167 protein-coding genes, 1 pseudogene and 2 riboswitches (2 of these 170 only partly in view) are annotated in these 230,686 nt (G+C 35.0%); of the genes and pseudogenes, 86 read left to right on the forward strand and 82 right to left on the reverse strand.

The window, feature by feature from the left end:
* The 5 genes from QLQ94_RS15070 to QLQ94_RS15090 all read right to left on the reverse strand — a co-directional run.
* Positions 1-422, reverse strand: the 5' end (the start) of a protein-coding gene (locus QLQ94_RS15070) for a RagB/SusD family nutrient uptake outer membrane protein (protein ID WP_271338466.1). The gene continues 898 nt to the left of window position 1, outside the view; 422 of the gene's 1,320 nt are visible here — the first part of the coding sequence; its start codon is at positions 420-422; its stop codon lies off the left edge, out of view.
* 11 nt (positions 423-433) lie between these two features.
* Positions 434-3,778 (reverse strand): SusC/RagA family TonB-linked outer membrane protein, encoded by a 3,345-nt coding sequence (locus tag QLQ94_RS15075; RefSeq protein WP_271338467.1) that lies wholly within the window; start codon positions 3,776-3,778, stop codon positions 434-436.
* A 25-nt stretch (positions 3,779-3,803) separates the two neighbouring features.
* Positions 3,804-6,404, reverse strand: a complete 2,601-nt coding sequence (locus QLQ94_RS15080; RefSeq protein WP_271338468.1) for a zinc-dependent metalloprotease — start codon at positions 6,402-6,404, stop codon at positions 3,804-3,806.
* A 105-nt stretch (positions 6,405-6,509) separates the two neighbouring features.
* Positions 6,510-8,072: a histidine kinase gene (locus QLQ94_RS15085; RefSeq protein WP_427402950.1), complete on the reverse strand. Its 1,563-nt coding sequence runs from the start codon at positions 8,070-8,072 to the stop codon at positions 6,510-6,512.
* 535 nt (positions 8,073-8,607) lie between these two features.
* Positions 8,608-9,162, reverse strand: a complete 555-nt coding sequence (locus QLQ94_RS15090; protein ID WP_427402951.1) for a GNAT family N-acetyltransferase — start codon at positions 9,160-9,162, stop codon at positions 8,608-8,610.
* Between the two features lie 599 nt (positions 9,163-9,761).
* On the opposite strand from QLQ94_RS15090, the gene QLQ94_RS15095 reads away from it, so the two are divergent.
* Together QLQ94_RS15095 and QLQ94_RS15100 are read left to right on the forward strand one after the other, a co-directional pair.
* Positions 9,762-10,736 (forward strand): ribonucleotide-diphosphate reductase subunit beta, encoded by a 975-nt coding sequence (locus tag QLQ94_RS15095; protein WP_271338471.1) that lies wholly within the window; start codon positions 9,762-9,764, stop codon positions 10,734-10,736.
* Between the two features lie 17 nt (positions 10,737-10,753).
* Positions 10,754-12,451, forward strand: a complete 1,698-nt coding sequence (locus QLQ94_RS15100) for a ribonucleoside-diphosphate reductase subunit alpha (protein ID WP_271338472.1) — start codon at positions 10,754-10,756, stop codon at positions 12,449-12,451.
* A gap of 734 nt (positions 12,452-13,185) precedes the next feature.
* Here QLQ94_RS15100 and QLQ94_RS15105 read toward each other — a convergent pair.
* From QLQ94_RS15105 to QLQ94_RS15120, 4 genes are all read right to left on the reverse strand, one after another.
* Positions 13,186-13,758, reverse strand: coding sequence for a Crp/Fnr family transcriptional regulator (locus QLQ94_RS15105; RefSeq protein WP_271338742.1), 573 nt, complete (start codon positions 13,756-13,758; stop codon positions 13,186-13,188).
* 3 nt (positions 13,759-13,761) lie between these two features.
* Entirely contained in the window at positions 13,762-14,424 is a 663-nt protein-coding gene (gene ribB / locus QLQ94_RS15110) for a 3,4-dihydroxy-2-butanone-4-phosphate synthase (protein ID WP_482497636.1), read from the reverse strand.
* Positions 14,425-14,832: 408 nt separating this feature from the next.
* Positions 14,833-15,399, reverse strand: coding sequence for a cysteine hydrolase family protein (locus tag QLQ94_RS15115; RefSeq protein ID WP_271338740.1), 567 nt, complete (start codon positions 15,397-15,399; stop codon positions 14,833-14,835).
* A gap of 75 nt (positions 15,400-15,474) precedes the next feature.
* On the reverse strand, positions 15,475-16,431 hold the full coding sequence (locus tag QLQ94_RS15120) for a GlxA family transcriptional regulator (protein WP_271338739.1): 957 nt from the start codon (positions 16,429-16,431) through the stop codon (positions 15,475-15,477).
* Between the two features lie 333 nt (positions 16,432-16,764).
* Between QLQ94_RS15120 and QLQ94_RS15125 the strand changes: the two genes are divergently transcribed.
* The 4 genes from QLQ94_RS15125 (at position 16,765) to QLQ94_RS15140 (ending at position 20,895) form a co-directional block, all read left to right on the forward strand.
* On the forward strand, positions 16,765-17,217 hold the full coding sequence (locus QLQ94_RS15125) for a response regulator (protein ID WP_271338738.1): 453 nt from the start codon (positions 16,765-16,767) through the stop codon (positions 17,215-17,217).
* Positions 17,218-17,453: 236 nt separating this feature from the next.
* A complete protein-coding gene (locus QLQ94_RS15130) occupies positions 17,454-18,065 on the forward strand; it encodes a biliverdin-producing heme oxygenase (protein WP_427403132.1) in 612 nt (203 codons plus the stop codon).
* On the forward strand, positions 18,055-20,325 hold the full coding sequence (locus QLQ94_RS15135; protein ID WP_271338736.1) for an ATP-binding protein: 2,271 nt from the start codon (positions 18,055-18,057) through the stop codon (positions 20,323-20,325). Before QLQ94_RS15130 ends, QLQ94_RS15135 begins: the two co-directional genes overlap by 11 nt.
* A gap of 336 nt (positions 20,326-20,661) precedes the next feature.
* Positions 20,662-20,895: a hypothetical protein gene (locus QLQ94_RS15140; RefSeq protein ID WP_482497638.1), complete on the forward strand. Its 234-nt coding sequence runs from the start codon at positions 20,662-20,664 to the stop codon at positions 20,893-20,895.
* A 209-nt stretch (positions 20,896-21,104) separates the two neighbouring features.
* Here QLQ94_RS15140 and QLQ94_RS15145 read toward each other — a convergent pair whose 3' ends face one another.
* The gene (locus QLQ94_RS15145; protein WP_271338716.1) at positions 21,105-21,335 is read right to left on the reverse strand and encodes a hypothetical protein; all 231 of its coding nucleotides are present in this window, start codon (positions 21,333-21,335) and stop codon (positions 21,105-21,107) included.
* 59 nt (positions 21,336-21,394) lie between these two features.
* Positions 21,395-21,853 (reverse strand): hypothetical protein, encoded by a 459-nt coding sequence (locus QLQ94_RS15150; protein WP_271338715.1) that lies wholly within the window; start codon positions 21,851-21,853, stop codon positions 21,395-21,397.
* 321 nt (positions 21,854-22,174) lie between these two features.
* Between QLQ94_RS15150 and QLQ94_RS15155 the strand changes: the two genes are divergently transcribed.
* A complete protein-coding gene (locus QLQ94_RS15155) occupies positions 22,175-22,951 on the forward strand; it encodes a methyltransferase domain-containing protein (protein ID WP_271338714.1) in 777 nt (258 codons plus the stop codon).
* Between the two features lie 357 nt (positions 22,952-23,308).
* Here QLQ94_RS15155 and QLQ94_RS15160 read toward each other — a convergent pair whose 3' ends face one another.
* From QLQ94_RS15160 to QLQ94_RS15185, 6 genes are all read right to left on the reverse strand, one after another.
* Entirely contained in the window at positions 23,309-24,163 is an 855-nt protein-coding gene (locus tag QLQ94_RS15160) for a fatty acid desaturase (RefSeq protein ID WP_271338713.1), read from the reverse strand.
* 1,084 nt (positions 24,164-25,247) lie between these two features.
* Positions 25,248-26,036, reverse strand: a complete 789-nt coding sequence (locus tag QLQ94_RS15165; protein ID WP_271338712.1) for a helix-turn-helix domain-containing protein — start codon at positions 26,034-26,036, stop codon at positions 25,248-25,250.
* Positions 26,037-26,059: 23 nt separating this feature from the next.
* Positions 26,060-27,205, reverse strand: a complete 1,146-nt coding sequence (locus QLQ94_RS15170; protein ID WP_271338711.1) for an MBL fold metallo-hydrolase — start codon at positions 27,203-27,205, stop codon at positions 26,060-26,062.
* A complete protein-coding gene (locus QLQ94_RS15175) occupies positions 27,202-27,855 on the reverse strand; it encodes a Rossmann-fold NAD(P)-binding domain-containing protein (RefSeq protein ID WP_271338710.1) in 654 nt (217 codons plus the stop codon). Before QLQ94_RS15175 ends, QLQ94_RS15170 begins: the two co-directional genes overlap by 4 nt.
* 2 nt (positions 27,856-27,857) lie before the next feature.
* Positions 27,858-28,898, reverse strand: a complete 1,041-nt coding sequence (locus QLQ94_RS15180; protein ID WP_271338709.1) for an SDR family oxidoreductase — start codon at positions 28,896-28,898, stop codon at positions 27,858-27,860.
* 141 nt (positions 28,899-29,039) lie between these two features.
* Complete coding sequence (locus QLQ94_RS15185; RefSeq protein WP_482497642.1) at positions 29,040-29,570, reverse strand: hypothetical protein; 531 nt, start codon at positions 29,568-29,570, stop codon at positions 29,040-29,042.
* Between the two features lie 142 nt (positions 29,571-29,712).
* On the opposite strand from QLQ94_RS15185, the gene QLQ94_RS15190 reads away from it, so the two are divergent.
* The 3 genes from QLQ94_RS15190 (at position 29,713) to ku (ending at position 33,744) form a co-directional block, all read left to right on the forward strand.
* A complete protein-coding gene (locus QLQ94_RS15190) occupies positions 29,713-32,121 on the forward strand; it encodes a TonB-dependent siderophore receptor (protein WP_482497643.1) in 2,409 nt (802 codons plus the stop codon).
* A 472-nt stretch (positions 32,122-32,593) separates the two neighbouring features.
* On the forward strand, positions 32,594-32,962 hold the full coding sequence (locus tag QLQ94_RS15195) for a SpoIIAA family protein (protein ID WP_271336055.1): 369 nt from the start codon (positions 32,594-32,596) through the stop codon (positions 32,960-32,962).
* Between the two features lie 11 nt (positions 32,963-32,973).
* Positions 32,974-33,744 carry a non-homologous end joining protein Ku gene (gene ku / locus QLQ94_RS15200; protein ID WP_482497645.1) on the forward strand — a complete coding sequence of 257 codons (771 nt, stop codon included), beginning with the start codon at positions 32,974-32,976 and terminating at the stop codon, positions 33,742-33,744.
* 671 nt (positions 33,745-34,415) lie between these two features.
* Here ku and ligD read toward each other — a convergent pair.
* The 5 genes from ligD to QLQ94_RS15225 all read right to left on the reverse strand — a co-directional run bounded on the left by ligD (position 34,416) and on the right by QLQ94_RS15225 (position 38,498).
* Entirely contained in the window at positions 34,416-36,959 is a 2,544-nt protein-coding gene (gene ligD, locus QLQ94_RS15205) for a DNA ligase D (RefSeq protein WP_482497647.1), read from the reverse strand.
* The gene (locus QLQ94_RS15210; RefSeq protein ID WP_271336058.1) at positions 36,946-37,428 is read right to left on the reverse strand and encodes a hypothetical protein; all 483 of its coding nucleotides are present in this window, start codon (positions 37,426-37,428) and stop codon (positions 36,946-36,948) included. The genes ligD and QLQ94_RS15210 overlap by 14 nt, the downstream gene beginning before the upstream one ends.
* Positions 37,429-37,525: 97 nt before the next feature.
* On the reverse strand, positions 37,526-37,801 hold the full coding sequence (locus tag QLQ94_RS15215; protein ID WP_482497649.1) for a hypothetical protein: 276 nt from the start codon (positions 37,799-37,801) through the stop codon (positions 37,526-37,528).
* 79 nt (positions 37,802-37,880) lie between these two features.
* Positions 37,881-38,351: a hypothetical protein gene (locus tag QLQ94_RS15220; RefSeq protein WP_482497651.1), complete on the reverse strand. Its 471-nt coding sequence runs from the start codon at positions 38,349-38,351 to the stop codon at positions 37,881-37,883.
* 21 nt (positions 38,352-38,372) lie between these two features.
* Positions 38,373-38,498, reverse strand: coding sequence for a hypothetical protein (locus tag QLQ94_RS15225; protein ID WP_271336061.1), 126 nt, complete (start codon positions 38,496-38,498; stop codon positions 38,373-38,375).
* A gap of 305 nt (positions 38,499-38,803) precedes the next feature.
* Here QLQ94_RS15225 and QLQ94_RS15230 point away from each other — a divergent pair, with 305 nt between their 5' ends.
* Positions 38,804-39,265 carry a response regulator gene (locus tag QLQ94_RS15230; RefSeq protein ID WP_427402223.1) on the forward strand — a complete coding sequence of 154 codons (462 nt, stop codon included), beginning with the start codon at positions 38,804-38,806 and terminating at the stop codon, positions 39,263-39,265.
* Between the two features lie 85 nt (positions 39,266-39,350).
* Here the strand turns inward: QLQ94_RS15230 and QLQ94_RS15235 are convergent, their stop codons facing one another.
* A complete protein-coding gene (locus tag QLQ94_RS15235; RefSeq protein ID WP_482497653.1) occupies positions 39,351-40,196 on the reverse strand; it encodes a porin family protein in 846 nt (281 codons plus the stop codon).
* Positions 40,197-40,244: 48 nt separating this feature from the next.
* On the reverse strand, positions 40,245-47,492 hold the full coding sequence (locus QLQ94_RS15240) for a T9SS type A sorting domain-containing protein (RefSeq protein ID WP_482497655.1): 7,248 nt from the start codon (positions 47,490-47,492) through the stop codon (positions 40,245-40,247).
* A 94-nt stretch (positions 47,493-47,586) separates the two neighbouring features.
* Between QLQ94_RS15240 and QLQ94_RS15245 the strand changes: the two genes are divergently transcribed.
* Entirely contained in the window at positions 47,587-48,603 is a 1,017-nt protein-coding gene (locus tag QLQ94_RS15245; RefSeq protein ID WP_482497656.1) for an SAM-dependent methyltransferase, read from the forward strand.
* On the opposite strand, the gene QLQ94_RS15250 is transcribed toward QLQ94_RS15245, so the two are convergent.
* From QLQ94_RS15250 to QLQ94_RS15270, 5 genes are all read right to left on the reverse strand, one after another.
* Positions 48,600-49,154, reverse strand: a complete 555-nt coding sequence (locus QLQ94_RS15250; RefSeq protein WP_482497657.1) for a phage tail protein — start codon at positions 49,152-49,154, stop codon at positions 48,600-48,602. The two genes, QLQ94_RS15245 and QLQ94_RS15250, sit on opposite strands and share 4 nt — an antisense overlap.
* Before the next feature lie 772 nt (positions 49,155-49,926).
* Positions 49,927-50,805, reverse strand: a complete 879-nt coding sequence (locus QLQ94_RS15255) for a cation diffusion facilitator family transporter (RefSeq protein ID WP_482497659.1) — start codon at positions 50,803-50,805, stop codon at positions 49,927-49,929.
* Positions 50,806-50,842: 37 nt separating this feature from the next.
* Positions 50,843-51,346 carry a DUF2231 domain-containing protein gene (locus tag QLQ94_RS15260; protein ID WP_482497661.1) on the reverse strand — a complete coding sequence of 168 codons (504 nt, stop codon included), beginning with the start codon at positions 51,344-51,346 and terminating at the stop codon, positions 50,843-50,845.
* A 4-nt stretch (positions 51,347-51,350) separates the two neighbouring features.
* On the reverse strand, positions 51,351-51,665 hold the full coding sequence (locus tag QLQ94_RS15265; protein WP_482497663.1) for a hypothetical protein: 315 nt from the start codon (positions 51,663-51,665) through the stop codon (positions 51,351-51,353).
* A 170-nt stretch (positions 51,666-51,835) separates the two neighbouring features.
* On the reverse strand, positions 51,836-52,225 hold the full coding sequence (locus QLQ94_RS15270) for a hypothetical protein (protein ID WP_482497665.1): 390 nt from the start codon (positions 52,223-52,225) through the stop codon (positions 51,836-51,838).
* Between the two features lie 408 nt (positions 52,226-52,633).
* Here QLQ94_RS15270 and QLQ94_RS15275 point away from each other — a divergent pair, with 408 nt between their 5' ends.
* The 3 genes from QLQ94_RS15275 (at position 52,634) to QLQ94_RS15285 (ending at position 58,537) form a co-directional block, all read left to right on the forward strand.
* The gene (locus QLQ94_RS15275; RefSeq protein WP_271336067.1) at positions 52,634-52,936 is read left to right on the forward strand and encodes a hypothetical protein; all 303 of its coding nucleotides are present in this window, start codon (positions 52,634-52,636) and stop codon (positions 52,934-52,936) included.
* Between the two features lie 86 nt (positions 52,937-53,022).
* Positions 53,023-57,402, forward strand: a complete 4,380-nt coding sequence (locus QLQ94_RS15280) for a CusA/CzcA family heavy metal efflux RND transporter (RefSeq protein ID WP_482499984.1) — start codon at positions 53,023-53,025, stop codon at positions 57,400-57,402.
* Between the two features lie 4 nt (positions 57,403-57,406).
* Complete coding sequence (locus QLQ94_RS15285; protein ID WP_482497667.1) at positions 57,407-58,537, forward strand: efflux RND transporter periplasmic adaptor subunit; 1,131 nt, start codon at positions 57,407-57,409, stop codon at positions 58,535-58,537.
* Positions 58,538-58,602: 65 nt separating this feature from the next.
* Here the strand turns inward: QLQ94_RS15285 and QLQ94_RS15290 are convergent, their stop codons facing one another.
* Together QLQ94_RS15290 and QLQ94_RS15295 are read right to left on the reverse strand one after the other, a co-directional pair.
* On the reverse strand, positions 58,603-59,406 hold the full coding sequence (locus QLQ94_RS15290; RefSeq protein WP_482497669.1) for a DNA alkylation repair protein: 804 nt from the start codon (positions 59,404-59,406) through the stop codon (positions 58,603-58,605).
* Complete coding sequence (locus QLQ94_RS15295) at positions 59,403-60,041, reverse strand: peroxiredoxin-like family protein (protein WP_427402228.1); 639 nt, start codon at positions 60,039-60,041, stop codon at positions 59,403-59,405. The genes QLQ94_RS15290 and QLQ94_RS15295 overlap by 4 nt, the downstream gene beginning before the upstream one ends.
* Positions 60,042-60,138: 97 nt before the next feature.
* On the opposite strand from QLQ94_RS15295, the gene QLQ94_RS15300 reads away from it, so the two are divergent.
* Both QLQ94_RS15300 and QLQ94_RS15305 read left to right on the forward strand, forming a co-directional pair.
* The gene (locus tag QLQ94_RS15300; RefSeq protein ID WP_427402229.1) at positions 60,139-60,477 is read left to right on the forward strand and encodes a winged helix-turn-helix transcriptional regulator; all 339 of its coding nucleotides are present in this window, start codon (positions 60,139-60,141) and stop codon (positions 60,475-60,477) included.
* A gap of 252 nt (positions 60,478-60,729) precedes the next feature.
* On the forward strand, positions 60,730-62,106 hold the full coding sequence (locus QLQ94_RS15305; protein WP_427402230.1) for a sensor histidine kinase: 1,377 nt from the start codon (positions 60,730-60,732) through the stop codon (positions 62,104-62,106).
* Positions 62,107-62,157: 51 nt separating this feature from the next.
* Here the strand turns inward: QLQ94_RS15305 and QLQ94_RS15310 are convergent, their stop codons facing one another.
* The 6 genes from QLQ94_RS15310 to QLQ94_RS15335 form a co-directional block, all read right to left on the reverse strand.
* On the reverse strand, positions 62,158-62,847 hold the full coding sequence (locus QLQ94_RS15310) for a VIT1/CCC1 transporter family protein (protein WP_271336074.1): 690 nt from the start codon (positions 62,845-62,847) through the stop codon (positions 62,158-62,160).
* Positions 62,848-63,107: 260 nt separating this feature from the next.
* Positions 63,108-66,323 (reverse strand): TonB-dependent receptor, encoded by a 3,216-nt coding sequence (locus QLQ94_RS15315; protein WP_482497672.1) that lies wholly within the window; start codon positions 66,321-66,323, stop codon positions 63,108-63,110.
* Between the two features lie 865 nt (positions 66,324-67,188).
* Positions 67,189-68,556, reverse strand: a complete 1,368-nt coding sequence (locus QLQ94_RS15320; protein WP_427402232.1) for a HAMP domain-containing sensor histidine kinase — start codon at positions 68,554-68,556, stop codon at positions 67,189-67,191.
* Positions 68,546-69,238, reverse strand: a complete 693-nt coding sequence (locus tag QLQ94_RS15325; protein WP_072953911.1) for a response regulator transcription factor — start codon at positions 69,236-69,238, stop codon at positions 68,546-68,548. The genes QLQ94_RS15320 and QLQ94_RS15325 overlap by 11 nt, the downstream gene beginning before the upstream one ends.
* A 34-nt stretch (positions 69,239-69,272) precedes the next feature.
* Complete coding sequence (locus QLQ94_RS15330; protein ID WP_482497675.1) at positions 69,273-70,190, reverse strand: bestrophin family protein; 918 nt, start codon at positions 70,188-70,190, stop codon at positions 69,273-69,275.
* 92 nt (positions 70,191-70,282) lie between these two features.
* Complete coding sequence (locus tag QLQ94_RS15335; protein ID WP_271336078.1) at positions 70,283-70,630, reverse strand: winged helix-turn-helix transcriptional regulator; 348 nt, start codon at positions 70,628-70,630, stop codon at positions 70,283-70,285.
* Positions 70,631-70,790: 160 nt separating this feature from the next.
* Here QLQ94_RS15335 and QLQ94_RS15340 point away from each other — a divergent pair, with 160 nt between their 5' ends.
* The 3 genes from QLQ94_RS15340 to QLQ94_RS15350 all read left to right on the forward strand — a co-directional run bounded on the left by QLQ94_RS15340 (position 70,791) and on the right by QLQ94_RS15350 (position 73,243).
* On the forward strand, positions 70,791-71,846 hold the full coding sequence (locus QLQ94_RS15340) for an alkene reductase (RefSeq protein WP_482497677.1): 1,056 nt from the start codon (positions 70,791-70,793) through the stop codon (positions 71,844-71,846).
* Positions 71,847-71,891: 45 nt separating this feature from the next.
* Positions 71,892-72,110, forward strand: coding sequence for a hypothetical protein (locus QLQ94_RS15345; RefSeq protein WP_271336080.1), 219 nt, complete (start codon positions 71,892-71,894; stop codon positions 72,108-72,110).
* 356 nt (positions 72,111-72,466) lie between these two features.
* Positions 72,467-73,243, forward strand: coding sequence for a polysaccharide deacetylase family protein (locus QLQ94_RS15350; RefSeq protein ID WP_427402235.1), 777 nt, complete (start codon positions 72,467-72,469; stop codon positions 73,241-73,243).
* A gap of 248 nt (positions 73,244-73,491) precedes the next feature.
* On the opposite strand, the gene QLQ94_RS15355 is transcribed toward QLQ94_RS15350, so the two are convergent.
* Positions 73,492-76,116: a phosphatidylglycerol lysyltransferase domain-containing protein gene (locus tag QLQ94_RS15355; RefSeq protein ID WP_482497679.1), complete on the reverse strand. Its 2,625-nt coding sequence runs from the start codon at positions 76,114-76,116 to the stop codon at positions 73,492-73,494.
* Between the two features lie 290 nt (positions 76,117-76,406).
* On the opposite strand from QLQ94_RS15355, the gene QLQ94_RS15360 reads away from it, so the two are divergent.
* Positions 76,407-79,799, forward strand: coding sequence for a trifunctional glycoside hydrolase family 18/polysaccharide deacetylase/glycosyltransferase family 2 protein (locus tag QLQ94_RS15360; protein WP_482497681.1), 3,393 nt, complete (start codon positions 76,407-76,409; stop codon positions 79,797-79,799).
* A 176-nt stretch (positions 79,800-79,975) separates the two neighbouring features.
* On the opposite strand, the gene QLQ94_RS15365 is transcribed toward QLQ94_RS15360, so the two are convergent.
* Positions 79,976-80,479 carry a GNAT family N-acetyltransferase gene (locus QLQ94_RS15365; RefSeq protein ID WP_271336085.1) on the reverse strand — a complete coding sequence of 168 codons (504 nt, stop codon included), beginning with the start codon at positions 80,477-80,479 and terminating at the stop codon, positions 79,976-79,978.
* Between the two features lie 704 nt (positions 80,480-81,183).
* Here QLQ94_RS15365 and QLQ94_RS15370 point away from each other — a divergent pair.
* The 5 genes from QLQ94_RS15370 to QLQ94_RS15390 all read left to right on the forward strand — a co-directional run bounded on the left by QLQ94_RS15370 (position 81,184) and on the right by QLQ94_RS15390 (position 86,856).
* Positions 81,184-82,935 (forward strand): ATP-binding protein, encoded by a 1,752-nt coding sequence (locus QLQ94_RS15370; protein ID WP_271336086.1) that lies wholly within the window; start codon positions 81,184-81,186, stop codon positions 82,933-82,935.
* A gap of 91 nt (positions 82,936-83,026) precedes the next feature.
* Complete coding sequence (locus QLQ94_RS15375) at positions 83,027-83,680, forward strand: response regulator transcription factor (protein ID WP_271336087.1); 654 nt, start codon at positions 83,027-83,029, stop codon at positions 83,678-83,680.
* Between the two features lie 556 nt (positions 83,681-84,236).
* Positions 84,237-85,751 carry a PAS domain-containing sensor histidine kinase gene (locus QLQ94_RS15380; protein ID WP_482497684.1) on the forward strand — a complete coding sequence of 505 codons (1,515 nt, stop codon included), beginning with the start codon at positions 84,237-84,239 and terminating at the stop codon, positions 85,749-85,751.
* A 60-nt stretch (positions 85,752-85,811) separates the two neighbouring features.
* A complete protein-coding gene (locus tag QLQ94_RS15385) occupies positions 85,812-86,195 on the forward strand; it encodes a YegP family protein (RefSeq protein ID WP_427402239.1) in 384 nt (127 codons plus the stop codon).
* A gap of 205 nt (positions 86,196-86,400) precedes the next feature.
* Positions 86,401-86,856 (forward strand): hypothetical protein, encoded by a 456-nt coding sequence (locus tag QLQ94_RS15390; protein ID WP_271336090.1) that lies wholly within the window; start codon positions 86,401-86,403, stop codon positions 86,854-86,856.
* A 92-nt stretch (positions 86,857-86,948) separates the two neighbouring features.
* Here QLQ94_RS15390 and QLQ94_RS15395 read toward each other — a convergent pair whose 3' ends face one another.
* Complete coding sequence (locus QLQ94_RS15395) at positions 86,949-87,890, reverse strand: proline dehydrogenase family protein (RefSeq protein WP_427402240.1); 942 nt, start codon at positions 87,888-87,890, stop codon at positions 86,949-86,951.
* A gap of 506 nt (positions 87,891-88,396) precedes the next feature.
* Between QLQ94_RS15395 and QLQ94_RS15400 the strand changes: the two genes are divergently transcribed.
* Both QLQ94_RS15400 and QLQ94_RS15405 read left to right on the forward strand, forming a co-directional pair.
* Positions 88,397-90,577, forward strand: a complete 2,181-nt coding sequence (locus tag QLQ94_RS15400) for an HAD-IIB family hydrolase (RefSeq protein WP_271336092.1) — start codon at positions 88,397-88,399, stop codon at positions 90,575-90,577.
* A gap of 128 nt (positions 90,578-90,705) precedes the next feature.
* The gene (locus tag QLQ94_RS15405; protein WP_271336093.1) at positions 90,706-92,220 is read left to right on the forward strand and encodes a glycoside hydrolase family protein; all 1,515 of its coding nucleotides are present in this window, start codon (positions 90,706-90,708) and stop codon (positions 92,218-92,220) included.
* A gap of 28 nt (positions 92,221-92,248) precedes the next feature.
* Here the strand turns inward: QLQ94_RS15405 and QLQ94_RS15410 are convergent, their stop codons facing one another.
* From QLQ94_RS15410 to QLQ94_RS15420, 3 genes are all read right to left on the reverse strand, one after another.
* Positions 92,249-92,494: a hypothetical protein gene (locus QLQ94_RS15410; RefSeq protein WP_271336094.1), complete on the reverse strand. Its 246-nt coding sequence runs from the start codon at positions 92,492-92,494 to the stop codon at positions 92,249-92,251.
* Between the two features lie 420 nt (positions 92,495-92,914).
* A complete protein-coding gene (locus QLQ94_RS15415; protein ID WP_427402260.1) occupies positions 92,915-93,304 on the reverse strand; it encodes a RidA family protein in 390 nt (129 codons plus the stop codon).
* A 173-nt stretch (positions 93,305-93,477) separates the two neighbouring features.
* A complete protein-coding gene (locus QLQ94_RS15420; RefSeq protein ID WP_427402241.1) occupies positions 93,478-94,041 on the reverse strand; it encodes a Crp/Fnr family transcriptional regulator in 564 nt (187 codons plus the stop codon).
* Between the two features lie 220 nt (positions 94,042-94,261).
* On the opposite strand from QLQ94_RS15420, the gene QLQ94_RS15425 reads away from it, so the two are divergent.
* Positions 94,262-94,510 carry a hypothetical protein gene (locus QLQ94_RS15425; RefSeq protein WP_271336096.1) on the forward strand — a complete coding sequence of 83 codons (249 nt, stop codon included), beginning with the start codon at positions 94,262-94,264 and terminating at the stop codon, positions 94,508-94,510.
* A 137-nt stretch (positions 94,511-94,647) separates the two neighbouring features.
* Here the strand turns inward: QLQ94_RS15425 and QLQ94_RS15430 are convergent, their stop codons facing one another.
* The gene (locus tag QLQ94_RS15430) at positions 94,648-99,273 is read right to left on the reverse strand and encodes a T9SS type B sorting domain-containing protein (protein ID WP_482497686.1); all 4,626 of its coding nucleotides are present in this window, start codon (positions 99,271-99,273) and stop codon (positions 94,648-94,650) included.
* Positions 99,274-99,558: 285 nt separating this feature from the next.
* Positions 99,559-99,762, forward strand: a riboswitch (cobalamin riboswitch).
* A 110-nt stretch (positions 99,763-99,872) separates the two neighbouring features.
* Here QLQ94_RS15430 and QLQ94_RS15435 point away from each other — a divergent pair.
* The 4 genes from QLQ94_RS15435 (at position 99,873) to QLQ94_RS15450 (ending at position 106,073) form a co-directional block, all read left to right on the forward strand.
* Positions 99,873-101,921 (forward strand): TonB-dependent receptor, encoded by a 2,049-nt coding sequence (locus tag QLQ94_RS15435; protein ID WP_427402243.1) that lies wholly within the window; start codon positions 99,873-99,875, stop codon positions 101,919-101,921.
* On the forward strand, positions 101,918-103,063 hold the full coding sequence (locus QLQ94_RS15440; protein ID WP_427402244.1) for a YncE family protein: 1,146 nt from the start codon (positions 101,918-101,920) through the stop codon (positions 103,061-103,063). Before QLQ94_RS15435 ends, QLQ94_RS15440 begins: the two co-directional genes overlap by 4 nt.
* Positions 103,064-103,141: 78 nt before the next feature.
* Positions 103,142-104,353, forward strand: coding sequence for a cell surface protein (locus QLQ94_RS15445; RefSeq protein WP_271336100.1), 1,212 nt, complete (start codon positions 103,142-103,144; stop codon positions 104,351-104,353).
* Between the two features lie 85 nt (positions 104,354-104,438).
* Entirely contained in the window at positions 104,439-106,073 is a 1,635-nt protein-coding gene (locus tag QLQ94_RS15450) for an IS1182 family transposase (RefSeq protein WP_072959494.1), read from the forward strand.
* 439 nt (positions 106,074-106,512) lie between these two features.
* On the opposite strand, the gene QLQ94_RS15455 is transcribed toward QLQ94_RS15450, so the two are convergent.
* Positions 106,513-107,043, reverse strand: a complete 531-nt coding sequence (locus tag QLQ94_RS15455) for an NAD(P)H-dependent oxidoreductase (protein WP_271336101.1) — start codon at positions 107,041-107,043, stop codon at positions 106,513-106,515.
* A 159-nt stretch (positions 107,044-107,202) separates the two neighbouring features.
* Here QLQ94_RS15455 and QLQ94_RS15460 point away from each other — a divergent pair, with 159 nt between their 5' ends.
* The 7 genes from QLQ94_RS15460 (at position 107,203) to QLQ94_RS15490 (ending at position 116,043) form a co-directional block, all read left to right on the forward strand.
* The gene (locus QLQ94_RS15460) at positions 107,203-107,556 is read left to right on the forward strand and encodes a winged helix-turn-helix transcriptional regulator (protein ID WP_271336102.1); all 354 of its coding nucleotides are present in this window, start codon (positions 107,203-107,205) and stop codon (positions 107,554-107,556) included.
* 93 nt (positions 107,557-107,649) lie between these two features.
* Complete coding sequence (gene mgtA / locus QLQ94_RS15465; protein WP_482497689.1) at positions 107,650-110,202, forward strand: magnesium-translocating P-type ATPase; 2,553 nt, start codon at positions 107,650-107,652, stop codon at positions 110,200-110,202.
* A gap of 455 nt (positions 110,203-110,657) precedes the next feature.
* On the forward strand, positions 110,658-111,998 hold the full coding sequence (locus tag QLQ94_RS15470) for a TolC family protein (protein WP_271336104.1): 1,341 nt from the start codon (positions 110,658-110,660) through the stop codon (positions 111,996-111,998).
* A 10-nt stretch (positions 111,999-112,008) separates the two neighbouring features.
* On the forward strand, positions 112,009-113,286 hold the full coding sequence (locus tag QLQ94_RS15475) for an efflux RND transporter periplasmic adaptor subunit (protein ID WP_482497691.1): 1,278 nt from the start codon (positions 112,009-112,011) through the stop codon (positions 113,284-113,286).
* A gap of 94 nt (positions 113,287-113,380) precedes the next feature.
* Positions 113,381-114,142, forward strand: a complete 762-nt coding sequence (locus QLQ94_RS15480) for an ABC transporter ATP-binding protein (protein WP_271336106.1) — start codon at positions 113,381-113,383, stop codon at positions 114,140-114,142.
* A complete protein-coding gene (locus QLQ94_RS15485) occupies positions 114,129-115,349 on the forward strand; it encodes an ABC transporter permease (protein WP_271336107.1) in 1,221 nt (406 codons plus the stop codon). Before QLQ94_RS15480 ends, QLQ94_RS15485 begins: the two co-directional genes overlap by 14 nt.
* A gap of 271 nt (positions 115,350-115,620) precedes the next feature.
* A complete protein-coding gene (locus QLQ94_RS15490; protein ID WP_271336108.1) occupies positions 115,621-116,043 on the forward strand; it encodes an MgtC/SapB family protein in 423 nt (140 codons plus the stop codon).
* Positions 116,044-116,323: 280 nt separating this feature from the next.
* On the opposite strand, the gene QLQ94_RS15495 is transcribed toward QLQ94_RS15490, so the two are convergent.
* Positions 116,324-117,400, reverse strand: a complete 1,077-nt coding sequence (locus QLQ94_RS15495) for a BamA/TamA family outer membrane protein (RefSeq protein WP_427402248.1) — start codon at positions 117,398-117,400, stop codon at positions 116,324-116,326.
* A 654-nt stretch (positions 117,401-118,054) separates the two neighbouring features.
* Positions 118,055-118,154, forward strand: a riboswitch (SAM riboswitch).
* A 256-nt stretch (positions 118,155-118,410) separates the two neighbouring features.
* Here QLQ94_RS15495 and QLQ94_RS15500 point away from each other — a divergent pair.
* The 8 genes from QLQ94_RS15500 (at position 118,411) to QLQ94_RS15535 (ending at position 132,855) form a co-directional block, all read left to right on the forward strand.
* Positions 118,411-121,581, forward strand: coding sequence for a SusC/RagA family TonB-linked outer membrane protein (locus QLQ94_RS15500; RefSeq protein WP_271336110.1), 3,171 nt, complete (start codon positions 118,411-118,413; stop codon positions 121,579-121,581).
* A gap of 18 nt (positions 121,582-121,599) precedes the next feature.
* Complete coding sequence (locus QLQ94_RS15505; protein WP_482497694.1) at positions 121,600-123,057, forward strand: RagB/SusD family nutrient uptake outer membrane protein; 1,458 nt, start codon at positions 121,600-121,602, stop codon at positions 123,055-123,057.
* A gap of 116 nt (positions 123,058-123,173) precedes the next feature.
* A complete protein-coding gene (locus tag QLQ94_RS15510; RefSeq protein ID WP_482497696.1) occupies positions 123,174-124,358 on the forward strand; it encodes an IS4 family transposase in 1,185 nt (394 codons plus the stop codon).
* 62 nt (positions 124,359-124,420) lie between these two features.
* Positions 124,421-125,410, forward strand: a complete 990-nt coding sequence (locus QLQ94_RS15515; RefSeq protein ID WP_427402250.1) for a redoxin domain-containing protein — start codon at positions 124,421-124,423, stop codon at positions 125,408-125,410.
* A 632-nt stretch (positions 125,411-126,042) separates the two neighbouring features.
* Positions 126,043-127,284: a M14 family metallopeptidase gene (locus tag QLQ94_RS15520; protein ID WP_482497698.1), complete on the forward strand. Its 1,242-nt coding sequence runs from the start codon at positions 126,043-126,045 to the stop codon at positions 127,282-127,284.
* An 18-nt stretch (positions 127,285-127,302) separates the two neighbouring features.
* Positions 127,303-129,468, forward strand: coding sequence for a S9 family peptidase (locus QLQ94_RS15525; protein ID WP_482497700.1), 2,166 nt, complete (start codon positions 127,303-127,305; stop codon positions 129,466-129,468).
* Between the two features lie 415 nt (positions 129,469-129,883).
* The gene (locus QLQ94_RS15530; RefSeq protein ID WP_482497701.1) at positions 129,884-131,344 is read left to right on the forward strand and encodes an amino acid permease; all 1,461 of its coding nucleotides are present in this window, start codon (positions 129,884-129,886) and stop codon (positions 131,342-131,344) included.
* Between the two features lie 14 nt (positions 131,345-131,358).
* Positions 131,359-132,855, forward strand: a complete 1,497-nt coding sequence (locus QLQ94_RS15535; RefSeq protein WP_482497703.1) for an aminotransferase class V-fold PLP-dependent enzyme — start codon at positions 131,359-131,361, stop codon at positions 132,853-132,855.
* A 168-nt stretch (positions 132,856-133,023) separates the two neighbouring features.
* Here the strand turns inward: QLQ94_RS15535 and QLQ94_RS15540 are convergent, their stop codons facing one another.
* Positions 133,024-133,353 carry a winged helix-turn-helix transcriptional regulator gene (locus tag QLQ94_RS15540; protein WP_271336117.1) on the reverse strand — a complete coding sequence of 110 codons (330 nt, stop codon included), beginning with the start codon at positions 133,351-133,353 and terminating at the stop codon, positions 133,024-133,026.
* Between the two features lie 71 nt (positions 133,354-133,424).
* On the opposite strand from QLQ94_RS15540, the gene QLQ94_RS15545 reads away from it, so the two are divergent.
* A complete protein-coding gene (locus QLQ94_RS15545; RefSeq protein WP_427402253.1) occupies positions 133,425-133,871 on the forward strand; it encodes a VOC family protein in 447 nt (148 codons plus the stop codon).
* A 127-nt stretch (positions 133,872-133,998) separates the two neighbouring features.
* Here the strand turns inward: QLQ94_RS15545 and QLQ94_RS15550 are convergent, their stop codons facing one another.
* From QLQ94_RS15550 to QLQ94_RS15570, 5 genes are all read right to left on the reverse strand, one after another.
* Positions 133,999-134,736, reverse strand: coding sequence for a hypothetical protein (locus QLQ94_RS15550; RefSeq protein ID WP_482497706.1), 738 nt, complete (start codon positions 134,734-134,736; stop codon positions 133,999-134,001).
* 60 nt (positions 134,737-134,796) lie between these two features.
* On the reverse strand, positions 134,797-137,181 hold the full coding sequence (locus tag QLQ94_RS15555) for a TonB-dependent receptor domain-containing protein (RefSeq protein ID WP_482497708.1): 2,385 nt from the start codon (positions 137,179-137,181) through the stop codon (positions 134,797-134,799).
* A 334-nt stretch (positions 137,182-137,515) separates the two neighbouring features.
* The gene (locus QLQ94_RS15560; protein ID WP_271336122.1) at positions 137,516-138,109 is read right to left on the reverse strand and encodes a hypothetical protein; all 594 of its coding nucleotides are present in this window, start codon (positions 138,107-138,109) and stop codon (positions 137,516-137,518) included.
* Positions 138,110-138,321: 212 nt separating this feature from the next.
* On the reverse strand, positions 138,322-141,000 hold the full coding sequence (locus tag QLQ94_RS15565) for a T9SS type A sorting domain-containing protein (RefSeq protein ID WP_482497710.1): 2,679 nt from the start codon (positions 140,998-141,000) through the stop codon (positions 138,322-138,324).
* A gap of 339 nt (positions 141,001-141,339) precedes the next feature.
* Positions 141,340-143,448, reverse strand: coding sequence for a M13 family metallopeptidase (locus QLQ94_RS15570; protein ID WP_482497712.1), 2,109 nt, complete (start codon positions 143,446-143,448; stop codon positions 141,340-141,342).
* Positions 143,449-143,733: 285 nt separating this feature from the next.
* On the opposite strand from QLQ94_RS15570, the gene QLQ94_RS15575 reads away from it, so the two are divergent.
* Positions 143,734-144,306 (forward strand): Crp/Fnr family transcriptional regulator, encoded by a 573-nt coding sequence (locus QLQ94_RS15575; protein WP_482497714.1) that lies wholly within the window; start codon positions 143,734-143,736, stop codon positions 144,304-144,306.
* Between the two features lie 95 nt (positions 144,307-144,401).
* Positions 144,402-145,499 (forward strand): SDR family oxidoreductase, encoded by a 1,098-nt coding sequence (locus tag QLQ94_RS15580; protein WP_482497715.1) that lies wholly within the window; start codon positions 144,402-144,404, stop codon positions 145,497-145,499.
* A gap of 67 nt (positions 145,500-145,566) precedes the next feature.
* Here QLQ94_RS15580 and QLQ94_RS15585 read toward each other — a convergent pair whose 3' ends face one another.
* Positions 145,567-146,955, reverse strand: coding sequence for a S41 family peptidase (locus QLQ94_RS15585; RefSeq protein WP_482497717.1), 1,389 nt, complete (start codon positions 146,953-146,955; stop codon positions 145,567-145,569).
* 661 nt (positions 146,956-147,616) lie between these two features.
* On the opposite strand from QLQ94_RS15585, the gene QLQ94_RS15590 reads away from it, so the two are divergent.
* From QLQ94_RS15590 to QLQ94_RS15600, 3 genes are all read left to right on the forward strand, one after another.
* Positions 147,617-148,858 (forward strand): DcaP family trimeric outer membrane transporter, encoded by a 1,242-nt coding sequence (locus QLQ94_RS15590; protein ID WP_482497719.1) that lies wholly within the window; start codon positions 147,617-147,619, stop codon positions 148,856-148,858.
* Between the two features lie 31 nt (positions 148,859-148,889).
* Positions 148,890-149,939: a type II asparaginase gene (locus QLQ94_RS15595; RefSeq protein ID WP_427402258.1), complete on the forward strand. Its 1,050-nt coding sequence runs from the start codon at positions 148,890-148,892 to the stop codon at positions 149,937-149,939.
* Between the two features lie 157 nt (positions 149,940-150,096).
* Positions 150,097-151,431, forward strand: coding sequence for an anaerobic C4-dicarboxylate transporter family protein (locus QLQ94_RS15600; RefSeq protein ID WP_271336130.1), 1,335 nt, complete (start codon positions 150,097-150,099; stop codon positions 151,429-151,431).
* Positions 151,432-151,506: 75 nt separating this feature from the next.
* Here the strand turns inward: QLQ94_RS15600 and QLQ94_RS15605 are convergent, their stop codons facing one another.
* The 3 genes from QLQ94_RS15605 to QLQ94_RS15615 form a co-directional block, all read right to left on the reverse strand.
* Positions 151,507-152,973, reverse strand: a complete 1,467-nt coding sequence (locus tag QLQ94_RS15605; RefSeq protein ID WP_482497721.1) for a glycoside hydrolase family 130 protein — start codon at positions 152,971-152,973, stop codon at positions 151,507-151,509.
* Positions 152,974-153,250: 277 nt separating this feature from the next.
* The gene (locus tag QLQ94_RS15610) at positions 153,251-154,018 is read right to left on the reverse strand and encodes a LytR/AlgR family response regulator transcription factor (RefSeq protein WP_482497723.1); all 768 of its coding nucleotides are present in this window, start codon (positions 154,016-154,018) and stop codon (positions 153,251-153,253) included.
* Positions 154,018-155,115 carry a sensor histidine kinase gene (locus QLQ94_RS15615; protein WP_482497725.1) on the reverse strand — a complete coding sequence of 366 codons (1,098 nt, stop codon included), beginning with the start codon at positions 155,113-155,115 and terminating at the stop codon, positions 154,018-154,020. Before QLQ94_RS15615 ends, QLQ94_RS15610 begins: the two co-directional genes overlap by 1 nt.
* Before the next feature lie 303 nt (positions 155,116-155,418).
* Between QLQ94_RS15615 and QLQ94_RS15620 the strand changes: the two genes are divergently transcribed.
* The gene (locus QLQ94_RS15620) at positions 155,419-156,174 is read left to right on the forward strand and encodes a hypothetical protein (protein ID WP_271336134.1); all 756 of its coding nucleotides are present in this window, start codon (positions 155,419-155,421) and stop codon (positions 156,172-156,174) included.
* Between the two features lie 88 nt (positions 156,175-156,262).
* On the forward strand, positions 156,263-156,829 hold the full coding sequence (locus QLQ94_RS15625; RefSeq protein ID WP_271336135.1) for a porin family protein: 567 nt from the start codon (positions 156,263-156,265) through the stop codon (positions 156,827-156,829).
* A gap of 282 nt (positions 156,830-157,111) precedes the next feature.
* Here QLQ94_RS15625 and map read toward each other — a convergent pair whose 3' ends face one another.
* On the reverse strand, positions 157,112-157,876 hold the full coding sequence (map, locus tag QLQ94_RS15630; protein WP_271336136.1) for a type I methionyl aminopeptidase: 765 nt from the start codon (positions 157,874-157,876) through the stop codon (positions 157,112-157,114).
* A 608-nt stretch (positions 157,877-158,484) separates the two neighbouring features.
* Here map and QLQ94_RS15635 point away from each other — a divergent pair.
* A complete protein-coding gene (locus QLQ94_RS15635; RefSeq protein ID WP_271336137.1) occupies positions 158,485-158,868 on the forward strand; it encodes a GreA/GreB family elongation factor in 384 nt (127 codons plus the stop codon).
* A gap of 78 nt (positions 158,869-158,946) precedes the next feature.
* Here QLQ94_RS15635 and QLQ94_RS15640 read toward each other — a convergent pair whose 3' ends face one another.
* Together QLQ94_RS15640 and QLQ94_RS15645 are read right to left on the reverse strand one after the other, a co-directional pair.
* Positions 158,947-160,488, reverse strand: coding sequence for a hypothetical protein (locus tag QLQ94_RS15640; protein WP_271336138.1), 1,542 nt, complete (start codon positions 160,486-160,488; stop codon positions 158,947-158,949).
* A 428-nt stretch (positions 160,489-160,916) separates the two neighbouring features.
* Positions 160,917-161,654, reverse strand: coding sequence for a hypothetical protein (locus QLQ94_RS15645; protein ID WP_271336139.1), 738 nt, complete (start codon positions 161,652-161,654; stop codon positions 160,917-160,919).
* A gap of 433 nt (positions 161,655-162,087) precedes the next feature.
* On the opposite strand from QLQ94_RS15645, the gene QLQ94_RS15650 reads away from it, so the two are divergent.
* Genes QLQ94_RS15650 through QLQ94_RS15660 form a run of 3 tightly spaced genes read left to right on the forward strand, consistent with a single transcriptional unit; the run spans position 162,088 to position 163,105 of the window.
* The gene (locus tag QLQ94_RS15650) at positions 162,088-162,282 is read left to right on the forward strand and encodes a hypothetical protein (protein WP_482497728.1); all 195 of its coding nucleotides are present in this window, start codon (positions 162,088-162,090) and stop codon (positions 162,280-162,282) included.
* 53 nt (positions 162,283-162,335) lie between these two features.
* Positions 162,336-162,722 carry a hypothetical protein gene (locus QLQ94_RS15655; RefSeq protein WP_482497729.1) on the forward strand — a complete coding sequence of 129 codons (387 nt, stop codon included), beginning with the start codon at positions 162,336-162,338 and terminating at the stop codon, positions 162,720-162,722.
* Positions 162,723-162,745: 23 nt separating this feature from the next.
* Entirely contained in the window at positions 162,746-163,105 is a 360-nt protein-coding gene (locus tag QLQ94_RS15660) for a transposase (RefSeq protein WP_482497731.1), read from the forward strand.
* A 231-nt stretch (positions 163,106-163,336) separates the two neighbouring features.
* On the opposite strand, the gene QLQ94_RS15665 is transcribed toward QLQ94_RS15660, so the two are convergent.
* The 4 genes from QLQ94_RS15665 to QLQ94_RS15680 form a co-directional block, all read right to left on the reverse strand.
* A complete protein-coding gene (locus tag QLQ94_RS15665) occupies positions 163,337-164,842 on the reverse strand; it encodes a TolC family protein (RefSeq protein WP_482497732.1) in 1,506 nt (501 codons plus the stop codon).
* Between the two features lie 9 nt (positions 164,843-164,851).
* Positions 164,852-167,965: an efflux RND transporter permease subunit gene (locus tag QLQ94_RS15670; RefSeq protein WP_271336820.1), complete on the reverse strand. Its 3,114-nt coding sequence runs from the start codon at positions 167,963-167,965 to the stop codon at positions 164,852-164,854.
* 25 nt (positions 167,966-167,990) lie between these two features.
* Positions 167,991-169,097, reverse strand: coding sequence for an efflux RND transporter periplasmic adaptor subunit (locus QLQ94_RS15675; RefSeq protein ID WP_427402642.1), 1,107 nt, complete (start codon positions 169,095-169,097; stop codon positions 167,991-167,993).
* 226 nt (positions 169,098-169,323) lie between these two features.
* Positions 169,324-169,686 carry a hypothetical protein gene (locus QLQ94_RS15680; RefSeq protein ID WP_427402643.1) on the reverse strand — a complete coding sequence of 121 codons (363 nt, stop codon included), beginning with the start codon at positions 169,684-169,686 and terminating at the stop codon, positions 169,324-169,326.
* Between the two features lie 423 nt (positions 169,687-170,109).
* On the opposite strand from QLQ94_RS15680, the gene QLQ94_RS15685 reads away from it, so the two are divergent.
* Entirely contained in the window at positions 170,110-171,138 is a 1,029-nt protein-coding gene (locus QLQ94_RS15685) for a rod shape-determining protein (protein WP_427402644.1), read from the forward strand.
* A gap of 147 nt (positions 171,139-171,285) precedes the next feature.
* Here the strand turns inward: QLQ94_RS15685 and QLQ94_RS15690 are convergent, their stop codons facing one another.
* The 6 genes from QLQ94_RS15690 to QLQ94_RS15715 all read right to left on the reverse strand — a co-directional run bounded on the left by QLQ94_RS15690 (position 171,286) and on the right by QLQ94_RS15715 (position 180,703).
* The gene (locus QLQ94_RS15690; protein WP_482497734.1) at positions 171,286-171,951 is read right to left on the reverse strand and encodes an outer membrane beta-barrel protein; all 666 of its coding nucleotides are present in this window, start codon (positions 171,949-171,951) and stop codon (positions 171,286-171,288) included.
* Positions 171,952-171,966: 15 nt separating this feature from the next.
* Positions 171,967-173,259 (reverse strand): TolC family protein, encoded by a 1,293-nt coding sequence (locus QLQ94_RS15695; RefSeq protein WP_482497736.1) that lies wholly within the window; start codon positions 173,257-173,259, stop codon positions 171,967-171,969.
* A complete protein-coding gene (locus QLQ94_RS15700; protein WP_482497738.1) occupies positions 173,256-176,384 on the reverse strand; it encodes an efflux RND transporter permease subunit in 3,129 nt (1,042 codons plus the stop codon). Before QLQ94_RS15700 ends, QLQ94_RS15695 begins: the two co-directional genes overlap by 4 nt.
* A gap of 114 nt (positions 176,385-176,498) precedes the next feature.
* Complete coding sequence (locus QLQ94_RS15705; RefSeq protein ID WP_427402646.1) at positions 176,499-177,671, reverse strand: efflux RND transporter periplasmic adaptor subunit; 1,173 nt, start codon at positions 177,669-177,671, stop codon at positions 176,499-176,501.
* 969 nt (positions 177,672-178,640) lie between these two features.
* Positions 178,641-180,026, reverse strand: coding sequence for a sensor histidine kinase (locus tag QLQ94_RS15710; RefSeq protein WP_271336829.1), 1,386 nt, complete (start codon positions 180,024-180,026; stop codon positions 178,641-178,643).
* Positions 180,023-180,703, reverse strand: coding sequence for a response regulator transcription factor (locus tag QLQ94_RS15715; RefSeq protein ID WP_271336830.1), 681 nt, complete (start codon positions 180,701-180,703; stop codon positions 180,023-180,025). The genes QLQ94_RS15710 and QLQ94_RS15715 overlap by 4 nt, the downstream gene beginning before the upstream one ends.
* 331 nt (positions 180,704-181,034) lie before the next feature.
* Between QLQ94_RS15715 and QLQ94_RS15720 the strand changes: the two genes are divergently transcribed.
* The 10 genes from QLQ94_RS15720 (at position 181,035) to QLQ94_RS15765 (ending at position 193,005) form a co-directional block, all read left to right on the forward strand.
* A complete protein-coding gene (locus QLQ94_RS15720; protein WP_271336831.1) occupies positions 181,035-181,868 on the forward strand; it encodes a universal stress protein in 834 nt (277 codons plus the stop codon).
* 75 nt (positions 181,869-181,943) lie between these two features.
* Positions 181,944-182,993, forward strand: a complete 1,050-nt coding sequence (locus tag QLQ94_RS15725; RefSeq protein WP_271336832.1) for a beta-ketoacyl-ACP synthase III — start codon at positions 181,944-181,946, stop codon at positions 182,991-182,993.
* A gap of 54 nt (positions 182,994-183,047) precedes the next feature.
* Positions 183,048-184,142, forward strand: a complete 1,095-nt coding sequence (locus tag QLQ94_RS15730; RefSeq protein ID WP_271336833.1) for a sensor histidine kinase — start codon at positions 183,048-183,050, stop codon at positions 184,140-184,142.
* A 4-nt stretch (positions 184,143-184,146) separates the two neighbouring features.
* Positions 184,147-184,902 carry a LytR/AlgR family response regulator transcription factor gene (locus QLQ94_RS15735; protein ID WP_482497742.1) on the forward strand — a complete coding sequence of 252 codons (756 nt, stop codon included), beginning with the start codon at positions 184,147-184,149 and terminating at the stop codon, positions 184,900-184,902.
* Between the two features lie 172 nt (positions 184,903-185,074).
* A complete protein-coding gene (locus tag QLQ94_RS15740; RefSeq protein WP_271336836.1) occupies positions 185,075-186,145 on the forward strand; it encodes a hypothetical protein in 1,071 nt (356 codons plus the stop codon).
* Positions 186,146-186,315: 170 nt separating this feature from the next.
* Positions 186,316-187,455: an efflux RND transporter periplasmic adaptor subunit gene (locus QLQ94_RS15745; RefSeq protein WP_271336837.1), complete on the forward strand. Its 1,140-nt coding sequence runs from the start codon at positions 186,316-186,318 to the stop codon at positions 187,453-187,455.
* Between the two features lie 32 nt (positions 187,456-187,487).
* Complete coding sequence (locus QLQ94_RS15750; protein ID WP_482497744.1) at positions 187,488-190,643, forward strand: efflux RND transporter permease subunit; 3,156 nt, start codon at positions 187,488-187,490, stop codon at positions 190,641-190,643.
* Entirely contained in the window at positions 190,643-192,052 is a 1,410-nt protein-coding gene (locus tag QLQ94_RS15755; RefSeq protein ID WP_482497746.1) for an efflux transporter outer membrane subunit, read from the forward strand. The genes QLQ94_RS15750 and QLQ94_RS15755 overlap by 1 nt, the downstream gene beginning before the upstream one ends.
* A gap of 249 nt (positions 192,053-192,301) precedes the next feature.
* On the forward strand, positions 192,302-192,832 hold the full coding sequence (locus QLQ94_RS15760; protein WP_482497748.1) for a carbonic anhydrase: 531 nt from the start codon (positions 192,302-192,304) through the stop codon (positions 192,830-192,832).
* 26 nt (positions 192,833-192,858) lie between these two features.
* Entirely contained in the window at positions 192,859-193,005 is a 147-nt protein-coding gene (locus QLQ94_RS15765) for a hypothetical protein (RefSeq protein ID WP_427402650.1), read from the forward strand.
* Positions 193,006-193,266: 261 nt separating this feature from the next.
* Here QLQ94_RS15765 and QLQ94_RS15770 read toward each other — a convergent pair.
* The 3 genes and pseudogenes from QLQ94_RS15770 to QLQ94_RS15780 form a co-directional block, all read right to left on the reverse strand.
* Positions 193,267-193,733, reverse strand: a pseudogene (locus tag QLQ94_RS15770) (glucosamine-6-phosphate deaminase); the annotation flags it as partial.
* Positions 193,734-193,858: 125 nt separating this feature from the next.
* Positions 193,859-194,653 (reverse strand): glycoside hydrolase family 88 protein, encoded by a 795-nt coding sequence (locus QLQ94_RS15775; RefSeq protein WP_271336841.1) that lies wholly within the window; start codon positions 194,651-194,653, stop codon positions 193,859-193,861.
* A 231-nt stretch (positions 194,654-194,884) separates the two neighbouring features.
* Positions 194,885-195,073 carry a hypothetical protein gene (locus QLQ94_RS15780; RefSeq protein ID WP_482497750.1) on the reverse strand — a complete coding sequence of 63 codons (189 nt, stop codon included), beginning with the start codon at positions 195,071-195,073 and terminating at the stop codon, positions 194,885-194,887.
* Between the two features lie 387 nt (positions 195,074-195,460).
* On the opposite strand from QLQ94_RS15780, the gene QLQ94_RS15785 reads away from it, so the two are divergent.
* A complete protein-coding gene (locus QLQ94_RS15785; protein ID WP_482497752.1) occupies positions 195,461-196,111 on the forward strand; it encodes a GNAT family N-acetyltransferase in 651 nt (216 codons plus the stop codon).
* A gap of 234 nt (positions 196,112-196,345) precedes the next feature.
* On the opposite strand, the gene QLQ94_RS15790 is transcribed toward QLQ94_RS15785, so the two are convergent.
* Positions 196,346-198,337, reverse strand: a complete 1,992-nt coding sequence (locus tag QLQ94_RS15790; RefSeq protein WP_482497753.1) for an ATP-binding protein — start codon at positions 198,335-198,337, stop codon at positions 196,346-196,348.
* 290 nt (positions 198,338-198,627) lie between these two features.
* Between QLQ94_RS15790 and QLQ94_RS15795 the strand changes: the two genes are divergently transcribed.
* From QLQ94_RS15795 to QLQ94_RS15805, 3 genes are all read left to right on the forward strand, one after another.
* The gene (locus QLQ94_RS15795; RefSeq protein ID WP_482497755.1) at positions 198,628-199,263 is read left to right on the forward strand and encodes a hypothetical protein; all 636 of its coding nucleotides are present in this window, start codon (positions 198,628-198,630) and stop codon (positions 199,261-199,263) included.
* A gap of 160 nt (positions 199,264-199,423) precedes the next feature.
* A complete protein-coding gene (locus tag QLQ94_RS15800; protein ID WP_271336846.1) occupies positions 199,424-199,876 on the forward strand; it encodes a hypothetical protein in 453 nt (150 codons plus the stop codon).
* Between the two features lie 389 nt (positions 199,877-200,265).
* Positions 200,266-201,084, forward strand: coding sequence for a 1-acyl-sn-glycerol-3-phosphate acyltransferase (locus QLQ94_RS15805; protein WP_271336847.1), 819 nt, complete (start codon positions 200,266-200,268; stop codon positions 201,082-201,084).
* Between the two features lie 136 nt (positions 201,085-201,220).
* Here QLQ94_RS15805 and QLQ94_RS15810 read toward each other — a convergent pair whose 3' ends face one another.
* The 4 genes from QLQ94_RS15810 to QLQ94_RS15825 form a co-directional block, all read right to left on the reverse strand.
* The gene (locus QLQ94_RS15810) at positions 201,221-202,441 is read right to left on the reverse strand and encodes a DUF763 domain-containing protein (RefSeq protein WP_482497758.1); all 1,221 of its coding nucleotides are present in this window, start codon (positions 202,439-202,441) and stop codon (positions 201,221-201,223) included.
* A 255-nt stretch (positions 202,442-202,696) separates the two neighbouring features.
* Positions 202,697-202,981 carry a hypothetical protein gene (locus QLQ94_RS15815; RefSeq protein ID WP_271336849.1) on the reverse strand — a complete coding sequence of 95 codons (285 nt, stop codon included), beginning with the start codon at positions 202,979-202,981 and terminating at the stop codon, positions 202,697-202,699.
* Positions 202,982-202,991: 10 nt separating this feature from the next.
* Positions 202,992-203,204, reverse strand: coding sequence for a hypothetical protein (locus QLQ94_RS15820; protein ID WP_482497760.1), 213 nt, complete (start codon positions 203,202-203,204; stop codon positions 202,992-202,994).
* A gap of 89 nt (positions 203,205-203,293) precedes the next feature.
* On the reverse strand, positions 203,294-203,944 hold the full coding sequence (locus tag QLQ94_RS15825; RefSeq protein ID WP_482497761.1) for a DUF1349 domain-containing protein: 651 nt from the start codon (positions 203,942-203,944) through the stop codon (positions 203,294-203,296).
* Between the two features lie 164 nt (positions 203,945-204,108).
* On the opposite strand from QLQ94_RS15825, the gene QLQ94_RS15830 reads away from it, so the two are divergent.
* Entirely contained in the window at positions 204,109-204,882 is a 774-nt protein-coding gene (locus QLQ94_RS15830; RefSeq protein WP_271336852.1) for a response regulator transcription factor, read from the forward strand.
* Here QLQ94_RS15830 and QLQ94_RS15835 read toward each other — a convergent pair.
* The 4 genes from QLQ94_RS15835 to QLQ94_RS15850 form a co-directional block, all read right to left on the reverse strand.
* On the reverse strand, positions 204,871-206,403 hold the full coding sequence (locus tag QLQ94_RS15835; protein WP_482497763.1) for an MFS transporter: 1,533 nt from the start codon (positions 206,401-206,403) through the stop codon (positions 204,871-204,873). The genes QLQ94_RS15830 and QLQ94_RS15835 overlap by 12 nt on opposite strands.
* Positions 206,404-206,512: 109 nt before the next feature.
* A complete protein-coding gene (locus QLQ94_RS15840) occupies positions 206,513-207,136 on the reverse strand; it encodes a carbonic anhydrase family protein (protein ID WP_271336854.1) in 624 nt (207 codons plus the stop codon).
* 124 nt (positions 207,137-207,260) lie between these two features.
* Entirely contained in the window at positions 207,261-207,989 is a 729-nt protein-coding gene (locus QLQ94_RS15845) for a metallophosphoesterase family protein (RefSeq protein ID WP_271336855.1), read from the reverse strand.
* 64 nt (positions 207,990-208,053) lie between these two features.
* Entirely contained in the window at positions 208,054-209,220 is a 1,167-nt protein-coding gene (locus QLQ94_RS15850; RefSeq protein WP_271336856.1) for an MFS transporter, read from the reverse strand.
* Between the two features lie 98 nt (positions 209,221-209,318).
* Between QLQ94_RS15850 and QLQ94_RS15855 the strand changes: the two genes are divergently transcribed.
* A complete protein-coding gene (locus tag QLQ94_RS15855; RefSeq protein WP_271336857.1) occupies positions 209,319-210,170 on the forward strand; it encodes an AraC family transcriptional regulator in 852 nt (283 codons plus the stop codon).
* A gap of 26 nt (positions 210,171-210,196) precedes the next feature.
* Here the strand turns inward: QLQ94_RS15855 and chrA are convergent, their stop codons facing one another.
* Complete coding sequence (chrA, locus tag QLQ94_RS15860; RefSeq protein ID WP_482497765.1) at positions 210,197-211,528, reverse strand: chromate efflux transporter; 1,332 nt, start codon at positions 211,526-211,528, stop codon at positions 210,197-210,199.
* 684 nt (positions 211,529-212,212) lie between these two features.
* On the opposite strand from chrA, the gene QLQ94_RS15865 reads away from it, so the two are divergent.
* The 9 genes from QLQ94_RS15865 to QLQ94_RS15905 all read left to right on the forward strand — a co-directional run.
* Positions 212,213-213,196, forward strand: coding sequence for a helix-turn-helix transcriptional regulator (locus QLQ94_RS15865; protein ID WP_271336860.1), 984 nt, complete (start codon positions 212,213-212,215; stop codon positions 213,194-213,196).
* Positions 213,196-214,191 (forward strand): helix-turn-helix domain-containing protein, encoded by a 996-nt coding sequence (locus QLQ94_RS15870; protein ID WP_271336861.1) that lies wholly within the window; start codon positions 213,196-213,198, stop codon positions 214,189-214,191. The genes QLQ94_RS15865 and QLQ94_RS15870 overlap by 1 nt, the downstream gene beginning before the upstream one ends.
* A gap of 500 nt (positions 214,192-214,691) precedes the next feature.
* The gene (locus tag QLQ94_RS15875; RefSeq protein WP_271336862.1) at positions 214,692-215,687 is read left to right on the forward strand and encodes a helix-turn-helix domain-containing protein; all 996 of its coding nucleotides are present in this window, start codon (positions 214,692-214,694) and stop codon (positions 215,685-215,687) included.
* 760 nt (positions 215,688-216,447) lie between these two features.
* Positions 216,448-220,533 (forward strand): tail fiber domain-containing protein, encoded by a 4,086-nt coding sequence (locus QLQ94_RS15880; protein WP_482497768.1) that lies wholly within the window; start codon positions 216,448-216,450, stop codon positions 220,531-220,533.
* 316 nt (positions 220,534-220,849) lie between these two features.
* Complete coding sequence (locus QLQ94_RS15885; RefSeq protein ID WP_482497770.1) at positions 220,850-222,112, forward strand: T9SS type B sorting domain-containing protein; 1,263 nt, start codon at positions 220,850-220,852, stop codon at positions 222,110-222,112.
* A gap of 72 nt (positions 222,113-222,184) precedes the next feature.
* Positions 222,185-223,123 (forward strand): PorP/SprF family type IX secretion system membrane protein, encoded by a 939-nt coding sequence (locus tag QLQ94_RS15890; protein WP_271336865.1) that lies wholly within the window; start codon positions 222,185-222,187, stop codon positions 223,121-223,123.
* A gap of 13 nt (positions 223,124-223,136) precedes the next feature.
* Entirely contained in the window at positions 223,137-225,074 is a 1,938-nt protein-coding gene (locus QLQ94_RS15895) for an OmpA family protein (protein ID WP_271336867.1), read from the forward strand.
* 111 nt (positions 225,075-225,185) lie between these two features.
* A complete protein-coding gene (locus tag QLQ94_RS15900; RefSeq protein ID WP_482497772.1) occupies positions 225,186-225,539 on the forward strand; it encodes a hypothetical protein in 354 nt (117 codons plus the stop codon).
* A 131-nt stretch (positions 225,540-225,670) separates the two neighbouring features.
* Positions 225,671-230,686: the 5' portion of an Ig-like domain-containing protein gene (locus QLQ94_RS15905; protein WP_271336869.1), read on the forward strand. It continues 1,854 nt past the right edge of the window; the window shows 5,016 of its 6,870 coding nt (coding positions 1-5,016); the start codon lies at positions 225,671-225,673; the stop codon falls past the right edge of the window.

Raw genomic sequence — 230,686 nt, forward strand, 5'->3', positions numbered from 1 at the left:
TCAAAATAAGTTAAGGCTCTTAGTGCATATGCTTCTCCAATTAGCTGATCTTTCTCTGCAGAAGGCGCTAATTTTACGCTCGCATCATTGATGATCACATTCGTATAGAAAATTCTGTTGTACAAAGCCGCATAAGGAAAACTGTTTGTAGTTTTATCAGGATTGGCATCTTTCCAGATATAATGGTCTCTGTAGAAAGTGGCATTATCATTAAATTCATCTAAAATTAATTCGTCTGCCCTGATAGCAGATAATGCTTTATGAATAGCAGTTATAGAATAGCCGGTTGTGATTACTGCTCTGTAATCAGTTAAGGTTTCCGGAATTACTTTACCTACAGGCTCAACATCAAGATAATGATCACAGCTTACAGTAGTAATGGCTACGCCGGCAAAGAATACGTATTTTAATATATTTTTCATTTTAAATCAGATTAAAAAGTTAGGTTACATCCTAAAGATATTGATCTTGGGATTGGTTGTGCATAGATATTTCCGTACGTTTCAGGGTCAAAGTAACCTTTGTAATCAGAGCTGATTACGAATAAGTTTCTACCTTCGATACTAAATCTAACGTTATCCATATACAACGTTTTTGTTGCTTTTTTAGGCAATGAATATCCCAAACGAACACTGCTCAAACGCATATAGCTCATTTCATGAACCCAGGTATCTAAATAATTGTAAACATTAAGTGGCGCTCCTCCTGGAGAAAACCATTGGTAAGCCATCCAGGAATCTCCTGTTCCTGAAGTTTCACCGTTGATTCCGGGTATATTTGAACCTGTATTAGTAGGCGACCAGGCATTAAGAACATCTGTAGTATAGTTTTGACCACGATCTAAAGCTGTACCATTAAAATTAGGTTTTTCTACAACAGTTTGCTTAAGATTGAAAGTAGTGGCAATAGTAAGATCAAAATTATGAATTTTGAAAGTATTGATAAAACCACCGGTAAATTTAGGATCTGCATCTCCTACATAACTAAACAAATCTCTTGTTTCTTCATCTGTAAGTTTCGACTGAGATAAAACTCCCGGGAAGAAATCTGCATAAGGGTCAAAAAGACCAAAAAGGGTTTGTGTGTTTACAGTTTCTCCTTTTTTATTTACAAATAGAGGGTAACCGTTTTCATCAATTCCTGCAGTTTTTAATGCAAATACTGCATTAACAGGTAATCCTTGTCTTGATGGTAAATAAGTGTTAGATCTTGTTTGGATACGATCGACATTGCTTTTATTATGAGCAAAATTAATTGTACTATTCCACTTAAAGTTCGGACGATCAATGTTTCGTGTAGACAAAGAAATCTCGTATCCTTTATTGGTTACCTGCGCCCAGTTAGCGTTTGTAAACTCAAATCCGTTTTCAACAGGAAGCGATTGTAAACCAATTAAATCGGTACTTTTTCTTCCGTAAACATCAGTTACAATGCTAATACGATTGTTGAATAAACCAAGATCCATCCCAAAGTTGGTATTCGCTGTCTTTTCCCATCTTAATTTATCATTTGGAGGAGAAGTTATAGTAATAACAGGTTCTGATTGTCCCGGTAAAATAACTGTTGTATTGTTGATTCCAACTACATACGGAGAAGTATTTTTGTCAATATTTCCTTGTAAACCGTAAGATGCACGTAATCTTAAATTAGAAATTACTTCACTGCCTTTTAAGAAATTTTCTTCAGATACTGCCCATGAACCGGAAACAGCCCATAATGGCAAGTATTTGTATTTAGGGTCTACACCAAATAAATCTGAACCGTCGTAACGAACACTTCCAAAGAAAGTATATTTTCTGTCATAGGTATAGGATGCTGTTGCAAAAAAGGATGCAAATGCATTTTCATTTTCATTTTTCAAATAAGTTCTCCAGTTTGCATTATTGGCATAATTTGCATTTGGGAAAATGATTTGTGTTGTAGTCAATGTTTTAGGATCGAAACCAAAACCTTTTGTATTGATAGCAGTACTTTTGTTTTTTCTTAATTCATTACCCACCATAACTTCTATCTCATGTTTTCCGCCAAGAGTAGTGCTGTAGTTTACCATCGTTTTCCAGTTGTACTGAAAAAAGTCTGTGTTTGAATTTTGAATAATTCCGCCAACAGGAAGGAAATAAGTATCAGCTCCGTTTACAAATACACTTGATTTTTCTCTTTCTTTTCTTGTAAAATAAGTGTCTTTACCGGCATATTTTTCAGAAGCATTGTTATCAAACTGTAAACCAATTTGCGTACTTGCTTTTAAGCCTTTCGTAATATTGTAATCAACATCAAGTAATGCTTTTATAGATCTTGTAGTTAATTCATAGTTGGTATTTTCTCTTTCTTCTAAGTAATTAAAAGGAATATACACACTTCCATTTCCATATCCAGTCATATCTTTATCATAATTATAACTTCCGTCAGCTTTTAACGGAGTTAGATATGGGTTTACGTTTCTGGAGTAATTAGCAGGATTTGTAAAAGTGTCTGAATCTGTAATGTAAGATGATTTCTTGCTTTGGGTACCAAAAATTCCAACGCCAACATGCAATTTATCCGTTACATCAAAATTGTTTTTTAAGGTAAGGTTGTATCGGTCAAAACCAGTTCCTATCGTAGCACCTTCTTCATTGTAAGCACCTAAAGAGAAATAGTAATCTGATTTTTCTCCACCACCGGATAAACTTAATGTATATTGTTTGTTGATCGCACTTCTATACAATAAATCACCCCAGTTGGTATTGTTGTTTCTTAAAGCATTAATAGAGTTTTGCGTTGTTGGACTTAGAGACGAAAAACCTCCCGATCTATAGGCTCCTAATTCATTAGCCTGATTAAGAATACGGGAAATTTCTCCATTACCGTCTCTGTAAGTCAAATCTTCTCTTGAAGCCAGTGAAAGTTCAAAATCTACTTTTTGAGAAGCATCCATAAGGTTTAATTTAGAAAAATCAGGTTTTTGAGTTACGAAAGTATTCACATTCAAATCTACTTTCATACTTCCTTTCTTTCCTTTTTTTGTTGTTACCACAATAACCCCGTTTGCAGCTCTTGCCCCATAAATGGCAGTTGCAGCAGCATCTTTTAGTATGGTAATATCTTTAATATCTTCAGGATTTAAGCCTGCAATAGAAAAATTGTTTAAAACATCGATATTATCTTTGTCGTAATTTTGAGGAACATCATTTCCTTCAAGAGGCAAACCATCTAAAACCCATAACGGATCCTGAGCACCAGAAAGTGATGCAGTACCACGAATTCTGATTTTTGAGATTGTTCCCGGAGCTCCCGTTTGTTGTGTTACGGCAACACCAGCAACCTGACCAATTAACATTTGATCTAAACTCGCCACACCCGCTTGTTTGATATCTGCCATTTCAACTTTTGCAACAGCTGATGTCAGTTTTCTTTTTTCGATTTTTTGGTAACCCGTTACTACGATTTCTTTTAGTTCGCTAACATCTGATTTTAAAGAAATATTGTATTGGTTTTTGTCTGTAATATCAATTGTATAAGGTTGGTATCCCATATAGGTTACTCTTAAACTCTTGATGTTACTGTTGATTTTAAGCTCAAATGCCCCGTCAAAATCACTTACGGTACCTAAGCTTGCACTTGTAATAATTCCTTTTTGTTCTGTGTTGTTTGATACGGAACTGTTTTCTACAGAAATAGTAACTCCCGGTATCGGCAGTCCGTCTTTGGCATCAAGTACCCTTCCTTTAATAGTCCTTTCCTGCGCAAACCCGGATAGGGTAAGTAGGAAACTCAGCATGTAAAATAAATTCTTCATTGGGTTGTTTTTGGATTGTGTTAATTTATAGTGTGTTGTTTAAAGCCTTTTCAATACGTTGAATCAAATCGAAATAATGGTTTTTGGTTTCCTGATTTCCAATATTTCTCTTTGTTTTCAATAATTGTAAAATTTGATTCAATTCTCCTTTTTTATCAGAGGTAACTTCAGAAACCCTTTTTAGAGAAGACTGATTGATGTTACGTGCCATTTTTGATTCATCTAAATAATCGCATAAATGTGGCATACTTAAAGTCTCTTCTAATTGAGTGATTTTCTTTGCATCTGTTTTCTCAAAAAGTTTATTGGTAGAAACAATCAGTACATCGACATAATTTTTCTGAGTCATACGCTCCATAATGTTAAGCGATTTATTTTGGATAGTAGGAGCAAAGATGCTTTGGTGAATTGTTTTGAATAATTGTGTTACCGTGAACACATTTTCTTTAGCTTCATTACGTTGAAACAATTCGTTTTCTGTAATTCTCAATAAACGATCATCGCTCAATAAATTATATAAAACTCCGTATTGTAATTCTCTTGCAAGAGTATACGGCGTGTATTCGTAAGGCCCAAGAGGAGAATCCTTCAGCGGATTTGTTTTATCCAAAATTGGATTGAAAAACAACCATTCCGGAAGTTTAATACTATTGTTTAATAAATAAGAAACGGCTCTTTTCTGGATTGCTGCAGGAACTGCAACATAACTTGGTTTGTTATCACCGTGAACTGTTGTATTCAGATAAATACCTCCAACATTCGTTAATACATGATAGTTGTACAGATTCCATTGGCCAATTGCACCAATATATAGTTTACCCGTTTCATAATAAGATTCGTCCTTGTCATACGTCCATTCCAGGATTTTGGCAACAACTCTTTTTAAGTTTTTAAGTCCGTATTCACTCGCTTTCATGGCATCATCACCCAAATCCTCAGATTGAGAACGCGGATCGATAGTAGCATTCCCATCTTGTTGTTCTCCGTAGAAATAAACAGGATCATCCTTGTGTTTTGCAATCAATGCGTTCAAAGCATTATGCTCTTCAGTTGGCTCAGCATACCATCTGTAACCCCATTCGATAGCATATTTATCATACTCACCAATTTTTGGCGTAATTGCTTCTACATGATCTTCTGGCTGCGCAATATAATTGTAACGGGCATAATCCATGATTGACGGAGCTGTTCCGCCCATTTTTGCTGTAAAAGATGGAGATCGCAGTGATTCTACCGGATAAGCAAATGAAGCTCCCATATTGTGTTTTAGACCAAAAGTGTGACCTACTTCGTGAGACGATACAAAACGAATTGCTTCTCCCATATGTTCGTCACTAAATTTGTTTCCTCTTGCTTTTGGGTCAATTGCACCTGTCTGAATACGCATCCAGCTGTGTAACGATGTCATAACATTGTGCCACCAGATAATATCAGATTCAATAATTTCACCACTTCTTGGGTCAACAACCGCAGGTCCCATAGCGTTCGATTTTTGCGATGCCACATACGTAATTACGGAGTAGCGAACATCATCGATATCAAAATCAGTATCTTCGGCAGTAGGTTCTTTTGCGATCACGGCATTTTTAAATCCTGCTCTTTCAAAAGCAACCTCCCAATCACGAACACCTTCTATAATATAAGGACGCCATTGTTTAGGTGTCGATGGATCGATATAATAAACGATAGGTTTTTTAGGTTCTACTAATTCACCTTTTTTATATTTTTCAATATCTTCTTTTTTAGGTTCCAATCTCCAGCGCGTGATCAGTTCTTTTTCCAGCACAGCATGTTGGCTGTCGCTAAAATACCAATGCTCTTCAGAAAAATAACCTATACGTTTGTCTGCAAAACGCGGTTTCATTGGTACTTTGTCTAATAAAATAATATTAGAAGTAACACCAATTGTAACGGAAAGGGCAGGACCGCCTTCGGCTACAGAAGTTGTCAGTTGCGATTTAACGACGATGTTTTTAGGAAATGTCTTCACACTTTCTATATACGAAAGTTCAGATTTTACAGATCCGCCAAAGCTAATATTACTCAAAACATCATTGAAACTTTTTTGCTTTCCGTCAAAAACTTTATTGGCTTTGATTACTACAGAAGTAGAATCACTATTTTTTGTCTCAATATCAAAAACTTCGATAATAGATTCTGAGAAATTACTATTTACAGAAGTTGTAATAGCATCTCCAACAGGCGATGAAACTTTTGGTACAGATGATTTTACCCAAACTTTTTTAGCAACAAGATCTTTATGAAAAGTGATGATCTTATTCTCATAATTCATTCCTTTATTTAAACCTGCATCATTAACCGGTAAAGGAACATTTGAAATTTTATTAACGACTAAAAATTCTCTTTGAAAAAGGGAGTCATTAATCTCCAGATAAAGATCTGTTTTTACCTGAATGGTATTGAATAATCCTTTTTTGAAAGTTCCCTGCTTGATCAGATCAGCATATTTTTTCGTTTTAGGATTTTTTAATGAATCTTTAACTTGTTCTGTTTTGTCTTCTTTGCTCTTTTTGTTCTTTTTTTGAGAAACTACAGTACTAGTACTTAATATCATTACTATTAAAGCGATACTTTTTAGATTTCTCAACAATGCCTTTTCTCTCATCGAAAGTTAAGTTTAGGTTAATTTTTGGCTAAAAATATTGCATGGATTACGTTAAAAAAAGCAAAATAGAGTGAGTGGCTTTTTTTTGGGAGTGAATGTTTTTTTTTATCCGATTAAAGGTAAAATGCAAGTAAAATCGCCGTCTTTTTTAAAGGCCTTAAAACCGTTTGTCGAGTAGTATTTATAGATACTTTCTAAGTATTTGTGACCAAATTTAGATTCTTTCTCGAAGTTTTGCTTTTCGTTTAAATTATTAGTAATAATTACAACGTTTTCGTTAATGTCAATTGTTATCCTTAACGGAGTTTCATCTGAAGCAATATTGTGTTTTATGGCATTTTCTACAGCAATCTGAAATGCTAAATAAGGAACCTTTTTTGCCAAGAAGTTTTCGTCTTGAATAGTAACAGTAAAGACAAATTCTTCTGTAAAACGGGTTTGCTGCAGAAATATATATTTTTCTATAAAAAGTAATTCTTCCTGAACCGTAACAATATTGTTAACCGGAGGATTAATAAGGTATCTGTAAATTTTAGAAAGATTTAAAGTAAACTTTCGTGCAACTCCCGTATTGCTTTCAATTAGCATATAAAGAGAATTCAATGAATTGAATAGAAAATGCGGATTAATTTGCTCTTTTAAATGATGCAGCTGGATCAATGCTTTTTCTTTATTGATCTTTTCGTTTTCTAAAAGCAGCTTGTTTTTTTCCTCAGCAAGCACTTCTTTCTCCTGGAAGGTTCTACGCGTAAAAATGGTAAATAGATAAAAGAACACAATTAGAATTGCAGTTGTAATGATGTAAATTAAAGAAGCATATTTTTTTACCTCGTTTACATCTTCATTCGAAATTTCTCTTGGAAAATTTACCGCTATATACCAATGCGTTCCCTTTACGTTCAGTCGTTTAGTATATCGTACAATATCTAATAATAAAAATTCTGATGGAGCGATTCTTTTGCTAAAACCTTCTTTTTTGGCAAAAGTAGTATCCTGTGGCGCTATATTGGTAATATTAAAAATGTTCTTTTTTAATAATTTTATTTCAGGATGATATAATATAGTTCCTTTTTTATCAAATACAAAAGCATAATTGGGTGCCTTTTGGTCAATAGTCGAAAAGTAAGATTGAAGACTTTGCAAATCTATATCATATCCGTATCGCACCACAGTACCATTTGCTGCGATATATTTATAGTAAATACGCCAAAAAAAGTTTTCCTGATCCTCAACAATAGTATTAGATTGTGTAAGGTCCTTGTTTTTAGCAGCAAAATTTTTTATAGAATTTTCAAGTTCAGGACTGATTTTAGAAGTACTAAATTCTATTTGCTGATCATTAATTCCAAACCAGTTATTTCTAACCAGACTATCATTAGCATGAATGTTACTTAAAACTTTTAAGTTATTAGATAAGTTTTTAGCATTACTAATGTCTACAATACGTTTTAGTTCATTTTTAGTTTCTAAAAAGCGTGATAATTCCTGCGCGATAACTTCCTGTTTTTTTACAAAACTTCGTTGCGAGCTTTCTGCATTCGATTTTTCGGTAATTTGAGTCATTAAACCACTCAAAATATAAACCGAAAGCAGTGTAAGGATAATAAAAATGATTCCTAAAATGAAGAAGTTCCTGCCGGAAAAGGTATTTTTTAATGTAAATTTCAAAAGTGTAATAAAAAAAAATAAGGAGTATTTAAGTCCTTATTGTAATAGGGTAATAATTTTTTTTCGTGTGCAAATATAAAACTTTTTGCCTGATACACTTTTAGTTATGAAATCTTAACACAATTTTCATGCAGTCGATTAGTAAAAATCTTGTTAAGGAGAAAATTTGGTTTTAAATTGTTTCAGGTTTCAGGTTTGGCTTGTGTAGATTTAACCGCAAAGAGCACAATTTTTTTTATTTTAGGTACGTTTATAAAAACGCAAAGTTCGCAAAGCTTTGAATTTAAACTTTGCGGACTTTTAGTAAATCTTTGCGATTTATAGTTGTGTTGATTTTTACCGCAAAGAGCGCTAAGATTTTTATTTTACAGTACGTTTAAAAAACACAAAGTTCGCAAAGTTGGTTCAATACAAAGCTTTGCGAACTTTGTGTTTTTATAAAACTTTGCTAATTAAAACCTTTGCGCTCTTTGCGGTAAAATGACACAGAAATTCTATGCTCATTTCAAACCTGAAACTTTAAACTTGAAACAAATCAGGAAATCTGTAAATGCTCCAGAGTTTTCCCCACTAAAGTTTTTACTCCAACCGGTTTAAAACCTAATTTAAGATACAATTTCTTCGCACCCGGATTTCCTTCTTCAACCAATAAACCCAAAGTCTGTTTATTTTTGGTTACATATTCTTCAATCAAAAACTGCAGTATTTTAGATCCAATTCCTTTTCCCTGATGATTTGGATTTACACCTAATGAATCAATATAATATTCGCCGCTTTGGGTTTCGTTTTCAGGACTAAAATCAGGATTAAAATTCAGGCGGACATAATCAACAATTGGTTTTCTAAGTTCCTGCAATTTGCCTCCGTCATAAACAGAAACTGCCCCAATAATTTCATTGTTTTCTTCGGCCACAAAACAATTCTCATAAGAGTATTGATTGTTTTCTGATTCGACAAAATGAAGCAGGAAATAGTAGGCTGTTTTAGGATCTTTTTCTGCGATGAATTTATAGATAATTTCTTCTATGGCCAACAGCAAATGTGCTGCAATACTTTCTGAATCTTCTATAGTTGCTTTTCTAATGATCATGACTTTTCTTTTTAAGAGTACAAAATTACGGTAACTTTTAAATATTAGTCCTTTTGATTGAGATAATGCTGTAAATAGTTCAGTTTTTTAGTTTTTTAATAAAATATTAAAATAGAATTAATTTTATTTTTATAAGTTAATCTATTTTAATTCAGTTAGTTATTGGTTTTATAAACTTTAAAAGTACGTTATAAAGAGTAAAATATTTTAAGTTTCGAAATTGTAAAATAGGGCTTTGTTATTTTTTGCAAACGAACATTTTTGTATTAAAAATATTACTTTTATGAATATGATTGTTGATAACTGTTTTTTGGGAGGGTAGTTTGCGAGGGCATTTTTATGTTGATAACTTTATTTAGATTCTGTATAAATAGCTGATGTTTCGAGGGTTATGAAATAGTATAATCCTGTTGATAAAACTAAATTTCCTGTCACTTTTCGTTGCTTCTGACCTGTTGATAATTGAGTGGTTTTTTAACATCAAAATTAGGTCAAAAGACGAACTGTGGGTTAATTTTGTAATTAGAGAAATGACGTTTAACCCCCAAATAAACAAATCATTTTATTCTGGTTACGTCACCAATTTAATACTTATATATATGTCTATTTTCGATAAAAGAATCAATTATAAACCTTTTGAATATCCAGAGGTCCTACAATTTACTGATGCCATAAATAAAGCATATTGGGTTCATAGCGAAGTCGATTTTACTGCAGATACACAGGATTTTCATTCCCATTTAAATCTGGCTGAAAAAACAGCAATCAAAAACAGTTTACTGGCAATTGCACAGATAGAAGTAGCTGTAAAAAGTTTTTGGGGGAATATTTATGAGCATTTCCCAAAACCGGAGTTTAACGGTTTAGGAAGTACTTTTGCTGAATGTGAATTCAGGCATTCTGAGGCATATTCTCGTCTTTTAGAAGTTTTAGGATATAATAATGAATTCGAAAAACTGATGGAGATTCCGGTAATCCGCAAACGTGTCGATTATTTATCGAATGTTTTAAAAGATACCAAGTCTCAGGACAATAAAAAATATGTGGTTTCGCTGATATTGTTCAGTATTCTGATCGAGAATGTATCACTTTTTAGTCAGTTTGCGATTTTATTGTCGTTTACGAGATTCAAAGGATATATGAAAAATGTAAGCAACATTATTGCGTGGACTTCTATCGACGAACAGATTCATGCAAATGGTGGCATTTATATCATCAATAAAATCAAAGAAGAATTTCCGGATTATTTAGATGAGGAAACTTTAGTGCTTATAAGAGAAACAGTTAAGGATTCGATTGGTGTAGAAGCAGATATATTAGACTGGATATTTGAAGAAGGTGAAATCGAAAGTATCAAAAAAGAAGATTTAGTGAATTTCATGAAATTTAGATTAGATGAAAGTCTGACCCAAATTGGCATCGAAACAATATTCAATGTTCCAGCCGATGATTATAAAGCGATGGCGTGGTTCGAAGAAGAAGTTTTTGCAAATAGTCTTGATGATTTCTTTGCGAAAAGACCTGTAGAATATACAAAACATGACAAAAGTATTACCGCAAACGACCTTTTCTAAAAAAGCAAATTACAATTATGAATACAATAGATACAATTTCAGGAAATAGTGCTCCGTTAAGCGAAGCAGACAATAAAATGTGGTGGAAAAACTCTGAAAGTGAGCAAATTTTAAATCGTGGCTATCTTTTAAAAGGTGAAACTGTAGAGGGGGCAATTGACAGAATTTGTACCGCTGCAGCAAAAAGATTGTACAAACCCGAGTTAAAAGAGTCTTTTGTTGAAATGATCGAACGTGGTTGGATGAGTATTAGTTCGCCTGTTTGGGCAAATATGGGAACAGAACGTGGTTTGCCAATTTCTTGTTTTAATGTTCACGTTCCTGACGAAATCGAAGGGATTACACATAAATTGGGTGAAGTAATCATGCAAACCAAAATTGGTGGCGGAACTTCAGGATATTTTGGCGAATTACGCGAAAGAGGAAGTGCCGTAACTGATAACGGAAAGAGTAGTGGAGCAGTGAGTTTCATGAAACTTTTTGATACTACAATGGATACGATTTCTCAAGGTGGTGTTCGTCGTGGTGCTTTTGCAGCATATCTAGATGTAGATCATCCGGATATCGAAGAATTTTTGAAGATAAAAAGCATCGGAAACCCAATTCAGAATTTGTTTACCGGAATTTGTGTACCTGATTACTGGATGCAGGAAATGATTGATGGCGATGCAGATAAAAGACAAATTTGGGCAAAAGTATTAGAAAGCCGTCAGCAAAAAGGATTGCCTTATATCTTTTTTAGTGACAACGTAAATAAAAACAAACCACAAGTTTATAAAGACAAAAACCTGCGCATTAATGCAAGTAATCTTTGTAGCGAAATCATGTTGCCGTCAAGCCTTGATGAATCATTTATTTGTTGTCTTTCGTCAATGAACCTGGAACTTTATGAGGAATGGAAAGATACTGAAGCAGTAAAACTGGCGATCTTTTTCCTGGATGCCGTTTTGCAGGAATTCATAGAAAAAACAGAAGGAAACTATTATCTGGCAGCAGCGAATCGTTTTGCAAAAAGACACCGCGCACTTGGACTTGGGGTTTTAGGATGGCATTCGTATCTGCAAAAAAATATGATTCCGTTTGAAGGACTTGAAGCCAAAATGAAAACGACAGAAATATTCAAACATATTAGTGACAAAGCTGATAAAGCAACTCAGGATCTGGCAAGAATATATGGAGAACCAGAATTGCTAAAAGGATACGGAAGACGTAACACGACAACAATGGCAATTGCGCCAACGACATCATCATCGGCTATTCTGGGACAAACTTCGCCGGGAATCGAACCTTTTAGCAGTAATTATTATAAAGCTGGTTTGAGCAAAGGTAATTTTATGCGTAAAAACAAATACCTTAAAACATTATTAGAAGAAAAAGGTCTTGATAATGAAGAGGTTTGGAGAGAAATTATGCTTAATGGCGGCAGCGTTCAGCACATGAGCCAATTGAGCCAAAATGAGAAAGATGTCTTTAAAACATTTAAGGAAATCAGTCAGTTAGAGATTGTACAGCAAGCATCAATCCGTCAGAAATATGTCGATCAGGGACAAAGTATCAACTTAAATATCCCATCGGATTTGCCAATCAAAGAAGTAAACCGTTTATTGATCGAAGCATGGCAATTAGGAATCAAAAGTTTGTATTACCAACGTAGTCAAAGTGTATCTAAAGAGCTTGTTACAAGTCTTGTTACTTGTAGCAGTTGTGAGTCATAATATAAACAGGCTGTCTTTTGGACAGCCTGTTTTTTTTGTTGTGTGCCCAGCATGGGCGATAACTCTAGGGTGTAAGTCCCGAACACGCCTTTACAGTGGGAAGTGTTAGCTGAATGCAAGGGTGTCCATCGCGAGGTGGAATCTGAAGGAAGCAGTAGGCAAACTCTTGACCTGACGAACAGAAACTATATAAAAGGCCAAAGATGTTGGATAAGGTTGCAACACAAACTGAAGTCCAAAACTGTACGGAAACATCATGGTAAATATAGCAGGTATATGAGAGGAAAGTTGTCGTTCTTACCTGGGGAGGTCTTATAGACATAGGGGGAGTTTTTTTTTTTAAGAAAAGCACTTATGGATAACAATTGCTATAAGAAGTCAGCAGAGGTCATAGTAGGTACTGTAAATGAGTACCGAAGGACTGAACTTAATTAAGTGAGTAGTAAATGAATGTTACCTATGAAGGCACGAATGCAGAAAATATCAAGTAATTTGATAACTACCTTGGAAAGGATAGGACGGAATCCGACAGCTACCAGGGAGTGCAGACCTTTATTGGGATAACTGAAAACAACCTCACGGAAGTACTTTAGGTTAGGTATCTATCTTAAAATGTATCGTAAATTAAGAACCGCCTTGGTACGGATCCGTATGCCGGGTGGTGTGGAAGGTCGCCTAGGGAATTAATCCCTAGGCTCCTATCCGATTTCTACCAACTGACTAGGCTTGATCTGTTAAAATTTAGATTTTAACCTGCTCAAAGTTTCCTGCGAAATATTTATGTACGAAGCGACTATTTTATTGGGTAATCGTTTTACGATCGCCGGATTTATTTTTAGTAATAACTGATATCTTTCTAAGGCATCCATGGTGGTAAACGACATCAGTCTATTGGTATTATTGACATAAGCTCTCTCTAAATAGCGACAATAAAATTGCATCCATTGTGGAATAGTTTTAATCAAATGATCAAAATCTTCGTGACTGATATACAATAATTCCGATTTTTCGATTACCTGAATATATTCCTCTGACGGCAATTTGGTTATAAAACTCACTAACGCCGTAGCAATCTGATTTTCGAAAGCAATATATCGCGTAACATCTTTTCCTTCTTCGTTGATGAAATAGATTCTCAAACATCCTTTGCCCACAAAATACGTATTCTGACTGGTTTGTCCTGCCGAAAGCAACAACTCATTTTTGCCTTGTTTTAAAGGTTTGAAATGCGACAAAATCGTATTGAGGTCCTCATCAGAAACCTCAATACGATTTTTTATATAATCACCAAGTTGCTCGTATACCATTGTTTATTTATAATCTCGCACAAATTTGCGGTAATAGATAATATCTTCTATAGATAAAACTATCAAATCGTGTTGTTCTGCAAAGCTAATGATTTTGTCAAGTTTTGCCATACTGCCATCTTCATTCATTAATTCGCATAAAACAGCTTCCGGTTTTAAGCCCGCCAATTTCATAAGATCAACGCTGCCTTCAGTGTGACCATTTCGTTCAAGAACCCCGTTGTTTCTGGTGCGTAAAGGAAAAACATGACCGGGTCTGGCTAAATCTGATGCCTTTGCGTTTACAGCACTTGCAGTTTTAATGGTTGTAACGCGATCAGCTGCCGAAACTCCAGTTGTAACACCTTTTTTTGCTTCGATCGTGATGGTAAAAGGAGTTTGAAAACTACTGGTATTTTCCTGAGCCATATAAGGCAATTCCAGTTGATCTGCTTTTTCATTGGTCAGGCAAAGACAAACAATTCCGCTGCATTCGCGAATCATCATAGCCATATCAGGTACGCTTATATGTTGTGCAGAAAAAATCAAATCACCTTCGTTTTCACGATTTTTATCATCAGTTAATAAAATTCCTTTTCCGTTTTGCAAATGGTTTAAAGCATTTTCTACACGTTTTATGCTGGTTGTACCAAACTTCTCTACCGGATATGTTAGTGTGCTGATCATTTGTTTTTGGTTTAAATTAATAAGCAGCAAATCTAGAATTGTTTAAGATGCAAAAGTTTGATGTAAGTCAATAAAATGATTTGTTTGCCACGAATTTCTTTTGAGAAAAGGAGGTAGCCACGAATTTCACGAATTTGCACTAATTATTATACAGAAAGTGGTTAACCACAAAGTACACAAATTTCCGCTAATTTCTTTTTGTATGCTTATGGTTTAAAAAGGTTGCCATGAATTTTACGAATTTTCGTAAATTATTTTTTCTACAATTGCGGATAAACATAAATTGAAATTAATGTATCTATCTGTAAACTATGATTTTTATCTTTTTTATGTTCAAAGATTGTAAAAGAAATTAGCGAAAATTCGTGAAATTCGTGGCAACTTTTAATTCGTAGCAAAAAAAAACTCTTAAACTAATTCTAAAAGTCTTTCAGTATCCATAACTTCTGCAAATTCCTTATGTAAACTCGCCAAAGATATTTGATGTACCAGTTCAGAATCATATTTTTCTCCATTAATGCCAATTCGGTCAAAAGTTGCTGTAGCATCAGAAACTAAATAGACATCAAAGCCAAAATTCCCTGCCATTCTTGTAGTGGTCGAAACGCAATGATTCGTCGTAAGACCTGTGATCACAAGAGTTTTGATCTTAAGATCGTCAAGTCTTTCTTTCAGATTAGTACCGATAAAAGCACTATTAACATTTTTTGTAATTACTGGTTCACCTGCAATTGGTTTTGCTGCATCTTTGATTTCGAATCCCGGATGTGATGCGTGTAATTTTGATTTAGGTTCTAATGAACTGTGAACGATATGAAAAACAGGAAGTTTCAGCGTTCTCCATTGTTCCAGAAGCTGAGCGATATTTGTTTCAGCACTTTTATTGTTTCGGTTTCCGCCCCAATATTCTTCATCATCAAAACCTTTTTGAACATCAATTATAATCAAGGCAGTATTTAAGTCTTTAAGCGTCATTATTTTATAAATTAGATTATTAGATACAAATGTATCCTTATCGTCAATATCAAAAAAGGACAAAGAATAGTCGTTTTAAGACCACTTATTTTTAATTTCCGTAGGCAATGCATCAAGATGGGTTTCGAGAACAATTCGTAATTGTTTAGAAGTTTTGTAACCGCATAAATTCGCGATGTATTGTATTTTATAATTAGAATTGGTAAGCAGGCTTTTGGCTTTTTCGATTCTTAATTTCGTACGATATTCGGCGATCGTGATGCCGGTTTGTTTCTTGAAAATACGGGTTAAGTTTCTGGGACCAATGTGAATCAATTCGGCTAAAAAATCGATTGTTGATGTTTTTTCCAAATTCGAGATAATCCAATCCTGAATGATATGAATTTTTTCATCATGATGGTTTCGGTTTTGCAAATAGACACTTTCCTGTTCGTCATTGCCGTTTCTTCTTTTGTAAACCACCAATTCTTTAGCAATTGCAGCAGCGGTTTCTTTGCCATTTCTTGCTTCGATAATGTGCAAAGCCAGATCAATTCCCGTTATGATTCCGGCGCTGGTGTAAAGCCTTCCGGATTGGGTAAACAAGGTATTCTTTTGAGTTTTTACAAGCGGAAAATCGTTTTGAAGTTTGTCAACCAATTTCCAATGCGTAGTACATTCTTTATGATCTAAAAGTCCGGCTTTCGCCAAAATAAAAGCACCCGAACAAATACTGCAAATCGTGGTTTGATTTTCATTTACTTTCAAAAGCCATTTAAAAAACAAAGCATCTTCAGCATTCAGATCAATTTGATTCGTGCTGCTTCCGGCAATAAAAACAAGATCATTTTCCTGAGGATTTGTTTTAGAAAAATGGGTGAGTGCCGACAATTCTAATCCCGAAGAAGAAATAATAGAAAATTGACTGCTAATATATTGAAGTTCATATTCAAGACCTAAGCCAATAGCTTCCTGAAAAACTTCGACAACGCCGCTTAAATCAAGAAGTGTAACTTGTTTAGGAATATAAAAATAGACTGTTGTTTTTGTCATTAGCAGAATGTGTTAAGCACTCATTTTGAATGATACAAAAGTATGTGATTAATTTTATTTCTAATGTTTGCAGTCGAAGAAGTAATATTCCTTTGGCATTTAATAAAAAAAAAGTTAGGACAAATCACTTATGTAGTCAAAAGACTACTTATTATTTCAGGACATTAAAATAAATTTAATAGAAGTAAAATAGGAGTTATCAATGGTATACCTGTTTTTTTTTTCGTTTTTAAGAGATAAATACAATCCTCATGATAAAAGAACAAGTAAATTATTTTCAATTCCCTATTCCCATTTATTTAAGTGTACATTTGAGATAAAACCAACTTCATAATGTATAAAATAAAGGATATAAGGATTTTGCTCACTGATGACGATGAAGACGACAGAGATTTTTTTGCCGAAGCTTTAGCTGATTTACAACTCAAAAATCCCATCGAATTTTGTAAAAATGGTGTAGAACTTCTGGACCGTCTTTATGATGCGAATTTAGTTATTCCCGATATCATTTTTTTAGATCTTAACATGCCTATATTATCAGGATTCGAAACCTTACAACAAATAAAAGAAGATATTAAATTCAAAAATATTCCATTGATCGCTATTTACTCAACTTCTGCAGCTGAAGATGGTGTAAAAAACACTTTTGAATTAGGTGCTAATGCTTACGTCGTAAAACCATTAGTTTTTAGTGATTTAAAAAAAGTACTAATAAAAGTTATTGAAACCGATTGGAAAGAAAAGCTGCAGGATCTAAGGATTGAATCTTTTGTTATTACGGTTTAATTTCAAACATCTATAATTGTACTATCATGTATATGCAGAAAATCATATTATTTTACCTGTGTAATCTATTTTAGGATATAAATTTACTTATTAATTTAGCTATGCTTAATAAGAAAACCTTCAAAATGATGTAGCCGAAATCCTAAAGTTACATTATCTCTTTTTTGATATTTACTGAATTTCAGTAACAGCAATTATAGCCCCTTAATAAAAATCATTACTTACATTTACTTGCCATGACAACAAATCCAGGTTTAAACACACTGATTGATTTTTTAGATAAACTAAAAAAACAAACTGCCGACGCACACAAAAATCTTGAAAAATTATCAGTTTCAGCTTCCATACTTTCTCCCAATCTGCAAATTGAAGACTATTGCCATTATCTGGCGCTGATGCATGCTGTGCATAAAAGCACCCAGGAACATATTTTCCCATTATTATCAGGTGTTTTTCCTGATTTGGAAGAAAGAAAAAAAACGCAATGGATTGAAAATGATCTTGCTTTTTTGAATTATAAAATTACAGAATCAAATTCGGTTTTTAGATATCACGATATCAGCATTCCGTTTGCAATAGGAATATTATATGTTGTAGAGGGATCCTCTCTGGGCGGAAGGTTTATTCTGAAAAATGTTGAAACCATTCCGGTTTTAAGTAACCAAAGCGGTACTTCTTATTTTGCAGGATATGGTAATAAAACAGGCAGTTATTGGAAACAGTTTTTAAGTGCACTTACAGAGTATCAACAGAAGTATAATTGCGAAGACGAAATTATCGAAGGTGCTGTTTATGCATTCGATTGCATTCACAATCATTTTATGAATACGGTCAAAAATGAAAATTAAAGATATTGTTAATCGTGATTTAGTTACATTGACTAATTGTGAGCACGAACCCATACATATTCCGGGAAGTATTCAGCCACATGGTTTTTTATTGGGCGTAACCTTAGATTGGAAAATTGATTTCTGTACAGCCAATATTTCAGATTTTGTAGCTTTGGTTTTTGATCAGATACTTGGACAAAAATTTGATGCAGTTTTTGGCGTAAAAGCTCAAAAAGAATTGCATGATTATATACATGACAGTAAAGTACCGCTTGTTTTTCCGCTTGAAATAACACTAATAAATGAAAATTTTCAGGTAACGATTCATAAAAGTAATTCCATTTATATTCTGGAGGCTGAACCACAATCTGCAGGAAAAGAACAGCTTGCTAATATATATGCACAAACGATTCAGTTTGTGTCTGATATGAACAATACGCGGACCCTGAAAGATTTATGTGCACTTGTTGCCGAAGGAACACGCGAAATAACCGGTTACGATCGTGTTATGATTTATAGATTTGATGCTGACTATAATGGCGAAATTTTTGCTGAAAGCAGGAGGGAAGATTTAGAACCTTTTTTGGGACTTCATTATCCTCACACAGATATTCCGGTACAGGCGAGAGAATTGTATATGAAAAATCAGCTGCGATTAATAGTTGATATAGGCTATAAACCGGTTCCTGTTTTTACGATTGATGATCAGGAAAATAAAAACCTCGATCTAAGTCTTTCTGTTCTTAGAAGTACATCGCCCATTCATGTCGAATATTTAAAAAATATGGGAGTTGGGGCTACCTTAACCATTTCGCTTATTCATCATAATCGTTTATGGGGGCTGATTGCCTGTCATCATTATTCGCCTAAAAATATCTCTCCTGAGATTAGGCTTGCAGCCAAACTGCAGGGACAGTTTATTACCTCTCAAATCGATTTGCGACAATCTAATGATGAATACGAAATTGCCCGTAAAACCAGCAGGGCACTCGAAAGGTTAACTGCCTTAAATCTTCCGTTATCACATGAATCGTTTAAAATCCTTTGTCAGCATCCGGAATTATTAAAGCTTTGTAACGCTGCCGGAGTTTCGATCTCTATTGGTAAAAAAATGTATAAAAGCGGGCTTACCCCATCAGACGAAAAAATAAAGAGGATTATTTCGGGCATACGTGCTTATGAGTATACCACAACATTCACCACTAATAAACTCAGTGATTTTGTTCCGGATTTAGACGGCTACGAAGATGTTTCGGGCATTATTTATCACTCATTGGGTAATGGAAATACTATTATTTGGTACAAGCCAGAAACTATTGCCGAAATAAGCTGGGCAGGAGATCCTGAGAAAGCCATAATTATCGACAGCAAAGGATTGCATCCTAGAAATTCGTTTCATTTATGGAAACAAATTATAAAAAATCAAAGCAGTATCTGGTTAGATCCCGAAATCAATGCCGCTGCAAGTTATGCACATGCGCTGCACAATCAGATCATAATGCTGTTGCTGAGCGAGGAAGAAGAGAAATACCGAAGTTTGAGTGAAGTATTAAAAGAAACCAATTCAGAGCTTGAAAACATCAACTGGATCAGTACGCACGACTTACAGGAACCTTTACGTAAAATTCAGTTTATCACTTCAAAAGTGTTGTCTGATACCAATGAGATTCCATCTGTAGCAGTTATAGATTCCTTGCAGCGCGTGACTAAATCTGCCAACAGAATGCAAAATTTGTTGATTGATATCCTGAAATACACCCGAATAAAACATACCAAAGAATCTGTTCGAAAGGTTAGCCTGAATTATATTCTGGAAGAAACCCTGCAGGAAATGAAGGAAATAATTATCGAGAATAAAGCAGTTTTTGAATGTGAAAGCCTGCCGGATGTGCATGCGATTCCGTTTTTGATGAAACAGCTGTTTTCTAATATCCTGCACAATTCACTAAAATACGCCTCAATAGACCGATTGCCAGTCATTAAGATAACAAGTTCAAAAGAACCGGAAATAAACGAATACTCCAATAAAGTATATTGCCATTGGGTTACTTTTTCAGACAACGGAATTGGTTTTGAACAAGAATATGCCGAGTCAATTTTTAAAATCTTTTCAAGACTGCATACTCTAGAAAAATACGACGGATCAGGCGTTGGACTGGCACTCTGCAAAAAAATAATGCAGACCTGCAATGGCAATATCCGCGCAGTAGGAAAGCTGAATAAAGGTACAGATATTACAATTTATTTTCCGTGTGATCCTTTAGATTCATTGGGTTGATATAATTTTATACGATTGAAACAAAAGACGATATGCTCGAAGTATATCGTCTTTTTTGTTTTTATGATGGTTTGTAAAAGGGGTATTTATACTTGGTGATTGGTTTTTATTTAGTGGTATACTTGTTTGAAATAAATTTTAGTGGATTATGGATTTCGGTAAAATGGGGAGTTAGTGAATGCTGATATTTGTATGCCTTAGATATAGAAAGAATATTTATTTTTTAAAAGTTATCTTTCATCTTTATTTATTATCTAATAGTCTAGTAAATTACGTACGAAAAATAAGCTCTAAATAAATTAAAAATTAAGATATATATAATTCGATTAAATAGATATGGAAAATAGAAAGTTAGAAGTTTATACCTTTATAGCACATCCTAATAGAAAACCAACCGAAAATTTAATTTTAGAAGATGTTTTTGGTAATGATTTGTATGTGAAATTAAAAAAAGGATTTCCCAATTTTGTTGATACATTTCCTCATTCACAAATAGATGGAAAAACTGCAAAAATTGAAAAAGGATTAATTGATAGCACAAGACGCACATCAAACTTCGGTTACAATTAAATATTCGCCTATTAATGTGGCTCTCATTTTAGAAATGGTTTTAGAGATGTTTCCTTTGGATGAATTTGAATTGATAACAGAAATTAATGAGATTCTTTTTGGTGATGCTAATGTTAATGAATAAATAAAAGTGTTTTTTCCTCATGCTACAAAGTCAGGAGACTTTTTAGCACGAGGAATATATCTAATTATTATATCAAGATTTGTCCTTACTTTTTTATGCACCAATTTTCGTGTGGGTTTCTATACAATACTATTTCAAATTTTCGACATTCCGGACATTCAATACATCTTTCGCCTCCCATATTGATTGCATTGGTATTAAAAGCAATATCTAGGACTGTAAGATTTTCCTTTTCACAATTGGGACATTTTACAATTGAATGTATATCTATTCTAAAACTTTCTGCAGCATCCAGCCATTTCTTTCGTTGTTTCATGTTTAGTTATGTACGTAAGATGATTTATATCAAACGAATAAAGTTTGAAAACGCGATCATTAAAATTCAAGTTTAGAATTTTTAAAGTATTTATAAATCCTTGATACAAGGAACAATAAAAATAAAATACCTAGAATCTTAAAAATTCCGGAGTACAAATAATTTATTGGGGTAAACTTAAAATCTTTAGTGGTTAGAAAAGACTGTTTTCCATCAGGTTTGTACAAAATAGGATAATAATCTTTAATTTTAACTTCGTTTTCTAATCCTAAATACACAGAGGTTTTAATATTCTCAACATAACCATTGGCGTATAAATGCGGACTTCCGTATGAATCTGCACCAATTCGTGTCACTTTCATTTTTCCGGATGTGTAGTTGTTCCTATTGTTGTATATTGAAAAATCAGAAATCACATCGATTGTAAGTGTTATCAAAAAAAAGAAGATCACCAAAGTCACTACGACTAAACTTAATCTAATAGTTATTTCCCGTATTATTTTTTTCTGGTTCTCCATGAATTTTATTTAATTCTAAATCAGATTTACATTTTAAATTAAATCTATTATACGGTTACAATAATAGGAATTTTTAGGTTATAATTTTGTAGTAATTTTTGTGCTGCTTCTTCTGCAAAAACAAATTACTAGCGCAGAAAAGAACGGCATCCTTTTATTTTTTTCTTTAGAAAAATAAAAGATAGAGTCCCAAAGCTTCGGGAGCTGGATAAAGCCTTGATAAAACCCATAAGAATTTTGTATCTTAGTTTGTAGTAACCAAATTTGAATTTTGATCGCGAATTTTTCCTAATCAAAGTTGAAATTGTAAAATAAGATAAAATGCCTTGGAATCCGGAAATATATAATAAGTTCAAAAATATTCGTTATCAGCCTTTTTATGATCTGATTGATTTTATCAAACCAGTAAAAGGTATGAAAGCCATTGATTTAGGTTGTGGCACGGGAGAACAAACAGCAATCCTGGCCGATAAATTCAAAGAAGCTGATTTTCTGGGTGTTGATTCTTCGGCAGAAATGCTGGAGCGATCAAAGGCTTTAGAAACGGATCATTTGAATTTTAGAAAAGCAACTACCGAAGAAACATTAGCCTCTGGCGAAAAATGGGATTTAATTTTTAGTAATGCGGCTTTACAATGGTCAAACGATCATGAAACTTTATTTCCAAGATTATTGGAACACCTTAATTCAAAAGGTCAATTTGCAGTACAAATGCCTGTTCAGCCTGAAAATAAACTCAATAAAATCTTGCTGGATTTGGTAAACGAAGAACCTTTTAAATCCTTCCTGAAAGGTTACAAAAGAGATTCCCCGGTTTTGAGTATCGACGATTATGCGCAAATACTTTTTGATGGCGGATTGGAAGATATTCAGATCCTGCAAAAAGTATATCCTATTATTGCAAACGATCATGAAACGCTTTATAATTTTATAGCAGGTTCGGCTTTGATTCCGTACATAGAACGTGTGGATGGCGAAGAAAAAGAGCTTTTTATTAAAACTTATAAAGAGAGAATTGCGGAGCATTTTCATAAACTTCCGGCGATATATTCGTTCAAGAGACTTTTGCTTTATGGTAGGAAAAGGGTAGCTGTCTAATCTTTGGTTTTTATTTAAACACATAGAGGCATAGCTTTTAGGATTGCTTAAAAAAGACGTTTCAGCTTGAATATTAAGACATAGCTTGGTTTTAGTGCTATGTGTTTAAAAAATTTTCACGCAGATTTTAGAAAGATTTTGGCAGATATGCGCGGATGATTATCAAAAAAAATCTTTGGTTTTATTTAAACACATAGAGACATAGCTTTTAGGATTGCTCAAAAAAGACGTTTCAGCTTGAATATTAAGACATAGCTTGGTTTTAATGCTATGTGTTTAAAAAATTTTCACGCAGATTTTGGAAAGATTTAAGCAGATATGCGCAGATGATTATCTTAAAGTAAATTTGCTATAATCTTATTTTGGTTTGTAAAAAGTAAATGCTTTATCGAATAAAATGCCTTTTAAACTTTTTAGAGGATTAGTGTTTTTCTGGCGTTTCATTAGGCCAATTTTTAGCGTAAGCCATGATAAACTGGGATGTTCATGATGAACATCATGATTACCAATACCAAAACCCATTGGAAACCAATAAGTATTAGTTTTGCGGTCTAATGAAGTTCCCATATGTTCGCACCAGTTTCTTACTACTGAAATAAGATTTAAAAGTAAAAGTGTAAACAAAATAAAATAAAATGGAGGTTGTAAAATAATAAACCAAATTATGCTAAGACCAATAGAGAGTATAAAGTAGATTTTATTAATCTGGAGGGCATTGGTTACTTTCTGTGCATTTTTGTTTTTATTAAAATCAAAGATGAGATAAGAAGAATATAAGACAGGAATAGATTCCATAAGAATGTATAAGTATCTGTTTTTATGGTATAAATTTTTTAATATAGGAGAAGCAAGCGGATCTAATTCTGTATTTGTATAGCCATGATGTATTAAATGATATTTTCTGTAATGCTCGCCATAGAATGGTATAAAGATTAAAGCAGCACTTACATTTACAATAAGACGGTCGTATTTTGTTTTTGTAATTGCTTTGTGCGAGCCATCATGAACTGTAACTATTAAGAAGGAGTGTGCGCAAAAACCTGCAGGAATAAAGGCCCAATAAAAGCCTTGCTGAAACAAATGCATGCAATAACCAATGCCAAGTAATAAAATTGATGCACAGAAGATTGTCGTGAATGGTATTAAGAAAGTTTTTTTTCTAAGCTTTTTTTCAATAGAAATTTCATTTATCGGTTGTGTGTTGTTCCTCATAATTAGTAAACTATTGCAATTGTTTCTGTAATTCTGTCCGCTTTTTTTAATTGACAGATTTGAAAATTATGCGCAAACGTAGTGAAAGTTAAAGAAGGAAACATCCTCCTAAAATTTAAAAATGAAAAAATAAGACATTTTTTATAATTACAATTTTAAATTAAACATATAGAGTATAATTTTAGAGCACTTAACAAAGGTGTTTTTGATTTTTTTGAGATTGTCTTAAATTGGAGATTATAATCTATGTTTCTATGTGTTTAAAAAATTTTTACGCAGATTTTAGAAAGATTTAAGCAGCTATGTACAGATTATTTGCTAAAAATAATCTTTGGCTATTATTTAAACAAATAGAGACATAGCTTTTAGGATTGCTTAAAAAAGACGTTTCACTTTGAATATTACCACATAGCTTGGTTTTAATGCTATGTGTTTGAAAATATTTCACGCAGATTTCAGAAAGATTTAGGCAGATATGCGCGGATTCTTGTCTAAAAAAATCTGCTAAATCTGCATGATCTGCGAGAGAAAAAAAATCTAATCTTTGGTTTTATTTAAACACATAGAGACATAGCTTTTAGGATTGCTCAAAAAAGGACGTTTCACTTTGAATAGTAACATATAGCTTGGTTTTAATGCTATGTGCGGAAATCTGGATTTTTTAAAACTTCCTTAAATTAGAGAGATTGTAATCTATGTTTCTATGTGTGTAAAAATATTTCACGCAGATTTTGGAAAGATTTAGGCAGATATGTGCGGATGATTATCTTCTGCGAGAGAAAAAAATCTAATCTTTGGTTTTATTTAAACACATAGAGACATAGCTTTTGGGATTGTTCAAAAAAGACGTTTCACTTTGAATATTAGCACATAGATTGGTTTTAATGCTATGTGCGGAAATCTGGATTTTTTAAAACTTCCTTAAATTAGAGATTGTAATCTATACTTCTATGTGTTGAAAAAAAAATTTACGCAGATTTTAGAAAGATTTAAGCAGATATGGGCAGATTATTATCTAAAAAATAAATCTGCTATAATGTTAAGATTACATGAAAAATTATTTTAATCAGTGGTTTTGATAAATCTATTTCTGCAGTATAGTCGATGGTGTAATTCCATATTTTTTCTTGAATGCAAACGAAAAATGAGAGAGATCCTCGAAACCAAGATCGAGATAAATATCCGATGGTTTTTTTCCTTTTTTCTCCAATAAAAAATAGCCTTCCTGAAGTCTTCTTTGTATGAGCCAGTGACTTGGCGTATCTGAAAAAATGACTGCAAAATCTCGTTTGAAAGCTGAAATACTTCTTCCTGTAAGATAGGCGAAACGCTCTATACTGATATTAAATTTATAATTGCGATTCATATAGGCTTCTAAATCGATCTTTTCAGGCGGTGCAAAATCAAAGAGAATATCTATTAGTTTTGAGTTTTCTTTGAGAAGAATCAAAAGCAGTTCCTCGCGTTTAATGTTAGAAAACGTATCATCGATCTCGCCGCCATCATTATAATATGGCATCAACGAAAGAACGAAATTAGGCACTAAATCACTTTTCTTTATTTGCACAAATGATGCCTCACTGGCATAATTTTGTGCAGTAATTTTGTGTTTTGCAGCAAATTTTTTAAGGAATTCAGTATCAAGAATTACAACGACTTTTTCAAATTCACCGTCTTGCTTTTGCTTGTTGTATCGTGCCAGGTGATTTTTGCGAACCAGACAATATTCACCTGCTTTAAGATGGTATTTGTTCACGCTGTCATAACCTTCTATTGTGCCTTTTGCGAGGTACAAAAAGAAATGTTCCACAATAAATTGTTCCGGTGATATTTCGGGACCAATGTAGCAGCTTTTAATATCGGTATATCTCATGGTATTATGCGTAATTGTTCCGTTTATTTATTGGGAGCGGCAGGATTTTCTTTCCACCATTGCTTAAAAACTTTGTGTTGATCAAAAATAACAATTTCTCCCATAACAGGTGTAATCAAAGGAATTTGATATTTTGCATTCAATCGGGTAAGTTCGTTCAATGGTTCATTCCAGGTATGTTTGGCGAGGGCAAATTTAGAATTATGTACAGGAACCATACTTTTGGCTTTCAGATCACGTGCTGCCTGCAAAGTTTCTTCAGGCAGCATATGAATATAATGCCAGGCTTTATCATATTGCCCGTTCTCCATAATTGCAACATCAATAGGACCAAATTGCTTCCCAATTTCTGCAAAATGCGTGTCGTAACCGCCATCGCCGCTATAATAAACCTTTAGCGTAGGCGAACTAATTAAGAAAGACGCCCATAACGATTGGTTTTGTTTTAAGCCACGTCCGGATTTATGTCTTGCCGGTAAAGTATAAATGGTAAAGTTATTTTCAACTACCACGTCATCGTTCCAGTCTTGCTCAATAATTTTTTCTTTTGGATATCCCCAACGTTCAAAATGGGCTCCAACTCCCAAACCACAAATCACAGTTTTTACTTTGTTCTTAAGTGCCAAAATTGTTTCGTAATCCAGGTGATCATAATGATCGTGCGAAATGAGTAAATAATCTATTTCAGGTAAATCCTGTACGTGATAGGTATTAGTTCCGTCAAAAACTTTTACAGTATTGGGTAAAGGAGAAGCATTGTCGCTGAAAATGGGATCTATTAAAATTTTCTTTCCGTCTATTTGCAATAAACAGGACGAATGCCCAAACCAAACCAATAAATTTTGATCTGAAGGTAAATGCTTTAGATCTGTTTTTACAGAAGGAATTCGGTTCGACGGTTCAGTAGGAACGGTTTTATCAAAAAACTGTTTTTTTATTTCGCCCCAAAAACTATAACCCGGAGCCAGTGTTGGTGTATAAAGTGTATTCTGAAATTCTCCATCTTTATAATGTGGCGATTTCTGAATTTGCACCATGTTTTTTCCTGACGGCAAACTGCCAAAAGTCGCCTTTTGCATATAAAGCCATGTACAAATACCAAGAACCAGTAGGATTGCAAGAAAGATGATTGTGATTCGTGTGATAATTTTCAGGATTCGCTTTTTCATTTTAAGTTGGCTGCTTTTTTAATATCAATGGCTTCTAGGATATTTTTAGAATACCCAATTTGTGTTACCGAAATCATTGCGCAACCAATTTCTCTGGTGGTGCAACCAGTAAAAAACAAGCCCATAATAGGGTAGAGCAACGTAATGTATTTATTGAATCCTTTTAAGTGAACTTGTGTTTGATCAGGTTTCATTAATCCCGGACGAAAATTGTATTGCGCCTTAAAAGGTAAGGCTTTCAATGCATTTTCGGTTTTTCCTTTTACGCGCGCCCACATTACTTTTCCGTTCTCAGAACTATCTGTATGCAATCCTGAAATAAAATTGAAGGTAAGATTTGGGTTTTGTGCTAAAAGTATTTTGGCAAAATGCAAGGTTGTATCATACGTAATATGCGTGTATTGCGCTTCATCCATGCCAACGCTGGTGATTCCGGCGCAATAAAAACAAGCATCGTAGCCAGTAAGTGTAAGATTATCTGATTTTAGTGAAAGAAAATCTGAAATTAGATATTCCGTCAATTTAGGATGCGATTTTCCGCTTGGTTTTCTTCCTATATACAAAATTTGTTCTACCTGACTATTATCCAGACATTCGATTAAAACTCCTTCGCCAACCATTCCGGTAGCACCTGTTACAATTACTTTCATATTTATATTTTAAGAGATTTCCATTTGATTAGACTAATTACGGTTGCCATAATCGCTTCTTCGTTAGTGCGGGGTTTCCAGCCTAATATGGTTTTGGCTTTTTGGTTGCTGGCTTTGCGATAAATACCAACCAATGGCAAGATGGCTTTTGCCTTATCGTTAAACAATGCTGTTAAGCGTATTATAAAGGTAGGCAAAGATTTTGTAGCTGCTTTTCTGGCTGCGTATGGCATTTTTACTTTTATAAGTTTAACAATTTCCAGTAATGACATTGTACCTCCGCCTAAAGCAAGAAAACGTTGTCCTTTGGCTTCGGGGTTTTCCATTGCGAGAATGTGTAATTCGGCAACATCCCTTACGTCGACGATTCCTAAACTAATATCAGGAATTGCTTTCATAGAACCGTCTAATAGTTTTTTTAGCATTTCGAAACCGCTTGATAAGTCCGCACTTAGCGCAGGACCAAAGATTCCCATTGGGTTAATGACCGAAAGTTCTAATGTTCCTCCTTGATTATTCATAAATTCCCAGGCGGCTTTTTCAGCAAGAACCTTGGATTTATTATATGTCGAAAGTCCCTTTTCGTCTGGATTTGTCCAACTTTCCTCCGTGATAAGGGTATTTTTGTCTTTATGACTGTATCCAACAGCACCAAAGTTCGAAGTCATTACCACACGTTTTACACCGGCTTCTCGTGCTGCTTTCAAGACTCGTAAAGTTCCGTCTACAGCGGGACGAATCATTTCATCTTCGTTTTTGGGTAATCTTAAAAATATAGGCGAGGCGATGTGCAATACATAGTCGCAATCAATCATAGCTTCATTCCAATTTTTATCAGAGGTAAGATCAGCTTCGATGAAATCTAATTTACTAAAGTCTGTAAGACCGCCATTTCTAAGCATTTCAAAAATCTTGTTCCGGCTTTTGAACGAACGAATGGTTGTTCTGACTTCATAACCACGATTTAATAATTGTAAAATACTATGTATGGCCAGAAAACCTGTTCCGCCAGTTACTAGTACTTTTTGATCTGTATGTATCATTGATTGCATTTTTACAGTACAAAGATCTAAAGAAAGGGCAGAAGTAACTTTGTTGAAAAGCCCAAAGTTGCTTTGTTGAGAGGTTCAGGAAAAATGAGATAATTTGGAAATGAGGTATGGCACGCTGATGAAACTGATTCGCTAATGCGAAAACACGGATTTTACGGATTTTTTATAATACATTTTGTTATTTGCGCATGTCAGATTGAGCGAAGTCGAAGTCCCGTAATGTGAGTATTCGTAATTATTGTTTTGATTGCTGTAAATATAGCGAACGGTTTCAACCGTTTGGTGTAATACAGGATTACAATATATACACAAGATACGATGCCAATATTTTATGATAATCTGAATCCCGGAGTTTAAACCTTTGTCAAAGTTGAAAACTTTGACAAAGGTTAGAAACCTGAAACCTGAAACCTGAAACCTGAAACCTGAAACCTGAAACCTGAAACCTGAAACCTGAAACCTGAAACCTGAAACCTGAAACCTGAAACCTGAAACCTGAAACCTGAAACCTGAAACCTGAAACCTGAAACCTGAAACCTGAAACCTGAAACCTGAAACCTGAAACCTGAAACCTGAAACCTGAAACCTGAAACCTGAAACCTGAAACCTGAAACCTGAAACCTCAATGTCTTTCTTACCAAAAAAATCCTTTAAGTAATACAATTCTTAATCACTTGTTTTAGTGTTATTTCGACATTTATTTTAATGAAATTTTCTAGAAAAAATTGCCTAGTTGCAGTTGATAGATAAGAAAAAATATTGTTCATTTGCGTCATAATTTAGAATTGGTTTAAATAACAATAACATGGCTACAAAAACAGCATCAACTTCCTGTGTAATAATAATTTCAGGTAAAAAGATACAAAATTTTATTTTCGTCTTAATGATGTTTTTACTGGAGGGCGGAGGGTTTCTTCAGGCTCAAACGGAATCAAACGGGCAAATAAGGGGTACAATTATAACTAATGACGGAAATGCAAGTCAGGGTGTTATCGTAAAATTAATTGAAATTAATAAGAGTGCTGTAACTAATGCATCGGGTAATTTTGAGTTTAAAAAAGTGCCTTTTGGAACCTATACTTTAGAAGTTACAATGTCAGGTTATGCTTCTTCTACAGAAACGGCTCAGATTACAGAACAAGCGCCATCTGCGACAGTAGATATCAGGGTAAATTCGTCTGTACAGAATCTTGAAGATGTTGTAATTCGTACAGGAGGAAATCGTTTTGCGAAAAAAGAGAGTATGGATGTGGCGAAAATGCCTTTAAAAAACATCGAAAATTCACAGGTTTACATTATCGTAAGCAAGGAATTAATGAAGGAACAAGTAATAACGGATTATAATAGTGCGTTTAAAAATGTTCCCGGAGCAGGTATTGCCGAGGTAAGAAATCAAGGTCGTACAACTTCTATCTCAAGAGGTTTTGCTACGCCGCAATTGGTTAGAAATGGTGTTGGTAGTTTTACTTATACAACAGTTGACCCTTCAAATTTAGAACGTATCGAGGTTATTAAAGGGCCATCGGCTACACTTTTTGGAAGTACATTATCATCTTTTGGCGGATTGTTTAATCGTGTTACCAAAAAACCTTTTGACAGTTTTAAAGGCGAAATATCCTATTCAGCAGCAAGTTGGGACCTTAATCGATTAACAGCTGATATCAATACACCAATAAATGAAGATAAAACGGCTTTGTTGAGAATTAATACGGCTTTTCATAGCGAAAGAAGTTTTCAGGATGCGGGATTTAATAGAAATTTTTCTTTTGCTCCAAGTTTTTCTTATGAAATAAATGATCGTTTAACGCTTTTGATCGATGCCGAATTTAGTACGTATAAGGCAACTTCTCCAACAAGACTTTTGCCATTTGCTGTAAAAAATACAGTAAGCAGTATCGAAGCACTTGATATTCCGTACAAATTATCTTTTGCGAATAATACTATCAATTATACAAGCCAACAGTATAATGTTTTTGTACAGTTAAAGTATAAAATGTCTGACGAATGGACGTCTCAAACTATCTTGTCCAGAACAAGATCATCATCTGATGGTTATGTGGTGTTATTACAAATGATGTCTCCAACTACATTGAGACAACAAGTTACGTATCAGGAATCTCCTTTTTACGGAACTGATATTCAGCAGAATTTTATTGGTGTTTTTAAAATAGGACAATTGAAAAATAGAGTTGTAGCCGGCTTAGATTTTTATAGTCTGCGTGCCACACGTAACGATGCTATTGTAAATATGCCCGCAATGGATTATAAAAAACCAGGTGACGCTTATAACAACTTTAACCTGGATAAAGTGGCTCCGCTGTTTCTTGATCCTAAGATAAAATTCAACAATTTTGTATCTAATAATGAAAACACCTATAGCGCATATGTTTCTGATGTTTTGAATGTTACGGACCAATTGTTGGTTATGGGAGGTATTCGTATGGATCGTTACGAAAATAAAGGAACGTATTATCCTAGTAAAGATTCTATTGCCGGAAACTACAATCAAACAGCATTTTCGCCAAAAGTAGGATTGGTATATCAAATTGTAAAGGATAAAGTTTCTGTTTTTGGTAATTATATGAATGGTTTCAGCAATGTTTCAGGTTCTGATTTTAACGGAAATACGTTCAAACCAAACCAGGCAAATCAATATGAAGGAGGTTTTAAATTTGATTTGAATAAAATATCAGCAACACTTAGTTATTATGATATTCAGGTTACAAATATCACGCGTGATGATCCTGATCATGCTAATTTTTCTATTCAGGACGGAACTCAGGTAAGTAAAGGTTTTGAAGCTGAGTTGATTGCGAATCCTATTTCAGGATTAAATATTGTGGCGGGTTATACTTATAATGACAGTAAATATGAAAAAAGTAATGCCAGTGTTCAGGGTTTGCGGCCAACAACGGCAGGATCACCAAGAACGGCAAATTTATGGGCGAGTTATAGGATCGTAAATGGTCCTGCGCAAGGTCTGGGATTTGGTTTTGGAGGTATTTATGGCAGCGAATATTACCAGACGAATACGACAAGTTTCAAATTTTCTATTCCGTCCTATACGGTTTTAGATGCTTCACTTTTTTATGATCAGCCCAAATACAGATTGGGTCTTAAAGTAGATAATTTGACAAATGAAAAATACTGGTCGTACAGGCTTGCGGCTCAAAACCCAACTCGTGTTACGGCAAATGTTACTTTTAAATTTTAAATTTTTAAGAGTTTTAAAATAATAAAAAGGGGAATATTTCAAAAATGAAATATTCCCCTTTTCTATTTTGAATTTAATATTTTACAGAGATGCGATTTTTTTTATATAGTTTAATTACTTAGTAAAGAATTACTTAAATGTAATATTGCATTTCGACGCAGGAGAAATCTCCGCGAGAAGCTCGACAATAATTTTGGTTATTATTGCGAAGAATGTATTAAAATCCACCCCTGTAATATGTTTTGTTTCTCCGGAACTCTTTCTAAAATTCCGGAGGAATGGGTTATTTTGCAGCAACCGATTTATTCGCCATAACATTATGGATTTTTCTTTTTTTCAATTAATCCAAAAAATCTTATTGAAGTTTTGTAATCTCCGCCCATAATCGTGTAAGATTTCTGATTCGTTCTTGAATTAATTTTAATCCTCTGTAAAAGAATTTATTAGAACAACAATTCAAACTATAATCATTATGATACATAAAATAGAAACTGCGAATAATTTAATTGCTTTTAGAGCACTTGGTCAGGTTACAACAGCTGATTTTAAACGTGTTGTACTATCTGAAATTGAGGGATTATCGAAACAATCCAATGAAATTAATTTTTTGTTTGCGTTGGATACAGATAATCAGAATTTTACTGAAAGTTCGTGGTTGAATGATGCTGTGCTTGGATTAAAACAATTTCAAAACTGGAATAGGGTGGCGATTGTTTCTGATTCTGAAGAAATGAATTTTAGCGACGGATTTACTTTTAATACTACCGGAGAATTTCGTGGTTTTAAAAAGCTAGCGTTTAATAAAGCCCTGAAATGGGTTGGGGGAAGTTCAAATTTATAAATTATTGAGTTATGAGAGCAATATGGACAGGATCAATTAGTTTTGGGTTAATTAATATTCCCATCAGAATATTTTCTGCCGTGCAGGAAAGCAGTATCGATATGGATATGCTGGATGAAAAGGATCATGCAAACATCAAGTTTAAAAGGGTAAACGAAAATACGGGAAAAGAGGTTGCGTATGCCAATATCGTGAAGGGATATAAAATTGATGATCAATATGTAATTCTGGAAGATGCTGATTTTGAAGCCGCAGATGCGGAGAAAACCAAAACGATTGACATTCAGAGTTTTGCTTTCGAGAAAGAAATAAACAGCATTTATTATGAGCAGCCTTATTATCTGGAACCTGATAAAGGGGTGATGAATGCTTATGCTTTGCTTCGTGATGCACTTGAAGCATCTGGAAAAGTAGGAGTAACGAGTTTTGTTTTGCGAAATAAAGAAAGTCTGGCGATTTTAAAACCGTATAAAAATGTTATTCTTTTAAACCGAATACGTTTTGAGCAGGAAATCAGGGATACTTCAGAATTGAAACTTCCGCCGGCTTCTAAAAAAGCGACAAAAGAAATGGATATGGCTGAAAAATTAATCGATCAGCTGACTGAAAAATTCGATATCAGCGCTTATAAAGATGAATATACGGCTAAGCTTTTGGAGATTATTAAAAATAAAGCCAAAGGCAAAAAACAAGCGGCGCCAAAATTAAAAGTCGTTCACAAACAAAGCGACGATTTAATGGCAATGTTAAAAGCAAGTCTGGATAAGAAGAAATCTTCTTAATCCGGACTTTTGTTGTGTGCCCAGCATGGGCGATAACTCTAGGGTGTAAGTCCCGAACACGCCTTTACAGTGGGAAGTGTTAGCTGAATGCAAGGGTGTCCATCGCGAGGTGGAATCTGAAGGAAGCAGTAGGCAAACTCTTGACCTGACGAACAGAAACTATATAAAAGGCCAAAGATGTTGGATAAGGTTGCAACACAAACTGAAGTCCAAAACTGTACGGAAACATCATGGTAAATATAGCAGGTATATGAGAGGAAAGTTGTCGTTCTTACCTGGGGAGGTCTTATAGACATAGGGGGAGTTTTTTTTTTAAGAAAAGCACTTATGGATAACAATTGCTATAAGAAGTCAGCAGAGGTCATAGTAGGTACTGTAAATGAGTACCGAAGGACTGAACTTAATTAAGTGAGTAGTAAATGAATGTTACCTATGAAGGCACGAATGCAGAAAATATCAAGTAATTTGATAACTACCTTGGAAAGGATAGGACGGAATCCGACAGCTACCAGGGAGTGCAGACCTTTATTGGGATAACTGAAAACAACCTCACGGAAGTACTTTAGGTTAGGTATCTATCTTAAAATGTATCGTAAATTAAGAACCGCCTTGGTACGGATCCGTATGCCGGGTGGTGTGGAAGGTCGCCTAGGGAATTAATCCCTAGGCTCCTATCCGATTTCCAGTTTATGCAATATCTTTTTGATATTTGCCCCTTTTCCTAATACAGGCTTCCACAAATCTCCTTTTTTCTCGAAACGGTTCAGAACATTTTTAATGGTAAATTGTGATGGACTTAGTTTCGAATTTACTTCGCTCCATTCTAATGGGGTCGAAACTGTTGCGCCCGGTTTAGGTCTTACGGAATATGGCGCTGCCAATGTTTGCCCGCGTCGGTTTTGCAAGTAATCGACATAAATTTTATGGTTTCTTTTCTTGATACTTCGTTCCAGCGAGGTTGTTTCAGGCGAACGTGAATGTATTTCCCTGGCCAGTAATTCGCTCAGGATTTTGATTGAATCATAATCGTATTGTGCTCCAAGCGGAATGTAAACATGTAATCCCGTAGCTCCTGATGTTTTGCAATAACAATCGGTTTCAAGTTCATCAAGAACCTCTTTTACTATTAAAGCTGTTTTTACAACTTCTTCAAAATTGTCTTTTTCAGGATCAATATCAATTACGAGCCAATCCGGATTTTCGATATGTTTTATGGTAGAATTCCACGGATTCATGTCAATGCAGCCTAAGTTTGCCATATATAGCAAAGTTGCCTTGTCGTTGCAAATCAGATAATTTAAATATTCCTCATTCGATTCTGAGAATACTTTTTTTGTTTTAAGCCAAGATGGAATTTTGTCCACATCGACATCTTTTTGATAAAATCCCGGCGCGTTAATTCCGTTAGGAAAACGATTCATAGATTGCGGACGATCTTTAAGATAAGGTAATATTAAGTCGGCAACTTCATTATAATACTGTACAATTTCGCCTTTTGTTATGCCATCATCAGGAAAATATATTTTGTTTTGGTTGGTAAGGTGCAAAGTCGTTTTGCCAATTTTTAAGTCATAATCATTTTCTGTGGTGTGAGTTGGTTTTTCTTTCATTGTATCTTCTTTTACTTTCGTTTTGGTTGTAGCATTCGATTTAATATTAGAGGGTACAAAAACTTCTGCTGGTTTCTTGTCAATTCTTAAACCCAGATAAACGGGATGTCTTAAGTGTTTGTCATTTGTCCATTCTGAGAATTTTACCTGGCAGACCAATTTTGGTTTTACCCATTGAATTTCATCTCTAATTCCAATTTTTTCGCTCAGTGGAGATTCATCAACAAAATAGGGTTCTAGCTTTGCATACAATTCCTTTAGCGAAGAGTCTGTAAAACCCGTTCCGCATTTGCCTATAAACTCCAGTCTTTTTCCATAATATTGACCAAGTAAAATGGCTCCAAAATATTTTCTCGATTTCTTTGGTTGCGTGATTCCAATAATAATTGCTTCTTCTTCATTTGAGATTTTAATTTTGAGCCAGTAATTGCTTCGTTTATCGGGAGTATAGGTACTATCGGCTTTTTTTGCAATAATACCTTCTCCTTTATTTTTTATCGAAAGGTTAAACTGGTCAAGACCTTTTTCTATGGTATGTTCTGAATAAAAAACATTGGTAAAATCGTACTTATTAAATAAAATCTTCAGCAGTTCTTTTCTTTCGAGCAAAGACAGTTCTGTGATGCTGTTTCCATCCAGATTAAGAAGATCAAAAACGTAATATTTTAAAGTGCCTAAACCGGTTTTAAGATAGTTTTGAAGGAGTTGAAAATTTGCCTTTCCATTTTCGTCTTCAACAACAATTTCACCATCTAAAACTGCAATATGATCTATTTTTTGTAATTCATTTGCGATGGGTTTAAAACTGGAATTAAAAGATAGTCTATTTCTGCTAAATAATTGTACATCAGAAGGATTAATTACAGAAATAGCTCTGTAACCGTCATATTTATTTTCAAAAACCCAGTCAGCATCATCAAAAGCTTTTTCTTTTGTATTGGCAAGCATTGGTTTGATAAAAACAGCAGGTGTTTGGGCTGAATGATTACTTTTTTTTGAACTTTTCTTTTGATTATTGACTTCAGCTGTTTTTTTTGAATTTTTTTCCAATTCTTCGAGGGCTCTCTGAGAAATCACTGATTTATTTTTATTCAGAATATCGCTTTCCGTAGCATACGGATCTTGTTTTTTTATCAGTAACCACGCATTTTCCTGTTTCCCTTTTAGTTTTATCAAGGAGAATTCCCCTTTTAGTTTTTTTCCTTTTAGAATAAAGCTTAAATGCCCTTTATGAAGATTTGCCAATAATGTCTTTTCGGGATTTGATGAAGGTTCATCAGGGGTGTAAGTACCATTATCCCAAACAATAACATTTCCTGCGCCATAATTTCCTTCAGGAATTGTTCCTTCAAAATCTTTATAGCTGTACGGATGATCTTCGACCATCATTGCCAGGCGTTTATCGTCAGGATTCATAGAGGGACCTTTAGGAACCGCCCAACTTTTTAGCACGCCATCCATTTCTAATCTAAAATCATAATGCAAGTGCGATGCAGCATGTTTTTGCACAACAAAAACCAATTCCTTAGCTGATTTTTCTCTTTTGCCTTTTGGTTCCTGAGTTTGTTTAAAATCTCTTTTTTGATTGTATTTAGACAGTGACATAAGCTTTTGTTAGGATTAAAAAAGTGGAGGAAAGGGAGTATGTAGCGGTTGCAACTAATCCGAAAATAATATGGGCAAGAAGGAGCTGAAAATAATATCCTTTAAAATCGATAGGAGGTTGATGATTGCTCATTTTAAACATAATCATCCAGCCCAGAATACCAATAATACCGCTAATAAAACCTAGTAGGAAGGCGCTCAAAAACGAAACAGGCAAAATATTTTTTATCCATAATAAATGATACGCCAGTACAAACAGAAAACCAATAAAATAGTGCAGCAACCAGGCTAGTGTAGCTTTTGATTTTGCTGGTAATTCAATATTTAACCTGGTTAACATAAATGTGAGTAAAACAGGTTCTTTGTACAGTTCGCGAAAGCTTGCAGATGCTGCATAACTAAATAATGTCATGGCTGATGTTGCTGCGATTGAAACTATTATTAATTGAAAAAAAATATAGATATCCATAATGCGTTTTTTAGTTGTTCGTCAGGAATTCAAATAAAAAAATCATGTACTTCAAATTGGTTTCTTTTTAAATCAACAATTTGAAGTACATGACTTGTTAGCTATTTCCTTTAAGATCATTTTCAGCATTCTCTTCTGTTTTTAGAGCATTAGAACCTGATAATTTTTTATAACCTCCTAAGGCCAAAAGCGGTAATGCCCATTTTCCTATTGAAGAAGCTGTTTTTCGTTTCCCCGCTATTTTTAGCGTTAAGCCCAGAAGTAAAGAACCTGCGGCTGCGTATAATATTTTATTGGCTGATATTCCATCAGGTTTTTCTTTTATGCCATAACCAATATTTTCACGGATTTTTGGATTAAAAATATTTTCCATGATTTCGATTTTATAATTAAACATTTTTATACGGATCACTTTTAGGATCAGGATATTTGTTTCTAAATAATGTATGAAACTAAAATTCTCGTGGACTATTTACTGGATCTTTTTCTTCAAGATCCTGATCAATGTCGTATTCCTGATCGAGTTCATCTTGTTTTAAATTATTTGTGGAAAAATTGTCTATTTCACGATCATTTTCGTCATAATCTTCTGTTAGATCATCGTCTAAATCGCTTTCGTCAAGATCTTCTTCTTCTTCTTCTTCTTCTTCAAAATAATCTTCGTCGTCATCGTCTCTGTCAAGTGCGTTAGAGAAATCGTCATCTAAATCTTCTTGATCTTCTTCCTGATTTAGGATGTGGTCCTGATCTGAAAATTCTTCGTCGTTGTTTTTTTGATATTCATCGACATAGCTTTCGTCATTGTTATGGCTAATAGCATAGAGATTATTTTCTATTTTTTCAGATTCGATACGCATATCGTCTTCCGGATGATAAAAATTACGGTCATCCCGACCGTAATTCTCGTTGTTTCCTGTTATCATATTGTCAGTGATTTTAAAGAGTTATTTTTTTGTCGTTGGAGACTTTTTTGAATCGGCAGATTTTGTTGTACTTTTTGAAGTGCCCATTTTTTTATCTGTTGATTTTGCACTCGTAGTGCTGCTGTTTTTGTGATTTGAAGTGTTCATGATATTTAATATTAAATTAATAGATAAATAAAAAACCTTTTTCATTTGATTGAATTCTAAAAGGTTAAGTCAAAATTAGGTGGAAGTGATTTTATATACTTATAAAATTTAAACTAGTAATTATATAATTTTCAGCACTTTATATTTCGTAAAAAATGTTCTTGGTTAAAAATGCTCTAAATGAAAATTATATAAGGAGAAATGAATATTTTGTAAGTTATTTATTCTTATTTTTAAAATATTTACATAGAATTTTGTGCATAAACAGGAGCACATTTCTAAATAAGAATCTAAAGGTTTTGATTATGAATAAAAAAGGACCCATTGTAGTAATAGAGAATAAACAGGAAGACCGTAAATTATTTATAGAGGTTTTTAGCGAACTTAACTACGCCAACCAAATTATATATTTTAATACTGCCGAAACGGCTTGCAATTATATGCTTCGTCATCAAATTAAACCTTTTATGGTTTTCTCTGATATTGTGTTACTGAATGTCATGAATTATAAGGTGATGGAAACAAATCCTGATAATAATGGGGTAGGGACTATATTTAATTGTCCGTATTTATTTTTTACGACTTTGTTTGAGCAGAGTTTCATCATTGATCCGTATTCTTTGCCTACACATAGTTATTTTGTTAAGCCTTATAATTACGAAAAATTTAAACAGGTTATAAAGACGATAATCGAATATTGGCGTAAATCAAAATCGATTGCCCAATACAATAAGAAGGAGACTAAAACAACGAGTCAGATTAAATAGTTATAAAAAAAAGATCCATTCGCCGCAGCAAATGGATCTTTTTGTGAATTTAAGAATGGTTTTTTAATTCCAGGATTAATAATGTTTACCGAATCGCATATCTTAGTTTTAATCCATAAGAAACCAATCTGATATTTGAATCTGAAGAATCAAGTATGCTGTTGTATTGCAGCTGTACAGGTAATTCAGGCGCATATTGTACCAGATTTTTGTTTTCTTTGTCCTTATAGATATTATTTAATCCGTAATCTAAATAAACGCCTATATAAATAGCGCTTCTGTCACCAAGATTTTGCTTTAATCCGGTTTCGAAAGTAGCAGAATAGGATACGTCTGTATTCAAATCCTGTTTACTTGTTTTTAGATTGTTTACATTTTCAAAACCTGCGAAAGCCGGATTAAATAACTCAACATTATAATGCGGATAATAACCACTTGTTGTAAGGTTTTGCATGGTGGTTTCGTACGTTCCACTGGTTGCAAAACCTATTTTGGCTCCTGCTGCAAGATATAATTTTGTTGTTCCGGGCGTTTCAAATTGGATACCTATTGGAATATTAACGTACCCTAATTTTTGTGTTTCTCTTAGACCAGTTGCTTTATATCTAAACTGGAAAGCTTCATTTTCAGCATCAACAGCATTATATTGTCCGCCAATAAACTGATATTTTGCATCAGATTTATAGGTTTGATATTCCGCACCAATGCCAATACTAAGACCTTCACTTAGATAATAAGAATATCGTATTTCTGCATTTATACCATTTCCAGGCACTATATCTCCGGTGTTGCTTTTGAGAAATGAAAATGGTCCTCCAAAGGCAATTGATAATTCCTGTTTTTTATCCTGTCCATAACTATTTAGACCGCAACCTAAAAGTAGAGTAACAATTGATATGGATGTTATATAGTTTCGTATATATTTTTTCATCTTATTTTTTTTTATGCCAGTGCTGTTTTTAAATAGCACTGGCAGATTTTATTTATTTACAATTACTTTTAGTGTTTTCTTGATATTGGCAGTTTCAATAACAACCACATACATATTACTTTCTGCATCTGGCAACTGAACTTCAGTTAATACTGATGAAGATTTCAGCGTTTTTATCAATTGTCCGGAAACAGAATAGAGGCTTATTTGCATGTTTGCCAGTTCCTCTTTAGGAAAATCAGCCTCAACAGTAATCACTTTTCCTGCCTGAATTGGGTTAGGATAAAGCTTAGCTGCTACTGATTTTTGTGTAGTGATTTTAGCGCTACATGTAGCAAGGACTTTTCCGTCTTTAGTCGTCATTTTCGCGCTATAATCAGCTGATGGATCTAATGTATTTCCCTCGGAATCTCCTGCTGTATAATATTGACCGGTTCCTATTTGTTGTCCATTTTTAAACCATTGGTAAGAAACAAATTCGTACCCACCGTTGGTTTGCGGATTGTTGTTGACAATAAGAACGTTATTGAATTTTTGACGAACGATGTCATAAAAACCAAATGGCTTTTCTACAGTTAAAGTATAATTGGCCGTTGCAGTACCATCCTGAGAAGTAACTACTACATTTTGAGTGTATATTCCCGGTTTTGGTGTAGTAATGGTGAAATTGGCAGAAGGCGTGATAATTGCACTTGTTTCGTTTAGAATGGCAACATTTACGTTGTTTTCATCACAACTCATAACATACGTGATTTCCTTGGCAGGATTTTGGTAATCCTTGTTTCCAATAATAATTTTCGCAATAGTTATATCGTTATTCTTGATAACAAGAAGCTGATCGACAGCCTGAGCAGCTAAAAAGTTATCATTACCATCCTGATGTGCTGTAATTAATAAGTCACCAGATCTTAACATATTAACTAACCCAATTGCTGAAACATTAGCAGGCGGCAGGGCAGAAGTGTATGTAAAAGAGTAACGAATTGGCAAACCTGAATTGGCCGTAGCTTCTAAATTGAAGTCTTTGATCGCTCCAAGAATTTTTGCAGGTATTGCGTCAAAAGTAATTTGTTGTGCAGCCTTATTGATCGTAAGTTGAGCAGTAAGTGTAACCGCAGAACAATTAGGCGTACTTGCTAGGGGAGATACGATTGCGGTAACAGTATAAACACCAGCATTAGTTGCTCCGTTTTCACTACTTGCAGTTGGTGTAACAGAATATGTTACGTTAGCTCCAACAGGAAAATTTGCGACTTTTAATTCATGAATATTTCCATCATAAGTAAAGGCTGAATCACTAAAAGTTACCTGGCTTAATGGAGATGCTATTACATTAATTGTTTGATTCTGAGTCGAAATGTTTCCCTGACCGTCATCATAACTCCATTTGATGATGTAGCTTCCTACATCATTGTAGTTTAAAGGGGCAGTGGTTGTACCATTTATAATTCCTGCACAGTTATCAGTAGCTGTTGGCACTGGAATCTGAGAAGATAAAATCGAACAAGTACTCGTAATGTCTGGTAGATTTGTTACATCAGGAACGGGTGCCGTAACATCCGGGGTTGTTATTATAGTAACAGAATTTGTTATTTGACATCCGTTAGCGTCAGTAATTGTTGCTGTATAATTTCCTGCAGCAAGTCCTGTCGCTGTAGCTGCAGTTCCTCCGGATGGTGACCATGCGTAAGAATAAGTACCAGTTCCGCCTGTTGCAGTAACAGTTGCAGATCCGTCAGCTGAGCCAATACAAGTTACATTTGTTTGCGTAACCGCAGCAGTTAATTGAGCTGGTTCAGTTATAGAAGCGTTTTCAGTTGTACTACAGTTATTTGCATCCGTAATTGTTACGGTATAATTACCGGGAGACAATCCTGTTGCTGTATCTGCAGATCCTCCTGAAGGCGACCATAAATAAGTATAAGCTCCGGTTCCTCCGGTTGCAGTTACGGTTGCAGCACCATTATTTGCTCCGTTACAATTTACGTTTGTTGTTGTTGTAGTAGCAGTAAGTGCAGCAGATTCTGTTATGGTAAAAGTTTGTGTCGTTTGACATAAGTTTTCATCTTTTACCGTTACAGTATAAGTTCCGGCACTTAGTCCTGTTGCAAAAGGAGCAGTACCTCCGGTTGGTGCCCATAAATAAGTATATGCACCAGTTCCTCCACTTACAGTTACAGAAGCTGATCCGTTTGTTCCGCCATTGCAAGTAACATTAATTTCACTTCCTATAGAAGCAATTAATTGATCTGGTTCAGCAATAGTAAAGTTTTGAGTTGTACTACAACCATTGGTATCCATTACAGTTACGGTATAATTTCCGGGACTAAGTCCTGAAGCTGTATCTGCACTTCCTCCTGATGGAGCCCATGCATATGTATAAGCACCAGTTCCTCCGGTAACGTTAACTGTTGCAGATCCGTTATTTGCTCCGTTGCAGGAAACATCAGTTTGAGATCCAACAGATGCTGTTAATTGAGCTGGTTCAGTTATAGAAACGTTTTCACTTGTACTACAGTTATTTGCATCTGTAATTGTTACGGTATAATTACCGGGAGACAATCCTGTTGTTGTATCTGCAGATCCTCCTGTAGGCGACCATAAATAAGTATAAGCTCCGGTTCCTCCGGTTGCAGTTACGGTTGCAGCACCATTATTTGCTCCGTTACAATTTACGTTTGTTGATATAACTGAAGCCGTAAGTGCAGCAGGTTCTGTAATAGTAATACTTTGCGTTGTCTGACATAAATTGGCATCTTTTATTGTTACCGTATAGGTTCCTGCACTTAGTCCTGTTGCAATAGAGGCAGTACCTCCGGTTGGTGCCCATAAATAAGTATAAGCTCCGGTTCCTCCGGTTACAATTACAGAAGCTGATCCGTTAGTTCCGCCATTGCAAATTAGATTGGTTTGAGCTGGAGTAACTACAAGTGGCGTTGGTTCAGTAATAGTAAAGTTTTTTACAATTGAACAACCATTAGCAGATGTTATCGTTACACTATAATTACCAGCAGTTAAATTGCTGGCTGTTGCTGCATTGCCTCCTGAAGGTGACCATACATAGGTAAAAGCACCCGGGGCACTTGACGGCACTACGGTAGCAGAGCCTGTATTTGCTCCGTTGCATAAAACATCAGTCTGTAATGTTGTAGCAACTAGCGTATTTGTTGTGTCGATTGTAATATTTTGAGCTGTTGTACAACCGTTACCATCTGTAATTGTAACTGTATAATCGCCTGCAGATAATCCTGTTGCGGTTGCTGCGGTACCTCCAGATGGTGCCCACAAATACTCATATGGTAATGTACCACCAGTAACACTTGCTGTTGCCCGACCTCCTAAGATACAAGTTGCATTTGTTTTGGTCGTTGTAGCAGATAAGACTGAAGGTTGAAAAATAGTAAAATTCTCAGTCACAGAACATCCATTAGCATCTGTAACTAGACAGCTATAGTTTCCCGCTGTTAATCCCGTTGCTTTTGCTGTATTACCTCCTGAAGGCGACCATGAATAGGTGTATCCTGCTGTTCCACCACTAATTGTTACGGTAGCAGTTCCGGTAGCTCCACCATTACATGAAACGTTTGTTTTAGAAGATATTGCTGCTAAAACTGCAGGCTCACCTATAGTAACAGTTGCTGTAGTCTGACATGTGTTACGATCTTTAACAGTTACGGTATACGTTCCGGCAGCAAGCCCTGTTGCAGTTGCTGCAGTTCCGCCACTTGGAGCCCATGAATATGTGTATCCTGATGTTCCTCCTAATGCGATAACTGTTGCTGTACCATTAGTTCCTCCATTACAGGAAACATTTGTTTTAGAAGTTGTTACAGATAATTGCGAAGGAGTCGAAATTGTTATGGTTTTAACCAATGTACATCCGTTAGCATCAGTAATCGTACAGGTGTAATCTCCTGCTGGTCTGCCTGAAATAGAAGCTGTGAAACCTCCCATTGGAAACCATGAATAGGTGTATGTTGGAGTTCCTCCCGAAACTGTTACGCTTGCAGTTCCGTTACTTCCTCCAAAACAACTAACTCCTGATGAAGCTGTGACTGCAGAAAGAGCTGCTGTCGGTTGTGTAATTGTAAAGCTTTGAGTCGTCGTACATAAGTTACCATCCGTAACGGTTACAGTATAAGTTCCTGCCGTTAGGCCTGAGGCTGTCGCCGCAGTACCTCCGGATGGAGCCCATGAGTAGGTGTATAAACCTGTTCCGCCTGTTACATTTACAGTAGCAGATCCTGTAGCACCACCATTGCAAAGTATATTAGTAGTTGATCCCGGCGTTGCGAGTAGTCGCGAAGGTTCTGATAAAGTAAAAGGTATGGCTACTGAGCATGTGTTCTGATCCGTAATTGTAACGATATAATTTCCTGCCGTTAGTCCTGAAGCCGTTGCAGCAGTGCCACCTGTAGGTGACCATGAGTAAGAGTAGTTGCCTGCTCCACCTGTTACATTTACAATTGCAACTCCCGTTGCAGCTCCATTACACGATATGTTTGTTTGTCCTGTTGTTACAACAAATCGTGCAGGTTCCGTAATAGTAAAACTTTGTGTAGTTTGGCACAGATTGGCATCTTTAACGGTTACTATATAAGTACCCTGTGTAAGACCACTTGCTGTAGCACCTGTACCTCCAGATGGCGCCCATGAATAAGTATAAAGCCCAGTTCCTCCGGAAACAGCAACACTCGCGGATCCATTAGATCCTCCATTACAACTTACATTATTAATAGTTCCTTGAGAAGCTGTTAATACAGTAGGTTGTGTTATGTTGAAATTTTGTGTAAGTGGACAAGAATTGGTATCTGTAATAGTAACACTATAATTTCCCTGAGTAAGACCAGTAACAAAACTTGTTGTAGCACCGTTTGACCAAAGATAAGTATAAGATCCTGCACCTCCTGTGGGTGCAACAGTTGCTGATCCGTTAGAACCTCCATTACAACTAACATTTGTTTGTGTAGCGTTAGGATTAATTACTGTTGGTTGTGTTACTGCAATGTTGCCTGTAATGTAAGAACAAGTTTTAGCATCAGTAATAGTAACACTATAATTTCCTGCTGTTAGTCCGGTTATAGTAGCTGTTGTAGCTCCATTAGACCATAAGTATGTATAGTTAGGTGTTCCTCCTGTAGGTGTAACAGTAGCAGTACCGTTAGACCCTCCGTTACAGCTAACAGGTGTTGTAGCAAAAGTACCGTTAAGAGTAGCTGAAGGCCCGCCTACAATAATGCTTCTAGTTGATGTACAAGAATTAGCATCTGTTATAGTTACATTATAAGTTCCTGCTGTAAGTCCTGATGCTGTTGCTCCTGTACCTCCGGATGGAGACCATGAGTACGTATATCCGGGTGTACCTCCTGTTGCTGTAACAGTAGCTGTACCATTAGACCCCCCAAAACAGGAAACCGGAGTAGAAGAAGTAGTTCCGTTAAGAACAATAGTAGGTCCTCCTACAATAATATTGTTTATAGTTCTTGTACAGGAATTCGCATCCGTAATAGTCACGCTGTAAGTTCCTGCTGTTAATCCTGATGCAGTAGCTAATGTAGACCCATTAGACCATAAATAAGAATAAGTAGGCGAACCTCCTGTGGCTGTTACTGTGGCTGTACCGTTCGATCCTCCAAAACAGGACACTGGTGTAGTAGTTCCTGTAGCGCTTAGTACTGCTAAAGGTTGCGTAATAGTAACAGTTTGTGTTTTAGTACATAAAATATTATCTGTAACGGTAACTGTATAGGTTCCCGCTGCTAATCCGGATGCTGTTGCTGCTGTACCTCCCGTAGGAGACCATGAATAAGTATAAGGAGCTATCCCTCCGGAAGCAGAAAGAGTAGCTGAACCATTGCTGCCCCCAAAACAGCTAACATTTATTTGTTGGGTGATGCTGGTAGTTACGTTAGAAATGGTCAATATTCCTCCATTTGATGTTGCACTTGGCGAACATGGTCCTGAGGCTACAAACCTATAGGTATAACCACTCATTCCGGCCGTAGCTCCCGTAATGGTTAAAGTAGTAGTAGTAGCGTTAGAATAAACTCCTCCGTTGGTTATATTAGTATAAGCACTTCCTGTATTAACCTGCCATTGATACGTAACAGCATTTACAGCAGTAGCACTAAATGTTGTATTAGATCCGGTACAAATGGTTCTGTTAGGCGGATTTCCGATAATGCTTATAATACTTCCTGAGGCCTGGTCAATTATAAAGCTTTTTGATATTGATGTTCCCTCATTATCCGTAATCAAAGCAGTATAAGTTCCTGCAGTAAGACCTGTAACAGAAGCTGTTGTTGCTCCTGTAGTCCATGAATAGGTATAAGGTGTTGCGCCTCCTGACGGCGTTACGGTTGCGGTTCCGTCACTCCCTTCAAGACAGGTTACATTTGTTTGAGACTGAGTAGCTGTAAGAGGTGCTCCGGTAGTAAAAGTCATGTTGGCACCATAAGAAGTACCCGCGGAGTTTATAGCGTAAGCCCTATAATTTATTGTTGTTCCTGATGGAAAAGAAGAAAGAGCGCTGAATACTCCACTGCCTGTCCCAATTTGTATTTTATTTCCTGATGTTGTCGGATTAGCAGTTAATCCCCAAACGATACCACGTTCAGTTACGGTCCCTCCACCGTCTGTAGTTACATTACCACCTACTGTAGCTTTTAATGCACCAACATTTGTAGCTGCAGTTGTTGTAACTGTTGGAGCTGTTGCCACAACATTAGTCCACCCAAAATTGTCAATAGCGAAATAATCGTAATTGCTGCTCAATTGAATTTCAAGCTGATCAATGCTGAAGTTAGTATTATCTACGCCTCCTTCAGTAGCAAAATTAATTAGGAAGAATCCATTGCCTGGCAGAGCTAATCCTGTATTAGTACCCGTTGTATTTTTTACAACAGTAAATTGTGTAGCGCCCGCAAGTTTACCTCTGAAAGTAATTGATCCTGCTCCTCCGCCATTGGTAACTCCAGGACTTGCACTAGCGTTTCCGGATACAAAAAACCATAAGTTGTTGAGTTTGAAATTACCGCTTGCCGCGTTAATAGTTCCAGTTTGGCCATAAGATCCTGCCGGATTTGCCACCTGTATAAATTTACTACTTTGGTTATATCCCAAGGCTGAAAAAGTAACGACTGTGAAGCCAAATGGTGAACTCAAATTAAAGGTTTTCCCACTACTTGTAAAAGTCGGCAGATTTGGAGTGAAACTCTCAAATGTTTCAAGTGTTTGTGCAGCTAGTTGCTGCATCGTAAAAAACAGAAGAATGAATAGTACGTAAAGTTTTTTCATAATGTACTGATATTAGATTTATCATTTTTGTATTCTTGCATTTATTTTTAGTTTATATTTCTAACTTCAAAAGCTATACTTAAAGTTGAATATTATGCATAAACAAGAACTTAAAATTATTGTTCAATCTATCATTGCATCAAATACTGTTGATGAACATGTAAAATGCGCCCAAAATCTTTCCGGCTTTTATAGCAAAATTGCTGTAATTAACCGTGATGAAAACAACGAAACTTTTATAAAAGGAGGCGTTGCTTTATCCAGTTCAGGTGCCGCAGACTGTGTAGACGACTATTTGCGTACTATATATTATATAAAGGGTATTTATAAAGCTTTAATAAAACTGAGTAACGATTTTCCTGAGAGAAGTATCAATGTTCTTTATGCAGGTTGTGGCCCTTATGCAACATTAATTCTTCCTTTACTTACCTTGTTTAATAAAGATAGAATTAATGCTATTTTATTAGATATCAATATTTCTTCAATAGCATCTGTACGTCAAATTTTATCAGTTACAGGCCTTAATGATTATTCATTACAATTAATAGAAGCTGATGCCGTCACTTATATCAAACCTCAGGAGTTTACAATAGATTTAGCAATTTCCGAAACGATGCATTACGGTCTTACCCGTGAACCACAAGTAGCGATCACACGAAACATTGTTTCGCAATTACCTGCTCATGGAATATTAATTCCGGAAGAGATAAGAATTGATTTCGCATATACTTTCTTTGATTATGAGCCATCGCTCAGTACTAAAAATAAGGTAAAGGGCTACAATCAAATGCAGCCCTATCCTCATAAGGTATTTGTTGATAGATTATTTACAATAAGCAAAGAACTTTTTGCTGACAGACAACATGATTTAAAATTGGAAAGCAACTTCTATAATCTGCCAGCTGACTTTAGCAATTATCCTGATGTTTGTATTTTTACTGAAATCAAGATATTTGAAGACATCGAATTAAAAACGGCTGAGTCCTATATAACAAACCCTTATTGCGTAGTTTCTATTTACAGTCTTGCGGAATATGCTGAAATTCAATTAATTTACGACTTTAGCGATATGCCAAAGTGGTCGTATGATGTAAAGATGGCTACCAATTAATTTCTTGTAGGAAAAACACCTTCTAAGCAAATTATATATGATAAAGCAACATATGGCTGCATTACTGATATAGGAATGTTGCTACCTGTTAAACCAGTGGTAATATTACTTGTTAAATCGACACTTGGAGTGGCAGTTGCATATCCTAATGTTGGAGTAAAAACTCTGGATATTATTGATCCGGGAACAGCTATTGATGCTCCGGTGACAGGTGTTGCATCTGTTGCATTCGATGCGCTCACAGAGATTTTACCAGGTCCCGCGTGAACGTGCGCAGGTAAGTTGCTCGTTAAAATAGAAACATTTGGTGTACCTGCAGCTTGTCCCAGAACGTAGGTTGCCCCACTACCAGTTCCAGCTCCAACAGCTGTTGCACCCTGAAGATTAGGCAATGCAAAAGTCGTTTGACCATTACCTCCATAAGTTGTTCCCAAAATAGCAAATAAAGCTTGATTTGTTGTAATAGACAATAATTGTCCGTTACAAAAAGCCCAGCCTCTAGGCGCAAAATTTCCTGCAAAAAGTTTTACAATTCCAATGAACTCGTCCATAATTTAAAGTGTTAAAGTAGTTAATGATTAGATTTGGTTTTTGTATTCAGCCTATTTGTATTACAAAACAGGTTATGACAGTTTTTAATATAATGCTAAGTTATTTTATATAAGATATTAGTGTATAGGTATTTATCTGTTTTTAATACCTGTGAAAAATTTTAAAATAAAAACTATCAAAAAACGAAAATCCCACAACATTAGATACTATGGTCAGACCACAATACTATCAGGTAACAACTCACTTTTTCATTTTTGGTTATTTAGTTTTTGCAATATGATTTAAAAGTATAGATCTATTGGCAAAGACAAGAAAGAGATGTTATGAAAGGGCTTTTTCTTGTCATGAAATCACTTTTTAGTGTCAGATTAATTTTAATTGATGATGTTTGAATAAGCTTCCCATTTTTCAATCAGATTGAGAACTTTATAGAGAATTTTAGTTTGAAGGATGTCTTTAAGGCTTGTAGTGAGATATGCTTTATTTATTTGACAGAATAAATTTACGTAAAAATATAATGCAACTATCTGTAAGACAGTGTTTTTGTTAAAGTTTATTCTTGTTTTTAACTGATTTGTAAAAAGAGAGTGAGCAAACAGGAACTCTTTAAGCCCGTATGCATTCGTTTTGCGACTATAATCTTAAATTTTGTACAGGACTAAAAGAATATAAAATGTATAGATAAAAGTATCACTAAAAAAAAGTGCCAAATCGTTTTAGATTTGACACTTTTCAAGAAATGACTTATTTGCTTTTCTTCATATAGAATTTCTACTCCCGATATACATCCGGTTCGATATGAATAAGGATATGACCTAACTCAGGTATGTTTTGATGTAAGGCATCCTGAAGTCGATGTGCAAGATCATGTCCTTCAGTTACTGAGATAGTACCATCTACAATGGCATGAAGATCAACGTGATATTTCATACCGGCTTTCCTAATAAAACATTTCTCAGTACCCAGAATCCCTTTTACTTTTAGAGATTCAACCCTAATTACTTCCACTAAATCATCATAGACATATTCATCCATGATTTCGCCCAGTGCGGGCCTGAAAATTTTGTAACTGTTGTATAAAATAAAACCGGCGGCAAATAAAGCTGCCCAGTCATCTGCAAATTCGTATCCTTTGCCCATAATTAAAGCAATTGAGATCCCTATAAATGCAGCAACTGATGTAATAGCGTCGCTTCTATGGTGCCAGGCATCTGCTTTTAGAGAAGAACTATTAGTTTCAATCGCTTTTTTCATCACCATTCTAAAAGAGATTTCTTTCCATACAATTAATGCAGCCAATAGAATCAGTGTCCACGATTTTGGTAATTCGTGTGGTGTACCAATATTGTCAATACTTTCGTAGGCTATAATGGTTGCCGATATAATCAAAAATCCCACTACCATAAAAGTAACTAAAGGTTCGGCTCTTCCGTGTCCGTACGGATGGTTTTTATCTGCGGGTCTGTTGGCATATTTTATTCCAAAAAGAACCAGACAAGAAGAAAATATATCGGCAGTAGATTCGATGGCATCTGCAATTAAGGCATAAGAATTACCCAAAACACCCGCTATTCCTTTTATTATAGCAAGTATAATATTGCTAATGATACTAAAATAAGTAGCCTTTACTGCTGTTTGTTCATTTGTCATTGTTTATTTTTTATAACATTTGTATTCTGGTGTTGTCTTACTTTTCAAATTCATGGCAATCAGCAGAAGGTTTATAAGTTCCAGCTCCTTGCTGATACACTATAGAAGCACCTAAGTGACCTGTATAGAGTAAAGCACAACCTCCCATTAAAAGCAGGATTGAGGTGATTACTCTTAAATAATTTATGAAAACTAAATTGAAGTACTTTTTAATAAGTAAGATTAATAATGCAAATGTAAAGATTATTATAGAAACATAACTCCACCATTGATGACTTTGAAGCGGTTGAGGATCACATATTTTCCTTACTTCAATATTATAGGCCAATTGCCCTGTGTAAATAGCAAGCCATCCGCCTAAGACGCCCAGTAGCAGCATTACAAAAGTGATTTGTTTTAAAAATAAGGCATGAACCGTCGATTTTATTATAAATAATTGTAATAACCCTGCCGCTGTTGCCAGCAGTAGGGTTACAATTGGTAAATGAACCATGAGCGGATGCCAAAGTTCAGTTCTCCAAAGTGATGGTAGCTCATTCATCTTATTACAGAATACTAACCGAAATTGGCTCTAGTTTGTTTCCTTTTTTCTCTACCGTAACTTCAACCTGACCACCTTGTTTTAATTCATCAAATTCGGCCGGAGCCCCTGCTTTTGTCAGTGTTGTTTTATCGGTAAAGTACAATTCAAGTAATTTATTGTCAGGAGTTCTAACGTAAATTTCCTTTTCGTCTTTGTCGACTTCTTCTGCAGTACCTTTATAAGTTCCGGATTCAACAATATCTGTTTTCTTGTTTTCGCCACAAGAGGTTAAAATAGCCGATGCCATAAATGCGAATAATACAATTGCTTTTTTCATAATGTAAAAATTTAGTAATTAATATATAGAAAATATCGCTCTTACAACTGCGGTAGTCGAGTTGTAAAAGTCTTGTAATAAATAATTTGATGTGTTCTTAAAATATAATGTATTAGAATAAACTACTTTACTTCATCTAATAAAAAAGAAGTAAGAAGCTATTATAATAATTAAGCAGTCACGGAAAGTGGTGGTCTGAATACCATTTTTAAATGAGCAACTGAATACAGATTTTTAATCTTCGAGCTCATTTTTTCGATATGAATATAAGGTACTGAAAATAATGCCGTAGTTTCTTGGGGAATAACGAATGTAAAGGCAATTGTGTGATGAAATTTTATAGATTTAAATGGAAGCTGACTATCTCTAAGGTCATCATTATCCTTGATATCCTTACCTAAATAGTGCATGGATAAAAAATCCAAGATTCCAATTTGCTCATCATTTTGTTTGTGTTCCGTGTAATGCTGAAATAAAACCGGAAGTTTGATAAGTTGCTGGAAAAAAAGATTATTTACATTAAGTAGCAGTATTAATATGTAAATTAAAAATTTGCTCATTTACAAATATAACTAAAATAGTACCGAATTATTACAGTATGAATTTATTAGAATTTATTTAATTACCATGTTTACGATTGCAGTAATCAAACAAAAATAAAGACTTACCAGCATTTCAATCACAACTGGATTAATACTTGTAAAATATAAAATCAGTCATAAATAAAAAAAGTACTGTTAAAAATAATTTCAAAATTAACAAGACTTCAGTATTTTATAATAATTAATGGGTTAAATTAAATTTCTATTTGTTTATTGCTGCAAAATGACAAAACTTCCTTAGATATTGCTTAGGATAAGGGATTATTTTATGACATCGACTAAATTTGTGAAGTGCGAAAAGGTATTATCTACATATTCATTTTTCTAATCGTATCCAATATTGGGTTCTTTCAGCAGTTTTATAAATTGCCAATATTAATTGAGCATTATAATGAACATCAGCAAAGGCAAAACGTGAGTTTTATCGATTTTCTGGAGATGCATTATTGGGGAGAAGATTTAAATGATAATGATACAGATCGCGATATGCAGCTTCCTTTTAAGCATATTTCAAGTGCCTCGTTTCAACTTGTTTTTGTACCTGCAGACAAACCTGCATTTTATATCCCTTTCAATATCGGATTTTCTGAGTTTAGGATTATTCCCTATACATCTAATTTGTATTCAAATCCCGCATTATTTTCGGTATTCAGACCTCCTATAGCATAATTTAATTTTCTAAAATTTTTATTGTGATCATGGCATTTGTATGTTTTGATCATGACATTATAATTTCAAAAAAATTAAATCATATTATGCTTAATAAGATCATTCAGTTCTCAGTTAAAAATAAACTGGTAATTGGCGTTTTCACCTTGCTTTGGATCATCTATGGCGTGTTTGAAGTTACCCGTTTACCAATTGATGCCGTTCCTGACATCACCAACAATCAGGTTCAGATTATTACAACGGCTCCGTCTCTGGGAGCAGAAGATGTAGAACGTTTAATCACTTTCCCGATAGAACAGGCGATTAGCAATATCCCACAACTTAAGGAAAGCCGCAGTATTTCTCGTTTTGGACTTTCGCTTGTCACTATTGTTTTTGCAGATGATACAGATGTGTATTGGGCACGTCAGCAAGTATCAGAACGTTTGCAAAAAGTAGAAATCGCAGAAAATGCCAGTATTCCTGAAATGGCGCCGGCAACTACAGGATTAGGCGAAATTTATCAATATGTGCTAAAACCACAGCCGGGCTATGAAACTAAATATTCTCTGGAAGATCTTCGTACGATTCAAGACTGGACGATTCGAAGACAGCTTTTGGGAACTCCCGGAATTGCTGATGTAGCCACTTTTGGCGGAAAGCTAAAACAATATGAAATTGCCGTAAATCCGTCACGATTAAAAGCGCAAAACCTTACCATAAAAGAGGTTTTTACAGCATTAAGCAGTAATAACGAAAATACCGGAGGTGCTTATATAGAAAAAGGACCAACCGTACTATATATCCGAAGTGTAGGATTGACCCGAAACATTAAGGACATCCAGAATATTATCGTAAAAAATACCCAGGCAGGAACACCAATCCTGATCAAAGATATCGCTGAGGTAAAAATGTCTTCGGCTATACGTTACGGAGCTTTAACGACGGATGATATTGGCGAATCTGTTGGTGGAATCGTAATGATGCTGAAGGGTGAAAATGCCAATAATGTTATTGTAAATGTCAAAAAACGTGTTGCCGAAATAGAAAAGATCTTACCAAAAGGTCTAAAAATAGAACCATTTCTGGATCGTACCAAAATGGTTGATAATGCCATTGGCACCGTACAGAAAAACCTGATCGAAGGTGCCTTGATTGTGGTTTTGGTATTAGTGCTTTTTCTTGGTAATTTAAGAGCCGGATTTATCGTGGCTTCTGTCATTCCGTTAGCGATGTTGTTTGCTATTATTATGATGAACACTTTTGGCGTAAGCGGAAACCTGATGAGTCTTGGAGCCCTTGATTTTGGGTTGATAGTCGATGGCGCCGTCATTATTGTCGAAGCCATATTGCACCATCTTCACAGTGCCAAAAAATACAAAGGAATTGATACTATTTCGCAAGACGAAATGGATAAAGAAGTTACAGGTTCAGCTGGCCGAATGATGAACGCTGCTGTTTTTGGACAAATCATTATCCTGATCGTGTATCTTCCGATATTATCATTAGAAGGAATCGAAGGTAAAATGTTCAAACCAATGGCGCAAACTGTTGCCTTTGCCATTTTAGGAGCTTTCATTTTATCGCTTACTTATGTGCCAATGGTAAGTTCTTTATTCATCAGTAAAAAAGTGAACCATAAGCCGAATATTTCGGACAGAATTATGGCCAAATTAGAATTCTATTATGAAATCTGGTTGTCTAAAGCATTAAAAGTCAGAAAAGGGATTGTTATTTCGGCATTTGTTTTATTCGGAATTGCCTCTTTATTATTCAGTCAAATGGGAGGTGAGTTTATTCCACAACTCGAAGAAGGAGATTTTGCAGTAGAAACCCGTTTGTTGTTAGGAACCAATCTTTCGACTACAACAGAAACAATTCAGAAAATTTCATCAGCCCTTAAGAGTAAATATCCTGAAGTCGAAAAAATAGTTTCGAGAATTGGTAGTGCCGAGATTCCTACTGATCCAATGCCTATTGAAGGCGGTGATATGATTATTGTTCTAAAGGATAAATCTGAATGGACAAGTGCTTCATCTTTTCCGGAACTGGCGGATAAAATGACTGAAACGGTAAAAGAAGTGGCTCCGGGAGTTACAACCGGTTTTCAGTTTCCGGTGCAAATGCGTTTTAATGAATTGATGACGGGAGCAAAACAGGATTTAGTTTGTAAAATTTACGGAGAAGATCTTGATAAATTAGCCCAATATGCAGAGCAATTAGGCGCAATAAGTAAAACCGTCGAAGGTGCAACCGATCTGTATGTAGAAAAAGTAACCGGAATGCCCCAAATCGTAATTGATTATGATTGGGCCGAAATGGCGAAATACGGTATTTATGTCTCTGATATCAACCAAACCGTAAATGCTGCTTTTGCCGGAGCCGTGGCAGGAAGTATTTACGAAGGAGAAAAACGCTTTGATATGGTGGTAAGGGTAGAAGCAAGTGGACGAAAAGATATTTCTGATGTTCGTAATCTCTTAATCTCAACCCGTTCCGGAATGCAGATTCCGCTTTATCAGGTTGCCTCTGTAAAAGAAATAGAAGGCCCCAACCAAATTCAGCGTGAAGATGCCAAACGAAGAATTATTGTTGGTTTTAATGTCAGAGGACGCGATGTAGAATCGATTGTCGAAGAATTACAGAAAAAGGTCAACAGTCAGATCAAGTTCGATCCGGGATATTATATTACTTATGGAGGTACTTTCGAAAATCTTCAACAAGCAAAAGCACGTCTTGGTGTTGCCGTTCCCGCAGCTTTACTCATGATTCTGGCATTATTGTACTTTGCTTTCAGGTCTCTTAAGGAAGGAATTATCATTTTTACCGCAATTCCGTTATCAGCAATTGGTGGTGTTTTTGGACTTGCCTTACGTGATATGCCTTTTAGTATTTCTGCCGGAGTTGGTTTTATTGCACTGTTTGGTGTAGCGGTTTTAAACGGAATTGTTTTAATATCTGAATTCAACCGAATACAGAAACACGGAGAAATTACAGATCCACTGCAAATTATTATTACAGGAACAAAAAACAGGCTTCGTCCTGTATTAATGACTGCTGCCGTAGCCTCGTTAGGATTTTTGCCAATGGCTTTGAGTAACGGAGCAGGAGCAGAGGTACAGCGCCCACTGGCAACAGTAGTGATTGGCGGATTGATAACAGCAACTTTGCTAACCTTATTTGTACTTCCGGCGATTTATTTAATGACGTACCATACTAAAGTATTTTCGAAACAAATTAAAAAACATAATATGGATAAACTGACTTTATTGCTTGTTGCTTTATTTATCACTGCTTCAGCCCAGGCACAACAAACGTCGATATCTCTTGATGAATCGTTATCGATAGCCATTCAGAATAATAAAAGGGTAAAATCTGCCCGACTGAACGAACAATCAAAAGAACAATTGCAAAAATCAGCTTATGACATTCCCAAATTAGCTATAGATGCTGATTATGGTCAGTTTAACAGCGGGGTCAATGATACCCGTTTTGGCGTGAGCCAGACTTTTGCTTTTCCAACTTTGTATAGCAATCAGAAGAAAGCTTTGCAGGAAAACTATAATGCCGCAAAAGCAGTATCGCAATTAACGGCACAACAGATCAAGTCAAATGTAAGAAACCTGTTTTATTATTATATCTGGCTCAACAGTAAAAAAGAATTGTTGGCTTACGCCGATTCTATCTACAGATTAATGGAGCAAAAATCAGATTTGCGTTACAAGGCAGGAGAAACAAATGTATTAGAGAAAAGCGCTTCGCAATCAGCAAGGCAATTTTATACCAATCAGCTTACAATGGTCAATAAAGACATTGCTATTACGCTGAAGTCCTTTAATACCATTCTTCAGGATAGTATAATTCACGTTCCGTCAGCGAGCAATATCAAGAACGATTTTACTCTTTCGTTAAACGAAAAGGCAAATACTGCTGAGCTTCCTCAGATACAACTTTCTAATCATGAAGCCGAAGCTGCCAAATGGAAGTGGAAAACTGAACAGGCCAAAATGATGCCGGACATTACTGTAGGATATAACAACCTGAGTATTATTGGAGCGCAAACCAGTTCGACCGGACAAGAAGTTTATTATGGCAGCAGCCACAGGTTTAGTTATGTAAATCTTGGAGTATCAGTTCCGTTGTTTTTTTCGAGTCAGTCATCCCGTAACAAAGCCGCCAAAATTGAATATGAGAATTATAAAATGATGACAGAAACGACGAAAATCGAAATGACAACAGAAATTGAAAATGCTGTAAGCGAAGTCGAAAAATATAAAGAAAGCCTGAATTATTATGAAAACGAGGGACTCAAAAACGCATCGGTTATTATCGATGCCGCCAACAGTCAATTAGAAAACGGAGATATAGATTATCTGCAATGGGTGTTGGTAGTCAATCAGGCCATTACCATCAAAAATGAATATCTGGACAGGGTTAATGATTACAACAAAGCAATCATAAGTCTGCAAACCCTTAATAATTTATAATATAATGAAAACATATATCATCACAATTTTAGGTCTTTTACTTCTGGTTTCCTGTAAAGCAGATAAAAAAGAACAAGAAAGTAAAACAGAAACAAAACAACAAGAAAGTATCCAGTTAAGCCCTGAGCAGGTCAGGAATGCAGGACTGATTGTGGGTAATCCCGAAGAACGAAATGTAAAAGGAATATTGCAGCTTCAGGGAACGGTAACGGTACCGCCAAAAAGCGTAGTTACAGTTAGTATTCCGCTTGGCGGCTATATCAGAAAAACTGATTTAATGGCTGGAATGCATGTTAAAAAAGGTCAGTTATTGGCTGTACTTGAGGACATGCAGTACATACAACTGCAACAGGATTATCTTACGGCGAAAGAGAAATTTCAATTGGCTAAAAGCGAATACGACAGGCAAAAAGAACTGAATGCAAAAAAAGCAAGCAGTGACAAATTGTTTGAGCAGACAGCAACAGAAATGCAGACTCAACGTATTTATATGTCATCATTGGCACAGAAATTAGCCTTACTGAATATTAATGTAAAAACGCTTACAGCTTCGAACATTAGTAAAACGGTTGCTATCGTTTCGCCTATAAATGGGTTGGTTTCTAAAGTAAATGTAAACGTTGGTAAATATATGGCACCAACAGATATGCTTTTTGAATTGATGGATATGAGCGACATTGTTCTTGTAATGAATGCTTTCGAGAAAGACATTCATTTGCTTTCGGTTGGACAAACTGTAACTGCTTTTTCTAATGCCAATCCCAAAAAGAGATATAGCGCAAAGATTTCTTATATCAACAAGAGCCTTAACGATGATCGTGCGGCAGAAGTTATTTGTAGGGTAAATAAATACGACAGCTCATTAATTCCGGGGCTTTTTATCAATGCTGAAGCAGAAATTGAAAATGAAAAAGCCATTACAGTTCCGGAAGATGCAGTGGTAAGATGGCAAGGCAAGTTTTTTGTTTTTGCTGCGACCGGGAATAATAATTATAAAATGGTGGCAGTAGAACCCGGAACGGCAAGCGAAGGGTACCGTCAGATAAAATCTTCATTGATAAATGCATCATCAAAAATTGTAACAAAAAATGCTTACACACTTTTGATGACTTTTATGAACGGTGGAGATCAATAAAAGTTTAGTTTAGTTAATTGTGAAAGGGGGAATAGTTTTAATGCTATTCCCTTTTTTGTATCTCTTTATTTTTGAATCGTTCTCAACGCTTTTTTTAGAATATAAGCGGTTTCCTTCGTAGGACTTTTTCCTTGCCATTCAGCACAAATATCCAAAACAAATTGAGGTTTGGTTTTGCTGGCATCATTAAGCCAGTTGGCTACACTGTTTTGTACATACTTTGAGCTGTCAGATTTTAAGGGTTCCAAAATAGGCAAACCTAATTCCGGATATTGTTTTAATTTCTCGATATGTTCACTCCAAACTCCTCTTGGGCGTGTTGCTTCACTTGCAAAACGTCTGATGTTTTCGTCTGAATGACTGGTCCACTTTGCTAGGATTACTAAGCTTTTATCCAGATTTTTGATTAAGGCAGATCGAATGGCGAGCCAGCATATTTCTCTCACCCCAAAATGTTTGTCGGCAGCAAAAGGCTGAATCTGAATCAGTATTTCTTCAATCGATAACTTGGTATTTCTGCCAATAGTATAAGTGGCCCAACAACGCACCAGATCTGATCGATGTGATTGTATTAAGATTAAAATTTCAGCATCATTTTCTTGTATTGCCAATTCCAGAAGACCGTTTCCTATAGTTTCATTTATGGTATTGACAGTTTGTTTTTTTAATGAGTCAATGCTTTCCAGAATAGGTTTTAAATAAACAGTTCGTTTACATTGCCGAAGCAGGTTTTCAAGCAATAATTTCTGATCAACAGATAACCATTCTGTTAGATTAGCAGTTTCAATTTCTCCTTTGTTCAATTGATTTAGAATGACTGCCGGAATATCCTTTGCAGAGCGCGATCCTTTACGTTTTGTTTCACTCATAATGATTGTAATAATTCATCAATATCAAGTCTGTTTCTATAATCTGCATCAGCATATTTATAGCATATCGACCCATCACAATCTATTACAAAAACGGCAGGAACGGGTAAGGTATTTTCTTTGTTTTTATTGAAATCTTCCAGGTTTATTCCCATTGCCTGATACGTTGGCAAAGCAAATTCCTGCAATTCAAAACTTATTCCCAGTTGTTTGGCCAGCATGTTATTTTTATCCGTTAGAACATCAAAAGTCAAAAGATGTTTTTCAATAATCTTCATACTTTCATCTGTACTTTGTGGTGAAACAGCTAAAAGAGTGACGTTTTTATTGGTGATTTTTGAAAGGTTTTCTTGCAGTGCCCTAAGTTCTAAATTGCAATACGGACACCAGCTTCCGCGATAAAAAGCAAGGATCATTTTGCCATTTTCAAGAATGTCTTTAGAATGAATCAAATGATTAGATGCGTTTGGCAACGAAAAAGGAATTATTTTATCGCCAATTTGCGCCATTTTATTTTTAATATTTTGAGTTTTTAAAGCTGCAATTGATCTTTCGAATATTTCTAATACCGCTACAGGTACCTGTTGGGCCAATTCATTATTAAGGCTTTCTATTTGCTTTGCCAGAGTATTCATGTCTTTTTAATTTGTTTATTTTTGTAAAGGTTTAAAATAGATTCAACATGAGCAATACCGCACAATTTTGTCTCATAGGGATAAAAAAGTCACTATTATGAAAACACAGGAGAAAGCAGCCGAAAATAAAGTTTGTCCATTAGAGATTGCAGTAAATTCTATCAGCGGAAAATGGAAAATTCCTATTGTCTGGCAAATAAACGAAGGAAAAAAACGCCCCAGCGAATTTTTGCGCGGTATTGGCAAAGTAGACAGGCGTGTTTTGAACCAACAACTGAAGGAAATGGAGCAAGACGGGATTTTGACTAAAGAATCTTTCAACGAACTTCCGCCAAGGGTAGAGTATTCTCTTACGGATATTGGAAAAAAATTAGTAAATGTTTTATGGTTGTTAAATGACTGGGGTAAATTATTGATTGACAATGAAAAGGTGTAGTTTTCCAGAACTAAAAGATTTATTTTTGTGCTTAGACCAACATCATATTAAAATTCGCATTCACGTAAATCTATGAAGTTCGTTATTTTAAGCATAGACGGCGTAATTATTGATCCTTAAAATATAAGTTTAGTCAATTATAAAATGGAAAGTTTTAAGAAGAAGAAGAATTGGATATTCCTTTTATTGCCTGAAAAGTATAAAAATCTAGAATCCCTAACTCAAGCTGAAATCAGTTATTAATACATTATAATGTTCAATTTTTTGCCACTGGATCCAAAAACAGTTTTCTTGCTTTATTTTTGGGGAAACCTGTTTATTTGTGTACTTATATTTAGTTATTCGTTTTCGTATGCTACGATTGAGAATAAAAAGAAGTTAAACATTTTTGGATATGGAAAAATAGCACTTACGATAGGTTGGGTACTAATTTTTTTAAGAAATATAATTCCTGATTTCATTTCTATCAGTCTTGCTAATTCTATTATTTTGTGCGGATGCTGCTATGAAACCATGGCGATGATATCGATGCTCAAAACGAGATCAAAGAGACGTACTCGTTTGCAAATAGGGTTAACAATTGCGGCTATTGCAGTTTTTAATATTGCAACATTCTTAGACAGCCCGATAAATACTCGCATCTTGATTATGTCGATGGGAATATTTACGATTTTTTTACCCCCAACAATCAGTTATTTTAGAGAAAAAGGAAATAATCTTTTCCGAATGTTTTATTTGCTTTGCTACGCCGCGTTCGAAGTTTTACTTTTTCTACGCGGAGTTTACACTTATATCAACCCACAGGAATATTTTTTTTCGTATCGCTTTTTTGATAGTTTGTATAGTATTGGCTTGTTCTTGCTTACATTAATAGGAACAGTAGGATTTTTATTGTTGGTAAAAGAAAAACAGGACCTTAAAATCAAAAAACTTTTAAACGATAAAAATTTATTCTTTTCTATTATTGCCCATGATCTTAAAGGTCCATTAGGATCATCAGTTGCATTGTCAGAAATATTGGCTGAAGAAATTGAAGTATACAGCCGTGAAGAAATCAAGGAAATTACCAGAATGCTCCATGAGTCGAACAAAAATATTTATAAGTTACTTGAAAATCTTTTAGACTGGTCACGCGTACAAACGGGAATGATTGAGTATAGCCCGGAAAAAGTGATATTGAATAAATTGATCGAAGAAAATGTGGCACTTAATAGAAACACGGCATTAAATAAAAATATAACTATTAAGTTCGACTGGAATGAAATAATTGAAGTTGAACTGGATAAATATATGATTGATACGGTGTTGCGAAATTTACTGACCAATGCAATTAAATTTACAGAACAACAAGGCGAAATTAGAGTAACGATACAAAAGAAAAATCAAAAAGTAGAGGTATCTATCACGGACAATGGAATTGGAATTCCGGATAACATAAAAGAAAAACTGTTTAAGATTAATGCAAAAGTGATTCAAAAAGGAACAGAAAATGAAAGCGGAAATGGATTGGGATTATTGCTTTGCAGTGAATTTATAAAAAAACATGAGGGCGAAATTTGGGCTGAAAGCGAATTTGGAAAAGGCAGTACTTTCAAGTTTATCTTGCCGTTGGCGCGTATAAAAAGATAAACTCGAATTAAACCTTAGTCTTATTCAGAACGAGAATTCTTATGGTCTTGTTTAAGCAGTCTGAACTCCAAAAATATAACCTACCAATGCTGATGTTGCCATTGCAAAAGTACCCCAGATACAAATACGCAATACCGCTTTTATCGTTTTTGATCCTCCTGCTTTAGCGGCCAAAATTCCGGATAGTGCCAGAAAAAGTATCGAAAAACCATATTGATAGAACACCATATCTTTGATAGGAGCAAAAAAGGCTACCAGAACCGGTAGCAATCCTCCGGTAATAAAAGACGTCGCCGATGCAAAAGCGGCCATTAGAGGATTAGCCTGTGTGATTTCGTTTATTCCCAGTTCATCTCTTGCATGAGCTTCAAGCGCATCGTGTGCCATTAGTGCTTCAGCAACCTGTTTTGCTAATACTGTATTTAATCCTCTTTGGATATAAATATCCCTTAGTTCCTCGAGCTCCTCTTTCGGCATAGTCTCCAGTGCTATTCTTTCTCTTTTTAAATCGGCTGTTTCAACATCAGATTGTGAACTTACGGATACATATTCGCCCGCAGCCATAGAAAGTGCACCTGCAACCAAACCGGCTACTGCTGCAAGTAAAATAGGTTCTCTGGAAGCACTGGCAGCGGCAACACCAATAACCAAACTGGTTGTCGATAAAATTCCGTCATTGGCACCCAGAACAGCTGCCCGTAGCCAACCACTTCTATTGATATAATGATTTTCTGCCTGCATAGTTTTATTTTTTAATGTTGTCGACTCTGAATTCTCCTAATGAAATTTACTTCAAAATAGCTTTGGTTATCAAAAGAAGAGCAATAGAATGATTCTAAATTTTGTAAAACGTTTTGAAGACTAATTTTAGTTAGCACTAAATCTCAGAATGTAAATCGAACGGGAAATATATCGAAATATAAAATACAGGTATAAAAAAAGTCCCCCAGTTTCATAAGGGTTGAAACTGGGGGACAATAAAAAAAATAAAACACAATCTTCTAGAACGAATATCTCAATCCAAGCTGCCCTTGGAATCTTGAGGCTAATTGATCTACAGTATAAGGTGTAGCCGTAGGTTTCTGGAAAGTATATGTTGGATCGCCAGTAGCAACTCCGCCTAAATTTCCTGATTTTGTTAATCCTAAGTTGGCTGTTGAATTGTAAGTGTTTGGAACGAAATAACTTCTTCCCCAGTCTTTATTGATAAGATTTCCAACATTAGCCATGCTAAATGAGATTTGGAATGTACCCACTTTTGAAACTTTTATTTCATCCATTAATTTCAAATCTGCCTGAATGTTCCAAGGCGTAGTATCACCATTTCTTTGAGTGAATGTTCCTCTTCTTGTTTTCAAATAATCATTTCCATTAATAAAAGCTTCGTAATCTGCTACTTGTTGCGCTGCTGTTGCAGATCGAACACCAGTAGAACTTACCCCAATATATTTAGCCGCTTCTGCTGCATCTTTAAAGATATAAGCCAATCCTGCTGCTTGTCCTGTTCCTGCAATGGTTGAGTTTACAAATCCCCATGAAAACGGATTTCCTGATTGCGCATTAAAATACACGTTTGCAGAGAAAGTATTGTTTTCAGCCAGTTTTACAGCATATCCTACATTAGAAACGATTCTGTGTTTGATATTAAAGTTAGAAGTTGCCAATTGAGGATCATTAGGAGTCAATGACTGATTCATCTGGAAGTTACTTTCCATAGAGTTACGAATTCCGTTTGTAACATCTCTTGAATCTCCGTACGTATAAGCCGCCATAAAGCTAAGACCAAAATCGTATGTTTTAGAAACCATCTCCGTAATACTATATCTGTATCCTTTGCTTGTATTTGACAATAAATAAGCATTAGAAAAAGCAGGATTGATATTAGCGGCGTAAATTGGCATTTGGTGATTCGTATCATAAGAAAAATAAGTAGGGTTATCAGTCTTATTTACTTGTTGAAATTCAAGATCACGAATCACTTTAGTATAAATACCTTCTGTTGTAAATTTATATCCGTTAATGATTTTATCAATTGCAAGAGAGTTTCTTAAAACAGCCGGCATTTTAAATTTATTGTCAACTAAATCTGCCTGTACCTTTGGTGTTGCATCATGATATCCGTTTAATCCGTTGTTGGCCAAAGGATCACCAGCTGCTGCAACCTGAGCAGGAGTAAGGTTGTTTTTATCGTAACTTCCGTAACCTACACCGTCATTATAATACGCATATCCTAACCATGCAAACGGAATTCTGCCTGTAAATACTCCTGAACCACCTCGTATAACAAGAGTTTTATCTTCGTCTACATTATAAGTAAATCCTATTCTTGGCGAAATTAGTGCTGTGCTAAAAAAGTTGTTACTAATCTGGCTTAATGGCGTATAACTATATGTTGTGCCATAATTAGGGTCAGCCGGCGAGTTTTGTACTTGTGGACTTAATTTTGGCTTATTTGGCAAATCAGTATAATCAACTCTCACACCAGGCGTAACTTTTAGTTTGTTGCCAATTCTAATCTCATCCTGTACATAAAAACTGTAAAGGTTTACTTTAAATTTAGCGTATGGATTATTAAAAATCTCATCTCTTGTAGAACCGTCAAAAGGATACGTTCCGCGAACACGAGTTGGAGTTTTGCTGTAGAAATCTGCCAGTGATTTGTATGAAACCCTTCCATTAAGAGCATTTACAAAACCGTAATTAATGTCGTAAAATTCGTTGTGAGTACCAAATAATAAAGTATGGTTTCCTGTTTTATAAGTAAGGTTGTCTGTGATTTCGGCTGTATTTTGTTTCATATTAAAAACAGTTGCTTCACGATCATTTCCTAAGAAAATTGTTCCTCCGTTATATCCAATTTCTGCCTGAGGAAACATAGCATTTCCTGATTTTGGATCACGATAATCTTTAATAGCTGAATAACTTGCAAGGAATGAGTTAGACCATTGACTGTTAAAATGACTTTTTAATTCTAAGACAGTACTGCTGGATTGGTTTTTTTGTGTAAAATCCATGCTTGAAAATCTAAAGTTTGCTGCGTCACGCTCTAAATTTGATGCCTGAGAAATTACAGTGTTGTTTCTTAACGAAAGAGAGTGTTTGTCATTAATTTTCCAATCTAATTTGTTGAAGAATTTTTGGCTTTTTGCAAAGTTGTTGTAGGCACCATAACTTCCAGGATCAAATCCGTAGTTTGACTTAACGAAATTCGAAATTTGTTCTGCTGTAGTATTATCAACCAATGAAGTTAATTTTCCGTCAGAGTTTGTTTGTCCGGCATTGTAAAATAAAGGATCCGTTCTCTCTGCATATTCCATATTAGTAAAGAAGAATAATTTATCCTTAATAATTGGCAGGCCTAATCTGAAACCAATTTGATAATCACCAAAAGATTTTGGCATTTTAGAACCGTCACCTGCATTATTAGGACCTGTCATAGCTGCATTTCTGCCATAGCTATATATAGATCCGGTCACTTCGTTTGTACCGCTGCGTGTAACGGCATTGACGCTTCCGCCTAAAAAGTTTCCTAATTTAATGTCATAAGGAGCAATATAAACCTGAATGTCCTGTATTGCATCAAGACTTATAGAATTTGATCGTGTACTGCTTCCAGGCATTCCTGATGTTCCTGACTGACCACCCAAAGACGGGCTAAAACCAATTGCATCATTGTTTATAGAACCATCGATCGTAACGTTGTTGTATCTAAAATTGGTTCCGGCAAAAGAGTTGTTAGAACTCTGAGGAACTAATTTTGTAACGTCCTGAATTCCTCTGTTGATTAACGGTAAACCATTAATTTTTTTCTCATTAATACTTGTCCCATTATTTTTTGAAGAAGGTTTTGAACCTGTAATAACCACTTCTTCTAATACATTATTATCTGTTTTACCAACCACAATAGCAGGTAAATCATTATCGCCTAATGCTAAATTTATTTGTGCATTAGAATAATCTTTGGTACCTGAACTTTTAATTTCTAATTCGTAAGGTCCGCCGGCATTTAAATTTTCGAAACTAAATCTACCTTGTTTATCCGTTACAGCTCTGTAAACTGCATTAGTAGGTAAATGTGTTAATGTAACCTCAGCACCAGTAAGTGGACTTGTACCATCGCTAACTTTTGCAGATAAGGATGAGGTTGTAATTTGGGCAAAAATGTTTCCCATAACGAGAAGCATTAAAGCCGAAAAAAAGAGTTTTAGTTTTGTCATTGTTTTTTAGTTTTTATTTGACAAAGAAACTCTGTTTGTTTCGATCTGATTTAAGCTTTTTGTTAACTTAAAATCATAAAACAATTCATTGTTAACTAAGGATTATGAACGTGTTATTTTTTTAAATTCGCTTTAACGCTTTAGAATCAACGCTTTGTGTAAAAATCTAAAAATAAGTAGATTAGATTTGAGTTTAAAGTAGATTAGAAAAAGATTAGAGTGTTAAGCAAATGTTAGCGATCGGTAAAATTGATAACTTTAGATATTACTATTCTAATGTAAAAATGTAAATATTTTGATATATTAAGACAATGATAATTTCAAATGAGCATAAAATTGAATAGCGTCCAGCTTTAGCGGGATGTCATTAAGTTCAGGGGAAATCTATAAAATTACTTTACAGTTTAATCAAGAAAGTAATTGGAAAAATCCGTTTTTATCAGCGTTTTCGCTTTAGCGAATCAGTAAAATCAGCGTCTAATTTTGACGCGGATATAATAGATTTACTTCGTAAATACGCGGATAAAAACGGATTTGGTTTGCAATAATTTTATTTTTAAAAGCTTAACTTAATGACATTGGGCTTCGGGATAGTGTGAACCCTCGTTTCTCGGGATGACAAGATTGTGCGTAATCAAAATTTACTATTAAAAATCCGCATCAATCCGTGCTTTCGCATTAGCGAATCCGTGTCATCCGCATGCCATTGCGCAAACTTATGGCAACGAGGGATCACACAAGCAGCTCGACAGAGATTAGCGATTTTGCTTGCGGAGTTTCTTGCGGAGATCCCTCGTTCCTCGGGATGACAATAATTATGGTTACTTTGGTTCTGCACAATCTGCGAGAAAAAAAAAATAATTCTTTAAGGAAATACCAACGAAAACGAAGTGCCTTTTCCGAGTTCAGAATCTACTGTCAAATTTATATTATGAAGTTTAAGAATTTGCATGGTAATGTAAAGACCCAAACCCTGACCCTGAATATGGCGTGTATTATCACTTCTGAAAAAAAGATCAAAAATAGATTGTTTATCCTCTTCTGAAATTCCCGGACCCTGATCTGTAATTTTTATCATAAGTTTTCCTTCGTTTAAAAGGGCAAACACTTCTACCGGAGCAGGAGAGGAGAATTTAACAGCATTATCCAATATATTGTATAAGGCAATAAAAAGCATGTGTTTATTGGCGTGAACAGAAAGTAAATGTTCATGATCAGCAATAGCATTTACATCTACAGAAACCTTAGATTCAGGATATTCAATGGCTTTCTTTTCCAGAACATTCCATAATATCTCGTCTATTCGTACCGTTTCCATTTGTTGAGGTTCAGACAATTCAAGTCCTGATAATACAAGAAGTCCCTCCAGAGTAGCTTTAAGGTGCAGAGTATCTTTTCTTAAAGATTTTAGTATTTCCTCATATTGCTTGTTAGTTCTGGGTTGTTGCAGTGAGACATCAATATCACCAATAATAATAGTAAGAGGAGTTTTTAATTCGTGTGAAGCATTTTTCAGGAAATTATTCTGAATCATTATGCCACTCTCCAGTCTTTCCAGAAGATAATTAAAAGTGGTAGCCAATTCTTTAATTTCATTTTTACCGTTAGTTTGTGGTATTTCTAATCTCGAATGAAGATTTTCTGTTGTTATCGTATTTACTTTGGCTATAACTTCCGTAAAGGGACGAAAAGTTTGTCTTGCCAGAAATGTTCCCAAAAGATAATTTAAAGGGATTCCCACCAGATAAAATAAAATAAACATTAAGCCCAGTATCTCTACTTGTTTATTACCTGCACGATCAATTCCTGAAACTACAATGATAAAATCTCCCTGATTGTCAGTATAAAAAAGAGCTACAAATTGTCTTTTACCTCTCGTAAAAGTAAACAGTTTTTCTTTTTTGATATTCTCTAAGTCCTTATCGCTTAATTGAAAGTCAATTGTATCTTTTATATAAATTTTGTTGGTCTTAGCATCGTAAATACGAATAGACTCATTGTTTATTCGTTTGTACTGAAGTTCAATTTGTTGATAACGGGCGCTGTTCATCTCTTTTATTTCATCTTTTTCAAAATAAAAAAGTGCGGCAGTCATCGCATGATCTTCAAGATTATCAAAATAAAGATCTTTCATATGACTTCTAAACAAGAGGAAAGATCCGGCCATAAGAAGCCCGACTATAAAAGCAAAAAGCAAAGTAGAATTGACCGCTAATTTATTTTTAAGATTCATGACTCTTTTGTTTGAGCATATATCCTGTTCCTTTTATAGTATGAATTAAAGGGGTAGGGAAGTTCTTGTCTATTTTATTGCGCAAATAATTAATATAAACATCGACAGTATTTGATGTAGTATCAAAATCAATATTCCAGACCGCTTGTGCAATTGCAATTCTGGACAATGCTTTCTCACGGTTTTTCATAAAAAAAATCAAAAGCTTCAATTCCCTCGAAGACAAATTCAGTTCTTTCCCGTCCCTGGAAGCACTTTGTTCTTTCATATTAATTTCAACTCCGGCATAGGACTGAAAATCTAAAATTCCGGTGCTGAATTCAGCACGGCGAAGCTGCGCATTTATTCTTGCCAGCAATTCCTCGAACAAAAAAGGTTTTGCCAGATAATCATCAGCTCCGGCTTGTAAACCTTTTACTTTTTCGTGTGGCGTATCAAGCGCACTTAAAATAAGTATTGGCACAATAATTTTTCGGCTTCTTAAAACTTCGCAAACTTCAAATCCCGTAATATCAGGCAACATAATGTCGAGAATAATAATATTATAAGTATTCTCCATTACCTCTTTTATGGCATCAAAACCTTTTGTAATTGTTTTTACCTCATAGAGATGTTCCTCAAGTCCTCTTGTTATAAAGGAGGCAACTCTTGGATCGTCTTCGACTAATAATACTTTATTCATAACTTGAAATAATTGGCGTGTGTAATAGTATAAATTAAGTAATACAATAGAGATTTTGATTTTGTATTGGTCTTACTTTTTTGTCGTTTAATTCTAACAGCGTGTTCTCTATCATTTGAGCCATTGTATCCAGTGCGAGATCGTTAGGCTGTAATCCAAACGGATTTTCTAATTCATCGGCAATTGCCTCAAGCGCAACAAAAGTATATGCAATAAAAACAATTATAAAAGGAGTAATCCAACCCATTGTTTCTACAAAACCAAATGATAATAAAAAACAATAAATATAAACTGTTCTATGCAGCAAGACACTATAGGTATAAGGAATTGGAGTGCTGGCAATTCTTTCGCATCCGCCTATAATATCGGAGAGTTTATTCAGGTTTTCTTCAAAAGCCAATTGCGTAACACTGTCTATTTTGTTTTCTGATTTAGCAGTTTTCACCCAAATTCCCAACTGCCTCAAAATAATAATTGGTTTATATTGTACCGTTTTGAGCTGTTCAATAAAATTTTTCGGCAGCAATCGGTTCAGGTCCTCCTCCGGATCAGTTTCCCTAAGCTGATGCTTCAGGCTATATACAAATGCAATTAATAAATTAGTAAAATTATCACGTTTAGCTTCATATGCGGGATCATTAATAAGAGTGATACTTTGTCTGGCAAGCGATCTGGTATCATTTAGTAATGCTCCCCAAAGTTTTCTCCCTTCCCAGAACCGGTCATAACTTACACTGTTTCTAAAACCAAGGAAAATAGCAAGAGCAATCCCAAAAAGCGTAAAAATAGCCGGATTAATATGCAGATTGTATTTTATTAAATAAGGTTTAAAATAAACTACCAAAAGAGAAAACAGCAATAATAACAAAAGCCTGGGAAGCAATTGTGGCAAAACAGACCCTTTCCATTCAAAAAGCATTTTAAACCAGGTATTCTTTTTCTTGATAATCATTGGCAGTGACTAGATTTGTTGCTATAAAAGTAATTAAAAAGTAGAACCTCCTGCAAAAAATCAGTAAAGAATAGAATGAAAAGAGATATTAATTATTTCGACCCGTCTATTGCCAGCCAATCTTCAGTCCATTGATGTAAATTCTTTATTGTAGTTTTTAAATCTTTTCCTTTTTCGGTTAATGAATATTCAACAGTGGGAGGAACTGTTGCAAAAGCTTCGCGAATAAGAATTTTATGTTCTTCGAGACTTTTTAGTTCCTTAACCAACATTCGGGTATTGATTCCTGTAACAGAACGTTCGAGTTCTTTAAAACGTTTTTTTCCGTCGAGTAAAGTATAAATGATCAAAAAAGTCCATTTTCCTCCCAAAATTGCAAGAGCAGTTTGTATATCGCAAATTTTTTCAATTTCTTTTTTCTTCGTCTCCCTTGTGTCCATCGTATTGCTTTATATTATGTCTATAGTGTACATAAAGTGTACCTACTTGCAAAAGTAAAGTAATGGAGGTAATTTAGCAAGATCTTTTTAATAAAAAGAGATTTTTCAGCATTTTAAAAAGCTGTTTTTAAATACGTACAATTAAATATTTATAAAAAAAATGAAACTTTTAGAACCAATTACATTAGGGGCAATATACTTAAAAAACCGTATGGTCATGGCTCCAATGACCAGAAGCAGGGCAGATAATGAGGGTAATGTTGTACCATTAATGTCGCTCTATTATCAACAAAGAGCTTCGGCAGGATTAATTATATCTGAAGGTCTGAATATTTCAAAACAGGCCATTGGGATGCCTTTTACACCGGGATTGTATACCAATGAACATATAAAAGGCTGGACAGAAATTACCAAAACGGTTCATGAAGCCGGCGGAAAAATAATCGCGCAATTATGGCATAACGGTCGTGCAGCACATTCTGCGAATAAGAATGGCGAAAGACCTGTAGCACCTTCTGCAATTCGTATAGAAAATCAGAAAGCTTATACCGGTTTTGGATGGTCAGAATTTGAAACGCCTGATGAATTAACACATGCAGAAGTAAAACAAGTTATAGCAGATTATAAACAATCAGCAATTAATGCACTCGAAGCCGGTTTTGATGGGGTAGAATTGCACGCAGCCTTTGGTTATCTCCCCAATCAGTTTTTATCAGAATCATCCAATAAAAGAACAGATGAGTATGGAGGAAGCATAGAAGACCGTAGTCGTTTTATACTTGAAGTAATGAAAGAATTAATTGCGATCACAGGACCAGATCGTGCAGGCATAAAATTATCGCCAAGTATTCTCTATCATGGTATGTTTGATGAAAATCCTGTAGAATTATATGCTTATTTGCTGAAAGAACTCAATAAATTACCAATAGCTTATGTGCATTTAATGCAGCCCATGTTTCCGATAGATGAATTTGCTCAATATCCTAAAGATGTCGTCGAAGCTTTTGGAGATTTAATTCATAAGCCACTGATCATAAATGCAGGTTATACGCGTGATACTGCAGAGCAAATAGTTAAAGATGGTAAAGCCCAACTGGTTTCGTTTGGGGCTTTGTTTTTGGCTAATCCTGATTTGCCGGAAAGATTTCGTGTAAACGCAGATTTGAATAAACCTGATCCTGAAAAAATGTACGCTGGCGGCGACGAAAAAGGCTAGACAGATTATCCTTTTTTAAAATAATAAACTTTACAATTAAACAAAATGAAATACAAAATACTGTTTTTGTTGATAGTACTGCTATCATTTAATATTACAAAAGCTCAAAAACCAAATAACAAAACGCATTATCAATCAAAAGATAAAGCTTCTAATAAAATTGCTACTGATACTTTATTCGCAGATCAGTATACGCAGGTAAACGGAATTAAATTGCATTATGTTACTTGCGGGTCTGGGCCTGCAGCAGACAAGGTGCAATGAAAGCAGGATTTATGTAATACGCAACGATTCTTGGAGACGGAAAAACAAATCGAGCTAATTTTAAAGGAAAATTAAATATTCCTGTTCTTGCTATTAATGGAGAAAAAGGCATACCCTACAAGCAAACATTTGATTGTATTAGAGAAGTAGCCAATAATGTAACAACTGATTTAGTTCCGGACAGCGGACACGCTTTGGGAGAGGATAATCCGAAATGGTTTACGAACAGATTAATTGAATTTTTTAGAAGTAAGTAAATATATTAGAATTAATTTACGATTTCATTCTTTGTAGTAATGAAGAAATATGTATCTTTCATTTTAATTTTTAAGAGAACATTTATTTTAATTACATTTATGAAGCTATTTTTTACTAAAGTACTATTACTTTTAATGTTCTTTACTATTTTTTCCTGTGAAACCAAAAAGCAAAAAGCTGATCCTAAACCATATAAAGCAGGTGTGATTTTATCTTTTGATGATGCTTATGTCGATGAATGGTATGAAGCTGATCAGGCTTTGAAAAAATACGGATGGAAAGCTACCTTTAATGTTTGCAGAATAGATTCTATTGGAGCGCCACAGATTAAAAAACTGCTCGAAATGCAAAAAGAAGGCCATGAAATTGCTGCACATGGATATCATCATTACAATGCTGTTAAGTTCGTTCAGAAAAATGGCATAGACGAATATATGAAGCAGGAAATTGATCCTATGATCATTTCAATGAAAAGGTTGGGATTTAATGTAAGTACTTTTGCATATCCTTACGGAGAAAGATCTGATGCCCTTGATAAAGCTTTATCTGATGATTATAAAATAATAAGAGGAAGAGCTTTTGGTGGTGAAGCTCCGGAGAAACAAGACAGTTTTTTTAATAATTCAAAAATTGTATTTGCCTTTGATATCGATAACAGCCACATTCATTTTAGTATTCCGTATGTTTTAGAATTATTGGATTACGCCAAAAAGCACAATAAAATTTTGCTTTTATGTGGACACAAACCCGTTAAAAACGTAACCGAAAATTATCAGACAAAAATAGAAACCTTAGAGTTCATCTGTAAATACATGAAACTTAATGATCTTAAATTCTATAAAACATCTGATTTAGATGATCTACTTCCGGAATAGTACAAAGGATGTCGCCAAAGTATATCACTAAAGATTGTCACAAAGGTTTACAACAAAGGTCTATAACAAAGTTTATCCGCAAAGTTTGTCATTTCGACCGAAGGGAGAAATCACACTCGATAATCGACAAAGATTAGCGACTTTTATGACGGAGTCTCTTGTGTGATTTCTCCTCTGTCGAAATTGACAAACCGGGTAAAACACTTTTGCTATTCGCTATAGGGTATAGGAGTAGCTAATTTTGTAACCTAAGGCTTTATCACTTTTGTCAAAATTCGCGGAATCTGGATTAGGTCATAATCATCAGTAAAAACAATATATTGATTGTGCCAGGAAGGAGAGAATTTATCCTTAAAATCCCGAAGACCCTTATAATGCGAAAATGATTTGACTTTTTCATATGCATATTTCATTGATTTTTCCTGTATGGTTTGCGGGTTTTCGATTCCGCTCATTGGTGCCAGACCAAGATCTGCATAAATAATATCTTTCGATTTAAGATAATCAAAAAGTGCCACCATCATAAAATCGATAATTCCATTAGGAGCATCATTTGTTTTGCGGATCAAATCATACGTGCCTTCATTTTTTGCATAATCCGGAATTATATTTAAGAAAGCAAGAATTTTACCTTCACTATTTTGAACAGTAATAATGGTTTGATTTTTTAGTTCTTCCCATAAAAAAATACCCTGAGAAAAAAGCAACTCTTTTCTCGAAGTTTCTTCAAGCCATTGGTCGCTTACAGCTTTAATTTGCTGCAGTAAACCATCCTTTATAGGGGGCTGGTTAATAATGGGCTGTAAACCAAGATCACTAATTTTTTTCAGGGAATTGCGGAGTGATTTTCTATTCTGACCCTCGAGATGAAATTCCCGCAGATCAACAACAGCTGCCTGCCCGAGGAAAAAATATTTTTTACCCAATTCAGTATACGTTTTTAAATTTGCTTCAGGTATACGATAATAAATGCTTCTTAATCCAAATTCATAGCAAAACTGGTCAAATTCTGTGATGCAAAGGGAGGTTTCCTGAGTATTACTGCCAACAGGATTTTCTAAAACAACTGCAAAATTTCCGGACAATCGATAAGAAATAAAGGCATTTTTACTTTTAGAAATAAAAATCAATTTATCGAAATACGTTTTAAAATAATCCAGGCTTGAGTTTCCGTAGCTGTTAACCAATTCAGTCGCAATTTCTTTTTCTTGCGGACTAACCGTATTCTTTATTATGGAAGGCTTTACCAGTGTATAAATTAGAAAACCGAAAGAAAGGAATCCGCTAATTTTGAGAGAGAGTAAAAAGTGCTCGGCAAAAGTTCCCGTTGGATGAAGATTGTCACTCCCAAACAGAAAATAATTCTGAAACGTATAACGGATAGATTCACTTAAACTAAAATCGATATTAAAGTGCTTTTTATCAAAGAAATAAAACCCTAATACACCATAAATCAAAACCGCCAGAATACTTAACAATGAGGTTTGCAAACCTATAATACCAAGCCTTGGATTGGTCTTGACGTAATATTCTTTTCTGGTTGCGATTAGAACACAAAGAACCAGAAAAGCAACGGTCGATTCTTCAAAATCTATGGCTTTGGTAAGATTACCTATTATAGAAATCACAGATAAAATCAGGGCAAACCACCAAGTCATTCGAAGTCCTTTTAGCATAAAAGCTGCTGTTACCAATAAAAATAATCCGGTGGTCAATACAAGATAATTTGATGCATGTATTGCTTCAAGAGGCAGGAAATCTTTAAGGAGAATAAGTCGGCTATTTATTGCAGGCGTCAAAACAGATATGATATTAATAATACCAAGAACCAGTAGAAGCAAAGCAGGCACAACACGAAGAAGCAGTTTTTGAATCTTTGAAATAAATAAAATAACGCCGGCAAACAGAGGAAGCCAAAATTCGAAAACACGATAAAAAAGTGTTAAGGCAACGGCTTCCATATTACTAAAACCATATTGTATTAACAGGTATCCCATAGAAACTTCGACAGCGCCTAAACCTCTCAAAAATGGAGAGATTATTAAAAAAATAACAGCAACAACATACGCCATTGCCGCAGCAAAAAGTGATGGTTCGAATTGAAGCGCTTTCATGGCAATATAAATATGTACAATACCAATAATATCAATAATCAAAGAGCATAATACGATCTTTAAAAATTTAGTTCTGTTTATTTTATGTTCTTGTAAATCAATTATAAAAGGTTCAATTTTAGGGAAACTTTTTAAGAGTAATCTATACAGTTTTCCTTTCTGAATTAAAGAATTAAACGAAAGTACCAGTAAAGGAATAATAACGATTACAAGACCCAAAACAATCCATTCATTGGCACTAACACTTCCTTCTAATAATGAAAAAAGAAAAAGTGGTATTGCCAGCAGGATTACCGATACGATACCCACAAAGCCGTAAATCGCTGATGCTAAATGAACATCTGTTTTTGTAGTTCCTTTTTTTAACAGCGTATCCGTAAAAAAGAACAGTGAGGTAATGCCGCCGGCAGGAATAAATACACTTATAAAATTGCGCTTTAAGAATAAGATATTTGCATCTTTCCAGGTGATTTTTGCACCAATAGCATCAAATGAAACGACGTACATTAATCCTTGAAGAAAAATATATATAAAGGTTACCAGAAAAGCGATAATGACCCATTGTGGCTGGGCTTCGGTAATACTGTTTTTTATTTGATAAAGCTCGTTATGTTCTTCTTTGATGAACCAAATACCGACAAAAATAAAAAAAAATGTCAAAATAACCTGGCCTGATAATTTTCCCTTTTTAGAGAAAAAAGTCAGCGCTTTTTTTTTGAGTAAACTTAAAGTGCTATTGGTGTTTTTTGTTTCTGTCATCGTAATATCACTTATTTGCTTTGATATAAAAATACTATATAAATTAATAGAGAAAGTAATTTTATTGATTAAAGATTAAAAAAAAGTAAGATATTTACCGGATTAATTGAAGCTTCAGACTTTTTTGAAGACGATCTTGTATTTCGTTTATACCTCAAATTATAAAAGATAATAACAATGAATTGAAAAAGGAGCGATTTTTCTACGATTAATAAACAGATCATTATAGAAGTCTAAATTGAATTAAATCAGATTTTTGACTTAAATTTATACAGTATTTAATTAAAATTATGGACAATAAAAAACAAGTATTTCAAACGCAAACTAAATTGCGTTGGAGAACTTTTCAATGGTCAACCAGATTGATTATTTTTCTCCTCTTAATGTTGATTCCGGTTTTTATTATTACGCTCCAGAGAGGATTAAAACCTTCATTGCCAATATTAGGGAACGATACTTCGACACAAAAACTGGTAAATCCAAGTACACCAGTAGAACTTACTGCGAAGGAACTGATAAAATACAAAGGTTTTAATAGTTTTTTGAGATCAAAATCAAAAATGGAAAAGCTAAAAAAGCAAAGCGTAGGAATTGATTTTCCGGAAATTCGTGCTGCTTTTTATGTTGATTGGGATCCGCAAAGTTTCTTTTCACTTCAAAAGAATATTGGTAAACTCAATATGGTAATTCCGGAATGGTTTTTTTTAGATCCAAAAACAGATTTACTGCGGGTAGAAATTGATACGGCAGCTTTGAAAGTCATGAAAAAAGCAGGAATAAAAATAGTTCCTCTTATAAATAATATCAATGAATCTAAAGGCGAAGGAGAGTTTGACGGCGATATGGTTCATAGAATATTGCATGACAACGTAAAGAAAGAAAGGCTGATTAACGATATCGTTAAAAATCTTAAAAAATATAATCTTCAGGGAATTAATATTGATTTTGAGGAATTTAAAGAAAATAGCGACGAGCCTATAATTGCTTTTCAAAAAGAACTTTATGAAAAATTGCATCCCATGGGATTTCTTGTTACCCAGGATATCATGGCCAATGATGATGATTTTAATATAAAGGCATTATCTCAATATAATGATTATATGTTTTTAATGGCATATGACGAACATTATAGCGGTAGTGTGCCGGGAGCAATAAGCAGTCAAAAATGGACAGAAAGAATTCTGGATCAGGTTGCAAAAGAGATTCCGTCTAATAAAATTATTCTCTGTTTTGCCGGTTATGGTTATGATTGGGAAAAAAATAAAGAAGCTGTAACCGTTACATACGACGAGGCATTATCGCTGGCCAAACAATATGGTGCGAAAATTACCTTTAATGATAACAGTTATAATAACTCGTTTAATTATACTGACGGAAGAGGGAATAAACATCAGGTTTATTTTACTGATGCCGCAACTAATTTTAATACCATCAGGTTTGCAGATGAATATGGTACTGCCGGAACCGCATTATGGCGATTAGGTAGTGAAGACAGCAGGTTATGGCATTATTATAACAGAAGCCTGACGAATAAAAGCATAGCCAAAACCCCATTTGATTTTAAAACATTAGAGAAAGTGCATATGAGTTTCTCGACGCCTGATTATATCGGTGAAGGAGAAATTCTGAATGTGCTTACGGATCCTCAGCCGGGAAAAATTAATCTGCAGACAGATCCAAATGAATCAATTATTACAGAACAAAAATATGTAGAACTGCCTACAAAATATGTTATAAGCAAATTTGGGAATGTACATAAAGAGGTTATTCTAACTTTTGATGATGGTCCTGATCCTACTTATACGCCACAAATTTTAGATATATTAAAGCGTGAAAAAATTCATGCCGCATTTTTTGTAGTCGGACTTCAGGGAGAAAACAATATCCCGCTTCTGCAGAGAATTTATACAGAAGGGCATGAGATAGGCAATCATACTTTTACACATCCTAATATTGCAGTGGTCAGTAAAGAAAGAGCTTCTGCCGAAATGGAAACGACCCGATTATTAATCGAAGCGGTTACGGGAAGAAGTACCGTGCTTTTTAGAGCGCCTTATAATGCTGATGCTGAACCAACAACAGAAGCAGAGCTGCGACCTGTTGCATTAAGTAAATTGCAAAACTATTATACTGTAGGAGAAAGTATCGACCCTAACGATTGGGAAAAAGGCGTTGTTGCTGACAGTATTTATAACAGGGTAATCAGAGGATATGAAGCTGATCCGACTAAAGGAATTATTCTGCTTCATGATGCCGGTGGCAACAGACAGGCAACTGTAGAAGCTTTGCCCAGAATCATAAAATATTTTAAAGACAAAGGAATTCAGTTTACAACCGTTTCTAAGTTATTAGGAAAGACTAAAGATGAAATTATGCCAAAGGCAAAAGGAAATTTGGTAACCCTTGATAACATCATTTTTGATCTTGGATATTGGTTTGGTAATTTTATTACAGCCCTTTTTTGGATCGCTATTTTTTTAGGATTCATCCGTATTTTATTAATGGCAATTATGGCTTTCCTGAAAAAATGGAAAGATTATAAATATCCGTTAAGTTATACTATAGCAGGAGAACGTTACCCAAAAGTAAGTATCATTGTACCTGCTTATAATGAAGAGGTAAATGCCGTAAAAACACTTCATAACTTGCTTCGACAGGATTATCCTAACTTTGATATTATTTTTGTCGATGATGGTTCAAAAGACACTACATTCAGTCAGGTAGATACAGCGTTTAAAAATCATGATATTGTAAAAGTACATACCAAAGTAAATGGTGGTAAAGCCTCAGCACTTAACCACGGAATTGCGATAACTCAGAATGATTTTGTAGTTTGTATTGATGCAGACACCCAATTAAAAACAGATGCACTTTCACAATTAATGAAGTGTTTTACCCTACAGTTTAAAAACAATCAGATAGTAGGTGCCGTTGCCGGAAATGTAAAAGTAGGAAACGAAAATACCATGCTTGCCAAATGGCAGAGCATCGAATATACTACTGCTCAAAATTTTGACAGAAGGGCTTTTGATTTGATTAACGGAATCACGGTGGTGCCGGGAGCTATTGGCGCTTTTAGGAAAGAAGCGATCGAAACAGCAGGAGGTTTTACAACTGATACTCTTGCCGAAGATTGTGATTTGACGATAAGAATTCTACGAAACAACTACCGAATCGTTAATTGTGTTCAAGCCGTTGCCGTTACAGAAGCACCTGAAACTTTGAATGAATTCATGAAACAGCGTTTCCGTTGGAGTTATGGTATTATGCAGGCATTCTGGAAAAATCGTGACGCCTGTTTTAATCCAAAGTATAAAGGACTCGGAATGGTGTCATTGCCTAACGTATTAATTTTTCAGATCGTGCTTCCCATTTTTGCTCCGTTGGCAGATTTAATTCTGATCGTCAGTCTGATCTGGAATCATAATAATCCCGACAGTCTTCATAAAATTGGAATTTATTATCTTGTATTTATGCTGGTAGATATGCTGGTAAGCGTAATTGCTTTTATTTTCGAAAAAGAAAAATTAAGCAAACTCATCTGGCTGATTCCGCAACGATTTGTCTACCGTCAGTTAATGTATGTGATATTATTCAGAGCAATCAGAAGAGCTATAAAAGGAGAAAGCCAGAGTTGGGGAGTACTAAAGAGAACCGGAAATGTGGGGTCTTTGGATGGGTAGAATTCCCAGTCCTGAAGAGTTATAATAAAAAATTGCGCAAATGTCTCTGACTTTGCGCAATTTTTTTTGTTTTACGGTAAGTTGTAAACTTGATAAAAGTCTCCTGACTTTTTATAAATTATCATAAATGGTTAATAGGAAAGATAAATCACTTAATTTTAAATTAAAAGAATAACCTACAACAATCTTTCTATCTTAAAATAAGCTATTTCTTCCTCATCTCTTATTAAATTATTCAATCGTTCAAATCCTGCTTTTTGCAATACATTTTGTGATCCACTATTGTTGAGATCAGTTATCGCTACGACTTCATTCGTATTTGTATGGGCAAAACTATATTGAGTTAGAGCTTTACAAACCTCTGTCGCAATACCTTTTCCCCAATATTGCCTGCTGAGTACATATCCAATTTCTATTTGGCTTGTATTGGGTACAAAAACACGGGCAACGCACATTCCTATAAAATTATTATTTGTAGTATCGAAAATCGCCCATCGACTAAGTTTTTTCTTTTCATAATTCTCCAGCAACTCATTAAACATCTCAGCATATCTTTCTGGCGAAGCCTCAGGAAGGTATTGTGTAACCTGATCATCTTTAAAAAGATTTAAAAATGTCTGTTGTTCGTGTGGTAAAAATTCTCGAATAATTATTCTTGGGCTTTGATATAAAGTAGACATTAACTATAATAGTATTAAGGTAAATGATTTGAGTTCTTTTTTAGTTTTTGCTGAAATGTAGAGCAGGATTTTCTTTTGTAAATACAGCCGAATTTAGAGAAAATAAATAATAGAGCAAAATTAATATGCTGCCCCGTTGTGCAGTATCATTATATTAAATTGTTATCTGGTTGTTTTGTAAAGGAACTTAGCTATTTTTGCACTTGAATTGTATTTATATTTTAGAAAATTTTAATCGTAAAAAGAGTATTTTATTTGTAGAACAAGTTCTACATGCGGTTTTATATTGTTCTACACAATGTTAATCCTGAGCAAGCTACTTTTGCAACTAATTAAAAGCATAAAAATAAATATATATTCAAAATATAATTGAAAATATGTAAATTGTTTATAGCATATTTAATGAATTAAAAGAATCCCCAAGTCTCTTTTAAATATTTGTTGCCGTTATAATTAGTGCTGATTTTGCTGCCGGATAAGCTTTGCTGTTTTTATTTAAGCCAGGTTTATTTTTAAGCGAACAACAACTTTTACCGGCATTAGATTTTAATCAGTAATACTGATTGAAATCCAATAAATAATATTTATTCAAAATGTAGTACATCATTCATGATAATACTTCAGATACCTAATTAAAACAATTGAATGAGTTATTGATTTTCTTCTTTACTCATTATTTTTTTATCATTTTAAAAATATAAATTTTGATTAGAAAGCATTTATTGAATGATACATTTAGTTTATTGAAACTAAAATTCAAACACAGAAAAATAATTCATTACTCGCTAATAGCTTTTGTTATTTTGTTGCAGTTAATAGTTGTAATTATTTGGTACAATGAAACATCAAATGAATCTGAAATGTCTAAGGCTTTGGATTCTATGACTTCTTTGAATAAAATATCGCAATATACGGGTAGAATAAATCATTCATTTATTGATTCTCAAAAGAATTTTAATGCTTATAAAAGTCAAAAAGATCAGGCTTCACTAGACAAATACAATGTTTCATTAAACGAAATAAGCCGTTTGGTAGACAGCCTGAGTTTGATTACTACAGATAATAAGGCATTTATGAAGATTCTGATGGAAAAGAATCGATCAGCATATACCATTGAATCCTTAAAAGCAGATATTGATTCTATTATCGAAACCCAGATTAATCCGTCTAAAAATAACACTTCGAAATCTTTCAAACTCAATAAATTTGAATATAAAAAGATTTTGGATAGTATTAAAACGGATTCTTATATACAAGTTGACAGTGTGTCAAAAAAAGGATTATTTACAAGATTAGGTAATGCTTTGGCCGGAAAAATGGATGTGCAAAAAGAACAGCTTAAGATTACGGTTACCATGAAATACAATGATAAAATGGTATCCGGAAGCATCGAAGATCAATTTGCAAATTTGTTTAAAACTACCAATAATTACTACGAAAATCAATTTCAGAATTTAAAAAAGTCATTTGCAAGTTTAAAGGATCAGGATTCAAAATTAACGGAGCTTAATAATAAACTGCTGAATTTAGAAGCAGAGATAATGCCTCATTATAATAAATCGTTAAACACGCTGCAAGACGACACCCAAAAACAGTTGCAGAATCAATACAATTCTAATAAAATAGTGAGAAGTTACACTATTGCAGTCCTGATAATATTGATGTTTATTATATCGATTGTACTTTTTAGTTTTACCAGAATGGCTTTTCAATATGAGAAAAGACTAACCATTGCACAAATTAAAATACGCGAAAGCTTAAATTTTAAAAATAGGATTATGGGAATGGTCAGTCATGAAATTAGATCGCCGCTTAGTATCATCTCTATTTACAGCAAAATGATAAGTTCATCGATAAAAGATCCTGAGATAAAAGATACTTTTAAATCGATTCAGTTTACCACAAACTCGTTGCTTCTTTTGGCAAATCAGATATTGGAATATTCTAAAGATGAAAATTATTTACCAAAATTAAACAACAAAAACTTCCATTTAAACGAAGAAATCAATCAGATCATTTACGCGATGACTTCATTGGTAGAAAGTAAAGGCAATAAAATTGAGTTTCGTTCTAATTTGGTTTCAGATCTTGAAGTTTATTCAGATCCTACAAAAATACACCAGCTTTTTTATAATATTATTGGTAATGCCAATAAGTTTACAAAAGACGGATTGATAGCAATTACGATTGATCCTGATAAGATTTCAGGTAAAAAAATTAATCTAAATGTTGAAATTCAGGACAACGGAATTGGTATTGCGGAAAATGATTTAAAGAATATATTCGAACTCTATTATCAAGGAACTGTTTCAGGAAAAGTGAATGATCTTGGAGTTGGTTTAGGACTTAATTTATGTAAAGAAATAGTCGAGTTATTTGGTGGAGAAATTAGTGTTCAAAGTCAGCAGGGTAAAGGCACAACGATTAAGTTCAATCTTATAATAAGTTTGGTTTAAAATTCAAAACAGAACGTTTATATTTTTGTACTTTACAATATCAAATAGTAATAAGAAGGGAAGAGCGCCGCAACAATTTTAATTTATGCAAATGAAAATGAAATCAACATCCAACAACTATAGTTTTTTAGTTGCTGATGACCACAGCGTGGTAAGACAAGGCGTTTCTCTGATCATAAAAGAGTTATTTTTGAATGCCACAATTTATAAAGCAGGAAATTTTAAAGAAACATTTGATATTCTAAAAGAGGTAAAAGTCAACTTATTAATTTTGGATGTGAATTTTCCTGATGGTAATAGCATAAATGTCATTTCAGAAATTAAAGCAATTCAGCCCGATGTCAAAATATTAATATTTTCGGCCTATGATGAAAATATTTATGCGATGCGCTATTTAAATGCTGGCGCTTCGGGATATTTGAACAAAGAAACGACAGAAGATGAAATGAAAAATGCAATCAATACCATGATTGCATCAGGAAAATATATTACCCAGAATATAAAAGACAAAATTTTAGATTCTTATATTTCAAAAAAGCCCACAAATCCGCTGGATCTTTTATCGAACAGAGAAATTGAAGTAGCACAGCTATTAATTAAAGGATATGGTAATCTGGAAATATTAGAACTTTTAAACATAAAAAAAACAACCGTTAGTACTTATAAAAACAGGATTTTCGAAAAGTTAGAGATTGACAATCTGGCTGATTTAATAAAGTTCTTTCAGCTCTATTATGACGAATAGTTCTCTCTGATTATCGCATTAACTGTTATCGCACAGTTTGTTATCGAATATTTATCAAAAACAGGAATCTGCCAGGTTCCTGTTTTTTTATGCCATAAATTTTTAGAATTGTAAGTTATTTTCTGTAGAAATAGTTCTACACAACTCCGTGCATTGTTCTATAAAGTATTGATTTTATTGAGAGTATTTTTGTAACGTCAGGAAGAATAAGCAATTAAGAATTTAAAGAAAGAGATATATTTAATTACCTGTTAATGCCAAATTTTCCTGATATAAGAATAATCTTTTTGTTGTCGCAGACGGCTTTTGTTTGTGTTTTTGGACTTTATACAATGCAGGTCAATTTTATTTTTTGAGGGTGGCCGTCTGATCAACAAATAATCATTTTTAGAGCTTAGAAAAAGATAGAATTATAAGAATGATTTAAAGGAGAGAGAATATATGCCAGATTGAGATTTTATTAAAAGTAGGTTTAATAAAAAAATAAAGAAATCTCTCCTTTACTTATTCTGTAATACTTAGAAATTAAGGAATGTTATTTTTAAAAGATGAGGATATGGAATTCGATTTTTATAAAACCAAAAAAAATAAGACAGTAGATAAATTGAAATCTATACTATTGGACGAAATTCAGGACGCTTTTTTTGTTTTAACGATTTCAGCGCACAATGATTACGATATGCCATTTATAAGCAATTCGGCTTATGATATGTTTGAAATCCAGCATGAGGATATGTTTACCAATACAATACTTTCTGCCTGCAATCAAATTCATCATGAAGATAAGACCTTAGTCAAGCAATCATTGATTGATTCGATTAAAAAAAGGAAAAGCTGGAATACTATTTTCAGGGTATTATTGCCTGAAAAAGGTTCTTGCTGGTTCAAAATTACATCAAAAAGAAAAGTAAATAATGATGGAAGTATTGAACTGTACGGAAGAGTAACTGATATTACAGAGTTAAAGGAACAGGAATTAAAGTTTCAAATTTCAGAAGAACGTTTTAAGTTCGTTATGGAAACTTCAGTGTCAGGTATTTGGGATTGGAATATGAAAACGAATACTATTTATTATTCACCACAATCTTTTAAAATATTAGAATCAGATACTGCCGAAGTTTTTAATTCTCCTGAACAATGGAAAGAAATTGTTCACCCTGATGATCTGAAAAAATACTGCGAGGCTCTTGATAATCATTTTGAAAATAAAACACCTTTCTACGAAAATTTTCATCGCATACTTACATCTGGTAATAAATACAAATGGATTTTAAACAGAGGGAAAGTAATAGAACGCGATATCGATGGCAAACCATCAAAGATAATAGGAACTCATACTGAGGTTTCATCTCAAAAAGAGAAAGAGTTGGAGCTAATGAAAAAAATGGAGTTTTACAGTGAAAAAAATAACAGGCTTTTGAATTTTTCTCACATTGTATCTCATAATTTAAACTCGCATGCTGGAAATTTTAAATTGCTTCTGGACATGATTGACCTCGAAGAAAATTTCGCTGATAAGCGCGAAACGATGAAATACCTGAGAACGGTTTCTAATGATCTTAACAAGACAATAGAAGATTTATCGCAAATAGTGAATATTCAGAATAATGATAAAATTATTGTTGAACCGCTGAACCTAAATGCTTATTTAGGCAGGGTTCTCAATATCGTTAGTGCTTATAGCCATAGAAATAATGCTACAATTATAAACAATATTCCTGCAGAAGCAACTATTAATTTTAATCCGGCTTATCTCGAAAGTGTCTTGCAAAATTTATGTACAAATGCAATAAAATATGCGCATCCGGAAAAATTTTTGATAATTGAATTCAATTTTTTTCTGGAAAATGAAAAGAAGGTATTGACCATAAAAGACAACGGACTGGGAATTGATCTCGAAAAATACGGGCATTTGCTATTTGGGATGTACAAGACATTTCATAATCATGAAAAATCGAACGGTATAGGTTTATACATTACAAAAAACCAGATTGAGTCCATGAACGGGAGCGTTACAGTAGAAAGCAAGGTTGGAAAAGGGACAACGTTTAAAATCATTTTTAATGATTAAGTGTTTTTACGATTTAGAATCGAAATTTAATATAAGGTTACACAAAAAATAATTTTTAAAATGGAAAAATTTGTAATTACTATAAATGCAAATGGAGAATATCAATTTGATTTTATAAACAATAATAACGAAGTTATTCTGAGTAGTGGAGAATACACCAGAAAATTTATGTGCATAAAAGGGATTGAATCTGTAAAAAACAATTCGCAGGACAATACAAAATTTAACAGAAAAACATCTCAAACCAATAAAAGATATTTCAATATAAAAGCATTCAACGGAAAAATTATTGCCATCAGTAAAATGTTCGATGACAAGAACTTATGCGATTTAGAAATGGAATCATTTAGAACAAAAGCGCCAAATACTTTAATAGAAGACAGATCAAATAGCAGAAAAGAGCCAAAAATTTACAGAAGGGCAGCAGTTGAAATGACGATTTAATAAATAAGTCCAAAACTTTAATTCAGCTGGAAAGAGTCCTGAATTTATACAATTTCATTTTTCTGGTCTTTAATAACTAAAGCATAAAAGTCTTATTATGGGGTTTTTATGTCCTATTATGACATTAATTGCGTTTATTTAAAAATACTTTTGTGCTTGTTTTTCAATAGCAGGTTTTTTGAAAAATAACATAAAGGAGTAAAATATGGCAATAGAAAAGATAAAAGTTTTAGTAGATGATGATAAAGGACATTTCTTAAAAATGTTCAGTAAAGAACTGACGGATGAATTTGAGTTTATGACAAACTCTTTTGCAGTTGACAGTCAAGTTGAGACTTTGTCTTTTGATCGTTTTATATCTGTTGTTTACAATAAATTGGAATTAATCGATTTTTTGGCATTAGAAAAAAAAGGATCAAATATTCTGGTATGTTTATTTAATAAACGCTTATATAGCAATACACCATTTATAGAAGAAATTAATGATTTGATTGTATTGGGCGGTTACAAAACGAAAAAAACAATTATTAAGGATTTAAAATCACATCTTAAAGAAAGTTATGATTCTAAAAACCAATCAAATAAAGTATTAACATCTGATTCGTATAAAAACCAGATACAATTTCATAGTTTTTTTAAAACGGTATTTTTTTTAATATAATCAGGGAGAAGAAATTCTCATTAAAACATAAAAAAACCAGTAAAGCCAACTTTACTGGTTTTTTTATATACAACTATTTCAGAAACAAAATATTAACTGACAATGTCATTCAAAGCCTGAAAAATATTCAAAGGATATTCGGCAATTCTATTGCACAAATACAAATACCATTCTTTACCATAAACAAAGTATAATTTTGTTGGATGACCTTGCTCTTTTAATTGGGCTAATTGCTCATTCTGAATGCCGTATAAACTTTCAAATTCATATAATTCTTTGCTCGGTTTGTATTTTTCAAGCATCGCAACTACTTCTTTCTGAATTAAATCATGATGCGTTGCTATGGCACATTTATAATTTCTTGACAATAATTGATCTACATAATATAAATAGCGTTCATCAAGTGCTGCTCCTCTTGGAATAGAAAAGCCCTCGGGAGTTTCAAAAGCCCCTTTGACCATTCTTATCCTTCCGTTTTGCTGGATTAAATCTTCAAAATCATCTTTTGATCGATGTAAATAAGCCTGAAGCGTAATGGAAACATTTTTATATTTTTGAGAAGCTGTTTTGTAGACATCAATTACAGCATCGGTTATTTCAATATTTTCTGCACTGATTGTTACTTCAATATTATCTTTTTCAGCCTCCTGGCATATTAAGTCTAAATTGTTTAAGCATAAATCTTTTGATAATGCTAAACCAATATGCGAAAGATCAAGAGAAAAAGTCGAGTTTAATTGTTGTTGTTTTATCTCTTGCGCTATCCTGATAAATTCATTAGATGCCTCGGTCGCTTCTTTTTCAGTTAGCGTATTTTCGCCCATGAACTCTATAGAAGTTTTAAAACCTTGCTTATTTTGTTCCTTGACCTTGACAATAGTTTCTTCTAATGTTTCGCCGCCAATATATCGATCAGCAGCTTTTTTAATTGTTTTGAATAAGATTTCATTTGAAAGAATATACTCTTTTGCTTTCTCATTTAGGGCGGCTTTTCGTAAAGCACTAGCACCCATTAGTAATAAATCCTGTTCCATGTTTATTTAGTTTGATATAATAAAAGTTAATAACAAAAGATGTTTGTTATGAGATAATTAATTGCAAATTTTCAGAGAGGATATTGTTGGTAATCATATAATACAATATCGTTAAATTGTGATTGTCGATTGCTATAAACAAATTTTACGCAGAACACATTCTCGTGATTGTCGCAAAGCAAAAAAAATATTTGATTTTGGGACATTTAAGCAGAAGAAAAAACATTAGATAAAGCTGCTTATTTTGATAATGTTCACGTCACAAATATAAAAACGTCCTATCAAAATACATCGCTTTTAGTTTTTTTATTTACATCCATTATTATTGATAAAGGATGAAAAAATCGATTTGTTTAAGAATGTAAATATAACAACATTTAGCGTTTTTGAGGACTATGTTTCTTACAATTTAGGATTTAAATGTTAAGAATCTTGTTATTTTTTTTGTGAGTTTGGGTCAGACTGCCCGATTTTTTGTATCTTAAAAATTCTAACAAATAAAAACAATGAAGACAAAATTACGAATTTCATTAATCAACATACACGGACTCTTAAAAGGTTCGGGTCTGGAGATTGGTAGAGATGCTGATAATGGAGGACAAACTAAATACGTTTATGAACTTGCCGAGTTTTTATCGCAACATGAAGATGTAGAGCATGTTCATATTTTTACAAGGTTAATCGATGACAAAAATCTATCGCCGGAATATGCAGTACCTATCGAAATCATTAATGAAAAATTAGACATAAGAAGAATTCCTTTTTTAGGAAAAAAATACAAACCAAAAGAGCAATTATGGGACGGTTTGGACACTTTTGTAAATGGAATTGTCCAGCATATTAAACTTCATGATATATTCCCAAATTGGATACATTCTCATTACGGAGACGCCGGATATGTCGCCAGTGAATTATCGACCATCTTAAATATCCCTTTTGCTCATACCGGGCATTCATTAGGTTTTCATAAAAAGAATAAACTACTTGAAAGCGGTTTGAGTGAAGAAGAAATCGAAAAGAAATTTAAGTTCACACAGAGAATTGCCGCAGAAGAAAAAACATTAGAATTATCTGAATTTATTGTCACTTCTACAGAGCAGGAAATTGAAACCTATAAACCCTACGTAAATTTTGAATTAGGAAAATACCATGCTATTTCTCCCGGAATTGATACCAGTAAATTTGTACCCTATTATCACAGAGAACAGGATTCTGATAAACAAATGGAAGAGGAGCAAAGGAAATACTGGGTTGCTGAAACGATTTCGAAGTTTTTAATAAATCCACACAAACCATTTATTTTAGCGCTGTCAAGACCTGATCGCCATAAAAATCTTCACACCTTAATCGAGGTTTACGGTAAGGATAAAGAACTGCAGAGTATTGCTAATTTGGTCATTTTTGCCGGAATTAGAAAAGACATTTCGCAAATGCCGGAATCTGAAAAAGATGTTTTGACAGATCTTTTGCTTTTGATGGATAAGTACGATTTGTACGGAAAAATGGCAATTCCAAAGAAACATGACGTAGAAAATGAGGTTTCGATTATTTATCGTTATGCTGCCGAAAAAAGAGGTGTTTTTGTGAATTTAGCTTTACATGAAAACTTCGGATTAACTGTAATTGAATCCGCTAGTTCCGGTCTTCCGGTTGTGGTAACTAAAAATGGTGGACCATCAGAAATTATTCCTACTTGCCAGAACGGAGAATTGGTAGATCCGTTGAATGAAAATGAAATCAAAAAAGCTTTACGAAATATCTTAACCAATGAAAGTCAATGGAAATATTACTCTAATAACGGAGCAATTAATATTCAAAAACATTATAGCTGGTTAAGTCATGTTAACCAATATGTTGAACTGGTCAATGAAAATTTATCACTGTCGTCCGGTTCAGGAATCAAAAAACAGCACTATCCTAACATAAATATCGAAAGACTTAAAAGAAAGGTAGAACATTTATTTGTTTCAGATATAGACGGAACACTTATTGAACCAAAATTAAATAATCCCGGTCTAAAAGAATTAAAGGAACATTTGATTAACCGGACTGAAAAGATGGCTTTTGCACTCGCCTCCGGAAGAAACCTGGCGCTGGTAAAAAAAGTAATGGAAGAAGAACAATTTCCTTTACCGGATTTTATTATTTGTTCTGTTGGGACCGAAATTTATTACACAAATGGTAAAGATTATATTCTGGACAAAGGATGGGCAAAATTTTTAGCCGGTCGCTGGAAAAGAGAAGATATTGTAAACCGTTTAAAAGAGATTCCGTGGTTGCGATTACAAGAACCAGAAGCCCAAAATCCATACAAAATCTCTTATTATTATGATAAAGAAAAATACAATCACGATCAACTAATCGAAGTTTTAGGCACAGGATGGTACAAAGTAAATATTATCCCAAGTCATGGCGAGTTTCTTGATTTTATTCCTAAAAGAGCTTCGAAAGGAAATGCGATTAAATTTTTATGTCGCAAATGGTCGATTCCACTCACAAATGTAATTGCTGCAGGAGATTCAGGAAACGATATTGACATGTTCAGAGGCGCTGTAAAAGGAATTATCGTGGGAAACAGAAGTTTAGAATTAGCCAAATATGAAACTACCAAAAGTATTTATGTGGCAAAAAGTTCCGCATCTGAAGGTATTTTGGAAGGATTAAAACATTACAAAATAATTAAATAAAATATGGTTGAGTTTGCGCCCTGTCCACATGATATTCAACAAAGATTGGAGATTTTTTTATGGTGATTCTTATTTCGTAAGAATGACAATGGCAGCTGCACTCGGCAAATTAAATAAAAGTATAGAATATGTATTCAGGTTCAGGTTTTAGTAATTGGGAAATAGGAGATGTCGATGTATTTATAGATGATAGCGGCGTGCATCATTTGTTTCATTTAATTATTCCTAATCACGATTATATTGCACATGCAGTATCAAAAGATGGTCTTTCGTGGAAAAGAGTAAAAAACGCTTTGTTCGTGGGAGATCCCGGAGAATGGGATGATGATATGCTTTGGACAATGCATGTTAGTAAAAACTCTGAAGGAGAAGGTTACGAAATGTATTATACAGGCTTAAAACGTCAGGACAAAGGAATTACGCAAAAGGTAGGGCGTGCAGTTTCTCCAGATCTAATTCACTGGACAAAAGATAATCAATATGGTTTGCCGCTTAGAAGTAATGCGCCTTATTATGAAAGCAGGGATAATAACCCGCGGGAATGGCTCAGCTTCAGAGATCCTTTTAAATACCAGTTTGAAGGAGAAGACTATTTATTAATTTGTGCCCGCAGCGCAGTAGGACCAACATACAGAAGAGGTTGCATTGGTGTGGCAAAACGAGGAGAGAAAGGTTTTGTTCTTCAAAAACCGCTGCATGTAGCATATGTTTATGATGATATTGAATGTCCTTGTGTGGTCGAAATAAAAGGAATGCACTATTTATTAGGTTCGATTCGCGAAGATATAAAAGTTCGTTATTGGTTCTCTCCGGATTTTAAAGGAGAATACCACGCTTTTCATAACAATGTATTAATGCCACAAGGCAATTATGCAGCACGAATTGTAAAAGAAGGAGATTATTATTTGATTTATAACTTTTACTTTGTTGGCGGGAATGTCAACACACTTCGCGTTATTCCGCCACCAAAACAATTAGATGTTGACAGTAACGGCAGATTATTATTAAAAACATATCACCATTGGAGAACGCTTTATCAAAGAACAATTTATCAGAGAAACTTACCAATTCCTGTTCCAATTTTGGGAAACCCATCGGCTAATTTTGTTGTGGAAAATGAAAATAAATGGCGAATTGGCTGCAGAAGTGGTTATGAAGTTTTTTGTTTTGAAAAACCTTCGGAAAACTTTGTTTGGGAAGGTACACTGGCTGTTGAAGGAATGGGAAAAACAGGTTTTGTTATCGAATGTGATGAGCAGGGAACAGCCTATTATATATCAATTGATTTTGTAAATGGCTTTGTGCAATTTAGGGCATGGGGATTTAATGAAAAGGATGTAAAGAATAATTTTGTTTTTGAAAACATTCAAACCAATCAATTTGAGATAGTAGAAAACAAAGAAATTTATTTTAAAATTATCCGCTACGGAAATTATTATGAGCTTTCTATCAACGAAATAGTCAAGTTAACGTTATTGGATTTTAAATATAGCGAAGGCAAAATAGGAGTATACGTTTGTTCTGCAATTGTATCTTTAAGTGATTCAAAAATTCATGTAATTCCGGAACCCGAAAACGAATATGCAACGGCAGATCCTAATAAATCTCTGGAAGAATTTAATAAAATAACGCAAAATGCATAATTTTAAAAAAAGTAATTCTCATTAATTTTTAATGAGAATTGCTATCTATAATGCTTTGCACACTTTGAATAAAAGTTTCGGTATTGTGTATTTCATTCTTAATGTAGATGTCATAATGCGATAGTTTAAATTGTTCGAGCATATCTTTTTTTAGAAATTTTATCATTGATTCAATAGTTCTGGTATCGTTTTCATGATTTCTTTTTAATTCGCGTTGTTTGCTTTCCAGATAAGCCAAAGTCTTTTTTAATCTTTGTACATTAATTTTGTCCACAGTTAAATCTTCTTAAATTTAATAAATAACGATAATCAGGAATAAGATAAAATTCAATATTTTTCCAAAAACGTAATAGTGAATTGAATTTATCTCATTACAAGACTATCGTTTCTGATAATTACGTTATAATTGACTTTTTAGTTTGAAATATAATTCAAAAAAGTTAAATATTTTCCTGTGAAACTTATTTTTTAATGACCTAACAGTTTGAATTTCTTTTGTTTAAGGGTAGAATAGAATAGCTTTTGTTTTCTATTTTATTTTGAAAAACAGCTGTAAAATAAGATCCTTCCGGATTTTTGAAGAACAATATTAGTAGTGTACTAATTAGAAAAGGAGATCAAAAATATTTTTTATACAAATAAGCCGTTTTTTCTTAAGTAAGAAAAAACGGCTTATCTTGTTAATTTGGATCAGTTATTTTACAACCGTAGCCTCCAGTTCAACCTTCAGTGTTTCAAAAAGGCTTTTTACCTCCAATAGAGTAGTGGCTTGCTTAATGCCGTGTTTGGCTACCCAATCCTGAACGATAGCAAAGTGCGGCCAAAGTTCAGATGTAGAAGTCGTGTAGATGTTTAGTCTCACAATTCCTTTACATTCATAACCGGCTTTGGTGATTACTTCTTCCAGATTTTTTAGAGCCAGAATTATTTGGGATTCCATGTTTTCATCACTTGAAATTCCATCCGCACTTATTGCCGTCTGACCGGAAACATACAATGTTCCTTCTGGATTTTTTACTTCAACAGCTTGCACGTAACTACGTTCATTCTGCCATTTCCACGGATTAATTACTCTCATTTCCATTTGTTTAGCTTTTTTTGTTTGCGCCAATACCGGCGTAATAGTTAATAATAGTAAGGCTAAAAATTTTGATGTTTTTTTCACGATTACAGTTTAAAATTGTACTGTAAAATTGTGAATAACATCAGGAATAGAGTCTTGATATTTCTCACGAATATGATGTGAGAAATGTCACATTAAGAAGATAATCTGCTCAGGGTTTCACGCGAAACTCCCAGATAAGATGCGATAAGACTTTTGGGAACGCGCTGAAATAGTGAAGGATATTGTTTTAAAAGCTGTTCGTAACGTTCTCTTGAGTTAGAAGTTTGCCACGATATTATGCGGCGTTGTGATCCGAGGAAACCAAAAGTAGATTTTTCGAGAAAAAAACGTTCCATTTTTTGCAATCCATCCCGTAGTTTTTTATAATCATCAAATGAACAGCAAAGAACCTCAGTATCTTCAAGACATTGTAGTGACATTGTAGCTTCTGTTTGTGTATAAAAAGCATAATAATCACTTTCCCACCAATCTTCCATAGCAAAAGAAACAATGTGTTCTTTTCCTGTCGCATCAGTATGAACTAATTTTAAAAGTCCCGAAATTACAAAGTAAGAATACTTTACAGGATCACCTTCCTGAATAAGGAATTGATGTTTTTTAAAATTTTTTGGGATAAAATGAGCAGAGACAAAGGAAAATTCCTCATCTGTAAGCGGTATTATTTTTTCAATATGTTCTCTAAGGTTTGCTCGCATAATCAGAGTTCAAAGTTATTGAAATTTTGGTTTATTAATCTAGTTAAAATTACTGAAAAATCAAATTGATATTTTAGTAAATTAATAACAATTTCTTAACCTAATGTTTATTAGTATGTTGATAAATAATATTTTATGGAGCAATTTCATGAATATTCGTAACTAATTAATATTTATATTTGAGAATGAAACTAAGTCAGTTAATTTAAAAATATGTACAATGGATAAAGCTATAAAACTAAAGGTTCGTAAGGAGTTGGATAGTCAACAACAGTTGAATATAATTAAATTAAAAGGTAGTTTAATTTCCAAAGGATATACCGAAATTATACACATCCTTGATCAGGATGATGAGTTTCATATTAATTCTTTTGCTACACCATCTGAAACTAATAATGAAGTTCAGGAATTCATTAAAGCATTTATCTGCAAAGAAAATCTAACAGATACCATCACAATTTTTAGATAGTATTTTACATGCTCATATGATCAATTTTTGAATAGAATCTTAATAAAACGGAAAAAAATAATAAGCTATTATAAAGTGTGTTTTTATTATATATTCAACTGATTTGTTGTGTTTTAAATTGGGAGAACTATAGTGAGTTAGTAACTTAAAAATACCCATCCCGCTTTTTGATCTCCATTTTCAGATGAAATAATATAATAATAGGTTCCGGTTGGCAACATATTTCCCTCTTTCCATTGTCCGTACCATTGTTTGTCATATTTGCCAACATAGTCATATACCTTTCTTCCCCATCGATTGTATATTTCAATGTTAGTTACATTAAAATCAGTAAGATCGAAAGTATCATTGACTCCATCACCATTAGGAGAAACTGCATTGGGAACACCGCATAAATTATTTGACACTTCGATTACTTCTTCAACCTCGCAAGATCCATCATTGACAGCAACTTTAAATTGCAACGGAAACTGTAATAATCCGTTATAATTTTCGCTGTATTCTGAAAAATCAAAAGTCGCATTATCTGATCCTACCGGATTCCCTTTGTCGTCAACCCAGGAATAACTATAATTAGTAGAAGAAGATGTGGTTTCGACCTTTATAAGATATCGATTGTTTACACATTCTTTTGTTATTGAATACGCGGGCGACGTAAAAGTTACTTCTACGGAAGCTGTTGTTGCGCATTGACCAGGAATAGGAGTAAAGGTATAATTACCACTATTGTTAGTAGTTGATGAACTCCAGGTTCCCCTAATTCCATTTGGAGATGTTGTCTGCACAATTGGAGTAGTTCCGTCGCAGAAATTAAGCTTAGCAGGAAAATCAGGCACGATTGCAGGTGTAATGGTAACGATCAAAGTTACAATAGAAGCACATTGCCCCAAATTTGAAGTAAAAATATAATTGCCACTTGTAGTTGTGTTAATTACCGCAGGATTCCATGTACCCGAAATTCCGTTAGGAGAAGTCAAAGCCAGAATTGGTGGAATATCACTACTACACAATGTCAAAGTTGTACCAAAATCAGGTATTATTTGCGGATTTATGGTAACGGCTAAACTAGCAAATGTCGCACATTGTCCTGCATTTGGAGTAAAAATATAATTGCCATCTGTTGTTGTGCTGACTACCGCAGGACTCCAGGTTCCCGTAATTCCGTTTGGGGAGGTTAGAGCTAAAGTTGGAGCAGTATCATTGCTACACAACGGTAAACTCGTAGCAAAATCAGGAGTTATTTGTTGATTTATGGCAACGGCTAAACTAGCAGTTGTAGCGCATTGTCCTGCATTAGGCGTAAAAATATAATTGCCACTTGTTGTAGTATTGATTACCGCAGGACTCCAGGTTCCCGTAATTCCGTTTGGAGAAGTTAAAGCCAAAGTTGCCGCAGTATCGCCATTACACAATGTCAAAGTTGTAGTAAAATCAGGAGTTATTTGTTGATTTATGGCAACGGCTAAACTAGCTGTTGTCGCACATTGTCCTGCATTAGGCGTAAAAATATAATTGCTACTTGTTGTAGTATTGATTACCGCAGGACTCCAGGTTCCCGTTATTCCGTTAGGAGAAGTCAAAGCCAAAGTTGGTGGAATATCACTACTACACAAAGTCAAAGTCGTAGCAAAATCAGGTATTATTTGTTGATTTATGGTAACGGCTAAACTAGCAGTTGTCGCACATTGTCCTGCATTAGGCGTAAAAATATAATTGCCACTTGTTGTAGTATTGATTACCGCAGGACTCCAGGTTCCCGTAATTCCGTTTGGGGAGGTTAAAGCCAAAGTTGGTGCAGTATCACTGCTACACAACGGTAAACTCGTAGTAAAATCAGGAGTTATTTGTTGATTTATGGTAACGGCTAAAGTAGCAGTTGTCGCACATTGTCCCGCATTAGGCGTAAAAATATAATTGCCACTTGTTGTAGTATTGATTACCGCAGGATTCCAGGTTCCCGTAATTCCGTTTGGAGAGGTGAGGGCTAAAGTTGGCGCAGTATCGCTATTACATAATGTCAAAGTTGTATCAAAATCAGGTATTATTTGTTGATTTATGGTAACGGCTAAAGTTGCAGTTGTCGCGCATTGTCCTGCATTTGGCGTAAAAATATAATTGCCACTTGTTGTAGTATTGATTACCGCAGGACTCCAGGTTCCCGTAATTCCGTTTGGGGAGGTTAGAGCCAAAGTTGGTGCAGTATCACTACTACACAACGGTAAACTCGTATCAAAATCAGGTATTATTTGTTGATTTATGGTAACGGCTAAAGTTGCAGTTGTTGCACACAATCCTGCATTAGGCGTAAAAGTATAGTTGCCACTTGTTGTTGTGCTGACTACCGCAGGATTCCAGGTTCCCGTAATTCCGTTTGGGGAGGTTAGAGCCAAAGTTGGCGCAGTATCGCTGTTACATAATGTCAAAGTTGTACCAAAATCAGGGATTGTTTGTTGATTTATGGTAACGGCTAAAGTAGCAGTTGTCGCACATTGTCCCGCATTTGGCGTAAAAATATAATTGCCACTTGTTGTAGTATTGATTACCGCAGGACTCCAGGTTCCCGTAATTCCGTTTGGGGAGGTTAGAGCCAAAGTTGGTGCAGTATCACTACTACACAACGGTAAACTCGTATCAAAATCAGGTATTATTTGTTGATTTATGGTAACGGCTAAACTAGCAGTTGTTGCGCATTGTCCTGCATTAGGCGTAAAAATATAATTGCCACTTGTAGTTGTGCTGACTACCGCAGGACTCCAGGTTCCCGTAATTCCGTTTGGGGAGGTTAAAGCCAAAGTTGGTGCAGTATCACTGCTACACAACGGTAAACTCGTAGTAAAATCAGGAGTTATTTGTTGATTTATGGTAACGGCTAAACTAGCAGTGGTCGAACATTGTCCCACATTTGGCGTAAAAATATAATTGCCACTTGTTGTAGTATTGATTACCGAAGGAGTCCAGGTTCCCGTAATTCCGTTTGGAGAGGTGAGGGCTAAAGTTGGCGCAGTATCGCTATTACATAATGTCAAAGTTGTATCAAAATCAGGTATTATTTGTTGATTTATGGTAACGGCTAAAGTTGCAGTTGTCGCACATTGTCCCGCAGTTGGAGTAAAAATATAATTGCCACTTGTTGTTGTACTGATTACCGCAGGACTCCAGGTTCCTGTGATTCCGTTTGGGGAGGTTAAAGCCAAAGTTGGCGCAGTATCGCTGCTACACAACGGTAAACTCGTAGCAAAATCAGGTATTATTTGTTGATTTATGGTAACGGCTAAACTAGCAGTTGTTGCGCATTGTCCCGCATTTGGCGTAAAAATATAATTGCCACTTGTTGTAGTATTGATTACCGAAGGACTCCAGGTTCCTGTGATTCCGTTTGGGGAGGTTAAAGCCAAAGTTGGCGCAGTATCGCTGCTACACAACGGTAAACTCGTAGCAAAATCAGGAGTTATTTGTTGATTTATGGTAACGGCTAAACTAGTAGTTGTCGCACACAATCCCGCAGTTGGAGTAAAAATATAATTGCCACTTGTTGTAGTATTGACTACTGCAGGATTCCAAGTTCCCGTAATTCCGTTTGGAGAAGTCAGAGCCAAAGTTGGTGCAGTATCGCCATTACACAATGTCAAAGTTGTAGCAAAATCAGGAATTGTTGGTGGAGTTATGGTCACTGCAAGAGTTGCGGTTGTGCCGCATTGTCCTGTATTTGGAGTAAAAGTATAGTTGCCACTTGTTGCAGTGTCAATAATGTTTGGACTCCATGTTCCTGTGATTCCGTTTGGAGAAGTCAGAGCCAAAGTTGGTGCAGTATCACTACTACACAAAGTCAAAGTTGTTGCAAAGTTTGGTGTTGTGTTGGACGTTACTAATAAATTAATAGTATCAGTAATATCTAGCCCACAACTATTAGTAGCTTTTAGCGTCAATACTATAGTTGTTCCACCCGCTGCAGTCGGAACTGTATAATCGGTTGTAGTTGTAGTTGATGGAGAAAAAGAACCCGACGACGCAGACCAGGCAACTGAAGTTTGCCCTACTGCAGTACCATTCAAAGTAATTGTTGCTCCTGCACAAGCCGTTAAGGTAGGAGGTCCGGCATCAACTGTAAAAGGTGGTACAGGTGCTTTACAACCGTTATTGGTGTAAGTGGCAAGTCCGGCTGGGGTAAAATTTACTGTAGCACCGTCAGCGGGAGTATTTGCCCCACTTGTATTAGTCAACATTGATTTGTCATAGGTAACAGTATCCAAACAACCACTAAAATTCATCACAAGCGTTCTCCCATTAGGAGGTGCGATAGATTGGTTGGCAAAGTGCCCAACAGTAGTTGTAGCATCTTGAAAAACCATATATATATTTTCGGATAAAGGACCAAATGAATTATCACTAGTAACCATCAGATAACTAGTAACTAATATAGCGGTTGCATTAGCAGGTAATATTCCTCCGGGAGGTTCTAGTATTTGTCCGCATCCGCCTGCAGCACTTATATCAGTATTTAATTGAGCGACAACAGCTGCCGTTGTCAAATCCTGAACAATGCCCTGCCAAGCATTATTGGGCCATGTTACTGTTAAGGTATTTATGTTTAATGGAGCACTACCAACTTTAAAGCGTACCATTTCGTTACGCCCTTCTTGGACCCCACAAGCATCAACCAAGATACTCTGGATTTCAAAACATTGAGAAAAAACGTTTGAATTACAGAAAAAAAACAATACAAATAAATAGAAATAAGGGGAGTGTAGAGATCTTAAATTCATATCAAAATTGGATTTAGTTGATAGTAATTTTAAAACAATAGTTAAATTTAATTTTTTTTAATTAATTATTAACAAGAATAAGTGTTAATTTATTGATTGTTAGTGGTTTTTGTGATTTTATGACATGAATTTAAGGTGTTGATCAATTATCTATATAATTTGTTAACGTCCGAAGTTTAGTACTGGTCAATTAACTTTTTAATGTGATATTGTATTTAATTCTTCATTTATTGCGATAAACATAAATTGCATTTGATAATACCTCTTCTTTATAAAGATAATTCTATCTTTGCACCAGATTTTGGTCTATTTTTTTAGTTTTTAAGAAAATAGTTAAAAGGGAATCAGGTGCAAATCCTGAACAGACCCGCTACTGTAAGTTCTACACAAGTCTTTAAACGTTACTAATGCCATTGTTCGCTGAGCCGGATGAGAAGGTTGTTTAAAGATGGAACAAGTCAGGAGACCTGCCACAAATCACATAGTTTAAGACTTTCGTGGAATAAAGTCAAACAACAAGAACTGACCTGTTATTTATAATGGGATTCTCTCTTATTGCTTTTGATTATTATTCTGGAGTTTATTTAATTAAATCAGTGATGTATAATACAAAAAAAATACTCTTTTTCATTTTTATATTGTTTGCTCCGTTTTTGCTTCATTCACAAGTATCAAATGATAGTTTGCGGGTTTTAAAAGAAGTAATATTAAAAGGAAAACCTTATCAGGAAGTAATTCCGGTACAGTCCCTTTCAGGAAAATTGCTCGAAAATTTGGCAAGTCACAACGTTGCAGATGCTCTTCGGTATTTTGCGGGAACTCAAATTAAGGATTATGGTGGTCTTGGCGGACTCAAAACAGTAGATGTCCGTAATATGGGAACACATCATGTAGGTGTTTTTTATGATGGGATACAATTAGGAAATGCTCAGAATGGCGTAACAGATTTGGGAAAATACTCCTTAGATGATATGGAATCACTGACGATGTATAACGGACAGAAAAGTGAAATTTTCCAATCTGCCAAAGATTTTGCCGCTGCTTCTACTATTTATTTAAGGACAAAACGTCCTGTTTTTGTTGGTACAAAAAAAACAAATTTATTAGTAAGATATAAAACAATGTCTATCAATTATATTGATCCTTCATTTAGGTGGGAGCAAAAATTGAGCGACAAAGTAAGTATGAGTGTAAGCTCTGAATACATTAAATCTAATGGTGAATACAAATACAGGTACAAAAGAAACAATCTAGACGGATCTGTTGCATATGATACGACTGCCACCAGACATAACAGCGATATAGAAGCACTACGATTTGAATCCGGGCTTTACGGAAAAATAAATAATGGTTCCTGGGATGCTAAAGTATATTATTACGATTCAGATCGAGGAGCACCGGGAGCGATTGTCGAGAATAAGTTTTCTGACGGCTTTAGACAGTACGATAAGAATTTTTTCGCACAAGGTACCCTAGTGAAAGATTTTACAGATAAATATAAATTTCAGGCAAAGGCAAAATATGCTTACGATTACACGCATTATGTGGCCAGAGACACTACCAATATATTAGGTGAAACGGTTACCGAAGGCGCACAATCAGACGACAGCTATTATCAACAGGAATATTATTTCTCAGCAGTAAATATGTACAGCATATTACCAACCTGGGATGTTTCGCTGTCTACAGATTTTCAGTACAACAAGTTAAACGCAACAAGAAGAGGGATACAAACCCAATTTTCATTTCCACAGCGATATACAGCGTTATTTTCTCTCGCAAGTTCTTACAGATTTGGAGGATTTAAAGTTTTGGGAAATGTTGTAGGCACTTATGTTCAGGAAGAAGTGCGATACAATGCAAAAGCTCCCGACAAACAAGAGTTTACGCCTGCATTATTTATAGGTTACACACCGTTTAAGCAATATGATTTTACTGTAAGAGCATTTGCAAAACGTATTTTCAGAATGCCCACTTTCAATGATTTGTATTATACAATGGTTGGTTCCAGTACTTTAAAACCGGAATACATGAATCAGTATGATGTTGGTTTTACTTATAATTTGCCAATAGAAAAAGGTTTTTTCGATAAATTATCTTTTCAGGTTGATGGTTATTATACCAATACCAAAGACAAAATAGTAGCAGCCCCAACCGGAAACTTATTCCGATGGATGATGACCAATATAGGGCAGGTAAAAGGACAAGGAATAGAATCTGTAGTGAATATGGGAATACATTTTGGTCAGGTAAATCTAGCCACAAATCTTACTTATACGTATTCACAAAGTAGGGATTATACAAAATTCGCAGGTTTAGAATTATCATCTTATGGAGATCAGATTCCATATACACCCTGGCACAGCGGATCCGGAATATTAAACGCTGATTATAAAACCTGGAATTTCAATTATAGTTTTATATATGTAGGAAAGCGATACAATGGTAATGTCAACAATATAAAAGTAAATGAAGTTCAGCCTTGGTACACCCACGATTTAGCGGTACAAAAATCTTTTGCATTTCAACAGTATAAAATGAAAGGATCAGTAGAACTTAATAATGTCCTCAATCAGCAATACGAGGTAATTTATAATTATCCAATGCCGGGCCGTACATTAAAATTTACAATCAGTATTGAGCTATGAAAAAGATAACAACAAAATTAGTCCTTAGTTTATTTATAGCCGTTGCTTTTGTTTCCTGCAGAGAAGAAGAAACAGTTTTTCCATCCTCAGATAAAAGCGTTGCTGCACCCAGAAGCGGTGGTAAAGTCGAAGGTTTTTATCTTCTTAACGAGGGTAATATGGGAATGAATCGTGCCAGTATTGATGTATTCAATTACAGAACCGGAAATTATACCACAGATATTTATTCAGAACGCAATCCTACAGTTGTCAAAGAACTGGGAGATGTGGGTAATGATATAAAAATATACGGCAATAAAGTGTATGCAGTAATCAATTGCTCAAACAAAGTTGAGGTTATAGACAAATGGACAGCAAAACGAATCAAGAAAATAGACATTCCCAATTGTAGATATGTAGCCTTTTATAAAGACAAAGCTTATATCAGTTCTTACGCAGGTCCTGTAGCCATTGATCCCAATGCTGAGATAGGTTTTGTTGCTGAAATTGATACAACATCATTAGAAATAAAACGAAAAGTAACAGTTGGATATCAACCTGAACAAATGGTAATACGTAACGGCAAACTTTATGTAGCAAATTCAGGAGGTTACAGAGTTCCTAATTACGACAGAACAGTTTCCGTTATTGATCTGGAAACCTTTACCGAAACTAAAAAAATAGATGTGGGAATCAATCTCTATGGTATGCAAATAGACAGCAGAGGAGATATTTATGTAAGTTCAAGAGGAGATTATTACAATACACCTTCTAATCTTTTTGTGATAGACAGCCAGACAGATGAGAAAAAAATGCAGCTTGATATTCCAGTTTCAGGAATGTGCCTTGTAGATGATCTGCTTTATTTTTATAGTGTTTCCTGGAGTTATCTCACCAATAGTAATAAAGTTACGTACGGAATTTTAGATACCAAAACAAAAAAAGTAATTAGTGATAAAGTAATCACAGACGGTACAGACAAAAAAATAATGATTCCGTATGGACTTCAGGTAAATCCCGAAACAAAAGAAATATACATTACCGATGCACAAAATTATGTAGTAACAGGTTATATCTATTGTTTTACTCCCGATGGAAAATTAAAATGGAAAACTACAGCAGGAAACATTCCGGCACATATCGCTTTTATAACCACAAATTAGAACAATAAAAACCACATTTTTTTAATCCTTTCCTATTACGTGCAATTGCATTTGTAATAAATACCCAATTTAAATACTATGAAAAAAAAACACTTTAAAATTTTAAAAGCCACATTGTCTTTAACTCTCTTACTGGGATTTATTGCATGTGGAACTGATAGAGAAGATGATCTGGGAATTATAGATCCCACCGTTATACTCAAAGAATCATATACAATTGATCGTTTTAAAGTACTAAATATTGTCCCGAAAGTTCCTGCCAACTCTCAATTGACATGGAGTGTAAATGATTCAGTAATTTCACAAAATGCCGAGTTGGATTTTATCACTCCTTATCTAAAGAATTATCCACTGACATTAAAGGTCACGACAAATGGAGCAGTAAAAACATATTCATCTTTAATAAATGTAACAAAAGAGCCGGGAAATTATAGCAAATACATATCAAATGTATTTGATTTTCGCCCTGCAATAGGTCAGTTTACTAATGGAATTCCGGAATATTTACCAGGAAATACCGAAGCAAATCTTATCAGCGCAGCAAAAAAAGCAATCGTTGGACCAAATAGCAGTATGATATCTTTAGGAGGTTTTGGCGGATATGTCGTATTTGGTTTTGACCATACGATCCCAAATTTGGATGGCAGGGATTTTAAGATTTTAGGTAATGCGTTTTTTGGAAGTGAAGCAAATGAGGAGCGTTTTGGATCTTGTGAACCCGGAATTATTCTGGTGGCTTATGATAAAAACAAAAACGGAAAACCCGATGAAGATGAATGGTATGAAATTGCAGGAAGTGAATATTTTAAAAATACAACAGTAAAGAATTACAGCATCACATACTTTAAACCCGATCCCAATAAACTACCCGTTGCAGGAGATGAGTTTTGGCAGACGAATATAGAATATATTAAATGGCAGGATAATCAGGGTGCTTCAGGATATAAAACACAAAATGCATTTCACGATCAAAGCTATTATCCATTATGGATTGCTGAAGCCTCGTACAGTTTAAAGGGAACAAAAATAAAAGACAATTTTTACGATCAGAGCGGTACAGGAAATTATTGGGTAGGTAAATCTTTTGATTTTGGATATGCTGATAACGCTCCAAATAATGATGAAGCATCTAATATCGATATTTCGTGGGCAGTAGATAAAAACGGAAAATACGTTAAACTTCCTGGAATAGATTTTATAAAAGTATATACCGGAATCAATCAGGAAGCCGGATGGTTAGGAGAAGTTTCTACAGAAGTTTCAGGAGCTTATGACCTATATTTTAAATAATCGAAGAGGCTGTCCGAAAAGTAATTTCGGGCAGTTTTTTTTTGTTTTACACATTGATTTTTCTTATATTTAAGTACTAAAATCAATGATTATGCAGCCAGTTTTTAAGCCTCATTCGGTTCACCAGCAAGATCTTTTTCCATTGAATTTAAATGATCTGATCCCAGAGAATCATTCTGCCCGATTAATAGACAGTGTTGTTGAACAGTTGGAAATTTCCGAGATTATATCACAGTTTAAAGGCGGTGGAAGATCCAGCTACCATCCTAAGATGTTATTGAAAATATTGTTTTACGGATATCTCAATAATACCTATTCCAGCCGAAAGCTGGCTAGAGCCGTGAAGGAGAATATATATTTTATGTGGCTCTCGGGAGGACTTCAGCCGGATTTTAGAACTATCAATGACTTTAGAGGAAAAAAATTAAAAGGGAATATCGAAAAACTTTTCAGCCAGGTCGTTCTGATGATGGTAGATTTAGAGCTCATTAGCCTGGAGAGACAATTTATTGATGGTACTAAAATAGAAGCCAACGCACATAAATACAGCTTTGTGTGGAAGAAAGCAGTTGAAAAACATAAAGACAGGCTTCAGGGAAAAATCGATGCTGTTCTGGCAGATATTGGTCAGGCTATCGAGTCAGACATTATGCATACTGATAACCAAACTGATACCAAGGTAGACAGTAAGAAATTAGAAGAAAAAATACACGAGATCAACCAAAGTGAAAAAAAGCAGAAGCTGAGTAAACAGCAGAACAAATCACTTCAAAAACTCGAGAAAGAACAGCTTGTAAAACTTAAAGAATATGAGAAACATCTCGAAATTCTGGGGGATAGAAACAGTTATTCGAAAACCGATACCGATGCTACTTTTATGCGCATGAAAGAAGATCATATGGGCAACGGACAATTAAAAGCGGGTTATAATATTCAGATTTCTACAGAAAATCAAATTATTACACATTACTCCACCCACCAGACTTCTACTGATTTTACCACATTAAAGACTCACTTAGAAGGATTCAAAAGCAACTACGGCAAACAATCTGCAAAAGTTATAGCCGATGCGGGCTATGGAAGTGAGGAAAATTATCAACTCCTTGAAGACAAAGAAATTGATTTTTTTGTTCCCTACAACATGTACCGTATCGAAGAGACCCGTAAGCATAAAAACAATTTATTCCACGCACAAAACCTGTTTCATAATAATGAGCAAGACTTTTTGGTTTGTCCAATGGGGCAGCAAATGCCTCGTATCTTTACTAAGAAATCAAAAACTACAACTGGTTTTGAACAGTATCATTCGGTATATGAGGCTTTAAATTGCGCAGGATGTCCTCTGCGGGGGCAATGCTTTAAAGCTAAGGGGAACAGACGGATAGAAATTAATCACAATCTTCAAAGACTGAAATTCAAGGCAAGAGAGAATTTAGAAAGTGAATTGGGCAGGGAAATTTATAGTAAAAGATGTATTGAACCAGAGCCGGTTTTTGGTAACATCAAGCAAAACAAAGGATTTAAAAGATTTACACTTACCAAAACAGCCAAAGTAAATACTGAATTTGGCCTGATTGCTATTGCTCACAACTTTTCTAAATGGATCGCTAAAATCCGTTTGGGCAATTTTAACCTCATTTTTGATCTCGTAGAAGCTTTAGAAAAGTTTATAGAAGACCATTTTAGCCCAAATTTACATTTTTCAAGAAACACTCTGTAAATCTACTAGTATAATAAAAGAAAGAGGTCGTCTTTTCAGACAACCTCTTTATATTAAAAGAAGGATCATTATAATTAATTAAAGTTGCTAATTTAACAATTCAGCAAATGAACTGACTTTAAAAGATATTTAAGTATAATCCCTGCAGGCAATGTCACTAAGTTAAGCTTTTTTGATCATAATTTTTACTTCAAAGTTGCAAAGTTTAAACACAATCTTATCATCTCGACGAAGGAGATCACACTAGTATTTCCGTTCAGATATTCGCCAATCTTTGTCGAGTTTCTTTTGCGACCTCTCCTTCGTCGAGATGACAATCTAGCGGATTCTGATAGAGTTATTGATATAGAAATAGTTAATCCGTATTCAGAAATCTTTTAACTTAATATTGTTGCCTGTAGGACTACACATGATTAACGAGCAACTTGAATTAATTATTTTATAGAGATTCAAGAAAAGAAAGATACTCTTGCGTGCTTTTTTCAATTCTTTGAGGAGAAGCATCATGCTCCGCACCATAAAAAGCAAACAAAGGTTTATAAGCCGCTTTGATATAATCAAAAGTAACTTCAAACGGAGTCGTAAGTTGTTCTAAAGTGTATTTGTATCTTCCGGTTTCGCTATAATCTTCCTTGTTAATACCGGCAGAAATGGCCAATGCAATTTTTTTTGCAGCAACCTTATAACCGCTTTTACTACCATAAGCCCATCCATGCGTTAGAACTTCATCCAGCCATTTTTTTAGTAAAGGCGGACTATTGAACCAGTAAAACGGAAACTGAAATACAATCGTATCATGGTTTTCTATTAATTGCTGTTCCTTTTCAATATCAATCTTTTCATCCCGATATAAGGCATATAAATCATGTATAGTGTATTGGTCAGGATATTGGTTCAATTCTTCGATCCATCTTTTGTTTATTAATGAGTTTTCAAGGTTTGGATGAATTATAATGATAAGAGTTTTCATTTTATAAGTATTAAAATTTAGAGATGCAAAGGTCGGGCTGATAAACAAATACAACAATAAGGGGCGAATTAATCATACAGTGATAAATTAATCACCATAATGAATCTACAGGAAAACTCTTTTTTGTCTTTACTTTTGTATTTCTAAAAGAGATAAAAGATGTATCAGCGAAAAATACCAATTGATTATAATTGCGGACTCAATGTAGCTATGGAAGTAGTAGGTTCTAAATGGAAATTTTGTTTACTGGATGAAATTTCAAAAGGGACAAAACGCCCCAAAGACCTTGTTAACGCTGTAAATGGAATTACAAAACGAGTATTGCAAAATCAATTAAAAGAACTGGAATTTCACGGACTTTTAGGAAAAACAATCTATACAGAAATTCCTTTGCGGGTAGAATATTTTCTAACAGCATCCGGAGAATCTCTTATGCCCTTGATTGTCGCTATTGATAAATGGGGATTAGAATTTGCACCTCAGTTAAAAAAGATTTTAGAAACAGAAGATTAAAAGATTAAATCCCTTCGAATAGCAGAGCTTATTATTTTTAAATAGTAGTAAGTTATTGATTACCTTTATATAAAACATATAATAAAACGTTTTATGGAAAGTAATTCTGACTCCGAAAATAGTTTTTGGAATTTAAGTATTGATGATGCTTATCGTAAGTTAGCAGCAAACTCAAAAGGACTGGATGATACAGAAGTTGCCCGAAGATTAAAGCAATACGGTCCCAATACCTTAAAAAATAATGCAAATACCTCCATGTTTATTCTGTTTCTTTCGCAGTTTAAAAGTCCAATTACCATTCTGCTTATTGTTGCAGCCATTTTATCAGCAGGTTTAGGAGATATTTCAGATACAGTAATTATTCTCTGTATCATAATATTAAGCAGTCTTCTTGGTTTTTGGCAGGAAAAAGGAGCAGCCAATGCAGTAAAAGAATTATTGAAAATGGTTACCTTAAAATGTCGGGTAATCAGAAACGGAACTTCAAAAGAAATTGCTGTCGAAGAAGTTGTTCCCGGAGACATTGTTACTTTATCAGCCGGAGATATTATTCCCGGTGATTGTCTTTTATTAGATTCCAAAGAATTATTTGTTGATGAAGCCGCTTTTACCGGAGAAACCTTTCCTGTAGAAAAGGAGAGTGGCGATCCGCTTCCGGCAAATACAGTACTTTCTAAAAGAAGCAATACCTTGTTTATGGGATCCAGTGTCATAAGCGGAAAAGCAACAGCACTTGTAATGGCAACCGGAAAACAAACAGAATTCGGTAAAATATCCACTACACTTCAGTCAAAAGCACCCGAAACAGATTTTGAACTCGGAATTCGCAAGTTTGGCTATTTGTTGATGGAAGTAACATTAGTTCTGGTCATTATTATTTTTGGTGTCAATGTATTTCTTAATAAACCTATTCTTGATTCCTTCTTATTTTCTCTCGCACTTGCTGTAGGTTTGACACCACAATTACTTCCCGCTATCATCAGTGTCAATCTTTCGACAGGAGCAAAAAGAATGGCAAAATTACAGGTTATTGTAAAACGTCTTTCTTCTATAGAAAACATTGGCAGCATGAACATTCTTTGTTCAGATAAAACAGGTACAATTACCGCAGGAAAAGTAAACTTAAAAGATACATTAGACATCAACGGAAACCATAATGATAAAGTATTAGAATATGCCTGGCTAAATGCTTCCCTTCAGCAAGGGTTTAAAAATCCTATAGACGAGGCCATAGTTTTGGCTTATAAAGAAACAGCGAAAACTTTTACGGTACAATCAGAGATCCCGTATGATTTTATCCGAAAACGTCTTACCATAGTAGTCAAAGGAGAAAAAGAAAATCTGGCGATTACCAAAGGCGCTTTGAACTCTATAGTATCAATTTGCAGTCAGGCTGAATTGGCCGAAGGAAAATTATCCAATATTGCAGATTCTAAAGCATCAATCCAGGCGCAATATGAAAAATTAAGCGAAGCCGGTTTTAGAACTTTAGGTGTCGCATACAAACCCGTTAAAGATGCAGGTGATTTTAATCGCGACGACGAAAAAGATATGATTTTCTTAGGATTCATCACATTATTTGATCCTCCAAAACCAAATGTCGAAGCGATAATCAACAAACTGAATACACTAGGCGTAAAGCTTAAAATTATTACAGGAGATAATGCCCTGGTAGCAAAAAGCCTGGCGTTGCAGGTAGGGATTAAAGATCCAAAAATAGTAACTGGTGCCGAATTGCAAAAAATGACCAAAGCCGCATTAATGCATCAGGCGATTCATACCGATATTTTTGCAGAAGTAGAACCCAACCAAAAAGAACGTATTATTTCGATCCTGAAAAGCGGAGGTAATGTAGTAGGTTTTATGGGGGACGGGATCAATGATGCTCCGGCGCTGCATACCGCAGATGTGGGTATATCTGTAGATACAGCAGTAGATGTGGCCAAAGAAGCCGCAGATATTGTATTGCTAAGCCAGGATCTTGATGTTTTGACAAATGGTATCGTCGAAGGCCGAAAAACGTTTACCAACACCATGAAATATATTTTTATGGCAACAAGCGCCAATTTCGGAAATATGTTCAGTATGGCAGGAGCTTCGTTATTTCTTCCTTTTTTACCATTATTACCCAAACAAATTCTATTGACAAATTTGTTGACTGATTTTCCTGAAATGGCAATCGCAACAGATCGTGTCGATGATCTTAATATACAAGAACCGCAACGTTGGGATATTTCTTTTATCAGAAAATTTATGGTTGTTTTTGGATTATTAAGTTCTGTATTTGATTTTCTGATGTTTGGTGTTTTATTGTTTATTTTTCATGCCAAAGAAAAAGAATTTCAGACCGCATGGTTTATAGAATCAGTAATTTCAGCAACCTTAATCGTACTTGTTGTTAGAACCAGATTACCATTTTTTAAGAGCTTGCCCGGTAAATATTTGTCAATCGCAACAGCAATAATTGTATTGTTTGTTCTGGCATTGCCTTTTACACCATTTGCAGGATGGTTTGATTTTGTAAAATTACCCTTTATGCTTTATGTGTGGATGTTCTTATTAATAGCAACCTATATCGTATCTGCCGAGCTTGTAAAGCATAAGTTCTATAAAGTAATGATGAAAAAACATCGAAAACATCGATAAAGATTTTTGTGTCCTGACAGGTTTCCAAAACCTGTTAGGTATCCCATATCAAATTAACCAAATTTTATTACATTAGATTATCCCAACAGGTTTCCAAAACCTGTTAGGTATTCGTATATCGCAGTCTCAACGTTTAACTGATATTAAGTAATTAATAAGGGCCAATTTTCTTAGTATTTTAAAAATCGATTCAATACCTGACAGGTTTTGGAAACCTGTTAGGATCACCGGGTTTTATGAAATAATTTATCTTTTATTTATGATTAAAATAAGGTTTGCTTCGGTAAAAGCGTTAAAATAATCGTTATATTTGATATACTTATTCGTTTTAGCTACCATTACTATGAATAACGTATCAAATCCCCTTTATACAAATCCACAATACGCATAAAGCATTTTTTGTTGTCTAATACTCACGTTACAATTTATTTTTTTAATTTAAATTAAATTCAGGTATGAGATCATTTATGATAAATACTTTAATGGTGGTTTTTATTGTTCATTCAGTTTATGTTTCTGCACAAACGATTGAACAAAATAAGCTGCCAACAGTATGGAGTCTTGAACAATGTATTGCCTATTCAAAAGAGCAAAACATTCAAATTAACACATTGCGTTTAACAACAAAATCTACAGAACAGGATTTATTGTTATCAAAAGCCGCTAAATTCCCTAATCTTCTTGGGAGTGCGTCGCAAACATTTACTAATGCCAAAAATGCAGATGTAGTTGTGGGTGGTTTTCAGACACAAGCAAGTTTTGCAGGTAATTATGCTTTAAATTCCTCGATGGTTTTATACAACGGAGGGTATCTGAATAATGACATAAAACAGAAAGAACTTTTTATTAAATCAGCACAATTTAATGCCGAAGCTGCTGAGAATGATGTTACGGTGTTGATCACACAATCGTACTTAACCATTCTTTTAGCCAAAGAAAACAGTGTTTATTTGAGTGAGATTTTAGAAACTTCTAAAGCACAGCTCAAATTAGGAGAATTAAAATACAACGCCGGAAGTATTGCCAAAAAAGATTTTGTTTTATTAAAAGCACAAGTCGCAACAGACAATTATAATCTGATTGCTTCTCAGAACACCGAGCGCCAGAATATTTTGACCTTAAAACAGTTACTACAGCTGCCGTCAGGATATAATTTGAATATTCAGAAACCGGGAACTTTAGAAACTACTTTACCGGTTGTAAATTTAGAAGATGCTCAAAAAATAGCTTTAGAACAAAGACCGGAAATAAAAAGCAGTCAATTAGAAAAAGAAGCTGCTGATCTGGAATTACGAAAAGCAAAAGCAGGTTTTTTACCTACACTTGCAGCAAGCGGAACTCTGGCATCAGGATATTCGGATAATCAGAACACGCCATATCCTACACAGATCGACAATAATTTTTACCAGCGTTTGGGGCTTTCACTGACCATTCCGGTATTTAATAACCGAATAGCCAAAACCGGTGTCGAAAAATCGAAGATCGCAATTGATCAGTCCAAACTCGATCTTACCAATACACAAACCATACTTTCTCAAAAAGTAGAGCAAGCGTATATAAATGTATTGAATGCGCAATCTCAGTTTACGGCTGCTGAAGAGCAACTCGATGCGAACACAGAAAATTACCGAATCGCAAACGAACAATTAAGGTTAGGCGGAATCAGTACTGTAGATTATCTGCTGGAAAAGAATCTGTACATTCAGGCATTTCAAAATTTTATACAATCGAAATACAATGCGATCGTGAGTTTAAAAATATACGATTTCTTTAAAGGAGATCCAATCAAACTATAAAAAGAGCAAAATGAAAAAAAATAAATTAATAATCATTATCATCATTGGGTTGTTAGTTATAGGAGGTATAGGATACTTTATTTTTCATAAAGAGGGTAATAAAGTAGAATTGGTTACCGAAAACCCTCATTATGGAGATATCGCGACCAGTGTAACAGCCACAGGAAAAATTCAGCCCGTAGATACTGTCGCAGTAGGAACACAAGTTTCAGGTACAATACAAAAGGTATTTGTAGATTTTAATTCCGTTGTAAAAAAAGGGCAATTATTAGCCCAGATAGATCAATCATTATTGATGGCACAAGTAGAGCAAATTGCAGCCAATTTACAATTATCAAAAAATAACCTGAGGTACCAGCAATCTAATTTCAACAGACAGAGTGAATTATACAAAGCAGGAGGAATCAGCAGAGCCGATTATGAAACAGCAAGAAACCTATATGAAGTGGCAAAAGACAATGTAAACAGCGTTGCCGCACAATTAAAATCAGTACAAAAAAGCCTTTCGTTTACCAATATTTTTTCGCCAATAGACGGTACTGTTTTATCGCGAAAAGTAAGCGAAGGACAAACTGTAGCAGCAAGTTTAAATACGCCAACATTATTTAGTATCGCCAAAGATTTAACCAAGATGCAGGTTCAGGCATCTGTAGATGAAGCTGACGTTGGAAACGTAAAGGTGGGAGAAAATGCAAGTTTTACCGTAGATGCCTTTCCGGATGATGTGTTTAAAGGGACCGTGATCGAAGTGCGTTTGCAACCCACGATTTCATCAAATGTTGTGACGTATACCACTATTATCAACGCTCCAAATGATGATTTAAAGCTCAAACCCGGAATGACGGCCAATATCATTATTTACACCAATGTAGTAAAAAACACCTTGCTGATTTCTGCAAAAGCAGTGGCATTTCAGCCTGATTCTACTTTAGGAAAGCAATTTAAAATCAGAAAATTGTCTTTAGGAAATGATAAAGGAAAACACAAAGGAAACCATAACGGTGGGAATGGAAATAAATATGGAAGTAACTCACAATCCAATAATAAAGCTCCGGATACTATCGATCATAAAAAGGCGATTGTCTGGAAAAGGGTAGGAGATTCTATAATTCCCAAACATATCAGAATAGGATTGGATGATGACATCAATGTGCAGGTTATTAAAGGAATAACAGCACAAGATGAAATTGTTACCGGAGTCAATTCCTTAAAACAATCCAAAAGCACCAAAGCAACAGAATCAAGTCCGTTTATGCCAAAACGTGGTGGAGGCGGCGGAAAAAGATAAATTATAATAGATTTTTATTTATAAAATCTATGTTTCTATGTGTTAAAATAATTATGCCCAAAGTATTAAATACATTGAGAAAAAATAAATTGTAATGGGAAAAAAGATTCTTGAAATACAAGACCTGAAAAGAGAATTCACGATGGGATCTGAAACCGTCAGAGCACTAAAAGGGATTTCTTTTGATGTTATGGAAGGCGAATTCCTGACCATTATGGGAAGTAGCGGTTCCGGAAAAACGACTTTGCTTAATATTTTAGGCTGTTTGGATAAACCATCAGACGGGAATTATTTATTAGACGGAGTCAACGTTAAATCATTATCTAAAAATGAATTGGCGGCACTACGTAATACCAAGATTGGTTTTATTTTTCAATCGTATAATCTTTTGGCGCGTACCTCTGCAATAGAAAATGTAGAACTGCCTTTACTGTATAATCCCAGTGTTTCTACAAAAGAAAGACGAGAAAAAGCCATTCATGCCTTAGAAGCCGTCAAGTTAGCAGATCGTCTGGATCACTTTCCCAATCAGCTTTCCGGAGGACAGCAACAGCGGGTAGCAATTGCGCGAGCATTAGTAAACGATCCGGTTATGATCCTTGCCGATGAAGCTACGGGAAACCTGGATACCAGAACTTCTTATGAAATCATGGCGTTGATCCAGGAATTGAATACACAGGGAAAAACAATCATTTTTGTAACCCATGAACCTGATATCGCTGCTTTTAGCAATAGAACTGTGACACTGAGAGACGGAAGAATAATGAAAGATTTTAATAACCAAAGCATAAAATCTGCCAAACAAATGCTCGCAGATTTTCATGTAGATGAAGATTATAAATATGAAAATAGCTAATCTTTTTCTCATCGCCTTAAAGGCTTTACGCCGTAATAAGCTTCGTGCATTACTAACCATGCTCGGAATCATTATTGGTGTAGCATCTGTAATTGCAATGGTTGCCATAGGTCAGGGTTCTAAAAAAAGCATTCAGGATCAACTATCAAGTATGGGATCTAATATGATCACCATTCGTCCAAACAGTAATGTTACTGCCGGAGCGCGTCTGGATATTTCGAGCGTACAAACGCTGACACTTAGTGATGTAGAAGCCCTGAAAAAAGAATCGGTACATCTTAATGCGATTTCTCCTGCCGTTTCCAGTAAAGGGCAAGCGATTAATGGTGCTTTGAACTGGCCAACAAGTATGCAGGGCGTAAGTGTTGATTACCTCAAAATTAGAGATTGGCCACTAAAAGAAGGGATCGCTTTTCGAGAATCAGATGTGCATACGGCAAATAAAGTGTGTTTGATTGGTCAGACCGTAGTCGATAATATTTTTCCGTATGGCGTAGATCCAATCGGGCAGATTATTAGGTTTAATAAAATTCCGTTTAGGATTATTGGGGTTTTAGAATCAAAAGGAGAAAATGCGTTTGGACAAGATCAGGATGATATCATTATTGCTCCTTACAGCACCGTACAAAAAAGGATAACCAACTCAATTTATCTTCAAAACATTTATGCCTCGACAGTCGATGAAAGTCAGACACAACTGGCAACAGATGAAATTGAGCAAATTATGCGCACAGCACATCGATTGAAAGCAAAAGATGAAGACGATTTCTCCGTACGAACACAAGCCGAATTAATCAATACTTTTAGTTCTACCAGTCAGTTATTGACCGTATTGTTAACCGCTATTTCAGGAATTTCGCTATTGATTGGCGGAATCGGCATTATGAATATTATGTATGTTTCGGTTACAGAACGAACCAAAGAAATAGGATTGCGTATGTCGATAGGCGCAAACGGAAGAGATATTTTATTGCAATTTTTAGTCGAAGCCATATTAATCAGCCTTACCGGAGGATTAATCGGGATTGTATTAGGAATAGTAGCTTCTGAGTTAATACAATTCTTTTTGCATTGGCCTACTTTGATTTCAGAATCTTCGGTGATACTATCTTTTCTGGTTTGTGCGATAACCGGTATTTTCTTTGGATATTATCCGGCATTAAAAGCATCCAAACTAGATCCAATTGAAGCTTTGCATTTTGAATAATGCTGAAAATTCTTATATTTGTTGTTTTGAATAAGCTCATTGAGAGTAAAGAAATAACACATAAAAACATAGATTTTTTTCTATTTTGAATAAAGATCAAAATAAGCAAATATTTGCTTCACATTGCTATGTGGTAATATTGAAAGTGAAACGGTCTTTTACAGGATTCTAAAAGCTATGTTTCTATGTGTTAAAATGATTACCAACAACAATTTGTATTTCTTTATTAAAAAAAGGGAATAAGAATATTTAATAATATAAAACAATAATTTTGAGTACAACAGAATTTTTTACCCGACTTATAATCGCTTTATTCGCAGGCTTAATTATAGGTTTTGAGAGACAATGGCATCATAAAGAAGCCGGATTAAAAACCAATATGCTGGTAGCAACAGGAGCAGCTACTTTTGTATTATTGTCTATAAAAGTTGCCGCAACAGAACCCAATATAGATGTTACACGTATTACGGCCCAAGTAGTTATGGGAGTTGGTTTTCTGGGAGCGGGAGTTATTTTTAGAGAAGGACCCAATGTACACGGCCTAAATTCTGCCGCCACAATATGGTGCAGTGCCGCAATTGGCTGTATTGCTGCATCAGGTTATTTTATTGAAGCTTTGATTTGTACTTTTTTAGTAACAACTGTGAATACTGTTTTAGAACCTGTAGATAAATGGTTGAGAAATAGGAAGTAGAGAATGGAGAATAGAATAAAGATTATAGAATAAAGATTATAGAATAAAGATTATAGAATAAAGATTATAGAATAAAGATTATAGAATAAAGAGGAAAGAATAAAGAGGAAAGAATAAAGAGGATAGAATAAAGATTATAGAATAAAGAGGATAGTTTTATCTGGTAGGTGTTTTGTTACCAATATGTAAATCCTGAGGGATTATCTCTTATTGGTAATGTTTACGGAAGCACTTTTTAAGACAAACAAGTATTTGGTAAAATTTTTAAAATTATTTCCCCTTAAAAAGCTTCTCCAATACGGAAATAAAGTCCCCAATCTCCTTTTCCTACTGCGGCATCTAATCCTATATTGAATTTTTCGGTTTTAAAAGCCCTGTAGCGATATCCTACACCAGCTCCGGGATATAAACCCCAGTTAAAACTTGATGTGTCAGAACCGTAAATTGTCGCTACTCCTGCAAATCCAACCAATCCCATTTTTTTATTAAAATTATATCGGTATTCGCCTTGTATCGCCATAAGTCCGTCGCCACGATATTTCCCTTCAGAATATCCCCTGATATCTTCATTACCAATCGTAACCTGTTGTTCGAAAGCAATATTTCCTAAGCCAAATTTACCTGAAAATCTTGCGGCCAGTACATCTGTTCCGTGTCGCATTGGGAAATACGTATTGTACTCAGAAAGAATTTTATTGGCATTCACATCATTGCCAAACCATTCCGGATACGTAAGCCATCGCAGCTTTATTTTATCACCTTTGGTAGGATAATAAACAGCATCACGGGTATCATACATCAAATTAAATTGCAGGCCATTTGTGTGAGTCACAGAAGAGGGTTTTATGTCATCTTCATATTTTGTGTCATAATGCGCATACGCATAACCAATACCGGCGTATAAGGATTTTATAACCTTACGCTGCAGGATAAAGTTTACCATCGACGCTTTAGTTCCATAATCGTAAAAATCAGGTACGTCGATATCATCTACATAAAATTGTGCGTTTTGATTGCCTGTTGCGAAAAAAAGTTGTGCCCTCCAGCTATCTTCCTTAATGTACCATTTATTAAAAGAGGCAATAAAATAAGATTTGTTGGTACTATAAACGGCAGAAATACCGGATAACGATTTAGGCGAAATTGTATCTGCTTTGTTCACCTTGTACATCATCATTGGGATCGCACCAAACATAAATTCCAGAGTTCTGTTGTAATTAAGGTAAGGCATTATATTGAAATCAATATTTTTGACCTTTGGTTTAGGTGTCGTTGCTGTGCTATCAGCCAATTTTGTTTGAGACCATGCCAGAGAACAGCATAAGAATAGAAATATAAAAAATGAATTTTTCTGCATTGTGGATTTATTTTTAAGTTATGCATTATAAACCGGTAAATGTATTCTCAGAATGTATGTCAAAAAATAATACTGCTATGGTAAATTTTTTTAATGTATTGCTTTTACGCGATGCATTTTTTTAGGGTATGCCTTAAAAAAGTAAATAAAAAACAGGATTTCTTTCGCTTTCTCTATTTGTATAATTACATTTTGTAGTACTTAAAGAAAAAAAAAAATTTGTTAATATGACAAAAGGGTAGAAGTGCATAACAAGAAAAGCAGTTTTTAATATCGTTTTATTTCTTCTTTAGACGACTTTTAGATATGGCTTTATTAAGAAATAACGTGGTATTACCGGATGAAATTATTAGCGAAAAGTAAATTTTTGTAATCTTTTTTTTGCTTTGAATTCAGCTTTTAAAAATTAAATAAAAAAATATATAAAGCTACAAAAGTATGTATCTGTAAAAAAAAATAACGTATTGTAGTGTTGTAATGTTTTGATTTTGTGTGTTTTATTTGTTTTTTAAGAGCATTTATTTTTAACTGTATAAAGGGAGATTGCAACTAATTTTACTGCTTATTAAGTTCTGTTTTCTAAAAAATAAATTTAAACTCTACTAATTATATAGAATTTATATATATATTTGCAGAGTAGAAAAAATCTACGTGAACTTATCCAGAAAGACTGAGGGATTAGGCCCGATGATGTCTTAGCAACCTGTTACTCAATAAGGTGCTAAATCCTTCCGCTGCGGTGGACAGATAAGAAAGATTTCTTTAGAAAATCTGAGTAAGATCATTATTATTAAAGTCATTTATTTTTTAGAATGAAAACGCAACTAATATTACACGCCCAATCAGAACAACCTGAATTTTCGAAAGAGGAGAACCATGTCCACGTTTTCCGAATGCAATACACTTAGCTTTTAATTAACCAATCTCCTGTTTTTTATCAATAAAATGATAGGCCATTCTAAGAGTGGTCCGGGAATTTCTATGTCCAATTTTTAATTAACCCAACCAAAATGAAAAAAATCTTACTCAGCTTAATTTTTTTGTTTAGCATACTTCCCAGTGTGTTACACGCACAGGACCGAACGATCAGTGGTACCGTCAGAGGTTCTGATACCGGAGAACCGTTACCCGGAGTTACAATCATTGCCACAGAAAGTGGTAAATCTACTATTAGTGACGGAAACGGAAAATTTTCTCTTTCGATAACGCCACAAGACAATACAGTTTCTATCAATTATGTTGGTTATGAAACACTCGAAAAAAGAGCCGGTTCATCCTTTAGCAACATTCGGCTTAATCCCTCTAATACTGCTTTAAAAGAAGTTTTAGTCGTAGGTTACGGAACTCAAAGTAAAAAAGAATTTACAGGATCAGCCGCAAGAATAACCTCGAAAACAATTAAGGACATTCCCGTGCAAAGTTTTGAGCAGGCACTTATTGGTAAAGCTTCCGGAGTAAATGTTTCTACGCCAAGTGGGGTATTAAACGATCCTCCGGTAATTAGAATTCGAGGGGTAAATTCAATTTCGTTAAGTACTTCTCCATTAATTGTTATTGACGGGATACCGGTTAATTCCGGTGATGTTTCTACAACAAATTCAGTAGCCAATAATCCGTTATCCGATATTAATCCATCAGATATTGAATCGATAGATATTTTGAAAGATGCAGCGTCTACCTCAATTTATGGCTCACGTGCAGCTGGTGGAGTAATCTTAGTAACTACTAAAAAAGGAAAAGCAGGAAAAGCTAAAGTAAATTATGATGCCTGGGTAGGGATTACAAGAGCCACCAGATTACCTGACCTTTTAAACAATACACAATACGAAGACATTAAAAATGAAGCCGTACTGAATAGCAAAATATTAAGCGGAAATGAAAATAATCCTGCTGTAGCCTCAGCACTTTTCTTTCCGTCTTTCAACGCAGATGGTACACGTGTCAATACAAAATGGAAGGATCAGGTATATCGCGACGCGGTTTCTCAAAATCATAACCTAAGTATTTCCGGCGGAACAGACAAAACAAGGTATTTTTTCTCTACCAATTATTCTAAACAGGAAGGAATTACAAAAGATAATGAGTTCGAAAGAAAAGGAGCAAGGTTTAATATCGATCACGATGTAAACAGCTGGTTGAAACTGGGAGGAAATCTATCGTATAACAATACTTTCAATCAGGCTCAAAATACAGGATCATTAAGCAGCAGCGGTTTGTTATTGATTGGTGCAGCACGTCTTGCATTGGTATTGCCTCCAAACGTTGCAGCTTATAATGCTGATGGTTCTTATAATTTAAGTTCGACAGGAACTGCAAGTTCGGGAAATAACTTATTTACCAATACATTATGGCATCCCGGCGCCTTGTTTGAAAACAGTAAATATACCAGTTCAAACGATCATATGGTAGGGAATATTCATGCTACGATTACCTTTTTCGACGGATTTAAATTCGACAGTAATTACGGAATCGACAGATTAAGAGCCGAGAATATTACCTATTTAAGTCCTAATCTTGGATCTTCTGCATTTTCTACAGGTGGTTCTGCAACTAATATTGCTGCACTAAGAAACAATTACAATTTTACCAACAGTTTTACTTTCGACAGGCGTTTTGGAGCCAAACATCACATTGCAGCATTGGCAGGATATGATGTTCAGAAATATGAAAACTCTTCGTGGGGAGCCAATCAAACCAACGTTTCTGATCCTTTCTTTGAATACTATCAGGGAACATGGGGAACAATCAGGTCTTCCGGAAACAGCTTGTCAGAAAGACTTTTTCTTTCCTCTTTTTTTAGATTATCGTATGATTATGGTGGAAAATATTTCATTACAGGAAATTTCAGAAAAGACGGAAATTCAGCTTTAGGTTTAAATAATAAATACGGAAATTTTGGAGGTATCTCTGCCGGATGGTCCATAAGTGAAGAATCTTTTTTTAAAGACAGTCAAATTACAGATTATGTAAGTTCACTTAAACTAAAAGGAAGCTGGGGAAGAGTAGGTAACGGAAACCTTTCATCAGCGTATGCTTCACAAAATCTTTACGGCGCATCCATTTATGGATCAGCATCGACCTGGGCAATTTCTCAGGCAGGAAATGAGAATCTGGGTTGGGAAACCAGCGATCAGACCAACATTGGACTTGAAGCAGGATTTTTTAAAGACAGATTGCAATTTACCGCTGATTATTTCAATAATAATGTAAACGGATTGATCTTAAGTACTCCTCAATCACCTTCAAAAGGAATTCCCGGAGACGCCATTCTTTCTAACGTTGGATCAATGTACAACAGAGGAATCGAACTTGGACTTACCGCGACAATTGCAAATACGGAAGATTTTCAATGGAAAGCGTCCTTCAATTACACACACGTAAAGAATGAAGTTACAGCACTTGCCGAAGGAAACACAGACATTATTGGTTACACGCAGGTAACTACAGAAGCCAATAATATTACCAGAGTAGGATATTCTGCCGGAAGTCTTTACGGAGCAGTAAGCGGAGGCGTAAATCCGGACAACGGGCGCAGAATTTTCATCAATAAAAATGGAGAAAAAGTACAATACAGTGCCGCAGTGCCATCAGGGCAAAGCAACTGGACGTATTTAGACGGAAGAACTGCGGCGGCCATTACAGTTGCAGATTATCAAGTTTTGGGTAATGCATTACCGGTTTGGTACGGAGGTTTAACAAATGTATTTCAATACAAAGCATTTGACTTTACGGTTGGTTTCACGTATTCAGGAGGTAATAAAGTAATGAATAATACCAGAGGAACACTTTTAGACCAGCGTTTTTACAACAACTCTACGGATGTTCTGAACCGTTGGACAACTCCGGGGCAGGTAACTGATATTCCTAAATTAGTTTATAACGACGTTATTTCGAATGGTTCAAGTGGTTTTGCAATTTCTGAGAATGCCGAAAAAGCAGATTTCTTAAGATTACAGCAATTGGCGGTTGGTTTTTCACTTCCCAAAAAAATCCTTGAAAAAGCACAATTATCTTCTATCAGGGTTTATGCGCAGGCAACCAATCTTTTCCTGATTACTTCTTATACGGGATCAGATCCGGAAACCTCCTCAAACGGAGCATCAACAACTTCTATGGGAGTCGAGAAAAATTCTGTAGGGCAGGGAAGAACGTTCACATTTGGTCTTAACGTCGGGTTTTAATCATTAATAAAAAACAAAATGAAAACATATTTTAAATTATATAAAAAACTAGTTGTTGCCTTATTACTGCTTTCAGGGATTGCTTTTACTTCTTGTGAAAATAACGAAGACCTGAACATAGCACCGGAAACAACCGTTTCTGATAAGGATATTTTTAAAACTCCGGCAAGAATTGAAGGTTTGGTAAACGGAATTTATAAAGCTTTTAAAGGCGCCAGTTTATACGGAGGACGTTTCCTTTTGTATCAGGATCAGCGCGGAGAAGATTTTATCAATATTACAGCCAACAACTTTACAGGATACGAAAGCTGGAATAACTCATACAGTTCAGGTTCAAATGATATTAATAACCTTTGGGGATCAGCTTATTCAGCAATTAATAATGCTAATATTTTGATTGAAGGACTGGCGATAAACCAAGGTGTAATTACAGAAGAAAAAGCAAAGCAATACATTGGCGAGGCCAAATTGGTTCGTGCGCTTTCTTATTACAGTCTGATCATCAGCTACGGACAGCCTTATAATAAAGATGCCGGAGCCTCAAAAGGAGTTCCGCTTCGTTTAAAAGCAGAAACAGGAGCAGCCAATAATAATCTCGCAAGAAGTTCTGTTGCAGAAATTTACAAGCAGATATTGAAAGACTTAGATGAAGCTGAAGCTGCATTGCCGCAAAGTTATGCAACGGCAGATCTTAATACCACCAGAGCACACGTAAGTACCGCAATTGCCCTAAAAACAAGAGTATATCTGACCATGAACAACTGGACAAAAGTAATTGAAGAAGCTGTAAAATTAGCCCCTCAGGCACAAGCACCATTTTCTACTACTGCAAGTGATGTAAAACACACTTTACAGCCGGATATTACGGTTTTATTTTCTTCGAATTATGCAACGGTCGAATCTATTTTCAGTATTCCGATGAGTTCTTTAGATTCCTATACAGGGCAATCTTCCATCGCTTACATCTACAATACCAATTTAGAGTATTATCTAAATCCAACAGGTATTTTGGGAGATGCGCAATGGAGAACAACTGATAAACGCCGCGACTTAACCAGAACAGTTTCAGGAAAACAATATTTTAAAAAGTACGCAAAACCATCGCCATTCCTGGATTATATTCCAGTAATTAGATATTCTGAAGTATTATTGAATTACGCCGAAGCTGCTGCAAAAACCGGAAACCTGGCCCTTTCGGCTAATCTCCTTAAAGGGGTTCACCAGCGTTCAGATGCTTCGTATGCTTTTGCTCCCACAGTACTTTCAGATCCAAACCAGTTAATTGATGCCATCTTGAAAGAACGAAGAATCGAATTATTGGGAGAAGGTTTCCGTGGACCGGATTTGCTAAGAAATCTGCAGACACTTCCTGCCAAAGGCGACAGTAAATTACAAACTCCCGCAGTAACACCTTCTGATGCTAATTATATATTTCCGCCGGCAAATACAGAGTTGGCAACCAATAAATTATATTAAAAAAATCATTCATAATAATCAACCGTGGGCTTTGTCAAAGTTCAAAACCAAGAGTGTAAGGAACTTTTGTAAAAAACTATTATTTTTATTTTCTGTATTTATAAATCTATCAGAAAATGCAAATCAGAACAGAAGTAAAAGAAATATTAAATTATATTTCAGAAGATCAACTTGATTTTTTTGCTCAGCAAACTATGGTTGACTGGAATGCTAAAAAACTAAAAGGCAAGGAATTATTTAAACTTTGTGTTTTTGGAGTCTTAAATGAAAATAGAGCCAGCTCTAGAGTATTTGAGAATTTTTATGAGAATCATTTTTTTTGTAAATATGCTCAAATTCCCAAAGATAAAAGTGTAAGTCACAGCAGTATTGCAGAGAGAATAGGAAAAATAAACGTTGAGTATTTCGAAAAACTTTATCAGCACACCGTTACTGTTTTTCAGGATAAACTCAATGATAAAGATAAGATCAAATTAAGTTTGTATGATTCCACAATTACAAGCTTATCTGCTTCTTTGTTAAGTTTCGGGATGCGAAATGGGCAGAAAAACAAAAAAGGAGAACAGGGCAAAAATAGTATAAAATTTACAATTGGTTTTAATGAATTGCCCTTTAATGTAAAGTTTCACAAGGATCAAAAAATGATTAGTGAAGATTTGGCTTTGGGCAATATTCTAGAAGAGCACATAGCCAACAAAAAAGATATTGCCGTTTTTGATCGTGGAATGAAGAATAGAAAAACAATGGTTGATCTCTCTACTGATGATAAATATTTTGTAACCCGAATTTATAAATCATCTAAATATGAAGTAGAGAAAGGCAGTAAGGTCACTCCATTGGATTTTGAAAATGATATTCTTAAATTAACAAAACATAGCAGGGTTTATCTTTACTCGAATCAAAAAAAGACTAAAATAGTTTTTAGATTAGTGGAAGGGATATTAAAATCTGATGGAGAGAAGATCTTGTTTTTAAGCAATTTGCCAGAAGAAGAATTTACGGCAGATCAAATAGCAGAAATTTATAAAAAGCGTTGGGACATTGAGCGTTTCTTTAGATTTATAAAGCAAGAAATGAATTTTAAGCACTATTTTTCAAGACAGTGGAATGGAATTCAGGTAATGATATATATTATTTTAATTGCATCAATCTTGCTCTTGAGTTATATAAAACTAAATGAATTAAAAGGATATAAGATCCCCAAAATTTCATTTTGTAATCAATTACAAAATGAAATCATTCAACAAATAGTAATACATTGTGGTGGGGATCCTGCTAAAATAGAGACATTCAATGCATAAAATAAAGTTCCTTACACTCTTGGTTCAAAACTTTGACAAAGTTTTACTTAAACTCAAATAAAATGAAAAAAATACTATTATTTCTTACGCTTTGCCTTGGAGCAACAGCGACTCAGGCGCAAGAAGCCAATGTGCAGCTAAAAGGAACAGTTGTAGATACTGTCGCCCAATATGTTTACTTGCAGAAATTCCATAACAAGATGTTTACCACTATAGACTCAGTAAAAGTGGTTAATGGAAATTTTAGTTTTAAAACAAAAGTAAAACTTCCTGAATTGTACGGATTAAGCGTTAATACAGCGAATACCCCACTTTATATATTCCTTGAAAAAGCACCGATCACCGTAAAATTGAGTCCTGCCAAATATTACAGCAATTCAGTTGTATCAGGCTCCGCATCTCAGGATTTGTTCGATGTGTACAAGAAAACACAAAATGTTGATATAAGTAAATTTATCACAGAACATCCCAGCTCTATAGTTTCAGCTTATGTATTATATAGAAACTGGTCGTACCGATTGACTCCGGAGCAAATTTTACAGAATATTGCACTATTAGATAAAAGTCAGCAAAATTCTACTTACGTAAAAGAATTAAAGGAATTGGTAACCGTGCTAAACGGATTACAAGTCGGAAAAAAAGCACCGGATTTTACGTCTAAAGATCCTGATGGAAAATCAGTTCGTTTTTCAGAAAATCTAAAAGGATATACGTTAGTTGATTTTTGGGCTTCGTGGTGTGCGCCATGCCGAAAAGAAAACCCGAATATCGTAGCAGCCTATAAAGAATATCACGATAAAGGATTTAACATCATCGGAATCTCTCTGGATAAAAAGAAAGAAAACTGGATCAAAGGGATTAAAGACGATCACTTAGACTGGTTACAAGTTTCAGAATTAATTTACTGGAATAGCGAAATCGCCAAATTATATGGCGTGAGAGCCATTCCTGCAAACTATTTAGTAGATTCTAAAGGAATAATCGTAGCCAGAAATCTTCGTGGAGAAGAATTACAATCGACTCTTAAATCACTTTTGAATCAGAATAATTAGTTTGGGAGAGTGGAAAGTGGAAAAGAATATAGAGTATAGAGCAAAGAGTATAGAGGGAAAGGATTGTTCATAAAGTAACCGTACAGTTTGTCATCCCGAGGAACGAGGGATCACACGAGAAACTCAGCAAAGGAAAGAACAAATCTTTGTTGATTAGAGAGTGTGATTTGCTTCGCCTGTTCGCTATCGCTTGAGTCTCCTCCGTCGAAATGACAAAAACACAATCTTGTCATCCCGAGGAACGAGGGATCACACTAGAAACTCCACAAAGAAAAGAACAAATCTTTGTCGATCAGCGAGTGTGATTTCTCCTCCGTCGAAATGACAAAAACACAATCTTGTCATCCCGAGGAACGAGGGATCACACGAGAAACTCCACAAAGAAAGGAACAAGTCTTTGTCGATCAGCGAGTGTGATTTGCTTCGCCTGTTCTCTATCGCTTGAGTCTCCTCCGTCGAAATGACAAACATAGCTTGGTAGTTTTTCACAAATAGCGATGTGGCTTTAAATAAAAGCCTTTACAAACAAAGAAAAGCTATGTTTCTATGTGTTAAAATAATTATGCGGAAAATATTAAAATACAAAACAGTCATAGTCTCTATTTCAAAATAAATACAAAACAACAAGAAAAATGAAAACGAAATTATTTTTTTCAGCTGCTGTGTTACTAGCTATTTCAGCGAATGCACAAGTCAAAGGCGGCTTTAAGGGGCAAGATCCTATTACGGCGGTTTCGACCGTAACATGTCCGGTTGAGAAACAATGGAAAGGAGTTTTTGATAAAACGGGTGATGAGGTTTTTTTCGGAAATGATTTTACCGGAGCGCGATTAAACGGAGTAGTCAAAATTGATGATACAACGTTCAGCGTTTTGATTACGCCTGAAAATACGCCCATTAACGGAAGTCCTTGGTATGCTTTTAAAGTTTGGTCTAAAACTAATAAGGAAATTAAAATAAGATTTGATTATCCGCCCAATGTAAAACATCGCTATAATGCGAAAATCAGCGGAGATGGAAAAAAATGGATCGCTTCTGAAAACGGAACTTTTGTAAAAACAGAAAAAGATTCTAATTATGTTTTAAAAGTTAATGTAAGCAAAGACACCACTTGGATCGCTGCGCAGGAACTTAAAACCTCTAAAGATATAAACGAATGGATTTCGACATTAAAAAATAAAAATAATACTGCAGAAACGTCTATCGGATTAACTGCTGAAGGTCGAAAAATACCTGTGTTTAGTATCGGAAATTCTTCTTCCAAAAATAAAATCCTGATTTCGGGACGCAATCATCCACCGGAAGTTACAGGACATTATGCGCTGGAAGCTTTTGTTGCATCGTTAACAGCAGATACTCCGCTGGCAAAAAAATTCAGGAGCAAATTTCAGGTATATGTTATTCCGTTATTAAATCCTGACGGAGTTGATGGAGGGTTTTGGAGGCATAATTCGGGAGGAATCGATTTAAACAGGGATTATAATGAATTCAATCAACCCGAAACCCGAGCAGTTCGTGATTTTTTGAAACGTGAAATCAAAGATTCAAATAAGCTATTGTTTTCAATTGATTTTCACTCTACTCATGATGATATTTATTATACAGTTGATCCAAATTTAAAAGGAAATATTCCCGGTTTTGTACCCAACTGGCTAAATAAAGTCAAAGATGGAATTCCGGGTTATACGCCTCACGTAAAACCTTTGTATTTCAAACCTCCAACTTTTACCTTGTTCAGTTATTTGTTTGAAACCTATAAAACAGAAGCATTGGTATTTGAAATTGGAGACAATACACCAAAGGATTTTATCAAAAAGAAAGGAGAAGTTTCCGGAGAAGAATTTATGAAACTAATATTGGCAACTGTCAAATAATTTTATAATTATATAGAGATGAACAAAATCAAAAATAGAATTTACATTGTTTTAGCGCTGATTGCTTCTGTCTGTTGTTTCAGTCAGCAAAAAAAAGAGTCCATTCAGGTTACTGATCTTCTAAAAATCAAAACAGTTGGAGATGTAGAATTAACGAAAGATGGAAAAACAGCCGTATTTACGGTAAAAAGCATCATCAAAAATGCTGAAAATTCATTGGATTATGATTACGATACGCAACTTTGGTTAGCAAAAACTTTAGATAAAAGTGCACCAAGACAACTAACTTTCGGAAAAGAAGGATCGGGTTCTCCTGTTTTTAGCCCTGACGGAAAACAGATTGCCTTTACGAGAAATGTAAAAGGAAAATCGCAAGTATTTCTTTTAAAGGTAGATGAAGGTGGAGAAGCCGTTCAGTTAACCGATTCAAAATACGGCGCATCAAACCCAAAATGGAGTCCGGATGGTAAGCAGCTTTTGTTTACTGCCTCAATTCTAATCAACGAATTAGTTAAGGATTCGGTTTTAAATCCTAAAAAAGAATTGCCAATCTGGAGTTTCGAAAAACCCGGTTTTGCTGCGAACGAAAACCTGAAAGTAAACAAAATAAAAGCAGATCCTAACGGAAACCTTGAAGCGATTAGGGCTTATCTTGAAATTAACGAAAAAGATAAAAAGGCAAAAGTAATAGATAAGTTACAGTTTCAAACTGAAACCGGACTTACCAGCGAACTGAGGTTTTCTTATGTCTTCATTATAGATGCCAAACCCGGAGTCAAAGAATACGCCATTTCAAAAGGGTTTTACTCGTACACAAATCCTTATTTCGTAAGCAATACCAAAATTGCTTTCAACGGAAATCTTAATGAAAAAAGACATCCCGACAGAATTTTAGAAACTAAAATTTACACGATTAATACTGACGGAACAAATGTAACGGAGTTGCTGGGCGCAGAAAATTTGGTGTTTCAGCTTTTAGCGGTTTCTCCTTCGGGAAAACAATTGGCGTATCAGGAAAGTACCATTAATAATTTGTCTGTTCCGGTACTAAAAATTTTCAACTTAGAAAATCTTTCAGCCAAAACTAAAGTAATTGATTACGATCGAAATAATACCAATGTAAGGTTTTCTAAAGACGAGAAACAGCTTTATTTCATCTCGTCAAGTAACGGAGGATATGTTCTCGTAAACGTTTCTCTAAACACACTTAAACCAGAAATATTGAGTTCTGTCGATCAGGGAATAACAGATTATGATGTTAATAATGGAGTAGTGGCTTTCGCTAAAACAGATGTCAAAAATCCATCTGAATTATATGTGTCTGATCTCAAGTTGAAAGCACCAAGATTAGTCTCTGATTTTAATACATTCTGGCTTAAAAATAAAGAAATCAGCTTTCCTGAAAAAGGCACTTTTATAAACGATAAAGGTCTTGAAGTAGAATACTGGATTATGAAACCCATCAATTTTGAACAAGGAAAAAAATATCCGTTACTAACTGAAATTCATGGTGGACCCGCTTCAATGTTTGGTCCTGGCGATGGTAGTATGTGGTTGGAATATCAGTTTTTCTGTGCTCAGGGATATGGTGTAGTCTATAGTAATCCGAGAGGATCATCAGGTTATGGCGAAAAATTCCTGAGATCTAACATCAACGATTGGGGTACAGGACCAGCCAGCGATGTATTGATAGCATTAGATAAAACGGTTGCACAGGGATGGGCAGATACCAGCAGATTGTTTATTACAGGAGGATCTTATGCCGGTTATTTAACCACATGGATTATCAGTCACGATCAACGATTTAAAGCTGCTTCAAGTCAGCGTGGTGTTTATGATTTTGGGACTTTCTTTGGAGAAGCCAATGTTTGGCGCATGATTCCAAGATATTTTGGAGGATATCCGTGGGAAGAAAAAACAAAAGCAATTCTGGAACGTGAATCCCCAATTAATTACGTAGAAAATATCAACATTCCGTTTTTAATCATTCATGGTGATAATGATAATCGTACAGGAGTTTCGCAAAGCCAGATGCTTTACAAAAGCCTGAAAGTGCTTGGTAAACCTGTCGAATATGTAAGACAACCCGGCGCAAGCCATGAAATTACCAGAAGTGGTGATAACCGACAAAGAATAGATCAACTGCTTCGAACTTTTGAATTCTTTGAAAGATTCAATTATTAGTAAAAATGAGTAAACAAGATACGCATTGAATGTATTTATTTTTTAAGTACCAGTCGGACAACATGTTTATAGAAAATTATTTAAGAAAACCCATCTGATGTCTTATTTAGTTATAAATAAAAAACGTTATGTCGCTCCGCTGGGGCTTTGCGTTGGTGTTTTAAGTTAATTGACTATAAATATGTCGTTTTGGCTATAAATATGTCGCCACGTTGGAGATTTATGTTGGTTTATTGGGTCAATTGGCTATAAATATGGCGCCCCTCCGTAACTTTGTTCTGATTTTCCGGCGCAATTGGCTATGTGAATTATAAAAAGTGAAATACCTTCTTAAGGTTCAAAAGCTATGTTTCTATGTGCCTGGAAAAAATGTTCTTATCAGTTAAATGAATCGTTTATATTCAAAAATAAAATTATGTTATTCAAAAAATCAATAGAAAGATTAGTCTCTGAGAATGAGCAAAGTGAAGGAGCTGGACTAAAACGTTCCCTTGGCCCAATAAATCTTGTCGCACTTGGAATAGGTGCAATAGTTGGAGCGGGAATATTTTCTCTTACAGGAATTGTAGCGGCAGAAAATGCTGGACCTGCGGTTATTCTGTCGTTTATTCTGGCCGCTGTTGCCTGCGCTTTTTGTGCTTTATGTTATGCCGAATATGCTTCGATGATTCCTGTTGCAGGCTCAGCTTATACGTATACTTACGCCACAATGGGAGAATTTATGGCCTGGATCATCGGTTGGGATTTAGTTCTTGAATATGCGCTTGCTTCTGCTACGGTTGCGGTAAGCTGGTCGAGTTATGCCACAAAATTACTGGCACAGCTTCATATCAATTTACCTCCGGAATTAACAAGTTCTCCATTTGATCCGGTAAAGCTCGCTGACGGATCAACTTTAGCGGGAGGTATCGTCAATTTGCCTGCAATAGTTATTGTGGCGTTGCTTTCGCTTGTGCTTGCAAAAGGAACAAAGGAATCTGCTACAATGAATAATTTATTGGTATTGCTAAAACTGAGCGTAATTGTTCTTTTTATTGTTTTAGGCTGGTCTTTTATTCAGGACGAAAACTATCATCCGTTTATACCTGAAAACACGGGAGAATTTGGATATTTTGGATGGTCAGGAATTGTTAGGGGAGCCGCAGTAGTTTTCTTTGGTTTTATAGGTTTTGATGCCGTTTCGACAGCAGCTCAGGAATCTAAGAATCCTCAGAAAGATATGCCAATCGGGATCATAGGATCACTTCTGGTTGCTACCGTTTTGTATGTTGCATTCTCTTACGTGATGACCGGAATGGTTTCGTATAAAACTTTTATAGGAGATGCCAGTCCCGCTGCAACAGCTTTTGCTGTAACAGGGTATCATTTTCTGAATAGTGCGCTGATTATTGCGATTTTGGCAGGTTATACTTCTGTAATTCTTGTGATGTTAATGGGGCAATCCAGAGTTTTTTACAGCATGTCTAAAGACGGACTTTTGCCTTCTTTTTTCAGCGATATACACAGCAAGTTTAAAACCCCATGGAAAAGCAACCTTTTCTTTATGGTATTTGTGAGTATTCTGGCCGGATTTGTACCCATTTCAGATTTAGGACATATGGTAAGTATCGGAACATTATTTGCTTTTTCGCTTGTTGCATTGGGGATCATTATTCTGAGAAAAACAAGTCCTGAGATAAAAAGGGGATTTAGAGTCCCGTTCGTGCCTTTTGTACCCATTTTAGGTATTGGAGTATGTGTATTCCTAATGACGGGACTTCCTCTTGAAAGTTGGGAACGATTGTTTATCTGGATGGCAATAGGTATCGTGTTCTATTTTTTATACGGAAAACGACATAGTAAATTAAGAAAAGAAAATGAGGAATTAAAGAAATAATTAAAGATAAGGAAATGAATGCAGTTGAAAAGAAAACGAAACCAAGTCAATTAGAATACTATTTTTCTAAGTTTAGAGGAAATACAATTGGAGTAAATCATACATTCGAATCGGCATACGGAGAACAAAAACTGTTATATGCTGATTGGGTCGCAAGCGGAAGATTATATCTGCCTATTGAGGATATTATGCTCAATAAAATAGGCCCAATGATTGCGAATACACATTCTTTTTCAAGCGAAACAGGCAAAGCATCGACTTATGCTTATAATCATGCCAGACAAGTGATTAAAAAACATGTCAATGCCAATGAATCAGATGTTTTAGTAACCACAGGAACAGGAATGACGGCTGCTTTATCAAAATTACAGCGTTATATAGGATTGCGTGCTGCTGATAATAAATCTAAAGCTCAGTTTGATAATATTGATAAACCGGTAGTTTTTATCACTCATATGGAGCATCACTCGAATCAGGTTTCCTGGTACGAAACCAATGCCGATGTGGTAGTTTTACCGCCTGATGAAAACAATTTAGTAAATCCGAAAAAGCTTTCTGAATTACTTGAAAAATACAAAGACAGAACATTGAAAATTGGTTCGTTTTCGGCTTGTTCAAATGTTACGGGAATTATTTCGCCTTATCATAAACTGGCTAAAATTATGCATCAGAACAATGGATTTTGCTTTGTTGATTTCGCTGCATCTGCACCATATGTACAAATCGATATGCATCCGGAAGATCCTGAAGAACGATTGGATGCTATTTTCTTTTCTCCGCATAAATTTTTAGGCGGACCCGGAAGTTGCGGTGTTTTGGTCTTTAATGAAAATTTGTACAAAAGCGATGTTCCGGACAATCCGGGTGGAGGAAATGTAAAATACACAAATCCTTGGGGTAGTTATTCTTATAGTGAATCAATTGAAGTAAAGGAAGATGGCGGAACTCCGGGTTTCTTGCAAGTAATAAGAACAGCTTTATCCCTGAAATTGAAAGATCAGATGGCAATTGAAAACATCAGAAAAAGAGAAAAAGAATTGCTGGACCTGTGTTATTCAGAGTTTAAAAAAATTCCGGGTTTATCTATTTTAGGAGATCTTGAAACAGATCGAATTGGTTGCGTTTCTTTTATAATTAAGGATATTCATTATAATTTAATTGTCCGACTTCTGAACGATCGTTTCGGAATTCAGGTTCGTGGTGGTTGGTCGTGTGCAAGTACATATGCCCATTATTTGTTTGATATTGACGAAGCGGAATCTAATGTTATAACAGAAGAGCTTTTGCAAAAAAATCAGAGTAATAAACCGGGATGGGTGCGTTTGTCGTTGCATCCTATCATGACTAATGAAGAACTTCTGTTTATTTGTGATGCGATACAACAAGTAGTTTTAAATTATAAAAACTGGCAGGGAGATTACGAGCACAATAGCGCTACAAACGAATACGAAAGTATTGTAACAGAATCAAGTATCGAGAGGGATGTAAAGGAATGGTTTTGGTTAGAATAGGTTTGGTTTATAATAAACACGAACCACTTCGTCTGTTCGGCTTCAGTTTAGATTCACGAATTTGCACTAATTTTTAATGATGTAGCCAAGTTTGTGTAATTAATTTCACAAACGAATTAGTTCAAATTCGTGAAATTCGTGTTTGCCCATTCTGTTTCCTTGATGCGATTAATTAATTTGCCATTGCGCCAGACCAGATAGAATATCTTCAAGCGATCTTCCTTTTTTAGTTAATGAATAACAGACTGATTCATGTTTTTTCTCTTTAATGATCAAAAAATCATTCGTTAATTGTTTGAGATGAAGTGCCAGCATTCGATCGCTTATAGACGGCAGAAGTTGTTTAAAATCAGAAAATGTTCTGGAATCATGTTCCAATAAGCAAAAAAGTAAAGAAAGCTTCCATCGCCCTGAAATAAGCAGTAGGGTTTTAGAAGCATTGCAGAAATCAGTAAGAGTTTGTTGATTTTCAAAGTTGGTTGAACTTTCTTTTCGCATCGCTAACAATTTTGTAAGGTGGCCATGTCACAGCCATTAGAAACTATATTTGTATCACAAAAGTAATCATAATGAATAATAACATAATAGGATTTCATCATTTTGCCATTAAGGCACAGGATTTTGAAAAAACAGTACAATTCTACGAAACACTTAATTTTGAAGCGGTGCATGGTTGGAGTTTACCGGAATTTAATTTAGAAAAGTGTGTAATGCTCAAGAATAAAGCATTTGACTGCCATATCGAAATATGCGACAGCAATGCTGATTTCCCTACACAGGGACGCAAAAGAAAACAAGGAGATCCTTATGTCGAAAATTCTCTTTTGCATATTTGTTTTACAGTTCGAGATGCCAAAAAAGCATACGATGAAGCGATAGAAAATGGTGCAAAACCTTTGTCTCCCAAAGAAACGTTAGAATTAAGAGATCAAATAAAAACGGTAACCGTTAGCAATAGTCTGGTTTATAGCCCGAATGGGGAAGTTATTGAATTTCTGGAATCTGTTGCTTTTTAGGAATCTTATAAACTTTGCCTAAATCTTGACACATTTTGCCGTAAAATCTTTTATAGTGCCACAAAATGCTAAAAAAAAGCCATTCCGAATAATTATCAGAATGGCTTTTTTGTATTATAAAGTACTTCTATTGTCCTAATAAATAGTAATTGCAGCGGTGGCGTTTACTATTAAATTTCACTTGTTTGTATTCACCTGAAACGGGTTCGATCCAATCTTGTCGAATGATATACAAACCTTTCATCGTAGTATAAAATACGGCTTCACCATTTTTATCAAGCACAATTTCTTTTTCCCAGTTTTCAGGATTAAAAACACGAAGTTTAGTTCCTGCTTTTGACGCTTTACCTTGAAAAAAAGCTTTAACCGTTACTTTTTTTTCCTCGACAATAGTTATGATATCAAGTGTCTGCAAAGAATTGTTGTTGGTTTCAATCAAAGTACCAACATTATAAACTGATGCTATATAATCAATAGGGAGAACATTTTCGCCTTTTGATGCAGAGCGATCAATTACAGGATGTTTGTCATTTATTCCTAGAATCCTGTACTGACCTTCGCTTTTAGGTGTGAAAACAGCCAGCCAATGATCCTTTTGCATAATAAGTTCAAGTAGTTGCTGGTTGCCTTTTGGATCAATAATCCTAATCTGAAAATCACCTGTTAGTTCAAGTTCTTTACCTGCATCTCTGCGTCTCACCCCAAATTCATCCATACTGCCATAACATAATTCGATGTTTACAGGCTCATTTATCTTGCCGGAACCTTTTACATTGATCCAGTAAGCGCTTGCCATTGCAGGAACAGAAGAAAGCAGGCACAAGCAAAATGTGATATAAAATTGGGTTAAAGATTTGTTTTTCATAAAGACATTCTCTTTTTATTATTTTTGATCTGATACCGTTTTGTTCTTAAATAAAAGGTTTTAAAATCTCAGTGCAAAACTACCTAAAAATTGAGCAGGCATTTGAGGAGTAAGTCTCACGTTCCAGGCTTTTTCACTAGTTAGGTTATTTACTTTCAAGCTTATTCTGTATTTAGGCTGATCATAGTATAAAGCAGCATCAAGCATCGTATATTCAGGAATAGTAACTTTAGTAGTTTGAGTATTGATAACATAGGACATAGTACCATAATTACCACCAAAACCAGCGCCTAAACCTTGATACTTACCTTCAGGAATACGATAACTCAACCAGAAATTTACTGTAGTTGCCGGACCAGAAAGAGCAGGGCGTAAGCCATTGACAGTTGGGTCAGCTTTTGTATACTTACTATCATTATAAGCATATCCCGCTACCACATTGAAACCTGAGAAAGGATTTGCGGTAAATTCAGCTTCAAAACCACGGCTTTGTTGCGTTCCGTCTTGTATCGAATAATTTGTATCTGTTGGATCCGGTCTTAATGAGTTAGCCACTTGTATGTCATAATAACTAAGTGTTCCCACAAGACGATGGTTAAATACGTCACCTTTTACACCAAATTCCAACTGATTGGCATGCTCCGGTTTAAACGCCGTACCATCAAGCGCTTGTCCGCTTTTGTTAAGAAAACCATTCATATAATTCGTAAACAATGACAAATGGTCTTTGCTTAATTCGTAAACAGCACCAAGTTTTTGCGATAGCGAAGTTTGGTTATAAGGTCCTGCTGATGTACCATTAGCGCCAATTCCGCCACCGGTTACACCTGTTGCAATATTATAAACACCAAGATATTCGTAACGATCTACACGTAAACTTACCATAGTCAATAAGCGATCTGTGATATTAAAAACATCAGATACATAAGCAGCATATGTATTGTCCCTGTTTTTCTCCTTGCGTAATACTCCTTTTCCTGCTTGTGCAAGAGAATTTACGGTTTGTAAGTTTGCGCCAGAGTTTGCGGGTGGATTTATGAAATCAAAAGCATCTGTAGTGATTGTAAGTCGGTCAAAATCATTATAATTGTTATAATAATCTAAGCCCACAACCATACGGTTTCTAAATCTTCCTATTTTAAAATCACCAATAAAATTCTGTTGAATATCAGTAGCAATAAAGTTTGTGTTTCCTGATATAACCTGAACACGGGCAGTGGTATCGCTCAAAGCGTTTATTGCGGTGATGTTACCATCGATCGTAGAACGTGCTCTTGAGAAAATAGTCTGAGACGTCCATTCTTCGGATATTTTATAATTAATTTGTCCAAATATATTCAACATCTGAGTGTTGTAAACCAGGTCATTACTCATAAAAGTCCTTTTGTAAGGAAAAGCGATATCTACAATAGATCTTGTTGTATTGCTTTTGTTATACGGATTAAAACGTACAACAGATGTTCCTTCTTCCTGACCAAATTCAACATCAAGCAAAAGTGATAACTTGTCAGTAATCTGATAAGAGAAACTTGGTGCTATACTGATGTTTTTTGAGAAGCCAAGATCCTGAAAGCTTTTTTGTTGCGTTGTGGCTCCGTTTAGTCGGAATAAAGCTGTTTTGTCTTCGTTTACAGGAGTATTAACATCTACTGTAAGACGATTAAAGTTGTAACTTCCGCCAACATAGGCTATTTCGCCGCCAAAATCGTTATAAGGTTTTTTGGTCACACGATTATAAACTCCGCCATAACTGCTTGCGACACTTGCTCCAAACAATGTTGCCGAGGGACCTTTGATAGCTTCAACACGCTCCAGATTAACAGGGTCGATAGAAGAAAAAGCTTGTCCGGCTACACCATTTCGTGCATTTGGTTCTGTCTCAAAACCGCGGGAACGAAAAGTTACACGTCCCTGATTGGCAATCATCGGGATACCGGCACCAGGTACATTCTTAGAGACGCTTCCAAGGTCAACAACAGATTGTTCTTGTATAAGTTCTTTTGATACAGTATTGTAGACCTGTGGGTTTTCCAGATTTTTAAGAGGTAAACGAGCGACATATTTACTTTCTTTTTTAGAAAACCTATTTACATTTCCTGAAACAGTAACTTCTTGCAATGCCATAACGTTTTCTTTAGGCAATTGGTAATCTGCTGTTGTAATTTGTCCTGAAACTACAGTGACTTCAATAATTTTTTCTGCAGAACCCAAAACCTGTATCATGATACGATAGTTTGCAGGTGGAATGTTTTTAAAACTATAATTTCCTTCTTCATCTGTAAGAGTAGATTTGTTTAGTTCTGTAATAGAAACCGAAGCAGAGGCAAATGGTTGTCCGTCAACAAGTTTTATCTGACCATAAATTGTACCCGTAGTTTGGGCGTAAGCAGTATTTAGGTTTGCCAGTACAATCATTACCAGAAAACAACGTAAAAAATGGTGCATAAATTTAAAATAAGGTGTTTATTTAATGGGCGCAAAAATAAACAATTATTTAGAATTAGTCTTGATAAAGGTTTCTAAATACTAATTCATCAAAAGATTTAACATTCATCTGTTGTTGAAAGTTAGAAGCAAAGGAGAGATTGTTAGAAAATATTCAAGTATAATAAAGAAGACAAAATAAAAATGAAAAGCAGTGACAATCGATTTGATTTTATCACAAAAAAAATGCCTTAAGTTCTTTCGATGAGAGAAAACTTAAGGCATTGGAAAAATTTCTAAAAGTGCTGCACAATAGATTGTGCAGGAGGGTACTGTATTTGAAACAGCTCCAAATTTATTCTTTATACAAGATAATTGTAGCTTTATATCCGGTTCCAACATTCCATTGACTGGATTTAATAACCGCTCCTTTATCATCAAAAACCTGAAATTCAGCTGTATTTGGTGAAGCGGAACCTTCGTTTAACGCTTCAAAATCAATTTTATTAATTCCTTTAACCAAATCTATTTTAAAACCCTGAAACGCACTTTCTAAAGTGACTTCTGTTTCAATAACTTTATCATTCAGGTAAACCCTGATTTTATCCCCGTCTACAAAAGCTGCATCACGATAACGCACTGTAGAAGTGGCTGTATTGGTTACATAACTTCCTAAGTATTCATTTCTTCTGTAAAAAATTCCCTCGACATTGGCCTCCGGTTTATACAGAATGTTATTTTTATAAAGATCATCCGGATTGATTTTTAAAACCGTCCCGTCTTTCAGAGGTGGCGTTTCCGGGTTTGGTGGCGTCTCTGGTGGCGGCAGACTTTCTTTGGTTTCAGAATTTTTGGATGGGATAGGCTTGTATTTATCCTTCAATTCTTTTTGTGCATATCCTTGCAGAGCAGTGCTCATTATAATAATCAGAAATAATATCCTTTTCATAAACTTTAAATGTTTTAATATATAAAAGCAATCAATCCTTAAATTTAAACAGATTAATTCTTACATACAAACATTTAATTCAATCATTTATTGTCTCGCCTAAAATTTATTTAAGAGTATTACGGAACTGTTGATTTTATCTGAAGTGTCAGTAATAAAAAACCTGATTTTCATTGTTCTTGAAAATCAGGTTCTTATGTCATTGTTGGAATTTATTGTTTAATGAACTTCAAATATTGTATCGTATTTCCGGTTTCGGAAACCTTTACCATATAGATTCCTTTAGGCAAGCTGTTTACAGGTACTTCTGAACTCGTCATGTCCTGAACTACAGTAATGGTTTTTAATACTTCTTTCCCGAAAATGTTATAAACCCCAATTGCGACAGATCCGTTTATAGGGTGATCAAATTTTATCCTGAAGGTTGATGATGCAGGATTCGGAAAAATATAATTGGTTGGTGTATTCCAGTTACAGAACGGAATATTGAATTTTGATCCTTGCGATATGGCATACAAAGCCGCATCAGCTTTAGGCAGTTGTACATTTAGCGTTCCTTGTGTTGAACTTGTAGTACCGGAATACAATTCTTTGACTGTATAATTTCCGGAACCTAATCCAAGCCGACTTAAACTGATCGTATTTGTACTTGCATTATCACTGTAGTTAAACACTGCTACATAGGTGACATTGTTATGCGTGGCGGAGAAAATGTTGGCTGCATTGTAACCCGTATTTCCATCAGCAGGAATAAAATGCATATCTGCACGGGCAACATTCATAACATCATTATTTTGTAAAAGGTTTTGTGATTTAGCTTTCCAGGCTCCTTCCACAGAAAAATCGTCACCGCTTGTGATAGTACCCGTTACGACGCTGCTTAGTAGTCGGGCACGATTTTCTCCTATAGAAGCGTTGCCAAAAACCACGTGATCAGCATCGAGATAATCATATATTTGGTTTTGCCACCAACCATAAGTTGTACTATTTAGTGTATAATCTGTTTCACTAATACTACTGTAAGCATCGCAGGCAACCCGACGTACATGTACAAACGGTCCTGTTGCCAGATTAGGCGATATGGCTGCCTGAACCAGCATTGTCCCATTAATCTCATCGATCAAAAACTTCATTCCTTCCTGATACGCTTCCATACCGGTATGCAGTTGATTGTTCGCAAAACCATCTGCTTCGATACTCGCATGAGTCAAAAAGTCGATTTTTACCATTTCGAATCCTGCCGCTTTAAAACGGTTTATAAAATATTTTATTCTGGACTTCGTTCCCGGACTTGTAGGATCCATGGCATAGGCGCCATCAAGTTCAAAAGGATTCCCGTTGACCTTTGTCCAACACTGATCATAATTGTAAGAGCTTCCTTCGACCTGGCGGTTGTATTTGCCCCAATCTACAAAAGGCGCCCAGTAAATACCCGCTTTAAATCCTTTGCTTTTTGCATAGTTAACGAACTGTGCCAGCTGGGCATCCGTCATATTATCCCAATACGAGTCGAGGTCAATAAATAGTGTGTTGTCTTCGGTTTTATACGCCGGGCAATCATCATGAAAGAAATCTACAACAGCATTGGCCTTAGACAGAGTAATATTAGACTGCATGGCGCCCCAGCTGTTCCATCCGATAGGTTTAGGAGCAGTCCAGTCAAAAATGTATTTAGGTTGCATGGCAGCGTTGGCTTGCGCGAATTCCTCGAAACCTGTTCGCCAGTCCTGAGTTGCATTTATCATTACTTTCGGCGAAGGACAGCTTGTTTGTCCAACATTTACCCAACCATGATCACGGGTATCTCGGGTAACATCTTTCTTTGTCCATCCTGCAACTACCGAAACGTAGGCTGATGATGTGCCGCCGCCACTTACTGTAACGCCGGTTTTCCATTTTGTATGTTCCAGCGAGCCAATAACCAGACCTTTACGATTGTTATTATTATAAATATTCGTCACCTCAGATGCCGTAAAATCGGCTGATTTAAGGGGAAAGGCATTGTAGCGAATCCAGGCATCATTGTCATAAGGTACAAAAAGAGCCCTGGTGTCTCCGCTGCCAAAGTTGGGTGTAACCTGGTAACTCGTCAATGGAGACATTTTATAGCAGTTAGCTCCGTTTCCTGTAAGGACAACCTGTATAGCCAGATAATTTTTATTGGTATAGGTATAAAAAATTTGCTGCATACCCAATGTGTAATTTCCACTTAAAGTAAAAATATGCTTAGTTCCACTGCCAATATTATCCGTAAAAGATTCTGAGGTGTAAGTTGCCGAGGCGAAGTTACCACTCGCATATTTTTGATCGCTATAAGCATATGCTGACGCATTGGTAATTACCGTACTGCCATTGAATTTTATGTTGTACGTTTTATTGCTAAAGTTATAGACAATAGCATTATTATTACCAAAAGGCACTGTTTTTAGATTGGAAGAACCCATTGGTGTTAAAACAAATTTGTCCAGATTTGGAGCCCATGAACTCGTATTGTCCCAGAGAAGGGTAGTGGTTCCGCTGTTAAGATAAACACTTATATTTTTTGAAGCAGCAGTACTCCATCCGCCACTTGGTTCACACGGAATAGCAATGGTTGTAGCTGATCCGGCTGTTAAGCGAATAGTTCTGGGGTCGCCCGTGCAATAGAATAATTGCAGATTGTGCCAGCCTTTCGCCGTAACATTCACGTTTACCGAAACACTGCTTGTACCGCCCAAATTGCCTACTATTTTGCCTGAACAGGAATCACAGTTTTGTATATCGGCACTATTAGTGCGGACACCATTTTCGAATTCATAAGTTTGAGCAGAGCCATATATTGCGAATAACAGCAATAATGTGGTAAGGAAGATTTTAAATGATAATTTTTCTTTTGTAATTTTTTCTTGCATAATAATTCATTTTAATTAGTTAAGATGCAGTACTATTCTATACTGTGCTACAATTATAAGAAAAATATTAATATAACGTTAAAAAATAATCGATTTAATTATTTTGAATCGGTTTGTTTGATTTTTGTGTTTATTATTTATGGAAATTTTGATGAAAATAAAATTATTGTTTTGTCATTTTAAATTGTGACAGGCTGTGAAATCAGTCAGAAGTAGCTTTCAAACTTTAAAACAAGACAATTTGTTGTAGCCTGACAGGTACAAGATTGTAATTTTTGATACATATTCTATCAGGTTATATCTTTAGAGTAAGGATTGTAGAGTTGAACTTTGTTATCATTACCAAATACGTACGCGTTCCTCCGGTGACAAATAAAGTTTGTCTTCCGGTTTTATATTAAAAGCCTTGTACCAGGCATCAACATTACGAACAACACCATTTACACGATAATCTGCAGGTGCGTGATAATCCTGCGATAACGTTATACGATATGCTTCCGGAGTATAAAGACTGCGATTGGTTTGGGCAAAAGATAAAAAGTAGCGTTGGTCATCTGTGTAGCCATTCAAAACTGAGGGAATATTTTGATGATCGGCACGATAAAGTTGGCAAGCCTCATAAGCAACGACTACTCCGGTCAGATCGCCAATGTTTTCTCCAAGCGTTTGTTTTCCGTTAATATGAATTCCATCAGACGAAAAAGCGTTATATTGATCAACAAGTTTCGTGGTACGTTCTTCAAATGATTTTCGGGTTTGTGGAGTCCACCAGTCACGCATTATACCATTACCATCAAACTTAGAGCCTTCGTCATCAAAACAATGCCCTAATTCATGTCCGATTATTGCACCTATCGCACCAAAGTTTACTGCAGGATCAGCAAACGGATCAAAGAATGGAGCCTGCAAAATACCAGCAGGAAATTCGATCGAATTGTATAGTTTACTGCTTGTCGCATCTACAGTTTGTGGAACCTGATACCAATTTTTACTAGTGTAAACCTTTTGCAGCATCGAGCGTTCATTCTCCCAGTTCGATTGTGCAATAAGCTGCTCATTACCAATAGGGTTTTTGATATCAAATTTTAATGAGGAGTAATCGCGCCAAACTTCAGGATATCCTATTCTTACCGTCACAGCGTCTAGTTTTGCTATTGCTTCTTTTCTGCTGCTGTCGTCCAGCCAGTCCAGTTTTTGCAGTCTGATAGAAAATGCCTTTCGGATGTAATCGACCAAATCCTTAATATTTTTCAGGTATTCAGAAGAAAAGTATTTTTCGACATAGAGCTTCCCAACGACTTGTCCCAGACGATTGTTTACGTATAAAATTGATTTTTTTTCTCTTGAAGCATCATTTGTAATTCCACTTAAAGTACCGGAATAAAAATCAAATTGATTTTTGCGGAATTGCTCGGGTAAAAGAGTAGAATGATTCACAATCCAGTGAAACGCAAGATAAGAGGACCAAATGTCTGTTGATGTATCTGCAAATAAGGCCGCCTTTGCCTTTATTGCGGAGTCGGCCTGCAAGATTATTTCACTTACGTGGTCTACCTGTCTGCTGGCCAAAAAAACTTTCCAGGGAAAACCCGGAGCATAAGTAGAGAGTTCTGATGTGGGCAACAAACGTGAATTAATCTTGCTGTCACGCATTTGTGCAGGTGTCCATTGTACTGCTGCCAACTTAGTTTCAATTTCAAGAATATCATTAGCGCGTTTTTCAGCATTAGAAATACCGGCAAGTTCAAAAGTACGTGCAATATATTCTTTATATGCCTTGCGATATCCTGGATAAAGACCATCTTGCTTTTCGTACCATTGCGGCGAGGGAAGTCCTATACCGCTATCACCCAATGCAACAAGAAATCGGCTTCTGTTATTAATATCAGGAGCTGTGTGAATAGAGATAATCGAAAAAGACTTTGGATTTGCCATCCACTTTGCAACGCCTTCGTAACTTTTTAAAGCAAGTATTTGTTCTAAATCCTGCTGAATTGGTTTAAGTCCAAGTTTTTCGATGTTGTCAGTATCGGTATAACCCAGATAAAGCGCTCCTACTTGTTTTATTGCACCTTTGCTCGTCTTGATTTTGGCTGCGCCGTCATGAATAATATAAGCTATTCTTTCGTCAATTCTATTTTTAGCTTCGCTATAATTACTAAATCCTGAAGCACCTGCCGGGATCGTTTTAGACTCCAGCCAGCCTTCGTTAACGTATTTATAAAAATCATTTCCCGGCAATACTTTCTTACTGATAAACTGAGTTTCGATTCCCCAATCTCCAAAAGTTGCTTTACCATTTGTATTATCTGTTGTTTGGGCTTTTATAGTATACGGATTAGAAAAAAGCAAGACAATGACACTAAATTTCCCTATCAGTTTTATAGCTGGAGTTTTTTGGAATTTAGATGCAGTAAACAATTTTAAAAATTTGGTCTTATATTTCATTTTACGATTTTTAACGCGCCAAAGCTAGCTTTCGATTTTGAATTATGATTGTATAAATGCGAATAGATTTTTTTTAATTAACTAATCTATTGTATTGAAAGCCTGAAATTGAACTTACGACTGATGTAAAAATATTATTTTAAAGTTAATAATGTTATAACTGATTGAAAATGATAGTGATTTCAAAAGTATGAGGCAAGGCGGTATAGGCTAATAATCACAAAAAGCTGAAAAATAAATATCTTACATTTGTTTATTATAGTAATCAATTAGACAATATCCCGTATGTACGATATACTTTTCAAACATCTTGAAGAAAAAGTGAGCTTAACTTCAGGCGAAAAAGAACTTGTAGCCAGCTTCTTTATGCCTAAAAAACTAAAAAGGAGACAATTTTTGGTTGTGGAAGGGCATGTTTGCAAATATTTAAGTTTTGTTACAAAAGGTCTTTTAAAAGCGTATAATACGGATGAAAAAGGCAATGAGCACATCAATCAGTTTACGCCTGAAGGTTGGTGGACATCAGATATGAATAGTTTTTTCAGGGGAGAAATTTCATTTTACAGTATTGATGCAATGGAGGATTCAGAAGTGCTGGTGATCACCAGTGAAGATTTTGAGAACCTAACGTTGCAGGTTCCTGTCATGGACCGGTATTTCCGCTTGCTTTTTCAAAACAGCTTAATTACAAAAGAAAGAAGGTTAATAAGTTCTCATACACATACTGCCGAAGAGAAATACAAGCATATGGCAGAAAAGAATCCCGATCTGATCAGGCGTGTACCACAAAATTTACTGGCTTCTTATCTGGGACTTTCTCCTGAAACCTTAAGCCGTTTAAAAAAGAATGTAATGTAGGGACAACAATAATTGATTTAGATCAATCGAATTTCTTGTTTTAGGTCATCTTTCCGAGCGTTGTTTTAGAAGTAATTTTGATAAAAATTTAAATTATGAATACTCAAAAATTAGCTACACCTTCTACAGATGACAACATAGCCCTGGTAGTTGGAGCAACCGGAATTGCAGGAAGTAATCTTGCCTCAAAATTGATAGAAAAAGGATGGAAAGTTTATGGTCTTGCCAGAAATCCAAAAAGTGATATTGAGGAATTATCCCCAATCGCCGCTGACCTATTGGATAGTAACTCATTATCTTCAGCATTAAAAGATGTTTTTCCTACACATATATTTTTTACTACGTGGATGCGAAATGATACTGAAGAAGAAAATATCAGGGTAAATAGTGCCATGATTCGTAACTTATTACAAGTTTTATCTGCTAAAAAATGTATTAAACATGTTTCGCTGGTAACGGGCTTAAAACATTATCTGGGACCTTTTGATTCTTATGCTAAAGGAACTTTGCCGGAAACACCGCTAAGAGAGGAAATGCCCCGATTGGACCTTGAAAATTTTTACTATGCTCAGGAAGACGAAGTTTATGAAGCCGCTGCATTGTACGGTTTTACCTGGAATGTACATCGCCCACATACTATTATTGGTAAAACTGTAGGGAATGCGATGAATATGGGGACTACACTCGCGGTGTATGCAAGTATTTGCAAGCGTGAAGGTTTACCCTTGATCTGGCCGGGATCTGCTGAACAATGGAACGGAATCTCAGATGTTACGGATGCTAAAATTTTGGCAGAACAGCTAATATGGGCAGCAACAACACCCGAAGCGCACAATGAGGCATTTAATATAACAAATGGAGATGTTTTTCGCTGGAAATGGTTGTGGCCACAAATAGCGCAATGGTTCGAAATTGATTTTGAAGGTTACAATGGAACCATAAGGCCGCTTGAAAGTGTATTGAATGATAAACAATCAATCTGGACAGAAATTGTGCAAGAGAATGAATTAACGGAAAAAAATCTGAATAAGTTAGCCTCTGCATGGCATACCGATCTTGATCTGGGACGTCCGTTAGAAGTTATGACAGATATGTCGAAAAGCCGAAAACTTGGATTTACAGCCTATAAAAGTACAAAAGATTCGTTTTTTGAGTTGTTTACACAATTAAGAAACGATAAAATCATACCGTAAATTTTAAATACAAAACGCTCCACAATATGGAGCGTTTCGTATTTAAAATTATAAAAAAACAAAAAAACTACTTTTCTAAAAGAAACACTTTTTCAAGCGCTTTGTCTGTAAAACCATTGCTTGAGTAAAAACTAGCATAAAGAGCTGTACGTTCTTTCGGGTAATTTATTTCATAGTTGGCAGGAATACCAATGCCTTCGTAGCTTTTGTTCTTACTATCTGAATAGACTTCATTAGACAAACTGAATTCCCAGCCGTTAGGAAGTTCTTTCCATAATAACTCTGAAAATATTCCTGCTGTCGGAGAGCCAATACGCAAGATTTCAGGATAACTTAAAGTACCCAGTGTAAAGATTTCTGCTGCGCTGGCCGTATTATGACTTGTTAATACATATACTTTTTTACGGTAAGGATTTTGCGCAGGAACTAAATTATAGTGCTGACTGGCGGAGAAACCCAGACGAGTTTTTGCTTTTACTGAAAGTATGGTTTTGTTGTCCAAAACAAAATGACCTAATAGTTTAAGCGCAACAGTTTCATATCCACCACCATTAAATCTAAGATCAATAACCACCGATTCTGTATTTTTTAAATCATCAAGAATAATGTTCATTATTTTTTCGACACCATTAAGTTCATCTTCAAACATTTTCAAGGGAACTTTAGTTGCGCTAATTGCTTCGTATTTTTTGATAAAGTCTTTAGAATTTTGTTCTGAAGCAGGAACATAATCTGCAAAATTATTCATGTCGTTAATGATTATATATCCTGTCTTACTACTCTTCAAAAATCCCCATTGTATAACTCCATCATTATAGGATTTCATATTCTCAGCATATTTTTGCTGTAAATCTGCAATGACTTCTTTCTTGGATTTTGAAGGTTTGGTAACGGTCTGGGTAACTTTTGGATTTAAGGCTTTCGGGATTTCAAGACGAATATGTCCGTCATTCATCTCCTGGACAATTTCACGAAGTATTGCAGCAAACTTCTGTTCTGTTTCAACTTTTTCAACTTTTGGTAAATAGTCTTTGTAAACCTCTTGCCATTTGATATTTCTCTCTTTAAAAAAGGCATAATTGTCATTGAAAGTAAGCCAGAAAATTTTAAAGTTTTTTTCGAACGAAGGGTCTTTTACTGCAGTTTCTGTACAAAGAGCAGGCAGTTTGCTAATACGTTTAAAACGATAATCTACAATGCCGCCCGGATTTAGCACCAACAAGCTGTCTGTTACAGAAACAACGGAAAATCTACCGGCAAAATTTCCTTCAACAAATGCTTTGCAGTTTGCATTGTCGATATTATAATAAGCATAATCGGCATCTTTTATGGTCAGGGTACGATCGTAACCTTCTTGCAGCCAGAAACTATTTTGTACAACATTGATTTGCTGTGAAAATCCGGAAACTCCGCATAATAAAGTAGAAATAGCTAAAATTCTTTTGAAATAGGACATAGATTCTTTTTTGATTATTAGATGATTACTATTTTATTAAAATCACAAGAAAAACGAAAGAGTAATATCATCGTGATTTGAAAAAAGTAATTGAATATTCTTTTTTAAAGAGACATAAAATAAAAGAAGATGTTACAGTAAAGAAAAATTTAGCTTCAATTATAGACAAGTTTCAAAAACAACTTTAAATGATTGGATTATTTAAATGTTTAATTTTAACTCAATTTTTTTAATAAAAATGAATTATTTTAAATTTAACTAGGAATAAATTATATAGTACGCAATTATTCGAGAATAAACAAATGATATTTTGTAAGATTTTGCGGTATTTTTTTTATATTTGTGTGATCAGTGATTTTATAAAATAAATTCTAATACTAGAAATTATATGAATAAGATATCATTTTATCGGCAGTTTTCATTAGTCTTCGCTAATCGTTTAGTAATGGAAATAAAATTCATTCCTTTTGAATGTATTAAATCTTCGGTCAGCATTCGTATTAGATTCTTCGTACCGCGTGACATCTACACTTCTACGATTCTAATAATTTAATCTTTATAAGCTTCATACTGCGTCATATTCTGAATTTGCAGTGACGTTATAATTACCATCAATTTCAGTAAGCTGTCATTTAATCTATTTCTTCAATTTTTATTGATTATGAAACAAAACAAAATTTTACTGTTGATCATTTTTTGTTCCTGCATCTTATTATCCAATACTGTTAATGCGCAATTAATGGCGGTTGAATCTAAAGATACGCTGAATGGAAAACCAAAAGTTACAGCAAGACTTATAGGCAGGCTTAAACTAAATGGTATTTACGATATTAAGGGAAGTCTGAATGGTAATAGTTCTTTTCTTATTCATAAAAACGATGTTTCCGGTCTTGATATACCTGCTTTTAGTATGGATATGAGACAATCGCAATTGCGTTTTGTAAGCACTATACAATTAAGTAACGGTAAAGAATTAAAATCAATGTTAGAAGCTGATTTTGAGGGTGCAAACAATACTTCTCAGTTTAGGCTTCGTCACGCCTGGATTCAGTACGATCATTGGATGATTGGTCAGAACTGGTCAAATTTTGGGGATTATTCATTATGGCCGGCATCATTATTAGACTGGGACGGACCTACGGGAATGGTACTTTCCAGAAGGATTCAGGTTCGATATACGGCAAATTTCAGGAAAAATGGTCATACTTCTTTTGAACTTTCGGCGGAGTACATGGAACCGCGACGTTTGTATGATTATACTTTGAGCCCAGGTTACGGGGTAGATTATGCACCTTCAAGGGCGCCTGATGCTGTAGCAGGGATACGATATACTTTTGATAATGGTGGATTTATGAAACTTGCGGGACTTTATCGCAGTGTAGCTTATGATTCGCAGAATATTGCCACAGGAGAAACTGATTTTGATTTTGCTTCTAAAAACGGTGGTGGGGTTACCGCTATTACGAGTATATTTTTTAGAAAAAAATCAGGTTTAGTAAATAATCTACAAGCACAATGGACGATTGGTAAGGGGATAAGTGACTACTTTCTAGCCGTAGGAGGTTCGGGTCTGGATGGTTTCGCAAAATCTGATTTTTCAGGAAAACTGAATCTTCTGCCGGTACATGCGGGATTTATTTCTTATCAGAAATATTGGAATACAAAGTTTCACTCAATGATAATGACATCTTATAATCATTTTTATGAAGGAGCAGGTACTCAGGCGGGTTGGGATCAAATGACCAACTACCAATTTACACTTAATGCCTCTTATGATTTCTTTGATTATCTCACGATAGGGCTGGAGCCGCAAATTGGCTACAAAGAACTGCAGTATGATAATGGCAGCACGCAGGGAGCGAATGCTGTCCGGATCAATTTTGGAATACTTTTTAATTTCTAATAACAGGATTAACTTTATAAATATTGAAAAAATGAAAAAATTACTACTTGTATTTTTGTTGTGTATTGCAACATCTCTGGTTTTTGCACAACAAAAGCCAAGAATTATAATTCTTGCAACGGGCGGAACTATTGCCGGCGAAGGAAAATCTTCGGATAGAGCGGGATACACAGCTGGTAAAATTCCTGTGTCAGATCTTATAGGCAGTATCCCAAGCGTAAATGCTATTGCAGATATTAGCGGGGAACAAATATCATCTGTAGGCAGTCAGGATATGAGTCTTGAAATTTGGAAAAAACTAGCTGTACGTATTAATGAAATATTTAGTAAAAATGAGGCCGATGGTGTTGTTATAACTCATGGTACAGATACTCAGGAAGAAAGTGCTTATTTTCTTGATTTGGTTTTACCGCATGAATTGCCTGTAGTAATTACAGGTTCTATGCGCCCTGCAACAGCTATTAGTGCAGATGGGCCTAAAAATCTTTTTGATGCCATTACGGTTGCTGCTGATCCTAAAAGTAAAGGACGTGGCGTATTAGTATCTTTTAATGAATCTATTTATGATTCGAGAGAAGTTACCAAAACGAGCACTACAAAAGTAAATGCTTTTAAGTCTCCGGATTCTGGCCCGCTTGGTGAGGTATATGACGGACGTGTGGTATATTATAAATCATCAGTGAGAGAAATTGCTAAAGAAGGACCTTTTGGGGTAAATGCAAGTACAAAATTGCCTAAAGTAGAAATCGTTTATATGTATGCTGATGCATCTCCTGCTTATATTGATTATCTGGTGAAACAAAAAGTTGACGGTATTGTAATTGCTGGTGTTGGCAACGGAAATTTTTCGAAAGCTTTTACTGAAGCTATAAAAAAAGCCACTAAAGCGAATATTGCAGTATGTCGTGCGAGTCGTTGTATCGAAGGCAGAGTGGTGCTGGATGGCGAAACGAATGACAATGAATTAGGAACTGTAGTTTCAGACAATCTAAGTCCGCAGAAAGCAAGAATATTACTGATGCTTGGGCTTACCAAAACAAAAAATCAAAAAGAGATACAAGATTATTTCTTCCGTTTTTAATCATTTAATAAATAACAATGGAGTAAATATTGTAAACAAAATGACTTTTCTGAATACAGGCCAAAGAGGTTTTAAGTACAATTGGCAGTAGTACAGCATCAGCAACTTTACTTATTTAGCCTATAAAAAAAGCGTATTAATCCTAAATTATCACTTCATGATACTATTACAGTTTGCAATACTTATGGCAATGATCCTTATTGGGTCGCGACTTAAAGGAATAGGTTTGGGGGTTATGGGAATGGTAGGGTTGCTTATTTTTGTTTTGTTTTTTCATATGCGTCCGGCAGAGCCGCCTATAGCAGTATTACTTATTATTTTAGCCATTGTTACCACAGCCGCTACATTGCAGGCTGCAGGCGGTTTGGATTATTTGGTGAGCATTGCCGAAAAAATTATTCGTCGCAATCCTAAGTATATCACATTTATAGCGCCTTTTACGGTTTATTTTTTATGTTTATTTGCGGGTACGGCACACATTGTATATTCGCTGCTTCCTATCATTGCCGAAGTATCTGCCAAGAAACGAATACGACCGGAACGACCGTTGAGCATATCTGTTATTGCATCTCATATGGCGCTTACAGGAAGTCCTATGAGCGCAGCAACAGCATCATTGGCTGCGATACTTGCTTATTCTACAGCTGTTGTAGATATAATGAAAATATGTATTCCTGCTTGTTTGATAGGAATAATTGCCGGTGTAATTTCTGTATGGAAGAAAGGCAGGGAGCTTGATGAAGATCCGGGATTTATCGAAAAAATGAAGGATCCTGAATTTGCAGAAAGTATAGACAAAACATCAGAATCAAACAGGGAATTAAAACCCGGGGCCAAAACGGCTGTTTTTATTTTTGCGGGCGCCATATTACTAATTATATTTTTTGGCGGTTTTCCGCAATTTCTTCCAAATGTTGGTCCAGGCGCAGCAGGATTTGCAGTAGGAGCAGATGGCGCAATTAATCTTACGGCATTAATAATAATTATTACACTTTCAGCTTCGGCATTGATAATGATTATAACAAAAACATCTGCTGTATTAGTATCAAAAATGAGCTTGTTTACCTCAATGGCTACCGCAATTGTATCCGTGCTTGGTGTCGTATGGATGAGTGCTACTTTTATGGGCGCGAATGAAGCTTTGATAGAAAGTACTTTCAGGGATATTACATCAGAGTATCCTTTTACTTTTACCTTTGCATTAGTTATTATGGGCGCATTGACTTTTAGTCAGGCCGCTACTACGAGGATCATGATGCCAATAGGATTGTCTTTGGGAATTGGACAGCCACATCTTATCGCAATGTTTCCTGCTGTTAATTCAGATTTTATTTTACCGGGTTATCCTACTTTGGTTGCTGCCATGGACTTTGATCGTACAGGTACAACCCGTATTGGCAAATATGTAGTGAATCATAGTTTCATGATTCCCGGTATTGTTACTGTTGCTGTTACAATTGCTTCAGGTTTTTTTCTAAGTATGTTTTTATAATATCAATTAATAATTTGTTTTCCTGAATTGAACTGTAAATTTCAGGAGAACAAATTATTATTGTTTGTGATTTAATTACTTGCTTTTTTTCAAAGCATCGATAAGATCCACCATATCGACTATAGCATAAGTAGAGGAATAATCAGATACGGCATAAGGTAATATCAAGCTGTTATTATGAATAATGGCACCACAGGAATAGACGACATTAGGCACATAACCTTCTCGTTCATCTTCCAGCGGTGAAAGCAACGGTTCTTCAAGTCTTCCAATTTCTTTAGACGGATCGTCAAGATCAAACAATGATGCACCAATACAATAACGTCTCATTGTACCCACACCATGAGTAATAACGAGCCATCCTTCTGTGGTCCAGAGTGGAGATCCGCAGTTTCCTATTTGTGTAAACTCCCAGGTATAACGTGGTTCTTGCAGAAGAATTGGCGTATTCCATTGGGTAACTCTGTCAGAGTACATAATATAATTGTTTACGCCATCGATTCTGGCAAGCATGGCATATTTGCCTTTTATTTTTCGGGGAAACAAAGCAAGATTTTTATTTTGTGCACCAATACCATGTAATGGCATGACTCTAAAGGTGTAAAAATCTTCGGTAGAAATAAGTTTGGGTAATATTGTATGACCATTATAAGCCGTATAGGTCGCCATAATACGAGACGAATTATCATCATCTGTAAAACGTACAAAACGGGCATCTTCGATACCACGGCTTTCAGAGTCTGATATCGGAAAAATAACACGTTCTGTAATATCAGAATCATGTTTGAATTGCAGGTCATAAAAAGAATCGGCTAACCAGATGATTTCTTCGAGCGCCGTTCTTCTTTCCTGACGAATCGATGGATCGCTTAGTGTTGTATTGACCATACTTTTTAATACTGCAAACTCAAATTCATCGGGAAGATCTTGCATGATTTGTGCGATGTATTTATCCTGAGTATGCATTTCAGACAATTTCAATAGAAATCGCTCTTTATTAAATAAGGTTTTATGCTCAATCTCGGCCTTATCAATGTTATGACCAATTTTCATTACCTGAAGGTTATTGTCTTTATCAAGAATCCCTCTTCTAAAAACAATTGATGAGATATGACCTTCTCCGGTTGCACGAAACGAAATTATAACGCGTTTTTCTCCCAATTCTAAACCAGACTGATCAAAATCTTCTATAATAGAAGGATTAAAAATTGCAGCAGATTCTATTGCATATTCCATTGTACAATAAGAACCAATCAGCATTTTTCGATCCAGAGAAATGGCTTCATAATCTATTTGCATTCCTTCTATTACAGGTCTTATTTTTTCGCAGTGTCTAAAAAATATAGCCGAAATATTTCGATGGCGTCTCGCAAACTCGCGTAGAGTTTGTTCCAGTGTTTCTAATACCTGCTTTTCATCAAGCATCATTATTCGGGCAACCATTTGTTGGGTTCGCTCATCACCATTTATAAAATATCGGGCAACAACTCTTTTGGAATCTGGGGTAAATTTTATATTTTTTCGGATGACCGGTACTCGCATAATAAGTATATTTTTTATGTGTTAGAAAAAGTTACTTCAGGAATTTTATGTTATGTTCTTTTTAGAAAAACGCACATTATTACCTGTTTAGTGTAGGATTAAGGTTGTATTTTAATTCTAATTCTATACAAGTTAGTGATTTTTGTTAACGAAAAAAAAACTTTTTATTTTTAGTCACTCAAATAATTACTTGCTTTAAATCACTAAATACCAACGATACCGGTCTTTTAATTGTATTTTGATGTAGACTATGACAAGAATTATAATACAATATTTGTCAGTAATCTAACCATAATTTAAAAGCTGGAGCTTTTGTTCTGCTCACAATAATATCTTCTTCTTTATTATGTTTTATTTTGAGTTTTAATTTTCCATTAAAAAAATTATGTACATTTTCTATCGAATTTACATGTATAATATACTGGCGATTTGCCCTGAAGAAATTTTTCGGGTCTAATTCCTGTTCCAGCGTTTCTAAGGTTTGTGACACGACAACTTCTTCATTGTTAAACAGTTTTGCATAATTAATATTCATATTCGAATAAAAATAAGCGACATCTTCTGTATTAATTTTTCTGTAACCATCGCGATAAGGAATCAAAAAGCGTTTTCGATATTCTTTTGGCTGTATATAAGCAAGAAGCTCTTCTATTTGTGGTTGCTGGCTTGCAGGTTTCTTTAAGGAATTTTCGAATTTGATTATAGCAGTTTCAAGTTCTTCTTTTTCAATAGGTTTAAGGAGATAATCTATGCTGTTGTACTTAAATGCTTTAATGGCATATTCATCATAAGCTGTAGTAAATATAACAGGACAAGTAACTTCAGCGAGATTAAAAATCTCAAAGCACAAACCATCTGCCAACTGTACATCCATCAGGATCAGGTCCGGACATTTGTTTTCAGACAACCAGGATACTGTCTTTTTGACGCTTGGCAAAACATCAAGAATTTCTGTATCAGGTCTTATTTTGAGAATCAAACGTTTTATTCTTTCTGAGTTTAATTTTTCGTCCTCAAGGATCAGTATTTTTTTTATTGTATTCATTATATGAGGGGTACCTTTACAGTGAAAGTTTGATCGTTCTCTTCTACTGAGACTTTCCTGTCACTTAATAAAGCATAGCGACTGATAATGTTTTTGAGTCCAATTCCTGTAGAAGGTGCTTTTTTTATACGTGGCAAAAGGTTATTAGAGACTACTAACTCATCATTCTCATTAGAAAAGACATGAACAATCAATGGATTTTCTTCTTCTGTGCGGTTATGTTTTAAAGCATTTTCGATAAAAAGCTGAAGCGTAATAGGAGGGATCGACATATTAAGTTTCGATTTATCAATATCAATCAGGAAAGTACATCCGTCACCAATTCGGTTTTTTATTAGAAAGAGATATGCATCCAGAAATTGAAGTTCTTCGTGTAGTTGTACCAGTTGCTTTTTTGAATTGACCAATAGATAACGATAAACTTTTGCGAAGTTTTCTGTAAAATCATATCCTAATTGTTGGTCTTTTAGGATCAATTCAGAAAGGACACTCAGATTATTGAAAACAAAATGAGGATCAAGCTGTAATTTAAGGGATTGCAATTCAATTTCGGCGGCTAACTGCTTATTTTCGGCAGCATTTACTTTGTATTCAGCAGCTTTTATGGTGGCATTTTTCCAGTTTCTTAATAAAAAATCACCTGTATTCAAGGCACTTATCATCAAGGACCAAAGGATGATCGAAATCATTGTATATAAGGCTTGTCGAAGCCCTACGTTCGCATGTGGTGTGACTGAAGGTTTTCCTAATAGATAATATATTACAGCCAGACTAATAATAATAAATAAGGCACCTAAGATTTGAAAAATTATTTGAATCAATAAACGTCTTAGAGGATGTATCATCCATGATATTTTTTTTTCCAGGATTCTGTCGATAAAAAGACTTAACATCAATATGGTGACACAAAAAAAGAGATTCGCCAATATATCTATAATGATATTTTGATGTGGCATATTTATGTAAGCATTCCAGTATGAAGAAGGATATATGATAAATATACTGGCATAAGAGCCTATAAAGACAAACGTAATTAATAATAGCGTTTTTAGTTTACTCTTTTTTACCTGAACAGTTATTTCTTCGGGACGATTCACAAGATTTGTTTTTTATTGGATACCAAGTATTGGTTCTATTTCTTTTTGAGGGTACAAATAAAAGAATTTTGAAGCAGTTTTAATTAAAATTGGGTAAGTTTTATAAAATCTAATTTTTATTTATTTCTATGTGAACGTGCTATTTATAAGGGGTTTTAGTAAAAACAGCCAATGCAAATTCAGTTCAATACCTCAAATTGACAATTCACCATACAGATTCGTCGCTTCACTGAATAATTTCTCTGCAAAAGAGATGTTAACAATAATTTTGCGCCATAATAATAACAAATACTATATCTAAAAATGGAAAAAACAAAAGTAATGGCACGGACAGATTTTAATAATTCGAAAACAAATAATGAAGCACAGAATAGAACAAATACATTGATTCTTTTCTTTTTGGTGCTATTTACAGCTACTGTTTCTGCACAGAAATCGAAGGTAATGGATGCTTTTTTTAAATACGGAATCGATTCTGGTATTCTTAATCCTGAAAAAACTAAAAGACCGGATAACTATGCATTCGATTTTAAGCAAACTATAATAACCAGCGCAAGTGAGGCGGTTACAATTGCTAAATTCGACCCTGCTAATTCAGGAGCAGAACGCTGGACGGTTGTTTCAGTAGACGGAAAAAATCCTTCTAAATCTGCCGTAAATACTTTTAGAAAGAACCAGAGTAAAGAGTCTCCAGCTTTGAAGGCAGAGGATGCAAGTTTTAGAATAGAAAAGGAGACTGCAGATCAACTTGTTATTAGTTACAAACTCGATCCTTCGTCACTTAATAAGGAAAATGGTTTTATAAAAGATTGCCGATTTTATATGACAATTAATGTTAAATCTAAAAAAATGGATCAAATACAAACGCTTAACGAGAAACCGGTAAAAGTGGCTATTCTTACCGCTGATAAGTTTGATCTTGTTGTAAAATACAAATGGGATGATCAGGCAAAACAATACCTTCCTGTGCATGAAAAACTTACAATGGAAGCTAAATTTATTGGGCAGGCTGCCAATGTAGAAACGATTACTGAATATTCTAATTATACTAAAAAATAATCACTGACTTCTTGCAAAGTAGTGGGTTACTAAAACCCGCTGTTTGCATAAAAAAAGAATATTTAGTTTAAAATTAAAAATTAAAAACATGAAAAAAATAATTGTTATAGCAGCGCTATGTATGTCTGTGTTTGGTTATAGTCAGGTACATATTGGGGCAAAAGCAGGGGTTAATATGAATAAACTTGATGGTGAAAATTTTAATAGTAATTTCGAATTGGGTTATCAGTTGGGTGGTTTCGCATATGTGAACTTTAGTGATTTTTTAGGTGTTCAGGGAGAAGTGTTGTTCAATCAGACTAATACTAAAATTGCTGACAGCTATAAAGATATTTTTGATAATGCTTTCAAAAAAAATAAAACCCTGAATTATGTAAGTGTGCCAGTATTGCTTCGTTTGAACAGTGAGGGATTGATTACAGTTGTTGCAGGGCCGCAGTTCAGTTTTTTAACCAGTGGAAACCAGAGTGTTCTTGAGAATGGTAAAAAATTGTTCAAAAAGACTGATTTTGCTTTTGTGGCTGGTACCGAAGTTAATTTAAGACCGGTGACACTTTATGCGAGATATGTTTGGGGATTCTCTGATGTGACTGATTTTGGATCGAAGGCTAACAGTCATCAAATTCAGGCAGGACTAGGTCTTCGTTTGTTTTAGTAGCGGTAATGAACAGCTGTAAAATAATAAAAGGATTGCTTATTACCCTGGTGATCCTGATTTTATCTCTTTGTATGCTGATTGGCAGAGGACTTCATTTTGTTCTGAAAATGAGAACGACATTAAACGAGAATATAACTTGTCTGGTTTTATACTAAGAATGATACTTTAATAGTGTAATGTTTTGGATTTTTTATAAGTTGCCAAAAAGCAAAACCTCCGGAATCTTTTGATACCGGAGGTTTTCTCATTCTTAAAAGTAAGCGTTTTTATATCATTTGCTTAATTCCATATTTCATTCATTTCTGTTAATATGATGGGTTTGCCATCAGTAACAACAATAGTATGCTCATGTTGCGCCATATAACCACCCTTGTTACCCACCATTGTCCAGCCGTCTTGCAAGGTTTCTGCAATTGTAGAAGTAGTTGAAATAAAGGTTTCAATCGCTACTACAGAGTTCTTTTTGAATCTTGTCTGATTGAATTTATCTCTGTAATTCGCTATTTCATGTGGTGCTTCGTGAAGACTTTTTCCAATACCGTGACCTGTTAAGTTTTTAATGACTTTGTAACCTCTTTTTTTAGCTTCGGTTTCAATTAGATAACCAATGTCAGAAATACGAACACCGCCTTTAATATTATGTATTGCTTTATGCAAAATTTGTTTCGAAGCCTCAATAAGTTTTTGGTGTTGGTTCACATCAGTTCCAATAACAAATGATCCGCCGTTGTCTGACCAAAATCCATCCAGCTCTGCCGAAACGTCAATATTAATTAAATCACCTTCTTTTAGTATTCTTTTGTCTGATGGTATGCCGTGACAAAATTCATTATTTACACTTATGCAAGTCCATCCCGGAAAACCATAAGTTAAATAAGGAGCCGATTTTGCGCCTAAATCATTCAGGATTTGTCCGCCAAAGTCGTCTAATTCCTTTGTGGTCATACCAGCCTTGGCAAAGTTTCTCATTTCTTTTAAAGTAAAGGCAACAGCTTCGCTAGCCTTTTTCATTCCAATTAATTCGGATTCAGTTGTGATAGACATTTTTCTTTTTTCTTTAAATTAAAGTTTTATATTTTTTAGTCTGACCGCTAACGAACTTCCCACAGCCTTATGAAGTTGCCGGAATTTGGCAACTAAGAAGTATTTAGAGTGACGGAACGAAGTTATGAAATATTTTTTTTATGGATAAACTGACTGGATATTTATTTATAAATCTTGAAAAAACGATACCGTGATTTGATAATCAGTACTAATAAAATACGTTCAGTGAACTCAATTAGTTCTAAATGTTTCACTTAAATTTTTTAGTGTTTTTTCTTTCAAATAAAAGGGTTAACTTGCAGAAAATTAAATGCATTTATAATAATGACTATTTCAAATTTTTATTTAACTAATAATCACTTGATGCGCCTTATAGGCACGTTGTTATATTTGCATGACGATACTTTCTTAAAAAGTTCGAAAGAGTTTATTAATTAAGCCCTGTCAAAACTCTGGACAGGGATTCTTTTTATTCAGGCAGCTCATTTATTTAATCTTCAATTTTCATTTAGGATTAGGATATCATTGAATTTACCATACACATGAGCTATAAAATGTTCAATGATGAGTTTATATCATACCTATGAAAACGGAGCAAACAGAAAGTTATGTCACAGTCACAAAATATTATTTTAACAACAGGAATATACGATTTAATTAAAGATCACGTAAGAAGAAAAAAAGTAACAGTTGAAGAAGAAGTATTATTGCTTCATGAACTTAAAAAAGCCACACAGGTACTAAGAAGAGATTTACCGGAAGATATCGTTTCTGTAAATAGAAGAGTAACTTATAAAGATTGTGCAACCAATGAAGAAAAAACAGTTGTGTTTGTAGGTCCTGAAAAAAACAAAGTAAGTAAAAACAGAATTTCTATACTTTCTGATGAAGGTATAGCGATGGTAGGATATAAAGAAGGTAATGTTGTAGAATGGCCTGCTAAAAAAGGAAATCTAAAACTGGAAATCTTAAAAGTAGAAGAAGTTGCATAACGAGCTTCTTTAAATGTAAAAACATCCCATAAAGAATTTTTCTTTATGGGATGTTTTTTTATAATTTAAGCGAAAGGATTAATTATCACAGAAAGATCCTATTTGTTTTAAATGTCTTTCGGTCTGGTATTTATTAAAGTTGTCCCATTGTGGAGGAGAACTTGTTTTTTGTCCGTACATAGCATCCAGACAAACATTGTTGTCTTTGTATTTGTCATGTAATACAGCTAATATTTTAAAGAAGAATTGATCTAACATTACGATAGCTTCAAATTCAGATTTAAGAGTACTGTAATTACTGTCTGATGGATTTAGTATTTGCAGTAACTCTAAAACTTCATTCTTTTCGTCTTCCTCTATTTCAGTTAGATAACCCATTTTTAAAGTTTTAAAAACAAGATTATTCCAGGCTTTGCTGTCATGTCCCCATTGAACATCAGGGAGATTTAAAGAGTGCTCACAGATTAAAATAATAGAAAAAAGAACATCATTCAGGTATTCTGCCGGAAACTCATCAAAGCTTCTGAATTCAAAACCGCTTTGGTACATTTTTTCCTGGTTAAAATCAAGACCTACTTCTGATAACATTTCATATTCCATGTCAGCTTCAATCTGATCGCGCCACCAAATGTTTTCCTCTTTTTCGAATTTCAGCAATTTTCTAAATTCATCTACATTATAGGTAAGGATCTTACCTTTTGGCATTGCTTTATTATAAGTTCCAACGCCTATGTAGCGGGACATGGCATTTCGCATTGAACCTAAAGTAAATTTTTTGTCTAAAGTGAATTTATCACTAATAACACCCATAATATCAGGGCTGCCAAGAGTAGCTATAAAAAAAGGCTCAAACCATTGCAATAAATAGATGGCATTGGCATGTGTTTTTTCAAAATCATTATAATCAACAATTCTGCTGTCTTCAGTTAGAGAAGGCAAAGTAATGTGAAAATGGTACGTTCCGTTGTTAAACAAAACCAGGTTTTCCTGATTGGTCATAAACATGTTAAGACCATTATTGTAATCCGGAAAATTTAATTTTTCGTTTAGAACTGAAGATTCATTGATTTTATCAAGGAATAATTTTTTGGTCGCTTTTAGTTCTTTACAAGAATCAGCTATTGTTCTGTTTTCAAAATATTTGGTTACAAATTCGATAGAATCCCCATCAAAATGTACAGAACCCATTGTTTTGTTTCTTTGGGTAATCATACTTTGAATGTTGTAGGGCTGATCCTCAAGGAAAAGTTCCATGATCGATTTTCCAAGATATTCAGGATTTTCAAGCGGTTGTGCAGTTACTTCACCATTTTCTGTATCAATCAATGGTTTTATTGGTGATAATGTCTTGTGCTGATAGTTGATGTCCAGTTTTTCAAGTGAGTGACTGTTCATCATTCGGCTTACTTTATAGTTTTCCGTCAAGCCAAAAGCTTTTTTCAAAACAGGCGCTAAGCTTTCTGGTTTGTAACATTTTCTATAGTCAATACTGTATTTTTCAAAACCAATCTTTTCTTGTATAAATTCACCAGAGACTATTAAGGGATCTTCAAATTGTAAGTAAGTTTCGTTTTCTAATCCTATTCCCCAATAATACTTTTTTGTCTGATTGTCTTTCATTTATACTAATTTTCTTTTTATGGTTTATTAAAATATTTAAAGCTTGTTTTTTATTCGGATGTAATTCCAGTGTGTTAAAATAGGAGACAGGAAGCCTCATAACGGATTAAGCATATTTTGCCTCCATTATAAAAGTTCTTGTTTACTTTTAAAAATATAGGAATTTATATTTTAGGAATTTTGCACTTGTATCGACTAGAAGACCAATTAAGTAGTAAAATTTTATAATGAAGTTATAAAATCACTATCGCTATTAATCGCTTTTGCATCAATAATTTAAGCAAGGGAATAGCTAAATCACAACTTTTGCTATTCTTGTTTTTTCCAAGTTGCAAAAGTAATTCTTTTTTATGTTATTTCCAAGTACTTAATGTATTGGAAATCAATAATAATTTTGAAGACTGAACAATCGGCGTTGTTGTTTTTATTTATTCGTGGTAATAGAGCACGTAGGAGGAATATAACTCATCATTCCACCAATCTTTTCTCACTTCTGCAAAGTAATTATAATTTAACTTTCCTGCTTGTGACTGTAGTGGATATACTACAATGTCATTTTCACGATACGCTTTATGTGTATCAGTTTCGGGAACAACAGGAACAATATGTCCGGAAAGCCCTTTTTCTTTTCTTTTGGCACAAATTATTCCAATTCCGCCATTAGCATTTACTTTATTCTGCATTTCGTCAACAGAAAACATTCTTTTCCATCCAAAACTTGCTCCCCATTCTAAAAACCAATCGTGTAGTGCGCTGGAATAAATGCGATCAACAGTTTGTTCGAAAATAACTTCTACTTCCTGTCCCTGCAAAACTTTTTCCAGAGATTCCGGTGTCCACCAAACTGTTGGCAGATATACTTTAGAGAAATAGCAATAATCATAAGAGTATACATTGCAGTAGGTATCTTCTACAGTTCTTTGGTATCTCAGATTATTTTCAACATCCAATTTATCAATAAGTCGCCCAATGCTTTCTTTTTTACTCGCAACATTTGTCAAATCCCTAAAAGGAATACTGGAATCCATAAGAGGTTTTTCTTTCATTTCCATAGAATCCAAACGGGATTCGGGATCCGGTAATAAATCTACTTTCGTTATTTGACTATTCGGTATTGGATTATCTTCCAGAGGTAACGATGCTACTGATAGGGTATGTTTTTCCATTTTGACTGCTTAAAATTAATTGGCCTAACGCTATAGTAACTGATTATTCGTACAACGTAATTCTATTAACCAAAACGTAAATATATTTTAAACTTTCGAAAGAGCTATAGAAAAAGAGAAAATTTAGAGAAAATTTACAATTAGTTGCGTTGTTAATTGATCATGTTTAGTCGTTGTAGGCAATGTTATTGAATTAAAAAATAACTAATAGGGAGAAAAAAAACACAAAGATTATCCTCTCGACGAAGAGATCTTCGTAAGAGAATTTAATCTTTGTTGAGTTTCGCGTGTGATCTCTCCCTCTGGTCGAGATGACAAGATTGCGGCGACTTATTGAAGCGTAAATCTTTGTCAAAGTTTTGAACCAAGAGTGTAAGGAACTTTTGTAAAAAACTATTATTTTTATTTTCTGTATGTCAATAAATATCAGAAAATGCAAATCAGAACAGAAGTAAAAGAAATATTAAATTATATTTCAGAAGATCAACTTGATTTTTTTGCTCAGCAAACAATGGTTGATTGGAATGCTAAAAAATTAAAAGGTAAGGAATTATTTAAACTTTGTATTTTTGGTATCTTAAATGAAAAAAGAGCCAGTTCCAGAGTGTTTGAGATAAAGCAAAATTAAGCTTATACGACTCAACAATTACAAGTTTATCTGCTTCTTTATTAAGTTTTGGAATGCAAAATGGACAGAAAAATAAAAAAGGAGAGCAAGGTAAAAACAGTATAAAATTCACAATTGGTTTTAGTGAATTGCCATTTAATGTAAATTTTCACAAAGATCAAAAAATGATTAGTGAAGATTTGGCTTTGGGTAATATTCTTCAAGAACACATAAGTAATAAAAAAGATATTGCGGTTTTTGATCGAGGAATGAAGGAAAGAAAAACAATGGTTGAGCTCTCCAATAAGGATAAATATTTTGTTACTCGAATTTACAAATCATCTAAGTATGAAATAGAAAAAGGCAGTAAAGTTATACCGTTGGATTTTGAAGATGAAACTATTAAGTTGATAAAACACAGTAAAGTTCATCTTTATGCCAATCAAAAAAGACTAAAATAGTTTTTAGATTAGTAGAAGGGATATTGAAATCTGATGGAGAAAAAATATTATTTTTAAGCAACTTGCCCGAAGAAGAATTTACAGCAGATCAAATAGCAAAAATTTACAAAAAGCGCTGGGATATTGAGCGTTTCTTTAGATTTATAAAACAAGAACTTAATTTTAAACACTATTTTTCAAGACAGTGGAATGGAATTCAGGTAATGATATATATTATTTTAATTGCATCAATCTTGCTCTTGAGTTACATAAAACTCAATGGCTTAAAAGGATATAAGATCCCCAAAATTTCATTTTGTAATGAATTACAAAATGAAATCATTCAACAAGTAGTAATACATTGTGGTGGGGATCCTAGTAAATTAGAAACATTCAATACATGAAAGAAAGTTCCTTACACTCTTGGTTTTGAACTTTGACAAAGATGATCATACTCTCAATTTTTGTCATTTCCGAAGAAGCGATTCCACTAGTATTTCCGTTTGGATATGCACCAATATTTTTCGGTTTTCCTGTAAAAAAACAAAAAGAGGAACTCTCAGGGTATTGAGAGTTCCTCTTTTATAACTTCAAATTTAATTAAAAAAAAGTGCTTTTGAAGCAATCTTAATCGTTTAATTTATTCCTCCTCCTAAAGCTTTGTACAGTAAAACCTGCGAGTCGGCATTCTTTAATTGTATCTCAACAAAATCAAGTTCAGCCTGAAGTTTGTTTTTCTGGGCACTAATTATTTCGAGATAATTGGCGTAACCGCTCAAATACAAATCATTTGAAACATTTACTGCTATTTCAAGATGTTCGATCTCTTTTGATTTATGCGCTAATACATTCTGAAATGCTTCTGTTCGATGCAACAAAGCACTTAGTTCATTATAAGCAATTGTGATCGTATTTTGATACTGAAGAAATGTAATCTGCTGTTTTTTGTTAGCGATAAAAAACTCTTGTTTGATTTGTCCTTTGTTAAAAATTGGTGCAGAAAGACCTCCAAGCATTTGCCAGGCGAGCGATTTGGGTTCAAAAAAGGTAGAAAAAGAAAAAGAGTTAAGTCCACCGTAAGCTCCAAGATTCAGACTTGGGAAAAAAGCAGCACGCGCCGCTTTGGCATCTGCATTTGTGGCCGATAATTCAAAATAAGCTTCAGACACATCAGGCCTGTTATGGATGATGGAATCTACACTAATTTTTTGATTTAATACTTCGAGATGTCCTGATAAAAAATCAGTACTTCTTTCGATATTACCGCCATATTCTCCCAGAAGGTTCAATAAAGCTTTTTCAGTCTGGTCTATGCTCAGGTACAATTGATCAGCTTCGGCAAGGATATTATTATTTTGCGCATTAAATTGCTGTACGGCTAATTCTGTTGCTTTACCAACTGATCTTTGGGCCGAAATAATATCAAGGGCGTGTTGCTGGGTGACTAGGTTTTTTTTATAAATAATCGCCTGCTTATCGAGCGCAACAAGTTTATAGTAAAGCTCTGCAATGTCTGTTAAGAGTTTGGTTTGCAATAACCTCATTCCTTCTTTTGATGCAAAATACCTCTGACGTGCTGCTTTTTTGCGGTTGCTTAATTTTCCCCATATATCCGCTTCCCAGGATACTTTTCCTGCCAGAAATAAGTTTGGGGTTACATCTGTGGCAATCCTTTGTTTATCGGTTATATTTTGCGAAAGATTGGTATCAAAATTTCCTACGCCATCCATTGTATATTTACCATAACGTGTTCCTGACAAATCTGCCTGAATGTCAAATGAAGGTAATAAAGCAAGTTTAGCCACTTTTAGATGTGAATTGGCAATTGCTATTCTTTCCTGCATGATGAGATAGTCAGGATTTTGAGCAACGGCTTTATCGAGTAATTTTTTTAATTTGGGATCTTTAAAATAGGTATCTGTTTTTAAAGGAATAAAGGCTTCAAGACTGTCTGCTCTTTTTTTATTTTTGGCATCAAAGTTTGCAGGCAGTGCTTTTGCCTTTTGCTGTTCTGCCACTTTAGGGGCAGAACAGGCTAATAAAAGCATGAAGGATGTTAGTATTAAAAAATAATTTAAGTTCTCTTTAGTACGTACCAAAGGTCTTATCATTGTGAGGGATCTATTGATTGAATTTTTCATTGTTTATGTTTATTTTTTCATAGCTTTTTCCATTTTAGCAAACAGGATATAAAGTCCCGGGATAATAATAAGCCCAAAAACAGTTCCTATGAACATTCCTCCGGCTGCGGCGGTACCAATAGAACGGTTACCAATTGCACCTGCTCCTGAAGCGATACACAAAGGAATAAGCCCGGAGATAAAAGCAAATGAAGTCATTAAAATAGGTCTGAAACGAAGTCTCGCGCCTTCTATTGCAGCCTCAGTAATGCCTTGACCTTCTTTGTTCTGAGCCATTGCAAACTCAACAATAAGAATTGCATTTTTGGCCAGCAGTCCTATAAGCATTACCAGTGCGACCTGAGCATAAATATTATTGTCTAATCCCACGATGACAAGGGCGAGATAAGAACCAAAAACACCCACAGGAAGAGATAAAAGTACAGGAAACGGAAGTAATAAACTTTCGTATTGGGCGGCAAGCAATAAGTAGACAAAAAGCAGACACAATGCAAAAATGTATATGGTCTGGTTTCCTGACAGAATTTCTTCGCGTGTCATACCGGACCATTCGAGTTCGAACTTATTTGGGAGTTTTTCTGCGGCAAGTTTCTCAACAGCTGCAATGGCATCTCCTGAGCTATAACCTGCAGCCGGTTCACCATTAATCATGGCAGACATGTACATATTATAACGAGTAAGCACTTCAGGACCATAAACGCGTTCGAGTTTTACGAAGGTCGAGAACGGAACCATTTCTCCGGAATCATTTTTAAGATACATGTCCAGGATACTTTCGGGATTTTTTCGAAACTGAGGACTCGCTTGCACCATTACTTTATACATTTGAGAAAAACGGATAAAGTTTGTCGCATAAAAGGAACCTAACATAGTTTGTAAAGTTGACATGGCATTGTCTACAGAAATTCCTTTTTTGGCGGCCTGATCATAATCAATATGTATGAGATATTGAGGAAAAGTGGCATCAAAACTTGTAAATGAGTTTTGTATTTCCGGAGACGCATTTAATTCTTTTATAAAGTTTCTCGTTACCTCATCTGTGTTACTGATTGGACCACCTGATTTATCAAGCAAACGCAATTCAAAACCACTGGTATTACCAAATCCGGGAACTGTAGGAGGGGCAAAAACCTCGATCTGCGCATCAGAAATTCCTTTTGTTTTCTGGGTTAGTTTGGTAATGAATTCATTTACAGATATATTTCTGTCACTCCAGTCTTTCAGGTTGATCATTCCCATACCATAAGAAGCTCCTGCAATTTCTGTTACAATGCTGTAACCGGCAAGTGTTGTGACATTATCTACACCTTCGATTTCTTTTGCAATACGTGTTACCTCATCAAGTACTTTTTCTGTACGTTCTACTGTTGCGCCTTGCGGAGTAGTAACATTCACATAGACCATTCCCTGATCTTCTGACGGGATAAATCCTGAAGGCAAAAATACAGATGTTCCCCAGGTAAGCGCGCAGAATAAAACCAAAAGACCTATGGTTATAGAACTGCGATCTGCAAATTTTGAAAGTACTCTGATGTATTGTGAAGTGATTTTGTCGAACCATTTATTAAATCGGGCAAAGAAACGATCCAATAGAGACGTTTTCGGTTTATTAGGATCATGCGGCCTAAGCATTATGGCACATAAAGCAGGGGTAAGAGTAAGGGCATTAATACCAGAAATTACAATACTAATCGCCATTGTCAGCGAAAATTGCCTATAGAAAACCCCAACTGGACCGCTCAGGAAAGCTACAGGTATAAATACGGCAGCCATAACAATGGTAATTGCAATAACAGCACCCGTGATTTCTTTCATGGCGCTTATGGTGGCCGGCAACGGATCCATATGTTCTTCGGTAATTTTAACGTGAACGGCTTCAACTACCACGATGGCATTGTCGACGACGATTCCTATCGATAGTACCAAGGCAAAAAGTGTCAAAAGGTTGATAGAAAATCCCATCATTGACATAAAAGTAAAAGAACCAATTAATGCCACAGGTACGGCCAATACAGGAATAAGCGTAGAACGCCAGTCTTGCAGGAATATAAAAACCACAAAGGCTACAAGAATAAAAGCTTCTATAAGTGTTTTTAAAACTTCGTCGATAGAAGCATCAAGAAAACGGGATACATCATAAGCAATATTATAATTCATTCCCGGAGGAAAAGAAGTTCCTTTTAGTTCTGCCATTTTCGCTTTTACGCTTGCAATTACTTCAGAGGCATTAGAGCCCGGGCGCTGTTTTAGCATGATCGAAGCAGAAGGTTTTCCGTCAGTTTTTGAAACCATTCCGTAACTCATAGATCCTAATTCGATCTTTGAGATATCTTTTAATTTTAAAACCGTACCATCTGAATTTGCTCTAAGTGGTATTTCTTCATACTGTTTTGGCTCATAGAATTTTCCGCCATATTTGATTACATATTGCAGCTGACTGTCCAATTGTCCTGATCCTTCACCCACTTTACCGGGAGCAGCAGAGATGTTTTGCTTTTGCAGTGAACTTATAACTTCATTTGCAGAGATATTATACGAAAGCATTTTTTGAGGATCAAGCCATACCCTCATCGAGTACTCTTTTTGTCCCATTATTTCGGCACGTCCTACACCATCAATACGCTTTAGTTCCTGAAGAATGTTGATATCTGTGAAATTAAAAATAAACTGTTCGTCCTGAATGTCATCCGTACTGGTAATATTCAGGTACATCAACATACTGTTTACTTCTTTTTCTGTAGTTACTCCGGCCCGAATCACTTCTTCGGGAAGTTCATCGAGTATGGTCGTTACCCTGTTTTGTACGTTTACCGCAGCCAGATCAGGATCAGTTCCTACTTCAAAAAACACCTGTATAAGGGTGAGACCATCATTTGATGTTACAGTAGACATATACGTCATTCCCGGCACACCGTTTATGGCGCGCTCTAGAGGTAATGCAACGGCATTGACGGATACTTCGGCATTGGCTCCGGTATATTTTGCTGTTACGGTTACTGACGGGGGAACAATATCCGGAAATTGTGTTATAGGCAATTGGAACAAGGCTAATATTCCGAGGAGAACTATCATAACCGAAATGATTAATGATAATATTTTTCTCCTGATAAATAACTCTATCATTTTATATCTTTTTAATTGTAATTAATTACAAGCTTACGCTTTGCATTTGTTTCATGTTTATTTTGTCGCCGTCTCTTAGTGATTGTGTTCCTTCCTGAACAATAAGGTCATCTTTTTTCAAACCTTTGTTTAGAATGTAGACATCATCAAGAGTGCTTGCAATGGTTATATTGGTCATCTTTACGATGCCTTCTTTGTTGACAACGAAGACAAATTGCTTGTCCTGAATAGAAAAAACAGCTTTGTGAGGTATTAAAACAACATTAGTTCTTGGTTCTGAAATAATTAAATTTCCGGATGTTCCGTGTTTTATAAATCCTTGTGGATTACTGAATTTAGCTTTGTATTGAATAGAACCGGTTTGTCTGTCAATATCTCCATCGGCAGTTTTCAGTTCTCCTTTATGATCGTATACTTTTCCGTTTGGCAATACCAGTTTGATATCTCCATTGGTATTAAGGCTTTTGTCTGCCATCATTTCGAAATAAGTATTTTCAGGGATAGAGAAATAGGCATATACGTCGTCTAGCTGCGAAAGTGTTGTAAGGAGCGAACCGTTTTCGACAAGACTTCCTTCCTTAAACGGAATACGGTCTATTGTTCCTTCGAAAGGAGCACGTATTGTAGTAAAACTTATTTGCTGATTGATCGATTTTTTTTCTGCGGCAGCATGAGCCACTTTAGCTGATGCGGCATCGTGTTTTGCTTTGGATAATTCTAATTCCTGACTCGCAATTACTTTTTTATTGTACAGCGTTTGTGCCTGTTCAAGTTCTACAGTTGCAATTCGAAGATCGGCCATTGTGTTTTTATACACTGCCTGAGCTTTTAGAAGCTGTATTTGGAGTTCTGCGTCGCTGATTTTAAAAAGAAGTTGCCCTTTTTTTACTTTTTGACCTTCGCTGATAAAAACTTTATCCAGCAATCCCGGTATGCGCACATGGATTTCGACATTGTTTTTTGCATGAACATCAGCAACAAACTTGTTTGAAACTATAGTGTCTGTTAAGGTAATTTTATATACTGGCAGTGTTTTTATATTGTCGGAATCTTTTTTTGTTTTATCCCCGCAAGAGATTAGAACTAAGAATGATAAACTGTACAAGAGACTTTGATTTTTACTAATGATCATAATTGATTTTTAAAATTTTATATAAATATATCGCCTCCCTTATAATGATTTACAGGGAGTCGTAGTGAACTGAATTTTGAAAATGGAAAGCGCGCCGGATGCTGCCTTTACAGGCAGTACGGTTCTTGAAAACTATTTTTAGAGCTTACATATTCTTTAAAAATAAAGAACATAAAATGCCATTACAGAAAGGATTCTATAGCTAAAAACAGGAAATAATAAAATTCTAGAAAAGTTGATACAGATGGAGGTGGGTGTGTTGCTGACACTGGTATATTGAGGTAATACCGTAGATCAGACCATTTTTTAAGATCTTAAAGTGAACTAACTTGTTGTTGTAAAAGTTTTTTAAGATGCAGCTTACTGAGCTTCCATTACGATTTTTAAGGTTTTTCTTTACTACAAAATGAATGTCCAGATCGCTGGATAATGAGATTGTAGAAGATTCTACCTGAGGAATATCAGAAGCCATAAAAAGATCCTGTGACTGATTGTAATGCAGTTCAGAAGGATATTGATAATATTCTATGCAGCCAACAAATGTAAGCACGAATACTAAAATAAGAGATATGAACTTAAGATGTTTCATAGTTGAACGGGCATTCTTTGCTTTTGGATATCTAAATAGATGTGCTTATAGGTAATATGGCGCCAAATATAGTAATTTGGGAATTGAATGTTTATTAAATTTTCTTTAAAAAATCACAATTAGAAAGATGATAATATTAAATTAACTTATTTATAGCATCTTAACGTTTTCTTTAATTTTGATAGTTTTCTCTTTTTGTAGTCCAATTTTTTAGTTCATAGGATAATTTTTTATTTTTTATTGGTTCTCTATATTTTAGGCTTCAAATTTTATGCAGTACAATTTTGTTTGGCAGGCAAGTATATGTAGGAATTTTAATTTTCTAATATGTTAAAGAATATCTTAAATATAATATTGTGTGCCTGTATTTTATAATACAGAGAATAAAACAGTTATAATGACGTTCTTAAACAAAACGATATTATGGGTTTATTTGATTTTATGATGGCGGAGATAGCGATGGATTTGGGTACTGCTAACACTTTAATAATATATGACGGAAAGATAGTAGTAGACAGCCCTTCGATCGTCGCAAGAGATATTAGAAACGGAAAAATTATTGCGGTAGGCAAAGAGGCAAGTTTAATGCAGGGAAAAACGCATGAAAATATAAAAACAATCCGACCGCTTAAAGATGGGGTTATTGCAGATTTTGATGCTTCGGAGAAAATGATCAGCTGGTTTATAAAAAACATACCTGAATTAAAGAAGAACTTTTTTACTCCCGCATTGCGAATGGTAGTCTGTATTCCAAGTGGTATTACTGAGGTAGAAATGAGAGCCGTAAAGGAATCTTGCGAACGGGTAAACGGGAAAGAAGTCTTTTTAATTCATGAACCTATGGCGGCTGCGATTGGGATTGGTCTGGATGTAATGCTGCCTAAAGGAAATCTTATTGTTGATATTGGCGGGGGAACTACAGAAATTGCAGTGATTGCGCTTGGCGGAATAATTTGCGATAAGTCGATAAAAATTGCAGGTGATGTTTTTACTAATGATATTTTGTATTACATGAGAACGCAGCACAATTTGTATATTGGAGATGCTTCTGCAGAGATGATAAAGATTCAGGTTGGTTCTGCAATGGAAGAACTGGAACACGCCCCTGATGACATGACGGTTCGCGGAAGGGATTTGCTTACCGGAAAACCTAAAGAGATTAAGGTTACTTACAGAGAAATTGCAAGAGCGCTGGATAAGTCAATACAAAGAATTGAAGATGCTATTATGGTAACGCTTTCTTTGACGCCACCGGAATTATCAGCGGATATTTATAATACGGGATTGTATCTCGCAGGCGGAGGAGCAATGTTACGAGGCCTTGACAAAAGATTATCACAAAAAACAGATTTACCGGTTTATATTGCCGAAGATCCTTTAAGGGCTGTAGTTGTTGGTACTGGAATTGTCCTGAAAAATATAGCGAAGTATAAAAGTGTACTGATAAAATAAATGCAAGTGTATGAGTTTTAAAAAAAACACTGCCTGCATATAAATTGAACACGAATTTCAAGAATTTTCACAAACTGGGTTAATCCACAGTAAATTAGTGATAATTAGTGAAATTCGTGTTTAATTTATACTCATTGGCAAAAGCAATCAATTATCCTTAAACCTGTATCCGAGTGTAACAGAGAAGCTTTCATTATAAATTTTCCATTGTTGTTGGGTATCGGCATTTTCTAGTATGGGGACAAAGCCGCGAATAAATCTTCCTCCAATAGTGATTCCGTTTGATAATTCATAATTAATACCAGTTACAAATCCGGCATCCATTTTCTGGCTGTAATTTTCTGAAGCTGTGCCATTGCCATAAATAGATTTATCGGTATAGGTATTTCCATCGGCATCTTTATACTGTACCGACGCATTTAATAACAATCCTAGATAAGGTCCTGCATAAATTTGTAACCCTCTGTAATAAAAAGTGGGGCTAACGGGAAAGATATCAATATACTGACGTTTAAATTTGCTTGAAAACTCAGGATTTATCCCATCATCAATTTTGATTGTCATCAATTGCCGACTATAGAATAGTTCATGTTTTAAACCAAAATATTTGGATGTTTTATTATCGATTGTAATTCCTATAATCTGTCCTGTTATACTTTTTTGAGAACCATTACTGGATAAATTATCTATATTTTTCCCCGTCAAAGAAGTTCGGTTAATACCGCCACTTATTCCAAAAGTTAACCCTTCTTGTTGCGCGCTGATTTTTAGTATAAAAAAGAGCATAAAGCAGATTGTATATGTGTTTTTCATTATTTCTATATTTTTCTAAAAATTAATATCCCAAATTCCAGCTGTTTTTTCGAGTTCAACCAGTGCAGCAGCATAATTGTAGAGAGTTTCATAATAATTAAGTTGTGTTTCATTATAAGTTCGTTGGGCATTTAAAACTTCGAGTAAACTGGTTTCTCCACGTTTGTAACTGTATATTTTTCCATCAAGGAGGCGTTGCGCATCGGCCAGTAAGCCGGTATTAAATTGTCGGACTTGTTTTTGTGTAGTGAGATAATTTAACCATGCCTTTCGAACTTCTGTCTGAATCTGCAATTCAGTTTGTTGGTACAAAATCTCGGCTTGTTGTACCGTATATTCGGCTGCTTTTAATTCTCCTTTATTCCGATTAGAAAATTTAAGAGGAATAGAAATACCGGCAGAAACTGCATTCGTAGATGGAGTAGGAGCTACAACATTAGTAACTACAGAAGTACTTTCAACACCCATATTTACGCCGAGGTCCAGCATTCTGTTTGCTTTAGTTAGTTTTAAAACATCCTGCGATACGTTTTTGTTTTTAAGTGCTGCCAATAGATCAGTTCGATTGTTTTTGGCAGAAATAATAAGCTCGTTCAAATTAAATAAGCGATCAAAATTTGTTAAATCCCCAATGGGAGAATACAGCGTGTCTGCTTTTTGATTCCCCGTCAAAGTAGCAAGTTCGAGTAAAGCAGTTTTCCAATCCGCTTCACTTTGGTACACATCATTAAGCATAGTATGGGCTTCGAGTTTACTTTGGCGCGCATCTATTTCGGCTATACTTCCCAACTTAAATCGAATACTATCTGCTACAGCAATGTTTTTAAGAATAGTATAGGAGTTTAATTGCACCTTGAATATTTCTATTTGTTTTAAGCTGGTTAAGTATTCTAAAGTAGCATCGGCACGCAGGTTACGAAAATAATCTTCCAGTAAAGCTTTGGTCAGTTCGTTGGTACTTTTTGCAACGTTTATTCGGGCTTTGCGTTTTCCGCCCAGTTCTAATGTCCAAGTTATTTCAGTGGAAAAGCCATAACCCATTTGCATTCTTCGCTGCCCGTTATCACTAGCGCCTATGGCCAGTTCAGGATCAGGGAATACTTTTGAGGCCTCGATATTCGCTTCGGCAATATTGACATTAAATTTTTCGGCAGCATATCCTAAATTATTTTTATTTACTAAGGATAAGAACTCGGGATAATTCATTTTTACTCGTATAAATGTGGTGTCAATCTGAGCATTTGACACAGTCGAAATAGTGAGTAATACCGAAAGTATCACCCATTTGGTTTTTATATTTTTAATCATAATATATTATTTTTCTGATTGTCGATTTTATTTTCTAATACTTCGTTTTCCTGACCAAATTTCTTCTCGATGAGGTAATAAAGAGCGGGTAAAACAAATAGTGTCAGGATTGTAGAGAATAATAATCCGTATACAATTACGGTTGCCAAAGGTCTTTGTACATCACTGCCGATGCCTGTTGCTAATGATGCAGGTAATAATCCTAATACGGCAACAGTTGCTGTCATCAATACGGGACGAAAGCGTTGTTTTGCTCCATTTGTTACGGCGATGAGTAAAGCCATTCCGTTTTTTCGAAGCTGATTGATGTGTGAAATCATAATAACCCCATTTTGGATTGCAACGCCAAACAAAGCAATAAAACCAACTGCCGATGATACATTAAGGGTCATACCTCGAATATTAAGTGCTAACATTCCGCCAAATAATGCCAAAGGAACAATACTCATTAGCAATCCTGCCTGACGAAATTTCCCAAAAGCCCCATACAATAACACAAACATTAAGGCAAGTGCCAGCGGTACAATAACTGCCAGATGACTGTAAGCCCGTTCCTGATTTTCAAATTGTCCGCCCCATTTTATTTTATAGTGTTCGTGATCATATTTTACATTCTTTTCGATTTTATCTTGTGCTTCGCTGAGGAAAGAACTTAAATCGGCACCTCTTAAGTTCAACCGAACCGTAAGATGACGTTTGTTCATTTCTCTGGCAATAGTACTTTCTCCTGTATTGAGTTTGATATCGCATACCTGAGATAACGGAATTTTAATACCCTCGGAATTCGTCAACATCAGGTTTCCAATTTTTTCAGGAGTGTTCCGGCTTTCTTCATTGTAGCGTGTGATGATATCGTAGACTTTATTGCCTACAAAAATCTGAGAAACCGCTTTTCCGCCCATTGCTACTTCTATTAATTCTGATACATCGTCTACATTCAATCCGTATTGTGCGATTTTCTGGCGATCGGCAATAACTTGTATTTGCGGTAAAGGAGGTTCCTGATCGATAGCAAGGTCAACGGCCCCTTTTACACTTTCCAGCGTTTTGATGACATCTTCGGCAATTCGACGGGTTTCTTTATAATCTTCCCCGTATATTTTTACCACCAATTCGCTGTGTGCTCCGGAGATTTTATCCATTACACCATCAATCATAGGTTGCGAGAAACCAACATTGTATCCTGGCATAGCCGCATATTCAGCAGCAAGCTCTTTGATTAAATCTGCTTTGGTTTTACCTGATTTCCATTCCCTATAAGGTTTTAATCCAATACTGCATTCGAAATGAGAAGGTGTCCAGGCATCAGTTCCATCATCATTGCGTCCTGATTGTACCATCATATAAGTCACTTCTTCATGTTTTAAAGTCCTATGACGAAGTGTATCACTCATTTCTTTTGATTTCTCTAAAGTTATCCCCGGCGGCAACGAAACCTGTAACCAGACGGAACCTTCATCGAGTGGCGGTAAAAAATCTTTTCCTACCATTACGGTAAGAATAAAGGCAAGAGTCAGTACTGCAATCAAAGGAGCAAAAACTTTTTTTGGAGCCTGCATTATTTTTAAAATTCCGTTGTGATAAGAAACGGTAAGTTTATCCAGCCATTTATTATGATACATTTTTTGTGGCTTACGATAGATAAAATAAGCCAGTCCCGGAATTAGTAGTAATGCAGCCAATAAAGCACCAAAAAGGGCGTAGCCAACGGTAAATGCCATGGGTGTAAATAACTTTTTCTCTACCCGCTCAAAAGCAAACAATGGCAGGTAAGCTGTTATGATAATCAAGGTGGCAAAAAAGATAGGCCGCGCAACGCTTTTTACACTAAAGGCTACGCTTTTTTCGGTGAGTTCTTCCTTTTCATTGTCTTCCCGTTTTTTCAGGATGGTTTCCATCATTACAATAGCTCCATCTACAATAATTCCAAAGTCAATAGCTCCAAGTGAAAGCAAGTTGGCGGGAATATTGGTAAGTTTCATAAGGATAAAAGCAATTAAAAGCGAAATAGGGATTGTAATTGCAACTAATAATGCACCTCTCCAGCTGCCTAGAAAAATAATTAATACGATGATTACCAAAGCCATTCCTTCTAATAAAGTATGAGAAACGGTGGTAAGTGTAGTATCTACTAAATCAGTTCTGTCTAAAAAGGCATGAATCTGAACCCCTTCAGGAAGATAATTTTTGTTTAAATCATCAACAGCTTCGTTTACACCTTTCAGCACTACTGATGGATTTTGGTTTTTTAGCAAAAGCACAATCCCTTCGATATTATCCGAATAATCTGCACCGCGTTTGTCTGTATATCCCAAGGCGCCTTTACGCTCCAGATTGCCGTATTTTAATTTCCCCAGATCATTTAAATAAACAGGAACACCATTTACTGATTTTACTACAATACGACCGATATCGTCCAGATTTTTTACTAAACCAATTCCGCGTACTACATACGACTGATCACCACGATCGATGACACTTCCGCCAACATTGGCATTGTTTTTTTCGATAGTTTCCGTTATTTCACTTAGCGATAAACCGTATTGTTCTATTTTTCGAGGATCCAATTCAATTTGATATTGAGTTGTGATCCCTCCAAAATTAGTAACATCGGCAATGCCTGAAACCTGTTTTATTCTTGGAATAATAGTATATTCTTGTAACTCGCTTAATTTACGTAAGTCATGGCTTTTACTTTCAATGATGTAACGATATATTTCTCCTGTAGGAGAGGTAAGCGGGTCTAAACCAGGCTTTGCTCCATAAGGTAATTCGACATCGTTCAAACGTTCCTGAATTCTGGTTCGGGCGAAGTAATCCTCGATTCCATCATCAAAAACGATAGTTACCATAGATAGGCCAAAAGTGCTTTTGCTTCGCATCACATGCATGCCCGGTAAACCATTTATAGCGCGTTCTATTGGAATCGTGATTTGTTGTTCTATCTCTTCCGCAGCTAAACCCGGGACCTGTGTGACTACTTGCGAGGTTACATCGCCAATATCCGGGTAAGCTTCTACAGAGAGCTTTGTCCAGGAATAGTAGCCAAATAGGGATAGAAGTAAAAACAAAGCCAGAATGAGCCAGCGTTTTGCTATTGTTGTTTCAAATATATTTTTTTTCATACGAGTGTTTGTTAAGTTGCTAAGGTTCTAAGTTGTTGATTTGCTGAGTTGCTAAGTTTTTGAGACTGTGACTGAGCACTGAACACTGAGCACTGCGACTGAATACTTTTTAGTCTATTTCGCTTCCAGCAGATAAAAAGCACCTTCGCTTATGATGGTTTCATTTGGTTGTAATCCGGATAAGATTGCTATTTTTCCTTTGTCAGAAATTCCTGTTTCGACATAACGTCTCATATATTTTCCTTTTGCAATCTGAACAAAAACAAAGCTTTTGTCATTAAACTGTAATACAGCTTTAGCAGGAACAAAGAGCGTATTCACGGGTGTGTCGATAAATTTTACGGTTACATACATTCCCGGTTTCAGGGTGTGATCATTATTAATACATTCGATTAAAACCTGTACGCTTCGGGTAGCTTCGTCCACAATTTCTTCTACATGGTATACCTTTCCTGTAATTTTTTTATTAGGGTAAGAAGCGACCTGAATTTCTGCACCATCTAATTCGTGAATAAAACGGATGTCTTTTTCTTTAACCTGACCCACAACCCAAACTTTTTTTAAATTGGCGACTTTAGCTTTCGGGGCATCATCATCTTTTATGTATTGTCCCATTACGACTTCATTTGTTATAATTTCTCCGGCAATAGGAGAGGTGATTACAAGTGATTGACCAAAAACAAGTTTATCGATATTGACTCCAAATATTTTTAAGCTTGCTATCGCATTTTGATATTCTTTTTCACTCACCTCAAAATTTGTTTCTGCTTCTTCAAGATCTTTTTGAGAACCAACACCATTGGTCTTTAAATCCTGTTGGCGTTTTAATGAAAGTTTAGCAATTTGATAAGCAGATTTTGACTGAAAAAAGTTTTTTTGAGCATCAATAAAATCGGGGGAAACCATCTCAAAAAGAGGCGTTCCGGGTTGTGTTTTCATTCCCAGTTTTAAATAAATTTTTGTAACCCTGCCGGAAAATGGAGGCGCGATTTCGGCATAAGAATTTGGAATTGCTTTTACTGTTCCGGCTGTTATTAATTCTAATTGAAAGGGTTCGTTTTTAACAGTTTCTAGTTTTATTTTAGGAGCAATTATCGAGGTTACAGGAATAGTAATGGTATCTTTTTGTAAAGAAAAATTTTCAGTTCCTTTTGTTTCCGTTTTGTTGCCACAAGCTGTAAAAGCGGTTGCAGTAATTAAGATTAATAAAATTTTTTGGTATCCAAATTTTAGATTTTGGATTTTTGTTCTCTGTATTCTACAGCTGGTTTTTCTTTTATTTGTCATAATAGTATTGATTTAAATAATATGTTCTGCGATTGTTGTTATTAGGCAATAACAAGACTATATCTTATAAAATGCTGAGGTACAAGTCTCATTAAGGATTGAATTTTGTGGTTTTTTCTGCTAATATTTAATCAGCATTTCGTTTGTGGAGGAATTTAAAAAAAGGATTTCGACATGATTTTTTTTGGTTTTAATTCGCTGCTGCGAAAAAGTCAATGACATGTCTGCAGAAGTGAAATTTATATTTTTTGTTTACCGGGAAGAGGAGGGATATCCATTTTTTTAATTTTTTGTTTCGTAAAATATTTTCCGTTTATGATGGTGCAAAAATAGAACAAGCCCCGAAGAGGAGCCATTAGAGATGTTTTAGAAAAAAATTAGAATTTTATTAGAGACCGATATAATCCATTCAGAAATTTCCGATACGTTTAAAGTAAATTGGAATAATAGTAATGTTTATGTTTTTAAGTTATTGATTCCAAAGTCCCGGCGGGACAATATGTTTATAGCATTTTTTTGCCCATTTAAAGTGTTAGGGAATATATATATATGATAATGTGCGGAATTTGTGGTAAAAAAAATGGCAACAATTCTTTTGATCAATGGAGAAAAAAATATCTAACAGGTTTTAGAAACCTGTTAGCATAGCGTAATAAATATTACAGAATAAATTCGTGAAAATTCGAGGAATTTGTGGCTAAAAAAATGAAAACAATTCTTTTGACCAATGGAGAAAAAAATACCTAACAGGTTTTAGAAACCAGTTAGGATATTGTAATAATATAACAGAATAAATTAGTGAAAATTCGAGGAATTCGTGGCTAAAAAAATGAGAAATAATTCTTTTGATTAATGCAGAAAAAATACCTAACAGGTTTCTAAAACCTGTTAGGATAGCGTAATAAATACCACAGAATAATTAGTGAAAATTCGAGGAATTCGTGGCTAAAAAAACAAAAAAAAAGAGTTTTATACGATGGTATTATTGATACCATGATAAAGTTCAACCGTAAATATGGTTCCTAATTTTTTATCTGATGCAACAGAAATGTTTCCATGATGCAGAAAGATGATTTTTTGGGTCAGTGATAATCCAATGCCATTTCCGTCAGCATAGATTCTATTTAATCCTCTGTAGAATGGCCTGAAAATATGTTTTAAATCCTCTTCCAGTATACCAATACCATTATCGATAAATTGCAAAATAATTTTCTCTTTTTTTAATGATACTATAACTTTACTCTGTTTGTTTTCTGAGAATTTACAGCCATTTTCAAACAAGTTGACAAAAGCGACTTTTAGCAGATATTCATTCCCATTAATTGTAATTTGATCATCGTCTTCAAAATCCTCTTCAAAATGTATTGTGATGGTATAATTTGCATTTGACTTTTGAACTTGTTGTCTGGCATCTAACAAAATTTCGTCGACACGAACTTGTTTGAATGCAATCTCCGAAGGATCATAATTAGCTTTGGCAAAATCAAGTAAACCATTCGACAATTTTGCGAGTTTTTTAGCATCTTGCAAAGTGTTAAGAATAGCAACTTTATATTCTTCATTATTGCGTTCCTTGTTAGTCGATAGTTCCAGTTCTGTAATAATTGCAGAAAGCGGCGTGCGCAATTCGTGAGAAATATTAGAAACAAATTGTTTTTGCGAATCAAAAGAGTTTTCTAATCGATTCAGCATTTTATTAAAAGTAGTTGCCAGTTCAGAAATCTCGTCTTTGCTTTCGTTGGTATACAATCGTAAATCAAGATTTGTAGCCGAAATAGTTTTTGCTTTATCCGTCATTCTCACAATAGGTTCAAATGTTTTTTTAGAAAAAAACCAACCTGCAATATAGAGAAATAAAATAGAGATAATAAAAACAATAATACAGGTTTTGAGCAAGTTATGTAGTTTTATGTATCCAAAACCATCGTAAGCTGCTGCTGTTACCACATATTCTTTGCCCTGAAATTTATATTTCATGCCTATAACCTGCCAATCATCCTGATAAAATTTGATTTCATTTTTCTGCTCGATTTCATCAATCATTGATTTTGTTTCCTTTACAACGTCAATATCAACAGCATCGTGGTATAATAACTGAAAAGAACTGGTATAAATTGCGACTTCAACTTCATTTAAGGTAGCGCGATTGTTTCTGTATATGTTTTGTAAAGTTTTGCTGTCTACTTTGGCATTAAAAAACAGATTCGCTTTAGTAATGGCTTCTTTTTTGAGTAAGGTGTAGAACTCTTTTTCTCTGTTTTTGTTAGCAGAAATCAGGATAATAGCAGCAAATATTAGTAAAATAGTAGCTGTTGTAAGTGTAAACAATATGGTTAATCGTGTTCTTATTTTCATTCCGCTTTCAAAATAAATCCCATTCCAGATCGGGTATGAATAAGTTTTTTGTCAAAATCTTTGTCGACTTTTTTTCTTAGGTAATTAATATATACGTCGATAAAATTTGTACCAGTATCAAAATGAGTGTCCCATACTTTTTCTGCAATTTCGGTTCGTGATAAAACACGATCAGAGTTTTGAAGCATATACTCTAAAAGTTTAAATTCTTTAGGAGTAAGATTTATTTCAGTATCGTTTCTCTTTACATTTTTGGTTTGCATATTCATTTCAAGATCGTCATATTTTAAAATGAATCCGGTATTGTTTACAGCACCATTCGTTCGTTTCAATAAAGCCCTGATGCGAACCAAAAGTTCACGCATTTCAAAAGGTTTGGTAAGATAATCATCTGCACCGGCATCAAAACCTTCTACTTTATCATCTGTAGTGCCTAGCGCAGTCAACATTATAATGGGTAAGTCCGGTTTTACCTGGCGTATTTCCCTGCACAAATCAAGACCATCAAGCTTTGGTAAAATAATATCAGTAATAACCAGATCATACGGATTATTAAGAATCAATTTTTTTCCGGAGACTCCGTCATAGGCCATCGTTGGAATAAAACCGTGCTCATTTAGTCCCCGTTGTATTAATTCAGCTACCCTTTGGTCGTCTTCTATTATTAAAATTTTCATCGATACAAAGTTATAATATTGAAAGTAGATTAGGGGAAAATTAATAAATAATAATATTTACCATCATAAAACATTATAAAATCAAATTTAATGGAATGCGTTGATTTTTATAATTTGACAACATTAAGACCTGTTTTTAAGATTTTTCAACTCAAATGAAGATTATAAAACACTATTCTCTTTTTTCAGACTTAGAAAGGATGTTCGGTATTATTTTCGGTAGCTTAAAACTACGGTTGAGCATTAAAAAATGATCTTACAGTACTTTTTATAAGAGACCGAAATTATTAATTAATCAATTTTACGAGAATAATTGCTTAATTGATACTTTATGACTTTAACTCCTACCATTATAGCAGCAACTAATTTTTCTGCTATTGCAAATAATGCGGTGAATTATGCTGCCGGACTTGCAAAAAGCGCAAATGCTAAACTTATACTTTTCAATTCCTTTTCGTTAAGTGTTCACAGTGCCAATTCGCAAATTACAGCCCACGGTCTGCAAAAGCAGCTGGATCAGGCTACAGAGAAGCTCAATGCTTTAGGAAAAGATCTTTCTGCACTTTTTAATATCGAAGTAAGCTGTGTTTGCAGTTATTCTTTTTTAGAAGATGAGCTTGCTGTTTTAATTGATACTACCAAAGCTGAACTTATTGTTATGGGTATGGCAGAACGCTCTTTTGAACAGGAGTTGCTGGGTAATTCAACTACGTCTGTGATAAAGAATTTGCATACACCGGTATTGGCTGTTCCTTTGAATGCCCGTTTTCAAAATATCAAAAAAATACTATATGCCTGCGACACTTTAAGCTTTTCTTCTATTAAAAGATTTAGCTGGTTAAGAGACATGGTTGGGAACATTGGAGCGGAGGTAGAATTTTTTAGTGTAAATGAAAAAATAGACGATCTAAAGCAGGAACAAGAGCGTTTATTATTGAATTCTACACTCGAAGAAGAGTTTCAAGAGGTCAAATACCTGTATAAGACGGTAAAATCGAATTCAGTCATTAATGAGATAAAGAAAGAAATTAACAATTATGATGCGGATATCTTAGTAATGGTGCCACAAAAATATGGTTTTTGGGATTCTTTGGTGCATAAAAGTAAAACTAGAATTATGGCTGCAGGTTTAAGCGTTCCATTGTTGTCTTTTCCAAATTTCTGACGTTATTTTGCAGTATCTTTTTTATTATATAAAAAACAGCAAAAAAAGAAAATCAAAATAACAAAAACAAAAACAATGAAGGCAACAATTACAGCTATAGGTGGCTTCGTACCAAGTTCTATACTTAGTAATGAGATGATTTCAAGAATGGTTGATACAACCGGAGAATGGATTGAAAAAAGAACCGGAATAAAGGAACGAAGAATAGCTACTGATGAAAATCTGTCGACTTCGGATCTTGCAAGTGCAGCAATTGAAAACTTATTAGATACATATGAAGTTGATCGTTTAGAAATAGATGGCTTAGTATTAGCTACTGCAACGCCTGATCATCTTCTTACCCCAACAGCCAGTAAAGTATGTGAAAAGAACGGATTTGCAAATGCATTTGGTTTCGACTTAAACGGTGCCTGCAGCGGATTTTTATATGCGTTGGAAATGGCGACTACAATGATCGAAAGCGGACGCTACAAAAAGGTTATCGTTGTGGGAGCAGATACAATGAGTTCTATCGTAGATTATGAAGATAGAAATACTTGTATTCTTTTTGGTGACGGAGCAGGAGCAGTTCTTTTAGAAAAAACAGAATCTGAATACGGGGTAATGAAAAGCATCCTGAGAACTGACGGTAGTGGTACATCATCACTATTAGTGCCTGCAGGCGGTTCTAAAGTACCATCCAGTATGCAAAGTATTTTGCATAGAGAGCATTTTATCAAACAAGAAGGTTCATTTGTATTTAAAAAAGCAGTTGAATCTATGACAAGCGTTTCACAAGATGCTTTGTTAAGTAATGGTTTAAGTGTAGAAGATGTTGACTGGGTTGTGCCACATCAGGCTAATCTTAGAATTATCAAGTCTGTAAGCGAGCATTTGAATATTAGTATTGAAAAGGTAAAAGTAAATATCGAAAAATACGGGAATACAACATCAGCAACTATTCCGTTATGTTTATGGGATTTTGCAGCTGATTTTAAGGAAGGTCAAAACGTATTGATTACTACTTTTGGAGCTGGATTTTCATGGGGAGCAACTTGTGTAAAATGGGGAGTTATGCGTGAACTTAAAGCTGTAAAAGAATCTAAAAATGACAACTTACTAGAGCACGATTTGATGTATCAATAGAAAAGCATTTTTGCCTTGATCATCTTAATTTACCAACTGTCATTATAGTAGCCTATGAATTCAAATACGCCAAATAAAACTGCTGGTAAGAATTTTTTCTATAAGTATTATAGAATTATAGTGATACCGGTTGTCTTTTTGCTCTATCTCTCCTCGTATTATTTTTTGAATCCTTATCAGGATTTTGAACAGAATACTTTGTTAGTTTTAGATTGGACAGTCGATATTTTTATAATTTTAATGTATTGCGCGGTACTTACGGAATTAAGTCTTTTTGTTGGCCGTAGTTTGAATCATTGGATAAGTTGGGATCAAAAGCCTATTTTCAGGGCCTTTGCACAATTTGTATGTCTTATTGTAGGGAATATTCTTTTAAATTATTTCTTTTCATGGTTGTGGCATTTTTTCTATTCCTGGACACCACTAAAAGAGAGTGAACTTGTACAAATATGGCAGTCAAATTTAATGGCTGCTATATTGTCTCTTTTTATAAGCTTTATCCACACCAGTATATTTTTACTTAATCGTTGGCGCGTTACTTCTGAAGAAGCCGCTGAATTAAAAATTCAGGCCTCTCAATTACAGCAAGCTGTAATGCGCTCAGAATTAGATTCTTTGAAGTTGCAGCTTGATCCGCATTTTGTATTTAATAATTTCAGCACCCTGACAGAATTAATTCATGAAGACCAGCAATCAGCAGCTTCATTTCTCGAGAATATTACACGGGTTTACCGTTACATGATTTCAAATCTTGATAAGGATACCATTACTGTAAGGGAAGAAATAGAATTTTTGAATGCTTATTTTTATCTTCTAAAAAAGCGTCTTGGCGAAAAGGTAGAATTGAAACTACAAGTAGATATGGGATGTTTAGATTTTCATTTGCCGCCTTTAACATTGCAATTGCTGGTAGAAAATGCTGTAAAACACAATAGTGCAACATTGTCAAATCCACTTATTATTGCGATTTATTCAGATGTTGGAGATCTTGTTGTTCGTAATAATTTGCAATCAACATCCGGCAAAAGCTTTGTGTCTACTGGAGTTGGTAATAAAAATATCGAGTTTAGATATAAGATTTTGTTTGACAGAATGCCTGTTTTTTCTGAGTCCAATGGTTTTTATTGTGTACGTCTGCCCTTAATATAATACTATGAAAATTTTAATTGTAGAAGATGAAAGTATCAACGCCAACCGTCTTAAAAGACTGTTGGAAGAACTAGAGCCTGAGTGCGAGATCTTAGGAATAATAGATACTGTTCACGAAACTGTAAAATGGCTGAATAGCAATGAAATGCCGGATTTAATCACAATGGATATCAGGCTGGCAGATGGTATAAGCTTTTCGATTTTTGAAGAAGCAAAGATCAGCTGTCCTGTAATATTTACTACAGCGTATGACGAGTATGCGGTAAGGGCTTTTAAGGTAAACAGTATTGATTATTTGATGAAACCAATCGAGAAAAATGAACTCGAACAGGCACTTACCAAATTTAAATCTTTAGCAAAAGTTAAAAATGATACTGATGATATTGCCGGAATATTAAAAGGTTTCATGAATAAACCTTCTTTTAGATTGCGTTTTTTAGTAACCTATCGTGATGGTTATAAAAGCGTTGATGTTGCAGATATTGATTTTGTATATTCAGAATTTAAAACCTCGCACCTTTTTCTGAAAAATGAAACCATAATACCAATTCCTCAAACCATGGAGGAACTTGAAGAAGAACTTGATCCCGATGTTTTTTTTCGAGCCAACAGACAATTTTTTATTCGCGCCGAAAGCATAAAATCAATTGCCAATTATTTTAATGCCAAACTTAAAATTCAGCTTCAGGCAGATCCCGAGCGCGAGGTTATTATAAGCAGAGAAAAAGCCCCTTTTTTTAAGCAATGGATGGATCGCTAAAACAGTGATTAAAATTCATTTTAGAAGACGTAACCTACTATTGGGTTCATATAATCGCTGTTTGGGTAAGACTTACCTGAATTTACAGATACACTCGTTTTAATTTTGTTGTTATATCATTTTCTGACCTAATGTTTATTGTTCAGGATTGATTGCATCAAAATTATTAATAATGAAATACTCCGTCAGGACATTTTTAAGACTTAAACAGTGCTTGCAATTTATTGCGCTTTGGGTCACTGCTTTTTTTTTCTATGTCTTTATCAGCTATAGCATAATCGATGATTCTTATTTTCTAAATCAACAGCTTACTACGGCAGATTTTTTAGTATCAGAACTTTCCAGAGCTTTATCGACAGGAGTATTCATGGGGTTTGTTTTTTATCTTTTACAAGAATATATCTATCCTCGTTTTTTTCATGGTTACGGTATTCTGATGGCCAGTTTACTCCAAAGTCTCTTGTTTATAATGGTCTGTTATATTGTATTTATAATTGTTCTTCAGCTTAGTAAAGTGCATTATATCAGAATCAATAATTTAATTGCATTACGGTTTAATGCAAAGTGGCTCACATGTTTTACCATTTATTGTTTGATAGTTCACCTCTTCATTACACTGGTACAGGCTTTTCGCCAAAGGTTAGGCGGTAATTACTGTAAAAGTCTGCTGCACGGCAATTATATGAGTCCGGTTATAGAATATCGGATTTTTATGTTCCTCGATATGTATCCTTCAAGAACAATAGCAGAAGTTGAACATTATCAATACAGTCACTTATTGCAGGAATGTTTTATTGATTTATCCGAAATAGTGACAGAACAGAATGCAGAAGTATATCAATATGTTAATGATGGAGTAATCCTGACATGGAAAGTCAAACAAGGATTTGAAAGAAAGCAATGCATAGCCCTCTATACTATTTTTTCTTCCAGACTATTAGAAAAGAAAGATTTATATCAAAAGAAATTTGGTTTAGTTCCCAAATTCAAAGCTTCAATTAATGAGGGGCTTGTAACTGTTGCCGAAATAGGCCAGATAAAAACAGAAATTGCTTATCATGGTGATGTATTAAGTACGACAGCAAGTGTTCGTGATTTGTGCCGCGATCAGGGAAATCTTCTCATTACGCAGGCATTTTTTAAACAATTATCATTTTTGGAGCAGGATAACTTCACGGAGATTGAAACAACTGTTTTACGCGGCAAAAAAAGACCCGTTGTTATCTATAAATCCAACGGATAAAAAATATAATTCTACTTCTTAAATAGAGGCAAGTGTGCTGTTTTTCTCAGTTGTGCTATTGTTCGTTTCAGTATCAAAATAATACGTTTGGGTAAAGTTCCAAAAATTAAAAAGGCATTTGAGTTGTTATTTTGCCGTCAAATTCGATGTATTCATTAAAATGAAATAAAATGACAAAACAGTTTTTCCAGAATAATAAGACACTTAGCAATATGGTAGTTTTATTAATTATAATTAGCTTTTCTTCATGTGGCAAAAGCGGACCAGGCGCAGAAGCTTTTGCACCTCCAAAACCAGAAGTAGATTTTTTTCAGGCTGCAATCATTACAGGTGAAGTAGAAAAAAAATATCCGGGAATTATTGAAGGTTCAGTAAACGTTGACATCAAACCTCAGGTGTCAGGATATCTTGAAGCAATTTATGTAAAAGAGGGCGATTATGTCAACAAAGGGCAATCGTTGTTTAAAATCAAGGCAGATGTTTTTAAAGAGCAAGTAAACAACAGTCAGGCAGCTTATAAAAATGCCCTGGCAAATCTTGCAAATGCCAAGTTAGAAATCGAAAAGATCAAACCGCTTGTTGATGCAAAAGTATATTCTGACATGCAGCTAAAAACGGCACAGGCAAATTATGAAGCAGCATCTGCACAGGCAGCACAAGCAAAAGCAGCACTGGGATCATCACAGATCAATGCCGATTTTTCTTTGATAAAAGCTCCCGTAAGCGGTTATATCAGCAGAATTCCTAATCGCGTAGGTAATCTTGTTACGCCAACAGATCCTGTTCCGTTGACTATTCTTTCTGAGATTAATACTGTATTTGTTTATTTCTCATTAAGTGAAGCCGATTATCTGTCTTTCTTAAAAGACTCAAAATCAAACCAAACAGTTAGTCTGATTCTGGCTGACGATAGTGTATACGAGCATCAGGGAAAATTAGAAGTTGCGAGTGGTAATATTGATCGTACGACAGGAACCATAGCTTTAAAAGCCATTTTTCCAAACCCTAAAAAACAATTGCGTTCAGGAGGTTCAGCGCGAGTAGTATTAAACAATAGTCTGAACTCAGTAATTACAGTTCCAATGGCAAGTGTAAAGGATATTCAGGACAAATTTTTTGTTTACGTTCTAAAAACGGGCAACAAAGTAGGGATGGTTCCTATTGAAATTGCCGGTAGCACCGGAACGGATTATTTTGTAAAAAGTGGTGTAAAATCAGGTGACAAGATCGCATTGAACAGTATTGATTTGCTGTACGATAATGTCGAAGTAGTTCCTAAAATTGCTGCGAAAGCACTCAGCAATAAATAATTTTTTGGTTTTAATATTAAATAACATTTTCCATGTTAAAAAAAATAATAGACAGGCCTGTATTGGCTACGGTTATCTCCATTGTTTTGGTGATATTAGGTATCATAGGTCTTACAAGATTATCGGTAACGAGGTTTCCTGATATTTCGCCGCCAACCGTAATGGTAAGTGGTTCTTATCCCGGAGGAAATAGTGAGACCGTTATTCGTTCTGTGGTAACACCTCTCGAGGAGCAGATTAATGGTGTTGAAAACATGCAGTATATAAAATCTACAGCCAGTAATGACGGATCTTTTTCGATCAGTGTCATTTTTAAACAAGGTGTAGATCCGGATCAGGCTGCGGTAAACGTTCAGAACAGAGTACAGCAAGCGACGCCAAAACTACCTCAGGAAGTTGTAAGAATGGGACTTACAACTTCGAAGCAGCAAAATAGTATGATTGTTGTTTTTAATCTTTATACAGATGACAACAATAAATACGATGAGTTGTTTTTGCAAAATTATGCCAACATCAATCTTGTTCCCCAAATTAAGCGTGTTCCCGGTGTAGGACAGGTACAAATTTTTGGACAGAAAGATTATGCAATGCGAGTATGGCTTGATCCTCGAAAAATGGCCAATGCCGGACTTGTACCTTTAGATGTAACGCAGGCAATTGCCAGTCAAAGTTTAGAGTCAGCTCCGGGAAAACTGGGCGAAGAATCAAAAGCAGCATTAGAGTACGTTATCCGATATAAAGGAAAGAAAAACAAACCGGAACAATATGAAAACATTGTTGTTAAAAACGATGGTAATAATATCTTAAGGCTTAAAGATGTTGCAAGAGTAGAGTTTGGTTCTATTTCATACAGTGGAGATAATAAATCCAGCGGTAAAAATGCCGTAACAATGGCAATCTTACAAACTTCAGGTTCGAATGCAAATGATATCGAGATAGGTATTAATCAGGAAGTAGAAAGATTGTCTAAATCTTTTCCTCCCGGTATCAAGTACGTTAACGTAATGAGTACCAAAGAGCGGCTTGATGAAGCCACGGGACAGGTAAAATCTACTTTGATGGAAGCATTCGTTCTGGTTTTTATAGTAGTTTTTATTTTCCTTCAGGACATTCGATCTACAATTATTCCGGCAATTGCAGTTCCTGTTGCTATTATAGGAACATTTTTCTTCCTGCTCGTATTTGGATTTACCATAAATATCCTAACGCTTTTTGCCTTGGTACTTGCCATTGGGATTGTCGTCGATGATGCTATTGTGGTCGTCGAAGCTGTGCACAGTAAAATGGAAGAAGATTCCGGTCTTACTGCTAAAGAGGCGACTCATAGCGCGATGACAGAAATTACGGGAGCAGTTATCTCGATAACCTTAGTAATGTCAGCTGTATTTATTCCAATTGGTTTTATGACAGGATCATCAGGTATTTTCTATAAGCAATTTGCCTATACACTTGCGATTGCAATTATTATTTCGGCAGTAAATGCACTTACCCTTACGCCGGCATTATGTGCGCTTTTGCTAAAGAACAATCATAATGGAGAACATAAAGACAATAGTCATAAAACAGGATTTAAAGAACGTTTTTTTATAGGTTTTAATACAAGCTTCAATAACTTAACAGGAAAGTATATCAAAGGAGTTCGTTTTCTAATTGGCAGAAAATGGCTTGCAGGAGGATTAGTTGTAGGAATCAGTGCGATTGCTATCATGATGATGATATCTACTCCTAAAAGTTTTGTACCTCTTGAAGATGATGGTTTTATGATTTACAGTTTATCGATGCCACCTGGTACAGCATTAGATCGTACTACAGAAGTGGTAAAGAAAATGGAGAAAGAACTTTCTACAGTAGAAGCAATTGCGAACAATACCAGTATTACAGGTTTTAACATTTTGAGTAATAGTGCCAGTACTGCCTACGGATTAGGATTTATAAAATTAAAACCTAAAAAAGAAAGAGGAGAAGTAAAGGATATCGAAACGATCCTGAATAACGTAAGCGGTAAATTATCGAAGATAAAAGAAGGTTCTATAATGGTGCTTAGAATGCCTCCCGTTGAAGGATTTGGTGTTACAAGTGGAGCAGAAATAGTGCTTCAGGATAGAACAGCACGTGATCCGGCAACATTAAAAGCGATGGCTGATAAAGTAATAGGGCAAATAATGCAACAGCCCGGAGTGCAATATGCTTATACGACTTTCAGGGCAGATTATCCGCAGTTTGAACTTGAAGTAGATGAGGAAAAAGCGAGCCAAATGGGAATCAATGTTCGAGATCTCCTGAATAATATTCAGACTTATTTTGCCGGAGACCAGTCAGCAGATTTTTCAAGATTTGGAAAATTTTACAGAGTAAATGTTAAGGCCGATGGTGTTTTTAGAACTGATCAGGATGCCTTTAACGAAATCTTTGTTCGTAATGCCAAAATGGAAATGGTTCCTGTAAAATCCCTGGTAAAACTTCGTAAAGTTTACGGACCGGAATCTGTTAATCGTTATAATCTTTATAATTCGGTTAATATTACGGCGGTAGCATTACCGGGATTTAGTAACGGACAAATTATGGGAAATCTTGAAACGGTTCTGGATAAACTTCCATCTGATTACAGCTACGAATGGACAGGATTGAGTCTTGAAGAAAAAGCAGGAGGAAACCAGACTATTGCCATTTTTGGATTATGTCTTCTTTTTGTGTTCTTTTTACTGGCAGCCCAGTACGAAAGTTATTTATTGCCGCTTGCAGTTTTACTTTCTATCCCAACCGGAATATTAGGTGCTTTTGCAGGAGTCAAAGCGGTGGGACTTGACAATAATATTTATGTTCAGGTAGGATTAATCATGCTTGTAGGTCTTCTGGCAAAGAACGCCATTCTTATTGTAGAGTTTGCCCTTCAGAGGCGTAACGCCGGTTTGTCAATAACCGAAGCCGCCATAGAAGGAGCAAAGTCAAGATTAAGACCTATTATAATGACATCCCTGGCATTTATTGCAGGTATGATTCCTTTGATGTTTGCCTCTGGAGGTACAGCAATTGGAAACAGATCTATTAGTGTAAGTGCTGCTATTGGAATGTTTAGCGGAGTAGTTTTGGGAGTTTTTGTAATTCCGTTACTTTTTATACTCTTCCAATATCTACAAGAAAAAGTATCCGGTAAAAAGAGTGTAATTCAACCTATAAAAGAAGAATAATGAGAGTACTATTTAAAATTGGAGTTTCTTTATTTACGGGTGTTTTGCTAACATCATGTGTGGTAGGGAAAAAATATGCTCGCACAGATTTAAATGCACCTGAAAAATATCGTGAAGAAGTCGCATTAACCGGAGATACAGTTTTGCATCCCTGGAAAAGTTATTATAAAGATCCGCTACTGGTTGATTTGATCGAAAAAGCCCTCGTTAAAAACAACGAGGTGCTTATCGCCATGAAAAGTATGGAACAGCTTGATCTTACTTACAAACAGGCAAAATTATCGTTATTGCCAACGCTTGATTTTGATGCAGGTGCGAGCCGTAGTTATCAGTCTAAAAATTCGCTTAATGGTTCTTTGAGTGCACAATTTATTGGCAAGGATTATATGGACGATTACAGTGCAAATCTTAGATTATCCTGGGAAGCTGATATATGGGGAAAAGCGGCCATGCAAAAAAGAGATGCCAAAGCAGGTTATTTTGCTCAGAAAGAAAATCTTTCGGCCCTAAAAACAAGAATTATAGTGCAGGTTGCCCAATCTTATTATAACCTTTTAGGATTAGACGAACAGCTTAAAATAGCGCAGAAAAATATTGATTTGAGTAATAATACTTTAAGTATGATGCAAATGCAATATAAATCCGGTATGATAAGTTCATTGGCAGTTTACCAAACGGAGGCACAAAAGAAAACAGCGGAATTGTTGGTTCCTTTAGCAAAGGCAAATATAGCGGTTCAGGAAAATGCATTGCAAATTTTATGTGGTGAATATCCTAACAGTATTACACGAACAGGAAATCTTGATGTAGCAGAATTTGCTGTTGCTTTGCCGTCAGGAATTCCCGTATCACTTTTAAGCCGAAGACCAGATGTCAAGGCTGCTGAGTATGCCGTTATGTCTGCCAATGCTAAAACAGGTTTGGCAAAAGCAACCATGTATCCAACGTTGAGTCTTAGTCCATCTATTGGAGTGAATTCTTTTGAATTTGATACCTGGTTTAATTTCCCGGGTTCAGTTACAAAAACCATTGCGGCAAATTTGGTACAGCCTATCTTTAAAAAACGTGCTTTAAGAACAGCTTATGAAATTGCTGTTTTAGAACAAGAGAAAGCCGTTGTTCAGTTCAAACAATCATTTATTGTAGCTGTAGGAGAAGTTTCAGACGCGATGTCAAGATTAAAAAATGCTGATGAACGTATAGGACTTGCTACAGAAAAATCAGTTTCATTAGATAAGGCAACCAGCGATGCCAATTTACTTTATAAGAGCGGAATGGTAACTTATCTGGATGTTATTGTAGCACAAAATGGTGCTTTGCAAAATGATCTTGATGTTGTGACCATCAAATTAGAAAAATTGAATGCAGCAATAAATTTATATCGTGCTTTAGGCGGCGGGGTAGAGTAAGCTTACTATTTTAGAAAAAAATCCATCATCTGTTTTTTATAGGTGATGGATTTTTTATGAGTTGTAATTAATGAAAAAGCGGTTGACAGGGATACTTTTCACTATTTAAAAGTGAATTTATTTTATTATAATTTAAATGTTTGTTTTTACATTTAAAGAATAAATAGCAATAATGTTGTGGTGATTTTTTTTAAGAATCTAAAAAGTGAATTAATACCAAGACCATTATTTAATTTTAATGATTATCTCATGAAAAAAAGTGTAGTTATCTTTTCTTTATTTTTTGTTATTGGCTGCCAAAACTATCATTCTGCAGTAGTAAGTCAGGAAAAGACAAATGAAATCATGTCGATTGATAAGAAAGATATTATTTCTTCAGATATCTTAACGTCTGAACAACAGGCAAAACTTACTCCCATTGAAGTATTGGAACGATTAAAAAGCGGTAACAAAGCTTTTGTCGAAGATAATCTTACGATTCTTAATACTACAGAAAGAGTCAGGAAAGCATCTTTAGGGCAGTATCCAAAAGCAGTAATTCTTTCTTGGCTGGATTCTCGTGTTCCTGTCGAAGATGTTTTTCATAGCGGTATCGGAAATCTATTTGTTGCGAGAGTAGCAGGAAATATCGTAAACGATGATATTTTAGGAAGTTTGGAATATGCGTGCAAAGTTTCAGGAGCAAAAGTAGTTTTAGTTTTAGGCCATGAATATTGCGGTGCTATCAACTCTGCTATAAGTGATTTGAAATTAGGTAATATAACTACTTTGCGTTTGTAGAAGCGGTATGTGATGCAAATGTTTTATTGGATATCGATCAAATTCGTGAGAGAAGCAGTATTCTAAAGGAAATGGAACAAAAAGGCGAAATATTAATAGTTGGCGCTGTTTACAATATGCAAACAGGAGAAGTACAGTTTTTTGATGCTGATAAAACTGTTCATAGAAGGTAAAGCTATAAACGAATGATTATTTTTATGAATGTCAAGCCATTATAAATTTAAAAAGAGTTTTGAAAAACCAGTTTGTGAATACTAGTATAAAAGAAACACGAATTTCACTAATTAGCACAAATTGTAAGTGGTTAATTTAGTTTGTGAAATTTGGGTTCAAAATTGTTCTCTAATATTTGTGCACACAGACTGGGTTTTCAAAGCTCTTTTTTTAATTATGCGAAGGGATTTCATTGATTAATCCCGGGAAAATCATTCTAATTAAAACTCCCATCTCACAAAAGCTTCCATAGCAGCATAACGGGATAACCCCAATTGATTGTAGAGTTCAGCAGTTTCGCTGTTTCTGTCTTCGGCTCTTTGCCAAAATTCCCTTGCATCTGTTCCCTGAAAAACAACACCATCTTTTTGCGATTGATGTTTGAAAATTTCGTGACGTTTTGCCAGAACCTGATCCGGACTCATTGGTACCGCCATTTCAACCTCGCCAATTCCCCATTCCTGCCAGGCACCTCGATACAACCAAACCCAGCAATCGTTCATAAATGGTTTTGGTTTTAATGTTTTTACAGTTTCAAAAATTGCATCCAGACAAACTTTGTGAGTTCCGTGCGGATCTGCCAAATCTCCGGCTGCATAGATTTGGTGTGGTTTTATTTTTTCGATTAAATCCATCGTCAATTGAATGTCTTCCTGACCTAAAGATTTTTCTCAATAGTTCCGGTTTCTAAGTTAATAGCGGCAAAACTTGATTATCGATTTTTGCTTCCTGCGCAAAAGTGTTTTGAGCAAGAAGTATGATAAATACAAAAATAAATGTGGTTTTTTATAATTTTCATCTCAGTTGGCTAAATTACGATTTCTGCGAGAAATCAATTTTTTTGATTGTAGCGTATCTTTTTAAAGCTTCCAGATAGTAATAATCAGCGTAACCAAGTGGTGTATCAATCTCTGAATTGTATAAAAAAGCACCTACGCTATGTTTTAATAAAAAGAAGCTATTCTCACCCGGTTTTGCTAAATAAGCATCTGATGATAGCGATTTTAATATATCCTCGGCATAGTTTGCGTACTTTTTTCCGTCTTTTGCCTGAGTACTCAAATCTAATAAAGCGGATGCTATTACAGCAGCAGCAGACGCATCTCTTGGCGCACGTTCAGCAATATCTAAGGCATTGTGTACATCAAAATCCCAAACGGGAACTTTATCTTTTGGCATTCGCGGATGGTTCATAATAAAAGAGGCAATATGTTCTGCTTGTTCCAGAAACTTTGGATTTTTAGTATTGGCATAACACAAGGTATACCCATATAATCCCCAAGCCTGACCACGCGCCCAAGCCGATTCGTCTGTAACACCCTGATGTGTTGCTTTGCGCAATACTTTGCCTGTTTTGGGATCATAATCAACCAAATGATAAGAACTGTAATCTTTTCTAAAATGGTTTTTCATAGTGGTTAAAGCGTGCGTAGTAGCGGCATCAGTATATTCGGGTTTGTTAAACTGATTGGCACTCCAATATAAATATTCGAGGTTCATCATATTATCGATAATTACAGGATAATGCCACCATGCAAAGTCCCAGGAACGAATTTTACCCACTGTTGGACTAAAACGGGCATAAAGTTTTGCAGCGCCATCTGCCAAAACGGGAAGTTAAATTTTGTCTCCCATAATTCTGTATGCATTTCCGTAAGAACAAAAAAGCATGAAACCCACATCATGGGTATTTTTTATATTTCGAATAGAATCCAATGCGAGCGTAAACTTTTTTGCTTCGTTTTCTAATGTTTTGTCTCCTGTAAGTTCATATCCGTACCAAAGACTTCCGGGAAAGAAACCCGTTGTCCAATCGGTTAAGCCGGCTAATCTTACCGTTCAGTCGGGATTTACAGAACGCGGATTTTTTCCCGGTTTATAAGTTTGTGCCGCTTTGTTTAATTGAAACTGAATTACCCCAGTTGTTTTTTTAAACCAAGCCAAAGAAGGATCATCAGGACTGGGCTGGGCAAAAGCACTTAAGGTAACGGTGAAAATGGCAAGAAATAGGTTAAAGGTTTTTTTCATAGTTGAATCGTTTATATCTGTACTCTTTTTGTTTGAATATTTTATAAAGCGAAGTTAAACGGGAGGTTGAAAAAGGACTTTCAGTTTTTATTATAAATGTTTTGAATTTGTGTAAATCTTGTCTCCGGAGGATTTTAAGAGACGAAATCCCAGTTATTGAGCAAAAATTGTTTTGTTATCAAAATGAGAAGATTTTATCATTTTGATAGCTGCATTAATCGTCTATAAAACATTGTTTATTTTTTAAGTGCTTGATATTCAGTAGCTAATTTGTGTGATTTGTTTAGGATGTTGTATTTGGTATCTAATTTGAATATAAGATGCTGTATTTCTAATAAATTCAATACTTAACATTATTAATAAAACGGGAAATACGTTAAGCCAAATATGAAAACCCAACAGAATATTATAGATTTTGCAGGCAAGGATTTCCTGCTATCAGAGCCATTTTTAAATAAAACAACTTTACTAAGCAACAATCAGATCGCTGAAAAGCTACTCGATTTTACGATTGAAGCAACGAATGCGAGTCACGTTTTGTGGATCAAAGAAATAAGCGATATGACATTAGCATCTGCTTTAGCTCGCGGAACTGGTATCTCCGGCCGTTCTGCGGAATTGCTTCAGGAAAAAATTAAAAAAGGCGAAGCAATTATCGCTTTTGCAACAGATGGGCGATGGGCAGGTTTTTCTTTTATCTCTTCCTGGGATAATGGTCAGTTTGTTTCTAATTCCGGATTGATTGTAGCGCCTGAATTTAGACACACAGGTCTGGCAAAAAAGATTAAAAGAAAGATTTTTGAGTTAAGCCGCCAGAAATATCCTGACGCAAGGATATTTAGTCTGACTACCGGGCTGGCAGTTATGAAAATGAACCATGAACTGGGTTTTGAACCCGCTACTTATTCAGAGTTAACTACTGATGATGTTTTTTGGGAAGGATGTAAGTCTTGTATCAATTGCCCGATATTAATGAGTAAAGAGAGAAAAAACTGTTTGTGTACAGCGATGGTTTATAATCCTAAACATACTATCTAAGACGAAAGAAACAAATTGCAGGCACAAATATTCAGGATTGCTGCTCTTTGATTTGCTGGTTATTCATTGAATTTTGTGTCGGAGTGAGAGAATAAAATTCAGAAGGCATAAAAAAGTCCGTTTTTTTACGAAATCCTGATTGGGAAATTTGTGAAAAGACGGACTTTTTAGAATTTGAATTCTATTCTGGTAAATTAAAATCCTGAACAGATGATTTCTATTGGTATATTTATTTTATCGAAGTTTTTTTAGAATTGTAGTGACTTCAATGATTTCATTATGCAAAATATTGATCTTATCAAGGGTTTCAGAACTAAATTGCCCGCGGAATGCTTCTTTCTCAATAATAGATACATAATTACTTAAATCCTTAAGCAGGAATATATCAAGACTTGACTTCATGTTATGCGAAAGCCTTTTAACGGTATCTATATCATTATTATTAATTGCCAATCCTAAAAGGGTTATTTCATTGGGGATTTTTTCTAAAAAAAGGTCAATCATTTCTTGTCTAAAGCCTAAATCACCAAAGGATACTTCTTCTAAGAAAGAAAGATCTATTTTTCTTTTCAATACAAGGGTAACATCTTTGCTCAACGCCATTTTTATAGCCTCTAAAAGCGCTTCCTGTTTAAAAGGTTTTGGCACATAAGCATTCATTCCTTCATTATAACAGCGTTCCTGTTCGCCAACAAGAGAGTGCGCGGTCATGGCAATAATAGGAATGTTTAATTTCATTGTATTCCTGATGTACTGTGTAGTTTGATAACCATCTTTGACAGGCATCTGAAGATCCATTAGAATTAGATCATATTTATTTTTTGATAAAAATTCTAATCCTATTTCTCCATTTCCTGCAATATCCAATTCAAAACCAAAATTACGGATAACGTTTTTTACCAGTTTTTGATTTAAAAAATTGTCTTCGCAAAGAAGTATTTTTAGTTTTCCTAAATTATAATCTGATAACGGCAGGTTTACTGTCTCAATATAATTTGCTTTTTTATAGTTAAGCACAAAGAAAAATTCAGAACCGCGTCCAGGTTTGCTTTTTACCTGAATTTCGCCATTTTGCAATTCAATTAATTGTTTTACAATATTAAGGCCAAGTCCTGTACCGCCAAATCTTCTGGTAGTACTTTCTTCTGCCTGGGTAAATCGTTCAAAAATATGCTCAAGCTTTTGCTCCGGTATTCCAATACCGGTATCTTTTATAGAGAATTTAAGCGAATAATATTCGGCAGTTTCTTCGATATTTTTTACGGAAACAGTTACTTCGCCTTCTTCAGTAAATTTAAGGGCATTGCCGGTTAGGTTTACTAAAATCTGGTTAAGTCTTCCCTGATCACCAATAACGATTTCAGGCATATCAGCATCAAGAAAGAGATTAAATTCGACCGCTGCAGGCACTTTTACTTTTAGTAAATTATAGATATGTTTAAGCGAGTTTTTTAGATTGAAGGGTTGTTCATCAATCGTTAAATTACCAGATTCGATTTTCGAAAGATCAAGAATATCATTTACTATTAAGAGTAAGTTTTCCTGTGCAATTTGCATACTTTCAATATAATCGCGCTGAACAGCATTTAGATTTGTTTGGTCTAAAAGATCTGTAAAACCCATTATTGCATTAAGTGGCGTCCTGATCTCGTGACTCATATTAGCTAAAAAACTATCTTTTGCCAATACAGCACGTTGGACAATTTTTTTCTGAGCAGCTAATTCAAGGTTCTTAGTTCTTAGTTCCAGTTGGTTGATCACATGCTTTGCAACAATAGAGAGCGCATTGAGCTGGTTTTCGCTCAGCTCTTTAGAAACATGGTCAATAGCACAAATAGTTCCAATGTTATAGCCATCAGGCGTGGTAAGCGGAATACCTGCATAAAATCTGACTTTGAGCCCGTCAACAACATTTGGATCATTTTTAAAACGTTCGTTTAAATACGTATCACGAATTTCAACCGTTTTTGATTCCATAATTGTATATCGGCAGAAAGTAATTTCGCGTGGTACCTCTGATGCACCAAGTCCAATTTCAGATTTAAACCATTGTCTGTTTTTATCTATAAAAGAAATATGCGCAATAGGAACATTACAGATGTAGGCAACCAGTTTAGTTGCATCATCAAAAGCATATTCAGGAAGCGTATCAAGGATATTGTATCGCTTTAATGCTGCCAGACGTTCTGACTCATTATGCGGTAGGGGACTTTCAGGATTATTCATTATTTGGGGCGGTAAAATACAAAAATAGAAATAATATTGATATTTTCTTTAAATCTCGCATGAAATGGCTTGTAAAGGAAAAACTTAACATGTATTTATCTTTCAAAAAACAGTAAGGCTTTATTTTTACCAGCCGGATCAGCCGCTGCTTTTTAATATTATTGTGCTGATTTGCTATTTTTGAAAAAAGTTAAGAACTGAAAAAACAATTATCGGTTGATTTTTATAGATTTGTAAAATCTGTACATTCCCAAAAACCGATTGGGAAACAATTATAAAATTTAAAGACAATGAAATCTGTTACTTCAATTTTTTTATTTTTAATGTTTGTCCATTCAAATTCATATGCACAACTGAGTTCAGATAAAATATTCGAAAGCTTTAAACAAGGAGAACGCACAAACTGTTCGTCGATTGCTTTTATCAAGGCTGCTCTAAATGTTTACGGATTAAACGATCTTTTTATAGTTGAAAAGATAAACGACAGTTTAAATAAAATAACACTAAAGAATGACGCATCATTTAATTTGAAAAATGATGAAATCAATAGAGCTAAAATTTCTGCCGGTTTTGTATTTATAAAGGACAATTGCGAGAGTGAAAAAATAACAGATTATGCAATATTGACTTATGCTGTGATGGCAAAATATAAGCAAATTATCGACAAGGAGGCTACTTTTAATAAGGCATTAGAGGATCTTGAGGATGGTGCAGTATATACACCGACTATTTATAAATATTTAGGATTTAAAATAGGCAAACAAATAGAAAAACTAAAACGACAATCAGGCAGTGAGTTTTGCGGCGTTGTTGCCTGGTCTACAGCACACGCAGTTTTTGTTTGTGAAGAGTTTATGGATTATTATGGAAACAAAAAAAGTATATGGATAAAATATCCTGGACGTTTTAGAATAATCAAGTCCTAGTAATCATTTTTTAAACCTGTAGATCGTATCTTATTTACGCAGGCTGACGGAATAGGGCAATAGCAATTCTTTAAATTTAAAAAAAAAGAATTTAATACAGTTGTATTTTAAGTTAATTTATATATTTTTGTTTTTATCAACAACCAATTACACAAAAAAAATGAAGAGTAAGATTATTTTACTAGGTGTCCTTTTCTTCCTGACAACTGGCGCTATTTCAGCACAAGCAAAAAATGCTCCAAGAAGTATTATCAGTACAACAGCTCTAATTCGCAAATATCATGATCAAAAAGAATTGAGTGGTATGCAAAAAGGAGAACTTTTAGAATTATACATTGAGCGTATTAAAGTTTTAGTAAAAACCCTGCCTTATATTGCTTTGGTTACTAAACCGGGTGTTACAATGGCAGACTTAGGTATTCCGGACGATGGTGTACACAAAAAGATATTAGAATCTCAGGCAGCCGGAACTACGACTTTCTTAGATACTACAGTAGAATTTCAGAGAAAGATGATGCCATATTCTGATAAAGGAAATCTTATCGCAGCCATCTTATTTTATGAAAATACATTAAAATCTTTGCACGAGTTCAATGAATTGAATGAAATGTAATTAAGCTATAGAAATAAAAGAAAAACAAAAATCCCATTTCGTTTGAAATGGGATTTTTGCTTTTATATAATAAATAAACCCTGAATCCGTTATTCCTTTTGTTAGTTCATAATTAATAAGATACAATTGTGTATTTAAGCCTGACAGCCATTTTTTCTGATATTTGTTTTATTTTTATATTCAGATGTTTGCATATAAAATCCGAGTATCTTTGGGCATGATTAAAATAAGAATATTACCGGCTCTTCTTTTTATAATTCAGAATTTTCATTTTGATTCAACACATTATCATAAACAAAATTTAATGAATTAATAATCTTCATTATTAGTTCAAACCCCTTATTAGGCTTTAATTAGTTCCACACTCAACCTTAACAACTGTACACTATATGACATTGATATCCAAAGAAAAATTTTCTGAAATTGCTGGTCTCTCTAAAATTCCTATTCCGGGATTACCTTCTTATTTAATGAAAGTAATGAAAATAAACAATCTCAATACGATTGTAAAAGAGGCAGGAAATCTTGAAGGTGCAGATTTTGCTAATCATGTCTTAGAGAAAATTGGTGTAGAAGTGCAGTTAGATGCCACCGAATTATTAAATATTCCCACCGAAGGAGCTTTTATAGTAGTTGCAAACCATCCTTACGGAGGTATAGAATCATTGGCATTATTAAGTACTCTTGCAAAAATACGTCCTGACACAATGTACATGGGGAATTTCTTATTGAAGAAAATTCCAAATCTTGAAAAATGTATTATTGCAGTAAATCCGTTTGAAAACGTGCAAAATTCTGCAAGTATTACAGGACTTAAAATGACACTGAAAGCTCTTGGAGAAGGAACTCCGGTTGCCATATTTCCTGCAGGAGAAGTTTCTTCGTATAATTTTAAAACGAGTCAGATTACAGATCCGGAATGGCATCCTGTAGTTGGCAAAATTATAAGTAAAGCCAATGTGCCTATTTTACCTATATATTTTCATGGTAACAATGGCTTTTTCTTTAGTATGCTAAAGTCAATTCATCCTATGCTGCAGACTTCAAAATTAATCTCTGAACTTTTTAATAAGCAAGGGCATATTTTGAAAATTACAATAGGCGAAAAGATTTTTTTAAATGAAGGAAAAGGTAAAGCGTTTGATCCTTTATTATTAAATAATCTTAGAAGCAAGCTGTACGCACTTAAAAATCAATTGCACAATTAATTGATTCTGGATTTTTATGCCGGTATTTATAAATAACGGCAAGGAAAATTGAGATCGATTTAGAAGATAAAAACATCAAAATAAACAAATCTCCAAAGTCATTTGATTAGGAGGTTTTTTTTGTTTTAAAGAATACCTAGAATAATTCCAGTTGATTACTAGGGTTAGCAGGTTTCTTTTTGGGAGGTTTAGCATCTCCAAAAATAGTTCTTCCGCCATATTTGTGCGATTCATCGCGTTCTCTCTGAATCAATGCATCAAAGTTAGTGTTGGGCGTAAAGCTTTCTTCCGCTTTTCTTGATATTTCAGATAGTTTCTGAATGGCTTGTATTTTGTCACTGTTTCCTATTTTAGCACGATTAATTGCTCTTTGTAAAGTGTCTATTGTTTCATCATAGATTTTTACAGGAACAGGAAACGGATGTCCGTCTTTTCCTCCGTGCGCAAATGAAAAACGAGCAGGATCATCAAATCGGGTAGGAGTACCGTAAATTATTTCACTAACCAATGCTAATGACTGCAAGGCTCTTGGTCCCATTCCTTTTAAAAGTAATAGTTCTTCAAAATCCTCCGGTTTATTTTCATGTGTTGCCCAAAGCATGGCACCAAGTCTTTTCATATTTACATCTTCCATCCTGACATCGTGATGCGCCGGCATAGAAAGATATTGCATCTCCTTGATAATTTTTGTTGGAGATTCTTTTGATAATTCTAAGATACCTTCTCTGGATTTTGTGGCAGCATGAGCAGTAAGATTTAAAATAGTGCCTTGATTTTCGCCATAAATAAAGGTATGTGGTTCATTTATAAAAGATTTTAAATCTTGCGAATGCCAATGGTATCTCCTGGCTGTTTGTGAGTTGGGATTCATTCCTTGCTGAATAACGGCCCATTGCCCTTTATTGTCGACAATAAAATTATGCTGGTACAATTGAAATCCGTCCTGAATGGCTGTATTATCAACTTTGGCAGTTAACCTGCTGCAATTTGCGAGATTATTACCATCAAGTCCGGTTTTTTCGCCTACAAATAAAAGTTCCTGAGGTGTTAGCAGAGAATTTTTGCCTTTGCCCCCGCAAATGTATATTCCAAGTTCTTTTGAATGTGGATTTACTGATTTTTTTAGTGCTCCAAGTACAGATGTTGTAATCCCGGACGAATGCCAGTCCATGCCCATTACAGCACCAAAACTCTGAAACCAGAAGGGATTACTTAGTTTGCTGATTACCTCAGAAGTAGAAAATTCCATAGCAATTGTTTCTACAATAGCCAAACCAAGTTTAGACATACGCTCAGCAAGCCATAACGGAACGTGTCCATAATGTAAGGGAAGATCTGCTGTACCGGAACGTTTCATCTGATGGGATTTGTATTGGTACAAAAATAAGCAAAAATATTGCTAAATAATTAATGCATTGTACATTGATTATTTAGCAATAGCTGTAGCAATTCTTTTTTGTCACTTGAAAAGCAGCAATTAAGAATCTTATTTTTAGCAATAGATAGAAATAAAAAGTGATGCGGATATTTTCTAAAAAGCATACAAATAGTTAATAAAAAATACTTGGTCTTATATCAGTTTTATAACTGTATAATTACCAATTCAGGTCACTTACTTTCCAGACCCTTTCATTCGGTTTTGACTTCTCATTAAGCTGTAATCACAAACCCCGTTTACAGTATATTCTATTTTGTATTCGGACAGAAGTTGCGTAATTATTTCCATTGTAGCATTTTCATCCAGACCAATTTGTATACCAAGATCAATAACATTATGATGTCCGTTACTTTTTATTAAAGCTTCCAGAAATTTATCCTTATCTCTCATCCGTTTTATTTTTTTTTGAAATGCAGTTGTTATTTTTACAAAACTATACATTAAATGTTTACCGTTCATGGTTGATATTTTATGAATTGCCATTTACAGGAAAAATATTTTCGTATGCTAATTCCGGATTGTGATGCTCATCTCTCCTAATATCAACAAACTTGCTCCACATGCTATTTGTTTCCTCTTTTACAGATTCACGAATTACGCTGCCTTGTGTTTGTTGGCAAAAAGCTTTTTGACAAATGGCAAGGATTATTAATAAAAGGTATAATAAAAATTTTGTGATCATAATTAGAGTTTATTAAATGCTTAGTTAAGAATCATTATTATGAATACTGAAGGAGAGACTGTATATCGTTGTAAATATTGCCCGAATAATTATTGATTATTCTTTAACCATTCTAAACGTCTTTGGTCCGGAAGATGGGTAATTTTAAAATCTTCAAAAATAGCAGTAAAACCTTTTCCGTCAGGGCTTGCCGCCATCATACCAACTTGTACGGTTTTATATTCCGGAAAATATACTGTGTTTGTCATCGTATAGTTGATTCCGTCGATTGAATAAAAAATTTCAACCGCATCAAGTCGGCGTACCGCTTTCATCCATACGTTTTTAGGTTTTTCTTTTAATCCCATTACACTCCAGGAACTTTTATCGATCGTATGAACGGTACTGATATTATAAACACCGTCTACATATTCGACCCCTGTTTTGATATAATTGTTTTCATCTATTCGTAACATCAGGCAAACCTGGTCGAATCTGGTTTTATAAACGCCGCTCATTTTTACAACTACTTCAAATTCGCCGCTTCTTTCTGTATAACGAAATGGTCCGTCGTAAACTGTGAATCCGTAATGGCTTTTGTTCCAGTAATCAGATTGCGGCGTAACCTGCATGGTAAGCTTATTGTCTTTTATTTCCCACTCAGCCGGCTCATTGAGCCAGTTCATTGATTTTAATTTTTGAGCATTTACTTTTACAGCCATAATGCCTATAAAGATTAAAACTAAGTGCATTCTGTTCATGATTTCTTAAATTTGAATTTTATTAATAATTTACAAAGTAGGGGATTCGTTATTTTTCTAACAATAGTTATTTATAACCATTTTACGTCAGAACGAAATATTTTTCTATTTTTAACGATCTTTATAGTAATTCGATACTATTAGAAAATAAATGAATTACTATTATGAATCCCATCTCGAAATTAGAAGATAATTTTTCTTTTGAATTTATTGACAGCCCGGATACGCGAAGAGAAGCGCTGGAAGAAGCTATTAATACAATGAAGGAATATGTAAAAATAGATCATTCAGTAGCTGTACTATCTGATTTGGCAGATAACAAAAGTTACATTTTTACGGGTGATTTTGGAAGTTTTTTTGAAATGGATACTTCGGGATTTTTAACTATTGATTCTATTTGGGAAGAGGATATTTATCAGCGCATTCATCCTGAAGATCTTTTTGAGAGACATCTTTTAGAATTGGAGTTTTTTAATTTCTTAAAAACGGTAGCGCCTGAAGAGAGATTGGCTTATGCTACTAAATGTAAAATCAGGACTTTGAATGCAAAAAAGGAATACCAGCGTATTTTGCATCGTAGTTTTTATCTAAAAAACAGTTCAGAAGGCGGTTTGTGGCTTGCGGTTTGTCTCTACAATTATTTATTTGAAAAAAATGGATCTGCAACCGGCATTGACGGGAAGATCGTGAATACCAAAACAGGGGAAAGTTTTCATGTTGACACGTATATAAACTGTATTAATTTGCTGACACTGCGTGAAAAAGAAATTTTATCATTGATTAGTAAAGGCGAAATCAGCAAGGAAATTGCGGCTCAGTTGAATATAAGTATCAATACTGTAAACAGGCACAGACAGAATATATTAGAAAAACTTCAGGTAAATAATTCTATTGAAGCGGTACGAACTGCAGATGCTTTGAATTTGTTACAGATTTAGTTTTGTTGTCTTCTTTGATCCGGAGAATATAATTGCAAGTGCTAATATTCCTAAAATTGATCCTGCTACAATTAATACTATATTGTGCGCGCCCTGGAAAGCGATCATTGCCGCATTTTTCATTTCCTGTTGTTTGGCAGCGTCAAGGTTATTGGCTATAATAAGTACATCGCTAATTGAATTATATGACTTATTACCAATCTCTGATAATAAATCTTTGCTTATAGAGAATTTTCTAATAAAAACCTGTGATAGTACGATTCCAAAAAAGGCAATTCCTAAACCTGTACCCAGCTCATATGCAATTGATTCCATAGAACCTGCAGTTCCGGCTTTGTCTATTGGTGCAGTCGCCATGATTGAATTTGTAGCGGCCATTAAAATCATTCCCAGACTAAAACCTAAAACAACCAGCCAGCCAAATACGGGAATGGTCAAAGAGCTGAAATTTAGAGTACTCAGCATAAAAAACGAAAATGAGGATATGAAAAGCACCGTAATAATTAGTTTTCGAAAACCTATTTTACCAATTAAATAACCGGTTAAGGGTCCTGCCAAAGCTGAAGAAAAAGCAAAAGGAATCATGAATAATCCTGCGTTTATGGGGCTAAACTTATGTACAAACTGCAATTCTTGTGCTAATAAAAATTCGAATCCAACAATAACAGCCATCGGTACAAAACACAATAACATAGCAAACAAAATCTGCTTGTTTTGCAGTAAGGATATATTGATCATTGCGGTATCTGTATTCTTTTGTTTTTTGAAGAACCATCTTAATAATAAAAAACCAAATAATCCGGCTATCGCAGAAACATATAAAGACTGATTTTCTTTAAAAATACTTTTTAGTGCGTACACGAAAACAATCACGCCAATTAATAACAAACAGGCATCTTTAAAAATCCAGGGTTTTTTAGGATCTGAAATGCCATTGGGAACACCAAACCAAATTAACGGAATAACGATTAACAATAACGGAATATTAATAAGAAATACGGCTTCCCATGAATAATACTCTACAAGTATCCCGCCAATTAACGGTCCTATTGCGGCTCCCATAGTTCCTACAGCAGCCCAAATTCCTAAAGCACGGCCACATTTTTCCTGGTCCGGAAAAGTCTGACGGATAATAGCGAGTGTTACGGGCATAATCATTGAACCTCCCAATGCTAGTAATGCGCGGGATAAAATTAAATAGAGAGGCTGGGTAGATAAGCCGGCAAATAAAGAGGCTAAAGCAAATATACTGACTCCAAAAATCAAGATTTTTTTATGACCAATTTTATCTCCCAATACACCCATTGGCAAAAGTAAACCTGCCATTATTAAGGGATATGTATCTATAATCCAGATTACTTCATTGCCTGTTGCGCCTAAAGAAAGCGTAAGTGAAGGAATCGCTATATGCAAAATAGTTGCATCTATGGTTACGGGAATAAGCGCAAGAATAATAATTGCAAGTATCAGCCATTCGTTTATTTTAGCTTTTTGCTTTGGCGATCCAATTAATTTATTCATAATCCTGCTCTCTTTATATTATAAATACAAAGTAAGGTTAAAATAAAGGGAACAGGTTATTAAAAACACCAAAATCACTAGCTCCAAAAGAGATTTGGTTCTTTTTGAACTATTCGTAAAACTTCACTTTTCCTGTTTCTACGTCATAAAGTGCCCCAATTATTTTAATTTTTTCCTGTTGCTCTAATTCAGCAATAATAGGACTTTCTTTTCTTACTCTTTCGATAGTAAGATGTACGTTGATTTCAGTAACATTTTTTACAAAATCTGCATTCGAACCATCTCTGTTTTCTTTTGTAGTTTTTTCGTTTAAAATGGCTGGTTGTATCTTATGGAGTAAAGTCGTTAAATTTCCCATTTCAACATGATTACAAGCGCCGGTAATAGCACCACAATTAGTATGGCCCAGTATTATTAAAACCTTAGTACCTGCCATTTTTGTGGCAAATTCCATACTGCCCAAAATGTCTTCGTTGAGGATGTTTCCTGCGATACGAATGCTGAAAATATCCCCTAATCCCTGATCAAAAATAAGTTCGGCAGAAGTCCTGCTGTCGATACAGCTTAAAATAGTGGCAAAAGGAAATTGCCCGTTAGAAGTTTCATTTACCTGCTGTAATAAATTACGGTTTGCTTTTAGATTGTTTACAAATCTTTCGTTACCCAGTTTTAAAAAATCGAGGGCGGCTGTTGGGGTTAAGTTGCTTTGAGTTTCTTTGGAATGTGTATACATAATTTTAATTATCTTATTTTTATATAAGTGTAGATTTTAATTAAAGTACAAATTTATAAATTATCCAGCCATTTTTAATTGAATACAGAAATTGAATGGAAAATAAACTCAGGCAATGCTAAAATTACTTGTTTAATAAAAAATCACCATAGAAATCAGGGATATCACTTTTGTAAATCTGTTGGGCCACTTCGTTTATATTGTAGTCTACTTTTACTATTTCTGCTTCAATTCCTTTTTCGGTAATAGTCAATATACAATAGGTGGCTTTTCTGTCGGTTTCTCTGCTTCGTCCTACAGAACCTGAATTAACAAATAATACATTCGAATGGTTTTGTATGTAAGAAAGATGTGTGTGCCCCATTATAACTGCATCTATACCTTTATCCTTTAATTCTTTTGCAGTATCATTTTTTAAATCTGATTCATAAATATAAGTATCATTACTGAGCAGACCTGCATGTACGAGAAGTATTTTTTTTGTTACCTCATTGATCCTGTATGTCAGTTCTAAATTATAAGGCAATGAAGCCAGCCAATTTTTATTTGCTGCAGCAATTTCGGTTTTACTGTGATTAATAGCGATGAGTCTGTTGGCGGTTTCTTTTTGGTCGTGATGAACTAACGGCACGATAGGAATATCAAAAGCGATTCTTTCGTCGTGATTCCCTAATAAACAGGGGATTCCTTTATTTTTAATTTTTTCAATAACTTCATTTCCCCATGGGGCAAAATCAACCAGGTCGCCAAGGCAATAAGTCTGGTGTATTGACCTGTTTTTAATATCATTTAATACCTCGTTCAGCGCGATAAGATTGGCGTGAATATCACTTATTATTGCAATTTGTATCATTTGTTTTAAGTTTTTAATAAGAGATCAAAACAGCATCTAATGTTGATTTTAGATCTGTTTATTTTTAAAGTTTATTTTTACTGGAAAGCCATACAATTGCAGCTGCGATTATACTCCATAATAACATTTGCAGCAATGCAAAGTGCCAGCCGCCTAAAGTCCAGCTAATTAATCCGAAAAATGTTCCTATTCCTGCACCAATAAAGTAGGTGGTCATATATACAGTATTCAAACGACTATGTGCTTCTTCGTCTAAGGCATAAATTCTTGTAAAGTTTGTGATTTGTGTTGCCTGAACACCAATATCCAAAAAGAAGATTGCGCCAATTAATACCGCAACAGATTCAGGAAACAGGATCATGGCAATAATGCTGCCCATAATAAGGCCAATAGTAAGGGCGAGATTTTTGAAAATTTGTCCTTTGTCCGCTAATTTTCCAAAATAAGGAGCAACTAAAGCGCCGCCAATTGCGATGACTCCAAAAAGCCCAATAGTTGACGATGAATACTTAAACGGAGTACCGCTTAAATGAAATGTCAAGGTGGTCCAGAACGAGCAGAATATTCCAAAAGAAAAAGCACCCAATAATGCTGCTTGTCTTAATATTTTATACCGCTTTACCAATTGCATGGTTGAGCGTAAGAGGTTGAGATAACTTCCTTTAAATTTAACGGGTACTTCGGGCAGGAATAACCATAACAATACAATACTGATTGTGACTAGCAAAGCAGAGAACCAATAAACACTTTGCCACCCCCAAATATCAGTAAGCCAACCGCTTATTAAACGTGATCCAAGGATACCACATAAAATACCGCTAAACACAACGCCTACGTTTTTCCCACGGTTTTCTTTATTTAAAGAGGCTGCCATTGGAAGAATAATTTGTGCGGGAGTAGAAAAAATACCGGCAAAGAAACTAAGGACCAATAGGGATTCAAGGTGAGAGGTATTGGCGATGAGTATTAATGTAAGTACTAATAAAAAACAGATTCCGATAATTAATCGTTTTCTGTTCATTTTATCTCCTAACGGCAACAAAAAAAACATTCCTACACCATAACCAATCTGAGCAAGCATGGCAATCTTGCCAACAGCATTTTCTGACTTGTGCAATGCTCCTGCGATATTTTGGAGAATGGGCTGACTGTAATAAACATTTGCGACAATTGTGCCGGCTGAAAAAGCCATAACCGGAATGGCGTATTTACTTTTATCTTTGATTAACATATTTATTCTTGTATTAATAATGCAAACTTAGGTAGTTGAAAATGTACAAAATGGTATAATGCGATAAACAATTTGTATATTTTGCCGATATTTGCAAAATGAAATTAGTTCAGTTTGAGCCGCTCTTTATAAGGTATTTCAGCACATCAGTATGGCCTTTTCCTTTGCACAATCACAATCATTATGAGTTTATGTTTGTAGCAGGAGGAAGCGGTACGCATGAACTGAATAAAATAAGCACTGAATATAAGGGAGATACAATGTTTTTTCTGGCTCCTGAAGATCATCACGATTTTTATATTGCAGAAGAATGCCAATTTAGCGTGATCAAATTCCTGCCCGGTGTATTAAAAGCAGGTATTAATTCGAGTACTACAGATTATTGGGATAATCTCTTAACCAGTTTAACGAGAAAGTGGCATTTATATGCCGTGGAGATCAATAATGACGTACAGTTTTTAAACAAGATCAGTACTATTATGCAACTTATGATTTCTGAATGGCAGGATAACAATCAGCAAGTGACAGAAATTCACACTAACCTTTTGAGAAGTTTGTTGTTGCTGATTGATAAAAGAATGAAAAATGCCAACGATACGACGGCTCAATATGGCATGACGCAGATCGAGAGAATCCAAAATTATATTCATTCACATATTCATTTTCCAGAAAAATTAACGGTGAAAAATTTAAGCAATACTTTTAGACTTTCTGAATCAGGTTTAAGGGGCATTTTTAAAAAGAATATGGAGATGTCTCTTGGTACCTATATCAGTTCTCTGAAGATTGAAATGATCAAAAACAGAATCAGGAACAGTGAGTGTTCATTATCTGAAATTGCATTGGAATTTGGTTTTACGGATTCAAGTCATTTTAATAAATTTTTTCAAAAACATACAGCTATAAATCCGTTAGGTTATCGAAAAGAAACTAAAGTAAACCCATTATAGGATTGTATATTTTATGAAAAGTAATGCTAAATACTTATAAGAAAATAGCGCAGCAAACCATATAGAAGACTGATTAGTATGAGGTATACCATGTTTAATTTATATCTTATAAGTAAAAACAAAGAGAACAAAACCCATCCCAGTGCCAGCCAATTTATATTGGGTAATGAAATCATTTTACCCAAAAATAAAATGCTTTCTCCTAGGTAAAATGCAAGATTAACAATAACCCCAACAACAGAGGCGGTAACGAGTGATAGAATAGCCTGAACTGTTTGATTTTTTTGAGATTTTTCAATTAAAGGAGCTCCTGTAAAAATCATAATAAAATTAGGAAGAAATGTAAAATAACTGGCTGTCAAAAGTCCCAGAGTTCCCATTAAAAGTGAACCGTTAAAATGGTTTAATCCCGCCATAAAGCCAACATACGATAAAACAATGACAAGTGGCCCCGGAGTAGTTTCAGCCAGGGCAAAACCGTCTACCATCTGGGTTTTTGAGAGCCAGGCCAATTTGCTTGTGACCAAACCGGCAACGTATGGAATTACAGTATACGATCCGCCAATTGTTAAAAATGCAGATTTTGTAAAAAGCAGGGAGAGTTTTTGCCAAAATAAGCTATCTGCAAGAAAATAGGTAACTCCTAAAAAAGGAATAAGCCAAAGGAGCGCAAAAACTGAGAGCTGTTTTATTATTGTTTTTGCAGGTGTTTTATGGGGAGCCGTATTACTATTAACGTAGTATGAATTTTCGTGATTGTCGATTTCATTTTTTCTCTTTTTTAAGATCATAAGACCAGGAGATACAAGGCTAATTATAATAGAAAAAAAGATTACGCTGATAATGATCCATGGTGTTGGAACGTTTAGAAACCACGAACAGATAAACGAGGAAAAAGCGACAAAATAATGTAAAAAACTCAGGAGTGATTTTTGGCTTACTTTCCAGGTAGCAAATATGATAATAGCCAAAACTGCAGGCTTTAATCCATCAAATACTGAAGTTAGTATTGGAGTGTTCCCATAAAGAGCATAAATAATGCTAAGGCATAAGAGGATAAAAATAGAAGGCAAAATAAAGAACAAACCAGATATAATACCACCTTTTATTCCGTGAAGTTTCCATCCCAGATAAATGGCCAGCTGATGCGCTTCAGGTCCCGGCAGGATCATACAGGCATTAAGCGCAGAGAAAAATTTACTGTTGCTTACCCATTTCTTTTTTTCGACAAGAAAATCGTGCATAATTGTTACGTGTCCTGTTGTACCTCCAAAACTAATCCAGCCTAATATAAACCAAAAACGAAATGCCTCTGAAAATTTAGGTTGCTGAATTTTATTCTCTTTAATTGTATGCATGAATGATTGTCTCTTCTAATTGGGCTTCTTAAGTGACTCTATTATCAGAAGTTGTTTTGTTTTATTAAGTTGGATTATAACTGATTCAGAGTAGGGATTTCTTAGTTGCTAAATTAAAAAATAGTAGGGGTAAAACCTAAAATGAAACTTATAAAATTTGATTTTTTAATTAAAAAGAAGGAGTGTATTACAGGATTGTTTCTAAGTTTTTATGTTAGGGTATTAGATGTGTTACACAAAAAAAAAAAGATATAAAAAGATGTAATTGGATATTAAAGCAAATTTGAAAATTCTGCTTTTCCTTGTCTCTATGTTTGTTCCCATTTTTCTTATTGGGCAATAGTATAGCTGTTTTAATATTTTTGTAGTCCAATTCTTTAGTTGCCAAAAAGTGCTCAAAAGCATAAAAAAATCCCATTTATTGAGAGGTGGCATTTTTATTACTTATTGGTTAGTCGTATGAATAAGTTTTAAGGTTAGACATGATGCTAATCTGGTAAAAATAAAAGAAAAAAAGGGTGTGAATTCTAATTAATTATTTCGATTATATAATCCCATTTTTATTTTTATTCTAAATCTAAATTTTATTTAATTGGCGATAATAACAGATGTATAGAAGAAGTGTATAAAAAAACATTTATTTTTGTTAGTAAGAATTATACCAAAAAACATTTTAATTTAAGAATGAAAAAAATTACGCATCATTACGGAGTAGAATTGGATTGGGTTGAACCATTAACTTTAGAACTTGAAGGAAAGGTTGAAGGCAATTTTATTGTAGTGCCGGATCATATTCATACCGGAGACAGATATTTTTTAGGTCTGGGTTCAAGTATCTCGGTTATGTATATAGACGTTGTGTACAATTCAGAAATTCATTTAAGGCAAGAAAACAAAACAGATGATTTTATTGGGCTTTATTACAATCTTACAGAAGGAGAAGCTGTTTTATTATCTGATGATGTAGCGAATCCGATTGGGAGATGGAATTACAATTTGGCAATTTTAGACAGTACTTTATCTTCAGATTATATTGTTAAAGCAGGCAGTAAAACTTTTGCTCTTTGCATTTTTATAAAAAAGGATCTGATAAAAGAATATTTTCAGGATAATCCCTCTCTAAAAGAACATGCTGACGAAATTCTTAACCCTGAACTAAATACTATCGTTAAGTTTACGAGAATGAGTAACGACAGTTATAATCTTTTAACGAATTTGAGAAGTCATGAAGTTGGAGGAACAGTTTTTGACTTATATTTAAGAGGAACGGTTCAAAATTTATTAGCGGAGTACATCGAAAAAATGACTTTTGAAGAAATTGTAATTGATAAGATCAATGAAAATGATTTATCGGTTATTATAAAGTCTCAATCTTATTTAGTAGAAAATCTGAATCAACTATTTCCCAGTATCGAATTTCTGTCGCAACAGGCGAATATGTCTGAGTCTAAATATAAAAGTCTGTTTAAAAAAATTACCGGAATGACGCCAAATTCATTCTTCTTAAACAATAAACTTGTTGAAGCAAAACGGCTTTTGCAAGAGAGACAACTAAATATTGCAGAGGTTTCTGATAGCTTAAGTTTTACGAATAGTTCCTACTTTGCTGTAAAGTTCAGAGAATTTTTCGGAATGTCACCAAAGGATTTTGTCAAACAACTTGAATAATGAAAGAGGTTCGTCATATATATTCTCTCACTTCTGAATGGCTCTACGATAATGTAGAACAGCTAGGAGAAGGAGCGGAGGTAATTGACGGAAGATTAACAATAATGCCAGAACTGGCTGAAGGTGGCTTTTTCTTTACACAAGTTTCACCCGGTCTTTCGGCTGTGCTTTTAGATTTAACTTTTAAGGAACCTATTCAAATCAGAAGACTTCGATCAGATAATGATTTATATATCATACATTATGATTTTAGCGATGAAATAAATCTAATTCATATCGATGGCGTAAAACACAAAATAGGATATAAGGCTAATCTGGGATTAGGAGTTGTAGATAATGCTATCGAAAATATTTTTCAGCCCGTTGTTGGTGAGCGCGTTTTTGCGTTACGTTTATTGGTGACTAAAGAGTTATTAAGTGTTTCGATCAACAATAAAAACAAAAAAAGCGATAATAAACGTAAAATTAAAAGTGATAAAAATACACTGTTTTTTTATGATCATATCGATAGTAAAAGCAAGCTCATAATGCACGCTATAAAAAACAAATCTTTTTTAGATCCTGCGTTCGAAATTTATTTACAGGGAGTTAGTTTGAGATTGTTGGCGAAGTTTATTGATCGATATTCTAATCTTGCTCAAATGCTGCATCATATACCTGAAAAAGAAGTTACAGCTTTAGACCTGACAAAGAATTTTATGCTGGGCAATTTGCTTCACGGATTTCCCGGAGTAGATATGTTGGCAGAGATGTCAGGAATGTCAGTTACAAAATATAAGTATTTATTTAGAAAAATTTTTACCACCACACCCAACCATTTTTTTACAAGACAAAAAATGATTTTGGCCAATGAGTTTCTTAAAAGCGAAAATTTTAATGATATATCAGAGATTGCCCATAAATTAAATTATGTCAAAGTAAGCAAGTTCTCTTTTACATATTCCCGGCAATTTGGGAGAAAACCTGCGGATGATTTTTTAAAATCAGAATTTTAATATTGCATATAAGTTTTTATTTGTATCAAGTCCTTTTCAATTCATTAAAGGATATTTCGGCTGTTAATCTAAACAGCAAACACTTCACATTTATTTTTACAGTAGTCTTAAAAATGTCTTATTATGATATTTATATGACGTATTCAGGCTAAAAGTTTACTTCTATTTGCATCATAATTATTTAGTAAGATTAAGGTCGAAAATACCTTCTGAAAATTTATTTACAATTGAGTTATAGAATGTTTTTATTGAAATTATTATGTTCCGGTAATTTTGGTAAGATTTTAAATTTGAATATGATTTTATGTTATTTCCATCAATAGCAAATCATTTTCATACCTCAATTTTCCTTTTTTTCTTCTGGATAATTTACCCATTAAAGCTGTACAATAAACTATTGTCCCGCTTTCTCATACTTTAATTTATTAGCAATAGTCCTGTTTTTTTATGGGCTGTAAGATTCTTTAAATGTCTTGAGAAATCTTTATTAAACATTTAAAATGATGATTGAAATTAACCACAGATACTCTTTATCCTCAGAATGGCTAAGGGAACTTGCAGGGCAATTTGGAGTAGAATTAATTGATGAAAAATTACTGATTATACCAAAAGAATTTGCCGATGGCGGATTTTTTTTCACAACAATAACGCCCGGACTTTCGGTTGTGCTTTTAGATATAACATTTAATCAAAATATTCATTTAAGAAGACTTAAATCAGATAATAATTTATTCATTATACATTATGATTTTAGCGATGAGATGAATCTGATCTATATTGATGGTGTCAAACACAGTATTGGATATAAAGCCAATCTGGGACTTGGGGTTTTTGATAATGCGATCGAAAATGTTTTTCAGCCCGTAATTGGTGAGCGTGTTTTTGCAATGAGGCTAATGGTTACCAAAGATTTATTAAGTACATCGATTGCTAATGCAGATGAAGAAAACAGTGTTAAACGAAAAATAAAAAGTGACAAAAATACGCTGTTTTTTTACGATCATATCGATAGTAAAAGCAAGTTGATTATGCATGCGATAAAAAACAAATCATTCTTAGATCCTGCATTCGAAATTTATTTAAAAGGAGTAAGTTTAAGATTGCTTGCAAAGTTTATTGATCGATATTCTAACCTTACTCCAATGCTTCATCACATTTCCGAAAAAGAAGTTGAGGCTTTAAATCTGGCTAAGGAATATTTATTGAATAATTTATTTAGTGCATTTCCCGGAGTTGTGTTTTTGGCCGAAATTGCTGGAATGTCAGTTACAAAGTTTAAATTTTTATTTAAAAAGATGTTTGTTAGTACTCCTAAACACTTTTTTTTGAGAGAAAAAATGATTTTAGCCAACGAGCTCCTTAAAAGCGAAAATTTTGAAAAAATATCAGATATAGCAAGGGAATTAGGGTATACAAAGACAAGTTTACTTACTATGGTGTACTTTCAACAGTTTAAAAGAAAACCGTGTGAAGATTTTATAAGCTCAAATTATTGAAAATTGAGAAAAACCAATTAAAATCTGAATAATAATGTGTCTTAATATGGTATTTATATGACCTCGATGGATAAAAAAATCACCTTACTTTGTTATCTGTTTAATCGAAATTATAACCTAAACAAGTATTCCTTATTATGAATTAAAAAGTGTTGCTATTATTGTTCTTGAGATTTTTGGAGAAATCAACAAAACCTAATAACTAAATAAATTTAGCTATTAGGTTTTTTCTGTTAAGGTAAAATGATAGAAGTTTAGAGATAAGAATAATACTTTAATTTTTTTGTCAGGTGATTGAAACGACAAGTTTTTTGTTTTTTTGTCTTGTATGTCAATGATTTGTATAAGTAGCCTATGGTGGTTTTACTGATTTTCTACTGCTAATTGTATTTTTTAGAAAAAAGAAATAGCAAAATATAAAGCCTTCTAATGTGCTTTTCTTTTTCTGCTAGACATACTATAGGTAATACTTGTTTATAATGTTAAAATGGTAAATAATTCACATTTTACAAATGCTGCTTTTCTTTTCGGTTAGCAATTATCTATCATAAACTGTAATTATGTCTTAATGTGTTATTTTTTTGACGTTTAGTGGATAGCGGATTAATTTCCTTTGTACCATAAATTATTTATGTTATGCATTAAAGCTAAGTATGTTATAAATATCTATCATTTCTTTAACGATTTTGAAGGTATTAAGTGCTTTAACATATTGGTTTTGAGAATTAATATTTCATTTTAATAATTAATGGCTAATACTATGCAAATAAGAAATCCTGGAGTTGATGGTACAAATGGTCTTGATGGAAAAGATTTTAAGTATGAAGATTTTACACCAGAACAATTAGTTGGTTTAACAGGACCACAAGGTCTAACCGGAACTGACGGATCAAATGGAACAAACGGTCTTGATGGAAAAGATTTTAAATATGAAGATTTTACACCAGAACAATTAGTTGGATTAACGGGACCACAAGGAATCTCGGGAACAAATGGTCTTGATGGAGCTGTAGGACCTCAAGGAATTGCAGGAACAAATGGTATTGATGGAGCTACAGGATCTCAGGGATTACCCGGAGTTGACGGAACAAATGGTATTGATGGAGCTGCAGGACCACAAGGAATCGCAGGAACAGATGGAGCAGTTGGACCGCAAGGTCTAGCCGGAGTTGACGGATCAAGTGGAACAAACGGTATTGATGGAAAAGATTTTAAGTATGAGGATTTTACACCAGAACAATTAGTTGGATTAACTGGACCGCAGGGAATTGCAGGAACAAATGGAGTTGATGGAGCTACAGGACCACAAGGAATTGCAGGAACAAATGGAGTTGATGGAGCTACAGGATCTCAGGGATTACCCGGAGTTGACGGAACAAATGGTATTGATGGAGCTGCAGGACCTCAGGGAATTGCAGGAACTGACGGATCAAATGGCGCAAATGGTCTTGATGGAAAAGATTTTAAATATGAAGATTTTACACCAGAACAATTAGTTGGATTAACGGGACCTCAAGGAATTGCAGGAACAAATGGTATTGATGGAGCTGCAGGACCACAAGGAATCGCAGGAACAGATGGAGCAGTTGGACCGCAAGGTCTAGCCGGAGTTGACGGATCAAGTGGAACAAACGGTCTTGATGGAAAAGATTTTAAGTATGAAGATTTTACACCAGAACAATTAGTTGGTTTAACGGGACCACAAGGAATTGCAGGAACAAATGGTATTGATGGAGCAGTTGGACCTCAGGGAATTGCAGGAACAAATGGTATTGATGGAGCGAGAGGATCTCAGGGATTACCTGGAGTTGACGGAACAAATGGAGTTGATGGAGTTGCAGGACCACAAGGAATCGCAGGAACAGATGGAGCACAAGGTGTAGCTGGATCAAATGGAACAAACGGTCTTGATGGAAAAGATTTCAAATATGAAGATTTTACACCAGAACAATTAGTTGGTTTAACAGGACCACAAGGAATTGCAGGAACAAATGGTATTGATGGAGCGAGAGGATCTCAAGGATTAGCAGGAGTTGACGGAACAAATGGTATTGATGGAGTTGCAGGACCACAAGGAATCGCAGGAACAGATGGGGCAGTTGGACCACAAGGTCTAGCCGGAGTTGACGGATCAAATGGAACAAACGGTATTGATGGAAAAGATTTTAAGTATGAAGATTTTACACCAGAACAATTAGTTGGATTAACTGGACCGCAGGGAATTGCAGGAACAAATGGAGTTGATGGAGCTACAGGATCTCAGGGATTACCTGGAGTTGACGGAACAAATGGTATTGATGGGGCAGTTGGACCTCAAGGAATTGCTGGAACAGATGGAGCAGTTGGACCGCAAGGAATTGCAGGAACAAATGGTATTGATGGAGCTGCAGGACCTCAAGGAATTGCAGGAACAGATGGAGCAGTTGGACCACAAGGTCTAGCCGGAACTGACGGATCAAATGGTATTGATGGAAAAGATTTTAAATATGAAGATTTTACACCAGAACAATTAGTTGGATTAACTGGACCACAAGGAATTGCAGGAACAAATGGTATTGATGGGGCAGTTGGACCGCAGGGAATTGCAGGAACAAATGGAGTTGATGGAGCTACAGGATCTCAGGGATTACCTGGAGTTGACGGAACAAATGGTATTGATGGGGCAGTTGGACCTCAAGGAATTGCTGGAACAGATGGAGCAGTTGGACCACAAGGTCTAGCCGGAACTGACGGAGTTGCAGGCCCAAAAGGTGATGTTGGAGCTACCGGAACTCAAGGTCCAATAGGATTGACAGGAGCCGCTGGTCCCAAAGGAGATGTTGGCGCGACAGGATTAGCTGGAACTGCAGGAGCACAAGGTCCCAAAGGAGATGTTGGCGCGACAGGATTAGCTGGAACTGCAGGAGCTCAAGGTCCCAAAGGAGATGTTGGTGCAACAGGATTACCTGGAACTGCAGGAGCTCAAGGTCCAATAGGAGATGTTGGCGCAACAGGATTACCTGGAACTACCGGAACTCAAGGTCCAATAGGATTGACAGGAGCCGCTGGTCCCAAAGGAGATGTTGGTGCGACAGGATTAGCCGGAACTACTGGAACTCAAGGTCCCAAAGGAGATGTTGGTGCAACAGGATTACCTGGAACTACCGGAACTCAAGGTCCAATAGGATTGACAGGAGCCGCTGGTCCCAAAGGAGATGTTGGTGCGACAGGATTAGCCGGAACTACTGGAACTCAAGGTCCCAAAGGAGATGTTGGTGCTATAGGATTAACTGGTCCGGCAGGAGCAAAAGGAGACGCTGGTAATTCTGCGCCGGTTTATACAGCCGGAACAGGTATAGTCGTTGACAATACAAATCATGTAATATCAGCTCAAAACACAACAAATCTATGGAATGCGAATCAATTACAAGGCAGACCAATAAATACAGCCGCTCCAACTTCTAATCAGGTTTTAGCGTGGAATGGTACAAATTGGTCGCCTGCAACTATAGCACTTAACGAACCATGGAGGGTAGCCGGAACTATAAATGAAGCCAACGCAAATACTCAAAGTATATATCAAATGGGGAATATCGGTATCGGAACTACTGCTGCATCGACCTATAGATTAAATGTTTCTGGTGGTAATCAATTAATCGGAGGATCAGTTACACCAACATTGAATTTTCTTAGCAATGGTACAGGTAATACAAATGCTAATGCGCAAGGAGCAATCAGTTTTTGGGAAGCTGGAGCAGAAAATACCTGGGGAGGCGGATTGGAATTTAATAGCCCCGCAGCATCAGGTAATAACAGATTAGATATATATGGAGTAACTGCCGGCGTAAAAAGTACTATTGCAACTTTTGACGTGCAAAGTGGCAGATTAGGAATTGGGACAACCACTCCAGGAAAAGAATTATCTGTAGTAGGAAGTGGTTTGTTTTCGAATACGTTACAAATTGATGGTACAGCCACAGGAGACGGAACCGTAAGAACAGGATTGTTTTTTGGACCTGGTACCTCCGGAGAAGGTATAACTTCTAACAGAACAACTTCTGCTAATGGTAATGTAAGCGGATTAGATTTCTGGGCTGGAAATAATAAACGTGTGTCTGTACTTAATAATGGTAATGTAGGTATTGGCAGGCTCGATGCAGGTCAAAAATTAGACGTTGCAGGAGTAATTAGAGGAACTGTTATGCATATTAATAGTGGAAGCATATCAGGAAATTACGGTGGAACAACTGAATTAAACTTTATTCGAAGTGCAGCAAATGACAGATGGGTTATGGGATCATCACTTAATGGAAGAGGCAATGATTTTTTCGAACTGGCTCACATAAGTGGTGGAGGTATTTTTACCAATAGAGTCCTTGTTTATAACAGGACTAATAATAGTATGGCAATTAATCAGGCAGATACAAATGATTCATATAGATTTTATGTAAACGGCGCTGCGGGCGGAACATCTGCCTGGAATTCCACTTCTGACAGAAGATATAAAAAAGATATAACGCCAATTGTAAATGCGTTAGATAAAATCATGAAAATAAATGGAGTTGGTTATAACTGGAGAGCTGATGAATTTAAAGATATGACTTTTGATAACAAACACCAATTGGGTGTTATTGCTCAGGATATTGAAACAGTTTTACCAGAGGCAGTAACAGTCGATGATAAAGGATATTACTCAGTTTCGTATACAACTCTTATCCCTGTACTTGTTGAAGCTGTTAAAGAACAGCAGAATGAAATCTTGCTAAAAGATAAAAAAATGCAGGAATTAGAACAAGTACAAAAGAATCAGCAAATAGAATTAGAAAATTTAAAAAATGCTGTAAAACAATTATTATCTAAAAAATAAAAGGATTTAAGTACAGTCTTTATTAAAAGGCTGTGCTTAATTTTTGCGTGTCATTAATAGTGTAAAGTGTTGTTAATCTTGTTTTTAATTTCTGTTTACTTGGTTAATACCAATATCTTTTTTTTTATTTAGATAATAAGCACGTGGCAAAAAAATGTCTTAATCTGATGTTTTTTTGACTTATTAAGGACAATGCTTTTTGTCTCTTTGCAATGTAAATAATGCTATCCAATTAAATCTTTCAATGTATTACAATCTTAGATATGCAGACGATGCTATTTATTTAACCTGTATCGATACAGTAAACTGATTTTATATGAAAAAAAAATACCACATTATAAAAACAACAACAATTTTTTGCTTTCTTTTTTATTGCTCTTTAGCTAATCTACAGGCTCAATTGTTGAATCCGGATCAAATTAAAGTAGCACCCGGAACTATAGTTTCGGTATATTTTGATTTTAAAAACACTTCTGGCGGAGAATTTATAAACGACGGTCAGGTACATATTTTTAACCACTGGACTAACGACGGAAAAGTTTATTTTACGCCTTCTCAACAAGGAACTACTTATTTTACAGGAAACGAAGAACAAATTATTGACGGCGATTTACCTTCACCTGCCGTATATACCCGTTTAAAAAATGTTGTTTTCAATAATAACTCTGGGGCATCACCTTTTTTATTGGCTACAGATATTTCTGTTTCCGGTAATTCAAATTTTCAAAAAGGAATTATTGATGCTGACAGTTATAACGGAAAAGTAATTTTCGAAAGTAATGCTGTACATTCTAATACAAGTAATAATAGCTTTGTTGATGGCAGAGTTACAAAACTTGGAACAGCAGCTTTTGAATATCCTGTTGGAGATGCCAATTATTATCGTCCTTCTATACATGCAAATTCGGCAGATAATTTAGACAGCTATACTTCACATTATTTTTTACAAAATTCAGATCCTGCTTATCCGCATAATAGTAAGCAAGATAATATTCGATTAATAGATGATAAAGAATATTGGGAAATTACTAAAGATAGCGGACTTACTAAAATTGTTCTTTCTCTTACTTTAAATCCGGAGACTACGCCATCATACATCTACGGAGAAAGTAATGACACACAAATACAAATTGTAAGATGGGATCCTGCCACAGCAAAATGGATATCAGAAGGTGGTGTTGCAGATGTGGCACAAACAATGGTTACTGCACAGGTTTCAGGTTATGGCATTTTTACAGTAGCCAGAGTAGTTAAAATTCCAGAGGAAAAAGATGATTTGATTGTTTATAATGCTGTCTCACCAAACGGAGATGATAAAAATGATTTCTTCATTATAAAAGGCATTGATAAATACCCTGATAATACTGTTGAAATTTATAATCGATGGGGCGTTTTAGTTTATCAAACCAATGGTTATAACGAAAGTGATCGTGTTTTTAGAGGATTCTCAGACGGACGTGCAACCGTAAACAGAGGCGCTGGTCTGCCAACAGGAACTTACTTCTATATTCTAAAATATAAAACAGTAACTAACGTCAAAGAGAGAACAGGCTATCTGCACCTAAATCAAGATAATTAAAAAACGAATTTATAAGTAGTGTTTTAACAGCTATTAATAAGCACTGCAATTATTCTTCCAAAAAAAAATAAAATGAATATAAAGAACATAAGATTATTGATCATAATTGTGCTCACCAGTAATTATATGAGCGCACAACAAGACGCACAATATACACAGTATATGTACAATCCAACTGTTGTAAATCCCGCATATGCCGGTTCTCGTGATGTCATGAGTATTTTTGGGCTCTATCGGACCCAATGGGTTGGATTAGAGGGAGCGCCAAAAACAGGAACACTTTCCATGCATACCCCAATAGAAAATTCGAGATTAGGCCTTGGTTTCTCGCTGGTTAATGATCGCATAGGCCCATCAGACGAAACAAATTTATCGCTGGATATATCCTATACAATTGATGTTTCTTACCAATACAAATTAGCATTTGGAGTAAAAGGAAGTGCGAATCTAATAAACGTTGATTATACGAAACTAGATATTTATGATCCCTCAGATGCAAGATTTCAGCAGAATATAGATAATAAATTCTCGCCCAATGTAGGGGCAGGAATTTACCTGTATTCAGACAATACTTATATAGGACTTTCGGCTCCGGCATTATTGCAGACAAAACATTTTGACGGATCCGTGAACTACAATGATTCCGCTACATTTTTTGCAGGAGAACAAGTTCATTATTACCTAATGGCAGGACATGTTTTTGATTTAGATTATAATTTAAAATTTAAACCATCGGCATTGGTTAAAATGACCGAAGGAGCTCCGCTGCAGGTTGACTTATCTGCTAATTTTTTATTTAACGAAAAATTTACTGCCGGCGTAGCTTATCGCTGGAGTGCGGCATTAAGCGCATTAGTAGGCTTTCAGGTAAGCGACGGATTATTTATAGGATATGCCTATGATGCCGAAACAACAAAATTAGCCAATTATAATTCAGGCTCACATGAAATTTTCCTGCGCTTTGAAATGTTCAAAAAATACAACAAGATTGTTTCTCCAAGATTCTTCTAAACAGATATTTAATATGAAATCAAAAATACTATTGAGTGCCTTAATTTTAGTCGTTGGATTAGAAAGTTATGCTCAAAATAACAAAATTAAGAAAGCAGAAAAGCAATATGAACAACTCGCTTATATTGATGCTATAAAAATTTACGAAAACGTAGCGGATAAAGGATATAAATCAGTTGATTTGTTCCGGAAATTAGGAAATGCCTATTATTTTAATGGCCAGTTACAACAGGCAAACAAATGGTATACAGAACTTTTTTTGCTCGATCAAACCCTTGATCCCGAGTATTATTACCGTTATTCGCAAACCCTTAAATCAGTAGGCGATTATAATAATGCCAACAAAATACTGGATGCCTTTAATACATTAAATGGCAATGATTCAAGAGCGAAATTGTATGAATCAAACAAAGATTATTATGCTGAAATCAAAGAAAATTCAGGACGTTATGTCATAGAAAATATCGATATAAATTCTGAATTATCAGATTACGGAACTTCGTTTTTAGGAGATAACATTGTATTCGCAAGTACCCGCGAACAAAGGGGAATTTCAAAAAACATACAAAAATGGACCAATCAGGCTTTTTCTACTTTGTATACAGCAAGAGTAAATGAAAATGGCACTTTAGATAAAGTACAGAATTTTAAGAATATTGTTGATTCTAAATTTAATGAAGCTACTCCTGTTTTTACCAAAGATGGACAAACAATGTATTTTACCCGTAACAATTATAATGATGGAAAAAAGGGAAAAGATGCACAAGGAACCACTTTACTAAAGCTGTACAAAGCAACTTTTGAGAATGGAAGATGGTCGAATGTAAAAGAACTTCCTTTTAATAGTGACTTATACAGTACAGCACATCCTGCATTAAGTCCTGATGAAAAAACACTATATTTTGCTTCTAACAGACCCGGAACCCTGGGAGAATCTGATATTTTTAAAGTAGCCATTTACAACAATGACCTTTATGGAACACTTGAAAATCTGGGAAACACAATCAATACAGAAGGCAAGGAAACTTTTCCGTTTGTATCTGCCCAAAATGAGCTCTATTTTTCCTCAAACGGACACCCGGGATTAGGAGGTTTAGACGTTTTTGTAAGTAAAATCAATTCAAACGGAAGTTTTGAAAAAGTTTCTAATGTAGGAACTCCAATAAACGGACCAATGGATGATTTTGCTTTCGTAATAAACACCACTGCCAATACAGGATATTTCTCTTCTAATCGTGATGGAGGAAAAGGCTTTGATGACATCTACCGATTTACTGAAACCAGAAAATTGTCTTGTGAACAATTAATTTCAGGAACAGTTACAGACAAAAAAAAACAATCTCTTCTGGCTGGAGCCAAAGTAATAATACTCGATGAACATATGAATGTTGTTAAAGAACTTTCTACTGATGACAAAGGAAGTTTTAGTTATGACAGTGCAGAATGTGGAAAAGTATATTACATACGAGTACTGAAAGAAGAATATCTGACCGCCGAAAAAAAGTTGGCATTACCAGTCAAAAAAGAAAAAACAGAGGTAAATATTGCTTTAGAAAAGAATGTCGAAAAAATTACAGTCGGAACAGATTTAGCCAAAATATTTGCAATCGAGATGATTTATTTTGATTTGGATAAATCAAATATTCGTCCTGATGCCGCCTTAGATATTACCAAAGTTGTAGAGGTAATGAAACAATATCCTACCATGAAAGTTGAGGTTGCATCGCACACTGATAGTCGTGCCTCTAAATCGTACAATCTTATACTATCGCAAAAAAGAGCACAATCTACCTTAGATTTTATGGTAAAATCCGGAATTGACAAAAGTAGATTAGTTGCTAAAGGATATGGAGAAGCCCATTTAGTAAATAAATGTGCTGATGGTGTAGAATGTTCTGAAGAAGAGCACCAACAAAACAGAAGAAGCCAGTTTGTTATTACAGCAATGTAATCTGGAAATAAATTTATCAGAAGTCATTTTATTGGTAAACAATAAAGCTCATCCTTTTAGGATTGGGGAAAAAGGATGAGCAGGCTTCTCTTGAATAAAAATGTGAATTAGATGATTATGAAAAAGGGAAAAGCGCTTGTATACGACAGTCAGCACTGTTTTTCAAGATTTTTGAAGTACGAGTTTAAAAAAGATCTGGCATTTGATGCCTACAAAAATTTTAAAAAATTCGATAATGTAATTGACCACTATACAATTATGTTGTTTGTCATTAATTCAGACAAGGAATTATACGATCTGCTACGGATTTATAAAAGAGGCGTGCCCTTGATTGTCTGCACATTTGATAAAGAGATAAAAACAAAACTGGAAATCATAGAAGATATTCTGTTACTGGATCTTTCCAAAGTAAAATCAGAAATGAGATCACAGTTAAAGTTCTTTATAAATGTTACTTCTAAGTAATAAAAAAATCAAGAATTAGAACATCCCCGGACATAATTCTTTGTTGCAAAAAATTTCCGTTAATGAATTTGTAGTTGGAAGTAAAGATGTCCCAAGCTATCCTATTTACCAAAAACAAATAAATCTAAATTATGAAAAATATAAAATTACTATTACTTTTTTTTGTCTTCCTACCCTTAACAGCAATCGCACAAGGGCTCGATTTTACCACAGTAACCACGCCTGTGTTTTGTGTAAATGATGGTTCGATTACCGTAACGGCTACTAATACAACAGGACGGGTACAATATGAACTGGTAAATTATAAGGCAACAAAAAGATCCGTAATAGGCGTTCCTCAGGATGACCCTGTTTTTCTAAACTTAGCTCCGGGTACTTATACCGTTGGAGTATATGATGATAATAATGCAGCAATCCCAGTCACAAAAGAAGTTATAGTACCAGATTACGGATCCGGAAGTACATTAACCATAAGCAGTATTTATTCTAATCAATTGGCGTATTGTGCTACTGATACAGATCCCGGTTCAAGATTAACAGTTGTTCCCAATGGAGGTAGTACACCTTATACCATAACAGTATTGGATACTAATGATGTTGTCGTGCGAGAAGAAAGCTCATATAGTAGTTATAGTTTTCAGGCAATGTCTCCGGGTACCTATAAAATAAGAGTAAAAGACAATTGCGGAACTGTTGTAAACAGTAATAGCCCTCATGTTATAGCAAGAAATATAGTATATAATTTTACAGTTTCTACACCTATGTATTGGTATTGGGACAATAATGTTAAAGTCACTCATAGCGGTGCAGGAACCATCTGTGATCCTGTTACAGATGCTTATTATGATTTTAGCTATTCGGGAGGAATTCCAGTCATTAAGGGTAATGATGCATTTCCGATATCTCAGGCGCCGGGAATAACCAGAATGTATGCAGTAGAATATGATGGTGTCAAAACACCTTATATGACATATAGCGAGCTTCAGGCCTATAAACAACCTTTGCCATTAGATATAAATACATGGAAACCAATGACTTTATGGGTTTCAATTTGTGGAGTTGAAAAGTCTACTATTTATGATTTTCCTTATCGAAAAAATGAATTTTTACCAAAACTTATTGCAAATGCAGGGTTAACATTTTATTTAGCTGATGATGCCGCAAGTACACTTTGTACTCCAACAGGGTATGTAAAATTATCGAGGTTGTCACTATTTTCGGGTTTTTGTGATCCGCTTACGTTAACCATTACCGAAAAAAATGGTGCAGTGCCTCCACAGCAATATACGATAACAGGAGCAAACCAAAATGACTTTGAGGCTCAGTTAATCATTGGAAATACCTATACCTTAAAGCTTACGGATATAAACGGAAGTGAATTAAACAGGTTTTCCTATGTAAATGTGACAAGAGGTCAATGGATAAATTTGAATTCAAGGACAGAAGTGTTTATAGATCCAGCTAGCTTTCGTTACTATAATCAGGATGAATTACCACTCGAATTAGCCAGCATGGCCGATTTTAATAATTTTGGAAAAAGTCAGCTTGGTATCAAAGCAGATTATTTTATGCCAATGCCTTATAGTGTAGCAGTTACAGGACCCAATGGGTTTTATATGGAGAAAACCTTCACAAAGCTTAATTATAGTGGTGCATTTATTAGCGATAATCTGGAAGTAGGGGATTATTCGGTTCATGTTACTTCGGCAACAGGATGTTATGACAGGACTTTTACCACTACCTTAGACAGGGTAATAAATAGTATTTCTGTTACTTCAACTATTACCCCAGATCCAATTGCTTGCGATCGTTATGTAAAAACGTTTAATTATACAATCAGTAATCAAGGATTATTAAGACCGTATCCCAGCACCAGTTTTGAATCGATGTTTAATGTCCCTCAAATAAGCTTTAAAGTAATTGACGGACCTTCAGGTTATACGCAAACCAATGCAGTAATAGATGGTACTTATAGCTGGTTGATGTCATTTCGTTCAACAGCGACAGCAGTTTTTAAAGGAGATATTACAGGACTTTATAAAATAAATCTTGTAGATTATAATACGCCAGCAAAAGTATTTGGCGGACCATGGGAATTAGATGTAAAATCAGAGTTTCCGGTGTTTGATATGAATGGTTCAGGAGGTGCAATTTGTGCCGGATCTACAACCGGAACATTGAGTATTGTAGTTAAAAATGCCACATCTCCGGTGTATTACCTAAAAAAAGCAACTGATACCAATTATCCTGCAACAGGACAAAGTTCGCCTGATTTCCCTAATCTTACCGCGGGTGATTATATGGTAAAAGTAGAAACAGCGTGTTATCCAACAGCTTTAGAAGCTTCTTTTAAGATGGACTACATCAGCAACATAGGAAGTGTTATAACAGGAACTAATGTTTTATGTGATACAGATTCACTAAATTTATCTATTAAATCAATAGGTCCAATAGCAAACGCAATATGGACATTGCCTGATGGAAGTACTCAAACTTCAAATAATTTGGTAGTAACTAATCCTCAAGCCGGAGAATATTCGGTAAATGTTACCACACGTTCGGGTTGTACCGTTACAGATAAGATTGAAGTAAAAGTAAAGCGACGATCAGTAGCAGCAGATCAGATGCCGATGCATCCTAAGACATGTAATTTAGGAAATGAAATGTTATTATCAGCTTTTAAATATCCTAATCCAACTACAGGTAAAATGTACAATTGGTACAGTTCACCTGAATTAGGAGCAGAGAATTTGATTTATAGCGGAAATTCATATTACAGATTTACTCCCACAGAAATTAAAACCTATACATTTTATGTTACCGTAACAGATGACGAAGCGTGCGAAAACTTACCGGGTACAGCTGCAGAAGTTACTCTGATGGTTATTCCGGAGCCTCCTGTACCTAACGGAGATGCGATTCAGAAATTCTGTAAAGAAACAACTCCTCTTGTATCTGATTTGGTAACTGATGCACTCGTAGATATAGCCTGGTATGCCACTCCAACAATAGGAGACGCGCCAATTCCTATGAATACGCCTCTAGTCGACGGGCAATTGTATTATGCAGGTACTTTGTATGGAGGGGAATATTCCTTTGGTTGCGAAGGAAAAACACGATTAGAAGTAATGGCACAATTAAATGACAGAGCCACTGCTGCTGACATTACAGGCCTTAGCCAGTCAATTTGTAAAGGACAAAGTGCTGATATCTTTGTTATGTCAAGTGTTGTAAATCCTGTATTTACATGGTATAGTGACGCTGCTTTGACAAACGTAATTGCCACAGGAGAAAATTATGGTGTAACCCCAACCGAAACAACAACATATTATGTTACTGTACAAGGAGATGATGCCTGCGAAAATCTACCGGGTACGGCCAAAGAAATAATTATATCAGTAAACCCCTCACCAATGATACCAACAGGACCTGACACTCAGGAATTTTGTGCAAGTGCAAACGCAACGGTTGGTGACTTAATGACTAACGAAACGGGTGTAGTTTGGTATACAACACCCTCAGGAGGTATAGCTTTACCAGCTATTACAGCTTTAACCAGCAGAATATACTACGGTGAATTACAAAATGGTACATGTGTAAGCGATTCACGACTCGAAGTAACAGTCAATATTAATCGAAATGCTGTTGCAGCAGATATTACAGGTGTATCTGGTTTAACTTTATGTCCTGGAACATCTGCTGAAATGATAGCTCAAACTACAATAAGTAATCCGGTTTTTACCTGGTATGATGATGATGCCCTGACGAATGTTATAGGTACTACTGATTATATTATCTTAGGACCATTGGTTACAACAAGCTATTATGTTACGGTGAGTGGAGATGGTATCTGTGCTAATACACCAGCTACAGCCAAAAAAATTACACTTACTGTAAATCCGAATCCGGAGACACCTACAGGAGATACAAATCAATCTTTTTGCGGAGCAGCTACTGTTGCAGATTTAGTGGTATATGGGACTAATATTCAATGGTATGATAGTGCAGAATTCGGAAGGTCTATTTCACTAAATACACCGTTGGTTAATGGAACAACTTATTACGCAGCATCACATGTTTATCCGTTTTGCGAAAGTGAAATTCGTCTTGCTGTAACAGCAGGAATCTATCCTCCTCTGATTGTAACACCACCGGCTCCACAAATAGCAGGTAATCAATGTACTTTTCCAGGTATTAATTTTGATAGTAATAGTCCGGGAACTACTTATGTCTGGAGGGTTGATGATTGGAGTATTGGTTTAACAGATAATTGGACTTCAAGTCCTAATATGCCTTCTTTTAAAGCAGTTAATACAGGAACAGCACCGGTAACTGCAATCGTAACAGTATATCCAATTGGAACCGTATGCGGAGCAGGATCATTTACGTTTACTATTACGGTAAATCCTGATATAATTTTGACACAACCGGATGATAAAAAGGTTTGTAACAATAAGACGGTTTCAGAAATTATTTTTGAAAGTAACATAATAGGAACAACCTATAGTTGGACTAATGACAATCCTAAAATTGGATTATCTGCTATTGGTACAGGAAACATACCTGCTTTTATAGCGACTAACGATGGGAATGTTACAGAAATTGCGACTATTACAGTAACACCTTTTGCAGATGGCTGTACAGGTACGCCTGTTGTATTTACTATTGAGGTAAATCCCGAGGGAGCTATAAATAGGATCGAAAATCAAACAATTTGTTTGGGAGAAACAGCTTCATTAAATGCCAGTAGTTCTAATGTAATCAATCCTGTATTTACCTGGTACAGTGATGCCGCTTTGAAAGATGTTTTAGCTGTTGGTGCAACTTATAATGTCTGGCCTTTAGTAACAAGTGTATATTATGTAACCATTAAAAGTGATCATATATGTGAAGGTGCAGGTATGCCAGTAACGGTGATTGTAAATGAAACAGTACCACCAACAGGAAATCCTTCGCAAGAATTTTGTTCAGATGAAAATGCTACAATTGCCAGTTTAATTACCAACGAAAACAATGTTATTTGGCACGATGCAGCAAACGCAGGAAATATAATTCCATCAGGAACAGCTTTGGTAAACGGAACAATTTATTACGGATCTTTAAAAGTGGGATCATGTGAGAGTACAACACGTTTGGCAGTAACAGCA

The sequence above is a fragment of the Flavobacterium sp. B114r genome (genome assembly GCF_056824125.1).

What these genes read in the sequence shown, in the direction of transcription:
- QLQ94_RS15230 (WP_427402223.1), top strand. Translation starts at nt 38,804, where the DNA reads ATGAATAAAAAAGGACCCATTGTAGTAATAGAGAATAAACAGGAAGAC.
- ligD (WP_482497647.1), bottom strand. Translation starts at nt 36,959, where the DNA reads ATGTCACTGTCTAAATACAATCAAAAAAGAGATTTTAAACAAACTCAG.
- QLQ94_RS15750 (WP_482497744.1), top strand. Translation starts at nt 187,488, where the DNA reads ATGTTAAAAAAAATAATAGACAGGCCTGTATTGGCTACGGTTATCTCC.
- QLQ94_RS15100 (WP_271338472.1), top strand. Translation starts at nt 10,754, where the DNA reads ATGAATACAATAGATACAATTTCAGGAAATAGTGCTCCGTTAAGCGAA.
- QLQ94_RS15145 (WP_271338716.1), bottom strand. Translation starts at nt 21,335, where the DNA reads ATGAAACAACGAAAGAAATGGCTGGATGCTGCAGAAAGTTTTAGAATA.
- chrA (WP_482497765.1), bottom strand. Translation starts at nt 211,528, where the DNA reads ATGCATACAATTAAAGAGAATAAAATTCAGCAACCTAAATTTTCAGAG.
- QLQ94_RS15695 (WP_482497736.1), bottom strand. Translation starts at nt 173,259, where the DNA reads ATGATTAAAAATATAAAAACCAAATGGGTGATACTTTCGGTATTACTC.
- QLQ94_RS15900 (WP_482497772.1), top strand. Translation starts at nt 225,186, where the DNA reads ATGATTATGAAAAAGGGAAAAGCGCTTGTATACGACAGTCAGCACTGT.
- QLQ94_RS15180 (WP_271338709.1), bottom strand. Translation starts at nt 28,898, where the DNA reads ATGATACATACAGATCAAAAAGTACTAGTAACTGGCGGAACAGGTTTT.
- QLQ94_RS15880 (WP_482497768.1), top strand. Translation starts at nt 216,448, where the DNA reads ATGCAAATAAGAAATCCTGGAGTTGATGGTACAAATGGTCTTGATGGA.
- QLQ94_RS15090 (WP_427402951.1), bottom strand. Translation starts at nt 9,162, where the DNA reads ATGATCATTAGAAAAGCAACTATAGAAGATTCAGAAAGTATTGCAGCA.
- QLQ94_RS15705 (WP_427402646.1), bottom strand. Translation starts at nt 177,671, where the DNA reads ATGACAAATAAAAGAAAAACCAGCTGTAGAATACAGAGAACAAAAATC.
- QLQ94_RS15260 (WP_482497661.1), bottom strand. Translation starts at nt 51,346, where the DNA reads ATGAATGAGCTACCATCACTTTGGAGAACTGAACTTTGGCATCCGCTC.
- QLQ94_RS15725 (WP_271336832.1), top strand. Translation starts at nt 181,944, where the DNA reads ATGAAGGCAACAATTACAGCTATAGGTGGCTTCGTACCAAGTTCTATA.
- QLQ94_RS15890 (WP_271336865.1), top strand. Translation starts at nt 222,185, where the DNA reads ATGAATATAAAGAACATAAGATTATTGATCATAATTGTGCTCACCAGT.
- QLQ94_RS15475 (WP_482497691.1), top strand. Translation starts at nt 112,009, where the DNA reads ATGAAAAAAAATAAATTAATAATCATTATCATCATTGGGTTGTTAGTT.
- QLQ94_RS15790 (WP_482497753.1), bottom strand. Translation starts at nt 198,337, where the DNA reads ATGAATAATCCTGAAAGTCCCCTACCGCATAATGAGTCAGAACGTCTG.
- QLQ94_RS15785 (WP_482497752.1), top strand. Translation starts at nt 195,461, where the DNA reads ATGAAAACCCAACAGAATATTATAGATTTTGCAGGCAAGGATTTCCTG.
- QLQ94_RS15535 (WP_482497703.1), top strand. Translation starts at nt 131,359, where the DNA reads ATGAATGCAGTTGAAAAGAAAACGAAACCAAGTCAATTAGAATACTAT.
- QLQ94_RS15330 (WP_482497675.1), bottom strand. Translation starts at nt 70,190, where the DNA reads ATGATTATCAAGAAAAAGAATACCTGGTTTAAAATGCTTTTTGAATGG.
- QLQ94_RS15855 (WP_271336857.1), top strand. Translation starts at nt 209,319, where the DNA reads ATGAAATTAGTTCAGTTTGAGCCGCTCTTTATAAGGTATTTCAGCACA.
- QLQ94_RS15160 (WP_271338713.1), bottom strand. Translation starts at nt 24,163, where the DNA reads ATGAGGAACAACACACAACCGATAAATGAAATTTCTATTGAAAAAAAG.
- QLQ94_RS15480 (WP_271336106.1), top strand. Translation starts at nt 113,381, where the DNA reads ATGGGAAAAAAGATTCTTGAAATACAAGACCTGAAAAGAGAATTCACG.
- mgtA (WP_482497689.1), top strand. Translation starts at nt 107,650, where the DNA reads ATGGAAAGTAATTCTGACTCCGAAAATAGTTTTTGGAATTTAAGTATT.
- QLQ94_RS15820 (WP_482497760.1), bottom strand. Translation starts at nt 203,204, where the DNA reads ATGATCACAAAATTTTTATTATACCTTTTATTAATAATCCTTGCCATT.
- QLQ94_RS15450 (WP_072959494.1), top strand. Translation starts at nt 104,439, where the DNA reads ATGATTATGCAGCCAGTTTTTAAGCCTCATTCGGTTCACCAGCAAGAT.
- QLQ94_RS15140 (WP_482497638.1), top strand. Translation starts at nt 20,662, where the DNA reads ATGGAAAATAGAAAGTTAGAAGTTTATACCTTTATAGCACATCCTAAT.
- ribB (WP_482497636.1), bottom strand. Translation starts at nt 14,424, where the DNA reads ATGATCAGCACACTAACATATCCGGTAGAGAAGTTTGGTACAACCAGC.
- QLQ94_RS15470 (WP_271336104.1), top strand. Translation starts at nt 110,658, where the DNA reads ATGAGATCATTTATGATAAATACTTTAATGGTGGTTTTTATTGTTCAT.
- QLQ94_RS15115 (WP_271338740.1), bottom strand. Translation starts at nt 15,399, where the DNA reads ATGACGCTTAAAGACTTAAATACTGCCTTGATTATAATTGATGTTCAA.
- QLQ94_RS15280 (WP_482499984.1), top strand. Translation starts at nt 53,023, where the DNA reads ATGCTTAATAAGATCATTCAGTTCTCAGTTAAAAATAAACTGGTAATT.
- QLQ94_RS15460 (WP_271336102.1), top strand. Translation starts at nt 107,203, where the DNA reads ATGTATCAGCGAAAAATACCAATTGATTATAATTGCGGACTCAATGTA.
- QLQ94_RS15795 (WP_482497755.1), top strand. Translation starts at nt 198,628, where the DNA reads ATGAAATCTGTTACTTCAATTTTTTTATTTTTAATGTTTGTCCATTCA.
- QLQ94_RS15195 (WP_271336055.1), top strand. Translation starts at nt 32,594, where the DNA reads ATGATACATAAAATAGAAACTGCGAATAATTTAATTGCTTTTAGAGCA.
- QLQ94_RS15375 (WP_271336087.1), top strand. Translation starts at nt 83,027, where the DNA reads ATGAAAATGAAATCAACATCCAACAACTATAGTTTTTTAGTTGCTGAT.
- QLQ94_RS15350 (WP_427402235.1), top strand. Translation starts at nt 72,467, where the DNA reads ATGAAGCTATTTTTTACTAAAGTACTATTACTTTTAATGTTCTTTACT.
- QLQ94_RS15220 (WP_482497651.1), bottom strand. Translation starts at nt 38,351, where the DNA reads ATGATAACAGGAAACAACGAGAATTACGGTCGGGATGACCGTAATTTT.
- QLQ94_RS15555 (WP_482497708.1), bottom strand. Translation starts at nt 137,181, where the DNA reads ATGCACCATTTTTTACGTTGTTTTCTGGTAATGATTGTACTGGCAAAC.
- QLQ94_RS15315 (WP_482497672.1), bottom strand. Translation starts at nt 66,323, where the DNA reads ATGACAAAACTAAAACTCTTTTTTTCGGCTTTAATGCTTCTCGTTATG.
- QLQ94_RS15120 (WP_271338739.1), bottom strand. Translation starts at nt 16,431, where the DNA reads ATGACAAAAACAACAGTCTATTTTTATATTCCTAAACAAGTTACACTT.
- QLQ94_RS15360 (WP_482497681.1), top strand. Translation starts at nt 76,407, where the DNA reads ATGGACAATAAAAAACAAGTATTTCAAACGCAAACTAAATTGCGTTGG.
- QLQ94_RS15165 (WP_271338712.1), bottom strand. Translation starts at nt 26,036, where the DNA reads ATGAGATATACCGATATTAAAAGCTGCTACATTGGTCCCGAAATATCA.
- QLQ94_RS15815 (WP_271336849.1), bottom strand. Translation starts at nt 202,981, where the DNA reads ATGAACGGTAAACATTTAATGTATAGTTTTGTAAAAATAACAACTGCA.
- QLQ94_RS15875 (WP_271336862.1), top strand. Translation starts at nt 214,692, where the DNA reads ATGATGATTGAAATTAACCACAGATACTCTTTATCCTCAGAATGGCTA.
- QLQ94_RS15415 (WP_427402260.1), bottom strand. Translation starts at nt 93,304, where the DNA reads ATGGAAATGAGAGTAATTAATCCGTGGAAATGGCAGAATGAACGTAGT.
- QLQ94_RS15805 (WP_271336847.1), top strand. Translation starts at nt 200,266, where the DNA reads ATGACATTGATATCCAAAGAAAAATTTTCTGAAATTGCTGGTCTCTCT.
- QLQ94_RS15135 (WP_271338736.1), top strand. Translation starts at nt 18,055, where the DNA reads ATGAAAATTAAAGATATTGTTAATCGTGATTTAGTTACATTGACTAAT.
- QLQ94_RS15345 (WP_271336080.1), top strand. Translation starts at nt 71,892, where the DNA reads ATGAAATACAAAATACTGTTTTTGTTGATAGTACTGCTATCATTTAAT.
- QLQ94_RS15665 (WP_482497732.1), bottom strand. Translation starts at nt 164,842, where the DNA reads ATGAAAAATTCAATCAATAGATCCCTCACAATGATAAGACCTTTGGTA.
- QLQ94_RS15285 (WP_482497667.1), top strand. Translation starts at nt 57,407, where the DNA reads ATGAAAACATATATCATCACAATTTTAGGTCTTTTACTTCTGGTTTCC.
- QLQ94_RS15620 (WP_271336134.1), top strand. Translation starts at nt 155,419, where the DNA reads ATGGAAAAAACAAAAGTAATGGCACGGACAGATTTTAATAATTCGAAA.
- QLQ94_RS15530 (WP_482497701.1), top strand. Translation starts at nt 129,884, where the DNA reads ATGTTATTCAAAAAATCAATAGAAAGATTAGTCTCTGAGAATGAGCAA.
- QLQ94_RS15445 (WP_271336100.1), top strand. Translation starts at nt 103,142, where the DNA reads ATGAAAAAAAAACACTTTAAAATTTTAAAAGCCACATTGTCTTTAACT.
- QLQ94_RS15390 (WP_271336090.1), top strand. Translation starts at nt 86,401, where the DNA reads ATGGCAATAGAAAAGATAAAAGTTTTAGTAGATGATGATAAAGGACAT.
- QLQ94_RS15430 (WP_482497686.1), bottom strand. Translation starts at nt 99,273, where the DNA reads ATGAATTTAAGATCTCTACACTCCCCTTATTTCTATTTATTTGTATTG.
- QLQ94_RS15365 (WP_271336085.1), bottom strand. Translation starts at nt 80,479, where the DNA reads ATGTCTACTTTATATCAAAGCCCAAGAATAATTATTCGAGAATTTTTA.
- QLQ94_RS15720 (WP_271336831.1), top strand. Translation starts at nt 181,035, where the DNA reads ATGACTTTAACTCCTACCATTATAGCAGCAACTAATTTTTCTGCTATT.
- QLQ94_RS15405 (WP_271336093.1), top strand. Translation starts at nt 90,706, where the DNA reads ATGTATTCAGGTTCAGGTTTTAGTAATTGGGAAATAGGAGATGTCGAT.
- QLQ94_RS15270 (WP_482497665.1), bottom strand. Translation starts at nt 52,225, where the DNA reads ATGAGCAAATTTTTAATTTACATATTAATACTGCTACTTAATGTAAAT.
- QLQ94_RS15780 (WP_482497750.1), bottom strand. Translation starts at nt 195,073, where the DNA reads ATGAAAAAAACCTTTAACCTATTTCTTGCCATTTTCACCGTTACCTTA.
- QLQ94_RS15340 (WP_482497677.1), top strand. Translation starts at nt 70,791, where the DNA reads ATGAAACTTTTAGAACCAATTACATTAGGGGCAATATACTTAAAAAAC.
- QLQ94_RS15585 (WP_482497717.1), bottom strand. Translation starts at nt 146,955, where the DNA reads ATGTCCTATTTCAAAAGAATTTTAGCTATTTCTACTTTATTATGCGGA.
- ku (WP_482497645.1), top strand. Translation starts at nt 32,974, where the DNA reads ATGAGAGCAATATGGACAGGATCAATTAGTTTTGGGTTAATTAATATT.
- QLQ94_RS15640 (WP_271336138.1), bottom strand. Translation starts at nt 160,488, where the DNA reads ATGAAAGACAATCAGACAAAAAAGTATTATTGGGGAATAGGATTAGAA.
- QLQ94_RS15740 (WP_271336836.1), top strand. Translation starts at nt 185,075, where the DNA reads ATGAAATACTCCGTCAGGACATTTTTAAGACTTAAACAGTGCTTGCAA.
- QLQ94_RS15650 (WP_482497728.1), top strand. Translation starts at nt 162,088, where the DNA reads ATGCAAATCAGAACAGAAGTAAAAGAAATATTAAATTATATTTCAGAA.
- QLQ94_RS15685 (WP_427402644.1), top strand. Translation starts at nt 170,110, where the DNA reads ATGGGTTTATTTGATTTTATGATGGCGGAGATAGCGATGGATTTGGGT.
- QLQ94_RS15395 (WP_427402240.1), bottom strand. Translation starts at nt 87,890, where the DNA reads ATGGAACAGGATTTATTACTAATGGGTGCTAGTGCTTTACGAAAAGCC.
- QLQ94_RS15210 (WP_271336058.1), bottom strand. Translation starts at nt 37,428, where the DNA reads ATGGATATCTATATTTTTTTTCAATTAATAATAGTTTCAATCGCAGCA.
- QLQ94_RS15680 (WP_427402643.1), bottom strand. Translation starts at nt 169,686, where the DNA reads ATGAAACATCTTAAGTTCATATCTCTTATTTTAGTATTCGTGCTTACA.
- QLQ94_RS15335 (WP_271336078.1), bottom strand. Translation starts at nt 70,630, where the DNA reads ATGGACACAAGGGAGACGAAGAAAAAAGAAATTGAAAAAATTTGCGAT.
- QLQ94_RS15500 (WP_271336110.1), top strand. Translation starts at nt 118,411, where the DNA reads ATGAAAAAAATCTTACTCAGCTTAATTTTTTTGTTTAGCATACTTCCC.
- QLQ94_RS15595 (WP_427402258.1), top strand. Translation starts at nt 148,890, where the DNA reads ATGAAAAAATTACTACTTGTATTTTTGTTGTGTATTGCAACATCTCTG.
- QLQ94_RS15845 (WP_271336855.1), bottom strand. Translation starts at nt 207,989, where the DNA reads ATGATACAAATTGCAATAATAAGTGATATTCACGCCAATCTTATCGCG.
- QLQ94_RS15550 (WP_482497706.1), bottom strand. Translation starts at nt 134,736, where the DNA reads ATGAAAAACAAATCTTTAACCCAATTTTATATCACATTTTGCTTGTGC.
- QLQ94_RS15095 (WP_271338471.1), top strand. Translation starts at nt 9,762, where the DNA reads ATGTCTATTTTCGATAAAAGAATCAATTATAAACCTTTTGAATATCCA.
- QLQ94_RS15710 (WP_271336829.1), bottom strand. Translation starts at nt 180,026, where the DNA reads ATGAAAATAAGAACACGATTAACCATATTGTTTACACTTACAACAGCT.
- QLQ94_RS15155 (WP_271338714.1), top strand. Translation starts at nt 22,175, where the DNA reads ATGCCTTGGAATCCGGAAATATATAATAAGTTCAAAAATATTCGTTAT.
- QLQ94_RS15295 (WP_427402228.1), bottom strand. Translation starts at nt 60,041, where the DNA reads ATGAATACTCTGGCAAAGCAAATAGAAAGCCTTAATAATGAATTGGCC.
- QLQ94_RS15810 (WP_482497758.1), bottom strand. Translation starts at nt 202,441, where the DNA reads ATGAAACGTTCCGGTACAGCAGATCTTCCCTTACATTATGGACACGTT.
- QLQ94_RS15175 (WP_271338710.1), bottom strand. Translation starts at nt 27,855, where the DNA reads ATGAAAGTAATTGTAACAGGTGCTACCGGAATGGTTGGCGAAGGAGTT.
- QLQ94_RS15645 (WP_271336139.1), bottom strand. Translation starts at nt 161,654, where the DNA reads ATGGAAAAACATACCCTATCAGTAGCATCGTTACCTCTGGAAGATAAT.
- QLQ94_RS15540 (WP_271336117.1), bottom strand. Translation starts at nt 133,353, where the DNA reads ATGCGAAAAGAAAGTTCAACCAACTTTGAAAATCAACAAACTCTTACT.
- QLQ94_RS15265 (WP_482497663.1), bottom strand. Translation starts at nt 51,665, where the DNA reads ATGAAAAAAGCAATTGTATTATTCGCATTTATGGCATCGGCTATTTTA.
- QLQ94_RS15290 (WP_482497669.1), bottom strand. Translation starts at nt 59,406, where the DNA reads ATGAGTGAAACAAAACGTAAAGGATCGCGCTCTGCAAAGGATATTCCG.
- QLQ94_RS15745 (WP_271336837.1), top strand. Translation starts at nt 186,316, where the DNA reads ATGACAAAACAGTTTTTCCAGAATAATAAGACACTTAGCAATATGGTA.
- QLQ94_RS15255 (WP_482497659.1), bottom strand. Translation starts at nt 50,805, where the DNA reads ATGACAAATGAACAAACAGCAGTAAAGGCTACTTATTTTAGTATCATT.
- QLQ94_RS15420 (WP_427402241.1), bottom strand. Translation starts at nt 94,041, where the DNA reads ATGCGAGCAAACCTTAGAGAACATATTGAAAAAATAATACCGCTTACA.
- QLQ94_RS15670 (WP_271336820.1), bottom strand. Translation starts at nt 167,965, where the DNA reads ATGATAGAGTTATTTATCAGGAGAAAAATATTATCATTAATCATTTCG.
- QLQ94_RS15130 (WP_427403132.1), top strand. Translation starts at nt 17,454, where the DNA reads ATGACAACAAATCCAGGTTTAAACACACTGATTGATTTTTTAGATAAA.
- QLQ94_RS15325 (WP_072953911.1), bottom strand. Translation starts at nt 69,238, where the DNA reads ATGAATAAAGTATTATTAGTCGAAGACGATCCAAGAGTTGCCTCCTTT.
- QLQ94_RS15605 (WP_482497721.1), bottom strand. Translation starts at nt 152,973, where the DNA reads ATGCGAGTACCGGTCATCCGAAAAAATATAAAATTTACCCCAGATTCC.
- QLQ94_RS15825 (WP_482497761.1), bottom strand. Translation starts at nt 203,944, where the DNA reads ATGAACAGAATGCACTTAGTTTTAATCTTTATAGGCATTATGGCTGTA.
- QLQ94_RS15885 (WP_482497770.1), top strand. Translation starts at nt 220,850, where the DNA reads ATGAAAAAAAAATACCACATTATAAAAACAACAACAATTTTTTGCTTT.
- QLQ94_RS15310 (WP_271336074.1), bottom strand. Translation starts at nt 62,847, where the DNA reads ATGCAGGCAGAAAATCATTATATCAATAGAAGTGGTTGGCTACGGGCA.
- QLQ94_RS15850 (WP_271336856.1), bottom strand. Translation starts at nt 209,220, where the DNA reads ATGTTAATCAAAGATAAAAGTAAATACGCCATTCCGGTTATGGCTTTT.
- QLQ94_RS15125 (WP_271338738.1), top strand. Translation starts at nt 16,765, where the DNA reads ATGTATAAAATAAAGGATATAAGGATTTTGCTCACTGATGACGATGAA.
- QLQ94_RS15800 (WP_271336846.1), top strand. Translation starts at nt 199,424, where the DNA reads ATGAAGAGTAAGATTATTTTACTAGGTGTCCTTTTCTTCCTGACAACT.
- QLQ94_RS15830 (WP_271336852.1), top strand. Translation starts at nt 204,109, where the DNA reads ATGAATCCCATCTCGAAATTAGAAGATAATTTTTCTTTTGAATTTATT.
- QLQ94_RS15425 (WP_271336096.1), top strand. Translation starts at nt 94,262, where the DNA reads ATGGATAAAGCTATAAAACTAAAGGTTCGTAAGGAGTTGGATAGTCAA.
- QLQ94_RS15215 (WP_482497649.1), bottom strand. Translation starts at nt 37,801, where the DNA reads ATGGAAAATATTTTTAATCCAAAAATCCGTGAAAATATTGGTTATGGC.
- QLQ94_RS15635 (WP_271336137.1), top strand. Translation starts at nt 158,485, where the DNA reads ATGTCACAGTCACAAAATATTATTTTAACAACAGGAATATACGATTTA.
- QLQ94_RS15225 (WP_271336061.1), bottom strand. Translation starts at nt 38,498, where the DNA reads ATGAACACTTCAAATCACAAAAACAGCAGCACTACGAGTGCAAAATCA.
- QLQ94_RS15515 (WP_427402250.1), top strand. Translation starts at nt 124,421, where the DNA reads ATGAAAAAAATACTATTATTTCTTACGCTTTGCCTTGGAGCAACAGCG.
- map (WP_271336136.1), bottom strand. Translation starts at nt 157,876, where the DNA reads ATGTCTATCACAACTGAATCCGAATTAATTGGAATGAAAAAGGCTAGC.
- QLQ94_RS15080 (WP_271338468.1), bottom strand. Translation starts at nt 6,404, where the DNA reads ATGAGAGAAAAGGCATTGTTGAGAAATCTAAAAAGTATCGCTTTAATA.
- QLQ94_RS15355 (WP_482497679.1), bottom strand. Translation starts at nt 76,116, where the DNA reads ATGACAGAAACAAAAAACACCAATAGCACTTTAAGTTTACTCAAAAAA.
- QLQ94_RS15730 (WP_271336833.1), top strand. Translation starts at nt 183,048, where the DNA reads ATGAATTCAAATACGCCAAATAAAACTGCTGGTAAGAATTTTTTCTAT.
- QLQ94_RS15625 (WP_271336135.1), top strand. Translation starts at nt 156,263, where the DNA reads ATGAAAAAAATAATTGTTATAGCAGCGCTATGTATGTCTGTGTTTGGT.
- QLQ94_RS15575 (WP_482497714.1), top strand. Translation starts at nt 143,734, where the DNA reads ATGTACGATATACTTTTCAAACATCTTGAAGAAAAAGTGAGCTTAACT.
- QLQ94_RS15840 (WP_271336854.1), bottom strand. Translation starts at nt 207,136, where the DNA reads ATGTATACACATTCCAAAGAAACTCAAAGCAACTTAACCCCAACAGCC.
- QLQ94_RS15300 (WP_427402229.1), top strand. Translation starts at nt 60,139, where the DNA reads ATGAAAACACAGGAGAAAGCAGCCGAAAATAAAGTTTGTCCATTAGAG.
- QLQ94_RS15755 (WP_482497746.1), top strand. Translation starts at nt 190,643, where the DNA reads ATGAGAGTACTATTTAAAATTGGAGTTTCTTTATTTACGGGTGTTTTG.
- QLQ94_RS15570 (WP_482497712.1), bottom strand. Translation starts at nt 143,448, where the DNA reads ATGAAATATAAGACCAAATTTTTAAAATTGTTTACTGCATCTAAATTC.
- QLQ94_RS15305 (WP_427402230.1), top strand. Translation starts at nt 60,730, where the DNA reads ATGTTCAATTTTTTGCCACTGGATCCAAAAACAGTTTTCTTGCTTTAT.
- QLQ94_RS15675 (WP_427402642.1), bottom strand. Translation starts at nt 169,097, where the DNA reads ATGATCATTAGTAAAAATCAAAGTCTCTTGTACAGTTTATCATTCTTA.
- QLQ94_RS15380 (WP_482497684.1), top strand. Translation starts at nt 84,237, where the DNA reads ATGGAATTCGATTTTTATAAAACCAAAAAAAATAAGACAGTAGATAAA.
- QLQ94_RS15505 (WP_482497694.1), top strand. Translation starts at nt 121,600, where the DNA reads ATGAAAACATATTTTAAATTATATAAAAAACTAGTTGTTGCCTTATTA.
- QLQ94_RS15485 (WP_271336107.1), top strand. Translation starts at nt 114,129, where the DNA reads ATGAAAATAGCTAATCTTTTTCTCATCGCCTTAAAGGCTTTACGCCGT.
- QLQ94_RS15835 (WP_482497763.1), bottom strand. Translation starts at nt 206,403, where the DNA reads ATGAATAAATTAATTGGATCGCCAAAGCAAAAAGCTAAAATAAACGAA.
- QLQ94_RS15510 (WP_482497696.1), top strand. Translation starts at nt 123,174, where the DNA reads ATGCAAATCAGAACAGAAGTAAAAGAAATATTAAATTATATTTCAGAA.
- QLQ94_RS15865 (WP_271336860.1), top strand. Translation starts at nt 212,213, where the DNA reads ATGAAAAAAATTACGCATCATTACGGAGTAGAATTGGATTGGGTTGAA.
- QLQ94_RS15600 (WP_271336130.1), top strand. Translation starts at nt 150,097, where the DNA reads ATGATACTATTACAGTTTGCAATACTTATGGCAATGATCCTTATTGGG.
- QLQ94_RS15495 (WP_427402248.1), bottom strand. Translation starts at nt 117,400, where the DNA reads ATGCAGAAAAATTCATTTTTTATATTTCTATTCTTATGCTGTTCTCTG.
- QLQ94_RS15590 (WP_482497719.1), top strand. Translation starts at nt 147,617, where the DNA reads ATGAAACAAAACAAAATTTTACTGTTGATCATTTTTTGTTCCTGCATC.
- QLQ94_RS15690 (WP_482497734.1), bottom strand. Translation starts at nt 171,951, where the DNA reads ATGAAAAACACATATACAATCTGCTTTATGCTCTTTTTTATACTAAAA.
- QLQ94_RS15245 (WP_482497656.1), top strand. Translation starts at nt 47,587, where the DNA reads ATGCATAAACAAGAACTTAAAATTATTGTTCAATCTATCATTGCATCA.
- QLQ94_RS15440 (WP_427402244.1), top strand. Translation starts at nt 101,918, where the DNA reads ATGAAAAAGATAACAACAAAATTAGTCCTTAGTTTATTTATAGCCGTT.
- QLQ94_RS15075 (WP_271338467.1), bottom strand. Translation starts at nt 3,778, where the DNA reads ATGAAGAATTTATTTTACATGCTGAGTTTCCTACTTACCCTATCCGGG.
- QLQ94_RS15105 (WP_271338742.1), bottom strand. Translation starts at nt 13,758, where the DNA reads ATGGTATACGAGCAACTTGGTGATTATATAAAAAATCGTATTGAGGTT.
- QLQ94_RS15400 (WP_271336092.1), top strand. Translation starts at nt 88,397, where the DNA reads ATGAAGACAAAATTACGAATTTCATTAATCAACATACACGGACTCTTA.
- QLQ94_RS15520 (WP_482497698.1), top strand. Translation starts at nt 126,043, where the DNA reads ATGAAAACGAAATTATTTTTTTCAGCTGCTGTGTTACTAGCTATTTCA.
- QLQ94_RS15870 (WP_271336861.1), top strand. Translation starts at nt 213,196, where the DNA reads ATGAAAGAGGTTCGTCATATATATTCTCTCACTTCTGAATGGCTCTAC.
- QLQ94_RS15170 (WP_271338711.1), bottom strand. Translation starts at nt 27,205, where the DNA reads ATGAAAAAGCGAATCCTGAAAATTATCACACGAATCACAATCATCTTT.
- QLQ94_RS15150 (WP_271338715.1), bottom strand. Translation starts at nt 21,853, where the DNA reads ATGGAGAACCAGAAAAAAATAATACGGGAAATAACTATTAGATTAAGT.
- QLQ94_RS15385 (WP_427402239.1), top strand. Translation starts at nt 85,812, where the DNA reads ATGGAAAAATTTGTAATTACTATAAATGCAAATGGAGAATATCAATTT.
- QLQ94_RS15715 (WP_271336830.1), bottom strand. Translation starts at nt 180,703, where the DNA reads ATGAAAATTTTAATAATAGAAGACGACCAAAGGGTAGCTGAATTAATA.
- QLQ94_RS15545 (WP_427402253.1), top strand. Translation starts at nt 133,425, where the DNA reads ATGAATAATAACATAATAGGATTTCATCATTTTGCCATTAAGGCACAG.
- QLQ94_RS15240 (WP_482497655.1), bottom strand. Translation starts at nt 47,492, where the DNA reads ATGAAAAAACTTTACGTACTATTCATTCTTCTGTTTTTTACGATGCAG.
- QLQ94_RS15455 (WP_271336101.1), bottom strand. Translation starts at nt 107,043, where the DNA reads ATGAAAACTCTTATCATTATAATTCATCCAAACCTTGAAAACTCATTA.
- QLQ94_RS15610 (WP_482497723.1), bottom strand. Translation starts at nt 154,018, where the DNA reads ATGAATACAATAAAAAAAATACTGATCCTTGAGGACGAAAAATTAAAC.
- QLQ94_RS15700 (WP_482497738.1), bottom strand. Translation starts at nt 176,384, where the DNA reads ATGAAAAAAAATATATTTGAAACAACAATAGCAAAACGCTGGCTCATT.
- QLQ94_RS15565 (WP_482497710.1), bottom strand. Translation starts at nt 141,000, where the DNA reads ATGCAAGAAAAAATTACAAAAGAAAAATTATCATTTAAAATCTTCCTT.
- QLQ94_RS15735 (WP_482497742.1), top strand. Translation starts at nt 184,147, where the DNA reads ATGAAAATTTTAATTGTAGAAGATGAAAGTATCAACGCCAACCGTCTT.
- QLQ94_RS15250 (WP_482497657.1), bottom strand. Translation starts at nt 49,154, where the DNA reads ATGGACGAGTTCATTGGAATTGTAAAACTTTTTGCAGGAAATTTTGCG.
- QLQ94_RS15320 (WP_427402232.1), bottom strand. Translation starts at nt 68,556, where the DNA reads ATGAATCTTAAAAATAAATTAGCGGTCAATTCTACTTTGCTTTTTGCT.
- QLQ94_RS15655 (WP_482497729.1), top strand. Translation starts at nt 162,336, where the DNA reads ATGCAAAATGGACAGAAAAATAAAAAAGGAGAGCAAGGTAAAAACAGT.
- QLQ94_RS15580 (WP_482497715.1), top strand. Translation starts at nt 144,402, where the DNA reads ATGAATACTCAAAAATTAGCTACACCTTCTACAGATGACAACATAGCC.
- QLQ94_RS15235 (WP_482497653.1), bottom strand. Translation starts at nt 40,196, where the DNA reads ATGAAAAAATATATACGAAACTATATAACATCCATATCAATTGTTACT.
- QLQ94_RS15190 (WP_482497643.1), top strand. Translation starts at nt 29,713, where the DNA reads ATGGCTACAAAAACAGCATCAACTTCCTGTGTAATAATAATTTCAGGT.
- QLQ94_RS15525 (WP_482497700.1), top strand. Translation starts at nt 127,303, where the DNA reads ATGAACAAAATCAAAAATAGAATTTACATTGTTTTAGCGCTGATTGCT.
- QLQ94_RS15560 (WP_271336122.1), bottom strand. Translation starts at nt 138,109, where the DNA reads ATGAAAAGGATATTATTTCTGATTATTATAATGAGCACTGCTCTGCAA.
- QLQ94_RS15895 (WP_271336867.1), top strand. Translation starts at nt 223,137, where the DNA reads ATGAAATCAAAAATACTATTGAGTGCCTTAATTTTAGTCGTTGGATTA.
- QLQ94_RS15435 (WP_427402243.1), top strand. Translation starts at nt 99,873, where the DNA reads ATGTATAATACAAAAAAAATACTCTTTTTCATTTTTATATTGTTTGCT.
- QLQ94_RS15760 (WP_482497748.1), top strand. Translation starts at nt 192,302, where the DNA reads ATGAAAAAAAGTGTAGTTATCTTTTCTTTATTTTTTGTTATTGGCTGC.